General features: G+C 72.0%; 166 protein-coding genes and 1 tRNA gene. 69 read left to right on the forward strand and 98 right to left on the reverse strand.

Annotation, left to right across the window (positions count from 1 at the left end):
- The first annotated feature begins 285 nt into the window (after positions 1-285).
- Complete coding sequence (locus ACS5PV_RS21895; protein WP_455397460.1) at positions 286-1,803, forward strand: trypsin-like peptidase domain-containing protein; 1,518 nt, start codon at positions 286-288, stop codon at positions 1,801-1,803.
- Between the two features lie 156 nt (positions 1,804-1,959).
- Here the strand turns inward: ACS5PV_RS21895 and lpdA are convergent, their stop codons facing one another.
- The 9 genes from lpdA to ACS5PV_RS21940 all read right to left on the reverse strand — a co-directional run bounded on the left by lpdA (position 1,960) and on the right by ACS5PV_RS21940 (position 10,269).
- The gene (lpdA, locus tag ACS5PV_RS21900) at positions 1,960-3,399 is read right to left on the reverse strand and encodes a dihydrolipoyl dehydrogenase (RefSeq protein WP_455397461.1); all 1,440 of its coding nucleotides are present in this window, start codon (positions 3,397-3,399) and stop codon (positions 1,960-1,962) included.
- Positions 3,400-3,798, reverse strand: coding sequence for an endonuclease domain-containing protein (locus ACS5PV_RS21905; RefSeq protein ID WP_455397462.1), 399 nt, complete (start codon positions 3,796-3,798; stop codon positions 3,400-3,402).
- A gap of 154 nt (positions 3,799-3,952) precedes the next feature.
- Positions 3,953-5,404, reverse strand: a complete 1,452-nt coding sequence (locus ACS5PV_RS21910; RefSeq protein WP_455397463.1) for a pyruvate dehydrogenase complex dihydrolipoamide acetyltransferase — start codon at positions 5,402-5,404, stop codon at positions 3,953-3,955.
- A gap of 4 nt (positions 5,405-5,408) precedes the next feature.
- Positions 5,409-6,005 carry a Uma2 family endonuclease gene (locus ACS5PV_RS21915; RefSeq protein WP_455397464.1) on the reverse strand — a complete coding sequence of 199 codons (597 nt, stop codon included), beginning with the start codon at positions 6,003-6,005 and terminating at the stop codon, positions 5,409-5,411.
- 8 nt (positions 6,006-6,013) lie between these two features.
- Positions 6,014-6,298 carry a DUF5076 domain-containing protein gene (locus ACS5PV_RS21920; protein ID WP_099904470.1) on the reverse strand — a complete coding sequence of 95 codons (285 nt, stop codon included), beginning with the start codon at positions 6,296-6,298 and terminating at the stop codon, positions 6,014-6,016.
- Positions 6,299-6,303: 5 nt separating this feature from the next.
- On the reverse strand, positions 6,304-7,767 hold the full coding sequence (locus tag ACS5PV_RS21925; protein ID WP_455397465.1) for a pyruvate dehydrogenase complex E1 component subunit beta: 1,464 nt from the start codon (positions 7,765-7,767) through the stop codon (positions 6,304-6,306).
- Positions 7,768-7,872: 105 nt separating this feature from the next.
- Positions 7,873-8,919 (reverse strand): pyruvate dehydrogenase (acetyl-transferring) E1 component subunit alpha, encoded by a 1,047-nt coding sequence (gene pdhA / locus ACS5PV_RS21930; protein ID WP_455397466.1) that lies wholly within the window; start codon positions 8,917-8,919, stop codon positions 7,873-7,875.
- 98 nt (positions 8,920-9,017) lie between these two features.
- Complete coding sequence (locus tag ACS5PV_RS21935) at positions 9,018-9,329, reverse strand: FtsB family cell division protein (protein ID WP_455397467.1); 312 nt, start codon at positions 9,327-9,329, stop codon at positions 9,018-9,020.
- A 43-nt stretch (positions 9,330-9,372) separates the two neighbouring features.
- On the reverse strand, positions 9,373-10,269 hold the full coding sequence (locus ACS5PV_RS21940) for a helix-turn-helix domain-containing protein (RefSeq protein ID WP_455397468.1): 897 nt from the start codon (positions 10,267-10,269) through the stop codon (positions 9,373-9,375).
- Between the two features lie 187 nt (positions 10,270-10,456).
- On the opposite strand from ACS5PV_RS21940, the gene ACS5PV_RS21945 reads away from it, so the two are divergent.
- Positions 10,457-11,374, forward strand: coding sequence for a DMT family transporter (locus tag ACS5PV_RS21945; protein WP_455397469.1), 918 nt, complete (start codon positions 10,457-10,459; stop codon positions 11,372-11,374).
- A 51-nt stretch (positions 11,375-11,425) separates the two neighbouring features.
- Here the strand turns inward: ACS5PV_RS21945 and eno are convergent, their stop codons facing one another.
- On the reverse strand, positions 11,426-12,706 hold the full coding sequence (eno, locus tag ACS5PV_RS21950; RefSeq protein ID WP_455397470.1) for a phosphopyruvate hydratase: 1,281 nt from the start codon (positions 12,704-12,706) through the stop codon (positions 11,426-11,428).
- Between the two features lie 165 nt (positions 12,707-12,871).
- On the opposite strand from eno, the gene queF reads away from it, so the two are divergent.
- Entirely contained in the window at positions 12,872-13,336 is a 465-nt protein-coding gene (queF, locus tag ACS5PV_RS21955) for a preQ(1) synthase (protein ID WP_455397471.1), read from the forward strand.
- A gap of 79 nt (positions 13,337-13,415) precedes the next feature.
- Here queF and ACS5PV_RS21960 read toward each other — a convergent pair whose 3' ends face one another.
- From ACS5PV_RS21960 to ACS5PV_RS22000, 9 genes are all read right to left on the reverse strand, one after another.
- On the reverse strand, positions 13,416-13,748 hold the full coding sequence (locus ACS5PV_RS21960; protein ID WP_455397472.1) for a hypothetical protein: 333 nt from the start codon (positions 13,746-13,748) through the stop codon (positions 13,416-13,418).
- A 217-nt stretch (positions 13,749-13,965) separates the two neighbouring features.
- On the reverse strand, positions 13,966-15,177 hold the full coding sequence (locus ACS5PV_RS21965) for an MFS transporter (RefSeq protein WP_455397473.1): 1,212 nt from the start codon (positions 15,175-15,177) through the stop codon (positions 13,966-13,968).
- Complete coding sequence (kdsA, locus tag ACS5PV_RS21970; protein ID WP_455397474.1) at positions 15,161-16,042, reverse strand: 3-deoxy-8-phosphooctulonate synthase; 882 nt, start codon at positions 16,040-16,042, stop codon at positions 15,161-15,163. Before kdsA ends, ACS5PV_RS21965 begins: the two co-directional genes overlap by 17 nt.
- A gap of 90 nt (positions 16,043-16,132) precedes the next feature.
- Positions 16,133-17,257 (reverse strand): metallophosphoesterase, encoded by a 1,125-nt coding sequence (locus tag ACS5PV_RS21975; protein ID WP_455397605.1) that lies wholly within the window; start codon positions 17,255-17,257, stop codon positions 16,133-16,135.
- 590 nt (positions 17,258-17,847) lie between these two features.
- The gene (locus tag ACS5PV_RS21980) at positions 17,848-18,558 is read right to left on the reverse strand and encodes a di-trans,poly-cis-decaprenylcistransferase (RefSeq protein ID WP_455397475.1); all 711 of its coding nucleotides are present in this window, start codon (positions 18,556-18,558) and stop codon (positions 17,848-17,850) included.
- A 31-nt stretch (positions 18,559-18,589) separates the two neighbouring features.
- Positions 18,590-18,949, reverse strand: coding sequence for a winged helix-turn-helix domain-containing protein (locus ACS5PV_RS21985; protein WP_455397476.1), 360 nt, complete (start codon positions 18,947-18,949; stop codon positions 18,590-18,592).
- Positions 18,942-19,583: a hypothetical protein gene (locus ACS5PV_RS21990; protein WP_455397477.1), complete on the reverse strand. Its 642-nt coding sequence runs from the start codon at positions 19,581-19,583 to the stop codon at positions 18,942-18,944. Before ACS5PV_RS21990 ends, ACS5PV_RS21985 begins: the two co-directional genes overlap by 8 nt.
- Positions 19,584-19,677: 94 nt before the next feature.
- Entirely contained in the window at positions 19,678-20,916 is a 1,239-nt protein-coding gene (locus tag ACS5PV_RS21995; RefSeq protein ID WP_455397478.1) for a Zn-dependent hydrolase, read from the reverse strand.
- 95 nt (positions 20,917-21,011) lie between these two features.
- The gene (locus tag ACS5PV_RS22000) at positions 21,012-21,962 is read right to left on the reverse strand and encodes an NAD(P)H-dependent flavin oxidoreductase (RefSeq protein WP_455397606.1); all 951 of its coding nucleotides are present in this window, start codon (positions 21,960-21,962) and stop codon (positions 21,012-21,014) included.
- Between the two features lie 160 nt (positions 21,963-22,122).
- Between ACS5PV_RS22000 and ACS5PV_RS22005 the strand changes: the two genes are divergently transcribed.
- Positions 22,123-23,343 (forward strand): serine hydrolase domain-containing protein, encoded by a 1,221-nt coding sequence (locus ACS5PV_RS22005; RefSeq protein WP_455397479.1) that lies wholly within the window; start codon positions 22,123-22,125, stop codon positions 23,341-23,343.
- A 32-nt stretch (positions 23,344-23,375) separates the two neighbouring features.
- Here the strand turns inward: ACS5PV_RS22005 and ACS5PV_RS22010 are convergent, their stop codons facing one another.
- The 3 genes from ACS5PV_RS22010 to ACS5PV_RS22020 form a co-directional block, all read right to left on the reverse strand.
- Positions 23,376-24,164 carry a DUF2189 domain-containing protein gene (locus tag ACS5PV_RS22010; RefSeq protein ID WP_455397480.1) on the reverse strand — a complete coding sequence of 263 codons (789 nt, stop codon included), beginning with the start codon at positions 24,162-24,164 and terminating at the stop codon, positions 23,376-23,378.
- Between the two features lie 294 nt (positions 24,165-24,458).
- Positions 24,459-24,749 carry a hypothetical protein gene (locus ACS5PV_RS22015; RefSeq protein WP_455397481.1) on the reverse strand — a complete coding sequence of 97 codons (291 nt, stop codon included), beginning with the start codon at positions 24,747-24,749 and terminating at the stop codon, positions 24,459-24,461.
- Entirely contained in the window at positions 24,746-25,252 is a 507-nt protein-coding gene (locus ACS5PV_RS22020; protein WP_455397482.1) for a hypothetical protein, read from the reverse strand. The genes ACS5PV_RS22015 and ACS5PV_RS22020 overlap by 4 nt, the downstream gene beginning before the upstream one ends.
- A gap of 124 nt (positions 25,253-25,376) precedes the next feature.
- On the opposite strand from ACS5PV_RS22020, the gene ACS5PV_RS22025 reads away from it, so the two are divergent.
- From ACS5PV_RS22025 to ACS5PV_RS22045, 5 genes are all read left to right on the forward strand, one after another.
- Complete coding sequence (locus ACS5PV_RS22025; protein WP_455397483.1) at positions 25,377-26,018, forward strand: MBL fold metallo-hydrolase; 642 nt, start codon at positions 25,377-25,379, stop codon at positions 26,016-26,018.
- Positions 26,019-26,028: 10 nt separating this feature from the next.
- Positions 26,029-26,991, forward strand: a complete 963-nt coding sequence (locus ACS5PV_RS22030; RefSeq protein WP_455397484.1) for an aldo/keto reductase — start codon at positions 26,029-26,031, stop codon at positions 26,989-26,991.
- A gap of 302 nt (positions 26,992-27,293) precedes the next feature.
- Positions 27,294-29,729, forward strand: coding sequence for a DNA topoisomerase (ATP-hydrolyzing) subunit B (gyrB, locus tag ACS5PV_RS22035; RefSeq protein ID WP_455397485.1), 2,436 nt, complete (start codon positions 27,294-27,296; stop codon positions 29,727-29,729).
- A 295-nt stretch (positions 29,730-30,024) separates the two neighbouring features.
- The gene (locus ACS5PV_RS22040; protein WP_455397486.1) at positions 30,025-31,002 is read left to right on the forward strand and encodes a phosphoribosylaminoimidazolesuccinocarboxamide synthase; all 978 of its coding nucleotides are present in this window, start codon (positions 30,025-30,027) and stop codon (positions 31,000-31,002) included.
- A gap of 766 nt (positions 31,003-31,768) precedes the next feature.
- A complete protein-coding gene (locus ACS5PV_RS22045; protein ID WP_455397607.1) occupies positions 31,769-32,254 on the forward strand; it encodes a dienelactone hydrolase family protein in 486 nt (161 codons plus the stop codon).
- Here the strand turns inward: ACS5PV_RS22045 and ACS5PV_RS22050 are convergent.
- The 4 genes from ACS5PV_RS22050 to ACS5PV_RS22065 form a co-directional block, all read right to left on the reverse strand.
- A complete protein-coding gene (locus tag ACS5PV_RS22050; protein ID WP_455397487.1) occupies positions 32,175-32,483 on the reverse strand; it encodes a phage holin family protein in 309 nt (102 codons plus the stop codon). The two genes, ACS5PV_RS22045 and ACS5PV_RS22050, sit on opposite strands and share 80 nt — an antisense overlap.
- A 106-nt stretch (positions 32,484-32,589) precedes the next feature.
- Positions 32,590-33,063, reverse strand: coding sequence for a nuclear transport factor 2 family protein (locus ACS5PV_RS22055; RefSeq protein ID WP_455397488.1), 474 nt, complete (start codon positions 33,061-33,063; stop codon positions 32,590-32,592).
- A 146-nt stretch (positions 33,064-33,209) separates the two neighbouring features.
- Positions 33,210-33,506: a hypothetical protein gene (locus ACS5PV_RS22060; RefSeq protein ID WP_455397489.1), complete on the reverse strand. Its 297-nt coding sequence runs from the start codon at positions 33,504-33,506 to the stop codon at positions 33,210-33,212.
- 108 nt (positions 33,507-33,614) lie between these two features.
- Positions 33,615-34,352 carry an ArsR/SmtB family transcription factor gene (locus ACS5PV_RS22065; protein ID WP_455397490.1) on the reverse strand — a complete coding sequence of 246 codons (738 nt, stop codon included), beginning with the start codon at positions 34,350-34,352 and terminating at the stop codon, positions 33,615-33,617.
- 158 nt (positions 34,353-34,510) lie between these two features.
- On the opposite strand from ACS5PV_RS22065, the gene ACS5PV_RS22070 reads away from it, so the two are divergent.
- Both ACS5PV_RS22070 and ACS5PV_RS22075 read left to right on the forward strand, forming a co-directional pair.
- Entirely contained in the window at positions 34,511-34,834 is a 324-nt protein-coding gene (locus tag ACS5PV_RS22070; protein WP_455397491.1) for a DUF1127 domain-containing protein, read from the forward strand.
- A gap of 222 nt (positions 34,835-35,056) precedes the next feature.
- Entirely contained in the window at positions 35,057-35,773 is a 717-nt protein-coding gene (locus ACS5PV_RS22075) for a cell wall hydrolase (protein WP_455397492.1), read from the forward strand.
- 14 nt (positions 35,774-35,787) lie between these two features.
- Here the strand turns inward: ACS5PV_RS22075 and ACS5PV_RS22080 are convergent, their stop codons facing one another.
- Together ACS5PV_RS22080 and ACS5PV_RS22085 are read right to left on the reverse strand one after the other, a co-directional pair.
- Positions 35,788-36,573 (reverse strand): ABC transporter permease, encoded by a 786-nt coding sequence (locus tag ACS5PV_RS22080; RefSeq protein WP_455397493.1) that lies wholly within the window; start codon positions 36,571-36,573, stop codon positions 35,788-35,790.
- A complete protein-coding gene (locus tag ACS5PV_RS22085; protein WP_455397494.1) occupies positions 36,570-37,172 on the reverse strand; it encodes an ABC transporter ATP-binding protein in 603 nt (200 codons plus the stop codon). The genes ACS5PV_RS22080 and ACS5PV_RS22085 overlap by 4 nt, the downstream gene beginning before the upstream one ends.
- A 189-nt stretch (positions 37,173-37,361) precedes the next feature.
- On the opposite strand from ACS5PV_RS22085, the gene ACS5PV_RS22090 reads away from it, so the two are divergent.
- A complete protein-coding gene (locus ACS5PV_RS22090) occupies positions 37,362-38,750 on the forward strand; it encodes an MFS transporter (RefSeq protein ID WP_455397608.1) in 1,389 nt (462 codons plus the stop codon).
- Positions 38,751-38,781: 31 nt separating this feature from the next.
- On the opposite strand, the gene ACS5PV_RS22095 is transcribed toward ACS5PV_RS22090, so the two are convergent.
- Positions 38,782-39,246: a hypothetical protein gene (locus tag ACS5PV_RS22095; protein ID WP_455397495.1), complete on the reverse strand. Its 465-nt coding sequence runs from the start codon at positions 39,244-39,246 to the stop codon at positions 38,782-38,784.
- A gap of 247 nt (positions 39,247-39,493) precedes the next feature.
- Between ACS5PV_RS22095 and ACS5PV_RS22100 the strand changes: the two genes are divergently transcribed.
- On the forward strand, positions 39,494-40,408 hold the full coding sequence (locus ACS5PV_RS22100) for a manganese catalase family protein (RefSeq protein WP_093565260.1): 915 nt from the start codon (positions 39,494-39,496) through the stop codon (positions 40,406-40,408).
- A 16-nt stretch (positions 40,409-40,424) separates the two neighbouring features.
- Here ACS5PV_RS22100 and ACS5PV_RS22105 read toward each other — a convergent pair whose 3' ends face one another.
- The 3 genes from ACS5PV_RS22105 to ACS5PV_RS22115 all read right to left on the reverse strand — a co-directional run bounded on the left by ACS5PV_RS22105 (position 40,425) and on the right by ACS5PV_RS22115 (position 43,732).
- Positions 40,425-41,774 carry a leucine-rich repeat-containing protein kinase family protein gene (locus tag ACS5PV_RS22105; protein WP_455397496.1) on the reverse strand — a complete coding sequence of 450 codons (1,350 nt, stop codon included), beginning with the start codon at positions 41,772-41,774 and terminating at the stop codon, positions 40,425-40,427.
- Between the two features lie 133 nt (positions 41,775-41,907).
- The gene (locus tag ACS5PV_RS22110; protein WP_455397497.1) at positions 41,908-42,177 is read right to left on the reverse strand and encodes a hypothetical protein; all 270 of its coding nucleotides are present in this window, start codon (positions 42,175-42,177) and stop codon (positions 41,908-41,910) included.
- Positions 42,178-42,445: 268 nt separating this feature from the next.
- Positions 42,446-43,732, reverse strand: a complete 1,287-nt coding sequence (locus ACS5PV_RS22115; RefSeq protein WP_455397609.1) for a solute carrier family 23 protein — start codon at positions 43,730-43,732, stop codon at positions 42,446-42,448.
- 197 nt (positions 43,733-43,929) lie between these two features.
- Between ACS5PV_RS22115 and ACS5PV_RS22120 the strand changes: the two genes are divergently transcribed.
- Positions 43,930-44,664, forward strand: coding sequence for a substrate-binding domain-containing protein (locus ACS5PV_RS22120; RefSeq protein ID WP_455397498.1), 735 nt, complete (start codon positions 43,930-43,932; stop codon positions 44,662-44,664).
- A gap of 29 nt (positions 44,665-44,693) precedes the next feature.
- On the opposite strand, the gene ACS5PV_RS22125 is transcribed toward ACS5PV_RS22120, so the two are convergent.
- Complete coding sequence (locus ACS5PV_RS22125; RefSeq protein WP_455397499.1) at positions 44,694-45,164, reverse strand: hypothetical protein; 471 nt, start codon at positions 45,162-45,164, stop codon at positions 44,694-44,696.
- 359 nt (positions 45,165-45,523) lie between these two features.
- Between ACS5PV_RS22125 and ACS5PV_RS22130 the strand changes: the two genes are divergently transcribed.
- On the forward strand, positions 45,524-45,988 hold the full coding sequence (locus ACS5PV_RS22130; protein ID WP_455397500.1) for a DMT family transporter: 465 nt from the start codon (positions 45,524-45,526) through the stop codon (positions 45,986-45,988).
- Positions 45,989-45,998: 10 nt separating this feature from the next.
- On the opposite strand, the gene ACS5PV_RS22135 is transcribed toward ACS5PV_RS22130, so the two are convergent.
- A complete protein-coding gene (locus ACS5PV_RS22135; protein WP_455397501.1) occupies positions 45,999-46,211 on the reverse strand; it encodes a hypothetical protein in 213 nt (70 codons plus the stop codon).
- 434 nt (positions 46,212-46,645) lie between these two features.
- Between ACS5PV_RS22135 and ACS5PV_RS22140 the strand changes: the two genes are divergently transcribed.
- On the forward strand, positions 46,646-48,208 hold the full coding sequence (locus tag ACS5PV_RS22140) for an ATPase domain-containing protein (protein WP_455397502.1): 1,563 nt from the start codon (positions 46,646-46,648) through the stop codon (positions 48,206-48,208).
- A complete protein-coding gene (locus tag ACS5PV_RS22145; protein WP_455397503.1) occupies positions 48,195-49,235 on the forward strand; it encodes a sensor histidine kinase in 1,041 nt (346 codons plus the stop codon). The genes ACS5PV_RS22140 and ACS5PV_RS22145 overlap by 14 nt, the downstream gene beginning before the upstream one ends.
- A 105-nt stretch (positions 49,236-49,340) precedes the next feature.
- On the opposite strand, the gene ACS5PV_RS22150 is transcribed toward ACS5PV_RS22145, so the two are convergent.
- Complete coding sequence (locus ACS5PV_RS22150) at positions 49,341-49,979, reverse strand: HAD hydrolase-like protein (protein ID WP_455397610.1); 639 nt, start codon at positions 49,977-49,979, stop codon at positions 49,341-49,343.
- An 80-nt stretch (positions 49,980-50,059) separates the two neighbouring features.
- Positions 50,060-50,881 (reverse strand): hypothetical protein, encoded by an 822-nt coding sequence (locus ACS5PV_RS22155; RefSeq protein WP_455397504.1) that lies wholly within the window; start codon positions 50,879-50,881, stop codon positions 50,060-50,062.
- A 238-nt stretch (positions 50,882-51,119) separates the two neighbouring features.
- Between ACS5PV_RS22155 and ACS5PV_RS22160 the strand changes: the two genes are divergently transcribed.
- On the forward strand, positions 51,120-51,875 hold the full coding sequence (locus ACS5PV_RS22160; protein WP_455397505.1) for an NAD-dependent deacylase: 756 nt from the start codon (positions 51,120-51,122) through the stop codon (positions 51,873-51,875).
- On the opposite strand, the gene ACS5PV_RS22165 is transcribed toward ACS5PV_RS22160, so the two are convergent.
- The gene (locus tag ACS5PV_RS22165; protein ID WP_455397506.1) at positions 51,856-52,371 is read right to left on the reverse strand and encodes a hypothetical protein; all 516 of its coding nucleotides are present in this window, start codon (positions 52,369-52,371) and stop codon (positions 51,856-51,858) included. The genes ACS5PV_RS22160 and ACS5PV_RS22165 overlap by 20 nt on opposite strands.
- 83 nt (positions 52,372-52,454) lie before the next feature.
- The gene (locus tag ACS5PV_RS22170) at positions 52,455-54,350 is read right to left on the reverse strand and encodes an AsmA family protein (protein WP_455397507.1); all 1,896 of its coding nucleotides are present in this window, start codon (positions 54,348-54,350) and stop codon (positions 52,455-52,457) included.
- Between the two features lie 333 nt (positions 54,351-54,683).
- Between ACS5PV_RS22170 and ACS5PV_RS22175 the strand changes: the two genes are divergently transcribed.
- Both ACS5PV_RS22175 and ACS5PV_RS22180 read left to right on the forward strand, forming a co-directional pair.
- Positions 54,684-55,451, forward strand: coding sequence for a CoA transferase subunit A (locus tag ACS5PV_RS22175; RefSeq protein WP_455397508.1), 768 nt, complete (start codon positions 54,684-54,686; stop codon positions 55,449-55,451).
- Positions 55,452-55,474: 23 nt separating this feature from the next.
- Positions 55,475-56,140, forward strand: a complete 666-nt coding sequence (locus tag ACS5PV_RS22180; RefSeq protein WP_455397509.1) for a 3-oxoacid CoA-transferase subunit B — start codon at positions 55,475-55,477, stop codon at positions 56,138-56,140.
- Positions 56,141-56,260: 120 nt separating this feature from the next.
- On the opposite strand, the gene ACS5PV_RS22185 is transcribed toward ACS5PV_RS22180, so the two are convergent.
- The 4 genes from ACS5PV_RS22185 to ACS5PV_RS22200 form a co-directional block, all read right to left on the reverse strand.
- Positions 56,261-57,088, reverse strand: coding sequence for a phosphodiesterase (locus tag ACS5PV_RS22185; protein ID WP_455397510.1), 828 nt, complete (start codon positions 57,086-57,088; stop codon positions 56,261-56,263).
- Between the two features lie 228 nt (positions 57,089-57,316).
- Positions 57,317-58,660 carry an ABC transporter substrate-binding protein gene (locus ACS5PV_RS22190; RefSeq protein ID WP_455397511.1) on the reverse strand — a complete coding sequence of 448 codons (1,344 nt, stop codon included), beginning with the start codon at positions 58,658-58,660 and terminating at the stop codon, positions 57,317-57,319.
- A gap of 14 nt (positions 58,661-58,674) precedes the next feature.
- Positions 58,675-59,520 (reverse strand): carbohydrate ABC transporter permease, encoded by an 846-nt coding sequence (locus tag ACS5PV_RS22195; RefSeq protein ID WP_455397512.1) that lies wholly within the window; start codon positions 59,518-59,520, stop codon positions 58,675-58,677.
- Positions 59,517-60,464 carry a carbohydrate ABC transporter permease gene (locus ACS5PV_RS22200; RefSeq protein ID WP_455397513.1) on the reverse strand — a complete coding sequence of 316 codons (948 nt, stop codon included), beginning with the start codon at positions 60,462-60,464 and terminating at the stop codon, positions 59,517-59,519. Before ACS5PV_RS22200 ends, ACS5PV_RS22195 begins: the two co-directional genes overlap by 4 nt.
- A gap of 358 nt (positions 60,465-60,822) precedes the next feature.
- Here ACS5PV_RS22200 and ACS5PV_RS22205 point away from each other — a divergent pair, with 358 nt between their 5' ends.
- Positions 60,823-61,197: a TfoX/Sxy family protein gene (locus tag ACS5PV_RS22205; protein ID WP_455397514.1), complete on the forward strand. Its 375-nt coding sequence runs from the start codon at positions 60,823-60,825 to the stop codon at positions 61,195-61,197.
- A gap of 43 nt (positions 61,198-61,240) precedes the next feature.
- Here the strand turns inward: ACS5PV_RS22205 and ACS5PV_RS22210 are convergent, their stop codons facing one another.
- A complete protein-coding gene (locus ACS5PV_RS22210; RefSeq protein ID WP_455397515.1) occupies positions 61,241-62,638 on the reverse strand; it encodes a cytochrome P450 in 1,398 nt (465 codons plus the stop codon).
- A 182-nt stretch (positions 62,639-62,820) separates the two neighbouring features.
- Here ACS5PV_RS22210 and ACS5PV_RS22215 point away from each other — a divergent pair, with 182 nt between their 5' ends.
- The 6 genes from ACS5PV_RS22215 to ACS5PV_RS22240 all read left to right on the forward strand — a co-directional run bounded on the left by ACS5PV_RS22215 (position 62,821) and on the right by ACS5PV_RS22240 (position 66,155).
- Entirely contained in the window at positions 62,821-63,249 is a 429-nt protein-coding gene (locus ACS5PV_RS22215; RefSeq protein ID WP_455397516.1) for an RNA polymerase sigma factor region1.1 domain-containing protein, read from the forward strand.
- 60 nt (positions 63,250-63,309) lie between these two features.
- Positions 63,310-64,437: a carboxylate-amine ligase gene (locus ACS5PV_RS22220; RefSeq protein ID WP_455397517.1), complete on the forward strand. Its 1,128-nt coding sequence runs from the start codon at positions 63,310-63,312 to the stop codon at positions 64,435-64,437.
- A gap of 214 nt (positions 64,438-64,651) precedes the next feature.
- Positions 64,652-64,909, forward strand: coding sequence for a DUF433 domain-containing protein (locus tag ACS5PV_RS22225; protein ID WP_455397518.1), 258 nt, complete (start codon positions 64,652-64,654; stop codon positions 64,907-64,909).
- Positions 64,910-65,052: 143 nt separating this feature from the next.
- Positions 65,053-65,310, forward strand: coding sequence for a hypothetical protein (locus ACS5PV_RS22230; RefSeq protein ID WP_455397519.1), 258 nt, complete (start codon positions 65,053-65,055; stop codon positions 65,308-65,310).
- A gap of 273 nt (positions 65,311-65,583) precedes the next feature.
- Positions 65,584-65,778, forward strand: coding sequence for a type II toxin-antitoxin system RelE/ParE family toxin (locus ACS5PV_RS22235; protein WP_455397611.1), 195 nt, complete (start codon positions 65,584-65,586; stop codon positions 65,776-65,778).
- Positions 65,775-66,155 (forward strand): cupin domain-containing protein, encoded by a 381-nt coding sequence (locus ACS5PV_RS22240; protein WP_455397520.1) that lies wholly within the window; start codon positions 65,775-65,777, stop codon positions 66,153-66,155. The genes ACS5PV_RS22235 and ACS5PV_RS22240 overlap by 4 nt, the downstream gene beginning before the upstream one ends.
- Here the strand turns inward: ACS5PV_RS22240 and ACS5PV_RS22245 are convergent.
- The 5 genes from ACS5PV_RS22245 to ACS5PV_RS22265 form a co-directional block, all read right to left on the reverse strand.
- Complete coding sequence (locus ACS5PV_RS22245) at positions 66,122-66,931, reverse strand: MBL fold metallo-hydrolase (RefSeq protein ID WP_455397521.1); 810 nt, start codon at positions 66,929-66,931, stop codon at positions 66,122-66,124. The genes ACS5PV_RS22240 and ACS5PV_RS22245 overlap by 34 nt on opposite strands.
- 13 nt (positions 66,932-66,944) lie before the next feature.
- Entirely contained in the window at positions 66,945-67,730 is a 786-nt protein-coding gene (locus tag ACS5PV_RS22250) for a TatD family hydrolase (RefSeq protein ID WP_455397522.1), read from the reverse strand.
- Complete coding sequence (metG, locus tag ACS5PV_RS22255; protein ID WP_455397523.1) at positions 67,727-69,274, reverse strand: methionine--tRNA ligase; 1,548 nt, start codon at positions 69,272-69,274, stop codon at positions 67,727-67,729. Before metG ends, ACS5PV_RS22250 begins: the two co-directional genes overlap by 4 nt.
- A gap of 126 nt (positions 69,275-69,400) precedes the next feature.
- Positions 69,401-71,263 (reverse strand): glycoside hydrolase family 15 protein, encoded by a 1,863-nt coding sequence (locus ACS5PV_RS22260; RefSeq protein ID WP_455397524.1) that lies wholly within the window; start codon positions 71,261-71,263, stop codon positions 69,401-69,403.
- A gap of 149 nt (positions 71,264-71,412) precedes the next feature.
- Complete coding sequence (locus tag ACS5PV_RS22265; protein WP_455397525.1) at positions 71,413-71,649, reverse strand: DUF6894 family protein; 237 nt, start codon at positions 71,647-71,649, stop codon at positions 71,413-71,415.
- Between the two features lie 395 nt (positions 71,650-72,044).
- On the opposite strand from ACS5PV_RS22265, the gene ACS5PV_RS22270 reads away from it, so the two are divergent.
- Both ACS5PV_RS22270 and ACS5PV_RS22275 read left to right on the forward strand, forming a co-directional pair.
- The gene (locus tag ACS5PV_RS22270) at positions 72,045-72,524 is read left to right on the forward strand and encodes an RrF2 family transcriptional regulator (RefSeq protein WP_455397526.1); all 480 of its coding nucleotides are present in this window, start codon (positions 72,045-72,047) and stop codon (positions 72,522-72,524) included.
- 276 nt (positions 72,525-72,800) lie between these two features.
- Positions 72,801-73,931, forward strand: coding sequence for an FAD-dependent oxidoreductase (locus tag ACS5PV_RS22275; protein ID WP_455397527.1), 1,131 nt, complete (start codon positions 72,801-72,803; stop codon positions 73,929-73,931).
- Positions 73,932-73,981: 50 nt separating this feature from the next.
- Here the strand turns inward: ACS5PV_RS22275 and ACS5PV_RS22280 are convergent, their stop codons facing one another.
- Complete coding sequence (locus tag ACS5PV_RS22280) at positions 73,982-74,602, reverse strand: cation transporter (RefSeq protein WP_455397528.1); 621 nt, start codon at positions 74,600-74,602, stop codon at positions 73,982-73,984.
- Positions 74,603-74,889: 287 nt separating this feature from the next.
- Here ACS5PV_RS22280 and ACS5PV_RS22285 point away from each other — a divergent pair, with 287 nt between their 5' ends.
- A complete protein-coding gene (locus ACS5PV_RS22285; RefSeq protein ID WP_455397529.1) occupies positions 74,890-76,002 on the forward strand; it encodes an alpha/beta hydrolase in 1,113 nt (370 codons plus the stop codon).
- Between the two features lie 102 nt (positions 76,003-76,104).
- Here the strand turns inward: ACS5PV_RS22285 and ACS5PV_RS22290 are convergent, their stop codons facing one another.
- Positions 76,105-77,781, reverse strand: coding sequence for a methyl-accepting chemotaxis protein (locus ACS5PV_RS22290; RefSeq protein ID WP_455397530.1), 1,677 nt, complete (start codon positions 77,779-77,781; stop codon positions 76,105-76,107).
- 393 nt (positions 77,782-78,174) lie between these two features.
- Between ACS5PV_RS22290 and croR the strand changes: the two genes are divergently transcribed.
- From croR to ACS5PV_RS22320, 6 genes are all read left to right on the forward strand, one after another.
- Positions 78,175-78,636 carry a 3-hydroxybutyryl-CoA dehydratase gene (gene croR / locus ACS5PV_RS22295; RefSeq protein WP_455397531.1) on the forward strand — a complete coding sequence of 154 codons (462 nt, stop codon included), beginning with the start codon at positions 78,175-78,177 and terminating at the stop codon, positions 78,634-78,636.
- A gap of 277 nt (positions 78,637-78,913) precedes the next feature.
- The gene (locus ACS5PV_RS22300; RefSeq protein WP_455397532.1) at positions 78,914-79,717 is read left to right on the forward strand and encodes a TrmH family RNA methyltransferase; all 804 of its coding nucleotides are present in this window, start codon (positions 78,914-78,916) and stop codon (positions 79,715-79,717) included.
- A 179-nt stretch (positions 79,718-79,896) separates the two neighbouring features.
- On the forward strand, positions 79,897-81,468 hold the full coding sequence (locus ACS5PV_RS22305) for a phytoene desaturase family protein (RefSeq protein WP_455397533.1): 1,572 nt from the start codon (positions 79,897-79,899) through the stop codon (positions 81,466-81,468).
- Between the two features lie 65 nt (positions 81,469-81,533).
- A complete protein-coding gene (locus ACS5PV_RS22310) occupies positions 81,534-81,989 on the forward strand; it encodes a DUF2141 domain-containing protein (protein ID WP_455397534.1) in 456 nt (151 codons plus the stop codon).
- Positions 81,990-82,049: 60 nt separating this feature from the next.
- On the forward strand, positions 82,050-83,027 hold the full coding sequence (locus tag ACS5PV_RS22315) for an ABC transporter ATP-binding protein (RefSeq protein WP_455397535.1): 978 nt from the start codon (positions 82,050-82,052) through the stop codon (positions 83,025-83,027).
- Positions 83,024-84,223 (forward strand): ABC transporter permease, encoded by a 1,200-nt coding sequence (locus ACS5PV_RS22320; protein WP_455397536.1) that lies wholly within the window; start codon positions 83,024-83,026, stop codon positions 84,221-84,223. The genes ACS5PV_RS22315 and ACS5PV_RS22320 overlap by 4 nt, the downstream gene beginning before the upstream one ends.
- Positions 84,224-84,259: 36 nt before the next feature.
- On the opposite strand, the gene ACS5PV_RS22325 is transcribed toward ACS5PV_RS22320, so the two are convergent.
- A complete protein-coding gene (locus ACS5PV_RS22325) occupies positions 84,260-84,667 on the reverse strand; it encodes a hypothetical protein (protein WP_455397537.1) in 408 nt (135 codons plus the stop codon).
- A gap of 207 nt (positions 84,668-84,874) precedes the next feature.
- Between ACS5PV_RS22325 and ACS5PV_RS22330 the strand changes: the two genes are divergently transcribed.
- Positions 84,875-86,176, forward strand: coding sequence for an O-antigen ligase family protein (locus ACS5PV_RS22330; protein WP_455397538.1), 1,302 nt, complete (start codon positions 84,875-84,877; stop codon positions 86,174-86,176).
- A gap of 244 nt (positions 86,177-86,420) precedes the next feature.
- Here the strand turns inward: ACS5PV_RS22330 and ACS5PV_RS22335 are convergent, their stop codons facing one another.
- The gene (locus tag ACS5PV_RS22335) at positions 86,421-86,597 is read right to left on the reverse strand and encodes a hypothetical protein (RefSeq protein WP_455397539.1); all 177 of its coding nucleotides are present in this window, start codon (positions 86,595-86,597) and stop codon (positions 86,421-86,423) included.
- Between the two features lie 295 nt (positions 86,598-86,892).
- On the opposite strand from ACS5PV_RS22335, the gene ACS5PV_RS22340 reads away from it, so the two are divergent.
- The 8 genes from ACS5PV_RS22340 (at position 86,893) to ACS5PV_RS22375 (ending at position 96,081) form a co-directional block, all read left to right on the forward strand.
- Positions 86,893-87,204, forward strand: a complete 312-nt coding sequence (locus tag ACS5PV_RS22340; protein WP_455397540.1) for a polyhydroxyalkanoic acid system family protein — start codon at positions 86,893-86,895, stop codon at positions 87,202-87,204.
- Between the two features lie 503 nt (positions 87,205-87,707).
- Positions 87,708-87,797, forward strand: a complete 90-nt coding sequence (locus tag ACS5PV_RS22345; RefSeq protein ID WP_099905332.1) for a K(+)-transporting ATPase subunit F — start codon at positions 87,708-87,710, stop codon at positions 87,795-87,797.
- Positions 87,798-87,825: 28 nt separating this feature from the next.
- Positions 87,826-89,544 (forward strand): potassium-transporting ATPase subunit KdpA, encoded by a 1,719-nt coding sequence (gene kdpA / locus ACS5PV_RS22350; RefSeq protein ID WP_455397612.1) that lies wholly within the window; start codon positions 87,826-87,828, stop codon positions 89,542-89,544.
- A gap of 2 nt (positions 89,545-89,546) precedes the next feature.
- Positions 89,547-89,735, forward strand: a complete 189-nt coding sequence (locus ACS5PV_RS22355) for a hypothetical protein (protein WP_455397541.1) — start codon at positions 89,547-89,549, stop codon at positions 89,733-89,735.
- A 68-nt stretch (positions 89,736-89,803) separates the two neighbouring features.
- Positions 89,804-91,918 carry a potassium-transporting ATPase subunit KdpB gene (kdpB, locus tag ACS5PV_RS22360; RefSeq protein ID WP_455397542.1) on the forward strand — a complete coding sequence of 705 codons (2,115 nt, stop codon included), beginning with the start codon at positions 89,804-89,806 and terminating at the stop codon, positions 91,916-91,918.
- A 14-nt stretch (positions 91,919-91,932) separates the two neighbouring features.
- Positions 91,933-92,541: a K(+)-transporting ATPase subunit C gene (locus ACS5PV_RS22365; protein ID WP_455397543.1), complete on the forward strand. Its 609-nt coding sequence runs from the start codon at positions 91,933-91,935 to the stop codon at positions 92,539-92,541.
- The gene (locus tag ACS5PV_RS22370) at positions 92,538-95,249 is read left to right on the forward strand and encodes a DUF4118 domain-containing protein (protein WP_455397544.1); all 2,712 of its coding nucleotides are present in this window, start codon (positions 92,538-92,540) and stop codon (positions 95,247-95,249) included. Before ACS5PV_RS22365 ends, ACS5PV_RS22370 begins: the two co-directional genes overlap by 4 nt.
- Before the next feature lie 139 nt (positions 95,250-95,388).
- Entirely contained in the window at positions 95,389-96,081 is a 693-nt protein-coding gene (locus ACS5PV_RS22375; protein WP_455397545.1) for a response regulator transcription factor, read from the forward strand.
- A 380-nt stretch (positions 96,082-96,461) separates the two neighbouring features.
- Here the strand turns inward: ACS5PV_RS22375 and ACS5PV_RS22380 are convergent, their stop codons facing one another.
- Together ACS5PV_RS22380 and ACS5PV_RS22385 are read right to left on the reverse strand one after the other, a co-directional pair.
- The gene (locus tag ACS5PV_RS22380; protein ID WP_455397546.1) at positions 96,462-96,710 is read right to left on the reverse strand and encodes a hypothetical protein; all 249 of its coding nucleotides are present in this window, start codon (positions 96,708-96,710) and stop codon (positions 96,462-96,464) included.
- Positions 96,711-97,027: 317 nt separating this feature from the next.
- Positions 97,028-97,315 (reverse strand): hypothetical protein, encoded by a 288-nt coding sequence (locus ACS5PV_RS22385; protein WP_455397547.1) that lies wholly within the window; start codon positions 97,313-97,315, stop codon positions 97,028-97,030.
- 340 nt (positions 97,316-97,655) lie between these two features.
- Here ACS5PV_RS22385 and ACS5PV_RS22390 point away from each other — a divergent pair, with 340 nt between their 5' ends.
- The gene (locus tag ACS5PV_RS22390) at positions 97,656-97,952 is read left to right on the forward strand and encodes a hypothetical protein (protein WP_455397548.1); all 297 of its coding nucleotides are present in this window, start codon (positions 97,656-97,658) and stop codon (positions 97,950-97,952) included.
- Positions 97,953-97,992: 40 nt separating this feature from the next.
- On the opposite strand, the gene ACS5PV_RS22395 is transcribed toward ACS5PV_RS22390, so the two are convergent.
- The gene (locus tag ACS5PV_RS22395; RefSeq protein WP_455397549.1) at positions 97,993-98,589 is read right to left on the reverse strand and encodes a helix-turn-helix domain-containing protein; all 597 of its coding nucleotides are present in this window, start codon (positions 98,587-98,589) and stop codon (positions 97,993-97,995) included.
- A gap of 181 nt (positions 98,590-98,770) precedes the next feature.
- Here ACS5PV_RS22395 and ACS5PV_RS22400 point away from each other — a divergent pair, with 181 nt between their 5' ends.
- Positions 98,771-99,637 carry a hypothetical protein gene (locus ACS5PV_RS22400; protein ID WP_455397550.1) on the forward strand — a complete coding sequence of 289 codons (867 nt, stop codon included), beginning with the start codon at positions 98,771-98,773 and terminating at the stop codon, positions 99,635-99,637.
- Positions 99,638-99,697: 60 nt separating this feature from the next.
- Here the strand turns inward: ACS5PV_RS22400 and ACS5PV_RS22405 are convergent, their stop codons facing one another.
- Positions 99,698-101,239 (reverse strand): Do family serine endopeptidase, encoded by a 1,542-nt coding sequence (locus tag ACS5PV_RS22405; protein ID WP_455397551.1) that lies wholly within the window; start codon positions 101,237-101,239, stop codon positions 99,698-99,700.
- A 183-nt stretch (positions 101,240-101,422) separates the two neighbouring features.
- On the opposite strand from ACS5PV_RS22405, the gene ACS5PV_RS22410 reads away from it, so the two are divergent.
- The 3 genes from ACS5PV_RS22410 (at position 101,423) to ACS5PV_RS22420 (ending at position 102,720) form a co-directional block, all read left to right on the forward strand.
- Positions 101,423-101,593 carry a hypothetical protein gene (locus ACS5PV_RS22410; RefSeq protein ID WP_455397552.1) on the forward strand — a complete coding sequence of 57 codons (171 nt, stop codon included), beginning with the start codon at positions 101,423-101,425 and terminating at the stop codon, positions 101,591-101,593.
- 210 nt (positions 101,594-101,803) lie between these two features.
- Entirely contained in the window at positions 101,804-102,301 is a 498-nt protein-coding gene (locus ACS5PV_RS22415) for a peptide deformylase (protein ID WP_455397553.1), read from the forward strand.
- 134 nt (positions 102,302-102,435) lie between these two features.
- Positions 102,436-102,720 carry a hypothetical protein gene (locus ACS5PV_RS22420; protein ID WP_455397554.1) on the forward strand — a complete coding sequence of 95 codons (285 nt, stop codon included), beginning with the start codon at positions 102,436-102,438 and terminating at the stop codon, positions 102,718-102,720.
- A gap of 334 nt (positions 102,721-103,054) precedes the next feature.
- On the opposite strand, the gene ACS5PV_RS22425 is transcribed toward ACS5PV_RS22420, so the two are convergent.
- Positions 103,055-103,279 (reverse strand): hypothetical protein, encoded by a 225-nt coding sequence (locus ACS5PV_RS22425; RefSeq protein ID WP_455397555.1) that lies wholly within the window; start codon positions 103,277-103,279, stop codon positions 103,055-103,057.
- Between the two features lie 668 nt (positions 103,280-103,947).
- Between ACS5PV_RS22425 and ACS5PV_RS22430 the strand changes: the two genes are divergently transcribed.
- Positions 103,948-104,229: a hypothetical protein gene (locus ACS5PV_RS22430; RefSeq protein ID WP_455397556.1), complete on the forward strand. Its 282-nt coding sequence runs from the start codon at positions 103,948-103,950 to the stop codon at positions 104,227-104,229.
- Positions 104,230-104,254: 25 nt separating this feature from the next.
- On the opposite strand, the gene dapA is transcribed toward ACS5PV_RS22430, so the two are convergent.
- The 4 genes from dapA to ACS5PV_RS22450 form a co-directional block, all read right to left on the reverse strand.
- Entirely contained in the window at positions 104,255-105,151 is an 897-nt protein-coding gene (dapA, locus tag ACS5PV_RS22435) for a 4-hydroxy-tetrahydrodipicolinate synthase (protein WP_455397557.1), read from the reverse strand.
- Positions 105,148-105,378, reverse strand: a complete 231-nt coding sequence (locus tag ACS5PV_RS22440; RefSeq protein WP_455397558.1) for a hypothetical protein — start codon at positions 105,376-105,378, stop codon at positions 105,148-105,150. The genes dapA and ACS5PV_RS22440 overlap by 4 nt, the downstream gene beginning before the upstream one ends.
- 517 nt (positions 105,379-105,895) lie before the next feature.
- The gene (locus ACS5PV_RS22445) at positions 105,896-106,399 is read right to left on the reverse strand and encodes an HTH domain-containing protein (protein ID WP_455397613.1); all 504 of its coding nucleotides are present in this window, start codon (positions 106,397-106,399) and stop codon (positions 105,896-105,898) included.
- 439 nt (positions 106,400-106,838) lie between these two features.
- Entirely contained in the window at positions 106,839-107,933 is a 1,095-nt protein-coding gene (locus ACS5PV_RS22450; protein WP_455397559.1) for a replication protein RepA, read from the reverse strand.
- Positions 107,934-108,865: 932 nt separating this feature from the next.
- On the opposite strand from ACS5PV_RS22450, the gene mazG reads away from it, so the two are divergent.
- The 5 genes from mazG (at position 108,866) to ACS5PV_RS22475 (ending at position 113,674) form a co-directional block, all read left to right on the forward strand.
- The gene (gene mazG / locus ACS5PV_RS22455) at positions 108,866-109,657 is read left to right on the forward strand and encodes a nucleoside triphosphate pyrophosphohydrolase (RefSeq protein ID WP_455397560.1); all 792 of its coding nucleotides are present in this window, start codon (positions 108,866-108,868) and stop codon (positions 109,655-109,657) included.
- A gap of 69 nt (positions 109,658-109,726) precedes the next feature.
- Positions 109,727-110,347: a helix-turn-helix domain-containing protein gene (locus tag ACS5PV_RS22460; protein ID WP_455397561.1), complete on the forward strand. Its 621-nt coding sequence runs from the start codon at positions 109,727-109,729 to the stop codon at positions 110,345-110,347.
- An 8-nt stretch (positions 110,348-110,355) separates the two neighbouring features.
- Positions 110,356-110,898, forward strand: a complete 543-nt coding sequence (locus ACS5PV_RS22465) for an N-acetyltransferase family protein (protein ID WP_455397562.1) — start codon at positions 110,356-110,358, stop codon at positions 110,896-110,898.
- Between the two features lie 136 nt (positions 110,899-111,034).
- A complete protein-coding gene (locus tag ACS5PV_RS22470; protein ID WP_455397614.1) occupies positions 111,035-111,979 on the forward strand; it encodes a catalase family peroxidase in 945 nt (314 codons plus the stop codon).
- Between the two features lie 465 nt (positions 111,980-112,444).
- Positions 112,445-113,674, forward strand: a complete 1,230-nt coding sequence (locus tag ACS5PV_RS22475; protein ID WP_455397563.1) for an MFS transporter — start codon at positions 112,445-112,447, stop codon at positions 113,672-113,674.
- A gap of 159 nt (positions 113,675-113,833) precedes the next feature.
- Here the strand turns inward: ACS5PV_RS22475 and ACS5PV_RS22480 are convergent, their stop codons facing one another.
- The 9 genes from ACS5PV_RS22480 to dusB form a co-directional block, all read right to left on the reverse strand.
- Positions 113,834-114,994, reverse strand: coding sequence for an AAA family ATPase (locus tag ACS5PV_RS22480; protein WP_455397564.1), 1,161 nt, complete (start codon positions 114,992-114,994; stop codon positions 113,834-113,836).
- A 170-nt stretch (positions 114,995-115,164) separates the two neighbouring features.
- Complete coding sequence (gene hflX / locus ACS5PV_RS22485) at positions 115,165-116,544, reverse strand: GTPase HflX (protein ID WP_455397565.1); 1,380 nt, start codon at positions 116,542-116,544, stop codon at positions 115,165-115,167.
- Between the two features lie 281 nt (positions 116,545-116,825).
- Positions 116,826-117,080: an RNA chaperone Hfq gene (gene hfq, locus ACS5PV_RS22490; RefSeq protein WP_048429571.1), complete on the reverse strand. Its 255-nt coding sequence runs from the start codon at positions 117,078-117,080 to the stop codon at positions 116,826-116,828.
- 283 nt (positions 117,081-117,363) lie between these two features.
- Positions 117,364-118,734: a nitrogen assimilation response regulator NtrX gene (gene ntrX, locus ACS5PV_RS22495; RefSeq protein ID WP_455397566.1), complete on the reverse strand. Its 1,371-nt coding sequence runs from the start codon at positions 118,732-118,734 to the stop codon at positions 117,364-117,366.
- 145 nt (positions 118,735-118,879) lie between these two features.
- Positions 118,880-121,177 (reverse strand): ATP-binding protein, encoded by a 2,298-nt coding sequence (locus ACS5PV_RS22500; RefSeq protein WP_455397567.1) that lies wholly within the window; start codon positions 121,175-121,177, stop codon positions 118,880-118,882.
- Positions 121,178-121,288: 111 nt separating this feature from the next.
- Positions 121,289-121,678, reverse strand: coding sequence for a MucR family transcriptional regulator (locus tag ACS5PV_RS22505; RefSeq protein WP_455397568.1), 390 nt, complete (start codon positions 121,676-121,678; stop codon positions 121,289-121,291).
- 876 nt (positions 121,679-122,554) lie between these two features.
- Positions 122,555-124,012, reverse strand: coding sequence for a nitrogen regulation protein NR(I) (gene ntrC / locus ACS5PV_RS22510; protein ID WP_455397569.1), 1,458 nt, complete (start codon positions 124,010-124,012; stop codon positions 122,555-122,557).
- 5 nt (positions 124,013-124,017) lie between these two features.
- Entirely contained in the window at positions 124,018-125,172 is a 1,155-nt protein-coding gene (locus ACS5PV_RS22515; RefSeq protein WP_455397570.1) for a two-component system sensor histidine kinase NtrB, read from the reverse strand.
- Positions 125,169-126,266 (reverse strand): tRNA dihydrouridine synthase DusB, encoded by a 1,098-nt coding sequence (gene dusB / locus ACS5PV_RS22520; protein WP_455397571.1) that lies wholly within the window; start codon positions 126,264-126,266, stop codon positions 125,169-125,171. Before dusB ends, ACS5PV_RS22515 begins: the two co-directional genes overlap by 4 nt.
- Positions 126,267-126,974: 708 nt before the next feature.
- Here dusB and ACS5PV_RS22525 point away from each other — a divergent pair.
- A complete protein-coding gene (locus ACS5PV_RS22525; protein ID WP_455397572.1) occupies positions 126,975-128,198 on the forward strand; it encodes a bifunctional 2-C-methyl-D-erythritol 4-phosphate cytidylyltransferase/2-C-methyl-D-erythritol 2,4-cyclodiphosphate synthase in 1,224 nt (407 codons plus the stop codon).
- Positions 128,195-128,695 (forward strand): CinA family protein, encoded by a 501-nt coding sequence (locus tag ACS5PV_RS22530; protein WP_455397615.1) that lies wholly within the window; start codon positions 128,195-128,197, stop codon positions 128,693-128,695. The genes ACS5PV_RS22525 and ACS5PV_RS22530 overlap by 4 nt, the downstream gene beginning before the upstream one ends.
- A 10-nt stretch (positions 128,696-128,705) precedes the next feature.
- Here the strand turns inward: ACS5PV_RS22530 and ACS5PV_RS22535 are convergent, their stop codons facing one another.
- The 6 genes from ACS5PV_RS22535 to ACS5PV_RS22560 form a co-directional block, all read right to left on the reverse strand.
- Positions 128,706-129,608, reverse strand: a complete 903-nt coding sequence (locus tag ACS5PV_RS22535) for a bifunctional helix-turn-helix transcriptional regulator/GNAT family N-acetyltransferase (protein WP_455397616.1) — start codon at positions 129,606-129,608, stop codon at positions 128,706-128,708.
- Positions 129,609-129,691: 83 nt separating this feature from the next.
- Positions 129,692-130,066 carry a response regulator gene (locus tag ACS5PV_RS22540; RefSeq protein WP_455397573.1) on the reverse strand — a complete coding sequence of 125 codons (375 nt, stop codon included), beginning with the start codon at positions 130,064-130,066 and terminating at the stop codon, positions 129,692-129,694.
- A gap of 4 nt (positions 130,067-130,070) precedes the next feature.
- Positions 130,071-131,576, reverse strand: a complete 1,506-nt coding sequence (locus ACS5PV_RS22545) for an RAD55 family ATPase (protein WP_455397574.1) — start codon at positions 131,574-131,576, stop codon at positions 130,071-130,073.
- A gap of 62 nt (positions 131,577-131,638) precedes the next feature.
- The gene (locus tag ACS5PV_RS22550; protein WP_455397575.1) at positions 131,639-132,391 is read right to left on the reverse strand and encodes a sensor histidine kinase; all 753 of its coding nucleotides are present in this window, start codon (positions 132,389-132,391) and stop codon (positions 131,639-131,641) included.
- Between the two features lie 307 nt (positions 132,392-132,698).
- Entirely contained in the window at positions 132,699-133,184 is a 486-nt protein-coding gene (locus ACS5PV_RS22555; protein ID WP_455397576.1) for a hypothetical protein, read from the reverse strand.
- 332 nt (positions 133,185-133,516) lie between these two features.
- Positions 133,517-133,768, reverse strand: coding sequence for a hypothetical protein (locus ACS5PV_RS22560; RefSeq protein WP_455397577.1), 252 nt, complete (start codon positions 133,766-133,768; stop codon positions 133,517-133,519).
- Positions 133,769-134,329: 561 nt separating this feature from the next.
- Here ACS5PV_RS22560 and ACS5PV_RS22565 point away from each other — a divergent pair.
- Positions 134,330-135,982, forward strand: coding sequence for an MFS transporter (locus ACS5PV_RS22565; RefSeq protein WP_455397617.1), 1,653 nt, complete (start codon positions 134,330-134,332; stop codon positions 135,980-135,982).
- 284 nt (positions 135,983-136,266) lie between these two features.
- Here ACS5PV_RS22565 and ACS5PV_RS22570 read toward each other — a convergent pair whose 3' ends face one another.
- The 7 genes from ACS5PV_RS22570 to ACS5PV_RS22600 form a co-directional block, all read right to left on the reverse strand.
- Positions 136,267-136,545 (reverse strand): hypothetical protein, encoded by a 279-nt coding sequence (locus tag ACS5PV_RS22570; RefSeq protein WP_455397578.1) that lies wholly within the window; start codon positions 136,543-136,545, stop codon positions 136,267-136,269.
- Between the two features lie 344 nt (positions 136,546-136,889).
- On the reverse strand, positions 136,890-138,104 hold the full coding sequence (locus ACS5PV_RS22575) for an MFS transporter (RefSeq protein WP_455397618.1): 1,215 nt from the start codon (positions 138,102-138,104) through the stop codon (positions 136,890-136,892).
- Between the two features lie 142 nt (positions 138,105-138,246).
- Positions 138,247-138,588, reverse strand: coding sequence for a DUF6883 domain-containing protein (locus tag ACS5PV_RS22580; RefSeq protein WP_455397579.1), 342 nt, complete (start codon positions 138,586-138,588; stop codon positions 138,247-138,249).
- Positions 138,589-138,861 carry a hypothetical protein gene (locus ACS5PV_RS22585; protein WP_455397580.1) on the reverse strand — a complete coding sequence of 91 codons (273 nt, stop codon included), beginning with the start codon at positions 138,859-138,861 and terminating at the stop codon, positions 138,589-138,591. It abuts the gene before it with no gap.
- Between the two features lie 36 nt (positions 138,862-138,897).
- Positions 138,898-139,656, reverse strand: coding sequence for an ATP-binding cassette domain-containing protein (locus ACS5PV_RS22590; RefSeq protein ID WP_455397581.1), 759 nt, complete (start codon positions 139,654-139,656; stop codon positions 138,898-138,900).
- A 22-nt stretch (positions 139,657-139,678) separates the two neighbouring features.
- Entirely contained in the window at positions 139,679-140,413 is a 735-nt protein-coding gene (locus tag ACS5PV_RS22595) for an ABC transporter permease (RefSeq protein WP_455397582.1), read from the reverse strand.
- 18 nt (positions 140,414-140,431) lie between these two features.
- Positions 140,432-141,421: an ABC transporter substrate-binding protein gene (locus ACS5PV_RS22600; RefSeq protein ID WP_455397583.1), complete on the reverse strand. Its 990-nt coding sequence runs from the start codon at positions 141,419-141,421 to the stop codon at positions 140,432-140,434.
- Positions 141,422-141,925: 504 nt separating this feature from the next.
- On the opposite strand from ACS5PV_RS22600, the gene ACS5PV_RS22605 reads away from it, so the two are divergent.
- Complete coding sequence (locus ACS5PV_RS22605) at positions 141,926-145,192, forward strand: glycosyltransferase (RefSeq protein WP_455397584.1); 3,267 nt, start codon at positions 141,926-141,928, stop codon at positions 145,190-145,192.
- A gap of 161 nt (positions 145,193-145,353) precedes the next feature.
- Here the strand turns inward: ACS5PV_RS22605 and ACS5PV_RS22610 are convergent, their stop codons facing one another.
- Positions 145,354-146,160, reverse strand: a complete 807-nt coding sequence (locus ACS5PV_RS22610) for a class I SAM-dependent methyltransferase (protein WP_455397585.1) — start codon at positions 146,158-146,160, stop codon at positions 145,354-145,356.
- A gap of 348 nt (positions 146,161-146,508) precedes the next feature.
- Between ACS5PV_RS22610 and ACS5PV_RS22615 the strand changes: the two genes are divergently transcribed.
- Complete coding sequence (locus ACS5PV_RS22615) at positions 146,509-146,877, forward strand: 4a-hydroxytetrahydrobiopterin dehydratase (protein ID WP_455397619.1); 369 nt, start codon at positions 146,509-146,511, stop codon at positions 146,875-146,877.
- A gap of 3 nt (positions 146,878-146,880) precedes the next feature.
- On the opposite strand, the gene ACS5PV_RS22620 is transcribed toward ACS5PV_RS22615, so the two are convergent.
- The 6 genes from ACS5PV_RS22620 to ACS5PV_RS22645 all read right to left on the reverse strand — a co-directional run bounded on the left by ACS5PV_RS22620 (position 146,881) and on the right by ACS5PV_RS22645 (position 155,575).
- Positions 146,881-147,732, reverse strand: coding sequence for a metallophosphoesterase (locus tag ACS5PV_RS22620; RefSeq protein ID WP_455397586.1), 852 nt, complete (start codon positions 147,730-147,732; stop codon positions 146,881-146,883).
- 6 nt (positions 147,733-147,738) lie between these two features.
- Positions 147,739-148,776, reverse strand: coding sequence for a DNA polymerase III subunit delta' (locus ACS5PV_RS22625; protein ID WP_455397587.1), 1,038 nt, complete (start codon positions 148,774-148,776; stop codon positions 147,739-147,741).
- Positions 148,766-149,470: a dTMP kinase gene (gene tmk / locus ACS5PV_RS22630; RefSeq protein WP_455397588.1), complete on the reverse strand. Its 705-nt coding sequence runs from the start codon at positions 149,468-149,470 to the stop codon at positions 148,766-148,768. The genes ACS5PV_RS22625 and tmk overlap by 11 nt, the downstream gene beginning before the upstream one ends.
- On the reverse strand, positions 149,467-150,693 hold the full coding sequence (locus ACS5PV_RS22635) for a D-alanyl-D-alanine carboxypeptidase family protein (RefSeq protein WP_455397589.1): 1,227 nt from the start codon (positions 150,691-150,693) through the stop codon (positions 149,467-149,469). Before ACS5PV_RS22635 ends, tmk begins: the two co-directional genes overlap by 4 nt.
- Before the next feature lie 233 nt (positions 150,694-150,926).
- Positions 150,927-152,198, reverse strand: a complete 1,272-nt coding sequence (locus tag ACS5PV_RS22640; RefSeq protein WP_455397590.1) for a septal ring lytic transglycosylase RlpA family protein — start codon at positions 152,196-152,198, stop codon at positions 150,927-150,929.
- Between the two features lie 224 nt (positions 152,199-152,422).
- Entirely contained in the window at positions 152,423-155,575 is a 3,153-nt protein-coding gene (locus tag ACS5PV_RS22645) for an efflux RND transporter permease subunit (protein WP_455397591.1), read from the reverse strand.
- 239 nt (positions 155,576-155,814) lie between these two features.
- Between ACS5PV_RS22645 and ACS5PV_RS22650 the strand changes: the two genes are divergently transcribed.
- Positions 155,815-157,095 (forward strand): efflux RND transporter periplasmic adaptor subunit, encoded by a 1,281-nt coding sequence (locus ACS5PV_RS22650; RefSeq protein ID WP_455397592.1) that lies wholly within the window; start codon positions 155,815-155,817, stop codon positions 157,093-157,095.
- 82 nt (positions 157,096-157,177) lie between these two features.
- Positions 157,178-157,663 carry a hypothetical protein gene (locus tag ACS5PV_RS22655; protein ID WP_455397593.1) on the forward strand — a complete coding sequence of 162 codons (486 nt, stop codon included), beginning with the start codon at positions 157,178-157,180 and terminating at the stop codon, positions 157,661-157,663.
- A gap of 143 nt (positions 157,664-157,806) precedes the next feature.
- Here ACS5PV_RS22655 and ACS5PV_RS22660 read toward each other — a convergent pair whose 3' ends face one another.
- Positions 157,807-158,676: a hypothetical protein gene (locus ACS5PV_RS22660; RefSeq protein WP_455397620.1), complete on the reverse strand. Its 870-nt coding sequence runs from the start codon at positions 158,674-158,676 to the stop codon at positions 157,807-157,809.
- A 275-nt stretch (positions 158,677-158,951) separates the two neighbouring features.
- Here ACS5PV_RS22660 and ACS5PV_RS22665 point away from each other — a divergent pair, with 275 nt between their 5' ends.
- From ACS5PV_RS22665 to ACS5PV_RS22680, 4 genes are all read left to right on the forward strand, one after another.
- Complete coding sequence (locus tag ACS5PV_RS22665) at positions 158,952-159,557, forward strand: LemA family protein (RefSeq protein ID WP_455397594.1); 606 nt, start codon at positions 158,952-158,954, stop codon at positions 159,555-159,557.
- Between the two features lie 208 nt (positions 159,558-159,765).
- Positions 159,766-160,569, forward strand: coding sequence for a TPM domain-containing protein (locus ACS5PV_RS22670; protein ID WP_455397595.1), 804 nt, complete (start codon positions 159,766-159,768; stop codon positions 160,567-160,569).
- Positions 160,569-161,210 (forward strand): TPM domain-containing protein, encoded by a 642-nt coding sequence (locus ACS5PV_RS22675; protein ID WP_455397596.1) that lies wholly within the window; start codon positions 160,569-160,571, stop codon positions 161,208-161,210. Before ACS5PV_RS22670 ends, ACS5PV_RS22675 begins: the two co-directional genes overlap by 1 nt.
- Before the next feature lie 167 nt (positions 161,211-161,377).
- A tRNA-Pro gene (locus ACS5PV_RS22680) sits at positions 161,378-161,455 on the forward strand.
- 5 nt (positions 161,456-161,460) lie between these two features.
- On the opposite strand, the gene ACS5PV_RS22685 is transcribed toward ACS5PV_RS22680, so the two are convergent.
- Positions 161,461-162,033, reverse strand: a complete 573-nt coding sequence (locus ACS5PV_RS22685) for a hypothetical protein (protein ID WP_455397597.1) — start codon at positions 162,031-162,033, stop codon at positions 161,461-161,463.
- Between the two features lie 368 nt (positions 162,034-162,401).
- On the opposite strand from ACS5PV_RS22685, the gene ACS5PV_RS22690 reads away from it, so the two are divergent.
- Entirely contained in the window at positions 162,402-163,238 is an 837-nt protein-coding gene (locus tag ACS5PV_RS22690) for an outer membrane protein (protein ID WP_455397598.1), read from the forward strand.
- Between the two features lie 266 nt (positions 163,239-163,504).
- Here ACS5PV_RS22690 and ACS5PV_RS22695 read toward each other — a convergent pair whose 3' ends face one another.
- The gene (locus tag ACS5PV_RS22695) at positions 163,505-163,771 is read right to left on the reverse strand and encodes a DUF2283 domain-containing protein (protein ID WP_455397599.1); all 267 of its coding nucleotides are present in this window, start codon (positions 163,769-163,771) and stop codon (positions 163,505-163,507) included.
- A 155-nt stretch (positions 163,772-163,926) separates the two neighbouring features.
- Here ACS5PV_RS22695 and ACS5PV_RS22700 point away from each other — a divergent pair, with 155 nt between their 5' ends.
- Positions 163,927-164,475 (forward strand): GNAT family N-acetyltransferase, encoded by a 549-nt coding sequence (locus ACS5PV_RS22700; RefSeq protein WP_455397600.1) that lies wholly within the window; start codon positions 163,927-163,929, stop codon positions 164,473-164,475.
- 6 nt (positions 164,476-164,481) lie between these two features.
- Here ACS5PV_RS22700 and ACS5PV_RS22705 read toward each other — a convergent pair whose 3' ends face one another.
- From ACS5PV_RS22705 to ACS5PV_RS22725, 5 genes are all read right to left on the reverse strand, one after another.
- Positions 164,482-167,193: a valine--tRNA ligase gene (locus ACS5PV_RS22705; RefSeq protein WP_455397601.1), complete on the reverse strand. Its 2,712-nt coding sequence runs from the start codon at positions 167,191-167,193 to the stop codon at positions 164,482-164,484.
- A 184-nt stretch (positions 167,194-167,377) separates the two neighbouring features.
- Entirely contained in the window at positions 167,378-168,016 is a 639-nt protein-coding gene (locus ACS5PV_RS22710) for a PopZ family protein (RefSeq protein ID WP_455397602.1), read from the reverse strand.
- Between the two features lie 159 nt (positions 168,017-168,175).
- Positions 168,176-169,531: a TolC family outer membrane protein gene (locus ACS5PV_RS22715; RefSeq protein ID WP_455397621.1), complete on the reverse strand. Its 1,356-nt coding sequence runs from the start codon at positions 169,529-169,531 to the stop codon at positions 168,176-168,178.
- A 572-nt stretch (positions 169,532-170,103) separates the two neighbouring features.
- Positions 170,104-170,757, reverse strand: coding sequence for a protein-L-isoaspartate O-methyltransferase family protein (locus ACS5PV_RS22720; protein WP_455397603.1), 654 nt, complete (start codon positions 170,755-170,757; stop codon positions 170,104-170,106).
- Positions 170,758-171,060: 303 nt separating this feature from the next.
- The coding region (locus ACS5PV_RS22725) for an IS3 family transposase (protein ID WP_455397604.1) at positions 171,061-171,606 on the reverse strand (546 nt) is incomplete at its 5' end.

Genomic DNA, 171,606 nt, shown 5'->3' on the forward strand with positions numbered 1-171,606 from the left:
ACGCCAGGTACGGCGCCACCAGCGCCCATTCTTCATCGGACACGTCGGACGGGTAGGCGGGGCGATCGGCGCTCATACCCCTCAACGCCCACGCTACGTCATAAGTTCATAACACGCTCTAGGAGCACGTCACAGGACTTGGTTCATCATACCGGAGAAATCGGACGTCCAGTGCCCATGGATTGCGCTTGATCATGCGCGAGGCCGGGACGCGTACCTGCTTCTCGTTTGACAATGAGGCGGCTGGTCGTAAATACTATGCGAAGTGTATCGGGGCAGCCCTTCATGCGTGTCTTCGCGTTGGCTCTTGCTGCCGGATTGGCTATCAGCCCGGTCAAAGCTCAGGTGCGGACGCCGGAGTTCGCGAGGGCGGAATATGTCTTCAATGAGGATCATAGTTTTCGCTCCCGTATTCTCTCCCAAATTCTGCTGATCGCAACCGGTCATCAAACCTCCGTTCCTACGGAGAGTCTGGGCCTTCGCACCTTCGAGGCGACCAAGCGATTCCAGGAGCAAAACGGCATCCGGCCGGACGGGGTGCTGAGCAAGCCGACGGTCGATCGACTCGTCACGGCCGCGGTGCCGATGCTGAGCCTGTGGAGCTTCAAGCTGACCGAACATCCGTGGCGTGGTCGTCCGATATGGATGCCGCAGGGCTTGTTGCTGCGCCCATCCACGAACAAGAACGGCCTCGCATTCGATGATACCCTCGATCGACTAAGCGTGAAGTACAATTATTTTTCTTCGGTCGGCATCGATCTCGTCTACTCTGATACGCTCGAACGCAAGCGTCGCAATCGCTACACAATCAATTACAGCGTAATCAAAGACGGATGGTTCGTCATCTCGGCCACGTCGGCGGGCGGCAAGGACGAATATCTTCGCTATCATCAGGACGGCGATGGGGTCCTGGGCTTCTCGCTGTTTTGGGACAACGCAAAAGGGAACGTCAGCGGCGAACGTGTCGCCATCCTAATGTCGGCGTCGCTCGGCTCCGTGATGAATGGACGTCCGATGATCGAGCCGCCCGGAACGTCGCAGGCAGCCCCTCAGGTCGCCGCGACGCCGCCCTTGCGTGCTCCCGCCCAGCCCGTCGCGCGGGAGAATCCGCCTCCCGCCTCGGCACCGCTCCCTTCCGCCGCGCCTCCCGTTGGGCCGAAATCCGAAGACAGGGGCATCTCGACGGGCTCGGGCTTCTTCGTCGACGCCAACGGCAATTTCGTCACGAACGCCCATGTGATCAAGGATTGCAGGCTTGTTACCGTCAAGCTCAACGACAACAAGGCGGCCCACATGGCGCGTATCGTCGCGACGGACAGCAGCAACGATCTCGCCCTCCTGGCGCTCGACGACGCCAAGGGCGGAAAGTTCGCGGCTCTGCGGATGGGCGCGCGGCTGGGTGAGAACGTCGCCGCTTTCGGGTATCCTCACGCGGATATCCTGGCGAGTTCGGGCAATTTCACACTCGGAAATGTGACCGCCTTGTCGGGAATCGGTGACGACAGCCGGTATTACCAAATTTCCACACCCGTCCAGCAGGGCAACTCGGGCGGACCGCTCCTGGACGGCTACGGGAACGCCGTCGGCGTGGTTGCGGCGAAGCTGAACGTGCTCAAGGTGGCGCTCGCCTCCGGCGACTTCCCCCAGAACATCAATTTCGCCATCAAGAGCACGATGCTCGCGACGTTCCTGGAATCGAACCAGGTTGCCGTCCACCCGGGCTCGACGACGGGAACTAGGCTCGATCCCGCGGATCTCGCGGATACGGCGAAAGCCGTGAGCGGGTTCGTCGCTTGCCAGTGATACCGCCCCGGCGCTTCCAAGCCTGTCCCGAGACGTGCGAGGGGCTGGATTGAGGGACGCGAACCCCGGAGAGTTGTGGACGGAGGCGACCGCGCGCCCTTCTGCGCCCGGTCGCCGACTCTTCGCTCCGGGACGATCCCCGGTCGTCTTCTGGTACTACGTGTGGATCACCCGCCCATACGCGTCGAGCACGCTCTCGTGCATCATCTCCGAGAGGGTCGGGTGCGGGAAGACCGTGTGCATCAGCTCTTCCTCGGTGGTCTCGAGGTTCATCGCCACGACGTAGCCCTGGATCAACTCCGTCACCTCGGCCCCGACCATGTGGGCGCCGAGCAACTGCCCGGTCTTGCGGTCGAAGATCGTCTTCACCAGGCCGTCGGGCTCGCCGAGCGCGATCGCCTTGCCGTTGCCCGCGAAGGGGAAGCGGCCGACCCGCACGTCGAAGCCCTGCTCCTTGGCCTTGGCTTCGGTGAGGCCGACCGAGGCCACCTGCGGCTGGCAGTAGGTGCAGCCCGGGATCTTGCCCTTGTCCATCGGGTGGGTGTGCAGGCCCTTGATGGTCTCGATGCAGATCACGCCCTCGTGCTCGGCCTTGTGGGCGAGCATCGGCGGGCCGGCGACGTCGCCGATGGCGTAGATTCCCGGCACGTTCGTCCGCCCGAGCCCGTCGGTGGCGACGATGCCGCGCTCGATCGTGACGCCGAGCTTGTCGAGCCCGAGATTCTCGATGTTGCCGACGACGCCGACCGCCGAGATCAGGACCTCGGCGGTGATCTCCTGGGCCTTGCCGCCCTCGCTCTCGATCGTGGCGGTGACCGCGTCGCCGCCCTTCGCGACCTTGGTCACCTTGGCGCCGGTGAGGATCCTGATGCCCTGCTTCTCGAAGCGCTTGCGGGCGTGGGCGGCGATCTCGTGGTCCTCCACCGGCAGGATCTGCGGCAGCAGTTCCACCACCGTCACCTCGGCGCCCATGGTGCGGTAGAACGAGGCGAACTCGATGCCGATCGCGCCCGAGCCCATCACCAGCAGGCTCTTGGGCATTTTTTCCGGGACCATCGCCTCGTAGTAGGTCCAGATCTGGCGTCTGTCCGGCTCGATGCCCGGGATCGCCCGCGGCCGGGCGCCGGTCGCCACGATGATATGCTTGGCGCCGTAGGTGCCCGCCGCCTTGGCACCCTTCGGCGCCTCGGCGCGCTTCGTCTCCTTGACCACGACCCGGCCGGCCTCGCTCCCCTTCGGCGCCGCCTCGATCGCCGCCTCGCCCCAGATCACGTCGACCTTGTTCTTCTTGAGCAGCATGCCGACGCCGCCGTTGAGCCGGCCGGACACCCCGCGGGAGCGCTTGACGATGGCCGCGGTGTCGAAGCGGACGTTGTCCGCCGACAGGCCGTAATCCTTGGCGTGCTGCATGTAGTGGTAGATCTCGGCCGAGCGCAGCAGCGCCTTCGTCGGGATGCAGCCCCAGTTGAGGCAGATGCCCCCTAAGTGCTCGCGGTCCACCACCGCCGTCTTGAAGCCGAGCTGCGCGGCCCGGATCGCCGCCACGTAGCCGCCGGGGCCGGCGCCGATGATGAGGACGTCGTAGGTGTCGGACATTCAGGTCTCCGAGGAGGGCGGGGTGGCGGCCAGGGCCGCTATGATTGTGTCCAGCGTACCGTCAATCGCGCGCAACACGTCCGCGTTGGAAAAACGCAGAACCCGGAAGCCGTGCGCCTCGAGAGCCGCCGTGCGCGTGGCGTCGTAGGCCTGCTGATCGGGAAAGCCGTGCTGGCCACCATCGACCTCGACGATCAGCCGCGCGCCGAGGCAGCAAAAGTCGGCGACGTACGGCCCGAGCGCGACCTGCCGCCGGAAATGCGATCCCTCGACCGGCAGCCGATGGCGCAGATGCCACCACAGCCGCTTCTCCGCCGGAGTGAGAGCGTGGCGCATGACCTTGGCGTTCGCTCGGGCCCGCGGTGATGCCGACTGCTCGGGCGATCCGTTCCAGGGCACCAGCAGTTCCTCTTCTCTACTGGGAACGAAGGAGGCGCCTTCCCTCCCCCTTGTGGGGAGGGGCTGGGGGTGGGGGTGGTGCAGGATGGAGCGCGAGATTTCTTCGGCCCCACCCCCACCCCTAACCCCTCCCCACAAGGGGGAGGGGAAAGTGCTAGACCAGCATGCCCATCGGGCTCTCGATCAGGCCCTTGAAGGCCGCGAGCAGTTCGGCGCCGAGCGCCCCGTCGACCACCCGGTGGTCGCACGACAGCGTCACCGTCATCGCCTGGACCACCGCCGGGGCACCGTTCTTGGCCACCACCCGGGCCTCGCCGGCGCCGACCGCCAGGATGGTGCCGTGGGGCGGGTTGATGACCGCGCCGAAGGACTTGATGCCGAACATGCCGAGATTCGACACCGCGGTCGTGCCGCCCTGGTACTCGTCGGGCTTGAGCTTCTTCGTCCGGGCGCGGGCGGCCAGATCCTTCATCTCGGCCGAGATGGTCGAGAGGGTCTTCTGCTCGGCCTTCCGGATCACCGGCGTGAACAGCCCGCCGTCGATCGCCACCGCGACGCCGACGTCGGAGTGGCGGAAGCGCAGGACCCGGTCCTCGGCCCACACCGAATTCGCCGCCGGCACCCGCTGGAGGGCGAGCGCCAGCGCCTTGATGACGAAGTCGTTGACCGAGAGCTTGAAGGCCGGCTTGCCGTCCTTGTCCTTGGTCGCCCCGGCATTGACCTGCTCGCGCAGGGAGAGCAGCGCGTCGAGCTCGACGTCGAGGGAGAGGTAGAAGTGCGGGACGGTCTGCTTCGACTCGACCAGGCGCTTGGCGATGGTCTTGCGCATGCCGTCGAGGGGCACCTCCTCGTAGGAGCCCGGCTCGAACATCCCCATCACCTGCTTGGCCGAGAGGCCCGACGGCGGGGCGGCCGCAGCGGGCTTCTGGGCTTGCGCGGTGTCGGGCTTCGCCGCGGCGGCGGGGGCTTCCTTGGCGGCGGGCCGGGCCGCCGGCTTGGCCGTGCCGCCCTCCAGCGCCGCGCGCACGTCGCGCTCGATGATCCGCCCGTGCGGGCCCGAGCCCTTCACCGCGGCGAGGTCGACGCCCTCCTGCTTGGCGATGCGGCGGGCGAGCGGCGAGGCGAACAGGCGGCCCGAGGCAGGCGCCGCCGCGCCGTTCGGCTGGCCGCCGGGCTTGGCTCCCGACGGCCGTGCGCCCTCCGGCGCGGTGTCGACCCGCTCGTAGGACATCGTGCCGCCGCCGGGCGTCTCGTTGCCGGCCGGCACCTGGGGCTTCGCGCCGTCCGCCTTTCCGGCCTCGGCCTTGGCCGGTGCCCCCGCCGTCTGACCGGTGCCGCCGGCCTGCACGCTCTTGGGGTCCTCGCCCTCCTCGGCGATGAGGGCGATCAGGTCGTTGACCGGCACGTCGGCGGTGCCCTCCGGCACCACGATCTTGGCGAGCACGCCCTCGTCGACCGCCTCGACCTCCATCGTCGCCTTGTCGGTCTCGATCTCGGCGAGCACGTCGCCCGACTTGATCGCGTCGCCCTCCTTCTTGAGCCACTTGGCGAGGTTGCCCTTCTCCATCGTCGGCGAGAGGGCGGGCATCAGCACGTTGATCGGCATGGATTCAGGTCTCGGCGGGAGGAGGGGCGGCCGGATCGTCGAAGGGGAACAGGTCGTCGAGGGGGAACGGGACGGCGTCGAAGGGCGCTAGCGCCACGGTCTCGCCGCGCGCGACGGTGCCGAGCAGCAGCCAGCGACCGTCCGAGAGGGCGAAGGCTTCGAGCACGCCGACGGCGGGATCGAGCAGCCAGAGATGGCTCACCCCGGCCTCGGCGTAGATCCGCCGCTTCGGCCCGCGGTCGAGCCGGGCGGTGGAGGGAGACAGGATCTCACAGACCCAGTCCGGCGGGGTCTCGATGTAGCCAGCGTCGGGGTCGATGCACGACAGGCGCTCGCGGCGCCACCCGGCAAGGTCGGGCACCAGAACCTGCCGTCCGACATGAAATTCGGTCCGAGGCATGAAGAGCCAGCCGCCGGGGCCGCCCCGTCCGCGGGAGAACGGCGCCCCCAGCTCGCCGGCTAGAGCCGCAAGGGCGACACCGAGCCGCGGCAGCGTATGCACGTGGGTCTCCAGCCTGCCATCGACGATCTCGGCCACGAGGTGGTCCGGCACCGCCTCGAGGTCGGCATAGGTGGCCCAAAGCGGCGCGGCCTCGGCCATGGGACGCCTCAGTTGAAGCTCTCGGGATCGAGGCTCTCGGCCTCCATCCCGGCGCGGATGCGCGCGAAGGCCTCCTCCTCGGACAGCTCGGTCTCGCGGGCATAGACCTGCGCCGCCTGGCGGGCGAGGTCGATGAGGAACCGGCCCCAGGTCGCCGGGTCGTCGAAGGAGCGGCGGAGCGCGACGCTCACCGCGCCGTCGACAACGGCGGCGCGCAGCACCTCGATGCCGCCCTGCTCCAGAGCGTCGGGCGGGATGTCCAGGGCCTCGAAGCGGGGCTCGTCCTCTGCCATGGGGGTCACCGGTAGCAGACGGCCTTGGCCGCCTCGATCACTTCCGCGACGTTCGGCAGGGCGAGCTTTTCGAGGTTCGCCGCGTAGGGCATCGGCACGTCCTTGCCGGTGATGCGCAGGACCGGCGCGTCGAGGTAGTCGAAGGCATCGACCATCAGGCGGGCGGCGATCTCGGCGCCGACGCCCGATTGTGGGAAACCCTCCTCGACGGTGATGCAGCGGCCGGTCTTCTTCACCGAGGCGACCACCGTCTCCGAATCCATCGGCCGGAGGGTGCGCAGGTCGACCACCTCGGCCTCGATCCCGGCCTCGGCGAGCTCGTGGGCGGCCTTGAGGGCGTAGGTCATGCCGATGCCGAACGACACGATCGTCACGTCCTTGCCCTCGCGGTGGACCTTGGCCTTGCCGATCGGCACCGTGAAGTCGTCGAGCTGCGGCACCGGGAAGGACTGGCCGTAGAGGATCTCGTTCTCGAGGAACACCACCGGGTTCGGGTCGCGGATCGCGCTCTTCAGGAGGCCCTTCGCGTCGGAGGCGGTGTAGGGCATCACGACCTTCAGGCCCGGCACGTTGGAGTACCAGGCGGCGTAGTCGTGGCTGTGCTGGGCGCCGACCCGGGCCGCCGCGCCGTTGGGGCCGCGGAACACGATCGGGCAGCCGAGCTGGCCGCCGGACATGTAGAGGGTCTTGGCCGCCGAGTTGATGATCTGGTCGATCGCCTGCATGGCGAAGTTGAAGGTCATGAACTCGACGATGGGCTTGAGGCCCGTGAACGCCGCGCCGACGCCGACGCCGGCGAATCCGTGCTCGGTGATCGGGGTGTCGACGACGCGCTTCGCGCCGAATTCCTGGAGCAGGCCTTGGGTGATCTTGTAGGCGCCCTGGTACTCGGCGACCTCCTCGCCCATCACGAAGACCTTGTCGTCGCGGCGCATCTCCTCGGCCATCGCGTCGCGCAGGGCCTCGCGCACGGTCTGGGTCACCATCTGGGTGCCCTCCGGGATCTCGGCCATCGCCGGGTCCTGGCCGCGGTTGGTGATCACCGCGGGGGCGGCGGGCTTGCCTACCGGCCCGTCGTCCTCGGTCTTGGCGGCGGGGGCGGGCTGCCCGGCCTGGCCTTCCGCCTGCATGTCGGGGGCGGGCGCCTTCTGGCCCTCCTGCTTGCCCTGATCCTGGCCCTTGCCGTTGGGCTTTCCGCCGCCGGCCTCGACGCTCGCCGGGTCCTCGCCCTCCTCGGCGAGCACCGCGATCGGCGTGTTGACCGCGACGTTGTCGGTGCCGTCGGCGACCAGGATCTTGGCGAGCACGCCCTCGTCGACCGCCTCGACCTCCATGGTCGCCTTGTCGGTCTCGATCTCGGCCAGGATGTCGCCGGCCTTGACCGGGTCGCCCTCCTTCTTGAGCCACTTCGCGAGCTTGCCCTGCTCCATCGTCGGCGAGAGGGCGGGCATCAGGATGTCGGTCGGCATGGGGGACTCTGTCGATCCGGGAGAGGGGCGCGCCGGGTCGGGCGCCGGCCAGGGGCGAAGCCGTCCGCGAGCGGCGCGGACGGCCGGGGGCGCCGGAGCGGGGCGCTAGAGCAGGATGTCGGTCCAGAGCTCGGACGGATCGGGCTCGGGGTCGCTGGTGGCGAAGTCCGCCGACGCGTTCACGATCTCCCGCACCTTGGCGTCGATCGCCTTGATCTCGTCCTCCGCCACCTTGTGCGGCCCGAGCAGGCGCTTGCGGACCTGCTCGATCGGGTCGGATTCCTCGCGCATCCGGGCGACCTCGTCCTTCGTCCGGTACTTGGCCGGGTCGGACATCGAGTGGCCGCGGTAGCGGTAGGTCTGCATCTCGAGGATGTACGGCCCCTGGCCGTCGCGGGCATGGCTGATGGCCCGGGCCGCCGCCTCGCGCACGGCGCGCACGTCCATGCCGTCGACCTGCTCGCCCGGGATGCCGAAGGAGACGCCGCGCTTGGAAAAATCGGTCTGGGCCGAGGCGCGCGAGACCGAGGTGCCCATGGCGTAGCGGTTGTTCTCGATCACGTAGACCACGGGCAGCTTCCACAGCTGCGCCATGTTGAAGCTCTCGTAGACCTGGCCCTGGTTGGCCGCGCCGTCGCCCATGTAGGTGAGGCTTACCGCGCCGTCGCCGCGATACTTGTTGGCAAAGCCGATGCCGGTGCCGAGCGAGACCTGCGCGCCGACGATGCCGTGGCCGCCATAGAAGTTCTTCTCGCGGGAGAACATGTGCATCGAGCCGCCCTTGCCGCGGGAGTACCCCCCCTTGCGGCCGGTGAGCTCGGCCATGACCCCGTTCGGCTCCATGCCGCAGGCCAGCATGTGGCCGTGGTCGCGGTAGCCGGTGATGACCTGGTCGCCGTCCTTCGAGGCCATCTGGACCCCGATCACCACGGCCTCCTGGCCGATATAGAGGTGGCAGAACCCGCCGATCAGGCCCATGCCGTAGAGCTGGCCGGCCTTCTCCTCGAAGCGGCGGATCAGCAGCATCTCGCGATAGGCGTGCAGGTCCTCGTCGCGGCTGAAGGCCGGCACGTTCGACGAGGCCGCGGGCGGCGGGGCCGCCTTCTCGCGGGTCTTGTCGCTCCCGCGGCGCGCCTCTTTCGCGGCATCCATCGGCACCCTCCCGGCTGCTACCTTTGTGGGAGAGTTCTTAGGGCAGGTGGCGGCGCAAATCGAGCGGTTCGGGACGGAAAGCCGCTGCCGGGACGAAGTCAGGGGGTCATGATGACGACGTCGTTGGGGTGGACGCGGCCGAGCACGACCCGGGCGCGCTCCTCCAGGAGGTCGCGGTCGATCTGGTCGCTGCGCAGCAGCGCCACGCGGCGCTCCCACTCGGTCCGGTCGGCCTTGGTGGCGTCGAGCTCCTGCTGCAGGCCGTAGGCCTGGATCTTGAGCGCGCGCTTCGCCTCGAGGCCGCGGCTTCCGCTCTCGGCCTCGTGCAGGAAGTAGCCGACCACGAGGATCGACACGGCGTAGAGGCCGAGCGGCAACAGGACGGCACGGGCGCGACGACGGACTACCATGCGGGGAGAATGGGGCGGGAGGGTTAAGGAAGGCTCAAAGCCGTCACGCGGCCCCCCGCCACGCCGCCGGGGTCAGGCCGGTCGCCTGGGCGAAGCGGCGGGTGAAGTGGCTCTGCGAGGCGAAGCCGCAGGCGAGGGCGATCCCGGCGAGGCCCGTCCGCCCATCCACCAGAAGATCCTTGGCCAGAAGATCCTTGGCCAGAAGATCTTTGGCCCTGGCGATCCGCCGCTCGGTCACGTAGCGGTGCGGCGCCAGGCCGAAGCTCGCCTTGAACATCTTGGCGAAGTGGAAGGTGCTGAGGCCCGCCTCGTCGGCCAGCACCTCGAGGGTCAGGGCCTCGGCGAGACGCGCCTCGATCAGCTCCGCGATGCGGCGCCGGACCGCGGGCGACAGGCCGCCCTTCACCGCCCGTTGTCCGCCCGGGCCGGCGTGTCGCCGCAGGAGGGCGTGGAGCAGGAGGTGGCAGGCGCTCCCGAGCGCCATCCGGTCGGCGCCCGCCGCCCAGTCGAGGGGCAGCACGGCGCCGCGGATCAGCATCGCGGTCGCGGGATCCTCCGCGAAGGTCGCCTCGCGCAACGAGACGGTGCGGGGATCGACGTCGAGGGCGCTCACCGCCTGGTAGGCCAGGGTCTCGGGCGCGACGTAGAGATGGACCATCCGCAGGCGACCGCCGATCAGCCACCGGCTCTCGTGGCCGGCGGGCAGGAGGCAGACCTTGTCCGGCCCGCCGCCCGACAGGGCGCCGTCCTCGCGCACCACGCCCTCGCCGCCTTCGAGGTAGAGGCTCAAGGTGTGGTGGTCCGGGCGGTCGTAGCGGGCGCGGTTGTCGCGGTTGTGCCACTCGGCCAGCGACAGCCCGCGCCCGATCTCGGCGCTGCGCAGGAGCGCCGCACCGGTGCGGGAGAGGGCGTCGCGGACGTCGGGGTTCGGCTCGGTCATGTGCGGGGGTCGGGCTTCACACTCCGACCGTAGGGGCCGAGCGACGCCGGCGGCAACGGGGCGGGGCGCATCCCCGGCGAGAAAGCCCCAAGAACGGACAAGGCCACCGCCGGAAACCGGAAGCCAGCCCGCCCGCGACCGGCCTATCAGGGGCTTCCCGCACCAGCCCGACCGGAACCCGCCCCCCGTGACCGCCTTCCTCTACGCCCTGACCGTGCTCATCTGGGGCACGACCTGGATCGCCATCAAGCACCAGCTCGGCGCCGTCGCCTTCGAGGCCTCGATCGCCTACCGCTTCGCGCTCGCCGGCGCCGTCCTGTTCGGCGCGCTGGCCCTCACCGGGCGGCTCAAGGCCATCCCGTGGCGGCACCAGCCCTTCGTGCTGTTGCAGGCGCTCTGCCTGTTCTCGTGCAACTTCGCCTGCTTCTATCTCGCCACGCGCTCGGTCCCGAGCGGCATCGTCTCGGTGGTGTTCTCGGCGGCGACCGTCTTCAACGTCGCCAACGCGTACCTGTTTCACCGTCGCCGCCCGGCGCCGCGGGTGCTGGCCGGGGCGGTGATCGGGCTTCTCGGCATCGCCTGCCTGTTCCGGGACACCCTGGTGAGCACCGCCCTCGACCGGGACACCGCGATCGGCCTCGGCCTGGCGCTTCTCGGCACCTGGTTCTTCTCGGCCGGCAACCTCGTCTCGGCCCGCAACCAGCGCCACGGGCTCCCCGTGGCCACGGTGAACGCCTACGGCATGCTCTACGGCGCCGCGCTCGTGGCGACGGTCGCGCTTTTACGCGGCGTGCCGTTCGGCTTCGATCCGTCGCCGGCCTACGTCGGGGCGCTCATCTATCTGGCGATCCCCGGCTCGGTGATCGGCTTCACCGCCTACCTGACGGTGGTGCACCGGATCGGCCCCGAGAAGGCGGCCTACATGACGGTGCTGTTCCCGGTCGTGGCGCTGACGATCTCGGTCTTCGCGGAAGGCTACCGGGTGACGCCGCTCGCCGGCCTCGGCTTCGCCCTGGTGCTCGCCGGCAACGTCGTGGTGTTCGCGCCGCTGCGGGCCCTGCGCGCCCACCAAAAAGGCCGCCCGGAGGCGGCCTGCAAGGCGTGATCCTGTCTCGAAGGCGGGGAGGGGCATGCGATGCCCCTCCACCGAGACAGCTCAGCCGACCTTCAGCGCGCCGCGGCCGAGGTAGCGGGCCTGCGTGCCGAGGCCCTCCTCGATGCGGATGAGCTGGTTGTACTTGGCCAGTCTGTCCGAGCGGGCGAGCGAGCCGGTCTTGATCTGCCCGCAATTGGTCGCGACGGCGAGGTCGGCGATGGTCGCGTCCTCGGTCTCGCCGGAGCGGTGCGACATCACCGCGGTGTAGCCGGCGCGGTGGGCCATGTCGACGGCGGCCAGGGTCTCGGTGAGCGAGCCTATCTGGTTGACCTTCACCAGGATCGAGTTCGCGGTGCCCTTGGCGATGCCCTCCGACAGGCGCGCGACGTTGGTCACGAACAGGTCGTCGCCGACGAGCTGGCAGCGGTTGCCGACCTTGTCGGTCAGCGCCTTCCAGCCGGCCCAGTCGTCCTCGGACATGCCGTCCTCGATCGACAGGATCGGGTAGGAATCGACGAGCTTCGCCAGGTAGGTGGCCTGGGCCTCCGGGTCGCGGGTCTTGCCCTCGCCCTCGTAGACGTACGAGCCGTTCTTGAAGAACTCGGTGGCGGCGCAGTCGAGGGCGATGACGATGTCGCGGCCGGGCTCGAAGCCGGCGGCGCGGATCGAGTCCATCACGAAGTCGAGGGCGGCCTCGGCCGAGGGGAGGTTGGGGGCGAAGCCGCCTTCGTCGCCGACATTGGTGTTGTGGCCGGCCTTCTTCAGGGCGCCCTTGAGGGTGTGGAACACCTCGGCGCCCCAGCGCACCGCCTCGGCGAGCGAGTCGGCGCCCACCGGCATGATCATGAATTCCTGGAAGTCGATCGGGTTGTCGGCATGCGCGCCGCCGTTGATGATGTTCATCATCGGCACCGGCAGGATCCGGGCCTGGGTGCCGCCGACGTAGCGGTAGAGCGGCAGGCCGGAGGCCTCGGCGGCGGCCTTGGCGACGGCGAGCGAGACGCCCAGGATCGCGTTGGCGCCCAGCCGCGCCTTGTTCGGCGTGCCGTCGAGCTCGATCATCGCCTCGTCGATGGCGGCCTGCTCCTCGGCGTCCATGCCGCCGATGGCGTCCAGGATCTCGCCATTGACCGATTCGAGGGCCTTGAGCACGCCCTTGCCGCCGTAGCGGGACTTGTCGCCGTCGCGCAGCTCCACCGCCTCGTGGGCACCGGTCGAGGCGCCCGACGGAACGGCGGCGCGGCCGAAGGAGCCGTCCTCCAGGAGCACGTCGACCTCGACGGTGGGATTGCCCCGGCTGTCGAGGATCTGGCGGGCGGCGATGTTGGTGATCGCGGTCATTGAGAGGATCTCTCGGGCAGGCTTTGCGACGTTCGGGCGGCTTATCGGCCAAGATGCCGCCTGCGGCAAGCCGCCCGAGGGTCTGGCGCTGGGGAAGTTCGCCGGTGCCGGGCTCAGGCGGGGCGGGCGGTATCGCGCGGGCCCGCGCGGGTCTATAGGGCGGGCATGACCCAAGACATCTCGCAACACGCCCGGCAGCTCGGGCAGCCCGTCGCCTCGCCGCGCTCGCCCGAGGAGGCCCAGCTCGACCGCGTGCCGAACCCGCACCCGGACACCGATTACTGCGCCCGCTTCACCGCGCCGGAATTCACCTCGCTCTGCCCGGTCACCGGCCAGCCCGACTTCGCCATCCTGGTGATCGACTACGTGCCGGATCAATGGCTCGTCGAGTCGAAGTCGCTCAAGCTCTACCTGCACAGCTTCCGCGACCACGGCGCCTTCCACGAGGACTGCACCGTCGGCATCGGCCGCCGGCTGACCGCGCTGCTCGAGCCGCGGTACCTGCGCATCGGCGGCTACTGGTACCCCCGCGGCGGCATCCCGATCGACGTGTTCTGGCAGACCGGCACCCCGCCGGCCTCGGTCTGGCTGCCCGACCAGGGCGTGCCGCCCTACCGGGCAAGAGGCTGAGGACCTCGGCTGACGACAAAAGAGAAGGGCGGCCGGGTTTCCCCGACCGCCCGTCCCGCACTCAGGTGCGGCTCAGATCTCAGTAGCCGTAGCCATACCCGTAGGCCGGGGCCGGGGCACCGTAATAGCCGTAGCCGTTGCGGCGGGCCGCGTCGGCCGCGGCCGCGGCGCCGATCGCGCCGACCGCCGCACCCGCGATGCCGAGGCCGACCGCGGCACCCGGCGAGATGCCGCGGCGACGACCGCCATAGGCGTAGGGCCGGCCGGCGTAACCGCGGCCGTAGCCGTGGCCGTATCCACCATGGCCGTAGCCGTGACCGCGCCAGCCCTGGGCCTGCGCCGGGGAGGGGGCGACGGTGGACATGGCGCCGAGGGCGACGGCGAGGGCCGGGATGATCGCCAGCTTGCGCATCGTTGATCTCCTGCTTTCGTTCAAGCCATATGACCCGGATAACGAGCTTCGCCGGGAAGGGTTCCCGCAATCGTTCGCGTCCGGGACCGCCCGCTTGCGCCGCGCTGGACCGGGTCTCCGGTCGTAACGGCGGGGGCGTGACTGACGCTGATCCTCGCGCCGGTCGCCTGAACTCGGGCTGAACTGGCGGCGGCCGCGGATCGTCAGCCGGGAATCGTCAGCCGCTGCGCGCCAGGCGCCGGGCGGTGGCAAGCCCGAGGACCAGGATCGCGGCGGCGCAGAGCGCCAGCGCCGGCAGCTGGCCCAGCGCCGTGAGGCCGAAGCCCAGCACGGCGACGCCGAGGGCCTGGCCGCAGAAGAACGAGAAGGCGTGCAGCGCCACCGCCGAGGCGCGGGCCTCCGGCGCCACCTCGGTCACCTGCACCTGGAAGGTGTTGTGCAGCATGTAGAAGCCGAGGCCGAGCGCCACGAGCGCCGCCGCGTCGGCCTGCCAGGAGCCGGCGAGGCCGACGACCGTGAGGGCCGCCCCCGAGACCGCGCCGCCGGCCATCAGCATCCGGGTCTGGCCGAGGAAGCGCAGCAGGAGCCCGACGGTGAGGGAGTAGGCCAGCCCCCCGGCGGCGAAGCCCGCGAGCACCAGGCCGGCCTCCCGCGGCCCGCCCTCGCCGCGCGCCTCGATCAGGTGGGCGAGGTGCGGGAAGATGCCGAAGACCGCGATCGCCTCGACGAAGACGGCCGCGAACAGCACCCGGGCGCGGGGATTGCGCAGGATGGCGCGGTAGCGCGCGAGCGCAGGCGCGAGGGCGAAGCGCCCGCCGGGCGCGCGCAGGCGCCGGGCAAAGCCGAGGGCGACGCCGAGGAGGCCCATCGCCCCGACCCCGGCGGCGAGCCAGAACACGCCGCGCCAGCCGATCGCGCCCTCGATCAGCCCGGCGACGGTCGAGCCCGAGAGCTGGCCGAGGATCACCGCGACGAGGAAGCGGCCGATCGCCACCTGGCGCTGCGCCATCGGGATGCGGTCGCCCATCATGGCGAGCGAGAGCGGGATCACCCCGCCGGCCGCCGCCCCCGCCAGCATCCGCAGGCCGAACAGGGTGCCGATGTCGCCGGTGAAGGCGCAGGCCGCGAGCGCCAGGGTCAGCACGGCGAGGCAGGCCACCACCACCCGCTCCTTGCCGAGCGCGTCGCCGACCGGACCGAGGACCGGCTGGATCAGCGCGTAGGGCAGGGCGAAGGCGGTGGAGAGGAGCGCGACGGTGGCGGGCGGGCTCGCGAGGTCGCGGGCGAGCACGCCGACCAGCGGCTCGACCACCCGGCCGGCGAAGGTGCTGGCGAATCCCCCCGCGGCCAGGACCGCGATCAGGCGCGAGGGGGAGTCGGAGGTCGCCGCGGCCTGCATCGCCGCCGTCCCGTCAGCCGCCGGTCCCATCCGCGGGTCGGGACTTGGCGAGCCGGTCGAAGGCCTGAAGCTCGGCGAGCAGCGCCGGCATCCGGCGCAGGGGGACCATGTTGGGCCCGTCGGAGGGCGCCCGGTCGGGATCCGCGTGGGTCTCGATGAACACGCCCGCGACGCCGACCGCCACCGCGGCGCGGGCGAGCACCGGCACGAATTCGCGCTGGCCCCCCGAGGTGGCGCCCTGGCCGCCGGGCTGCTGCACCGAATGGGTGGCGTCGAACACCACCGGCAGGCCGCCGCTCACCTGCGCCATGATCGGCAGGGCCCGCATGTCCGAGACGAGCGTGTTGTAGCCGAAGGAGGCGCCGCGCTCGGTCAGCAGCACGTTGGGGTTGCCGGCGCCGGTGATCTTGGCCGCGACGTGGGCCATGTCCCAGGGGGCGAGGAACTGCCCCTTCTTGACGTTGACGACGCGCCCGGTGGCGGCGGCGGCGAGCAGCAGATCGGTCTGCCGGCACAGGAAGGCCGGGATCTGGAGCACGTCGACGGCCTCGGCCGCCGCGGCGCAGTGGCCGGCCTCGTGCACGTCGGTGACGACCGGCAGCCCCAGGGTCTCGCGGATCTCGGCGAAGATCGGCAGCGCCTGGGTCAGGCCGAGGCCGCGGCTCGATCCCGCCGAGGTGCGGTTGGCCTTGTCGAACGAGGACTTGAAGACGAGGCCGATCCCGAGATCCGCCGTCATCTGCTTGAGGGCGCCCGCGACCTCGAGGGCGTGGCTCCGGCTCTCCAGGGCGCAGGGGCCGGCGATCAGGCTCAGCGGCAGGTGGTTGCCGAAGCGGACGGAGCCGGCCGCGACGACGAGGGGCGAGGGGGCGGTCGAGGAGGATGGAGTCGGCATGGTGCGTCGAGGCGTAGCGGGTTTCGGCGGGCGCGGGAAGGTGCGGGTTCGTCCGCCGGGCCGGCGATGTCGAGCGGAAGGCCCCGGCGCTCAGCCGGGAGCGTCGGCGGGGGGCGCGGAGCGCAGGGTGAAGCGGGTCATCTCGGAGGGCCGGCCGAGGCGGAGCGCGAAGCCCGGCCAGATCCCGGTGCCGTTGCCGACGTAGAGGGTCATGCCGGCGACCTCGTAGCGGCCCGAGACGAAGCCGTTGTTGCCCCGCGCCACCAGCCGGTCGAGGCCGAGGATCATCCCGCCATGGGTGTGGCCGGAGAGCTGGAGCGCGACGCCGCGCCCCGCCGCCCGCTTCGCGTTCCTCGGCTGGTGGTCGAGGAGCACGACCGGCGCGCCGGTCGGGGCGCCGGCGAGCGCCGCCGCGAGATCGGGCCCGGCCTCGCCGGCGGACGGGGCCGAGGCGTCGGTGACGCCGGCCACGACGAGGCGGGCCCCGTCCCGGGCGATCACCGCGTGGGCGTTCGGCAGCATCGTCAGGCCGAGGCCCGCGAGGTGGCGCATCCAGGCCGGGTAGTCGAAGAAGTACTCGTGGTTGCCCGGGATGGCGAACACCCCGTCCGGCGCCCGCAGGTCGCGCAAGGGCGCGACGTCGTCCCGGCGCATCGCCACCGAGCCGTCGATGAAGTCGCCGGTCACCACGATCAGGTCGGCGTTCGCCCCGTTGGCGCGCTCGACCACGGCGCGGGCCCAGGGCGCCGGGAAGAGGCGGCTCAGGTGCAGGTCGGTGAGCTGGAGCAGCCGGTAGCCCTCGAAGGCCGGCGGCAGGCCGGGGATCGCCACCGCCACGTCCCGGACCGGCGGCACCCGCACGGCCTCGGCGACGCCGAGGGCCGCGAGCCCGGCCGCCCCGAGCCGCACCCCGTCCGGGACCGCGACCGGGCTCCAGCGCAGGAGGGCGGTCCCCAGGGCGCCGAGATCGACGAGGATCTGGAGCACGGCGAGCAGCAGGATCGCCCCGAAGGCCCAGTTGAGCGCGAGCACGACCCCGCGCGGGAATTCGGGTGCGAAGACCGAGCCGGAGGAGAGCCGGTTCCAGAGGTGGAACTGCGAGGCGGCGAGCAGCAGCAGGGCGATGGCGACCTTGGCGGCCAGCGGCAGCCCGAGGGGCGCGAGCCAGCGTGCGATCACGTAGGCGCAGGGCGTCGCGAAGATGAGGTGGAAGATGGTCTGCCTCCTGCACGGCTGACCGGCCGAGCCGGTTCCGCTGCTCCCCGTTAGCAGCGTCCGATCGCCGGAGAAACGCTCCGTGTCCTGGTCCTGAAGCGCGGCGACGAACGTCGCAGGGCCGATTTCCCGCAACCGCGCATGCCGATGCCTCCTGCGGCCGGCAGTGAGGCCGAGCCCGACCGGGCGCGACGCCCGAGGATATCGGCCGGACACCGCAGGACCCACGCGTCGGCGCCGGGTGCAGCGGCGTCCGGGGCGACCGTGCCGAGGATCGACGAGCGATCCCGCAGCGGCGCCTCCCGCCGCATCGACGGCGCCACGGTCGAGGCCGTCCTGCGCGGTACCGGGGCGCGCAGGCCCGAGGGCGCCACGCACGCAAAGCTTCCGCCCGACGGCGAAACGTCATGGCCTCCCGCATGCCGGCGTCCGGCGGGTCCGGCCAGGCTTCGGGCTCGCGTGGCAAGCCTTCGGGCTCGCGCCGCGACGCCCCGCAGGGCGGTCTCCTCGCCCTCGCCGCGCAGAAGCGCGGTGACGTGGGGCTCCCCGGCCGGGATCTCGCGCCGATGGCGGGTTGGGGGAAGAAGCCCTCACGCCGCCGCCGGCAGGCCGCCGAAGCGGCGCTGGCGGGCACGGAACGCCGTCATCGCCTCGGCCAGCTCCGCCTCGCCGAAATCCGGCCAGGGGCAGGGGGTGAAGTGCAGCTCGGCATAGGCGCTCTCCCAGAGCAGGAAGTCAGAGAGGCGCTGCTCGCCGCTGGTGCGGATCACCAGATCCACCTCGGGCGCGCTGTCGGGGGCGACGAGGCGGCCGAACTCCTCGCGGGTGGCGGCGGGGCCGACGAGGCGGGCGGCGGCCAGGATCGCGTCGCGGGCCGAGTAGTCGAGGGCGATGCGCAGGTGCAGGCGGGCGCCGTCCCGCGTAGCCGCCTCGGCGGCGGCGATCGCGTCGGCGAGGCCCGCGGGCAGGCGGTCGCGCCGGCCGATCACGGTGAGGCGCACGCCGTCGCGGCGCAAGACGTCGACCTCGCGGGCGAGGTAGAGGCGAAGCAGGCCCATCAGCCCGGCCACCTCGGCCGGCGGGCGGCGCCAGTTGTCGGCCGAGAAGGCGTAGAGCGTCAGCGTGCCGATGCCCTGGTCCGGCGCGGCCCGCGCCACCCGGCGGACCGTCCCGACCCCGGCCTCGTGCCCGACGCACCGCGGCAGGCCGCGGCTTTCCGCCCAGCGCCCGTTGCCGTCCATGATGAGGCCGACATGGAGCTTCTCGCCTACTTTTTCGCTGTGAGTTGAAGTTCTTTGCATTGCAAAGTCTCCGGGTAAAAAGGGGGGGGTGTCAGGCGGGGAGGGGATCGGGGTCGTCCTGGCCCTGCCGCGCCGCCTCGGCGGCGTCGCGGACCACGCGCTCCAGCACCGCGAGGTAGTCGACGAAGCGCTGGCGCCCGGCCGGGGTGAGGCGGCAGGTGGTGAGCGGGCGCCGGCCCTCGTAGCCCTTGCGGATCTCGACGAGCCCCGCCTCCTCCAGCACCGCGAGGTGGCGGCTGAGATTGCCGTCGGTCAGGCCGCAGAGCTGCTTGAGGTCGGCGAAGGCGAGGGGTTTCGGGTGCGCGGCCAGCGAGGTGAGCAGGCTGAGCCGCGCGCGCTCGTGCAGCACCCGGTCGAGCCCGTCATAGGCGTAGGGCGCGGGCTCAGGCATGGTCGTCTCCGGGGCTGAGGTGGAGGACGAGGGCGAGCAGGCCCTGCCCGACCGCGAAGGGCAGGCCCATGCTCCAGGGCGAGAGGGCATGCCCCTCGGCCGCGGCCGCGATGGTGCCGAGACCCGCGACCACGTACCAGCCCGCCGCGAAGGCCACCGCCCGCGGCAGGGCGCGCAAGGAGGCGAACAGCCCGAGGCCGACCAGGATCTGCCACAGGCCCGGCAAGAGCCAGAGGGAATCCGGGGCGAGGCGGGCCAGCACCAGGAGCAGCAGGGCGCCGGCGGCGCCGGCCGGCAGGAACGCCTCGACGGCGTTGAGGATCATCGCGTCGGCGAGGCCGGAATGGTGCCGGCGGCTGCGCGCCCGCATCTCGGCCCCGATCACCCCGACCGCGAGGAACGCGGCGGCGATCCAGCCGGCGAGGAAGGTCAGCGGGCTTGCCGTCGGGTCGTCGAGGAGGAGAGCCTGCAGGAACGCGGTGGCGAGCGCCAGGACGCCGGTGAGGGCGAGGGCGGAGGGGCCGTAGCCCTGGAAGGCGGCGCCGGCGGCGACCTGGCTGCGGATCGCCACGATGTCGGCCAAGGCCTTGTCGAGATGGATCCGGTCGGGGTCGGTCCTGTCGAGGTCGCGCATCGGAGAGCCCGCGTCAACTTTCCGATGCAAAGTACACCGATCCGCAAAGCCTCGCAAGCGGAAGCCGGGCGGTCTCGGCGACCGCCCGGGCGGCCTAGCGGTTGGCCCGCGCCAGGGCGGCGTGGAGCAGCACGTTCACGCCCGGCAGGGTCGGCTCCAGGGCGATGTCCTCGGCCTCGTTGTGGGTGATGCCGTCGCGGCAGGGGGTGAAGATCATGCAGGCGGGGGCGACCCGGGCGACGTGGTAGGCGTCGTGTCCGGCCTGGGAGCGCAGGTCCATGGTCGGGACGCCGAGGCGCCCGGCGGTCTCGCGCAAGAGGCCGATCAGCCCGTCGTCGAAGGAGAAGACCCCGAAGCCCCATTCCTCGGCGACCGAGATCCGGGTGAGCGAACGGGCGGCGCAGTCGGGCAGGGCGGCGCGCAACGACGCCTTCATGGCCTCGAGGGTCTCGAGCTTCGGCGCCCGCATGTCGATGAAGAGCTCGGCGTATTCCGACAGGGTGCCGGGGAGGTTCGGCACCAAGTCGAGGCGGGCGGCGGTGGCCTTGGCGTCGGTGTCGGCATGCGCCCAGCCGATGTCGTTGACCGCCACCGCCACCATGGCGGCACCGACGAGCGCGTTGTGGCGCTCGGACATCGGGGTCGGTCCGGTATGGGCGGTGGCGCCCTCGACGGCGATGCGCATGCCGCAGCTCGGATAGCCGCCCGTCACGATGCCGACCGGCACGCCGGCCCGGTCGAGGGCCGGGCCCTGCTCGATGTGCAGTTCGAAATACGCGTCGATGGTGCGCCCGCCGACGGGTTCGGGCCCGCGATAGCCGATGCCGTCGAGGGCGTCGCCGAAGCGGATCCCGTCGCGGTCGCGCCGGTTCTCGACCCAGTCCGGCGTCGCCTGGCCGGACCAGGCGAGCGAGCACAGCATCGGCGGCGAGAACCGCGCGCCCTCCTCGTTGGTCCAGTTCACCACCTCGATGGCGCGGCGCGTCGCGATCCCGAGATCGTCGAGGGTGCGCAGCACCTCGAGCCCCGCGAGCACGCCGAGGATGCCGTCGAAGCGCCCGCCGGCCCACTGGGTGTCGAGGTGGCTGCCGATCACCACCGGCGGCAGGCCGGGCTCGGTGCCTTCGCGCCTGAGCACCATGTTGCCGAGCCCATCGACGGTGAGGGGATAGCCGCCCTCCGCGGCCCAGGCCTTCAGCTGGTCGCGCACCACCCGGTCCGGCTCGGTCAGGGTCAGGCGCCGCAGGCCGCCTCGCGGCCCGGTGCCGATGCCGGCCGACACCATCAGGGTGTCCCACAGCCGGTTGCCGTTCACGGAGAGGTTGGTGGTCATCGCGGGTCCTCACGCTGCACTCGGGGGAGCGGGCGCCAGGATGCGAGGACCGTGCCCGGCGGACAAGCGCCGGGCGCGGGGGTGGGGTGTGCGGGCTACCCGATCCTGGCCCGCGCCGCCGCGTATTCCGCCTTCAGCCGGTCGATCACCGTGGCGGTCGCCGGCGCGTCGTCGATGGTGCCGACGCCCTGGCCGGCGCCCCAGATGTCGCGCCAGGCCTTGGTGGTGCCCGAGCCGAAGTTCATCTTGGTCTTGTCGACCTCCGGCAGCGCGTTGGGGTCGAGGCCGGCGGCGGTGACGCTGGGCTTGAGGTAGTTGCCCGGCACGCCGGTGAAGTAGGGGGTGTAGAGCACGTCCGCGGCCGTCGTGCCGACGATCATCTCCTTGTAGGCCGGGGCGGCGTTCGCCTCCTGCGTGGCGATGAAGCGGGTGCCCATGTAGGCGAGGTCCGCGCCCATCGCCTGGGCGGCGAGGATCGCGTCGCCGGTGGTGATCGCGCCCGACAGGATCAGCGGTCCGTCGTAGAAGCGCCGCACCTCGCCGACGAGGGCGAAGGGCGAGAGCGTGCCGGCATGCCCCCCGGCCCCGGCGCAGACCAGGATCAGCCCGTCGACCCCGGCCTCCAGCGCCTTCTCGGCGTGGCGCACGGTCGTGACGTCGTGGAACACCAGCCCGCCCCAGCCGTGCACCGCCGAGACCACCGCGTCGGGGGCGCGCAGCGAGGTGATGATGATCGGCACCTTGTGCTTGCCGCAGACCGTCAGGTCGTGCTCCAGCCGGTCGTTCGAGGCGTGGACGATCTGGTTGACGGCGTACGGCGCGACGATGCGCGCAGGGTCCGCCGCCCTGGCCTCGTCGAGCGCCGCGTCGATCCGGGTCAGCCACTCGTCGAGGGCTTCCTTCGGACGGGCGTTGAGCGCCGGGAACGAGCCGACGATGCCGTTCACGCACTGCGCGATGACGAGCTCGGGCCCCGAGACGATGAACATCGGCGAGGCGATCACCGGCAGGGCGAGGGCGTGGCGGAGGCTGTCGGGCAGGGACATCGGCGGCGTGGCTCCCAGGAACTCGTTGACGGTCTCGTTCACGAGGTCTCGTTGCACTCCCGCATCGCACCGCGGCCCGGGTGCGGTCAACGGGCGGGCTTGACGGAGATCGATACCAGCATTCCTGTGCGCGCCTCCCCTCACAATCCGGAGGCAGGGCGTGCAGGCTGAGATCGGAACCCCGGAGGCGGTCGGCCTCTCGTCGGAGCGGCTTGACCGGATCGTCCCGTGGATGCGGGGCTACGTCGAGGCCGGGAAGCTGCCGGGCCTGTCGGTGACCGTCGCCCGACGCGGCCAGGTGGTGTTTTCCCGCCAGGAGGGCCTGCGCGACCTCGCCCGGGGCCTGCCGATGGAGCACGACACCATCGTGCGCATCTACTCGATGACGAAGCCCCTGACCTCGACGGCGATCCTGATGCTGTACGAGGAGGGCCGCTTCCAGCTCGACGATCCCATCACCCGCTTCCTGCCGGAGTTCCGGAACATGCGGGTGCTCGCCGGCGGCAGCCGCGCCAAGCCGGAGACCGTGCCGGCGGAGCGCGACATCACGTTTCGCGACCTCCTCACCCACACCTCGGGCCTGACCTACGGCTTCATGGACGCGACGCTGGTCGACCGGATGTACCGGGACGAGGGCATCGACTTCCAGACCGCCGAGACCTCGCTCGCCGAGGTGGTGGGGAAGGCGGCCAGCCTGCCGCTGCTGGCCCAGCCGGGAGCGGAGTGGAACTACAGCATCGCCACCGACGTGCTCGGCCACCTCGTGGCGGTGATCTCGGGCGTGCCGTTCGACGACTTCCTGCGCGAGCGGATCATCCGGCCGCTCGGCATGGTCGACACCGACTTCCACGTTCCGGCCGACAAGCTCGCCCGCTTCGCCTCGAACTACGCGCTGGCCGAGGGCGGCCGGCTGACCCTGATCGACGACGCCCGCGAGGGCCGATACGCCAAGCCCCGCGCCGTGCCGTCGGGCGGCGGCGGCCTCGTCTCGACGGCCTCCGACTTCGCCCGGTTCTGCCGCTTCATCCTCGGGCGCGGGGCGCTCGACGGGGTACGGCTCCTAGGGTCCAAGACCGTGGACCTGATGACCGCCAACCACCTGCGCGGCGACCTCGCCGACATGGGCCAGCCGCGCTTCTCGGAATCGAGCTACAGCGGCATCGGCTTCGGCCTCGGCTTCTCGGTGATGCTCGATCCGGCCAAGGCCCAGATCCTCGGCACCCCGGGCGAGGTCGCCTGGGGCGGGGCGGCCTCGACGGCGTTCTGGATCGACCCCGCCGAGGACCTGTTCGTGATCCTGCTGACGCAGCTCATGCCGTCCTCGACCTGGCCGATCCGGCGCGAGCTGCGGGTGCTCACCTACGCGGCGATCACTTCGTGATCGCGGCGATCACGGGGTGACCGCCTGACCGCTCACCCCACCGCCCGGCGGTAGAGGTGCCAGGTGGCGTGGCCGAGCACCGGCAGCACCACCGCGAGGCCGACGAACAGCGACAGCATGCCGATGACGAGCATCCCGGCCACGATGGCGCCCCAGGCGAGCATCGTGCCGGGGTTCTCCCGCATCAGCGCCAGCGAGGTCTCGACCGCCGTGCCGGCATCGACGTCCTTGTCGATGATGAGCGGGATCGAGACCGCGCTGACGGCGAGCGCCAGGAGCGAGAAGGCCGCTCCCACGAGGTTGCCGGCGAGGATCAGGCCCCAGCCCCGCGGCGTGGTCAGCACGTCGTCGAGGAAGGCCAGCAGCGAGGGCTCGGAGACGCTGCCGTAGAGCGACCAGTACAGGCCCATGGCGGCACAGAGCCAGGCGAGGAAGATCAGCGCCAGCACCACGCCGACCGCCGCCACCGCCTTGGCCGAGCGGCCGCGCAAGGGCGCGTAGGCGTCGGTCCAGGCGGCGGGCAGGCCCCATTCCCGCCGCCGGCTCAGCTCGTAGAGGCCGAGCGCCGCGAACGGCCCGAGCAGCGCGAAGCCGGCGGCGAGCGGGAACAGGATCGGGATCAGGTCGCGCTCGAAGGTCGCCGCCGCGATCAGCACGCCGGCGATCGGATAGATCAGCACCACGAACAGCACGTGGGTCGGCATCGCCAGGAAATCGTCGACGCCGCGCGACAGGGCGGCCTTGAGGTCCTGGGCGCCGATCCGCCGCACGGCGGGGCGGGCGGCGGCAAAGCCGTGGGAGAGGGGGAACGAGCTCGTCATCGCGTGTCCTCCGGGAAGAGGCACCCGCGACGGGGAGGCCGGGCCGCGTGTCGGGCCGTCGTGTCGGCGGTCCTCAGGCGCCCGGTCCGGCCCGCACGGGCACCGGACAGATCGGTCGCATCGAAACCTTGGGTCTACTCGCAGCGGGCGGGAGGGAATCCCGCCGCACGCCTCCGAGGGTAGCGCCGGCCCGGCCCGCCCGCCAAGGGGGCGGCGCGCACGATCGCGCGACGGGAGCCGCGCCGAGGCCCGCCGGCGCGGACCGGGGCGGGCAACCGGGCGGGGGCCTCCGTATTACGGTGGCCGCCCGCCCCGCGCCTCCCAGTCTCCGATGATGTGGTGCCCGCCGCAATCGACGGCCGTGTACGAGCCGTCCGCTTCGCGGTGGAGGATGATGCGATCGTACCGCACGGAGTCGATCAGGAAGTATCCCGGTGCACAGCGCAACGGGCGCAGGCGCAAATCCGGATCGCCCGGCGCCCGGACGAACCAGGCGAGGCGCGCCATGACCGCCTCTCGCCGTCCCTCGCTGAGCGCCTTGAGCGCCTCGACCAGCGACGGGGCGTACTGGACCCGCGCGGTCACGCGAGGGCGGCGCGCAGATGGGCTATCAGGTCATCGCCATCGTCGAAGGTCGGGCTCAACGGTCCCGGAGCCCGGTTCGCGTCTCGTAATGCCTTGAGGAACAGAACGAAATCCGCCCTCGCCAGGCCGTAGCGCGCCATCGCGCGCAAGAGGCCGTCGCGGATCTCCGCCGCATAGGCCTGCGCCTCCGCCGGGCCGGTCAGCGAACGCTGCATCATGCCCTCGAGCCGTCCCTCCAGGCTCCGATAGCGTCGGGCGAAGGCATCCACCTGTGCGTCGGCCTGGTCGATCAGGCCCGTGAGGGACGCGACCTGATCGGGCTGCGGCCCCAGCCGCTCGTGCAGGCGCCACGCCTGCCGGCGCAGCCCGTCGCCCTCCTCAATCCAGCGCGCCGTCACCGCATCGGCCTGCGCGACGACGTCGTCCTCGTCCGACGCCGCGTCCAGCGCGGCCGGTTGCCAGCGCACGTGATGGGCCAGAGCGTCGATGAGGGCGATGGTCACGGCATGATCCCCGAACCACCCGGATATAGCGATTCGCGGCCCCAGCGGCGAGAGGGCCCCGGGGTGCCGCACCGCCCGCATCCACGCTACAAGGAGCCGACCGTCATCCCATCCAAGGCCCGCCATGCCGAGCACGCCCCGCGCCGCGATCATCCCGGTCACGCCGTTCCAGCAGAACTGCACCCTCCTGTGGTGCGAGGCGACGAAGCGGGCCGCCGTGATCGATCCGGGCGGCGACCTCGACCGGATCCGGGCGGCGATCGCCAAGGCCGGCGTGAGCGTCGAGAAGATCCTGCTCACCCACGGCCACATCGACCACGCCGGCGGGGCCGCCGACCTGCGCGACGCGCTGGGCGTGCCGGTCGAGGGCCCGCACGTCGCCGACAAGCCGCTCCTCGACAGCCTGCCCGAGACCGGGGCGGCCTACGGCATCGGCGGCGCCAAGGTGATCACCCCCGACCGCTGGCTCAACGAGGGCGATACGGTGACGGTCGGCGAGCTGACCTTCGACGTGCTGCACTGCCCCGGCCACTCCCCGGGCAGCGTCGTGCTGGTGAGCCGGGACGCGCGCTTCGCGCAGGTCGGCGACGTGCTGTTTCGCGGCTCGGTCGGCCGCACCGACCTGCCGGGAGGCAACCACGAGGCGCTGATCGCCTCGATCAAGACCAAGCTCCTGCCGCTCGGCGACGACGTCGCCTTCATCCCCGGCCACGGCCCGACCGGCACGATCGGCCAGGAGCGGCTGTCGAACATGTTCCTTCAGTAGGAGCTTCACCATGGACTTTCGTCCCCTCGGCCGCTCCGGCCTCTCGGTCCCGCCGTTCTGCTTCGGCGGCAACGTCTTCGGCTGGACCGCCGACGAGGCGACCTCGTTCGCGCTCCTCGACCGGCTGCTGGAGACCGGCTTCACCTTCATCGACACCGCCGACGTCTATTCGCGCTGGGCCCCGGGCCACCAGGGCGGCGAGTCGGAGGCCGTGATCGGCCGCTGGCTCAAGGCCCGCGGCACCCGGGACCGGATGACCATCGCCACCAAGGTCGGCATGGACATGGGCGAGGGCCGCAAAGGATTGAGGGCGGCGTACATCGAGCGGGCGGCGGAGGAGTCGCTGCGCCGCCTCCAGACCGACCGGATCGACCTCTACCAGTCCCACGCCGACGACGCCGAGACGCCGCTGGAAGAGACGCTGTCGGCCTACGACCGGCTGATCCGCGCCGGCAAGGTGCGGGCGATCGGCGCCTCGAACTATTCGGCCGCTCGCCTGCGCGAGGCTTTTGCCGTGGCGACGCGCGAGAATCTTCCCCGCTACGAGTGCCTGCAACCGGGCTACAGCCTGGCCGACCGCGAGGATTACGAAGCCGAGCTCGAGCCCCTGTGCCGGGAGGAGGGGATCGGCGTGATCTCCTACTTCTCCCTCGCGGCAGGCTTCCTGACCGGCAAGTACCGCCAGCCCGGCGCCGCCGCCGGCCGCGCCCGGGAGGCCCGGGTCTCGGCCTACCTCAACCCGCGGGGCTTCGCCTTCCTCGACCTCCTCGACGCGGTCGCCCGCGAGCACGGCGCCACGCCGGCCCAGGTCGCCATCGCCTGGCTCGTGGCGCGGCCCGGCCTCACCGCGCCGATCGCCAGCGCCACCTCGGTGGCGCAGCTCGACGAGGTGCTGGGCGGCGTGCGCCTCGCCCTCGACCCGGCGGCCGCGGCCCGGCTGGAAGAGGCGAGCCGGGGCTCGCTCAAGGGCTGACGGCGCGCGTTGGCGGATCCTTAACGGGGGTGCGGCGAAACGTAACCTCGGCTATCCTCCGCCGGGGGTGGACAGGGCTCCCGGCCCATCCCCGGCGGACCCCGAAAAGTGCTGCTTGCGGCGCCGAAAACCGATGCAATTTCAAGGCGGAATGCTTACATCAGGCAGGTACCGGACCGCGGCCGCCACGGCCCGGACCCCTTGAGACACGACGAGAACCAGACGGCGCCGGGTCGCGAGACCGGCGCCGGCGCCGGCCGCGCTTCCGCCGCGACGCGCGCCCGCCCGCACCAGGAACCGACATGGCCGAACCCGCCCGCGATCTGAACCCCGACACCTACGGCGCCGACTCGATCAAGGTCCTCAAGGGCCTCGACGCGGTGCGCAAGCGGCCGGGCATGTATATCGGCGACACCGACGACGGCTCGGGCCTGCACCACATGGTGTACGAGGTCGTCGACAACGCCATCGACGAGGCGCTGGCCGGCCACGCGACCCTCGTCACCGTCACCCTCAACGCGGACGGCTCCTGCACCGTCTCCGACAACGGCCGCGGCATCCCGACCGACATCCACTCCGAGGAGGGCGTCTCGGCGGCCGAGGTCATCATGACCCAGCTCCACGCCGGCGGTAAGTTCGACCAGAACTCCTACAAGGTCTCGGGCGGCCTGCACGGCGTCGGCGTCTCGGTGGTCAACGCCCTCTCGACCTGGCTGCGCCTGCGCATCTGGCGCGCCGGCCACGAGCACGCGATGGAGTTCCGCCACGGCGACGCGGTGGCGCCGCTCGCCGTCGTCGGCCCGGCGGGCGACCGGCGCGGCACCGAGGTGACGTTCCTGCCCTCGCCCGACACCTTCACGATGGTCGAGTTCGACTACGCGACGCTGGAGAAGCGCCTGCGCGAGCTCGCCTTCCTCAATTCCGGCGTGCGCATCGTCCTGACCGACGCCCGCCACGCCGAGCACAAGCGCGACGAGCTCGTCTACGAGGGCGGGGTCGAGGCCTTCGTGCGCTATCTCGACCGGGCGAAGGAGGCGCAGATCGAGGCGCCGATCGTGCTGCGCCAGGAGCGCGACGGCATCGGCGTCGAGGTCGCGCTGTGGTGGAACGACACGTTCCACGAGAACGTGCTGTGCTTCACCAACAACATCCCGCAGCGCGACGGCGGCACGCATCTGGCCGGGTTCCGCGCCGCGCTGACCCGCCAGATCACCGGCTACGCCGAGGCGAGCGGGGTGACCAAGAAGGAGAAGGTCGCGCTCACCGGCGAGGATTGCCGCGAGGGGCTGACCGCGGTGGTCTCGGTCAAGGTGCCGGACCCGAAATTCTCCTCGCAGACCAAGGACAAGCTCGTCTCCTCCGAGGTGCGGCCGGCAGTCGAGGGCGTGATGAACGCCACCCTCGGCACCTGGCTCGAGGAGCATCCGAACGAGGCCCGCGTCATCGCCGCGAAGGTGGCGCTCGCGGCGGCCGCCCGCGAGGCGGCGCGCAAGGCGCGCGACCTCACCACCCGTAAAGGGGCCCTCGACATCGCCTCGCTGCCCGGCAAGCTCGCCGACTGCCAGGAGCGCGACCCCTCGAAGTGCGAGATCCTGCTGGTCGAGGGCGACTCGGCCGGCGGCTCGGCCAAGCAGGGCCGCGACAGAACGTTTCAAGCTGTTCTGCCGCTGCGCGGCAAGATCCTCAACGTCGAGCGGGCGCGGCTCGACAAGATGCTGTCGAGCCAGGAGATCGGCACGCTGATCACCGCGCTGGGCACCGGGATCGGCCGGGACGGCACCCACGCCTTCAACCCCGACAAGCTGCGCTACCACCGCATCATCATCATGACGGATGCGGACGTCGACGGCTCGCACATCCGCACCTTGCTGCTGACGTTCTTCTTCCGCCAGATGCCGGAGCTGATCGAGCGCGGCCACCTCTACATCGCCCAGCCGCCGCTCTACAAAGCCCAGAAGGGCAAGACCGCGATCTACCTCAAGGACGACCGGGCGCTCGAGGATTACCTGATCGACGGCGGCGTCGACGGGGCGGTGCTCAAGCTCGCCACCGGCACGGAGTTCGGCGGCGCCCAGCTCAAGGCGCTCGTCGACGAGGCCAGAGGCGTGCGCCAGGTGCTGCACGGGATGCACTCGCGCTACGACCGCGTCGTGGTCGAGCAGGCGGCGATCGCGGGCGCGCTTCGCCCCTCGGTCGCCGGCAACCCGGCCGAGGCCGAGGTGGTGGCCGACGAGATCGCCCGGCGCCTCAACGCCATCGCCGACGAGATCGAGCAGGGCTGGGAGGGCGAGGCGCGGGACGGCGGCTACGTGCTGTCGCGAACCTTACGCGGCGTGCGCCAGGTCGCGGTGCTCGACGAGGCGCTGATCTCCTCGCAGGAGGCGCGCCGCCTCGACGAGCGGGCCGAGACCCTGAGCGAGATCTACGGCGCCCCCGTCACCCTGGTGCGCCGGGGCGACCAGACCTCGCTCTACGGCCCGGTGGCCCTGTTCGAGGGCATGATGGCGCTCGGCCGCAAGGGCCTGCAGCTCCAGCGCTACAAGGGCCTCGGCGAGATGACCGCCCAGCAGCTCTGGGAGACCACCCTCGACCGCGACGTGCGCTCGCTCCTCCAGGTTAAGATCAAGGACACGACCGACGCCGACGACCTGTTCGTCAAGCTGATGGGCGACGTGGTCGAGCCGCGCCGGGAGTTCATCCAGGAGAACGCGCTCAACGTGGCCAACCTGGACGTGTGAGGGCAGCTCCGGTTCAGTCCTCTACATATTGTCTGCTCGCGGCTTCTTCCTGGGAGACTGCAAGGGTTGCGGCTACCAAGCTGCAACCCTTGACGTCATCCCGGGGTCGCGCAGCGGGACCCAGGATGTCGTGGAGGGTCGCACATCGGTCGGCCAACTCAGCAAGCCCTCGAGATGAGGTCGTGGGTGGAAGAGTGGCGCCCCCCGCGCGCGCCGCTTGATCGCGGACCGGAACCGGCGATAGGCAAAGGCCGCAGAGCGCGCGGGTCCCGGGGCGCGAACGCGGAGTGTGATCATGCAGGCGGCCGAACTCGCGCGCTTTTCCGACTACGTCCTTCCGGAGGCGACCCTGCCGGACTTGCCGGGTCACTACCGCGGCAAGGTGCGGGACAATTACGATCTGCCGGACGGCCGGCGCATCCTGATCACCAGCGACCGCCTGAGCGCCTTCGACCGCGAGTTGGCGGCGATCCCGCTCAAGGGCCAGGTGCTGACCCAGACCGCGCGCTACTGGTTCGAGAAGACGCGCGATATCTGCGACAACCACGTCCTCGCCTATCCCGACCCGAACGTGGTGGTGGGCCGCCGGCTCGCGATCCTGCCGGTCGAGATCGTGGTGCGCGGCTACCTCGCCGGCAGCACCGGCACCTCGATCCTGACCCTCTACAAGGCCGGTCAGCGCGAGATGTACGGCCACCGGCTGCCGGACGGGATGCGCCCGCACGAGCCGCTGCCGCAGCCGATCATCACCCCCACCACCAAGGCCGGCCACGGCGACCACGACGCGCCGCTTTCGGCTGCCGAGATCCTGGAGCGGGGGCTCCTGAGCGAGGCGCAGTGGCGCACCCTGTCGGAGGCGGCGCTCGCGTTGTTCGCCCGCGGCCAGACGCTCGCGGCCGAACGCGGCCTGATCCTCGCCGACACCAAGTACGAGTTCGGCACCGACGCCGAGGGGCGGATCGTGCTCGCCGACGAGATCCATACCCCCGACAGCAGCCGCTACTGGTTCGCGAAGAGCTATCCCGAGCGCCTCTCCGCCGGCACCCTGCCCGACAGCTTCGACAAGGATGTGGTCCGCAACTGGGTCGCGGCCCGCTGCGACCCCTACCGCGATCCGGTGCCAGCGATCCCACCCGAGGTGGTGCTGCAGACCGCCGCCACCTATGTCAGCGCCTTCGAGACCATCACCGGCGAGCGCTTCGCCCTGCCGGACACGAGCGAGCCGCCGCTCGAACGCATCCGCCGCAACATCGCGGCGTTCCTGGCGCAGTAGCGCCACCCGCCGGCACCCGACCCGGGGAACATCGGTCCTGCCCGGCGCGACCACCGCATGCAGGATCGTGCCACCTCCCGCCCGCCATGCACGATCGTGCTTGTCGGGCGCGGTCCGGTCCGGTATGCCCCCGGCCGGACAGAAAAAAGGCCGCCCTTGCGAGGCGGCCCGAAGTCTAGGGAGGAAACGCCCAAAGAGGGCTGCACCGCCGCGACGCCATCGCTGCGGTGCGAAAACGTTTTCTCATGCTGCGTTGCACAAGGCAATCGACCGCGTTGCGCAACGGCCATGCTCGTTGCGCATGGCCGCGGTCGCGCGCCTCTGGAGGACGGATGGCCGATACTCGACGCCGCACCCGCGCAGCACGCACTATCACCGCCGCCGCGGCCTGCCTCGCCGCGCTGACGGCCGCGCAGGCGGAGCCCGCCGCCGTCACCTTCCCGGGCCTGGGCGGGCTCACGTTGCAGGGCCGGCGCTACCGCCCCGCCGGCCTGGGTCCGTTCCCGGCCGTCGTCGCGCTGCACGGCTGCGGCGGCCTGTACGATCGGGCCGGCGCGCTCACTCCGCGGCACGCTGACTGGGGCGAGCGCCTGGCCGCGCGAGGATTCCTGGTGGTGCTTCCCGACAGCTTCGGCTCGCGCGGCCTTAAGCCCGCAATGTCGGGTCTCCCAGCGCGAGATCCGCCCCGGCCGCGAGCGCGGCGTATGCCGAGGCCGCCGGCGACTGGCTGCGCGGCCGGCCCGACCTGCGGCCGGACGCGGTCTCGCTGCTCGGCTGGTCCAACGGCGGCTCGGCGGTCCTGGCGGCGGTCCGGGCCGGCCGGCACGTGCCCTTCGCCCGCGCGGTCGCGTTCTATCCGGGCTGCCGTGCCGCCCTGGAGCAGGGCTGGCGCACCCGCACGCCGCTGCCCGTCCTGGTCGGCGACGCCGACGACTGGACCGGCGCCGAGCCCTGCCGCGCCCTGGCGGAGGACGCCCGCGGCCGGGGCGAGCCGGTCGAGATCACGGTCTATCCGGGCGCCTACCACGATTTCGACGCGCCCGGCCCGGCCGTGCGCGAGCGGCGCGGGCTCGCCTACACGGTCAACCGGGACGGCGTGGCCCATGCGGGGACCGGGCGGCGCGGGCCGACGCGCTGGCGCGCGTCCCGGCCTTCCTCGCCGTGCGATAGCTTCAGCGCCGCAGGTCCATCTTCCGCAGGCCCCACCACGTCAGCAGGATCGCCGCCAGCGCGAAGGGCGCCGCACCGATGACCGCGGCGACCGCCTCCGAGCCGATCAGGGCGCCCAGGCCCTTCACCAGGGCCATCAGCAGCAAGAAGCCGCTGACGCAGGCGAAGAGCAGGATCGTGCCGCCCCACAGGGTCCAGCCCGAGACGACCCGGGCGATCCGGTCGACCTCGTCGGAGAAGAGCGTGATCTCCTTGACGGCCAGGGTGCTGGCGAGGCGGACGGCCTCGACCACCAGCCTGATCGTGCTCACCTGCCGGTCGGACCGCACCGCCCACGCTCCCGCTCCGCCGCGACCGGATATCGGTGCGGCGAGCGGAAACGCCCGAGCTTGGCCGTCGTTCCGGATCTCCCGGCGATCAGGCGGGCTTGAGCGGGCAGCTCTGGCGGGCGAGCAGCCGCCACTGGCCCCCCTCCTTGAGCCAGACCTGCATCACCGCGATGTAGGAGCGGCCGGTCTCGCCGTTGGGGAGGATGTCGGCGCCGTCCCAGACGTGGCGGACCGTGGCGGTGTCGCCGACGACCTGGATCCACTGCTCCGAGAAGGTCAGCGACTTGTAGTTGGTCTTGCCGGCGAGGCTGGCGATGAACTGGGGCTTGGTCTCGATCTTGCGGCCGCTGGAATGGCCGTAGCTCATCTGCGGATGGGTGAGGGCGTCGAGCGCCTTGGCGTCGCCGTCCACGATCGCGACCCGCAGGGCCTCGAGCTGGCGGCCCACCGCCTCGCCGTCATCCGCGGCCCGGGCCGGTCCGGCCGCCAGCGCCGGCATCGCCAGGCCCGCGGTCAGTCCGGCGAGCAGCACCCGCCGCGAGCAGTTCTCCGTCTCCACCATGAGCGTCCTCCCGTGGCACGGTCGGCCTTGCGGGTTGATCCCGCCGCCGCCGCGCAGCCCGAGCTTAGCCCGCTGATCGGGCCCTCGCCACCGGGACGGTCCATACTGAGGAGCGGGATTCGCCCGCAAGCACAGGCAGACGCCGGTCAGCGCTGGTACGGCACCGTCCCCCCGGTGGCGTTGGAACCGCCGCCAGCGGCACGCGCCGCGTCGAGCTCGCCCTGGCAGGGCGCACTGATGCTGGCATAGTTCCGGCGCAGGCAAGCCTCGATCCGCCGCGTGTTGGGCACGTCGTTCGCGCACAGCGTCATGGCGTCCGTCATGCAGGCCAGGCGCTGGCGCTCGGTTCCCTGGGCGCTCGCCGGCCCGACGGGCGTCAGCAGCACGACGCCCGCCGCCAAGGTGGCCGCCACGGCGACGGTGCGGGTCAACGGCATCGACATTCGTCCTCTCCGGCTCTTTCCGGAGGGTCAACACCAAGCCTGGCCTCCCGGTTCGCGAGGGCGGGGATTGCGTTGCCGGAAGGGCTGTGCCGTCGGCGGCGCGACGGGTCAGGCCGCGTCGCCGCAGCCGCAGGCCCGTTCGTAGCCGAAGGCCCGGCCGAGGGCGGTGACCCCGGCGGGCGTCACCGCGACGGCCCGGCTGCCCTCGCGCCGGCGCACCCAGCCCCGGTCGAGGCAGGTCGCGAGCAGGGCCGCGCCGAGGGCGCCGGCGATGTGGGGCCGGCGCTCGCTCCAGTCGAGGCAGGGGCGGCAGAACACCCGGCGGCGAGAGCGGTTCGTCTCGGAGGCCGCGGCGAGATCGACCCCGAGGCCGTGCAGGAAGACCTCGCCCGCCGTCGTGAGGGCGCCGCCATCCTCCCCGAGCTCGACCGCGCCGCGCGCCACGAGGGCATCCGCCATCGCGACGGCGAGGCGGCCGGCGAGGTGGTCGTAGCAGGTCCGGGCCTCGCGCAGGGCGGCGTCCCGGGGACCGGGAGAACGGGCAGCCGGCCGGGTGGGGACCGGCGCCGCGCCGGCCGCCACCGCCATCACGCCCTCCAGCATCCGCGCCACCGCCGGGGATGCGAGGCGGTGGTAGCGGTGGCGGCCCTGGCGGGCGACCGTCAGCAGGCCGGCCTCGGCGAGCTGCGCGAGGTGGCCGCTCGCGGTCTGCGGCGTCACGCCGGCGGCGCGGGCGAGTTCCGCCGCGGTCAGCGCCCGGCCGTCCATCAGCAGCGCCAGCATGCCGGCGCGGGCCGGATCCCCCACCAGGGCGGCGGTGCGGGCGAGGGCGGAGACGGTCACCATGGTGGGCTCCTCGGGCGGGCTCCCCCTTGTAGAGCAGAGCGGGACGCGACGCTTCGGCCACGACCGAATCATGTCGCCCGCCGCTTCGGCCGGCACCGAAGCACCGCCCCCGGCGGGCGGGCGAGGATCGTCCCGTCGCAACCGGGGAACCGCCCGCCATGCCGCCGCTGATTCGCCGCCTCCTCGCCCTCCGCCGCTCGAACACCCCCGGGAGCGGCCCGCCCGGGGAGGGCGGCCTGTCGCGACACCTGCGTCAGCGCCGCGACCGCACGCAGTTGTCCAGCCTCGACGACAGGTTGCTGCGCGACATGGGCCTGCGCCGCGAGGTCTCGCCCGCCGGCCTCGACTTCGTGCCCCTGTCCCCGGCCGATCCGGGCGCGGGGGCACATCTCGCGAGAGTGCCGCAGGACTGCCGGAACCGGCACGCAGGCGGGTCCGTGGCGTCGTCGCCACACGGCCGCGCTGCCCTCGACTGGCCATGATCGGGCCGTGATCGCGCCGCCGTTCCGGGGCCCGTGGGGCGTCGTCGCGATGGTGAGCCGGCGGTGTTTCCCGTTTGCATCACGTCGGTTGTATCTGACTGGCAGCGGCGAGGATTGGTTTACGAACCGTATCCGCGCCCCGCCTTCGCCACATTCCGCCCCAAGCTTGACCTGGAGCGCGGCCATAACGGCCGTGCCCGGCAATGCACGAGAGGGGCCTGCATGACGCGGAACCGGACTTTCCCCATCACCGCCGCCCTGGCGGTTCTCGCCACGGCGCCGCAGCTCGGCGCCTGCAGCCTGATGCCGGCCGGGGTCGACACGACGGGAAGCCTTCCGGACCGCAAGCACCTCGCCGCCGTCACCAGCGCCGACCGGGACTGCCTCGCCCGCGCGATGTACTTCGAGTCCAACCGCTCGAGCGAGGAGGGCCTGCTCGCGGTCGGCACCGTGGTGATGAACCGGCTCGAGGCGCCGGCCTACCCGAACTCGATCTGCGGCGTCGTCGGCCAGAAGCGCCAGTTCGCCGCCGGCGTGCTGCACAAGCCGATGCGCGACAAGGAACGCGACAAGGCCGAGCGGATCGCCGACGCGATCCTCGCCGGCGAGCGCCACGAGAAGGTCGGCGGCGCGATGTTCTTCCACACCGCCGGCTACACCTTCTCCTACCGCAACATGCACTACGTGGCGCTCGCCGGCGGCAACGCCTTCTACGAGAAGCGCCCGTGGTACGACCGCGAGGGCGCGACCCCGCGCCGGGTCCCGTCCGCCGCGACCCAGCTCGCTCAAGCCCAGTCCGGATCGGCCGGCAGCGCCCGCTGGACCTCGCACCCGGTCCGGGTCGCGCGCGCTACCCCCCAGACCCCGCTCGCCGAGCTCGGGCCGGCCCACAACATCTGCCGCGTCGCCGCCGCCGAGACCGGCCGCAGCCCGAGCTGATCCCGCCCGGGGGCTCACGCCAGCCGGTCGAGCCGCAGGCGGTGGCGCGCGTCGGTGAGCCGGCGCGCGGCGGCCAGCACCGCCCCCGTCACCCCGAGGCCGCTCGCGCCCGCCAGCAGGAACAGGATCAAGATCTGCGACGCGGCCGCCCCTTGCGGGTCCTGCCCGGCGAGGATCTGGCCGGTCATCATGCCCGGCAGCGTGATCAGCCCCGCCGCCGCCATCTGGTTGAGCACCGGGATCAGCCCGGCCCGGATCGCGCTGCGGGTGAGCGGCGCCAGCGCCTCGTCCCTCGTGGCGCCGAGCGCCAGCCGCGCCTCGATTCCCGCCCGCTCGCGCCGCACGGCGCCGGTGAAGCCGTTGAGCCCGATCGCGATCCCGCTCATCACCGAGCCGAGCACGATCCCGGACAGCGGGATCAGCGCGTGCGGATCCCACCAGGGCTGCGGGCGCAACGCCGCGAGGCCGACCGCGACGGCGACCACCATCGCCCCCGCCGTGACGGCCCCGCCGAGCGCGTAGCGCCACGCTCCCCGCAGCGGCCGCTCCTGCCTCGCGCCGATCTCGTAGGCGGCGGCGAGCGCCATCACGGCGACCACCCCGACCACCGGCCCCGGCGCTCCGAGCCCGAACACCGTGCGCAGGACCAGCCCGACCAGGGTGAGCTGCGCCACCAGCCGGCAGGCCGCGACCAGGATCGTGCGGGCGAGGCCCAAGCCCAAAGCCGCCGACAGCCCGGCATTGACGAGGACGAAGCCCGCCGCGAGGGCGAGGTCGAGGGGGCCGGGCGACGGAATCACGCCGGTTCGATCAGTGGGCGCCCGCCCGCCACCGCGAGCCGGCGGGTGGCGAGCCGCGCCACCTGGGCGGGATCGTGCGAGACGAGGACGACGATCAGGCCGGCGGCGCGGCGGCCTTCGATCACCGCCTCGGCGCCCCGCACGCTCTCGGGATCGAGGGAGGCGGTCGGCTCGTCGAGGAGCAGCACGCGGGGCTGGCCGGCGAGCGCCCGCAGCAGGGCGAGGCGCTGGCGCTCGCCGGTGGAGAGCCGCGCCACCGGCCAGCCGAACACCTCCGGCGGCAGGCGCAGGGCCGCCCGCTCCGGGTCGAGGCGGGAGGGGGCGTCGGCGCGGAAGTGCTCGGCCACAGTCTCGGCCCACCAGCCGGGCTCGGCGGCGAGGTAGGTGACCTGCCGGCGCCACAGCGGCGCCGCGATCACCTCCCGGTCGATCCCGTCGAGGCTGACCCGGCCCTCGGACGGGTCGAGATCGGCGATCATGCGCAGGAGCACGCTCTTGCCCGCCCCCGACGGGCCCGTGACCGCGCAGGCCTCGCCGGCATCCAGCACGAGGTCGAAGGGCCCGAAACGGTCGCGGCGGAGGGACTCGATGCGGAGCATGGGCGGCAGGTGAGCGGATCCCCTCCGGTGTGCGGGAGAGGGCTGCGGAACGCAACGGCCCCGCTGCGGTTTGAGTGTGCCACGGACGAATCGGGAGGGTAGGACGTGGCTGCAGGAGATTTGGCAGCAGCAGCGGGAACGGCGCGAAGCGCCGGCACGGGCGTGGTGCGCAGCGACGTGCCGGCCCGGATGGACCGGCTGCCCTGGAGCCGCTTCCACCTGCTCCTCGTCGTCGCGCTCGGCATCACCTGGGTGCTCGACGGGCTCGAGGTCACGATCGTCGGGGCGATCGGCCCGGTGCTCCAGGACAAGCGGGCGCTCGGCCTCACCATCCAGCAGATCGGCGCGGCGGCCTCGTTCTACGTCGTCGGCGCGGTCGTCGGCGCCCTGGTCTTCGGCTGGCTCACCGACCGGTTCGGGCGGCGCCTCGTCTTCTACGCCACGCTGTTCATCTATGTCGGCGGCGTCATCGCCAGCGCACTCGCCTGGGATTTCTGGAGCTTCGCGCTGTTTCGCCTCGTCACCGGGCTCGGCATCGGCGGCGAGTACGCGGCAATCAACTCGGCGATCGACGAGCTGATCCCGGCGAAGTACCGCGGCCGGGTCGACCTCATCGTCAACGGCAGCTTCTGGGTCGGCGCCGCGGCGGGTGCGGGCGCCTCGCTGCTGCTGCTCGATCCCAACCTCCTCGACCCGGATTTCGGCTGGCGCCTCGGCTTCGGCATCGGCGGCGTGCTCGGCCTCGGCATCCTGTTCCTGCGCCGCCACGTGCCCGAGAGCCCGCGCTGGCTCGTCACCCACGGCCGCGAGGAGGAGGCCGAGCGCACGGTGGCGGAGATCGAGCGCAAGGTCGAGGCCGAGACGGGCCAGAAGCTCCCGAAGGCCGAAGGCATCCTCGAGGTCCACCCGAAGAAGAGCTTCGGGTTCGGCGAGATCTTCTCGTCGATGGTGCACAAGCACCGCGGCCGCAGCATCCTGGCGCTGGTGCTGATGATCGCCCAGGCCTTCCTGTTCAACGCGGTGTTCTTCACCTACGGGCTGGTGCTGGCGAAGTTCTACGGCGTGCCGGAGAACCGCGCCGGCGTGTTCCTGGTGCCGCTCGCCATCGGCAACTTTTTGGGGCCGGTGCTGCTCGGCCACTTCTTCGACACGATCGGCCGGCGCCGGATGATCGCCGGCACCTTCGCGTTGAGTGGGCTTTTGCTGCTCGCGACCGCAATCGTGTTCGGCCTCGACCTGTTCACCGCCTGGACCCAGACCTTCGCGTGGATCGCGATCTTCTTCGTCGCCTCCGCGGCCGCGAGCTCGGCCTATCTCACGGCGAGCGAGATCTTCCCGCTCGAGACCCGGGCGCTCGCCATCGCGGTGTTCTACGCGCTCGGCACCGGCGCCGGCGGCGTGATGGCGCCGTGGCTGTTCACCCACCTGATCGAATCCGGCCAGCACTGGGCGCTCGCCGGGGGCTATGCCGGCGCGGCCCTGCTGCTCGTGATCGCCGCGGTGACGGAGTGGAAGCTCGGGATCGACGCGGAAGGAAAGTCGCTGGAGAGCATCGCCGATCCGCTGTCGAAGGCCTGACGGGATCGCCGCCGGCCCGGGCTCGGCGTCGTCAGTGCAGGGCCGCCGTCCGCTCGGCCTCGGGCGGCAGGACCGCTTCCTCGACGAGGGCCGCGCGGATGCGGGCGAGGCGCAGGTCCGCCGCCTCGCGGCCGGCCTCGGCGGCGGCCATGGCCTCGCGGGCGGCGGCAGCATCGGCCATCACCTCGGCCAGGCGTTCCTCCAGCCGGCGCGAGCGGGCCCGCTCGGCCGACAGCCGGGCCTCGGCAGCGCCGGCCTGGCCCTGCGCCTCGGCCGCCGCCTTCTCGGCCTCGGCGGCGGCCTGCCGGGCCTCGGCCGCCTCGTCCGCGGCGGCCTGCAACGCCTCCTCGACCCGTTCCAGCAGGGTGCCGACCTCGCGGCTGAGCCGGTCGGCCCGGGCCTCGGCCGCGGCGGCGCGGGCGGTGGAGGCGCGCACCGTCTCGGTCGCGCGGCGCAGCAGGCTCAGGATGGTGCCGGTGTCGAACGGGGTGGCCATGGGATCCGGGAGGCGGGCGGCGATTCTCTAGGGGCGCCCGCCGGCCGGCCGCGGTCAAGGGCCATGGCGCAGCTTCCCACACTCCCCGGGCGCCTGCGGCACGGATGCGCCACCGTCCTCGCCCGCCCCTGCGACCGATGCGCACGAACGGCCCGGGGAGCGGGAACCCAACATGGATCAAACCGATGCCCCCCGGGACTATCCCGGGTGGACCGGGGGAGTATCCCGCCAAGGAAGGTGCCGTGCCATGTTCATGAGGATCGACCGGCTGCAGGCCGAGCTGCCCCAGCCCAAGAGGCCCGACCCGAATGCCGCCGCGGCCCTGCAGGAGCTGCTCGGGGGCAAGTACGGCGAGATGTCGACGCTCGGCAACTACATGTTCCAGAGCTTCAATTTTCGCGACAAGTCGAAGCTGCGGCCGTTCTACAGCCTGGTCTCGAGTATCTTCATGGAGGAGCTCGGCCACGTCGAGCTGGTCTCGACAGGCGTGTCGATGCTCAACAACGGCCCCGGCGACCCGACGCCGGACGTCGACGTGTCGAAGGCCCCGTTCCACGACATGCAGGACGTGCGCCTCGCCGGCAGCTTCCTCAGCAACGGCGGCGGCGCGATGCCGATGAACTCGAACGCCGCGTCGTGGAACATGGACATGGTCACCACGACCGGGAACATCATCATCGACCTCCTGCACAACTTCCACCTCGAATGCGGCGCGCGCATCCACAAGCTGCGCGTCTACGAGACCCTGAAGGACCCGACCGGGCGCGAGGTCTGCGGCTACCTGCTGGTGCGCGGCTCGGTGCACGCCCACGCCTACGCCCTGGCGCTGAAGAAGCTCACGGGCGTGGCGATCGAGCAGATGCTTCCGACGCCCAACATCAACCTCGACCGCATCCCCGAGTGCCAGAAGTACCTCCAGGAGGGCAGCCACCGCCGGCTCTACCGCTTCAACTCGCCGGACTACGCGGAAGCGGCCGGCGTGTGGTCGAACGACGAGGTGGCGCTGCCGGGCGACCCGCCGGGCAATCTCGAAGTGGTCGACGGCGCGCCTGAGGGCGGCAAGATCCCGGAACTCGACGGCAATTACGGCGCCTTCGCGCCGAACTACAAGCCGGAAGAGATCTTCGAGATCGCGAGCAAGCTCTACAAGAAGAGCCGCTGAGCATGGACGGGGCCGGTCAGGCCGGCCCCGAATCCTTGATGACTGCGTCGAGGGCGTCCAGCACCTCGGCCATGTCCGGGCGCGCCGCCGGGTCGGGCCCGGTACAGGCCCGCACCAGGGCGTCGAAGGCCGGGGAGGCGAGGGGGGCGAGCGCCCGCAGCTCTTCGAGGAGCAGCCCGAAGGCCCGCACGTCGAGCCGTTGCAGGAACGCCCCGTCCGGGCCCGGCGGCAGCGCGGAGGCCGCGCCGAGATCGCTCAGCACCGCCTCGCCGTGCGCCCCGTCCCACAGGACGTTGTGGGCGTAGAGGTCGCCGTGGCCGAAGCCGCGGGCGTGGAGGTGGACGGCGCCCGAGGCGATCCCGCGGGCAAGGCGCAGGGCCGCCGGAGCCGTCAGGCGGAGGGCCGGATCGTAGACGTCGCGGCTGCAGCTCTCCAGGCTCGGCGGCCCGGCGAGCACCCGCCAGCCCTCCGGCAGGAGCGGCATCAGCAGGCCGTCCACCCCGTCCGGATGATCGACGAGGCGCCCGAGGCTGCCGGTGAGGTGCGGGTGCATGCCCGCCGCCAGGCAGGCCGCCATCTCGCGCTCGGGCAGGCCGTCGCTGGTCATCGCGCCCTTGAACAGCTTGAGGGCGACCGGCCGCGCCTCGCCCTCGCCGTCCGGCCGCCACGCCGCCCGCATCACCCGGCCCGACGCGCCCTCGCCGAGGAGCGGCCCGAGCGCGAGGTCGCGCCAGGCGACCGGCGCCGCAGCCGTGGGGGCAGGCGCCGCACGATCCTCGAACGGGTTGCCGGCCCAGGACAGCCAGGCGAGCCGCGGCAGGGTCTTCAGGCCGGCGGGCAGCGCCTCGAACCGGTTGGCGGCGATGCGCAGGAGCTCGAGGTTGTGCGCGCACCTCAAGCTCTCCGGCAGTGCGCGCAGGCGGTTGCCCGCCAGCATCAGCTTCTGCAGGCGCGGCCGGGCGCCGAGCGCCTCGGGCAGGGCGGCGATGCGGTTGTCGGTGAGGGTGAGCCAGCGCAGGGCCGGGGGCAGCGACTCGGCCGGCACCTCGGCGATGCCGGAGCCGCGAAACCCGATCTGGCTCAGGGCGGCGCAGTCGCCCAGCACCGGCGGCAGCCGGTCGAAGCGGTTGCCGGAGCAGAACAGCACGCGCAGCTTGTGCAGCCGACCGAGATCGGCGGGCAGGGTGGTGAGGTCGTTCTGGCCGAGATCGAGCAGTTCGAGCGTGTCGGCGAGACCGAGGATCTCGGGCGGCATCTCGGAGAGGCGCCCCTCCGGCCCGCCGGGGAGCCGCAGCTCCCGGGCCCCGGCAAGGTCGCCCCGGCGCAGGGCCGCAAGGCACGCCGCGGTCGCGGGCGGCAGGCTCATGGGTGCGGGCTCATGGGCGCGAGCCCGGATCGGTGCGGCAGAGTCTCGGCATCGTGGTCTCCCGGCGGCGCGTCGGGGCCGCCGGGCGGTGGTCGCCGGGAAACGCGGCCGGATCAAGGGGCCGCAGGCGGCGTCAGTACGGGGTGCCGTAATAGGCCGGCGGCGGCGCCTGGCGGTAGCCGTACTCGTAGCCGACCGGCGGACGGCCGTAGGTGCGCAGGTAGGGGTCGTAGCGCGGCTGCCGGTAATTGCCGTTGTTGACGCCGGCCGAGCGGTCGTTGCCGCGCAGGGCCGCGTAGGGCGAGAGCCCGCTGCCGGAATCGTTGTTCTGGGCGAGCACCGCGCCCGCCGTGCCGAGGACGAGGGCCGCCGCGACGGTCGCCCGGACCGTGAGAGCGCGCATGGAAGGCCTCCTGGGGGTTCAGGGATGAGATGAAGCGGAACCGGGAATGGCCGGCCGAGGTTCCGACGCCCGGGGCGCGGCCTTTCGGCGCCGGGCAGCGGGAGCGCCGGCGAGCAAGGCGTGTCGGCGCAGAGCGGGCAGCGTCGCGGTCCGGCGCTGCTGCGCGAGGACGCGGCCGAGACGGCCGGTCGCCCTCGGCCTTGTCCCTCCGCCCGGGATGCGGGCTCGATCGGCTCCAACCCGCGGTGTCGGGGCCTCGCGGCCCGGGTCACGCCGGATCGTCGCGCAGCAGGTGGTAGAGCAGGATCGCGGCCGCCGTGGCGGTGCCGATCCCACCGAGCTTGAAGCTGCCGAGGCCGACCGTGAAGTCGCCGGCGCCGAGCACCAGCGCGGTGCCGACGGTGAGCAGCACCCGGGTGCGGGAGAAGTCGACCCGGTTCTCGACGAAGATCCGCCCCGCCGCGGCGGCGATCAGCCCGAACACCACCACCGACAGCCCGCCGATCACCGGGCCGGGGATCACCAGGATCGCGGCGCCGAATTTCGGCGACAACCCGAACAGGATCGCCACGAGGCCGGCGACGGCGAAGACCAGGGTCGAGTAGATCCGGGTCACCGCCATCACCCCCATGTTCTCGGCGTAGGTCGTCACGCCGGTGCCGCCGAAGAACCCCGACAGCATCGTGGCGAGCCCGTCGCCGAGGAAGGCGCGACCGAGCCACGGATCGAGGTTGCGCGCGGTCATCGCGCCGATCGCCTTCACGTGGCCGAGATTCTCCGCGACCAGGACCAGGGCGACCGGGGCGATGAGCCAGATCGCGGAGGCCTCGAAGACCGGCGTCGCGACGTGCGGCCAGCCGAACCACGGCGCCTGCGCGATCCGCCCGAGGTCGAGGGGCTTGGCCAGACCGAGCCCGTTCGCCAGCACGCCGTAGAGCAGGGTGGCGGCCACCGCCCCGATGAGGAGCGGCAGGCGCCGTGCCGCGCCCGGCAGGTACGAGGCGGACAGGCCGACCGCCAGGATCGTGAACAGCCCGACCCCGACATCGACGCCCGAGCCCGAGATGCCCTTCACGCCGATCGGCGCGAGGTTGAGGGCGATCGCCCCGACGATCGCGCCGGTCACCGCTGGCGGCATCAGCCGGCCGATCCAGGCATCGCCCGCCCGCATCACCGCGATCCCGATCAGCGCGTAGACCGCCCCGGCCGCGATGATGCCGCCGAGCGCCACCGCGAGGTTCGGGTTGGGTCCGCTGCCGCTGTAGCCGGTCGCCGCGATCACCACCGCGATGAAGGCGAAGCTGGAGCCGAGATAGCTCGGCACCCGACCCCCGACCACGACGAAGAACAGCAGCGTGGCGATGCCGGAGAACAGGATCGCGAGGTTGGGATCGAAGCCCATCAGCAGCGGGGCCAACGCCGTCGAGCCGAACATCGCCACGACGTGCTGGAGCGCCAGCACCACCACCTGGCCGAGCGGCGGGCGCTCGTCCGGCAGCACCACCGGCCCCCGGGCGAGCCGCCAGCGCGGAAAGCCGCGCTCCTGTTCCCGCATCTCCGGTTCCATGTCGTCCCCCCTGGTTGCTTGTCCGTGAGGCCTTAGAGGATTTCGCGGGTCCGGGAAGAGGCGGGTGGCTTGCGCGTGCGCAGCGTCCTGCGCGAGGATCCGGCGCGATCCCGCGCACCGGCCGCCGCCATGACCCCGCCCGCATGACCCTGCCCGCATGACCCTGCCCGCATGACCCTGCCCGCATGACCCCGCCCGCCAGCGATCTCACCGTGATGATCTCGGGCGGCTTCGCGCTCGCCTACGAGGCGGTGCGGCCGGACTTCGAGCGCGCGACGGGCCTGAAGGTCCGGACCCTGTCCGGCGCGTCGCAGGGGCAGGGGCCGCGCACCATCCGGCACCAGCTCGCGCACGGCGCCCAAGGATCCCGGCCTCAAGTCGACGTGGTGATCCTCTCGAACGAGGGGCTGCACGAGCTGGCGACGGAGGGCCGGATCGTCGAGGGCTCGGCCGTCGCACTCGCCACCGCGCCGCTCGCCGCCGCGGTGCGGGCAGGCACACCGCACCCGGACATCGCCACCCCCGCGGCGCTCGCCCGCGCCCTGGCGGCCGCCCGCCTCGTCGTGATGCCGGGCAGCACCAGCGGGCTGTTCATCCAGGACGTTGTGCTGCCGCGGCTCGGCGTCGCCGGGATCGTGCGCAAGCGGGTGTTCTCGCGCGGCACCGAATCCGCCGCCGCCCTCGCGGCGGGCGAGGCCGACCTCGCCCTCGGGCCGGTGAGCGAACTCGTCGACGTGCCGGGGATCGAGGTGGTGGGCGCGCTGCCCGACGAGGTCCAGCTCGTCCAGACCTTCACGGCGGCGATCGTCGCAGGGGCGAAGGCCCTCGAGCCGGCGAAGCGGCTGATCGCCCACCTCGCCTCAGATCGCGCCGCGGAGGCGATCAGGCGGACCGGCATGGAGCCGGTCGGGACGAAGTAGGGGGCCGCGCGACGCGCAGCCCCCATTTGTCAGGCGAGGGCGCCGCCCCACTTGTCGGCGTCGGGCGCCTTCTCCTTGTAGATCTTGCCGGTAGCGTCGACGTGGAGCTCGGTCCAGGCGCCGTCGCCCCGGCGCGCCAGCACCTCGACGTGCTTCGGCTTGCGCCGCGGCTCGCCCGTCGGCGTCCAGCCCGCCGCCGTCACGGCGGCGAGGGCGGCGGCGGGATCGACGGCTGCGTCGGATTTGCCCGGGTGATGCGGCTTCTTGTGGTGGATCTCCACCGGCGCACGGCCCGGGGCGGAGATCCGCGCGACCTTGATCTCCGACGGGCGGCGCTCGCCCTCGAGGGTCACGCGCAGGCCGGCGGCGAGGGGAAACGCCTCCGCCCCCTTGGGCCCGAGATCGGCGAGGTGGACCGCGCCGTCCGCCTCCAGGGTGAAGCGGTGCGCGAAGACGTGCTGGATCGTGCCCGAGAGGGCCGTGGTGTCGTGGTGCGGCATGATCTTCTCCGAAGAGCGCCCAACCGCAGGCGCAACCGGGAGATGGCGGGCGGTCACGGGCGGTTCAAGACCTGCCTTGCAGATCCTCCCCGCGCCCCGTCCGCCCGGGGGCCTGCCGAGGGGTCCGGTGGGCGCGGGGAGGATCGACCCGGTATCCGCAGGTCCGCGGCATCTTGCCCCTTCGGTCACGCCCGACGGGCGCGGGATTCCGGCCGCGACGGTGCGGACCGCTCGTCCGACGCCGAGCGAGGTCTTTTCTCATATTTGACAATCGTCTATCATAGGAGATGATCGCGGCCCGACCGGAGCCGCGCCATGCCACCACGCCTCACCCTCTCCCGCCTCGTGGGTCCCGCCCGATGATCGGCGCGGCCCTGCTCTGCCTCGTCGCGGGGGCGGCCCTGGTGGTCCAGAACGCCGTGATGGGGGCGATCGTGGCGCGCGGCACCGGCCTGACCGGGGCGCTGCTGTGCAACTCGCTGGTCGGGCTGTCGCTGCTCGGCCTGATCGAGGCCTGGCGCAGCGGCCCGGCCTTCCCGCTGCGCCTGGCGGAGCGGGCGGAGCCGTGGTTCCTGGTGCCGGGCTTGCTCGGCACGCTGGTCGTGGCCGCGAGCCTCTACGGCTACCGCCAGCAGGGCGCGACCGTCACGGTGGCGATGGTGGTGGCGGGCCAGCTCGCGGCGGGGATCGCCGGCGACGCGATGGGCCTGACCGGCCGCAAGGGCGGCCTCGGCCCGCAAACCCCTCTCGGTCCCGAGACCTGGATCGGGGCCGCGCTGCTGCTGGCGGGCGCGGTCCTGATCCTGCGGGGGCGGGGGGCTTGAACGCTCGGCGTCAGCCCCGCCCGCCCCGGGGCGCCTCGGCGGAGACGGCCGAGACGAGGCCGTCCGGCGCCGGCCCGGCGCCGAGCAGGTTGACGGCCACGTGGAGGCCGATGGCGGGTCCGAAGACCAGGGCCAGCATCAGAAGAAGCACGGTCACGACGCTGCGGTCGCGGCGGGGGGTGGCGGCGGCGCCGGAGCGGGCGCCCGTCGTCATCAGGGTCATGGCTCACCTCGTTCGACCGGCCGCATCGGCGCCGGTCGCGGGCGAGCCCGATCAGCGATCAGGCGCGGGTCACGCGAGGCGGCACCGAGGCGGCGCGGTCCGTCGACTACTGTCGCTGGGCATGGGGGATGAAGGATTCCGGTGATGCCGGACGCGGCCGACGAATCGATCGCGCACGAACCAGGGCCACATGCGTGCGAACCCCCGCCGCGTCAAGGGCCGGCACGCGCTTTTCGGGGCGCTTCTTCCCGCGGCGGGGCCCGGGACCACGGCCGCCCCCGGAACGCACAGCCCCTGCGCGCGAGAACCCTTTGTTCTCGCCGCATTTCTTTGCCACAAGCCGGGTATCCCCGCCGAGTGTCCCTGCCGGGCACCACGAGCCGGCGCGCCGCCGCCTCGAAGATCAGCCCGCCGAGACAGCCTGCCTGCCCTCCATGCCCGATCCCATTCTCTCCCCTTCCGACGACGCGGCCCCGATCCCGACCGGCGTGCCGGGCCTCGACTCGATCCTGGAGGGCGGCTTCGCGGCCAACCGCGCCCACCTGATCGAGGGCCGGCCGGGCTCGGGCAAGACGACGCTGGCGCTGCAATTCCTCCTCGACGGGGCGCGGCTCGGCGAGCGCTGCCTCTACATCACCCTGTCGGAGAGCCGGCGCGAGCTCGCCTCCGTCGCCGCCCGCCACGGCTGGTCGCTCGACGGCATCGAGATCTTCGAACTGGTGCCCCCCGAGCTCAGCCTCGACCCGCGCCAGCAGCAGAGCCTCGTCCACTCCTCCGACCTCGAGCTCGGCGAGACCGTGCGGCTCGCCATCGCGGAGATCGACCGGGTCAAGCCGCAGCGGGTGGTGTTCGACAGCCTGTCGGAGATCCGGCTGCTGTCGCAGGGCTCGCTGCGCTACCGCCGCCAGGTGCTGGCTCTGCGCAGCTACCTCCTCATCCACGACACCACCGCGCTCCTCCTCGACGACCTCACCGCCGAGCAGGACGACCTCAACCTGCACAGCCTCTGCCACGCGGTGATCCAGCTCGAGCAGCTCGCCCCCCTCTACGGCGGCGAGCGCCGGCGCCTGCGGGTGATCAAGATGCGCGGCACGCGCTTCCGCGGCGGCTACCACGACTTCGTCATCCGCCGCGGCGGCCTCGCGGTGTTCCCGCGCCTGGTCGCCGCCGAGCACGGCCACCCCTACGAGATCGACCGCCTCGGCAGCGGCAACCGGGGCCTCGACGCGCTGCTCGGCGGCGGGCTCGACCGGGGCACCAGCACGATGCTGCTCGGGCCCTCCGGCGTCGGAAAGTCCTCGACCGCGCTCGCCTACGTCACGGCGGCGCTGGCGCGCGGCGAGCGCGGGCTGATCCTGAGCTTCGACGAGACGACCGGGATCCTGATCCGCCGGGCCGCCGGCCTCGGCATGGACATGGCGGATGCGGTGGCGGACGGGCGCCTGCGGGTCGAGCAGATCGACCCGGCGGAGGTCTCGCCGGGCGAGCTCGCCGCGATGGTGCGCGACGCCGTCGAGCGCGAGGACGTGCGCCTCGTGCTGATCGACTCCCTCACCGGCTACCAGAGCGCGATGCCGGGCGAGCAGTACCTGCTGCTGCAGATGCACGAGATCCTGACCTACCTGAACCAGCAGGGCGTGACGACGCTGCTGGTGCTGGCCCAGCACGGGCTCGTCGGGCAGATGTCCGCCACGGTCGATCTCACCTACCTCAGCGACACCGTGGTGCTGTTCCGGTTCTTCGAGGCGGATGGCCACTTGCGCCGGGCGGTGTCGGTGGTCAAGAAGAGGGTGGGGCCGCACGAGGACACCATCCGGGAACTTCGGATCGACGCTGACGGTTTGCGTGTCGGCGAGCCGCTGGCGGGCTTCCGGGGCGTCCTGACGGGCGTGCCGAGCTACCACGGCGCGCCCGGCCGCCTGCTGGCCGAGCGTGCGCAATCGGAGCAGGACCGGCCGGCGACTCTCCCGGATCTGGATGGTGATGAGAGAGAGTGATCCCCCGGTCCTGATCCTCGCCCCCGCGGGCCGCGACGCCGCGGTGGCGGGCAGCATCCTCGACGAGGCGGGCCTGCGCTCGGAGATCTGCGCCGACCTGCCGGGCCTCGTCGCCCGGCTCGATGCGGGCAGCTGCGCCGTCCTGACCGAGGAGGCCCTGCGCGCCTCCGACCGGCACGGGCTCGCCGCCTACCTCGCCGGGCAGGAGCCGTGGTCGGACTATCCCTTCGTGCTGCTGACCCTGCGGGGCACCCCGCCGGACGCGCGCCTGATGGATTCCCTCGGCAACGTCACCCTGCTCGAGCGGCCGTTCCACCCCGCCACCCTGGTCACCGCGACCCGCTTCGCCGTGCGGGCGCGGCGGCGCCAGCGCGAGGCGGCGGCCTTCCTGCACGAGCGCCAGCAGACCGCCGAGCGCCAGGCCCTGCTGATCCGCGAGCTGCACCACCGGGTGAAGAACACGCTCGCCACCGTGCAGGCGCTGCTCGGCGCCTCGGCGCGGGGCGCCACCAGCGTCGACGAGTTCTACCAGGGCTTCTCGGCCCGGGTGATCTCGCTCGCCAAGACCCACAACCTCCTGACGGAGGATTACTGGCAGATGGCCTCGCTCCAGGAGATGCTGGAGAACGAGCTCGGCCCCTACAACGACGACGGGGGCAGGCGCATCGCCCTCGAAGGCCCGCATGTCGAGCTCACCGCCGACCTCGCGGTGCCGACCGGCATGGCGATCCACGAGCTGACCACCAACGCCGCCAAGCACGGCGCCCTCTCCGTGCCCGAGGGCCGCATCACCGTGGCCTGGGCCGTCGACCACGGCGAGACCGGCCGGCGCCTGCGCCTCGACTGGACCGAGCGCGGCGGCCCGCGCACCAAGGAGCCGACCCGCAAGGGGTTCGGGTCGACCCTGCTGCAGCGGGTGCTCACCATGCAGTGCGGCGCCGACATCCGCTTCGACTTCAAGCCGGCCGGCCTGCATTTCCGCATGGAGGCGCCGCTGGTCGAGCACCGGACGGTGCCGCATTACTGAGGGCTGGCTGGACCCGCCTGACAGGATCGACACCGGCCCTGTCCCTCCAGGATCCGCTGCGCGGCCCCGGAATGATCCCGAGGCCGTGCGATCGGCAGGGGCCGATCAGCCGGGCTCCGCACTCCGCGCCGCCCCCGGCAGCAACGCCGCCGCCACCGCCTCCGGGGTGGAGAACAGGTGGGCCGGCCCCGCCGCCGCCAGGGCCGCCGCCCGGGTGTAGCCCCAGGTCACCGCCCCGAAGGCGAGACCGGCCTGCGTCGCGGCGGCGTGGTCGCGCAACTCGTCGCCGAGGCACAGGATCCGCTCCGGGGGAACGCCGCTCGCCCGCGCCACCGCCCGGAACCGCCGCGCCTTGCCGAGCAGGGCCGCGCCGCAGGCGTAGCGGTCGATCAGGCCGGCATTCCCCGGCCCGAGCACCCGGCGCACCACGTCCTCGCGGTTCGAGCTGACGAGCGCCAGACCGAGGCCGCCGGCGCGCAGGCGGGAGAGCAGGACGGGGATGCCGGGGAAGGGCGCGAGGTCTCCGGCGTCGCGGGCAGCGAGGCCGCGCATGTGGCGGGCGATCAGCGGCAGCTTCCAGGCGGGCACGCCGAGATGCCGCAGCACCGCCTGCGCCTCCAGCGAGCGCAACAACTCGGCCTCGTGCGCGGCCGGCCGGCGGAAGCCGTAGCGGTCGGCGACGCCGGGGAGCACCCGGGTGAACCACGGGAAGGTGTCGGCGAGGGTGCCGTCGAAGTCGAGGATGACGAGCCGGTAGGGCGGACCGTTCCGGTCCGCGAGAAGACCGTTCCGGTCTGGACCGTCCGGGCTCGGCGTCCGGTCGGCTACCAGCACACGCGGGGCAGCCGGCGCTTCCAGCGCTGGCCGATGCGCAGGTCCTCGTCGCCGGTGCGGCGCTTCACCCGCGGGCGGATCTCGCCGGCCCGGGCCTCGCCGTCGTCGGCGGCCTGCGGCTCGGTCCCGGTCTTCGGAAGCTCGATCCGGTCCTGGGATCGGGGCGCGGCCGGCACGGTGATCGGGGTCTGGACCGGGGCCTCGTCGGGCCAGTCCTCGGGCCACACGAAGGCCGGGCGCGGGCCGGCGCTGCGGCGGGTCGCGGCCGGCGCGGCGGTGCGGTAGCGGCGGACCCGGGGCAGCTTGGGCTCGGGCTCGAACGTGTCTTCCGGCTCCGGCTCGGGCTCGGGCGGGGCGATCAGGCTCGGCAGGACGCGCTTGGCGGGCGCGGCGTCCTTGGCCGGCACCGCGTCCCGGGCAGGTCCGGCGTCCTTCGCGGCGGGAGCCTTGCCGAAGATCGGCGGGTCCGGCGGGTCGAAGCGGCCGGACTTGGTGGCGGCGGCGGCCTCCTCCAGGAGGCCGGTGCCGGCCCAGAGGTTGCGGCCGGGAGAGGAGGGCCGGGTCTCGGCTTCGGCCGCGACGGGCGCGCTCGCCGGGGGCTTCGAGAGACCTTCCGAGGGCTTGGAAAGCCCTGCCGGGGCCTTGGAAAGGCCTGCCGGAGGCTTGAAGAAGGCCTCTGCCGGATTCGCCGGTCCCGCCGTCGGCTTGAGGGCGGGGCGCTCGCTCTGGGGCCGCTCGCCGTCGGGCAGGGGGGAGGTGCGGCTGCGCTTGATCTCGACCGTGAATGACGGTCTCGCGCGGTGGCGCGTCATTGAATGTCCTGAAGCGATCTGTTCGGAATCAGTCGCCCGCGGCCATGCGCGCGGGCATGATCCTCACTTAGGATGGGTGACAGGGATTGTCCATGCCAAGAATTGATAAAGTCTCAACGGAGGTCACAGTGACGGCATCGGGATGGTCTCGTGCCCGCCAGAACAATGGCGGCGCGAGGTTTGACACAATCGTGTCCCAGTCGTCGCCCGAATCGCCGCACCGGCGGGAGGGCCGCGCGTGAACGTCTTCGTGCTCACCGGGGCAGGGATCTCGGCCGAGAGCGGGCTCGGCACCTTCCGCGATCCGGACGGGCTGTGGCGGCGGTTCGACCCGATGCGGCTCGCGACGCCCGAGGCCTTCGCGGCCGATCCCGAGGAGGTCCACGCCTTCTACAACCTGCGCCGGCAGGGGGTGCGGGAGGCCGTGCCCAACGCCGCCCACGCGGCGCTCGCGCGCCTGGAGGCGGGCCTCTCCGCCCGCGGCGGCCGGCTCCTCCTGTGCACCCAGAACGTCGACGACCTGCACGAGCGCGCCGGCACCCGGGAGGTCACCCACATGCATGGCGAGCTGATGCGGGCGCGCTGCACCGCCTGCGGGGCGGGCCGGCCCTGGGCGGAGGATCTGTCCGTCGACACCGCCTGCCCTTCCTGCGGGCGGCGGGGCGGGATGCGCCCGGACGTGGTCTGGTTCGGCGAGATGCCGCTCCACCTCGACCTCATCGCGCAGGCGCTCGACGATTCCGACCTGTTCGTCGCCATCGGCACCTCCGGGGCGGTCTACCCGGCGGCGGGCTTCGTGGCGCGGGCGCGGGGCGCCGGGATCCCGACCCACGAGATCAACCTCGCCCCCTCCGACACCGCCGGCCTGTTCGCGCACGCCACCTACGGCCCGGCGACGCGGGCGGTGCCGGACTTCGTCGACGATCTCCTGCGGCAGGTCGGAGGGGAAGTCGGCGGCGAAACCGGCGGCGAGGTCAACGGATCGACACCTTGATGTCGAGGTTGGTGGCCGAGCCGTCGGGGTTGATGAGCAGCACCCGGAAGGCGTCGAGTCCCTCGTAGCCCTCGGCGGCCTCGAAGGTCATCTTCAGGCCCTCGACCTTGCGGGCGTTGCAGGCGGCGAGCGACGACGAGGGAGCGTAGCGCGGGAACGAGGCCTCGGCCGAGAAGCGCACGCTGCCGTGCTTCGGCGGCTCGGCGAGGCGGGCCACCACCGGCCCCTGGACCGAGCAGTCCGGGAACAGGCTGGTGAAGAACCCGATCGCCCGGGCCTCGTTCATCGGCACGACCCGGAAGTAGGGCGTCGCCGGCAGCGCCGGGAAGCCGCCCGGGGCCTCGGGTTGCGCGGGGGCTGGGGCCGGCAGAGGGGCCGCCGGGACCGGGGCGGGCGCCGGCTGGGCCGGCGCGCCGGCGCAGGGCAGGGCGCCGAGGCCGGCGAGCGCCCCGGCCCAGGCGGCGCGCCGGTCCCGGCGCTTCGGTGATGGCGTCACGGGCGCTCCTTCCAGGTCTTCCTCGGGTCTATGTCCCCGGGTCTTCTTGCCCGGTCGTCCGCCCGGCGATCTCGCGGGTCGGCTCAGGGCGCGTAGGCGCTGGCGGCGGCCGGCAGCGTAGCGGGTGGGGCCGTGCGGGCGGCCAGCGGCCGCAGGCTCGGGCGCAGCCACGGCCCCTCGATGGCGAACCGCCCGCCCGCCCGCCCGTCGGGCCCGGGCTCGATCCGGGCCTCGGCGCCCAGGCGCCGCTCGGCGAGGAAGATCCGGCCGCCGAGGCTCGCGGCGAGCGCCGCGCCGCGCAGCTGGCCCTGGCCGATCTCGGCGACGCCGTCCCTCACCGTCAGGCTGACCCGGGCACGCTCAAAATGGGTGCGCCCGCCGCGGCGCAGGGCGGTGGCGGCGGTGTCGGGGCGCTGGGCGAGGTCGGCGAGGTTCACGCCCAAGATCTCGCCGCCCTCGACCGTGGCGGCGGCCCGGCCGGCGAGGCGCCCGACGAGGTCGGCGAGGCTCGATCCGGCGGCGTCGAGGGCGAGCGTTCCTTGCGCCCGGCCGAGGATCCAGCGCGGCCAGCCGAGATCGGCGAAGAGGCCACCGAGGTCGATCCGGTCGGCGCTGCCCTGGAGGCGGGCGTCGAGGCCGGCCGGCAGGGCTGCCAGCGCCGCCCGCCCCTTGACGGTGCCGCCCTGCACGGTGGCGCGCCCCAGCGTCGCCTCCACGGTGCCGTCGCGCACGAGGAGGCCGGCGGCGACGTCCTGCGCCTCCACCGGGCCGAGGCGGGCGGAAGCCGCCGACAGGCGCAGGTCGATGTCGCCGTAGGAGAGGTTGTCGAGGGCGAGCGGCGCCCGGCTCCAGGCGCCGCCGGGGCCCGGCTCGATCAGGAACGCCGCCTCGGGCACGAGGCCCGAGAGGTCGAGCCGCTCGGCCGCGAGCGTGCCGGTGAGGCTGAGCCGCCCGCGCACCAGGGCGGCGGCGCCCGCGCCCTCGAGCCGGCTGTCGCCGACCCGCACCCGGATCTCGGGCCATTCCACCCCGCCGGGGCGGGCGAGGAAGCGCCCGTCGAGGCTCACCGGGCCGGCGAGCGACGCGGGGCCGGGCGCGATCCCGAGCCAGGCCAGGGTGCCGGGCAGGGCAGGGGTGGAGAAGCGGCCCTGGCCGGACAGGCGCAAGCCCGGGGTCGCGGCGTCCTTGACCGACGCGTCCTTGAGGGCCTCCCTCGCCCAGGCCAGGCTGCCCTCGATCTCGGCGCTGCCCTCGATGCGGGCGTCGCTGCCGGCGACGCGCGCCTCCGCCCCGTTCCAGGTCAGGGCGGCGACGACCGGGGTCTCGGCCCCGGCCGCGAGCTCGCGCGGCCGCAGGCCCGACAGGGAAAGGGACGCCGGCACGCCGCGCCAGGTGAAGGCGGCGGAGAGGTCGAGCCCGGCGCTCTGGCGCGGCCAGCTCGCCACCAGGTCGAGGCCGGTGACGGTCTCGAGAGTCCCGGTGCGGGGATCGCGCAGGGAGAGCGTCGCGTCGACGAGGACGAGGCGGCGCAGGTGCCGGCCGCGGCCCGCGGCGACCCGCGCGGCGAGCCGAGACACCGGCTCGGCCCAGTCGCCGCCTTCGCTCGAAGGCGAGGCTCCCCCCGGCAAGGCTCCCCCCGGCAAGGCGATGCGGGCCCGCTCGAGGACGAGGCCGGTGGCGTCGGCCCGGCCGGCGAGGAGCCCGGCGAGGCCGAGCTGCACCTGCAGGCTCTCGCTCGCGACGAGGTCGTGGCCGCCGCGGCTGAGCCGCACCCCGGCGAAGGTCAGGCGCGGGACCGGCAGCAGCGTCAGGGTGGCGGGGCCGGCGACCGAGAGGCCGAGGCCGTAGCGCCGCGCCAGGTCCCGCTCGGCGAAGGCCGCCGCCCGCGGCGCCGCGATCGTCCAGGGCAGGGAGGCGCCCGCGAGCGCGAGCGCCGCGACGGCGGCACCGCTGAGGGCCAGGGTGGTTCGGCGCGACATCGCTCTCCGGCTGCCGGCGTGGACGAGAACGTAGACGAGAACTCCCGCGCCCCCCCGGGCCGCCGCCCCGGCCTCGTTGGACCTGCCGGCGCGGCATACGCCTTCCCCGGTCCCCTATAATCCCTCGCGCGCGGCTTGTCTCCCCGGCAGGATTTTCCCGCCGGCCGGGATTTTCCGCCCGCGGGGGTGCCCTTCCCGCAGCAGGGCATTTTCCTCGCGCCGCCCGGTGGTGCGGCGCCGCAACGATGCTAAACAGGGCGGCGAGGCGCCGCATCCGTGCGGGAACGAGGGCGAGCGAGCCCCGGCAGCGCCAATCATTTGGGGAAACGAGGGATGAAGAAGGTATACCCCGACGCCACCGCCGCCCTGGCGGGCGTCCTGCGGGACGGCATGACGATCATGGCCGGCGGCTTCGGCCTGTGCGGCATTCCCGACGTCCTCATCGACGCGGTGCGCGAGAGCGGCGCCAAGGACCTCACGGTCATCTCGAACAATGCCGGCATCGACGGCGTCGGCCTCGGCGTGCTGCTCGAGACGCGCCAGATCCGCAAGATGATCTCGTCCTACGTCGGCGAGAACAAGACCTTCGCCAAGCAGTACCTCGCCGGCGAGCTCGAGATCGAGTTCAACCCGCAGGGCACGCTGGCCGAGCGCATCCGCGCCGGCGGCGCCGGCGTCCCGGCCTTCTTCACCAAGACCGGCGTCGGCACCCTGATCGCCGAGGGCAAGGAGACCCGGGAGTTCGACGGCGAGACCTACGTGATGGAGCGCGGCCTGTTCGCCGACGTCTCGCTGGTCCACGCCTGGAAGGGCGACCACGAGGGCAACCTCGTCTACCGGAAGACCGCCCGCAACTTCAACCCGATGATGGCCTCGGCCTCGCGCATGACCATCGCGCAGGTCGAGCACCTGGTGCGCCCCGGCGAGATCGACCCCGACCACATCATCACCCCCGGCGTGTTCGTGAAGCGGATGATCCACGTCCCGAACGCGGAGAAGCGCATCGAGCAGCGCACCACCCGCAAGCGGCAAGAATCCAGCACCGGAGCCGCCCCCAACGCCGAGCCCGCGCCCGCCCCGACGGGCGGCGGCGCCATCTGAAACGAGCGAGAGAGGAGACGACCATGGCCTGGACCCGCGACCAGATGGCCGCCCGCGCCGCCCGCGAGCTCGAGGACGGCTTCTACGTCAATCTCGGCATCGGCATCCCGACGCTGGTGTCGAACTACATCCCCGACGGCATGTCGGTGCAGCTCCAGTCCGAGAACGGGATGCTCGGCATGGGGCCGTTCCCGTACGAGGGCGAGGAGGATCCCGACCTCATCAACGCCGGCAAGCAGACCATCACCGAGCTGCCGACCACGAGCTACTTCTCGTCGGCCGACTCCTTCGGGATGATCCGCGGCGGCCACATCGACCTGTCGATCCTCGGCGCGATGCAGGTGGCCCAGAACGGCGATCTCGCCAACTGGATGATCCCCGGCAAGATGGTGAAGGGGATGGGCGGCGCGATGGACCTCGTCGCCGGCGTCAAGAAGGTCGTCGTGGTGATGGAGCACGTCGCCAAGGGGAAGGACGGCTCGGAATCCCCGAAGCTGCTCGAGGCCTGCGACCTGCCGCTCACCGGCACCCACGTGGTCGACATGGTGATCACCGATCTCGGGGTGTTCACCATCGACAAGAAGGGCGACGGCGGCATGAGCCTGATCGAGCTCGCCGACGGCGTCACCGAGGAAGAGGTGCGGGCAAAGACGCAAGGGAACTATCGCGTCGCGCTGAAGAACGGCTGAGTCGGTCTTGATGTGAAGCACATTCCCCTCCCAGGCGATCCCGGGCTTGCCCGAGATCGCTCAAGCTTGTGGGGAGGGGAGGCGCTCTACTTTATTTGTTCGCGCTTTTCTGAAGCTGCATCAGTGCTGCCCCGGATACGCCGCGTCCAGCACGAACGGGTACGGCCCGTCGAAATCCTCGACATAGACCATGTGGCTCACGATGCCCGTCTCCGGCGTGTAGCGGTGGAGCAGGTAGGCCGGCGGCTCGAAGACGAGCGCGCCCTCGTGCTCCGGCGTCAGATCGAACGCGACCTGGTGGGTCACGCTCGGCGCGATCTGCGCGATCGTGCCGGCGTAGCGGGTCGTGATCGGCCGGTGGTGGTGACCGCACAGGATCCGCTCGATCGAGGTCTGAGCCCCGATCAGCCGCCGGAACTGCGCCTCGCCGTCGAGGAGCCGGATCTCGTCCATGTGGACGAGGCCGCACGCGAAGGGCGGGTGGTGCATGAACACCAGGGTCGGGCGGCCATCACCCTCGGCGAGCGCCCGCTCCAGGAAGCCGAGCCGCTCCGTGCAGAGCGCGCCGTGGCTCGCGCCCGCCACCAGCGTGTCGAGGGCGATCAGGCGGACCGGGTGATCCTCGACCGTGTACTGGACGAAGCCTTCCGTGGCGCCCGGCATCCAGGCGGCGGGCAGGGTTTCGCGCATGGTCTCGCGCCGGTCGTGGTTGCCGGGCACGGCGTAGACCGGCATCGGCAGCCGGGCGATGAGCCCGCGCAATTCCTCGTACTCTTCCACGAGGCCGCAATCGGTGAGGTCGCCGGAGATCAGCACTAGGTCGGGGCGGGGATCGAGGGCGAGGAGGTGGGCGACTGCCCGGGCGACCATCCGGTTGGTCTCGGAGACCCGGTAGGCCGGCAGCCCGCGGGGGCGCACGTGCAGGTCGGTGATCTGGGCGATGAGCATGGGGGCTGTCCGGTCGATCGTTTTTCAGGCGCGACGCCCTTTCCCGGACGACTGAAGCGTCAGCGGAAGGAGATCCGGGATCCAGCAGAAGAAGTGCCGCGAAGCGGCTCTGAATACTGCGTCGTTGCAGACAGGCAGACGCTTCGCGAAGTCTTGCGCTGGATCCCGGTTCCCATTCCGCTGTCGCTGCATGGGCCCGGGAAAGGGGAGGGTGTCAGGACGAGGCGGTCACTCCGCGCCCGGCAGGCGGAGCGCAGTGTCCTCGACGTAGGGGCGCATCAGGGCGTCGGCGGCCTTCTGGGCGGCGACCAGCGCCTCCTTCGGCTGGCGCTTGCCCGCGAGCACCGCCTGGAGCTCGTCCTCGATCGCCTTGCGCACCGGCACGGTGCGGTAGGTGGCAAACCACGGCTTGGCGTTGGCGAGCTGGTCCACCGCGATCTTCGCGTCCGGGTTCTTCTCCAGGAACGCCTTCATCTCGGGGAGGTCGTAGGCGGCCTTGTTGGGGGCGAAGTAGCCGGTGGCGCGGCTCCACCAGCCCGACTTCTCGGGCGAGGTCAGCCACTGGATCAGGGTCCAGCCGGCGGCGCGCTTCTCGGGCGAGAGGCCCGTCGGCTGCACCAGCGAGGCGCCGCCGATCGGCACCGCCTGGCGCACGTTCATCGGCACGAAGGCGACCCGGAACGGGAACTTGGCGGTGTCGCGGATGAAGGTGAGCGAGCCCGTCGAGATGATCATCATCGAGGCCTGGCCGGCCAGGAAGGCGCCGGTCACCGCCGGGCCCTTCTGCTCGCCGGCCGGATGCACCTTGGCCTTGTGGACGAGGTCCGACCAGAAGGTCAGCGCACCGAGCATCGTCGGGGTGTCGTAGTAGACCTCGCCGCCATACTCCTCGTTGTAGTAGCGCCCGCCGTTCGACATCGTCAGGGCTTCGAGGATCCAGCCGCCGTAATCGTAGTTCGAGGGCATCATCAGGCCCCAGCGGGTGGTGCGCTCGCCCTCGCGCTTCGTCAGCTTGCGGGCGGCGTCGTACAGTTCCGCCCAGGTCCGCGGGGGCTTGTCCGGGTCGAGGCCCGCTTCCTTGAAGTGGTCGGCGTTGATGTAGAGCAGCGGCGTCGAGTTGTGGAACGGCACGCCGTAGACCTTGCGGTCGATCACGGCGTTGGGGAGCAGCGCCGGGAAGAACTGGCCGGTGAAGGCGTCCTGGCTCTTGCCGGGCTGATCCTTGCCGCCCTTCTCGATCAGGTCGTCCATCGGCACGATCTCGCGCTCGATGGCGAGGTCGGTGAGGAAGTTCGCCGACATGATGACGGCCGCCGGCGGCTTGCCGGCCTTGATCGCCGCGCGGGTCTTGAGCAGCGTGTCGTCGTAGGAGCCGGTGAAGACCGGGGTCGCCTTGATGCCGGGATGGGAGTCGTTGAACTCCTTGATGAGCCCCGTCATGTTGCGGGCGAGCGCCCCGTCGACCGGGACGGGGAAGAACAATTCGATGTCGGTCGCGAGCGCGGGCCGCGGCGCGGCGAGGCCGGCCGCCGCCACGAGGGCGAGCGCGGCGCCCTTCCACCAGGAAATCATGTTTGTGTCGTCCTCTACTTGATGCCGGAGGCGAGGAAGCTGTTCACGAACCGGCGCTGGAAGATCAGGAAGGCGGCGAGCAGCGGCAGGCTGACCAGGAAGGTGCCGGCCGCGATCAGCCCCCAGGCCTGCATGCCCTCGGCGCTGAGCGTGAAGCTCGCGAGGCCCAGGGTGAGGGGCCGTTTGTCGGGGGAGTTGATGACCATCAGCGGCCACAGGAACTCGTTCCAGTGGCTCGTCACCGAGACGATCGAGAAGGCGACGAGGGCGGGCTTGGTCAGCGGCAGGTAGATCAGGCGGATGCGCGCCCACCAGCCGGCGCCGTCGATCATCGCGGCGTCCTCGAGCTCGCGCGGCACCTCGCGGAAGCTCTGGCGCATCAGGAAGGTACCGAAGGCGGTGGCGCAATAAGGCGCCATCACCCCCGGCAGGGTGTCGTAGAGGCCGAGAGCCGCGACCGTCTTCAGGTTCGGCACCAAGAGCACCACCGGCACCAGCATCAGCTGGACCAGGAACAGGGCGAACAGAACGCCGCGGCCCGGAAATTCGAGTCGGGCGAAGACGTAGCCGGCGAGCGAGGCGGTCACGAGCTGCACCGCGAGGATGCCGGCGCAGACGATCAGCGAATTGAGGAAGTAGAGCGGGAAGTCGGCCGAGGCCCAGGCCTCGGCGAAGTTCGCGAGCGTCGGGGTCAAGGACGGCAGGAGCGAGGCGTCGGCGCCGGAGCCCGCCGGCCGGAACGCCGCCACCAGCATCCACCAGAACGGCACCGCCCAGACGAGAGCGAGGCCGGCGACGACGAGGCGGGCGATGGAGGGCGTGACCTCGCGGGTCACGGGACCCGAGGAGAGAGCGCTCATCGGGCCGCCTCCGGGCCCTGGCCGCGGGCGAGCGACAGGGCGGTGAGCGCGGCGAGGAGCGCGAGCGTCACCACGGTCGCGGCGGCGGCGCGGCCGGCATCGTAGCGCTCGGCGGCCTGCTCGTAGATGTAGAACAGGAGGAGCTTCGTCGCGTCGGACGGCCCGCCCTTCGTCAGCACGAAGACGTGGTCGACCTGCGTCACCGCGTTGAGGAGCGCGATCACCCCGACGAAGGCGAAGGTGGGGCGGAGCGCCGGCAGGGTGACGTGGCGCAGGCGCTGCCAGGGACCGGCGCCGTCGAGGAGCGCGGCCTCGCGGGCCTCGTCGGGGATCGCCTGGAGCCCGGCGAGGATGAACAGCATGTAGTAGCCGGCATTCTTCCACACGGTGAGCACCGTGATGGCCGCCAGCGCGAGATCGGGATCGCCGAGCCAGTTGGCGCCGGGGAGACCCAACCGAGCGAGGTGGTGGTCGATGAGGCCGATGCCGGGCAGGAACAGGAACAGGAAGAGCGCGGCCGCCGCCACCAGCGGGATCATCACCGGCAGGAAGAACAAGGCCCGCATCAGGGCCCGGACCCGGCCGGCGCCGTTCAAGGCCAGCGCGAAGGCGAGCGCCAGGATCAGGCTCGGCACCACCGTGCCCAAAGCGTAGAGCGCGTTGTTGAGGAGCGCGCGCTGGAAGGTCGGGTCGGAGAACAGCGCCGCGAAGTTGTCGAGCCCGACGAAGCGGGTGCCCCGGCGCGTCACCTGGTGGGTGGCGTCCCACAGAACCTCGACCACCGGCCAGTAGGTGAACAGGGCGAGGAAGACGAGGGAGGGGCTGAGGAGCGCCAGCGGCAGCAGCAGGCCGGTCCAGGGCCGGCGCGGCGCGGGCGACGCGGCCGCCGGAGCCTTGCCGGCCGGAATCGCGTCGAGGACGTGGGTCGAAGGGGCCTGGGTCAAGGGGTCCGCCGGAGGTGTCGAGACCGGCGCGTCATCGTGCGGTTTCGTGACAGGCGGATGAAATCACCGCCGGATTAGGCCGTGTTCCGCTCCATCTCGCCGTGCGGGAACGGCCCCTCCGAGCGTTTCGGCGCCGGGCGTCCCAAGTCGTGCGCGGTGGAATTTTACCGGTTCACCGACAACCCTCGCTGGCAGAGGCCCGGTCCGGGATGCAAGATCTTGCCGGATCGCCCCTGCCCCGCCACGATGACGTTGCGGAACTTGCCCGCGACCGAGGATGATGATCGGGCTTGCCGGCGCGGTACCGGGCGGCGAAGCTCGGCCGGTCGGAGCAGGGGACGAATCAGGAGGGCGGATCATGCCGGAGCACGCGGATCGCGCCTATCTGGAGGAGATGCTGGCGCCGCTCGGCGGCGTCGCGATCCGCCGGATGTTCGGCGGGCTCGGGCTGTTTCGCGAGGGCCTGATGTTCGGGCTCGCCTTGCGCGGCGAACTCTACCTGAAGGTGGCTCCCGACGACGCCGCGGCCTTCGCGGCCGAGGGCGGCGCGCCGTTCTCCTACGGCGTGACGGGCGGCCGGACGACCACGATCGCGAGCTACTGGCGGGCGCCGGACCGGCTCAACGACGAGCCGGAGGAATGTCTGGCCTGGGCGCGGAGGGCCTGCGCGGCGGCGCTGGCCGCCGACCGGGCGAAGCCGGCCGGGCGGAGGAGGGCGGGGCAGGGGGTATGATCTCGGTCCCGAGCCGTCGTTTGCACGCGCAGCAGAGCGGACCTCAGCGCAGGCTCACCCGCATCGGCATCCCCTCCGCCGGCCGCAGGGTGATGCGCTGCTTGAGCACCGGCAGGTAGCCGGGCCGCAGCGAGAAGCGGAGCGAGCGCACCAGCACCGCCAGGATCGCCACCGCCTCGGAGAGGGCAAAGCCCATGCCGATGCAGATGCGGGGGCCGGCCGCGAAGGGCAGGTAGGCGTAGCGGTCGCGGGCCTTCATGGCCTCGGGGGAAAAGCGCGCGGGGTCGAAGCGCTCCGGCTCGTCCCACAGGGCGGCGTGGCGGTGCACGGCGTAGATCGGGATGGTGATCGGCGTGCCGGACTTCACCGCGATCCCGTCGAGGTCGACGTCGCGGATCGCGGCCCGCACCACCACCGGCACCGGGGGGTAGAGCCGCATCGCCTCGAGGATCACCTGGCGGGTATGGGGCAGGGCGTCGACGTGCTCGGGGCGCAGCGGCCCGCCCGCGGTCGCGGCCTCGACCTCGGCGGCGATCAGCGCCTCGCTCTCCGGGTGGTGGGCGAGCAGGTAGAACGCCCAGGTGAGGGCGAGCGCCGTGGTCTCGTGCCCGGCGGTCACGAAGGTGAGCAGGTTGTCGGCGACGTCGCGGTCGTCCATCGCCTGGCCGGTCTCCGGGTCGCGGGCGGCGAGCAGCAGGCTCATCAGGTCGTTGCGGCCCTCGGTGCCGCTGCGGCGGCCCTCCGCGGAAAGGCGCAGGAGCTCGTCGCGCAGGTAGCTCTTCGCCCGCTCGGCGCGTGACCGGCCCGGGAACGGCAGCCAGGCGGGAGCCCGCAGCAGGGTCAGGGCGAAGACCCAGCTCGTCGATTCGAGGTAGTCGGTGATGCCGCGCTCGACCCGGGCGGCGTCGATCCGGCCGGACCCCGAGAGCATCGTCTCGACGATGATCTCGAAGGTGGTGCGCATCATCGTCTGGGCGATGTCGATCTCGGCGCCGGGATCGACTGCCAGCGCGTCGCGGGTGCGCTCGGCGGCCGCGATCATCGCCGGCACGAAGCTGCGGATGCGCTCGGCCCGGAAGATCGGCGCCGCCGCCCGGCGCTGCCAGCGCCAGCGCGCCCCGTCGGCGGTCAGGATCGCGTCGCCCAGCGCCGGCGAGAGCGCGCGGCGCAGCACCTCCGACTTCTCGAACGCGTCGGCCTCGTCGACCATCACCCGCCGGATCAGGTTCGGGGCCATCACGAACAGGCTGGAATTGCCGAGGAACTCGGAGGTGTAGTGCGGCTCGCGGTAGATCGTCTCGGGCCAGGCCTCGAGCGGGTTGCGCACCACCGTGCGCAGGAAGCGCCACGGCCCGAGCGGCCGCGCCGGCGGCGTGATCCGGGCGAGGACCGGGCCCGGCTCCTCGGGCGCCGGACGGACATGGGTCGAATGGGCGTTCATGGCTCGCCTGGGTTCGGGTGGTCCCGACGGACACCGGGAGCCCGTGTGTTGTCCACCCCCATCTGGGCGCGAGCGTGACCGGCAACGCCGCCGGCCCGTGCGCGTTGGCACATCTCGGACCGAAAGCCTCGCCAGATCGTAGCCTCGCCAGATCGTAGCCTTGCCGGACAGGAGCCTCCCAGATGCAGGCCGCCTTCGACCGCGCCACCCTCGACCGCCTGGTCGCCCTCGGCCGGAGCCAGGGCGGGCTGACGCCCGACGACCTGCGCCGGGCCCTGCCGGTCGACCGGATGAGCGCCGAGGACATCGCGATGGTGCTGATCGAGCTGGAGGAGGCCGGGATCTCGGTCGATCCGGACGAGGCGCTGCTGCTGTCCGGCCGGCCGCTGCCGCCCGCCGGCACGGTCCGGCTGCCGGAGCCGCGGGTCGAGGCCGCGCCGCCGCCCGCCCCGGAGACGCCGCCCGCCGCGACGGCCGCTCCCGCCCCGGCCTCCCGGACGGGGGCGCCGGACCCCGCCCGGGGCGGCGCGCACCGGGCGGTGGTATGGGCCGGTATCGCCGCGCTCGTCCTCGCCCTCCTCGTGCTGGCGCTCTGGGCCGGGCGGGGCTGACGCCGTGGCCGGCGGGCGGCCGGGCGCTATATCCCGACGCCTCTCGGAGAACCCCCATCCATGACCGGCCCCGCCTACCGCTTCGGCATCGAGGAGGAGTTCTTCCTGGCGGATGCCGCGACCCGCGGCACGCCCCGCGACGGCGTGCGGGGCTTCCACGCCGCCGCCAAGGCGCTGCTGCCGGCGGCCGAGCGCGAGTTGCTGCAAAGCCAGATCGAGATCGCGACGCCGCCGGCGACGGCCCTCGAGGAGGCCCAGGCCGGCCTCGCGGGCTTGCGCCGGGGGCTCGCCGAGATCGGGCGGGCGCACGGGATCCTGGTCTTTGCCGCCGGCACCCATCCGGGCGCGGCCTGGGACGCGCAGGCGCCGACCGACGGCGCGCGCTACCACGGCATCCTCGACGAGGTGCGGATGGTCGGCCAGCGCACCCTGGTCAGCGGCATGCACGTCCACGTCGAGGTGGCGCGCCCCGACGACCGGGTCGACCTGATGAACCGGCTGCTGCCGTTCCTGCCGGTGCTGCTCGCGCTCTCGGTCTCCTCGCCGTTCTGGGAGGGGCGCGACACCGGCCTGTGCGGCTACCGGCTGAGCGTGTTCGGCGAGATGCCGCGCACCGGCCTGCCCGACCTGTTCTCCAGCAGCGCCGAGTTCGAGCGCTACGTCGCGGTGATGCAGGCAGCCGGCGCGATCCGGGACGCGAGCTTCCTGTGGTGGCACCTGCGGCCCTCGATCCGCTACCCGACGCTCGAACTGCGCATCGCCGACAGCTGCACCCGGGTCGAGGACGCGGTGGCGCTCGCCGGCCTCTACCGCTGCCTCGTGCGTGCCGCCGAGCGCCGGCCCGACCTCAATGCCGGCCTCGACGGGGTCGCCCGGGCGGTGATCCGCGAGAACCTGTGGCGGGCCCAGCGCGACGGCGTGCGCGCCGCCCTGGTCGATGCGGGAGAGGGCCGCGCGGTGCCGTTCGGCGAGGCCCTGGAGGCGGTGCTGGACCTCGTCGCCGAGGACGCGGCGGCGCTCGGCTGCGCGCAGGCCCTCGACGAGGCCCGCCGCATCGCCCGCGACGGCACCAGCGCCGACCGCCAGCGGGCGGCCTACGCCGCGGCGCGGGGCGAGGACGGCGAGGACGCGGCCGGCATCGCCGCGGTGGTCGACGCGCTGGCGCGGGAGACGGAGGGGCGGGCGTAGGGAGGAACGGGGACTGCCCCCTGCCGCTCGTTCCGCTCGGCGGCCGATCTGGACTTATCGGGGGCGGCGATGCGGGCGCTCGACGGGCTCGCGGGTGGAGAGACGTCGGTGGCGCAGGCCGGATCGGCACGGGTGGAAGGGCACTGACGCGACCGCAGGAAGCGGCCTATCATGCGGCCCGACCGTTCGCCTCCGGCAGCAGGAGCCGTCATCCATGTCAGTCACCCGACCGCCCGAGGGGCCGGCGACCGGCCGATCCCTCGACGACATCGTGGTCTCGAATCCAGGCATCCTGGCGGGCCGCCGGGTGTTTCGCGGCACGCGGGTGCCGGTCGAGGTGCTGTTCGAGAACGTGGCGGACGGCCTGTCGCTGGACGAGATCCTGGACACCTACGAGGCTTTGAACCGGGACGACGTCCTGGCTGTGCTCGACTTCGCCGCCCGGGCGGTCGCAGGGCCGAGGGCGGCGTGAGGACCATCGTCGACGAGGGTGTTCCGCGCTAGCTCGTCCAGGCTCTTCGCGATCATGGGATCGATGCCGTCCGCTTTCCTCGCCACTGGGCGGCTCTCGGCAACGGCGCACTGCTCACGACAATCGAAGAGGCCGGCTTCTCGGTGCTCGTGACCAACGACAAGAATATGGGCCACCAGCAGAGCTTGCGGGGTCGAACGATCGCGATCGTTGCGCTGCCGTACAACAAGCGACGGCTGATCCTGGAGCGTGTCGAGACCATCGCGGACACGATCGTGCAAGCGAAGCCGGGCGAGCACGCCGTCATCGGCCTGGACGGACCGCGGTTCGCCCACGCGATCGTCGATGGCAGACCCTTTTCGCGCGAGCTGCCAGCCGTCGCGCCATTCAAGATGCGCTGAGCCGTGCAGGAACGAGGTGGCGGGCCGAACGGGGAGGCCGCGCGTCCGGCCTGGGGCACGCACGCCGCTTGTCCCACCTCACATTCCATTCGCATAAGGTATCTTATGGAACGAGAGGCCGGATCGGGGCCGTGCGGGATGGATTTTCCGGCAGGCCGCAGCGCCTCTTTGCCGTGTCGCGGCGCCTGGGGGCTCCCTTCTTGCCGGTGCGAATCGGATGCATAAGGACGGCATGACCGAATTTCTCGAGAAAGCCGCGGCGGATGCCGAGTCCTGGCCCGCATCCAGGCCGCGACCGACCGTCCGCTCGATCAGCCCCGCAGCGGAACGCCGACCGGCCTCCGGCCCATGCGCCGGACCTTGGCCCGTCCTTATCCGATCTTCTACACCTTGACCGGGCACGAGGTCGTCGTGGTCGGCATCCGGCACGGCGCCCGCGACCCCGCGACGATGCCGGACGTGCCGTGACGAGCCCTCTCCCACCCACCGCCAACCTCTTCGCCGGCCTGCCCGCGACGCCCCGGCCCGACGAGACGGTCGACGTCCTGGCCGATGCCCCGCAGGCCCGCATCGAGCGGATCGTCTCCACCGGCCAGGCGAGCCCGCCGGGCTTCTGGTACGACCAGCCCTGGGACGAGTGGGTCGTGGTGCTCTCTGGGACGGCCGGCCTGCACCTGCACGGCGAGCCGGCGCCGCGGCGGCTCGCCGTCGGCGACCATCTGATGATCCCGGCGCATCGGCGCCACCGGGTCGAGTGGACGGATCCCGACGCGCCGACGGTCTGGCTCGCGGTCCACCTCCGGCCGGCCGATCAGCCGTCGACCTCGACCGTGAGCCCGTCATAGGCCGGCACCACGCCGGGCGGCAGGCGCCGGCTGAGCTCGCCGTAGTCGAGGTCGGTGTGGAGGTTGGTCAGGATGGCGCGGCGCGGGCGCACCTCCTCGATCAGCCCCAGGGCGTCCGAGACCGAGAAGTGGGTCGGATGGGGCGAGTCGCGCAACGCATCGATGATCAGGAGGTCGAGGTTGCGCAACTGCGCCTTGGCGGCGTCCGGCATGGTGCTTACGTCCGGCGCGTAGGCGGCGTCGGCGAAGCGGAACCCCAGGGCCTTCTCCTCGGGCCCGTGCTCCATCAGGAAGGCCGTCGCCGTCACCGGCCCGCCGGGGCCCTCGACGGTCACCGGCGCGCCAGTCTCGAGCGCGTGCAGGTCGAGGATCGGCGGGTAGAGGCTGCCCGGCCGCGAGGTGAAGCAGTAGCCGAAGCGGGCCCGCAGCAGCTCCGAGGTCGTGGCGTCGGCATGGACCGCGATGCGCCGGCGCATGTGGATCACCATGGCGCGCACGTCGTCGATGCCGTGGGTGTGGTCGGCGTGGGAATGGGTGAACAGGATCCCGTCGAGGCGCTGCACCTCGGCATCGAGGAGCTGCTCGCGCAGGTCCGGCGAGGTGTCGACGAGCACGGTGGTCGCCTGCTCTTCGGCCTCCCGGCGCCGCACCAGGAGCGAGCAGCGCCGGCGCCGGTTGCGGGACTCGGCCGGGTCGCAGGCGCCCCAGCCGTAGCCGACCCGCGGCACGCCGCCCGAGGAGCCGCAGCCCAGGATGCGAAGGGTCAGGGTCGGCATGTGTCGGGAGCCCTCAGCGTTGCGCGGCGGCCTTGTCGAACAGGCGGTAGAAGTTGTCGGTGGTGAGCGCGGCCAGCGCCTCGGGGGTCAGGCCGACGGTCTCGGCCAGCACCCGGGCGGTGTCGGCGACGAAGGCCGGCTCGTTCGGCCGGCCCCGGTGCGGCACCGGCGCGAGGTAGGGCGCGTCGGTCTCGACCAGCAGGCGCTCGTGCGGGACGCCTGCCGCGATCGACCGGATCTCGTCCGAGTTGCGGAACGTGACGATGCCGGAGAACGACACGAAGAGGCCGAGCTCGACCCCGACCTCGGCGAGGCGCCGCCCCGACGAGAAGCAGTGCAGCACCGCCTTGAACGGGCCCTGCGCCATCTCCTCGGTGAGGATCGCCGCGACGTCCTCGTCCGCCTCGCGGGCGTGGATGACGAGCGGCAGCCCGCTCTCCCGCGCCGCCGCGATGTGGGTGCGGAAGACCCGCTGCTGCACATCCCGGGGGGCGTAGTCGTAGTGGTAGTCGAGCCCGGCCTCGCCGATGCCGATGCAGCGCGGGTGGCGCGAGAGCGCGACGATCTCGGCCGCCGGCACGTCCGGCTCCTCGCCGGCCTGGTGCGGGTGGGTGCCGACCGTGAACAGGATCTCGGGATGCGCCTCGCTTAAACGCCGGTAGGTCTCGAACCGGGCGACCCGGGTCGAGATCGTCACCATCCGGCCGATCCCCGCCGCCCTGGCGCGGGCCAGCACCTCGGGCAGCCGCTCGGCGAGGCCGGGCGAGTCGAGGTGGCAGTGACTGTCGACCAGGCTCACGCCTCGGGCTCCACGTAGCGCGGGAAGATCGGGCTCGGCGCCGGCAGGACCGTGCCGGGCACGAGCCGGTGGTCCGGCCCGACATCGGCGAGCCTGCGAGCGTCCGGCGCCACCGCGAGCAGGTCGAGGAGCCGGGCGGCGGCGCCCGGGATGAACGGCTGGACCAGGATGCCGACCGCCCGCAACACCTCGGCGGTGGTGTACAGAACCGCCTCCATCCGGGCGGGGTCGGTCTTGCGCAGAGCCCACGGCTCCTGGCCGGCGAAGTAGCGGTTGGCCTCCGCCACCACGGTCCAGATCTCGGAGAGCACCGCGTGCAGGGCGAGGTCCTGCATCAGCCCCCTCGCCTTCTCCGGCAGCGCGTCGGCCATCGCCAGCAGCGCCCGGTCGGCGGCGGAGGGCTCGCCGGCTTTCGGTATCTCTCCGCCGCAATTGCGGGCAATCATGGTCAGCGAGCGCTGGGCGAGGTTGCCGAGGTCGTTGGCGAGGTCGGCGTTGAGCCGGTTGACGATCGCCTCGTGCGAGTAGCTGCCGTCCTGGCCGAACGGCACCTCGCGCAGGACGAAGTAGCGCAAGGGATCGACGCCGTAGGTGTCGGCCAGCCCCACCGGATCGACGACGTTGCCGACCGACTTCGACATCTTCTCCCCCTTGTTGAGGAGGAAGCCGTGGCCGAAGACGCGCTTCGGGACCGGGATCCCGGCCGACAGCAGGAAGGCCGGCCAGTACACCGCGTGGAAGCGGATGATGTCCTTACCGATGACGTGGAGGTCGGCCGGCCAGTGGCGCCAGCGCGGATCGGCCTCGTCGGGGAATCCGCAGGACGTGATGTAGTTCGTCAGCGCGTCGACCCAGACATACATCACGTGGGCGGGCGCGCCCGGCACCGGCACGCCCCAGTCGAAGGTGGTGCGGCTGACCGACAGGTCCTGGAGGCCCGAGCGGACGAAGCTCACCACCTCGTTGCGGCGCGAGTCGGGGCCGATGAAGTCCGGATGGGCCTCGTAATGGGCGAGCAGGCGCTCGCCGTAGGCCGAGAGCCGGAAGAAGTAGCTCTCCTCCTCGACCCACTCGACCGGCGTGCCGGTCTTCTCCGCCCGGCGGCTGCCGTCGGGCGCGGTGACGAGCTCGGATTCGTCGTAGTAAGCCTCGTCGCGGACCGAGTACCAGCCGGCATACTTGGCGAGGTAGATGTCGCCGTTCTCCTCCATCCGGCGCCACAGCGCCTGGGCGGAGGCGACGTGGTCGGCGTCGGTGGTGCGGATGAAGCGGTCGAACGAGCAGTCCAGGCGCTCGGCCATGGCGCGGAAGCGCGGCGCCATGTCGTCGACGAAGGCGCGCGGGCTGATCCCGGCCTTGGCGGCGGTCTGCTGGATCTTGAGGCCGTGCTCGTCGGTGCCGGTGGTGAAGAACACGTCGTAGCCGTCGAGGCGCTTGAAGCGCGCGATGGCGTCGGCGGCGATCACCTCGTAGGCGTGGCCGATATGCGGCACCCCGTTGGGGTACGAGATGGCGGTGGTGATGAAGTACGGCTCGCCCGCCACGACTTGGGTTCCCGGATAGAAGGCTTCGGATCGCGAGGGCGCGCCCCGAGGCGGCGCCCATCCGAGCCTTAGAGCAAATTCGGGCGGCGGTGCACACCCCTTCCGGCGGCGTTTCGGTGCCCCGCTTCAGGCGCCCACGGCCCACTGGCACGGCTCGTCGGTGCGCGCCTCCCGGTGGCGGGCCGCCCGGTCGAGCCGGACCGCGTGGTTGATGATCGCCATGTGGGTGAAGCCCTGCGGGACGTTGCCGCGCTGCTCGCCCGTGGCAGCGTCGATCTCCTCGGCGAACAGCCCGAGGTCGTTGCCGCGGGTCAAGAGCCGCGCGAACAGGGGCTCGGCCTCGTCCGTGCGCCCGGCGAGCGCCAGGCAGCCGACGCGCCAGAAGGCGCAGGCCGCGAAGGTCGCCTCCGGGTGCTCGAACCCGTCGGCGTTGCGGTAGCGGTAGATCAGGTCGCCGTCGCCGAGCCCGGCGCTCACCGCCTCGAGGGTCGCGGCGACCCGGGGCGAGCGGGCGTCGAAGGCGCCGAACAGCACCGTGCGCAGGACCGCGGCGTCGAGGTCGTCGGAGCCATAGGATTGGGTGTAGGCCCCCACCCGCTCGTTCCAGCCCTTCTCGTGGTACTCGGCCCGGATCTCGGCGGCGACGCGGCGCCACTGCGCGACCTTGTCCGGGCTCGCCACGTCCACCTCTTGCGCGATCTGCACCGCCCGGTCGAGGGCGACCCAGAGCATGCCCTTGGTGTGCAGGATCTGGCGCGTCTCGTCGCGCAGTTCCCAGATGCCGTGGTCGGGCTCGTGGCGGCAGCGGATGACGTGGTCGGTGAGGTGGCCGAGCGCCTCGGGGAGGTGGTCGTTGACCTTCACCGGCGGGTCGTAGTCGACGGCGTCGAGAAAGGCGTGGAGCGCCACCAGGAACTCGCCGTAGATGTCGTACTGGTGCTGGCCAGAGGCCGCGTTGCCGATCCGCACCGGCCCGACCCCGCGCCAGCCGCGCAGGTGCTCCAGGACCTCCTCCTCCGGCACGCGACCGTTGATGCCGTACATGAGCTTCAGGTCGCGGCCCCGCGTCCTGTCGGCGTCGCGCAGGAAGCGCAGGAACTCCGCCGCCTCGCGCACGTAGCCGAGATTGACGAAGGCCGTGACGGTGAAGCTCGCGTCGCGCATCCAGACGTAGCGGTAGTCGAAGTTGCGGGTGCCCGGCACCGCCTCCGGCAGGCTGGTGGTGGCGGCCGCGATGATCCCGCCCGACGGCGCGTGGGTCAGGAGCTTCAGCACGAGCGCGCTGCGCAGCACGTGGTCGCGGTGCGCGCCCTCGTAGGTGCAGCGGCCGGACCATTCCTCCCAGTAGGCTTGCGTCGCCGCCAGGCTCGCCGCGGCGCTCGCGACGTCGCCGTCGTCGTCCTCGCGGTGGGCGAGGACCAGGGACGCGCCCTCCCCGGCCGCCAGGCCGAAGGCCGCCTCGACCCGGTCGCCGGAGATGGCGAGCGGCAGCGTGGCTGCGACCCGCACGCCCTCCGGCTTGCCGAGCCGCCGGCACAGGACCGTGCCCTGCGCCTCGGGCTCGAGGGCGGCCTCGTCGCGGGCGTAGTCGAAGGTCGGGCGCACGCGGAAACGCCCCGTCACCGTGCCGGCCTCGCAGGCGAGGAGCCGCACGATCCGGCCGCGGGGGTCGCCGTCCGGGCCCTCGTCGGGCACCGAGGCCAGGGGGTGGACCGGCATGAAGTCGGTGAGCGTCACCCGGCCGGTCGCGGTGACGAAGGTCGTCTCCAGGATGCAGGTGCCGGGCCGGTAGCGGCGGTGCGTCTCCCGCACGCCGTCGAGGACGAGGTCGCAGAACCCGCCCTTGTCCACGTCGAGGAGGCGCAGGAACGCCGCCGGGCTGTCGTGGCAGGGCCAGCACAGCCAGTCGATCGATCCGTCGCGGGCGACGAGCGCCGTCGTGCAGGTATCGCCGATGATGGCGTAGTCCTCGATCGGCCGGTCCGTCACGTCGCCTCGCTGCCAACACAGGTTAAAGCGCGGGGGTAACGTGTCGCCGGAAGGACCGGTTTCGGGGCGCGACGGTTTGTGCCGCAATGCGGGAGGATCGGGGCCGCCCGGCCGGTTCGGGTCGGCCCGGCCGATTCAGTCCGGCCGATTCAGTCGAGCCACGTGCAGGCGACGGCCAGGGACGCGATGGCGAGGACGTGGCGATCCCGGTCGCGGATGGTGACGAACAGGTGCAGACGGTCCTGGCGGCGGGCCTCGTCGCGGGCGATGTCGGAGAGGATCCGCATGGCGTGCGCCCGCGCGGCGTCGCGGTTCGGCCACTCGCTGCCCTCGTCGTCGCGGTGCGACAGGTCGTGGTCGTTGATGTCGAAGAAATAGTGCGGCACGGGTTGCCCCAACGGTGTGAGAGGGCTCCGGAGCGAGCCTCCAAGAACCCACCGGCCGGCCCTGCCGATCGGGGCCGCGGTGACGACGTCGTAGGACGCAGCGGCAATCGCCGCCCTTGCAAATGTTTATCGAAGGCGAATTTCCCTCTCGTCTCAAACAAGTACGAGAATTACCAGATTATGCCGCCATCGACTTGGGGGCCGCACCTTGGATGCCGCACTCGGAATCCGCATCTCGAGGACGGACCGCCCCGGCCGGTTTCCCTCGGCGGCGATCCAACCGCGCGCGCGACTTTCTCACGCGACCCGACGGGTGTAGGCTGGCGCCTCGAGACCGGCGCGGCCCGCGGGCCGCCGGGCGACCATGACGGCCGGGACCGGGCGCGGCCTCGGGGTTGCGAAGGAAGGACGGCGCCCTGCGGCTCTCGCTCTACACCGACCTGTCGCTGCGCCTGCTGCTCTATCTCGGGGCGGCGGAGGCCGGCACCTGGACGACGACGCCGGCCGTCGCCCGCGCCTTCGGGGTGTCGCTGCACCACCTCCAGAAGGTGGCGCGCGGGCTCACCGAGGCCGGCTACGTCGAGGCGCGGCAGGGCCGCGCCGGCGGCGTGCGGCTCGCCCGCCCGCCGGCGGAGGTGCGGCTCGGCGCCGTGGTGGCGGAGCTCGAAGGGCTCGGCTGCCTCGTCGAGTGCGGGCGCGGCCCCTGCCCGCTCGCCGGGCGCTGCCTCCTGAAGCACGCGCTCGATGCGGCCGAGCGCAGCTTCGTGCAGGAGCTCGACCGCTTCTCCCTCGCCGACGTGCTCGCCGGGCCGACCGGCGCGGCCCTGCGGGAGCTGATCGGGCGCGAGGCCGACGGGGCGGATCGGGGTCCGTAGGGCCGGACCGCGCTCGGCCGTGCGCAGGGCCGATGGGCGGCGCGCGGTCATCCGGGCGCGCCGGGGAAGCCGGACGGGTTGCCCACGCGCAAGCCCGAGGCTATCCTCGGCGGCGTCGCGAAAAACGACCGCCCGGCCTCGGGCCGTCGCGCACACGTCGTCCGCGCATGTCGCGCGGGTCGGCCAGCGTCTCCAACGCAGCAGCCCGACGATCTCGGGAACCGCAGCGCGAAGCACCCACGGGTGCCGCTCGCACGCGGCCGCAGGAGCGCACCCATGCGACACGCGATCACGATCCTCGGCGCGGGACTCGGCGGTCTCCTGCTGGCCCGCACCCTGCACGTCCACGGGATCGCGGCGGCGATCTACGAGGCCGAGCCGTCGGCCGACGCGAGAGCCCAGGGCGGCCTGCTCGACATCCACGAACGGACCGGTCAGATCGCCCTGAGAGCCGCCCGGCTCCATGACGCCTTCCTCCGCCTCGTGCGCCCCGGCGAGGACGCCAAGCGCATCGTCGATCGACACGGCCACGTCCTTCTCGACCGGCCCGGCAGCCCCATGGGCCATCGGCCCGAGGTCGATCGCGGCGATCTCCGGCGCCTGTTGATCGCGTCCCTCCCCGCCGGGACGATCCGATGGGGCCACCGGGCGGTCGCGATCGGCCCAGGCGGGGACGGGCGGCACACGGTCGCCTTCGCGAACGGCGCGACGGTGACGACCGACCTGCTCGTGGGGGCGGACGGCGCGTGGTCGAAGGTCCGCGCCCTGCTCTCTCGGGCGGTGCCCGCCTATGCCGGCCTCTCGTTCGTCGAGACGACCGCCCGCGATAGTCACGCGCATCTCGGGGCGAGCGTGGACGCAATCGGCGGGGGGACGCTGATGGCGGTGGCGCCGGGCATGGGCATCCTGGCCCACCGCCACGCCGATGGACGGCTTCACACCTACACTGCTCTGCGCAGGCCGGAGGCCTGGTTCGGGGCCATCGACCTCGGCGACGCGGGGGCCGCCCTGGCCCGCATCGCGGCGGAATTCGAGGGATGGGCACCGCATCTGACCGCTCTCGTCACGAGCAGCGACACCGCCCCCGTCCTTCGTCCGATCCATGCGCTGCCGGTCGGCCACAGCTGGGAACGCGCGCCCGGCCTGACCCTCGTCGGGGACGCCGCGCACCTGATGTCGCCGTTCGCGGGCGAGGGGGCGAACCTCGCCCTCTACGACGGCGCGCAACTCGCCGGCGCGATCATCGCCGCGCCCGACGACATCGGCACGGCGCTCGCCGCGTACGAGCGCGACCTGTTCCCCCGGAGCACCCCGATCGCCGCGATGTCCGCGCAGAACCTCGCGCAGTTCTTCGGCGCCGACGCGCCGCTCAGCGTGGTGGCGATGTTCGCGCGCCCGCCTTCATGAGCGTCCACAACGGCTTGCGGGCAATCCTTCCGGCATTGCGCCGGGCGAGCTCAGGCCGCCTCGCGCGCCGCCCGGCGCTCGGCGGCGGCGGCCTGCCAGATCTCCCGGGCGGCGTCGGCGTTCATCGCCGCGATGCCGAGGCCGACCACCAGGTCGGGCCAGGGCGCGAGATTGGGCCGGGAGGACAGCGTGGCGGCGGTGACGAGCCCGGCCGCCACGATGGCGACGTTGGCGATCGCGTCGTTGCGCGCCGACAGGAACGCCGCCCGGGTTAGGCTGCCGCGCCCCTCGCGGTGGCGGGCCAGCATCAGCGCGCAGGCGAGGTTGACGGCGAGCGCGCCGAGGCCCGTCAGGGTCAGCGGCACCGGGGCCGGGGCCGCGAAGGCGCCGATCTTCTGCCAGGCGGTCCACGCGGCGGCGAGCCCCGGCAGCAGCAGGATGCCGGCCATCGCGGCGCCGAGCCGCGCCCGCGCCGCCGGCCGCCAGCCGAGGCCGGCGACGATCAGGAGGTTGAGCGCCGCATCCTCCAGGAAGTCGACGCTGTCGGCGAGGAGCGCAACGGAGCCGATCACCACCGCCACCGTCGCCTCGATCCCGAAATAGCCGAGATTGAGCAGGGCGACGCGCCGCACGGTGGTGCGCAGGGCGGAATCGGCGTCGGTGGCGGTCACGGCGGGTCTCGTGGCGGGAGGCCGGGGCTCTATGCCCCGATCACGCGGCGCGGGCCAGGGGTCTCTCCGGGAGAACCCGGCCGCGCCGCATCCGTGCCAGGCCCTGCCGGCGGCTTGCCATGCCGTGCCGGCGGCTTGCCATGCCGTGCCGGCGGCTTGCCATGCCCTGCCGGCGGCTTGCCATGCCCTGCCGGCGGCTTGCCATGCCATCGAAGAGGTTGCGCCGCGGGCCGGCGCCGGCTCGACTGGCGCCACCCGCCGGCGACAGGCGGGAGGAGGAGACACCCATGCCCGCCTCGTCACGGCCGCCCGCCTCCGGGCCGGCCCGCCGCCTCGTCCTCGCCGGCCTCGGCGCCCTCGCGGCGGCGCCCGCCGCGGCGCAGGCCCCGCCCGACGGCGCCGCCTCGCCGGCGCGACCCGGAGCGGCCCGGCTCCAGATGGAGGAGTTCCGCCTGCCCGGCCCGGAGGACGGCGTCACGGTCTACGTGCGCAACAAGCGCCCGGCCGGCACCGAGCGTTTCGCGGCCGACCGCATCCTGCTCTACGTCCACGGCGCGACCTACCCGGCCTCGACCGCCTTCGACCTGCCGCTCGCCGGGCTGTCGATGATGGACTACCTCGCGGACCTCGGCTTCGACGTCTACCTCGTCGACCTGCCGGGCTACGGCCTCTCGGGCCGCCCGGCGGCGATGAGCCGTCCGGCCGCCGAGGGCAAGCCCTTCATGCGCACGCCCGACGCGGCGGCGGTGGTCGGGCAGGTGGTCGACTTCATCCGCGAGCGCCGCGGCGTCGAGAAGATCGACCTGATGGGCTGGTCCTGGGGCACCTCGACCATGGGGCTCTACACCAGCACCCACAACGAGAAGGTCAACCGCCTCGTCCTCTACGCGCCGCAATGGCTCGCGCGCACGCCCCCGCCGATCGGCACGAGCGGCCCGCTCGGCGCCTACCGCACCGTCAGCCGCGACAGCGCGCGGGCGCGCTGGCTCAAGGACGTTCCGGCGGAGGCCCAGGCGAGCCTGATCCCGCCCGGCTGGTTCGAGCAATGGGCCGACGCCACCTTCGCCACCGACGCCGCCGGCGCGGCGCAGTCGCCGCCGGTCCTGCGGGCGCCGAACGGCGTCGTCGCCGATTCGCGGGATTACTGGGAGGCAGGACGGCCGCAGGTCGATCCCGGCGAGATCCGGGTGCCGACGCTCGTCATCCATGCCGAGTGGGACGCCGACCTGCCGAGCTACCAGGCGCAGGAGTACTTCGCCCGCCTCACCCGCGCCCCCTACAAGCGCTTCGTCGAGCTCGGCGAGGGCACCCACACGGTGATGATGGAGAAGAACCGGATGCAGTTCTTCCGCGAGGTCGCGGCCTTCCTGACCGAGGCCGACCCGCAGGCGCTGAACTGACGAACGCCGCCCCGGTCTCCCGGGGCGGCGCTTCGAGGAACGTCCTTGCCCGAGAACGTCTCCCCGGGAAAGTCCTGGCGGCGCGTCGGGCCAGTGCGGCGGTTACGCCGCCCGCACCGTATCGAGGAAGCGCGCGACCTCGGCCGAGAGGTGCTCGGACTGGCGCGACAGCTCGGAGGCCGCGCCCAGCACCTGGCTCGCCGCGGCGCCCGTCTCGTCGGCGGCCCGCGCGACGCCGGCGATGTTCGTCGTCACCTCGCTGGTGCCGGCCGCCGCCTGGGAGACGTTGCGCACGATCTCCTGGGTCGCCGCGCCCTGCTCCTCGACGGCCGCGGCGATCGAGGTCGCGACGCCAGAGATCTCCTCGATCCGGGCGGTGATCCCGCTGATCGCGCCGACCGCCTGGCCGGTCGAGGCCTGGATCGCCGCGATCTGGCCGGTGATCTCCTCGGTCGCCCGCGCGGTCTGGCCGGCCAGTTCCTTGACCTCGGCGGCCACCACCGCGAAGCCCCGTCCCGCCGCACCCGCGCGGGCCGCCTCGATGGTGGCGTTGAGGGCGAGCAGGTTGGTCTGGGCGGCGATCGACGAGATCAGCCCGACCACGTCGCCGATGCGGGCGGTGGCCTCGGTCAGCGCGCGGACCTGCGTGGCACTCTCGCCCGCCTCGCGCACGGCGGCGCCGGCGAGCCGGGCCGAGCCGTCGACCTGGCGGCCGATCTCCTGGACCGAGGCGCCGAGCTCTTCGGCCGCCGCCGCCACGGTGCCGACATTCTCGGCGGCCTGCGCCGCGGCGGCGGCGACGCCGCCCGACTGGCCGGCGGTCTCCTGCGCGGTCAGCGTCATGGCCTGGGCGGTGGCCTGCAACTCGGTGGCCGCGGAGGTGACCGCGCCGACGATGCCGCCGACCGCCCGCTCGAAGGCGTCAGCCATCTCGTGCATCGCCTGGCGGCGCTGCGCCTCGGCCCCGGCGCGGGCGAGCGCGGTCTCCTCCTCGAGCTGGCGGGTGCGGATCAGGTTGTCGCGGAACACCGCGAGCGCTCCGGCCATGTCGCCGAGCTCGTCCCGGCGCCCGGCGCCGGGGATCGCGGTCTCGGCGTCGCCCTCGGCGAGGCGGCGCATCGCGCCGGTCATGCGGCCGAGGGGCCGGACGATGCGCATGAGGCAGAACAGCACCGCCGCGAGGGTGATCAGGACGGAGACCGCGAAGGCCGCCACGGTGGCGCGGCTGGCCTCGGCCCGCTCGGCCCGGGCGGCCTCGCCCGCTTGCGCGCCGGCGGCGGTGTTGAGCGACACGAGCTTGCCGGCGACGTCGATCGTCGCCAGGTAGGTCGCGTTCATCGGGCCGCGGAAGAAGGCGCCGATCTCGGCCTGGCTCGGCAGCCCCTTGAGGCGGTCCCAGTCGGCCCGGAACGCGGCGATCTTCGCGGTCAGATCGCCGAAGGTGTCCTGCTCGGCGGGCGAGCTGATCAGCGTGCGGTAGCGCGTCATCCGCTCGCCGAGCGCCGCGTCCATCTCCGAGAAGCGCTTGGTCGCGAGCGCCTTCTCGGCCTCAGCCTCGGCCCCGGCCGTGATGAAGCGGAACTGCCAGAGCCGGGCGCGCATCACCAGGGCGTTGATCGCGTGGGCCTCGTTGATCGAGGGCATCGCGTCGTCGGCGAGCTTGGCGATGCGGGTCTCGATCGAGTCGAGCTTCCACAGGGAGACCCCGCCCTGCACCAGGCTCAGCAGCAGGAGGATCCCGAACAGGCCGGTCAGGCTGCTCTTCAGGGACATGCGCATGGAAAGAATCGCCAATGGTCGGACAGGGGAGGAAGCCCGCGGTGTCGCACCAGTATCGCTAAAATTACGTTAATGATCGCAAATCCCGCGGTTTCTGCGCGCGCCGGATCGCGTTGGGTGACCGTATTGCTCGGCCGCCTGAATTGCCGTACTGTGTTTGAATTACCAAGAGGAAATAATTTACAATGCCGGTCCGTCTTCCCTTGATGGCCCTGCCTTCCGCAAGGGACGGGCGGGACCGGCTGCCGCGCGTCCGGTCCTCTCCGACCATTTCGCCACTGGATCTCCGCCCCCTCCCGTGCGACGCCGGGCATCCCCGGCCGTGACGGCGCCGCCGCGAGCCGCCGGCCGTCCCTCGCGGCCGCGGCAGAAGAACGACCGGGAGAGACGCCGATGATGCCCGAACTGCGCGTGCTGTACTTCGAAGACCTGAGCGTCGGCCTGTCCGAGACGCTGTCGAAGACCATCGCGGCCTCCGACGTGGTGGGCTTCGCCGAGATCACCGGCGACCGCAACCCGATCCACCTCTCGGAGCACTTCGCCGCCCGCACGCCGTTCGGCACCCGCATCGCCCACGGCCTGTACACCGCAGGCCTGATCTCGGCGGTGCTCGGCACCCGCCTGCCCGGCCCCGGCGCGGTCTATATCAGCCAGAGCCTCAACTTCCGCGCGCCCGTGCGCATCGGCGATACCGTCGACGTCACCGTCGAGGTGGCCGAGCTGGTGCCGGAGCGCCGCCGCGCCCGCCTCACCTGCACCTGCGCCGTCAACGGCGAGACGGTGCTCGACGGCGAGGCCCTGGTGAAGGTGCCGACGAAAGCCGAGGCCGATCCGCTCGCCGCCCGCAAGGGCTGAGTGATACGAATTCCGGTCGATCAGTTCGGAAATCGTATCACGAGCCCGCGCGGCGCGTGAGCGAGGCCGATTTCCGCATCGCGAAGCGATCAATCGGAAATCGTATGATACCAACGGTCGTTGAAAACGACCTTTGGTTCCGTTCTCGAATTTTCGCCAAGCCTTTGGCTTGGTGTCGAAAATTCGGGATGGATCAATGGTCCGATGCGTCAGCATCCTGGGCCATTGGTATGAGTTGCGGGTTGAAGTGGGGCCGCCCCGAGGATAGCCCGGCCCGGTGATGACCCCGATCCCGATCGACGACCCCGACGACCCTCGGCTCTCCGCCTACACGCGGATGCGCGAGCGCGACCTCGTCGGCCGCGAGGGGCGCTTCATCGCCGAGGGCGAGGTGGTGCTGCGGGTGCTGCTCTCGGGGAATGCCCGGTTCCGGGTCGAGTCGGTGCTCGTCTCGCCCGAGCGCCTGCCCGGGCTGGCGCCGATCCTCGACGCCCTCGACGCGCCGGTCTACCTCGCCGCGAAGGCGGTGATGGGGGCGGTGGCGGGCTTCCCGATCCATCGCGGCGTGCTGGCGGTGGGCCTGCGCGGGCCCGAGCCCTCGCCCGACGCTCTGGTGCCGGCGGGCCCGGCCCTGCTCGTCAGCCTCGTGGGCCTGGCCAACCACGACAATGTCGGCGGGATCTTCCGCAATGCCGCCGCCTTCGGGGCCGACGCGGTGCTGCTCGATACGGAGACCTGCGACCCGCTCTACCGCAAGGCGATCCGGGTCTCGGCCGGCACGAGCCTGACCATGCCCTTCGCCCGCCTGCCGACCGGCGACGACCTCCTCGCCCTGTGCGAGCGACACGCGCTCGTGCCGCTCGCCCTCTCGCCCCGGGGCGAGGATATCGCGGGACTGCCGCCCCTGCCCCGCGCGCTGCTGCTGCTGGGCACCGAGGGCCCCGGCCTGCCCGAGCCGCTGATGGCCCGCGCCCGCCGGGTGGCGATCCCGATGGCGCCGGGGGTCGATTCGCTCAACGTCGCGGTGGCGGGGGCGGTGGCCCTGCACCGGCTCGGCGGGGGGCGACTGGCGGCGGGCTGACCGAACTCGGCGCGTCGATCGGCTCTTGCGCGTCCGGCAACGGCGAGCCGCCACACCCGAGGAAAATCTCCACCCCACCCCCACCGCGACAATGCGCAGCCATTGCCGGCTCAAGTCCGCGCACCAAAACTAGGCCGTACGCACGGGCAACCGTCGTCGGTCAGGCAGGAGGTGGAGCGTTGTTGCAGCCGCGGGATGGGTACCGCACCCTGTCGGGGCGACGGGCTGTGGTGGTCGGGGCGGGGCCGGGCGGCCTCGCGGTGGCGCTGATGCTCGCGCGCGACGGCGTGCAGGTGACGCTGATCGAGAAGGAGGAGAGCGTCGGCGGGCGCACCCGCACGGTCACGGCGCCGGGCGGCTACAAGTTCGACATCGGGCCGACCTTCTTCCTCTATCCGCGCATCCTGGCCGACATCTTCGAATCCTGCGGCGAGCGGCTGGAGGACCACCTCACCCTCGAGCGGCTCGATCCGCAATACCACCTCGTCTTCGAGGGCGGCGGCGAGATCCGGGCGACGCCGGACGTGGAACGCCTCGAGGCCGAGATCGCCCGCATCGCGCCCCTCGACGCCAGGAACGTCCGCCGCTTCCTCGACGACAACCGCCACAAGCTCGCGGCCTTCATCCCGGTGCTGCAGCAGGCCTGCGATTCGCTGCGCAGCTTCGTCTCCCCGGCGATGCTGGCGGCCCTGCCGCTGCTGCGCCCGCACTCCACCGTCGACCGCGACCTCAAGCGCTACTTCAAGGACCCGCGGGTCCGCCTCGCCTTCTCGTTCCAGACCAAGTACCTCGGGATGTCGCCGTTCCGGTGCCCGAGCCTGTTCACGATCCTGAGCTTCCTCGAATACGAGCACGGGGTCTACCACCCGGTGGGCGGCTGCGGCGCGGTCTCGGAGGCCATGGCCGGGCTCGCCCGCCGCATGGGCGTCGAGATCAGGCTCGGCACGAGCGTCGACCGGGTGCTGTTCGAGGGCAAGCGGGCGGTGGGCGTCGAGGTCGGGGGGGAGCGCATCGGTGCCGACGCGGTCGTCATCAACGGCGACTTCGCCAAGGTCGTGCCCGAGCTGGTGCCCGAGGAGCGCCGGCCGCGCTGGCGGAACGCCAAGGTGGAGAAGGCGCGGCTCTCCTGCTCGACCTACATGCTCTATCTCGGCATCGAGGGATCGATGCCCGACAGCCTCGGCCACCACACCATCCTCCTGTCGGAGGATTACGCCCGCAACATCCGCGAGGTCTCCGACGGGGTGCTGCCGATGCAGCCCTCGATCTACGTCCAGCATGCCGGCTACACCGACGGCGGCATGGCGCCGCCCGGCCACACCAGCCTCTACGTGCTGGTGCCGGTGCCGAACCTGCGCGCCGGGATCGACTGGGCGAGCGTCGGCCCATCCTACCGCGCGCTGGTGCTCAAGCGGCTGGAGAAGCTCGGGCTTCACGACATCGAGTCGCGCATCCGCTACGAGCGCGTGGTCGACCCGACCCAGTGGCGCGACGAGTTCGCGGTGCACGAGGGCGCGACCTTCAACCTGTCGCACGACCTCGGGCAGATGCTGTACTTCCGGCCCCACAACCGCTTCGGGCCCGGGCTCTACCTCGTCGGCGGCGGCACCCATCCGGGCTCCGGCCTGCCGGTGATCTACGAGGGCGCCCGCATCACCGCGCGGCTGATGGCCGAGGACCTGGCGCTCCAGACCGTGCCCGCCCGCGGAATGCCGCTCAGCCCCGCCCCGAGCCTCGGGGAGGCCTCGTGAGGCGCTTGGAGCATTTTCCGACGAAGTGGATACCGGTTTGTCGCAGAAGATGCGGCGAAAACAACGTGCGAGAGCAGCGTTCGATCGCAACGCGATCGGACGCTGCTCTCGCCGTCGCCGCCGTGCTGGCCGTGCTGGCGGCGCCCGCGGCCGCTGCAGGCCTCTCGGTCGAGGTCGACGGGGTCGAGGCCGGCGCCGGGCGGGTCTTCGTCGCGCTCTGCACGGGATCGCTCGCCGAGGATTCCTGCCGCATCGGCCAGAGCGGCCCGGCCGTGGCCCAGAGCCTGCGCTTCGGCTTCTCCGACGTGCCGCCGGGCACCTACGCGGTGGCGGCGTTCCAGGACCTCGACGGCGACGGCCGCCTCGGCCGCACCGGTCTCGGGCTGCCGACCGAGCCGTACGGCTTCTCGAACGGCGCCGGCCGCCGCGGCCGCCCGGATTTTTCCGACGCCGCGTTCCGGCTGGCCGAGCCGGGCACGAGCTTGCGGGTGCGGCTCTCCCGCGCCCTGCCGGCGCGGTAGCCCGGCCCGGTGGTGGCACTCCCTCGGAATGCCGCAAAGCCCTGCTGTCCTGACGGCATGATGCCCGATCCAGCGGCGCGCGTGCGCGACCTCGCCTTCTCGTACCGCAACCGCCGGGTCCTCGATCGCGTCGACCTCGCCCTGGCGCGGGGCGAGACCGTGGCCCTGCTCGGCCCCAACGGCGCCGGCAAGACCTCGCTGATGCGGCTTCTCGCCGGCCGCCTCGTGCCCGACCGCGGCAGCGTGCGGGTGGCGGGCGGCGATCCGGCGCGCGAGGCCGGGGTGCGGCGCGCCATCGCCTGGGTGCCGCAGGAGATCGCCCTCTACCCGCGCCTGACCGTGCGCGAGAACCTCGAGGTGTTCGCCCGCCTCGCCGGCCTGCCCCGGGCGGCGCGGGAGCCGGCGGTGGTCCGGGCGCTGGCGCGGGCGGGACTCGACGCGGTGGCGGGCCGCCTCGTCGGGGTGCTGTCGGGCGGCTACCAGCGCCGGGCCAACATCGCGGTGGCGCTGCTCGCCGAGCCCGCCCTCGTCCTCCTCGACGAGCCGACGCAAGGGGTCGACCAGGCCGCCCGGGCGGCGATCCACGCCGTGCTCGAGCGCCTGCCCGGGACGGGCGCCGCCGTCCTGATCGCCACCCACGACTTCTCCGAGGCCGAGCGCCTGGCCGACCGGGTCCTGGTGCTCCAGGACGGCGCCTTGCGCCTCGACGGACGCCTCGCCGACCTGCTCGCCGGCCTGCGGGCCGGTCCGCCCGAGCACGAGGTGGCGCTCGCCGAGGCCGCCGGGCCGGCCGCCGCCGCGGCGCTCCGCCAGGCGGGCTTCCAACCGGCCTCGCCGCTCACCTGGCGGGCGACCTGGCGCGCCGGCGACGCGGTGGCGGGCGGGCGCGACGGCGCGGCCCTGCTGGCGCATCTGCGCCGCCACGGCGTGCCGGTGCGGGAGATCCGGGTGCGCGAGCCGGGCCTCGACGTGCTCTACCGCGACGTGACCGCGGGGGCACCGCCCGACGCGCCCGTCCTCGCCGGGGTCCCCGCATGATCGTCGCCGCGTTCCGGGTGATGCTGCTCACCCTGTGGCGCGACCGCGCCGCCCTGGTGATGGCCTTCGTGCTGCCCACCGTGATCTTCTGCGTCTTCGCGGCGATCTTCTCCGGCGCCGTCGGCGAGCGGATCCGCATCCAGGTCGGGCTCCTCGACCAGGCCCGCACCGCCACGACCGGCCGCCTCGTGACCGCGCTCCAGGCCGATCCGGCCCTGCGCACCACGCTCCTCGACGGCGATCCCGTCGCGGCGGTGCGCCGGGGCGAGGTCGACGTGGCGCTCGTGCTGCGCGGCGACCTCGCGGCGGGGAGCGGCTCGGCGGATGCGCCGATCCTCGTCGTCGAGAGCCCGGCGCGGGCGCTCGCCACCCCGATCGCGCTCGGCCAGGTGCAACGGGTGCTCAACGAGGCCCTGCCCGACGTGGTCCTGTCGCGGGTCGTCGCCGACGTCGAGCGCACCGGCAAGATCGGCCCGGACGAGCGCGCCTTCCTGGACAAAGCCTTCGCCGAGAGCCGCGAGAAGCGCGAGGCCTTCTCCTTCGCCGCCCTGGTGGCGCGCACCTCGACGGCGGAGGGTCACGGCGGGAATGCTCGGGTCGCCTATTACGCCGGGGCGATCGCGGCGGTGTTCCTGCTGTTTGCCGCCATGCAGGGCGCCCTGTCGCTCGTCGAGGAGCGCCAGTCCGGCATCGCCGACCGCCTCGCCGCCGCCCCCGGCGGCCTGCCGGTGGTGGTGCTCGGCAAGTTCCTGTTCCTGGTGCTCCAGGGCGTCGTGCAGGGGGCGCTGATCTTCGGGGCGGCGGCGCTGATCTACGGCGTCTCGATCGGGCCGCACGCCGCGTCCTGGCTCGTCACCGGGGTCCTGGTCGCCGCCATGGCGGCGGGCCTGGGGCTTGCCGCCTGCGCGGCGGCGCGCACGCGCCAGCAGGCCCACCTCGTCTCGACCTTCGGGGTGCTGCTGCTCTCGGCGGTCGGCGGCAGCATGGTGCCGCGCTTCCTGATGCCGCCCTGGCTCCAGAGCCTCGGCTGGCTCACCCCCAACGCCTGGGCGATCGAGGCCTACCAGGCGGCTTTGGCCGAGGGCGCCGGGGCCGCCTGGCCGGCCTGGACGGTGCTGGCGTTGCTCGCCGCGGCGGGTCTCGGCACGGCGCTGGCGCTGACGGCGCGGCCGGCCCCCGGCCCGCCGCGGGCGTGAGGGGGGCGATCGCGGACGCGATCGCCCGGTACGTCCTCAGCCCTTCAGCCGCTTGTTGCACTCAGAGTAGTAGCCGCCGCCCTTCTCGATCCAGTTCAGGCCGCCGTTGCCGGCGCCGCCGGCCGCCTTGTTGGCGTTGTACTGGTCGAGGCAGGTGTGCTGGCGGGCGCTGCCGACCGGCTCCTTGGCGTATTTCGGCGCGACGGCGGTGGGGAAGATCGCGCCGGCGGCCGGGGCGTGCTGGCCGGCGGGAGCCGTGTGAGCCGGGGCTTGCGCCGCCGGGGCCGCGGGCTTGGCCGGGATGGCGGGCGGGTTCGGCGGCGGCGCCTGGTTCGGGCGCGCCGCGCCGGGGCCGAACGGGTTCGGGGCCGGCGCCGTCGTCTGGGCGTGGGCCGGGGCGGCGAGCGCGCCGAGGAGGAGCAGGGAGGCGAGGGGGAGGCGCATCGTCGATCAGGTGTCCGGATTCGGATGGCCCCAGCTTAGCAGCACCGCAGTCCCGGCGCGACACCTGCCGCAGCGGGAACCCTGCCGCAGCGGGAACCGGCGCCGCCCTACGCCTTGCGGGGGAAGGCCTCTCCCTTTTGCGGCGCTCCGCCGAAGCCTCGGCGCGGTTATGCAGGGCGCCGGCCCGATCCGGGAGTGGGACGACCGATGCTGATCGCCGCCAGCGCCCTCCTGATCCTCTTCGCCTGGTTCGTCGGGCCGCGGCGCTTCGTCGAGGCGGTGCTGCTGACGCGCTCGGCCCTCGATCCGGTCTTCAGCCTGACCAAGTCCGGCGGCGTCGAGGACATGGGCGTCGGCGCGGCGGTGAACCTCGCGGTGCTGGTGGTGGCCGTCGCCTGCGTGGTCACCCGGCCGCGGGTGAGCCCGGGCCCCACCCTGGCCCTGTGGCTGCCGCTGCTCCTGGTCTGCCTCGTCTCGTCGCAGGTCGCGCCCGATCCGGGCGCGGCGATCCGGCTGACGCTGCTGCTCGCCACCCACGCCGCCTTCTGCCTCCTGGCCTTCACCTTCGTGCGCGACCGCGCCGACCTGCGCCGCTTCCTGCTGATCATCGTCGCCGGCTCGGTCGCGCCGACGCTCTACGCCGGGTTGCAGCTCGCCATGGGCTGGGCGGAGTACGGCGAGGACGGGCTCCGGGTCTCCAGCAGCTTCCCGCATCCCAACATCTACGCCTTCTACCTGATGACGATCCTGGCGGTCGTCCTGACGCTGCTGACGGGCAAGAGATCGGGGAAGGGATCGGCCAAGGGATCCGGCCACGGCTTCGCGCTCGCGCCGCGGCTGCGCCGGGCGCTGGTGCTCTACGTCCCGGTCCTGCTCGGGCTGATCCTGCTCACCAAGACCCGCAGCGCCTGGGCCGGGGCCGGCCTGATCCTCGTCACCCACGGGCTCCTCTTCGACCGGCGCACCCTGCTCTACTTCCTGAGCCTGCCGGTGGCGCTGCTGGCGGTGCCGGAATTCGCCGAGCGCCTCGCCGACCTGCAGCAGGGCCAGACCGCCGACGCCTACGAGAAGCTGAACTCCTACGCCTTCCGGCTGCTGCTGTGGCAGGGCGCCATGACCTGGTTCTGGGAGCGGCCGCTGTTCGGCTGGGGCCTGTCGAGCTTCGGGCACTACGTGGCGCAGTTCTTCCCGCTGCCGCTCGAGAACGACTCCATCGATTCGCACAGCGTCTACGTGCAGTTCCTGTTCGAGACCGGGGTGATCGGCCTTGCCGCCTATCTCTGGCTCTACGCCCGGGTGTTCGTCGCGACGGCCGGGCTGATCCTGCGCGGCGAGCGCTGGGCCTGGATGATCCTGGCGATGACGGCCGCCTACCTGTCGATGGCCTACTCGGACAACATGCTCTACTACCTGGTGCCGACCTGGTACATGTGGTTCGTCATCGGCGGCGCCTGCGCGGTGACGGGGCGGCGGCGCCTGCGCCTGCGGCCGGTGGCGCTGCCGGCCTGACGCCCTTCAGCGCAGGTGGAATGCGATCCAGAGCACGGCGTAGGCGACGAGCCCGGCGGCGAGCCAGCGCGCCAGGCGCGCGGCGAGGCGCCGTCCGGCAGGCGTCACCGGCCCCTCATGCGATGTCCGACTGATTGCTTCCGGCGACCCTGCCGGATCGCTTTCGCAACGCGGAAATCGGCTTCGCTCAGGCGCCGCGCGGGCTTGCGATGCGATTTTCGGCAGGAATCGTCCGGAAATCGCATCATTCGGGCGAGCGCCGGACGGCCGCGCCCGCGATGATGGTGGCGAGCGCCGCAGCACCGAGGCCGTCCTGCAGGGCCCGAACCGGCTCGTCCGGCATCGCCAGCCACCACAAGGCGGCCGTGGCCGCGATGCACACGGCGATGGCGCCGAGGATTCCCCGCTCGATCGCGCTCAAAGACCCGTCTCCGCTCGTCGGGCGCGGTGCGCCCCTCTCGCCCGGGATTCCCCCTACGCCAAGCCGGGCGGCTTGGACAGCATTCCTCGTCGGCCCGCGCCGGATGGGGCGGGGCGTGACGCCCGGCCGCAACGGTCGCCCGTCCCCGGCACCGGTCCGCAACCCCCGCCCCGGTTCCTCAGCGGCGTGCGCGGATTGAATTCCCCTCCGGCATGGTGAATTTCACCGGCGGATGATTCGGCGCCGCCGGAGCATCGTGCCCTGCAGCCGGCCCGGAGGGGCCGCGGAGACGGTGATGGCGAAGCCCCTGGTCGTTGTGATTCCCCACCAGCTCGGCCGGGCCGAGGCGCGCCGGCGCATCGACGACCGCCTGGGCCAGGGCCGGGAGCTGGTGCAGAAGGCCGGCCTCACGATGCAGGATCCGGTCTGGGACGGCGACACCCTTGCGTTCGTGGTCGGCGCCATGGGCCAGACGGTCAGCGGCACCATCGCGGTCGAGGACGAGGCCGCCCGGGTCGAGGTCCGCCTGCCGCTGCTGCTCGGGATGTTCTCGGGCAAGGTGCGCGAGGTCATCGCCGAGAAGGGCGGGCAGCTCCTGGCGGCCTGAAGCGGGCCGTCCGGCCTCGATAAAAGCCTGATGGTCCAGCCCGGCCGGCCGCATCGTTCCACTCCTCGCCCCCGTTCGCGGAGATCCCCGCGAGGCGCGTCGCCGGGGGTTTTGGTGTCTCTCATGAAACTCCCGGTCACCGGCGTCGCTCGATGGGGCGGCGCCAGCGCAGCGGGAGTTTCGTGAGGTGCACTCGCGCGCGATGGATGGGATCGGCCGCCATGGGCTCCGGGCCGCGCGGCGCCCCCTAATCCCGCCCGTCTTTATGCCGCCTTGATATCGCGCCCCCCGCCTCCCTCTCGAATCCCTATGCGTTCGGGTGGATCTCCGGGACCGGGACCGTGGCTCACGGTCCGGTTCGATTGCGGCGGCGCCCGGTCATCCCCGCGCCGCCCGACGGGGACACCGATGTTCGATTTCCTGATGCTGGCGGGGGCCCTGGGCTTCTTCGCCCTGTCCCTCGGCTACGCCGCCTTGTGCGAACGCCTGTGAGGAGGCCCGCGATGACCCTCGATTACGGGCTCGGCGGCCTCATGACCCTCGGGCTGCTCGCCTACCTCGCCTACGCCCTCGTGCGGCCCGAGCGGTTCTAGAGGAGCGCCCCCCATGACTCTCTCGAGCATGACTCTCTCGGGCTGGCTCCAGATCGCGATGTTCTGCGCGGTCGTCCTCGCCCTGGTGAAGCCGCTGGGTCTCTACATGACCCGTGTCTTCACCGGCGCGCGCACCCCCCTCTCGCCCGTCCTGCGCCCGGTCGAGCGCGGCCTCTATCGGCTGGCCGGCATCGACGAGGCCCACGAGCAGCACTGGCTGGCCTATGCCGGCGCGATGCTGGTCTTCCACGCCGCGGGCTTCGTGCTGCTCTACGGGATCCTGCGGCTGCAAGGCCTGCTGCCGTTCAACCCCGCCGACCAGGGCGCGGTGGCGCCCGACCTCGCCTTCAACACCGCGGTGAGCTTCGTCACCAACACCAACTGGCAGAACTACGGCGGCGAGAGCACCCTCTCCTACCTCTCCCAGATGCTGGGGCTGACGCACCAGAACTTCCTCTCGGCGGCGACCGGCATCGCGCTCGCCGTGGCGCTGATCCGGGGCTTTGCCCGGGCCTCCACCCGCACGGTGGGCTCGTTCTGGGTCGATCTCACCCGCTGCACCCTCTACGTGCTGCTGCCGCTCTGCATCGTCTACACCCTGTTCCTGGTCTGGCAGGGCGTGCCGCAGACGCTGAGCCCCTACGCCGAGGCCACGACGCTGGAAGGGGCCAAGCAGACGATCGCGCTGGGCCCCGTGGCGAGCCAGGTGGCGATCAAGATGCTCGGCACCAACGGCGGCGGCTTCTTCAACGCCAACGCCGCCCACCCGTTCGAGAACCCGACCGCGCTGTCGAACTTCGTCCAGATGGTGTCGATCTTCGGCTTAGGCGCCGCGCTCACCAACGTGTTCGGCCGCATGGTCGGGGACGAGCGCCAGGGCTGGGCGATCCTCGCCGCGATGGGCGTGCTGTTCCTCGCCGGCACCGCGATCACCTACGGGGCGGAGGGCGCCGGCAACCCGCTCCTGAATGGCTTAGGGCTCCAGGGCGGCAACCTCGAGGGCAAGGAGCTGCGCTTCGGCATCCCCGGCTCGGCCCTGTTCGCGGTGGTGACGACGGCCGCCTCCTGCGGCGCGGTCAACGCCATGCACGACGCCTTCACGGCGCTCGGCGGCCTGATCCCGCTCGTCAACATGCAGCTCGGCGAGATCATCGTCGGCGGCGTCGGCGCCGGGCTCTACGGCATGCTGGTCTTCGTCGTGGTGGCGATCTTCGTCGCCGGGCTGATGGTCGGGCGCACGCCGGAATACCTCGGCAAGAAGATCGAGGCGCGCGAGGTCAAGATGGCGATGCTCGCCATCCTCTGCCTGCCGCTGATGATGCTCGGCTTCACGGCGCTCGCCACCGTGCTGCCGGCAGGGCTGGCGGGGCCGGCCAATGCGGGTCCGCACGGCTTCTCGGAGATCCTCTACGCCTTCACCTCGGCGGCGGCGAACAACGGCTCGGCCTTCGCGGGGCTGTCGGGCAACACCCCGTTCTACAACCTGACGCTGGGCGCCGGGATGCTGGTCGGGCGGTTCTTCGTCATCATCCCGGCGCTGGCCATCGCCGGCTCGCTCGCGGCGAAGAAGACGGTGCCGGCCTCGGCCGGGACCTTCCCGACGCATAGTGGCCTGTTCGTCGGCCTCCTCGTCGGGGTGATCCTGATCGTCGGCGGCCTGACCTTCTTCCCGTCGCTGGCGCTCGGGCCGATCGTCGAGCACCTGGCGGGGGCGGCCGGCCAGACCTTCGCGGCGGCGGGGGGCTGACCATGACCACCGCTCACGCCACCCGCATCCGCCGCGGGCTCTCCCGGCACCGGCCGCGCTCCGGCCCGCGCCCCGACCGGTCGCTCTTGCGGCCCTGCGACATCGTCCTGGCGCTCACCGGCCTCGCGCTGCTCGGCACCGGCGCGATCTGGTCGGCGATCATGCTCGGCAGCGCGGCGCTCGCGCCCTGACCTCACCCGACGTTCCCGGCGGCGCCTGAGCGCCGCCGTCCTCCCGGCTCATCCGGATCGCAAGGATCATGGCCCAGTCCCACAAACCCTCCCTCCTCAGCGCCGCCCTGATCGGGCCGGCCTGCCTCGGCGCGGTCACCAAGCTCGACCCGCGCCAGATGGTGAAGAACCCCGTGATGTTCGTGGTCGAGGTCGTGGCGGCCTTCACCACCCTGCTGTTCGTCCGCGACCTCGTCACCGGCGGCCAGGACCTGGCGTTCACCGGCCAGATCATCCTCTGGCTGTGGTTCACCGTGCTGTTCGCCAACTTCGCCGAGGCGGTGGCGGAAGGGCGCGGCAAGGCGCAGGCCGAGTCCCTGCGCCGCACCCGCACCGAGACGACCGCAAAGCTCCTGACCGGCCCCGCCGCCGCGATCGGCGGCCCGCGGACGGACTACGACACCGTGCCCGGTGCCGGCCTCAAGGTCGGCGACGTGGTGCTGGTCGAGGCCGGCGACGTGATCCCGTCGGACGGCGAGGTGATCGAGGGCATCGCCTCGGTCAACGAGGCGGCGATCACCGGCGAATCCGCTCCCGTGATCCGCGAATCCGGCGGCGACCGCTCGGCGGTGACCGGCGGCACGCAGGTGCTCTCCGACTGGATCCGGGTGCGGATCACGGCGGCGGCCGGCTCGACCTTCATCGACCGGATGATCGCCCTCGTCGAGGGCGCGGCCCGGCAGAAGACCCCCAACGAGATCGCGCTGAACATCCTGCTTGCCGGCCTCACCATCGTGTTCGTGTTCGCGGTCGGCTCGATCCCGAGCTTCTCGGCCTATGCCGGCGGCGCGATCCCGCTCGCGGTGCTGGTGGCCTTGTTCGTCACCCTGATCCCGACCACGATCGGGGCGCTGCTCTCGGCGATCGGCATCGCCGGCATGGACCGGCTGGTGCGCTTCAACGTGCTCGCCATGTCGGGCCGCGCCGTCGAGGCGGCGGGCGACGTCGATACCCTCCTCCTCGACAAGACCGGCACGATCACGCTCGGCAACCGCCAGGCGACCGAGTTCCGCCCGGTGCGGGGCGTCACCCCCGGCACGCTGGCGGATGCGGCCCAGCTCGCCTCGCTCGCCGACGAGACCCCGGAGGGCCGCTCGATCGTGGTGCTGGCCAAGGAGGCGCACGGCCTGCGCGCCCGCGACATGGCGAGCCTGTCGGCCACCTTCGTGCCCTTCACCGCGCAGTCGCGGATGTCGGGCATCGACATCGACGGGTCGTCGATCCGCAAGGGCGCGGTCGAGGCGGTGATCGCGAGCCTGGACGCCGCCCCGGCGCTCGTCGGCGCGGGCGCCGCGGCCCGGGTGCTGCAACCCCGCCTCGATCCGGCGGCGGCGGCGGAAGTCCGCTCCATCGCCGAGGAGATCGCCAAGGCCGGCGGCACGCCGCTGGCAGTGGCCCGCGACGGCAGGCTCCTCGGGGTCGTCCACCTCAAGGACATCGTCAAGGGCGGCATCCGGGAGCGCTTCGCGGAGCTGCGCCGGATGGGCATCCGCACGGTGATGATCACCGGCGACAACCCGATGACCGCCGCGGCCATCGCGGCGGAGGCCGGCGTCGACGACTTCCTCGCCCAGGCGACGCCCGAGGACAAGCTGGCGCTGATCCGCAAGGAACAGGCGCAAGGCAAGCTCGTGGCGATGTGCGGCGACGGCACCAACGATGCGCCGGCGCTCGCCCAGGCCGATGTCGGCGTGGCGATGAACACCGGCACGGTGGCGGCGCGCGAGGCCGGCAACATGGTCGACCTCGATTCCGACCCGACCAAGCTCATCGAGATCGTCGAGATCGGCAAGCAGCTGCTGATGACCCGCGGCGCGCTCACCACCTTCTCGATCGCCAACGACGTGGCGAAGTACTTCGCCATCATCCCGGCGATGTTCGTCGGGCTCTACCCGCAGCTCCAGGCCCTCAACGTGATGGGGCTCGCTTCGCCCCAGAGCGCGATCCTGTCGGCGATCATCTTCAACGCGCTGATCATCGTGGCGCTGATCCCGCTCGCCTTGCGCGGGGTGAGCTACCGCGCCGTCGGCGCCGCCGCGTTGCTGCGGCGCAACCTCCTGATCTATGGTCTCGGCGGGATCGTGGTGCCGTTCGCCGGCATCAAGGTGATCGACCTCGCCGTGAGCGCCCTCCACCTGGCTTGAATGGAACGCCCGCCATGCTCCGGCACCTCCGCCCCGCCCTCGTGCTCCTCACCGGCCTGACCCTCGTCACCGGCCTCGCCTACCCGCTCGCCATGACGGGCATCGCCGGGCGCCTCTTCCCGGCGCAGGCCGAGGGCAGCCTCGTCCGCGCTCCCGACGGCACGCTGATCGGCTCCGCTCTCATCGGCCAGAGCTTCACCAGCGCGCGCTACTTCCACGGCCGCCCCTCGGCGACCGTGGCGCCCGATCCCGCGGATGCCGCAAAGACCGTGGCCGCGCCCTACAACGCCGCCAATTCCGGCGGCGCCAATCTGGGGCCGACCAACCCGGCGCTGATCGACCGGGTGAAGGCCGACATCGCGACCCTCAAGGCGGAGAACCCCGCCGACCCGGTGCCGCAGGACCTCGTCACCACCTCGGGGTCGGGCCTCGACCCGGACGTCTCGCCAGAGGCCGCCCTGTTCCAGGTGCCCCGGGTGGCGGCCGCCCGCGGCGTCTCCGAGGATGCCTTGCGCGCCCTCGTCGCCGGGCAGATCCAGGAGCCGAGCCTCGGTGTGCTCGGCGAGCGGCGGGTCAACGTGCTGGCCCTCAACCGCGCCCTCGACGCACGACAGGCCCGATGAGGGACGGCTTGCGTCCTTCGCCCGACGCCCTCCTGGCGCAGGCGCGCCGGGAGGCGCCCGGGCGCGGGCGCCTGAAAATCTTCCTCGGCGCCGCGCCGGGGGTCGGCAAGACCTACGAGATGCTGACCACGGCCCATGCGCGCCTGCGCGAGGGCGTCGACGTGGTGGTGGGCGTGGTCGAGACCCACGGGCGGCCCGAGACCGAGGCCCTGGTCGCGGGGCTCGCGGTGCTGCCTCGCCGCATCGTCCCGTATGGCGGCGGCACGTTCGACGAGATGGACCTCGACGGGCTGCTGGCGCGAAAACCCCGTCTGGCGCTGGTGGATGAACTCGCCCACACCAACGCCCCGGGCTCGCGCCACCCCAAACGCTACCTCGACGTCGAGGAGCTGCTTCAGGCCGGCATCGACGTCCACACCACCCTCAACATCCAGCACGTCGAGAGCCTGAACGACGTGGTGGCGCAGATCACCCGGATCCGGGTGCGCGAGACGGTGCCGGATTCGATCCTCGACCGGGCCGACGACATCGAGGTGATCGACCTCTCCCCCGGCGACCTGATCCAGCGCCTGCGCGAGGGCAAGGTCTACCTGCCGCGCCAGGCCGAGCGGGCGCTCAAGCACTACTTCTCGCCCGGCAACCTCACGGCGCTCCGCGAACTCGCGCTCCGCCGCACCGCCCAGCAGGTCGACGACCAGCTCGTCACCCACATGCGGGCCCACGCCATCCCCGGCCCCTGGGCGGCGGGCGAGCGGGTGCTGGTCTGCGTCAGCGAGGACCCGCGCTCGGGGAGCCTCGTGCGCTACGCCAAGCGGCTGGCCGACCGGCTGCGGGCGCCGTTCACGGCGCTCACCATCGAGAGCCGGCGCAGCGCGTCCCTGAGCGAGGCCGAGCGCGACCGCATCGCCGATACGCTTCGGCTCGCCGAGCGCCTCGGCGGGGAGACCGCGACCCTGCCGAGCCAGGGCCGGATCGCCGACGACGTGATCGGGTTCGCCCGCGAGCACAACGCCACCCACGTGGTGATCGGCAAGTCGACCCGCTCGCGCTGGTTCGAGCTCGTCAACGGCTCGGTGGTGCACGACCTCCTGCGCCGCTCCGGCTCGATCAGCGTCCACGTCGTGGCGGGCGAGGAGGTCGCCGGCGAGCCCGCCGCCCACAAGGGCGTGCGCACTGCCGCCGCACCCCGGCCGAGCCTCCTGCCCTACGCCGCGGCGCTGGCCGCGGTCGGCGCCGCGCTGGGTCTCGGTCTCGCGCTGCAAACCTCGCTCGGCCACGAGAGCACCGACCTCGTCTTCCTCACCGCGGTCGTGGCGGTGGCGGTGCGCTTCGGGCTCTACCCGTCGCTCGCCGCGGTCGTGGCCTCGTCGCTCGCCTACAACTTCTTCTTCCTGCCGCCGCTCTACACCTTCACCATCGCCGACCCGACCAACGTCGTCGCCCTGTTCTTCTTCACCCTGGTGGCGGTGGTGGTCTCGAACCTCGCCGCGCGGGTGCGCGCCGAGGCGACGATCTCGCGCACGCGCAGCAAGGCGACGGAGGCGCTCTACGGCTTCTCGCGCAAGCTCGCGGGCTGCGGCACACTCGACGACGTGCTCTGGGCCACCGCCTACCAGATCGCCCTGATGCTGCGCCTGCGGGTGGTGCTGCTCCTGCCCCAGATGGACGGAGCGAACGAGGGCACCGTGACGGTGATGGCGGGCTATCCGCCCGAGGACTTCCTCGACGAGGCCGACCTCGCGGCGGCGAAATGGACCTTCGACCACGGCCGCCCGGCGGGACGGGGCGCCGACACCCTGCCGGGCGCCAAGCGCCTGTTCCTGCCCCTGCGCACCGGCCGCGGCATGGTCGGGGTGGTCGGGCTCGACGGCGACAAGCCGGGGCCGCTCCTCACCCCCGACCAGCGCCGCCTCCTCGACGCGCTCGCCGACCAGGGCGCGCTCGCCATCGAGCGGGTCCACCTCGTCGAGGACCTCGACCGCGCCCGGCGCTCGGCCGAGACCGACCGCCTGCGCCAGGCCCTGCTGTCGTCGCTCTCGCACGACCTCAAGACCCCGCTCGCCGCCGTGCTCGGCTCGGCGACGACCCTGCGCGACCTTGGGGACGCCCTCGACCCGGCGGCGAAAGGAGAATTGCTCGCGACGATGATCGACGAGGCCGAGCGCCTGAACCGCTTCATCGCCAACCTCCTCGACATGACGAAGCTCGAATCCGGGGCGCTCGCCCCGAACCTCGCCCCCCACGACCTCGGGGAGATCGTCGGCACGGCGCTGGAGCGGGCGGCCAAGATCCTGGGCGCCCACCGGGTGGCGCTGGCGCTGCGGCCCGGCCTGCCGAGCTTGAGCCTCGACGCGGTGCTGATGGAGCAGGTGCTGTTCAACCTCCTCGACAACGCCGCCAAGTACGCCCCCGAGGGCAGCCTGGTGCGGGTCGAGGGCTGGCGCGACGGCGACGCGGTGGCCCTGCGGATCCTCGACGAGGGCGAGGGCATCCCGGCGGGCGACGAGGAGCGGATCTTCGACACCTTCTACCGGGTGAGGAAGAGCGACCGGGTCCGGGCCGGCACGGGCCTCGGGCTTGCCATCTCCCGCGGCTTCGTCGAGGCGATGGGCGGGCGCATCACCGCCCGCAACCGGGGCGACGGTCCCGGGGCCGCCTTCACCCTGACCTTCCCGGTGCCCCGCGCCGCCCTGGACGATGCCGCATGAAGCACGTCACACCGCAGCCCTGTCGGACGGATACGTCCGGGAGGGCGAGGCAAGCCCGAACGGGTTTGCGCCGACAGGCGCCAGGCGCTCTTGCGCCGGACCCTCTGCCGTCGACATGTCGACGGCAGAGCACAGGGATATGAGCGTGACCGACATCCGCATCCTGGTGATCGACGACGAGCCGCCGATCCGCCGGCTCCTGCGCGTGGGCCTGACCAGCCAGGGCTACGACGTGGCGGAGGCGCCAAACGGCCGCACCGCCCTGGAACTCCTGGAGCGGGAGGCCTTCGCGCTCGCGATCCTCGATCTCGGCCTGCCGGACATCAAGGGCCACGAGCTCCTGGCCCGGATCCGCGCCCTGAAGCCCGACCTGCCGGTGATCGTGCTGTCGAGCCGCGACGACGAGGCCGGCAAGGTCGAGGCGCTCGATCTCGGGGCCGACGACTACGTCACCAAGCCCTTCGGCATGAACGAGCTGCTCGCGCGGATGCGCAACGCGCTGCGCCATCAGCTCGCGGTCGCCGGCGAGCGCCCGGTCTTTCGCGCCGGCGAGCTCTCGGTCGACCTGGTGCGCCGGATCGTCCGGGTGGGCGAGCGCGAGGTGAAGCTGTCGCCCAAGGAATACGACGTGCTGCGCCTGCTCGTGCACCATGCCGGCAAGGTGCTCACCCACGCCCACCTGCTGCGGGAGGTCTGGGGCACGGCCGCCGACCCGCAATACCTGCGGGTCTACGTGCGCCAGCTGCGCCAGAAGCTCGAGCCCGAGCCCGAGCGCCCGCGCTACATCCTGACCGAGACCGGGGTCGGCTACCGGATGCGGGCGCCGGATTGATCGGACGTCGCAGGTCCGGCCGGTTTCACCGGCTCGGCGGGCGCCGCGGCCTCCGGTGCGCGCCGCACCCAGGCGTCGAGGGCCCAGCCGATGCCGCGACCGGCGACGGCGACGAAGGCCAGCGACCCGGCGAGGTGGAGAAAGAGCGGTGCGTCCGACGGGATGGGCAACGGCGTGGGCAATGCGGGGGCTCCGTGGTCTCGCCATACGAGAGGACCGCCCCGGGCCGGCCGCCAGTGCACCGGCGCCACAGCGCCCCGGGACGGGACGGCCGCCCGAGGGGAGCGGGGTCTCGCGGGAGGGCGGGTTGGTGGCGGCTGTGGCGGCGGCGCCTCGCCCCCGGGCACCCGCGGGCGCCGGATTCCGGGCCCGCGCCCGAATCAGCGCGCCGCGGCGGCCTGCGACCAGGCGCCCCGCGACGGGAGCCTGACGGCCGCCGCCAGCGTCGCGCAGCAGCGCACCGGCAGCGGGCAATCCTCGCCGGTGCCGCGATGGCAGGCGCGGCGGGCCGGCGGCGCGGGGTGGCCCTCGTCCGCCATCGCGGCCAGCAGCAGGTCCTCGTGGTGGTACTCCAGGCCGAGCGACACGCGCATGCCGCGCAGGACATTCCGCTCGTGGTCGGCCGGCAATCCGTTCCGCTCCCGGGTCTCGATCAATGAGGCCTGTCGAACCGCGCGGTCGCACGTCGCTCCGATGTTGGCGTGGACTTGGGTGAGCAACGCCCGCGCGTCCATCATGCCCCCTGCATTGTTGAACCTGCGGATCTGTGACCGTCCGCCCTGTGGATAGACTGATCGAAGCCGGTGCGGCTGGAAAAGGAGATGACGGTTAGATGAAGGCGCGGCCGACACGGCTGTGGCAGCCGGGCCACTCCCGGCCGCCGGCCCGATCGGGGCCGGCGGGGCGTCGCGCTCCGCAAGGCGGATGCGAGGGCTGATGTGCGCGATCAGTGCCGGCCGCGGAGCCGGGCATGGGCGGTCGCCCGGCCCTCGACCGCCGGCACCGAGGCGGTCCGGCCGGCTGCGGCTTCTGCGGCGGCCTTGGCCTCCTGCTGCTCGTGGTCGATCGCCATGAAGCGGTACATGTCCCACTTCGTGGTGCCCTCGCTGAACATGCCGGAGGGGGCCTTGTAGCTGTAGATCTCCTTCGCCGACTGGGCTTGCGCCGGCTGGACCTGGGCGGTGGCGGCGGCGAGCAGGGTCGCCCCGGCGAGGAGCAGGGTCGTCTTCGTCATCGTCGATCTCGTCGGTTGCGTGGCCGGCCGCAATGGTGCGGCGCCGATCGACGCGGGATCTAAGTCGTGGTCGGCCGGATCAATGTGCGTTCGCACACATGATGGCGGAGAATATCTTCCGGTTCGGGATTGAATTCTGTTTGCCGACTTCGTTTATGTCTCGGGATCGGCAATTTTCATCTTCGGATCGCGGTGTCGATGCAAGAACGTTCCACGCCGGCCGGTTCCGCGCGGCACGGGGGCGCAAAATCGGCTCCCACCGCCCCGGCGCCCCACAAAAAGCCATGCTCGCCTGTCTGTGTGGCCCTGCACGGTTCGCAGAGCGCGAGAGCAGGGTCCGATGACGCAGATAGCCGCCTTCCTGGTTTTCCTGGCCATGGGTGTGACCAACCTCCTGGCGGTGCAGGCCGGGTTGACGGCGGTGCTCGGCGTGCCGGTCCTCGTCGCCCTCGTGGTTGCGGTGCCGGTATTCTACTTCCGCTTCGTCGGCTCGGCGGCGGGCATCGTCGGGGCGATCGTCGGCTGGCAGATGCCGGTGGCGCTGGCGGTGCTGCTGTTCTGCTGGCCGGTGCTGGTCTACGGCTTCCTGCGCGGCGGCACCGAGGCCCGCAGCTTCCTCGCCCGGCGCGCGGCCTGAGCCTTCGGCAACACTTCGAGCTTCAGCGCTGCTGGAGCTTTCAGCGCTGCCGCACCACGGCGACGAGGTAGCGGCAAGGCTGACCGCTCCGGTTGACGAAGGCGCAGTCGACGGCGGCCCCGAGCGCCAGGCAGTCGCCGGCCTCGAGCACGTGGGTGGCGTCGCCCTCCCGGAAGGTCAGGGTGCCGTCGAGCATCCAGATCATCTGGCGCAGGAAGGCGTAGGACGCCGCCGGATACGCGACCTCGGCGCCGGCGGGCAGCTCCACCTCGGTCAGGTCGAGGGGATGCTCCGCCACCAGGGGCGAGATTTGCGGTGAGACCTGCGGTGAGACTTGCCGCCGGCGGTAGCCGGTCGCCGGGTCGATCCAGACCGGCTGCGCCGCGGCGCGCGCGAGCTGGCCGGTCTCCCCCTCCGCCCGGGCGAGCAGGGTCGAGAGGGTGAGCCCGAACGCGCCCGAGAGCCGGCCGAGCAGCGCGGCGGTCGGACTCGCCTCGGCCCGCTCGACCTTGCTGATCATTGCCTTCGAGACGCCGGAGCGGGCCGCGAGCTCGCCGAGCGACCAGCCCCGCGCCTCGCGCTCCAGTCGCAGCCGGCGCGCGAGGCCGTCGGTGGGATCGGGCGCGGGCATCGTCATCGCGACATCCTATACGGCATCCGTGCGCGTCTCACCCGTGCCGTTGCGGCAGACGGCAAGGGGCGCGCGGCGCCATCCCCAGGTTTTTCGTCTAAGTCTTTGTCACGGACGCACTTTCCGCCAGAACGGGTGCATAGTGGTGGAATCGCGCGACGGGTGCGCGCAAGCGGGGTGGTGGCGCGTGCGGGACGGAAGCGGGCATCTGCGGCTCGGACTGGCGGCGCTCGGGGCCGTCGCCATCCCGTTCGCGGTGATCGCAATCCTCGATCCGCGCATCGGCCTGCTGCGCCCGCGCCCGGCCGCGGACGCGACCACGGGGGCGCTCCGGGAGCCGGTCCAGGGCGCGGCCCAGATGCCGGCCCGGCCCTCGCCGGGCGAGGAGCGGGCCTCCGGCCTGCCCTGCCCGGTCTGCGCCGTCGCGCCGGCAAACACCCCGATTCGCGGCACGGTCCAGGATCCCGACATCCAGATCCCCGACGTGGCGGCCGAGCGCCGGGCCCAGCGCGAGCGGCTGATCGGCTGGACCGCCCATCCCGACCGGGTCTCGGGCTCGGCCGCCGCCCTCGACCTCGTCGGCCTCGTCTTCACCGCGCCGCGCGCGCCGGGCGCCGGCTACCGCCCCCTGGCGGTCGACCTCGCCGGCGCGCCCGACCGCGCCGTGGTGCTGGTGGCCGAGCAGCCGCTCACCGTCACGCTCGCCACCGCCCCGCCGGACCGCGCCGGGGCGCTCGGCCTCGAATCGAGCGCCGCCTTCGCCCTCGCGGAGGGCCGCCCGGACCGGCTCGCGGGTTTCCGCGCCTTGCCCTACGGCGCTGCCGAGGTCGCCCCGGTGCTCGATCCCCTGCGCTTCGGGCCCGCGACGCTGCGCGCCTTCTGCGCCTCCTTGCGGCTCTGGGCGGTGCAGTTCGGCCTGCCGGCCGCGCGCACCCGCTACACCCTGATCGAGAACCCGACCCGGATCGCGCTCGTCGGCGAGGCCGTGCACACCGACGGCACGCCCCGCGGCCAGGTCGCCGGCCGGCGCCTCGCGCGGCTGTGCCGGACGTGACGCGAACGCGAGAACGCCGGCCCCTCGCGGGGCCGGCGCCTCACTTCCGTTCTCGAACGATCAGCCGTTCTTGCTCTGGAGGCCGATCGCCACGAAGCGGGTGCCCTTGTCGTTCTTGACCCGCATCAGCACCGCCTTGCGGCCGTCGCTCTCCGCAGCGCGGATGCGGCTGGCGACGTCGGAGAGGGTCGAGACCGGCTGGCCGCCGACATCGAGGATGACGTCGCCCTCCTGGATGCCCTTGGCCGCCGCCGGGCCGTCGGGATCGACGCTCACCACCGCGACGCCCTCCTGGCCGGCGCCGACCTGGCCCGCCGGGGCGAGGCTGAGACCCAGCCGCGGCTGGCTGTCGCCGCGGCCCCCGCCATTGTCGTTGGCGCTCGCCACCTTGGTGTCGTTCGGCAGCGTGCCGAGGGTCACCTGGGCGGTCTCGGCCTTGCCCCCGCGCAGGTAGGCCAGATCCACCTTGGTGCCGGGCTTCAGCGAGGCGATCTTGCGCGACAACTCGCGGGCGTCGGTGACGGGATCGCCGTTCACCGCCTGGACCACGTCGCCGGACTTCAGCCCCGCCTTGGCGGCGGGGGTGCCGTCCTGGGCGCTGGTCACGAGAGCGCCCTTGGCCTTGTCGAGGCCGAGGCTGTCGGCGATGTCCTTCGTCACCGGCTGGATCTGGAGGCCGAGATAGCCGCGGGCGACCTTGCCGTCGGTGCGCAGCTGGTCGACCACCGCCTGCACGGTCTCGGACGGAATCGCGAAGGCGAGGCCGACATTGCCGCCCGACGGCGAGGCGATCGCGGTGTTGACGCCCACCACCTCGCCCGAGACGTTGAAGGTCGGCCCGCCCGAGTTGCCCTTGTTGATCGGCGCGTCGATCTGCAGGAAGTCGTCGTAGGGGCCGGCGCCGATGTCGCGGCCGCGGGCCGAGACGATGCCGGCGGTGACGGTGCCGCCCAACCCGAACGGGTTGCCGATCGCCACCACCCAGTCGCCGACCTGCGGCGCGCCGTGGGCGAGCTTCACGTAGGGGAACGGCGCGCCGTCGGTGACCTTGAGCAGCGCCAGGTCGGTCTTCGGGTCGGTGCCGATGATCTTGGCCGGCAGGGTGCGGCCGTCGTCGAGCGTGACCTCGACCGTCTTGGCGTTGTTCACCACGTGGTTGTTGGTCACCACGTAGCCGTCGGCCGTGATGAAGAAGCCCGACCCCTGCGCCGCGCCGCCGCCGTGGCGCTGCGGGCGCCCCATGCCGCCCCCCATGCCGCCGTTGGGACCGCCCTCGCCGAAGCGGCGGAAGAACTCGCGCAGCTGCGGCGGCACGTTCTGGAGGTTCGGCTGGCCGCCGCCGTCCTCGTCGTCCGAGGCGTCGTCCTTCAGCTTCACCTTCACCGAGACGACGCCCGGCTTCACCCGGTTGACGATCGGCGCGAAGCTGCCCGGCGGGTGCTCGGCGGTGGTGATCGGGGTCTGCGGCAGGGCCTGGGCGTAGGCCGGGCTGCTCGGCGGCAGGAAGGCGGTGCCGAGTGCCCCGGTGGCCACCAGGGTGACGGCCGCCACGGAGGCGAGGGCCTTGCGGTGGAAGCGGGAGGTCGCGGTGTTCTGGGTCATCGGGGTCTCTCAGGCTCCGTCTGGCGAGGGCCGCGCTCGCGGCCGGTCGATGGAGCCATTATGGTCGGCGGGCCTGACCGGCCCGTGGCCCGAAGATTACGGTTTGGTCAGGCACCTCCGGCCCTCCGGAGCCGTCGGCCGGACCGCCCGCGCCCCGATCTCCCGTAACCCCGAGGACCCATCATGGACGTCGTCGTCTCGGTCATCTCCCTGCTGCTGGTCCTCGTGCTGATCGCCCGGGGCGTGCCGGGCCGCAACCTGCTGGTCGTGCTCGCGGTGGCGCTCGCCGTGGTGGTGCTGGTGGTCGGGATCGAGCGGGCCGGCCTCTGGCCCGAACCGTTCCACACCCGCTAAGCAGATTTCGCCGAAGTGGTTGCCGGTTCGGCGCAAAAATCTGCGGTAAAACAATAACCTAAGCGGATGAAGTGTTGGCCTGCCAACACAACTCTGCTTAGGGCGCTTTCCGACGAAGCGGATACCGGTTCGTCGCAGAAAACGCGACAAGACAGAGACTTAGGTAGCTTCGCGATTGCCGCGATCGTGACGTGCTCTTAGCAGGATCCGATGCCCGCCCTCCCCCTGGTGCTCTACCCCGACCCGCGCCTGCGCCTCGCCGCCGCCCCGGTCGCCGCCGTCGACGACGCCGTGCGGGCCCTTGCCGGCGACCTCCTCGACACGCTGCTCGCGGTCTCGGCCCTCGGCCTCACCGGCCCGCATGTCGGCGCGCCGGTCCGGCTGACGGTCATCCGCGCCGGGCTCGACCTCGCGCCGCGCACCTACGTCAACCCGGAGCTGGTCTGGGCCTCGCCCGAGACCGCCCGCCACCGCGAGGGCAGCGTCTCGATGCCGGGCGTCGACGAGGAGGTCGAGCGCCCGGCCCGGGTGCGGCTGCGCTGGCGCGACCTCGACGGCACGGCGCACGAGGCCGAGGAGGAGGGTTTCTCCGCCGCCTGCCTCCAGCACGAGATCGACCAGCTCGACGGCCTGTTCTGGATCGAGCGCTTGTCGCGCCTCAAGCGCGAGCGGGTGCTCAAGCGCTACGCCAAGCTGCGGCGGGGCTGACGCCTTAACCGGACGGGAAGCTGCCGCCGGGCAGGCTTGCGGGCGCGACGATGCCGGAACGGCAGGCCCGGCGTGGCCGTTACCTCGGCAATCCGGCCGCCTCCGGCGGTCCCAACCCTTCGACGAGGACGCCGATGCGCCACCTCCGCCCCCTCCTGATCCCGGCCGCCCTGCTGGCGACGACGGTCGCGGCTGCCGCCCAGCCCGGTCCCGCCTACCGCTACGGCCCGCGCGACATCGACGCCACCGGCACCGTCGGCGGCCGCGCGCCCTGGTCCGCGCCCTGGGTCTACGACACCGGCGGCGACAACGACCGCCACCCCGAGCGGCCCGCCTACCAGCAGGGCGGCGGCCAGCAGACCGGCGGCCCGGCCCGCAACCTGCTGCCGGACGACGGGCTGCACATCTTTCCGCGGTGACGCCGGTTCCGCGCAGGCATACCGGTTCCGGTTGATCGCGCCGCGATGCGGAACCCGGCCGGGGAACCGGCGCGGCCGAGCCTCCAGAATGCGGGGGTGCCCGCCTCGACGAGGCCGCCGCCGGGGCCGCCGGCAGGCCATGCCCTCCCCGTTCTCTCGCCCGTGAACGACGAAGGCCCCGCTCGCGGCGGGGCCTTCGTCTCGCGCGGGCATCCGAAGCAGACTTGCGTTGGCAGGCCAACGCTTCGTCCGCTTAGGTTCTTGTTTTGTCGCAGATCTTTGGCGCCGAACCGGCCACCACTTCGGCGAAATCTGCTTAGACGCGGGCCGGGATCTATTCCGGCGGGCGGCCCGGCCGCAGCCGCACCGCCTGGGCCAGGCGGATCAGCTCGCGGGCGGTCAGGCCGCGGCTGTCCTGCTGCGACCAGATCTCCCCGACCGGCCGCGCCCTGCCGGGATCGGTGCCGGGCCGGACCTCGCCGCCGCGCGTCTCGCAGGATCGATCGGACCGGCGGGGCGGTGCGCCCGCGAACCGGTAGGCTCTCGCTGCCGTTCTCATGCGTGCTCCCATGCGAGCTCCCGGGTAAACCCGGGGATGCGAACCGGCGGCATGGTTAGCGAAGCGTGGCGGTTTGCGAAATTCTTGAACTTGCGCGGCGGCGCGCTACCCCCGGCCGGCGCCCCCGCGTGCAACAGGGCGCGAGGGGGCAAGAGCGCGCAAGGGGGAATGTGTGGGCCATCAGCCGGCGACGCGGTTCCTGTTCCCCGCTGCGCCGACCCTCCCGCAACCACCCGGCCCACTGAGCCTCACAGGCTGGCGGGGAGAACTGGTCCACCGCCAACTCGTCGTCACGAGCTCCCTCACGGTCCAGCCTGTCGGCGGAGCCGGAGCGCCACAGGGTACGTCCACGAGGGAGACGTGTCGTCTAACAGGTCGGGACCGGGGGGCAAGGGGCGGTTTGACGCCCTCGGCGGCGGCGGCCCCGGCCGGCATGCGCCGCAAGCATGGCCGTTGTGCGCCGCAATCGATTGCCTTGTGCGCTGCAACATGAGACAACGACGTCGTACCGCCGCGATGGCGTCGCGGCGGTGCAGCCCTCTTTGGGCGTTTCCTCCCTAGACTTCGGGCCGCCTCGCAAGGGCGGCCTTTTTTCTGTTGCGCGCGCGAGCGCGGCGGCGGCACTGTCCGGTGCGGGCGATCGTCCGGACCGCGCGGGAGGTTGATCGATGGAGCGCCCACGGAGCGTCGGCATCGCCTGGTACGAGCCGAGCGACTATTCCCGGATCCGGGAGGCGATGGCGGAATCCGGCCTGCCCGAGAGCTACGCCACCTGGCAGATGTCCGCGACCCAGGTCGAGCGCGAGGTGGCGCGCAGCGGGGTGGCGGTGGCCCGCATCCGGGTCGAGCCGGAGGCCTTCCTCGCCTGGTGCCGCGCGCGGGACCTCGCCCCCGACGCGAAGGCGCGGGCGGCGTTCGTGCGCGAGGCGCACGAGGCGGGCGGGGGCTGAGACCGGTTCGTCACAGAAGAATTCCCTACGATCGAAGACCTGGATCGCCGGCCCGATCGAGCGCCGCCGCGAGCGCGGCTTCCGTCTCCGGCCGCGGCCGCACCAGGGGCAGGCGCAGGTCGGGCGCGATGCCCGGGTGCAGGAGCGCCAGGGCGAGCTTGACCGGGCCGGGATCGGTCTCGAGGGACAGGGCCGCGGTGAGCGGCGCGAGCCCGGCCTGGATCGCCCGGGCGCGGGCGTGGTCGCCGGCCCGGATCGCCCGTTGCAGGGCGGCGCACGGCGCCGGCACCAGGTTGGCGACGACCGAGACGCAGCCCAGCCCGCCCATCGCGCCGTGGGCGGCGGCGGTGGCGTCGTCGCCGCAGAGCACCGGGAAGCCGGGGCCGGCCGCGCTGACGGACGCGAGGTCGCCGGCTCCATCGACGAGGCCGGCGATCCCCGGCAGGGCGGCGAGGCGCGCCAGGGTCTCGGGCCGGAGGGCGATCCCGGTGCGGGCCGGATCGGCGTGGAGGAGGAGCGGCCGCCCGCTCGCCGCGGCGATGGCGGCGAAGTGCCGGTAGAGTCCCTCCTGCGTCGGGCGGTTGTAGTAGGGCGTGACCGCCAGGGTGGCGGCAGCCCCGGCGGCCTCCGCTTCGCGAGTGCGGGCGATGGCTCTCCGGGTGCAGTTGCTCGCCGTCGCGGCGATCACCGGAATCCGGCCCGCGGCCGCCGCGACGGCGACGCGCAGGGCGCGGTCGCGCTCCGCCTCGGTCAGGGTCGGTCCTTCGCCGGTGGGACCGCCGACCACCAGGCCCTCGGTGCCCGCCGCGACCTGCCGGGCGACGAGGTCGCCGAGCGCTCGCTCGTCGATCCCGGTCCCGCCGGCGGTGAAGGGCGTGACCAGGGCGGTGAGCGCGAAGCCGAGGGCGCGGGCGGGCGTCACGGGGCGAGGGCCAGGGTGGTGTCGGCGAGGCGGACCGCGTCGGGCCGGCGGCCGGTCTCGGCGGCGGCGTAGGTCAGCGCGTCGCGGCAGGTGCGGAAGATGCCGCCGCCGAGGCCGTGCGTCTCGACGGCGAGCCAGTGGCCCTCGGCGCTGCGGCCGACGAGGAAGGCGAGGGGAAGACGGGCCGGGCTCGGGGCCGGCGCGGTGACGTCGACGGGGTGGGGCATCGGGGGCTTGGGGTTCCGCGCGGCCGTCGTCGCGGCCGCACCCTCAAGGTGTCCCGGACCCCGTCAAGGATCGAGGCGGACGGACCGGCCCGGATATCAGGATCCCGTATGGTTTCGGCGCGAGGCCGCTCCCATGCCCCCATACGGTGACGCCCCCGCGGAAGGCCGAGAGGGTGAGGACGAGCCCGACGAGGAGGCGGATCAGGCCCCTGCCCCGCATCGCCGTCACGACGCCGCCACCGCCTTCCCGACCCGGCGGATCTCGCCGCGTCGATGACGGCGGCGGTTTCCGCTGCGCGGCCGCGAGGCCGGGGAGTGCGTTCATGGATCTTCTCCCGGGCGGTCCGGGGAACCGCGACGGCATCTCGCTCGCGCCCCGCTCGCGTCGGGGGCGCTTCCCGGGACGGCAGCCTAGGGGCGGCCGAGGGGCGAGGTCCAAGTCAAAGACTGAATGGGCCGATGCGCGAACGGCATCGACCGGCGCCCGACGGCGCGACGGACGGCATCGATGCCGGGATCAGGCGGCGAGCCCGTAGACCGCGTCGCCGAGGCGGCGGAAGACGGTGCCGGCTTGGGCGCGCTTCCACAGCCGGGTGTTGAGCGCCGCCACCGGATCGTGGCCCGGCAGGGTCAGGCCGCGGGCGGCGAGCTGCTCCCAGATCTCGGCGGCGTGCATCGGCCGCCCGGCCGCGGCCAGGATCTCCTCCGCCGCGGCCATCAGCCGGCGGCCCTCCTGGCGCGCCGTCGCGCCGGTGGAGGCCTCGGACGGATCGGCCTGCGGCCGGGTGGGAACGGGCGCTGCGGCGGGCTCGGCTCGGGGCGCTTCGGGGGGGACGCGCGGCGCCGGATCCGGGAGCGGCGGCTCCGCGGGCACGGCCCGGGCCGGCTCGGCGGCAGGCCGGGCGAGCCGGCGGCCGAGATCGAGGTAGAGCTCGTGCTCGGCGATGGCCCGGTCGAGAGCGGCGCGCTGGCGCCGCAGGTCGTCCAGCCGGGCCTCCGTCTCCGCTTCCGACAGGAACATGCTCATCTCTTGGAATATTCCATATTCCAGACGAGCACATCATCGCTCGTTGGAACTCATAGAATAGGAATATTCCAAGAGAGTGCAAGCCCGTCTCCGGGTCGTCCGGGTGCGATCCACCGCAAAGGGCACACTGGACCCGGATCTTCCCGCGGCCTCCCCGCGCGACGCCTTTGGGAAAAGGAATGGCGCCGGCCGGATCGAGTGCCCGAGCGACGTTCGATGCGCATCGAATGAATGCGAAACATTCCTCCACGAAGGGAGGAAGTACATTCCCGCACAGCTCCTCCGGGATCGCTCGAGGCGCCCGGAACTCACGGTAACGGACGTTTCAGGATGAGAAAGCCGATACCGCCACGCCACGGGACCCCGGCGGTCCTTCATCCCGCATTCCCGACAGCACGCTCCGGAACACCCGCCCCCGGGCGTCCCCTCCCCGTCAGGCCGCCCCCGCCCTCGCGGCCGCCTTGCGGCGGGCCGGCTTGGGCGGCACCAGCAGGGTGCCGGGATCGGTCGGCAGGAGATTCAGGCCGGCCTCGTCGAGGCTGATCGGCAGCTTCGGAAACACCTCCTTGACGTGGGCCACGTCGGCCTTGAACGCCTGGCGGAAGCTCCGCAGGGAGGCGTTGTCGGCGCCGAACTGCTTGTGGACGAGGTCCCAGGACAGGCGCAGCGGCCGCTGCAGGCTGCGCAGGCGGTAGCCGACCCAGAACAGCAGGTCGAGCTTGCGCGCCGAGCCCGAGAAGGCGCGGGCGGCCCGGATGTCGACCGGCAGGGCGTGCTGGACCAGGTTGTCGTAGAAATCCTGGTGGAACTGCACCGTCTTCGACCAGGCGACGCCGTCCTGGCCGCCGGAGCGCCAGAGGTCGAGCTGGCGGAAGGGCGGCATGGTGATGGTCGAGGAGCGCGACTGCCCGTCCCAGAGGCCGATCTGCATCGTGCAGGCGGCGAGCCGGTGCAGCTGCTCCTTGAACTGGCGGATGGTGCCGCGCTCGCCGCCGGTGACGGCAAAGCCCATCTCGCGCATGAAGCCCGACAGGCTGTCGGCGACCTCGACCGTGGGGCTGCGCTGGCGCACCGCCTCGGTGCAGAGATGCAGCAGCACCAGCCGGGCCTTGGGGCCGTAGGGAAGCCCCTGCAGCTCCATCTGGCCGGTCGCCGGATTCTTCAGCCGGCCGGCCAGGATGCTCAGCGTGTTGCGGCCGTACTCGCGAAAGAATTCCCGCTCCTCGCCGGGGTCGCGGTAGGGCAGGCCGCAGAGCGCCAGCACGGAATGGATGTGTTGGATCGTCTCCGGGGTGACGGGCTCGGCCTCGATCACCATCCGCACCGCGTCGCGCCGGCGCTGGTCGCGCCCCATGGCGGCGCGGACCTCCTGCGTCCGGCCGGCCTCCGCCCGCTCGGCGTCGCGCAGGGCCTGGCGATGGGCGATGTGCTCGACGATGACCGCGAACAGGAACCCGCCCCGGGCCGCCTCCAGCTCGGCCAGGAGGTCCTCGTCGTGGATCGCCGCGATCCTGGCCTCGATGCTCATGCGTGACGATTCTTGCCTGCCGAAACGGGCCCGGCGCCGAGCGGCGCTCCCCGCCGGTGACGGGCCGCCCCGCGGACCCCGAGCCCCAAACCTTCATGCACGATTCCGATCCCGGGATTCCGGGGGCGGGGGCGGGTTATCCCAAGATTCCCGCGAGTCATCCCCGTTATCCCGCCCGCGATCCCCCTGGATTCCGGCGCCCGCCCGTCGCGAGGCCCGTGCTGCCCGCCTGGAGCCCCGTGAGGCGGTTTTCGCGAGTGCGGAGCCCTGCGCCCGCCCCCGCTCTCCCCGGGCCTGTGGGCGGCCTGTGCACGGCCCTGTGGGCCCGGCCGGGACAGGCGGTCGCCGCCCCCTCCCCGATCCTGTGGGCGAACCGGTGGACGGGCGGTGGGTGAGCGGGCGCAGACTTCGATACGGGACCCGATCGCCGGATCGCGACCCGCGCAGAGTTCGATACGCGGAAGGCCGCGCGGGACCGCCCGGTTTCCGAGGGCCCGGGCGGGGGCGAACGCCGAATCCGATGCGCGGTCGCGCAGAATCCGATGCGCAAACCCCCGGAATCCCCGCAGAATCCGATGCGCCTCCACGCAGAGTCCGATGCCGATCCACGCAGAGCCGTATGCGCGGCCACCCGTCAAGCCTTTGTCGGATCGGCGAAATTCGCCCCTCCATATAATCCACATAACTGACTCTCTGATAATCCATGACTGATAAGTCACCTATAGGCCCGAGACAGGGTTCGTTTTGAAGAACGCCATGACGCGCCTCCGGCGCCGATTGGATACAATCTCCAAATATGAGGAATTTATGGAATAATCGAGGAATATCAAAGCTCTGCCCGATCGGCCGGAGTGCTTCCCCGGATGCCCGGCGGCGCCTATGAGCGGGTTCGAGGCGCCGCCGGACGCGGCGCGGGCGGATGGCGAGCGAGCATGAGCACCACCCCGATCGCGCGGCTTCTCGGGATCATGGCGCGCCTGCGCGATCCGGAAGGGGGCTGTCCCTGGGACCTGGCGCAGAGCCACGCCAGCATCGTCCCCTACACGATCGAGGAGGCCTACGAGGTCGCCGAGGCGGTGGAGAGCGGGGATCCGGAGGAGCTGCGCGACGAGCTCGGCGACCTGCTGTTCCAGGTCGTGTTCCAGGCCCGGATCGCCGAGGAGGCCGGCACCTTCGCCTTCGACGACGTGGCGACCGCCATCGCCGACAAGATGGTGCGCCGCCACCCCCACATCTTCGGCGAGGCGAAGGACCTCGACGAGGCCGCGGTGAACGCCCAGTGGGCGGCGATCAAGGCGCAGGAGCGGGCGGCGAAGGGCCCGGCGCCGGACGGCACTCTCGCCGGCGTGCCGCTCGCGCTGCCCGCCCTCGCCCGGGCGGAAAAGATCTCGCGCAAGGCCGCCGCCGTCGGCTTCGACTGGCCGGACGCCGCCGAGGTGATCGCCAAGGTGCGCGAGGAGACCGACGAGGTCGCCCAGGCGCTTGCCGGCGAGGGCCCGGAGGCGGTGGCCGAGGAGATCGGCGACCTCCTGTTCTCGGTCGCCAACCTCGCCCGCCACGCGGGCGTCGATCCGGAGGAGGCCCTGCGGCGGGCCAACCTGAAATTCCAGCGCCGCTTCGCCGCCATGGAGGCCGAGGTGACGAAGGACGGCCGCCCCCTGCCCGAGGCCGGTCTCGCCGCGATGGAGGCGGCCTGGGTCGCGGTGAAGCGGCGCGAGCGCTGAGGGCGGCACAGGAATGGGGGACGCCGCTCGGGCTTGACGGTCGATCGAATGCGAGAGAATTTCTCGAATATGAGAAGAGCTCTCGCATCCGATCGCGATCGCGATCCCCCGCCGGATCCCCGAGCCTCGGATCTCGGCTCCGACATCGACCTGCGCCTCGCCGCCCGCCTCGCCGCCCTGCGCCAGGAGCGGGGTTTCTCCCTCGACGACCTGGCGACCGCCAGCGGCATCAGCCGGGCGACCCTGTCGCGGCTGGAGCGCGGCGACACCAGCCCGACCGCCTCGCTGCTCGGCCGGCTCTGTACCGTCTACGGACGGCCGATGTCGCGGCTGCTCGCCGAGATCGAGGCCGATCCGGCCCGGCTGGTGCGCGAGGCCGAGCAGGCGGTCTGGGTCGATCCCGAGACCGGCTTTCGCCGCCGCGGCGTCTCGCCCCCGGCCAACGGCTTCTCCGCCGAGCTCGTCCACGGCACCCTGCCGGCGGGGTCGGCCATCGCCTACGATGCACCCCCGGTCGGCGGCCTCGAGCACCACCTCTGGATGCTGGAGGGCCGGCTCGACCTCACCCTCGATGGCGTCACCCACGCCCTCTTCCCGGGGGATTGCCTGCGCTACCTCCTCGCCGGCGCCTCGCGCTTCGCCTGCCCGGGCCCGGAGGCCCGCTACCTCCTCGCGATCTGCCGCCCGTGAGCGCCACCATGACCCAGATCGATCACCTCTCCCCCGCCGCGGCCGAGGCCGCCCTGCCGGAGCTTGCCGCCCTGCTCCACGCCTGCGTCCTCGACGGGGCCAGCATCGGCTTCGTGCTGCCCTTCACGCTGCCCGAGGCCGAGGCGTTCTGGCGCGACGGGCTGCCGGTGCTGGAGAGCGGCGCGCGCCGGCTGCTGGTGGCGCGCCAGGGCGGGCGCATCCTTGGCAGCGCCCAGGTCGGCCTCGCGACCCCGCCGAACGGCCGCCACCGGGCCGAGATCACCAAGGTGCTGGTCCATCCCGACGCGCGCCGCCGCGGCCTCGGCCGGGCCCTGATGCTGGCGGCCGAGGCCGTGGCCCGGGCCGAGGGCCGCACGCTCCTGATCCTCGACACCCGCTCCGACGATGCCGGCGAGGCGCTCTACCGGGCGCTCGGCTACGAAGTGACCGGCGTGGTGCCGGGCTATGCCTGCTCGCCGCACGGCGTGCCGGAGGCCTGCACCTTCATGCACAAGCGGCTCCCGGCATCCGCGAGCCCGATTGGACCATGACGAAGTTTTGATGGAAGATCGCTTGCGCGCAATCGAATCCTCGGTTCATGTCGCGCCGGGCCGACTCGGCCCTGCGAGGGGATGACCGACGATGACCCACACCACGCTCCGGCGCGCCCTTCTCGGCGCCGTCCTGATGCTCGCCGCACCCGCCGCGCTCGCGCAGGACGCCGCGTCGACGGCCGAGCAGACCATCGCGACGATGACCAAGATCTTCGGCGACCATCCGGGCAAGCGCTCGAACCACGCCAAGGGCGTGGTGGTCGAGGGCAGCTTCACCCCCTCGGCGGATGCCAGGACCTTGAGCAAGGCGAGCGTGTTCTCCGGCGCCGCCGTGCCGGTGACGGTGCGCTTCTCCGACGCCACCGGCCTGCCGCAGATCCCGGACGGCGCGCCCGAGGCCAACCCGCACGGCCTGTCGGTCAAGTTCAAGCCCGCCGACGGCACCGAGATGGACATCGTCACCAACTCGCTGAAGTTCTTCCCCGTGGCGACCGGCGAGGAGTTTCGCGATCTCCTAGTGGCGATCACCAGGAGCGGCCCCGACGCCGCGAAGCCGACCCCGGTCGAGCAGTTCATGGCGGCGCACCCGGCCGCCCCGAAGGCGCTCGCCACCGCCCGGACCCCGTCGAGCTTCGGCCGCCAGATCTACAACGGCGTCAACGCCTTCGTGCTGGTCGACGCCGCCGGCAAGCGCACCCCCTTCCGCTACCGCATCGTGCCGGTGGCCGGCGAGGAGATCCTGAGCGCCGACGACGCCAAGGCCAAGGGCCCGAACTACCTCGTCGAGGAGATGCCGGCCCGCCTCGCCAAGGAACCGGTGTCGTTCCGGGTGCTGGCCCAGATCGCCCAACCCGGCGACTCGACCAAGGACTCGACGATCCCCTGGCCGGAGGACCGCCGCCTCGTCGATCTCGGCACCCTGACCCTGACCAAGGCGGTGCCGGACAGCCAGACCGTCGAGAAGACGCTGCTGTTCATGCCCAACAACCTGCCGGACGGCGTCGAGGTCTCGGACGATCCGCTGATCGATGCCCGGGTCCAGGCCTACGCGATCTCGTTCGGCCGCCGCTCGCAGTGAGGTTTCTGGCGCGCGGTTCGGGGACTGCCTGAGCCGCGCGCCTCCCTCACGCCGCCTCCCGCGCCAGGGGCTGGATACGGTCGATCTCCGCCCCGATCTGCATTCGGGCGCGCCTCAGCTCGTAGTCGCCCTGGAGGTTGATCCACACCTGCGGGCTCACGCCGAAATAGCGCCCGAGCCCGGCGGAAGCAGGTCGCCGGTTTCCGGTTCGATCGCCATGGGGCGGTCCCGTTCCGGTTCTTCCAAGCAGTGGAACAAGAGCAGCAGAATATCTGATTCTGCTCGACGGTGTCGAAACCCTGCGCGTCATCCCGGGGCCGCGCAGCGGAGCCCGGGATGACACAGGAGGGTGTCAACTCCGCGGAAGCCAACCAGACAGGCTCTCGGAAGTAGCGTCGCACGATCGTTCCGATTTGCGGAAGATCGCCGTTGCCGGCGGCACATCCCCCCGATACGCCCGCTCCCATGATCCCCTTCCTCACGGCCAACCTGCGCTGGCTCGCGGCCGGGTTCCTGCTCCTGTTCTGCGGCTGCTTCGGCCAGACCTTCGTGGTCGCCCTGTCGGGCGGGGCGATCCGGCGGGAATTCGGGCTGTCGGACGGGGCGTTCGGGGCGCTGTATGCCGGCGTCACCCTGGCCTCGGCGGTGGCGCTGGCGGGGCTCGGCGGGCTCATCGACCGCTGGCCGGCCGGCCGGGTGGTGAGCCTCGCGGCCGGCCTGCTGGCGGCCGGCGCCGCCGGCCTCAGCCTGTCGCCGATCCTCGCGCCGCACATCCTCGTCCTCGCCCCGAGCCTCTTTCTGCTCCGCCTCGCCGGCCAGGGGCTGATGCTCCAGACCGCCTACACGCTGATGGGGCGCTGGTTCTCGGCGGAGCGCGGCCGGGCGGTGTCGCTCGCGGCGCTCGGGCTCAATGCCGGCCAGGCCTGCCTGCCCCTCGCCTTCGTCGCGGCCGCGGGGGCGGTCGGCTGGCGCGGCGCCTGGCTCGGCATCGCCCTGCTCCTCGTCCTCGTGGCGCTGCCCCTCGCCCGGCATCTCGTGCGGCGCGAGCGGGTGCCGGAGGCGACGACCCGCGCCGAGCCGGGCGAGGGCGCGACCCGGGCGCAGGCGCTGGCCGATCCCTACCTCTACGGGCTGCTCGCACTGATGCTGCCGCCCTCCTTCATCAGCAACACGATCTTCTTCCACCAGGTGCACCTGGCCGAGAGCCGGGGCTGGTCGCCGCAGGTGCTGGCCGCCGCCTTCCCGCCCTACGCGGTCGCGGCCGTCCTCTGCCTGCTCCTCGCCGGGCGCCTCGTCGACCGGTACTCGGCCCTCGCGCTGCTGCCGGTCTACCTGGTGCCGTTCGGCCTCGCCTGCCTGATCCTCGGCGGGGTCACGGCGCCATGGGCCGCCTTCGCCTTCATGCTGCTCTACGGCATCACCGACGGGGTCTCGCTCACCCTGTTCGGCGCGCTGTGGCCGGAGGTCTACGGCACCCGCCATCTCGGGGCGATCCGCGGCGCCATCGTGGCGATCATGGTGCTCGGCACGGCGCTCGGCCCCTTCCTGTCGGGCCTGCTCATCGATGCCGGCGTGCCCTTCGCCGGGATCGTGACCGGGATGGGGATCTACTGCCTGGGGGTCTCCGGCGCGCTCGGACCGGTCCGGCGCCGCCTCGCCGCGCGTCTGCACGGGCGCCGCTTCGCCGCCGCGTAATACCAACGGTCGTTGTAAACGACCTTTGGTTCCGTTCTCGAATTTTCGCCAAACCTTTGGTTTGGTGTCGAAAATTCGAGATGGATCAACGGCCTCGTCGATCTCGGGCCTGCCCGAGATCGACGTTGATGCGTCAGCATCTTGGGCCGTTGGTATAATTTACCGCTTGGGCCAAACCCAGGACGGCGGGTCGTGGTCGGGCGCCAGGGTCTCGCCGAGGCGCTTCTCCAGGGTGATGCGGGCCGCGCCCTGCCGCTCCAGGGCCGTCACCAGGCCGGCGGCGTGCGACACCACCAGGACCTGGGTATTCTCCGCCGCCCGCGCGATCAGCGAGGCCAGCGGCGCCAGGAGGTCGGCGTGCAGGCTGGTCTCGGGCTCGTTGAGCACCATCAGGTCGGGCGGGCGCGGCGACAGGAGGGCCGCGGCGAGCAGGATGGTGCGCAGGGTCCCGTCCGAGAGTTCCGCGCCGCGCAACGGGCGCAGCAGCCCGTGCTGGCGCAGCTCAAGCGAGAACTGGCCCTCGCTGCTCGCGACCGACAGGGACGATCCCGGAAAAGCCTCGGCGATGGTCGCGTCGAGGGCGTCGGAATCGCCGATCTCCCGAATGGTCTGGATCGCTGCCGCCACGTCGGCGCCGTCGCCGGCGAGCACCGGGGTGCGGGTGCCGATCTGCGGCCGGCGGGCCGGCGCGTCGCCGTCGGTGCGGAAATGGTCGTAGAAGCGCCAGGCCCGCATCCGCTCGCGCAAGCGCAGCACGTCGAGGGCCTCGCGCGGGTCGGCGCCGTGGGTCATCAGGCTGTCGTAGGCCGGCAGATCGCGAAAAGCCTCCGCCCAGGCGCCGGTGCCGTCGCGCAGGCGCACGAGAGGCCCACGGCGCTCGGCGAAGACGTTGGCGCGCCCGATCGTCGGCCCGTTCCAGACGCTCTCGGCCTTGATCTCGGGGTCGAGCGAGAAGAACGTGTCCTCGTAGGACGGCGCCGGCATGCCGAGCGCGATGGCGTAGCCGTACTCGTCGTCGGAGAAGCCGAGCTTCAGCTCGACGGGATTGCGCCGCACCGTACCCTCGACCCGGTGCGTGCCGTCGCGGACCCGGCGCCCGAAGCTCTCGGGCCCCGCCCACAGGGCCGAGGCGAAGCCGCCCTCGCGGGCGAGCGACGGGATCGCTCTGCCTTGAGCGACCTCGGCGAGGAGCCGGAGCGCGCGGTAGAGGCTCGACTTGCCGCTGCCGTTGGCTCCCGTCACCACGGTCAGCCGGTCGAGACCGAGGACGATGTCGCGCAGGCTGCGGTAGCCGGAGACGGCGAGGCGGTGGATCGGCATGACGATCGGGTTCCTCGCCGCGTCGACGCGTAGAGCGCATCCCCTCTCCAGGCAAATGCCGGGGCATGACCGGCATTGCTGCAACATGCGGGAGAGGGGATCCCGCGACTTCTATTTGCTGGCGCAGAACAGATGGAATGTGTTCGTGCGACAGCGAGGCGCGATGGACCTCACCCGCCTCCCCGCAACCGCCGCGCCGCCCCGAACCGGTTGAGGAACCTGGGCTCCTTCTCCGGTGCGACCCGGACCACGAGGTGGAGGTCGCCCGACGCGTCCTCGCGCCGGTCCAGCACCTCGGCATTCTCGTAGAGCCAGTGCAGCTCGGCGCCCTGCGCCGGCTCCAGGATCACCGCGAAGCTCGCGCGGCTGGCTGCGATCCGGGCCTCGATCCGGCTCATCAGGCGGTCGATGCCCTCGCCGGTGAGCGCCGAGAGCAGGACGGGCTTCGGCCCATCCTTGCCGTTCGGCCGGCTCAGGTTGAGCAGGCGCTCGCGCTCGGCCTCGTCGAGGAGGTCGGCCTTGTTCCAGACCTCGATGATGCGGTCGGCGTCGGGCTCGATGCCGAGCTCGGCGAGCACCTGCGCCACGTCGGCTCCCTGGGCTTCGGCGTCCTCGTGGGCGATGTCGCGGACGTGGAGCAGGATGTCGGCCTCGATCACGTCCTCCAGCGTCGCCCGGAAGGCGGCGATCAGCATCGTCGGCAGATCGGAGATGAAGCCGACGGTGTCGGACAGGATCGCGGTCTCGCCGTGCGGCAGCTTGATGGCGCGCGCCGTCGGGTCGAGGGTGGCGAACAGCATGTTCTCCGCCAGCACCTCGGCCTGGGTCAGGCGGTTGAACAGGGTCGACTTGCCGGCATTGGTGTAGCCGACGAGCGCGACGATCGGGTACGGCACCCGGCGGCGCGAGCGGCGGTGCAGGCCGCGGGTGCGGGTGACGGTCTCGAGCTCGCGCTCGATCCGGGTCATCCGCTCCTGGATCATCCGCCGGTCGGCCTCGATCTGGGTCTCGCCCGGGCCGCCGAGGAAGCCGAAGCCGCCGCGCTGGCGCTCGAGGTGGGTCCAGGAGCGCACCAGCCGGCTGCGCTGGTAGGCGAGGTGCGCGTGCTCGACCTGGAGCGTGCCCTCGCGGGTCGAGGCGCGGCGCCCGAAGATCTCCAGGATCAGGCCGGTGCGGTCGATGACCTTGACGCCCCACGCCTTCTCCAGGTTGCGCTGCTGCACCGGCGAGAGCGCGCAATCCATCACCACGAGGCGGATGCCGTCGGCCTCGATCCGCCCGGCGATCTCCTCCACCCTTCCCTTGCCGAGGAAGGTCGAGGGCCGGATCTGCTGGATCGCGACGAGGAGCTTGTCGGCGACGTCGAGCTCGATCGCGGCGGCCAAGCCCACCGCCTCGTCGAGGCGGGCGAGAGCCGGGCGGGCCTCGCCGTTGGCGTCGCGCTTGGTCTGGTAGGGGCCGATCACCAGCGTGCGGGTCTCGGCCGCGATCGCGGCCTCCGGCTCGGCCTGGCGCTGCAGGCGGATCTCGCCCGGTGTCCGCGGTTCCATCGTGTCTCCGGTCGCTCCCGTATGGTCGGGAGTCCATCGGATAGAGGTTGGATGGGGTCGTGCGAGAATCAAGCGGCCGGGCGCGTCGATAGCCGGGATTCGGATCTGGATCTGGTCGCGTCGGCGGTCGAAGAGGCGAGACGGCCAAAAAAACAGGCCGCACGATGCGGCCTGGATATCGGCATGGAAGCGAAGGTGCGGGGGCTCACGGCACGGGCGCGCCTCGCGGGGGCCCGGTCGGCCCGCGGCTCATGCGCGCAGGCCGGCTCCCCGGAGCGGGATCAGGCCTTCTCGGCCCCCTCCTCGCCCTGCTCGAACAGCTGCACGGGATGGCCCGGCATGATGGTCGAGATTGCGTGCTTGTAGACCAGCTGCGAGTGGCCGTCGCGCCGCAGCAGCACGCAGAAGTTGTCGAACCAGGTCACGACACCCTGCAACTTCACGCCGTTGACCAGAAAGATCGTCAGCGGAATCTTGTTCTTGCGAACGTGGTTGAGGAAGGTGTCCTGCAGATTCTGAGCGCGTTCGCCCGCCATTCTTCTTGTCCTTTGAACCCGCTGCCAGTCCCGGTTGACGGGTCGGTCCGTGTTGTTGTGCTGCGGGAGGCGCGACGCGCCGCCCGGGGAACCGGCCGCCCCATTACACGGTGAAGCTCGCCCGGGCGCAAGTGCAGACTGGCCGCAGGGGAAGTCTCCCGTGCCGCCGCAGCCCCCGCGACCGGCCGTGCCCGCGATCCTGTCGCGCTCCGGCCACAGGCGACCGTAGCAGAACGGCCCGGGCTTGGCACTAACACATGCGCGGTCCTGAGCCGCCCCCCGGTTACGCGCCGATGCCCAGCGACTTGAGCTTCCGGTGCAGGGCCGAGCGCTCCATGCCGATGAACTCGGCGGTGCGGGAGATGTTGCCGGAGAAGCGGGCGATCTGCGCCACCAGGTACTCGCGCTCGAAGATCTCGCGCGCCTCGCGCAGCGCCAGGCTCATCAGCTTCTCGCCGCCGGCGCCGCTCGGGGTGGTGGGCACGAGCGCGCCGACCTCGCTCGGCAGCATCTCGGTCGTGACTTCCGTCTCGGGATCCCCCTGCGTCAGGATCATCAGCCGCTCGACGTTGTTGCGCAGCTGGCGGACGTTGCCGGGCCAGTCGTGCGATTGCAGCACCGCCATCGCGTCGGCGGCGATGCGCCTTTGCGGCAGGCCGGTGGCGGCCGAGATCTGCTCCATGAAGAACGCGATCAGCTCCGGCACGTCCTCGCGCCGCTCGGCGAGCGAGGGGATGCGGATCGGCACCACGCTGAGGCGATGGAACAGGTCCTCGCGGAAGCGCCCGCCGGCGATTTCCTCCGCCAGGTCGCGCGACGACGACGAGATGATCCGCACGTCGACATGGACCCGGGTGGTGCCGCCGACGCGCTGGAAGTTCTGGTCGACGAGGACCCGCAGGATGCGGTTCTGGGTCTCGCGCGGCATGTCCGCGACCTCGTCGATGTAGAGGCTGCCGCCATGGGCCTCCTCGAGCGCCCCGACGCGCCGCGGCTTGCCGTCGGCCGCCTCGACGCCGAACAGCTCGGCCTCCATCGTGTCGGGGGTGATGGTCGCGGCGTTGATCACCACGAAGGGCCCGTTCGCCCGCGACGAGGCGGCGTGGATGGTGCGGGCCGACAATTCCTTGCCCGAGCCCGGCGCGCCCGAGATCATCACCCGGGCGTTGGTGGGGGCGACGCGCTCGACGGTCTGGCGCAGCTGGTTGGCCGCCACCGAGGCGCCGACGATGCGGCTCGCCTGGCCCGAGCGGGCTTTCAGGTCGCGCACCTCGCGCTTGAGGCGCGAGGCCTCGAGCGCCCGCTCGGCGACCAGGATCAGCCGGTCGGCCTTGAACGGCTTCTCGATGAAGTCGTAGGCGCCCGCCTTGATCGCCGAGACCGCGGTCTCGATGTTGCCGTGGCCCGAGATCATCACCACCGGCAGGTCCGGGGCCTGGGCCTTGATCACGTCGAGCACCTGGAGCCCGTCGAGGCGCGAGCCCTGGAGCCAGATGTCGAGGAAGACGAGGTGCGGCCGGCGCGCCTCGATCGCCGCCAGGGCCTCGTCCGAGGAGCCGGCGGTGCGGGTGCGGTGGCCCTCGTCGTCGAGGATGCCGGCGACGAGCTCGCGGATGTCGGCCTCGTCATCGACGATCAGAATGTCGGCGCTCATGGCTTCTCGGGCCTCCCCGCGACGCGGGCGGCGGTCCTGACGGCTCCGCGGCACCCGGTGCTATGACGAATTCGGCTGTGACGATGATGGCTGTGACGGACAGGGCCGGACGGAAGGCGCCGGTCCCGGCAGGGAGCGGGCCGCCTCACGCGGCCGGCTCCGGGGCGGTCTCCCGCGCGGGCCGTCCGGCGCCGGCGGCCGGCGGCGCGTCGCGCTGCACCTCGCGCAGGACCCGCATCCGCACCTGCCCGCCGCGCCCGCGCGGGTTGTCGTTCAGCTCGATGCCGCCGCCGTGCTCTTCCAAGACCTTGCTCACGATCGCCAATCCGAGGCCCGTGCCCCCCTCGCGGGTGGTCATATAGGGTTCGAGCAGCCGCTGGCGCCCTTCCTGGGGGAATCCCTTGCCGGTATCGGTGATCTCGATCACCGCGGCCTCGCCCTCCTCGTAGAGGCGCACCGCGATCAGGCTCTCCCCCCGCACGTCCTCGGGCACCGCCTGCACCGCCTCGACGGCGTTCTTGAGGATGTTGGTGATCGCCTGCGACAGGAGCCGCGTGTCGAAGGCAGCGCTGACGCGGGTCGCGCCCTCCTCCAGCGTGAAGGTCACGTCGGGATGGGCCACCCGCATCATGAACATGTTCTGCTTGACGATCTCGGTCAGGTCGTTGCGGGCGATCGCGGGCTTCGGCATCCGGGCGAAGGACGAGAACTCGTCCACCATCCGCTTGATGTCGTCGACCTGGCGCACGATCGTGGCGACGCACTGCTCGAACACCTCCTTGTCGGCGGTGATGACCTTTCCGTACTTGCGCCGGATGCGCTCGGCCGAGAGCTGGATCGGGGTCAGCGGGTTCTTGATCTCGTGGGCGATGCGGCGGGCGACGTCGGCCCAGGCCGAGGTACGCTGCGCGGTCACGAGGTCGGTGATGTCGTCGAGGGTGACGACGTAGCCGCGGTCGCCGTCCGGCGACTGCTCGCTCGTGGTGCGCACGTCGATGGTGCGCTCGCGGCCGTTGCGGGCGATCTGGATCTGCTGCTGGGTCGGGCGGGCGCGGGAATCCCCCGGCAGGCCGCCGAATTCCGGCATCACCGCCTCCAGCGGCTCGCCGACGAGGTCGGCGACGGAGCGCCCGAGCATCCGCTCGGCGGACGGGTTGGCGATGGTGATGACCCCGCGCCCGTCGACGCCGATCACGCCCGCCGGCACCCCGGCCAGCACCGCCTCGGTGAAGCGGCGTCGGCTGTCGATCTGCTCGCTCTGCTCGATCAGGGTGGCGCGCTGGCGGCTGAGCTCCTGGGTCATCTTGTTGAAGCTCTCGCCCAGGTGCTGGAGGTCGCCTTCCGTCTTCCGGAACGGGACCTGGGCGTAGTAGTTGCCGGACGCGACCTGGTCGGCGGCGTTGATCAGCCGGCGGATCGGCACCACGAAGCGGTTGGCGAAGTTGAGCCCGAACCACACCGCCGACAGCAGCGCGATGAGCGCGATCAGCGCGAACATCGTCGCGAAGGCGATCTGCACGCTGCGCCGCCCGGCATCGATGGTCAGGAACTCGGTCGCGGCGGCCCGCGACACGCCCGGGAACTCGACCGCGAGCCGCGTCACCTCGCGCTCGACGAGCAGGAAGGCGTCGTCGTAGGCCGGCAGCTTCATCAGCGTGCCGAACACCCGCCCCTCCCGCGGCAGGAGGCAGGTGGCGTCGGCGGATTTCGCCGCCTCCTCGAAGTCGCTGGCGGACGGCAGCGGCGGGTCCTTGAGGATGTCGATGTTGGCCCGCGCCACGGTCTCGGTCGGCGAGCGCATGATCCGGGCGATCGGCAGGCCGAGCGAGGCGGCGCGCGCGGTGAGGAAGTTCTCGAACCAGGCCCGCTCGACGTCGAAGGCGGGGCGCGCCCGGGTGAGGTCGTCGGAGAGGATGCGGGCCTCGCGGGCGAGGCTCTGGCACTGGTTGGTCAGGTAGGCGTCCGCCACGTCGACCGACATCAGCACGACGTTGCGCATCCGGTCGGAGAACCAGGGCGACAGGCCGCGCTCGAGCGTGATCGACGCCACCACGGCGAGCAGCACCGTCGGCAGGGTCGCGATCAGGCTGAACAGGCCGACGATGCGGGTGTGGAGTCGGGCGGCCGCGGCGTTGGTGCGCCGGGCGCGCAGGAAGACCCGCGCCTCCCAGGCGATGACCACGACGAGCAGCAGCACCAGGGCGACGTTGCTGAGCAGCAGCGCCACCACCACCGTGTGGGTCGGGGTGATCGCGGTGGCGCCGACCAGGATCAGGAAGGTGGCGAGCGCCAGGGCCAGGGCGACGATGACCGCGAGCGCCCCGAACCAGCCCGGACCCCGCGGCGCGGCGTCCTGGGCCGGTCCGGGCGGGACCGGCCGGGAGGGGTGGCCGGCCGCGCCGGAGGGGGGCGCTGGAGCCCGGGGGCGACGTGTGAACAGCATCCGTGGTGCAAGGCCACTACAGTGTGGCGAAATTAATACGGATGCCGGCGCGGCGGCAATCGGGGCCGGCGGTCGCGCCGTCCGGCCCGGGAGCGGCCCCGCGTCGGGTCGTCAGGCGGCGTTCGAGCGCGGGCGGCGGACGACCGGCTTCTGGCCGAGCCCGATGCTCTTGGCGAGCTCGGAGCGCTGGGCGGCATAGTTGGCGGCGACCATCGGGTAGTCCGGCGGCAGGCCCCACTTCTGGCGGTACTGCTCGGGGGTGAGCCCGCGCCCGGCGAGGTGGCGCTTCAGCGTCCGGTACCGGCGCCCGTCCTCGAGGCTGATCAGGTAGTCGGGCGAGACGGTCTTCTTGATCGGCACCGGCGGGGTCAGCCGCTCGGGCTCCGCCGGGACGGCCGAGCCGAGCCGGGCGATCGCCTCGTGGACGCTGCGGATCAGGCTCGACAGCTCGCCCACCGGCACGCTGTTGTTCGACACGTAGGCCGACACAATATCGGACACCAGGCCGATCATCTGAGGCGTTTCGACGTGGTCTGCTGAGCTCATTGCGGTCCTCGAGTAGTGCGGCCCCCGTCACAGGTGATGGATGTTACGCCAGTCTCCGTCAACTGCAAGGTGTCTCTATCAACACAAGAGGCGCCACTGCATTAGGTCTGCCCGATTTCCCAAGGTCAGTCCTCGGCGCCGGTGCGGTGGGAAAGGCCTCGGGACAGGGCACCCGGCGGGTGATGGACGGATCGGAAAAAACCTTGCCGATCATGGCGTTGACGGCGCATGCGAGGGTGCGACGCGCGGCGTCCGGCGGACCGTCGAGGCGTTCCGGTCTTCACTTAATAATTGATAAAAACAACGCTCCGATACGTTGCGGGCCGATTGTCCCTCCCGCAGAGATCCAATCCAGGCGCCCGGTCCTCGACTGTCGCGGCGGGCCGTGACCGGTCGAAACCGGGATGTGCCGCTGGGAAGTCAGTCACAGGCATTCCGATCCACGATCGCGCGATGTCTTCGCAAGTCAAGGTCGGATGTTCGGCCGGCAGGAGGTGCGTTTTCGACTTTTGGTTGTGTCTGATGACGAGGCAGACAACCGCACTTCACTGTGCGGTGCGGCGCCGGAACCATGGCTCCAGTGTCGTCGATGCCGGGTCGGCACGGTTTTCCGGCGTTTCGGGAGTCGGGAGGGCGCGATGCGCGCGAGACCAAAAACGGGCCAGGAAAGCCCGTCCGTCCTCCGGTCTTGCCGGATTATCCCGTCGCACAGCCTCGCATGCGGGGCACGGTGACCGAATGCGTCGGAATGCCGCGTCGGGGCGAGCCCGTCATTCGGCGGCGTACCCGTTCCGGCGCCGGGGCGGACCCCGCGGCGCGGGGTCCGCAACGTCAGCGCGGGGTCCGGAAAACCTGGAGGTCGAGGTCGCGGACCTTCTTGCGCAGGGTGTTCCGGTTCACCCCCAGCAACTCGGCGGCGCGGATCTGGTTGCCGCGGGTCGCCGCGAGCGCGGCGCCGATCAGCGGGCCCTCGATCTCGCGCAGCACCCGGTGGTAGAGCCCGGGCGGCGGCAGGGTGTCCCGATAGCCGGAGAAATACTCCGACAGGTGCCGCTCCACCGCCGCCGACAGGCCTTCCGCCTCCCCGTTCCCCTTGCGCCCCGTCCCGCCCTGCGCAGGCGCGGAGAGCGGCAGGGTGTCGAGCTCGGCCTCGATCACCGGGCCGGTGATCGTCTCCTGCGGGTAGAGCGCCGCGAGGCGCCGCACCAGGTTCTCGAGCTCGCGCACGTTGCCGGGCCAGCGGTAGCGCTTGAGCTTCTCCATCGCGTCGCCGTCGAGCTGCTTGCGCGTCAGGCCCTCGCGCTCGACCAGGACGAAGAAGTGGCGCACGAGGTCCGGCACGTCCTCGGAACGCTCGCGCAGCGCCGGCAGGCGCAGCGGCACGACGTTGAGGCGGAAGAACAGGTCCTCGCGAAAGATCCCCTGCTGGATCGAGACGCGCAGGTCCTTGTTCGTCGCCGCGATGATGCGGACGTTGGTCTTGATCGGCACCCGGCCGCCGACGGTGGTGTACTCGCCCTGCTGGAGGACGCGCAGGAGCCGGGTCTGGGCCTCCATCGGCATGTCGCCGATCTCGTCGAGGAAGAGCGTCCCGCCCTCGGCCTGCTCGAAGCGGCCGGCCGAGCGCGCGGTGGCGCCGGTGAAGGCGCCCTTCTCGTGGCCGAACAATTCGGATTCGATGAGGTCGCGGGGAATCGCCGCCATGTTGACCGGCACGAACGGTCCCGCGCGGCGTCGCCCGTAATCGTGCAGCGCGCGGGCCACCAGCTCCTTGCCGGTGCCGGACTCGCCCGTGATCATCACGGTGAGGTCGGTCGGCATCAGGCGGGCGAGCGAGCGGTAGATCTCCTGCATCGCCGGCGAGCGGCCGACGAGCGGGATGTCCTCGTTCTCAGGGGGCGCGCCCGCCGCCGCGGCGCCGCGCGGGCGCGACAGGGCGCGGCCGACGATCGCGGTCAGCTCCTTCAGGTCGAAGGGCTTCGGCAGGTACTCGTAGGCGCCGCGCTCCGACGCCCGGATCGCCGTCATGAAGGTGTTCTGCGCGCTCATCACGATGATCGGCAGGTCCGGCCGCACCCGCTTGATCCGCGGCAGGAGGTCGAAGGCGTTCTCGTCGGGCATCACCACGTCGGTGATGACGAGGTCGCCCTCCCCTTGCGCCACCCAGCGCCACAGGGTGGCGGCGTTGCCGGTCGAGCGGACCTCGTAGCCGGCGCGCGACAGGGCCTGGTTGAGCACGGTGCGGATGGCGGCGTCGTCGTCCGCCACGATGATGTGTCCGTTCGGCATGGCGCTCACTCGGTCTCGGCGGAGGATTCGCGCCCGTCGCGGGAATGCGACATCGGCAGGAGGACGCGGAAGGTGGTGCGGCGGGGGGCCGGATCGCACTCGACGATGCCGCCGTGGTCGCCGACGATCTTGGCGACCAGCGCGAGGCCGAGGCCCGACCCTTGCGCCTTGGTGGTGACGAAGGGGTCGAACAGGTCCGGCAGGAGCTCGGCCGAGACGCCGGGGCCGTTGTCGCGCACCGCGACCTCGATCGGCAGGCTGACGCGCTCGCGCGAGCCCGGCACCTGGAGGCGAAGCCCGGTGCGGAAGGCGGTCGAGAGGATGATCTCGCCGTCGACCGCGTCGGCGCCGATCGCTTCCGCCGCGTTCTTGACGAGGTTGAGGATGACCTGGATCAGCTGGTCGCGGTTGCCGAGGACCGGCGGCAGCGAGGGGTCGTAGTTCTCGACGAAGCGGATGTGGCGGGCGAATCCCGACTGGGCCGAGCGCTTCACCTGGTCGAGGACGCCGTGGACGTTGACCGGGCCGCGCTCGACCGGGCGCTCGTCGCCGAAGAGCTCCATCCGCTCGACGATGCGCACGATGCGGTCGGATTCGTCGCAGATCAGCCGGGTGAGCAGCCGGTCGTCCTCGGCGGCCGACTGCTCCAGGAGCTGGGCCGCACCGCGGATGCCGGCGAGCGGGTTCTTGATCTCGTGGGCCAGCATCGCGCCGAGCGCCACCATCGAGCGGGCGGCGCCGCGATGGGTGAGCTGGCGGTTCATCTTGTCGGCGATGGTGCGCTCCTGGAGCATCAGCACCACGAGGTCGTCGTCGAGATGGGTCGCGAACACGTCGACGCTGCGCTCGACCCCGGTGCGCGGCGAGGCCAGCTCCACCCGGTACTCGCTGACGCTGGCCCGGCGCCTTCGCACCTCGTTGACCAGCGCGATGATCGGCGAGGAGAACGGGATGATGTCGCGCAGGCGCTGGCGCTGCATCATCCGGCGCGAGTAGTCGAAGAAGTGCTCCGCCGCCATGTTGACCTGGAGGATGCGCTCGTCCGGACCGATGGTCAGGACGGGCAGCGGCAGGGCGTTGATGATCATCTCGCTCGTCGGGGCGCTCATCGGCGACGCCTTCCGGGTGCGGGCGGCAGGGGGGGCATCGCTCATCCTCATGCGGCCTGATGTTCGGGTCGTGCGGCCTGTCTCGCGGCCGGTGCCTCGAAGGCGCGGCGCAGCAGCCGCGCGGCCTCGGCCGGGTCGGTGGTGGTGAGAAGCCGGGCCCGCTCGGGGGCGGACAATCCGCCGGCATGGTCGGCGTAGGCCGCCAGGTGCTTGCGGGCGTGGCGCACGCCCATCCGGACGCCGTAGAGGGCGATCAGCCCGTCGTAATGCTCGGCCGCGAGCTCCGCCCGCGCGGCGGCGTCGGGCTCCGCGAAGGCCACTCCGGCGAGCCCCGCCGCGACCGCGGCGACGAGCCAGGGCCGCCCGACCGCCGCGCGCCCGATCATCACCGCGTCGGCGCCGGATGCCTCCAGGCAGGTCCGGGCGTCGTCGAGGCTCGCCACGTCGCCGTTGGCGACGACCGGGATCGCGACCGCCTCGCGGACAGTGCGGATCGCCGCCCAGTCGGCGCGGCCGGTGTAGAATTGCTGCCGGGTGCGGCCGTGCACCGTGACGGCGGCGTAGCCGAGCCGTTCGGCCCGGCGCGCCAGGTCGGGGGCGTTGCGGGTGGCGTCGTCCCAGCCGAGCCGCATCTTGACGGTGACCGGCACCGACACGGCGTCCCGCACCGCGGCGAGCAGGCGCTCGGCATGGTCGAGGTCGCGCATCAAGGCCGAGCCGGCCTGGCCGCCGGTCACGGCCTTGGCCGGGCAGCCCATGTTGACGTCGATCACGTCGGCGCCGTTGGCCTCGGCCAGCCGCGCGCCTTCCGCCATCCAGCGCGGGTCGCAGCCGGCGAGCTGGACCACGTGGGGTAGCACGCCCTCGCCCTCGGCGCGCAGGCGCGCCTCCTCGGTGCCGCGGGCGAAATCCTCCGCCGCCACCATCTCGGACACGGTCGCGGTGGCCCCCAACCGGCGGGCGATGCGGCGCATGTGCAGGTCGGTGACGCCGGACAGAGGCGCGAGCAGCGCCCCGTGCACGCCCGACAGCGGTGCCGGCGGCGCCCCGCGCGGCCGCGGATGCCCGGCCGACATCGATCCCCTTGGCAGCGCTGCCGGCCCGGCCCCCGGTGCCTCGACGCTCAAATAATGGTCAGTCGTCATTGTGCACAGCAAATAGCCAAAACCCGCTCATACGCAAGCGCGTTCGGGCCCCGATCCCCGAATTGCCCGCGAATTGGCTGGTGGGTGGCCCCGTTCGGGCCGGTCGGCCCGGCGCAGTGGCGTTCTCGCGTCGATTCGGGCCTGTGCGAGTCAGGATAGCGGGGCATCGCGGCGGAATGGAAGCGGCGGCGGGCGGGCTTTGCTGCGCTGCGGGATGGGGTGCCGGGTGGATCGGCAACCGTCCTTCTTGGCTGATATGGATTGGCGCTATTCGAACCGAGACCTGCATGAAGATCCTCACGTGCATCTCTGGATCATGCAAGTCGAGCGCGTTCCCCTCTCCCGTGTGGGAGAGGGGTTAGGGGTGACGTTGACGCGCTTCAGGATCAAGCACTGAACGTCGAGCTACCAGCACGGCGCTCAGAGCTTTACACGGGAGCGTGTCACCCTGCGCGATCTCCGATCGCCCCTACCCCTCTCCCACACGGGAGAGGGGATCCCGCGACTTCCTTGTACTGGACAAATGCGAGGAGGATGTCGGGTCATGCACCATGCGCAACCCCGGATCCCGATCTCGCCGCAGCAGGTCCCGACACGTCCCGCAGGCCCCACCCTCCTCTCCTTCCCACGCGGCACCGCTCTTCCCCTGGTGCATTTGCCTCGCGGGACCGCCGCCGCTAAGGAGCGGGCATTCCGGGAGCGACCTCTTTGACACTTCCCCAGATCGCCGCGGTGGTCGTCGCCGCGGGGCGCGGCATCCGCGTCGGCGGCGACACGCCCAAGCAGTATCGCCGCGTCGGCGGCCAGGCCGTCCTGACCCGGACCCTGGCGGCGCTGGCCGCCCATCCGGGCGTCACGCGGATCCAGGTGGTGATCGCCACTGATGCCGCCGCCTTCTACGGCGAGTGCCTGGACGACCTCGAGCCGGCGGCGCGCGACAAGCTCGCCCGCCCGGTCGAGGGCGGCGCGACGCGGCAGGCCTCGGTCCGGGCCGGGCTCGAGGCGCTGGCCCGCGCGGGCGCGCCCGACCTGGTGCTGGTGCACGACGCCGCCCGCCCCTTCGTCGATGCGGGCCTGATCGACCGGGCGATCGCGGCCGCCGGGCACCACGGCGCCGCGGTGCCGGGCGTGCCGGTGAGCGACACGATCAAGGTGGTCGAGCCGGACGGCCGGGTGCGCGAGACCCCCAAGCGCGAGGACTTGCGCGCGGTGCAGACCCCGCAGGCGTTCCGCTTCGCGCTCCTCGCCGAGGCGCATGGGCGGGCCGCGGCGGAAGGCCTCGACGGCTTCACCGACGACGGGGCGCTCGCCGAATGGGCCGGCCTGCCGGTGGCGGTCTTCCCCGGAGACCTGCGCAATCGCAAGATCACCCAGGCCGCCGACCTCGTCGAGGCGGACCGCGCCTTCACGCCCCCCTCCGAGAGCGATTCCGCCATGACCCTCCTGACCCGCCTCGGCACCGGCTTCGACGTGCACGCCTTCACCGAGGGCGACCACGTGTGGCTCGGCGGCGTGCGCATCCCGGCCGACCGCGGCGTGCTCGCCCATTCGGACGGCGACGTGGTGCTGCACGCGCTGACCGACGCGATCCTCGGCGCGCTCGCCGACGGCGACATCGGCGTGCACTTCCCGCCGAGCGATCCCCGCTGGCGCGGCGCCTCCTCCGACCAGTTCCTCGCCGACGCGGTGCGCCGGGTGGCCGAGCGCGGCGGGGTGATCGACCACCTCGACATCACGGTGCTGGCCGAGGCGCCCCGCATCGGCGCCCACCGCGAGGCGATCCGCGCCCGGATCGCCGAGATCGCCGGCGTGCCGCTCTCGGCGGTCTCGATTAAGGCGACCACGACGGAGAAGCTCGGCTTCGTCGGCCGGGCTGAGGGCCTCGCCGCCCAGGCCGCCGCCACGATCCGCCTGCCGGAGGCGCGCGCCTGATGTTCGATGCCGCCCTCATCACCCGCGCGAGCGTGCTGATCGCCGCCTATCGCGAGCGCCAGGCCCGCCTCGTCACCGCCGAATCCTGCACCGGCGGCCTCGTCGCCGCCCTGCTCACCGAGGTGGCGGGCTCCTCGCTGGTGGTGGAGCGCGGCTTCGTCACCTACTCGAACGAGGCCAAGGCCGAGATCCTCGGCGTCGACTTCAACCTGATCTCGGCCCACGGCGCGGTGAGCGAGCCGGTGGCCCGCGCGATGGCCGAGGGCGCGCTCGCCCATTCCCGCGCCGACGTGGCGCTCGCCATCACGGGCATCGCGGGGCCGGGCGGCGCGACCCCGGCGAAGCCGGTGGGCCTCGTCCATTTCGGCCTCGTCGCCGCCGGCCGGGCGACCCGGCACATCGAGCGCCGCTACGGCGACCTCGGCCGCTCCGAGGTCCGGCGCTGCGCCGTCGAGGACGCGCTCGGCTTCCTGGAGATGGGGCTGGAGAAGGTGTGAGGCGTTCGCCTCACAGGTCCAGCATCCAGGTCTCCCCGACCAGGTCCTGCCCGAAGGACCGGTGCGGGGCACTCTCGACCAGGCGGAAACCCGCCTCGGCGTAGATCCGCCGGGCGGCGCCCAGCACGTCGTTGGTCCAGAGCGTCAGCTGCCGGTAGCCGCGTTCCCGGGCGCCGGCGATACAGGAGGCGGTGAGGCGCCGGCCGAGACCCTGGCCGCGGATGGCGGGCTCGACGTAGAGCAGGCGCAGCTTGCCCACCGTCTCGGAGGCGGGTGCCAGGAAGACGCTGCCGACCACCTCGCCCGCTTGCTCGGCGATCCAGGCCCCGGCCCGCGCCGGATCGCGGTCGCGGACGAACCCGGCCAGGATCTCGGCGACCAGGGCCTCGAAGGTGAGGTCGAAGCCGTATTCCTCAGCGTAGAGCACGCCCTGGCGGTGGGTGATCCAGCCGATATCGCCGGGCTTCAGGTCGCGCAGGGTCGCGGCGCCGTCCTCCGGCGGATCCCCGAGCAGGCGGCGCATCCGCGCCATCGCGCCGACGAGGGCCGTCCGGTCGGTGGGATCGAGCCGCCCCAGCAGCGCCTCGACCTCGGCCCGCGAGGCCTCGTCCAGCGGCGCGAAGGCGGCCTGCCCCTCCGGCGTCAGGGCGAGGACCTGGCGCCGCCCGTCGCCCGCGGCGGTCCGGCGGGTCAGGAGGCCCTGCTCCTCGAAGCGCTTGAGCAGGCGGCTGAGATAGCCGGCATCGAGGCCGAGATCCTGGCCGAGGACCGAGGCGGTCAGGCGGTCGCGATGGGCGAGCTCGTAGAGCACCCGCGCCTCGGTGAGCGAGAAGGCGCTGCGGTGCAGCCCCTCCTCCAGGAGGCCGATCTGCCGGGTGTAGAACCGGCCGAAGGCCCGCACCGCCGCGACCATCGCGGCATCGACTGCATCTGCGCGCGTCACGAGCCCGCCTCCCGCTCTCCAGGGTGGCAGGATCGTCGAATTAATTGACTCAGTCAACTATTATCGGGTCGTTGCGCCAGCAGGGCCGCCACGAGATCGTGCACCTGCCGGAGCCGGAACGGCTTGCGCAGGAAGGCGGCATGGCCGGAGGCGCGCTCCCGCACGGTGTGCTCCGGCATCGAGCTCATCAGCACGACCGGGATCCCGCGGGTCTCCGGGTCGGCCTTGAGGGCGGCCAGCATGGCGGGCCCGTCCATCACCGGCATCATGAAGTCGAGGAAGATCAGGTCGGGCCGGCCGGCCGCGACGCGGGCGAGGCCCTGCCGCCCGTTGGCGGCGGTGACCACCGTGTGGCCGTCGTCGGAGAGGACGGCGTCCAGCAACTCGGCGATGCCGAACTCGTCGTCCACGATGAGCACCGTCGCCACCGGCCTATTCCCCGCCGCGTCCCGCGGCGTCGCGGTCGGCCAGGATCGCCTCGGCGCGCTCGGGGCCGTCGTCGATCGCCAGGCCGCCGGAACGGCCATCCGGGCCGCCCGACCGGATGTCGAAGACGCGGAGCCGAGGATCGATCCGGGCATCCCGGGCCTTGGCGACGGCGATCAGCCGGTGGACGCCCGAGCGCAGGACGCAGGAGCGCATCAGCACGATGTTCTCGGCGACGCTCGAGGTCTGCCGCAGGGAGGGGGCGCCGGAGGGGGCATCGAGGAAGGTGCCGCGCAGGTCGGTCTCCCGGGTGTACATCGCGGTCACGCCCAACGCCCTGAACTCCGCCGTGAGGGCGGCGAAGATGCGGACGATCCGGTCCTGATCCCCTGCGATCCGGCACATCGCGTCCAGACCGTCGATGAACACGCGCCGGACCCCTCGGTTCCGGATATTCGCGAGGAGATCGGTGCAGATCTCGTCGATCAGCCCCTCGGTGGCGGGCTGCCACAGCACCTCGACCCGGCCGGCCTCGATCATCTCGGCGACCGGCAGGCCGAGCGCCCGGGCCTTGGCGCGGAGCGCCGCCTCGCTCTCGTAGAAGCCGCAGAGCAGGCCCGGCGCCCCCGGATCGGCGCCGAGGAACTGGAGGCCGAGCGTCGTCTTGCCGATGCCGGCCGGGCCGCCGACGAGAGTGGTGGAATCGTGCGGCAGGCCGCCGCCGAGCATCGCGTCGAGAGCAAGCGAGCCGGTGGTGAGGGCCGCGCCCTCGACGTGGTCGCGCCGGCTCGGCAGCCGCAACCGTGCCTCGATGCGCGGAAACACCCGGATCCCATCGTCGGTGATGCGGAAGGCGTGGCGCCCGCGCAGGAAGCCGCTGCCGCGGAACTTGCGCACCTCCAGCTCGCGCTCGGCCCGCCACCCGGTCAGCCGGCTCGACAGGACGATGAGTCCGTCGACCATCGTGTGCTCGGCCGCCACCAGGTCGATTCCGGCCGAGGCGCTGGTGAGGAGGAGCGCGGTGGCGCCGGTCGCGGCGGCCTGGGTCTGCAATTCGTGGATGAAGGTCTTGAACTCGAGGGCCGAGGCCGCGGTCTCCTCCGCCGCCACCAGCCCGTCGAGGACCAAGAGGCTCGCCTCGCGGGCGGCCATCTCCCGGCGCAGCAGGGTCAGGAGGCCGGACAGCCCCTCGTCCTGCAGGGTGCGGAAGGCGCTCAAGTAGGTGATCCGGTCGGGGATCAGCCCGGCCCGGAAGAAGCCGAGCGGCGCGATGTGGCCGAGCATCCGCGCATGGCTCTCGGCCAGCAGCGTGACGTAGAGCGCGCGGTGTTCGGGCGAGGTTCCCGCATGGGTGTAGCAGGCGTGGTTGCCGAAGATGGTCTTGCCCGCGCCCGGCGTACCCTGGACGATGTAGACGCCGCCGCGAAACAGCCCGCCGCCGAGGATGTCGTCGAGGCCGGCGATCCCAGTCGGAACCCGCTCCAGTTCTCCGTAGGCACCGGCCTGTTCCATGCTGGGTCCTGCCCCGGTCATTCCTGTGCTCTCTCGCCGTGCTCTTTAGCTGCTGCGGTCGCTCAGCCGTGAAGGGGAAGCGTTACCGTGAAGGTCGCACCGTCGCCAGGGCGGCTGTCGAGGGTGACGGCGCCGCCCATCGCCTCGGCGAGGTGGCGCACCAGCCACAGGCCGACCCCGAAGCCGGTCGGCGCCAGGCTCGGGTCGCCCACCGCCCGCTCGAAGCGCTCGAAGATGCGGGCCTGGTCGGCGTGCGGGATGCCGATGCCCCGGTCGCTCACCCGGATCCGCGCCACCGTCCCGTCCCGGACCCCTGAGACCGTGATCGCGCCGCCGTCGCCGTACTTGATCGCGTTGGTGACGAGGTTGTCGAGGATCTGGTCGAGGGCGAGGCGCTCGCAGGAGAGCACCAGGTCGCCCGGCACCGCGACCGCGATCGTGCTGCCGGCATGGGCCGCCATCGGTGCGAGCGCCGCCACCACCTCCTCCACCACCTCGGCCAGCGGCACGGGGGCGGCGAGGAGCGCAAGCTGCCCGGTCTGGACCCGGGAGACGTCGAGGAGCGTGGTTGCCCGGCGGACGTAGCGCTCGACGAGCCAGCGCAGCTGCGCCAGCCCTTGCGCCACCCGTCCCTCCGGCGCCTCGCGCGCGGCGGCGGCGAGCAGGCGCTCGACCTGGCCGAGGATCGGGGTCATCGGGTTGCGCAACTCGTGCGCGACGCCGGCCAGGAACGCGTCGCGCTCGGCGAGCGCCCGGCGCAAGGCGGCGACCTCGCGGCGCAGGCATGCGGCCTCCAGGGACGCAGCTGCCTCCATAGACGCAGCTTCTTGGGCCGGATCTTCTTGGGCCGGATCGGGGGCGTCGCCGGCGCGCGGACTCGGCGACGCGCTCATGCGGCCGATCGCCCGAGGCAGGCGGCGCTCCGGCGATCGGGAATCCGGTTCCGCGGCGGCGGCGCGGGGGGCGGGGTCGGCATCACGCCGATGACATAACAAATCGCGGCCGGACAGGCGAGCGGCCACGGCCGCGCTTGGCAGGTCAGGCTGTGCCTGTTCCTGCGTTCTACCGCCGCGGCAATCCCCTTACCGCCGCGGCAATCCCCTTACCGCCGCGGCAATCCCCTTACCGCCGCGGCGCCTGGACCGAGATCACCCGGGCCCCGCCGACCTGCCGCTCGCCGCCGTTGATGACGTAGAGCACCGGATCGGCCTTCGGCTGGGGCGGGATGCCGGCGACGGTCGGGACGCCATAGGTGCCCTCGCCCCAGGCCGAGGGCACGAGCTCGCTCGGGCGCGGCAGCTTGAAGTACGGCTCGGCGACGAGGCCGGGCTCCAGTACGCCGTTCGCCCCGTAGATGCCGAGGGGACCCGCGAAGGTGGTGCCGCCATAGGCGGCGAACCGGCGGCCCCGGACATCCCGACCCGAGAACGTCCCGCCCCGGCCGAGGCGCCCGCGCACGTCGTAGACGGCGGCGCGGCCCTGACGGCTCGGTGCGAGGTGGGCGTGCCCGCCCTGCCCCGCGGCTCCGGGGCCGCGCAACGGCTGCGCCTCGGCGCCGGCGCCCACCAGGGTGGCGGCGAGGGTGAGGACGATCAGGTCGCGACGCATGGTGTCTTCCCGGCTCCCGGCACTGGCTCAGGTTCAATGCCGGGGTGCCATCCTCGTTCCCGCGCGAGACCTGCACCAGCCGTGGCAGAGTGCGGAGACTTGGAAGACGTCCACCGGAGTGATCGGGCGACCTCGCTTGCGATTCCCAGGCAGTCATTCCGCTATCTGGACCGAAACATGGGACGACAGCAGATTTTTCCTGGCACTCGAACACGCATGATCTGAGTTATCGTAAATCATCGCCACGATCATACAGTCAAAATGACCGTAATCATTTTGATATAGACTGAAGACCTGACAGACGGAAACTTTGAGCGAGAAATGATCGCCGCTTAACCGCACGTGCGGCGATAGCGACGACAGTTACCCTGCCCTTCCTCCCCGTACATATCACGGTTCTCGCAACGGTCACGAAGTTCCCGACACATGCGGCGGTAGCGGCGCTCATCGCGTTCTTCGCGATAACCTCGTCCATCATCGACCTCCACGCCGCCAGGCCCGATCCGGATACCTTGGGCAAAGCCGGGAGCACCTGAAACCAGCAGCACGGTAGTCGTTGCGGCGGCAAACACCAATTTGCGCATGTTAGCGTCTCCCTCATTCGGTATTGCCAGAATCGGAAGAGAGGAACGGCCGAGACTGAGAATGGTTCGAGCGAAAGCGGGTGTGCCGCCTTGATTTGATGCAATCAAAAAAGCTAGCTACTATGAGCAGCGTCGTGAGCGTAGCCTTCGGGCCACGGCTTCGAGGTCTTGCGCGCCGATGCAGGCTCGGGGCTGCAACCCGTCGCGGCGGTGGTTGTGATGGCCCTCCGCGGTCATTCGCGTGGTCAAGCCGATTCTCGCCGGCCCCCCGACGGAAGTCTCACGACCTAAGTCTCACGACGAATTGTCGGATGGGCCACGAAGGCCGGCTGGCTTAACGATTCGTGTCAGCGGCGGATCACGTGCGAGCGGGCGGTTTCAATCCCCCTGCCCGGCGACAGGCGCCGCCGCACACCCGGTTCACCTGAAGCGCGACGATCCCGACGCGGCGAAGATTCGCGCGGGCGACGCGTGCCGTTCTCGATGGAAACGCCCTCACAGGAGGAACACCCCATGGCAAGCTCAGCCGCCCTCGGGACCGCCGGCGATGCCGCGCGCCCGATGACGCGGGAGGAGAAGAAGGTCATCCTGGCCTCCTCCCTCGGCACCGTGTTCGAGTGGTACGACTTCTACCTCTACGGCTCGCTCGCCGGCATCATCGGCGCGCAGTTCTTCTCGTCCTATCCCCCGGCGACCCGGGACATCTTCGCGCTGCTCGCCTTCGCGGCGGGCTTCCTGGTGCGGCCGTTCGGCGCCCTGGTGTTCGGGCGCGTCGGCGACATCGTCGGGCGCAAGTACACCTTCCTCGTCACCATCCTGATCATGGGCCTGTCGACCTTCATCGTCGGCATCCTGCCCAACGCCTCGCAGATCGGCATCGCGGCGCCGATCATCCTGATCATCCTGCGCCTCGCGCAAGGGCTCGCGCTCGGCGGCGAGTATGGCGGTGCGGCGACCTACGTCGCCGAGCACGCGCCGCACGGCCGGCGCGGCTTCTACACCAGCTGGATCCAGACCACGGCGACGCTCGGCCTGTTCCTGTCGCTCGTGGTGATCCTGGCGGTGCGGACCTTCACGGGTGAAGCGGCCTTCGCCGAGTGGGGCTGGCGCATCCCGTTCCTGGTCTCGGTGCTGCTGCTGGGCATCTCGCTCTGGATCCGGCTGCAACTCAGCGAGTCGCCCGCCTTCCAGCGCATGAAGGACGAGGGCAAGACCTCGAAGGCGCCGCTCACCGAGGCCTTCGGCCAGTGGCGCAACGCCAAGATCGCGCTCATCGCGCTGCTCGGCCTCGTCGCCGGCCAGGGCGTGGTCTGGTATACCGGTCAGTTCTACGCCCTGTTCTTCCTGCAATCGATCCTGAAGGTCGACGGCTATACCGCCAACCTCCTGATCGCCTGGGCGCTGCTTCTCGGCACCGGCTTCTTCGTGGTGTTCGGCTGGCTCTCGGACAAGATCGGCCGCAAGCCGATCATCCTGGCCGGCTGCCTGATCGCGGCGTTGAGCTTCTTCCCGGTGTTCAAGCAGATCACCACGCTGGCGAACCCCGCCCTCGAGAAGGCGATCGAGACCGTCAAGGTGACGGTGGTGGCCGATCCGGCCCAGTGCGGCAGCCTATTCAACCCCGTCGGCACAAGGGTGTTCTCGGCGCCCTGCGACCTCGCCCGCGACTACCTCGCCAAGTCCTCGGTGCGCTACGCGACCGAGGCCGGTCCGGCCGGCCAGCCGACGGTGGTGCGGATCAACGGCACCGAGGTCCCGTTCGCGGCAGGCGCGCCTGCGGCGGAGTTCAACAAGGCGGCGGCCTCGGCGCTCCAGGCGGCGGGCTACCCGAAGGCCGGCGATTCCCAGGTGGTGAAGATGTCGAACCCGTTCGACATCTTCCGGCCGCAGGTCGCCGGGGTGATCGGGCTGCTGTTCGTCCTCGTGCTCTTCGTCACGATGGTCTACGGCCCGATCGCCGCGGCCCTGGTCGAGCTCTTCCCGACCCGGATTCGCTACACCTCGATGTCCCTGCCCTACCACATCGGCAACGGCTGGTTCGGCGGCCTTCTGCCCGCCACCGCCTTCGCGATGGTGGCCCAGACCGGCGACATCTATTACGGCCTCTGGTACCCGATCGTCATCGCGCTGATGACCTTCGTGCTCGGCCTGCTGCTGGTGCCCGAGACCAAGGACCGGGACATCTTCGACGAGCGGGATACCGCCGCGCACTGACAAGCGGGAATGGCTTGACGCGCGAAGGGGGCGCCCGCGGCGAGGCTGCGGGCGCCCCCTTCCTCGTTTTCGGGGCGATGGACGAATCGGGCCGGCGCCGTCCCCGTCCTCGATGTCATCCCGGGTTCCGCTTTCACGGCCGCGGGATGACGCGGGGAGCTGCCGCAATCGTCGCGTGAAACACACCGGGGGCGAGCCGGACTTCGTTCCCGGACAGGTCGCTTCCCGAACGAAAACGGCCCGCCTCATCGAGACGGGCCCCACCGTTCACCGCTGCCGGCCGATCACCGGCAGGTCGTCACCCGCCGCACGATCCAGCCCTCGCCGTCGACGAAGAGCTTCCTGCGCGAGGTCGAGCACTGGGCGTCGTCGGCCTCCGCCGCCGGGGCCGTGACGCTCGCGGTGGCGGACACGTCGCGGGTGGCGCCCGCTCCGGCCTTCGGCGCCTTGTCGACCGCGGGGGCGGCGCTCGCGCTAAGCGGGGCGCCGGCCGTGGCCAGGACGGCCAGGCAGACCGCCAGGCGGGCGAACAGGGGCAGTCGGGCGCAGGGACGCGCACGCATGGTCGGTGATCCCATCGGTTTGAATGCCGAGCGGCAACGTCCGGCGAAGTGGCTCTGGACCGCTCTCTCTTGCCATGGATAAGTCGCGAGCGCCCGAAGAGTTGCGTCGCACAAGCGTGCCCGTTGCGAAAACGGTAAACACGCGGGTGCGACGCCGCGGTGACATTTCGCACCACGGCGGGGGAACTGCCGGAGCGGCCGCGTCGAATCGGCCCTCGATTGGTACTCCGTCCCTCAAGGACTGCCAGGGACTTGAAACGAGCGAAGTGCGGGCGGGTTCCTGCCGCAGTATCGTGCAGACGAGCCCGGCCGCGCCGGCCTTCGACTTCGAGCTCGGCCTGTCGTCAGGCCGGCAGCGCCCGCCCCTGCCCGGCCCGGCGCTGCACCAGCCACAGGCTGATGGCGACGTTGAGCAGGTTCCAGCCGACGCCGTTGGCGAAGGCCGCCGCATAGGAGCCGGTGAGGTCGAAGATCACGCCCGAGAGCCAGCCGCCGAGCGCCATCCCGAACAGGGTCGCCATGATGACGATGCCGACCCGGCCGCCGGCCTCGCTCGCCGGAAAAAGCTCGCGCACGATGATCGCGTAGGCCGGCACGATGCCGCCCTGGAACAGGCCGAACAGGGCCGAGATCACGTAGAGCGAGGTCAGCCCGTCGAAGGCGAGGTAGAGCATCAGCGCCACGCCCTGGAGCACCGAGCCGACCAGCAGCGTCGGCAGCCCGCCGATCCGGTCGGCGAGGAAGCCCGACGCCACCCGGCTGACGATGCCGAAGCCGAGCATCAGGGACAGCATCTCGGCGCCGCGGGCGACGCCGTAGCCGAGGTCGCCGCAATAGGCGACGATGTGGACCTGCGGCATCGACATGGCGACGCAGCAGGCCAGCCCCGCGACCACGAGCACGCCCTGGAGCACGTTCGGCGGCAGGCCGAGCGTGCCGCCCGCCCCCCGGGCGCCGCCCCGCTCCACCGTCGCGACCGGCGGGCGCCGGCGCATCAGGAGCGCCAGCGGCAGCATGGTGGCGAGGCAGAACAGGCCGATGCCGGCTTGCGTGGCGCGCCAGCCCCAGGCCGACACCGCGTGCTGGACGAGCGGCGGCCAGATCGTGCCGGCGAGGTAGTTGCCCGCGGCGCAGACCGAGACCGCGATGCCGCGCCGGCGCGCGAACCACAGCGAGATGTCGGCCATCAGGGGCCCGAAGGCGGCCGAGGAGCCGAGGAGACCGATCAGGATCCCGTGCGCGAGCGCGAACTGCCACAGGCTCGTCGAGAGCGCGGTGGCGCCGTAGCCGAGGCAGAGGCACACCCCGCCGAGCACCAGCGGCGCCAGGATGCCGAACCGGTCGGCGAGCCGCCCCATCAGCACGCCGCCGAAGGCGAAGCCGACCATGGTGAGGGTGTAGGGCAAGGCGGCGGCCCCCCGGGCGGCGCCGAACTCCGCCTGCACGGCGGGCAGCACCACCACCACCGACCACATGCCGACGCCCCCGATGGTGGTCAGCAGCACGGAGACGACGAGGCGGCGCCAGGCGGCGGCGGAATCGAGCCCGTCGGCGGGCATCGCGGGGGTCGGCACGGGCGTTTCCTCGGGTCTGTTATCGTTGACGGGAGGCTGTAGCAGGCGGGGAGACGTGCGAGGAGCGATTCACGCGCAACCCCCTGCCCCGTTGTGCGGGGCGACGCTTCCGCTTCCGTGCGCCGGCTCAGGAAGGATATGCCGTCACGAATCTGGCAACGCCTTGCGGATCATCGCCGGGGATATGCCATACGGATAGAATGGACGGTTTGGTGTCGTTCGGCGTACGTATCGGGCCCTCGAACACGAGGTTTCGTCCGAATGGGACGAGGCGCGTCGCCGTGTAATTCGCCGGCGTGGCGTGTCGCCAGAGGGCTTGCGCCAACTCGGTCGGCGCCTTCCGATGGAAGCCGTGCCCAATGAAGAACTTCGCCTTCGCGGGCGCCGCCCCATCCGCGTACAGGAGGTAGTGAGTGAGCTTCCGGAAGGGGATGACGAAGTCCGGAGGCTCGCGAAAGCCCGGAGGCACCTACCCGGCTCGCCGGTACGATCCGATCTGCTGCGGGTAGACCGTCGCGATTGCGTGAATGGGGATTTCGAACTCGACCCCGAACGCAGCGGCGTTACCGTAGACCGCAACGATCGTTCCCGTCGCGCCAGCCGGCACCAGTGCCCCGTCATCGCTCATGGCGGGGGTCTTCAACGTCACGACATCGAGTTCCGTCGGGCTGAAGAGCGCCCGGTCCTCGGCGAAGGCTTTGTGTGCGGGTGCGGGCATGATGGTATCGGCGAGTTTCGACAAGGAACGTAGTCGTTCCGCTCTCGCGCGCAAGGCGGCTCACCCCTCCGCCACCGTCTCCGGATGCTTCGCCGCGAGGTCGCGCCGCGTCGCCTCGACCCAGTCCCGGCCGCGCTCGGCCTTGGGCGTGCGGACCGGCACCTCCGCCACCAGGCTCGCCGGGCGGCCGGAGAGCAGCAGCAGCCGGTCGGCCACCGCGAGCGCCTCGGGCACGTTGTGGGTCACCATCAGCACCGCCGCGCCGCGGGCGGCCGCGCTGCCGAACACCGCTGCGCGCAAGGACGCCGCCGCCGCGTCGTCGAGGGAGACGAAGGGCTCGTCGAGGACGAGGAGGCCGGGCGCCAGGGCGAGCGCGCGGGCGAGCGCCACCCGCCGGGCCATGCCGAGCGACAAGGCCCGGGGATAGCGCCCGCGCCAGGGGCCGAGCCCGAGTTCCTCGAACAGCGCGTCGAGGGACCGCCCGCGCTCGGCCCGCGGCAGGGACAGGCGCACGTTCTCCTCGACCGTTCGCCAGGGCAGGAGCCGCGGCTCCTGAAAAACCATGGCGATGCGCAGATCGGGGCGGGTGGCGAGGTCGCCCTCGAAGTCGCGGTCGAGGCCGAGCAGGATGCGCAGGGTGGTGGTCTTGCCCGCCCCCGACGGGCCGATCAGGCACAGGGCCTCGCCGGCCCGGACCGAGAGGGTCAGGTCGCGCACCGCCTCGACCGGCTCCGACCCGGCCGGGCGGTAGACCTTGCGGCGCACCGTCAGGGTGAGGATCGGGGTGGCCGCCTCCCGGCGCAGGTCGGCGGCGGGCATCCTGCCGCCGGCGGGAGTCTTTTTATCGCCAGCGGCGGGCATGGGCGTCGAGGGGCTGGAGCAGCAGGGCGTCGACCGCCAGCATCACGGCGCTGAACACGAGGCTGTAGCCGATCAGCGCCGCGACGTCGAAGAGCTGGAAGTAGTACGAGATGGCGTAGCCGACGCCGTCGGGCCGGCCGAGCAGCTCGACCACCAGCACGATCTTCCAGGCGAGCGAGATGCCGGAGCGCGCGGCGGCCACCGCGAAGGGCACGAGCTGGGGCAGGAGCACGTGGCGGATCCAGGTGCGGCGGTCGTAGCGGAAGGCCGCGGCCATCTCCTCGAGGCCGGGATCGAGCCCGCGGGCGCCCTCGCGCAGGATCACCGCGACGTTCGGCATCTTGTTGAGCGCGACCGCCAGGATCGCCGCGGTCTCGGTCAGCCCGAGCCAGATATAGGCCAGCACGGTGATGACCAGCGCCGGGGTGTTGAGGAGCACGATGAGCGGCGTGTCGAGGAGCCGGTCGGCGGCCCGCGAGCGGCCGAGCGCGATGCCGAGCACCGCCCCGGTCGCCATCGCGAGGCAGAACGAGGCCGCGACCCGCCAGAGCGTGACGCCGACGTTGCGCAGGAGGTCGCCCGAGGCCGCCTCCCGCGCCACGAACGCCGCCACCGCCTCCGGCGACGGCAGGGTGCGGGGATCGGTGCTGCGGCTCGCCAGCCACCAGGCGACGAGGAGGAGCGCGGCCGATCCGAGGCGGGCGAGGAGGGCCATCAGGCGGGCGGGGACGGCTCAGCCATTCGGCCCGCCGTCCCAGTACAGCCCCTCCGGCAGGGTCGCGGCCGCGCCCACCAGGCGCTCGCCGCCGAGCCGCGCCAGCACCGCGTAGAGGCGTTCGGCGTCGCTCTGCTCGGCGGCGGCCGTCCGGTGCGGGATGCCCTCCAGGAAGGCGCGCTTGAGCGTGGCGTAGGTCGCCTCGTCCTCCGCCGCCATCAGCGGGCGCACCGGCGCCCAGGCCGCCTCCCCCGAGGCGAGCGCGCGCTTCGCCCGGGCCGAGGCGCGGGCAAAGCCCGCGACGGTACGCGGCGCGCGCCGCAGCAGCGCCTCGTCGAAGACGTAGCCGAGGAGCGCGATCGATCCTTCGATCCCGAACGCCGCCGCGATGCCGTCGGCACTGATCAGGCGGCGGAAGCCCCGCGCCTCGAGCCGCGCGCAGAAGGTCCAGTACAGGAGCGCGGCGTCGAGCTCGCCCGATTCGAGCTTGCGCATCAGCAGCGGTGGTGCGCCGAAGACGGGTCTGGCCTCGCGCTCGAGGTCGAGCCCGTCCTTCTCGCGGGCCCGCGCCCGCAGCAGCAGCCAGTTCTTGTCGAGCGGGCCCCCCGCCACCCCGAGGCGCTTGCCGGCGAGGTCGGCGACCGAGCGCAGGGGGCTGTCGCCCGCCACCATCAGGGCGCCCTCGGTGGAGGAATAGGGCAGGAACTTCACCGCCCGCCCCTCAGCCCGCAGGCGCGCGGCCCAGAGCAGGTCCGACACGATGGTGTCGACCTGGCCGCCCTGGAAGGCGATGCGGGCGGCGTCGCTGCCGGCGAGGCGCACGCCTTCGACGGCCAGCCCCTCCGCCGCGTCGATCCCCTCCGCCTTGATGACCGCCGCCTCCCAGGCGACGGTGCCGAACGGCAGGAGCCCGACCTTGAGCGGGGAGGCCGGCGCCTCGGCGGCGCGGAGCTGCTGCGCGATCGGCCACAGCCCGGCCGCCGCCATCAATCCGCGCCGTGAGAGCATGGGCGCCTCTCCCTGTTCGTTGCCCGGGTTCTGCCCGGCCCGTTCCACGCGGCCCTGTCGCCGGCCGTCATCCCCGAGAGGTAGGCGGCGCGGCCGGCGGCGTCCACCGCCCGCGCCGGGGTTGCGAGGCCGCACCCTGGGCGGACCCGCCGCCGCGGTCACTTGTACTATCGTCGGGCGGGAAGCCGATCGTCCCGGGCGCCGGGCCGCGGCATCCGCGACGCCCGATGCAGGTCGCGCCGGGGCGGAGCGGCGCGGTGATCGTGGCGCGCCGAGGGAGGGAGACGGCGCCGTCCGTCGCGCGGCGGCGTGCTCTTCGCGCAGTGTCGCCCGCGTCCCGCGTCCATCCGAACGAGATCTGCGCCAAAGACCGACGCTGCGACAGCGGCAGCTGCCGCTGTCGTGCCCCGCCGCAACGTTTGACAATTTCAGGCCCGATACTTATCAGGTCGATATGTTTTGGAGGCATTGATGGCGGCGCAGACACGCAAAATTTGCCTGAACATGATTGTCAAGAACGAAGCTGATAAAATAGAGAAGTGCCTGCGTTCTGTTGCGGATCATATCTCCTGCTGGGTCATCGGCGATACCGGGTCGACCGACGGGACACAGGACATCATCGACAATTTCTTCCGGTCGCGCGGCATCCCCGGCGAGCTGCACAGCTTTCCGTTCGAGACCTTCGACCAGGCGAGGAACGCGGCGCTCGATCTGGCCCGGGAATCGCGCCTCGATTACGACTACCTCCTGTTCACCGATGCGGACATGGAGCTCGTCGTCGACGACGAGGATTTCGCCGACAGGCTGAGCGCCGACGTCTACCAGGTCCTGCAGAAATCCGGCGTGGCCTACTGGAACAGCCGCCTGCTGCGGCGCGGCGCCGAGGCGCGCTACCTCGGTGTCACCCACGAATACCTGAGCCTCACGGGCGGCACGACCGAGCAGCTGGACGGGATCTGGTTCGTCGACCATGCGTCGGGGACGAACCGGGCCGGCAAGTTCGCCCGCGACGCCGCCCTGCTCCGCGACGGGCTCGCGACCGCGACCGATCCGTTCCTGCGCACGCGCTACACCTTCTACCTGGCCAACAGCCTGCGCGACGACGGCGACCATGCCGGGGCCCTGGCCCAGTACGAGGCGCGCGCCGGCATGGGCTACTGGCAGGAAGAGGTGTTCTTCAGCCTGCTGAACGCGGCGAAGATGAAGGCGCTGCTCAAGCATCCCGCCGACGCGGTCATCGAGGCCTTCGAGACGGCCGCCGCCGCCTGCCCGGAGCGCGCGGCCGAGGCGATGCACGACGCGGCCCGGTTCTGCCGCGACCACGGCCTGTACGAGCGCGGCTACCAGCTCGCCCGAAGGGGCGAGACCGCCGCGATCCCGAAATCCGGGCTGTTCGTCTCGGAATGGATCTACCGCTACGGCCTGCTCGACGAGATGGCGGTCGCCGCCTACTGGACCGACCGGCACGCCGAGGCGGTCATGCTCATCGACAAGCTCCTGGCGATGGACGGCATCCCGGGCGATTACGTCGGGCGCCTGAGGAACAACCGGCAACTCTCCATCGACCGGATCGCCGAGATCCGGCGCTCCCCCGATGCGGAGGGGCAGGCCGCCGCGCGGCTGCTGGAGCAGGCGCGGCGCGGCGAGAGCCTCGGCCTGCCGGACCAGCAGGTCATCGCGACCTACCTGCTCGTGGCCGAGGTCGATCCGACCTGCGCCGAGGCCTTCCACGACGCGTCCCGCTTCTGCCGTCAGAGACAGCTGCACGAGCAGGGCTACGGGCTGGCGGTCCGCGGCCTGGAGGTGGCGGAATCCGGCAACGCGCGCCCGGGCGAGGCCTGGATCCGCGATTACGGCCTGCTCGACGAGCTGTCGGTCCATGCCTACTGGACCGGGCGCTACGACGAGGCGATCCGCGTCTGCCACCGTCTCCTGGACGAGGGCAAGATCCCCGAGGACATGATCGAGCGGGTCGCCGGCAACCTGCGCTTCAGCGCCGAGGGGCTGGCCCGGGCCAAGCGAGCCTCGTTGCGGATCCCGAAGATCCTGCACTTCATCATCGCGTCGAACGATCCGGACGCGCCGCCGCGCTTCTCGCTGGTCAACTACCTCGCCGTGCGCTCCGCCCTCGACCTGAACGAGGGCTTCAGGGCGATCGTCCACTGCGATCCGGAGCCGCACGGCCCGTACTGGGACCTCCTGAAGGGCAGCGTCGAGGTCGTCCGGACGGCGCTGCCGCGGCAGGTCTTCGACCGGCCGGTGGAGCTGATCGCGCATCGCGTCGACGTGCTGAGGATGCAGCTCCTCCTGGAGCACGGCGGGATCTACCTCGACTTCGACACGATCTGCCAGAAGCCGTTCGCGCCGCTGCTCGACGGCAGGGTCGTCCTCGGCCGCGAGGAGATCCCGGACGGGGCCGGCGGGCGCAGCCCGGTCGGCCTGTGCAACGCCACGATCATCGCCCCGCCCGGCGCCGAGTTCCTGCGGCTGTGGTACGACGAGTACCGGTCGTTCGTCGGCGGCCCGAGCGGCGATGCCTGGAACAGGTTCTCGGTCCAGGTCCCGATGGCGCTCGCCACCGCGAATCCCGACCTCGTCCGGATCGAGCCCGCCGCGTCGTTCTTCTGGCCGAGCTGGGACGATCGCGGCATCGCGGCGCTGTTCGAGCAGGATCTCGCCTTTCCCGACGCCTACTGCTTCCACCTGTGGCAGGCCAAGTCCCGGGCATGGCTCGACCGGCTCGATCCCGAGACGATCGCCCGGGAGAACACGACCTACAACCGGATCGCCCGCCGTTTCCTGCCGCAACCGCCCGCGCCGGCCCTGCGCGACGACGCGTTCACGCGGCGCTTCGAGGACCGGCCCCGGCTCGAGCCCGTCATCGGCCCGGACAAGCCACGCTTCAACATCTGCTTCATGAGCTACAACGAGCACGACACGATCTATGACGACAGCGTGCGGGTCCTGCGCGCCTCCCTGCACGACCTGGGTCACGCCTGCTCCGTGACGGAGAACAGGCCGGTTCCAGGTTCGGTCAATATCGTCGTGGGCAACCTGCTCCACCCGGTCCAGGACGGCCGGCGCGTCGATCCGTTCCGCTCGGGGCCGTTCGTGGTCTATCAGCTGGAACAGCTCGACATCATCCAGGGCCGGCAGGAGAGCGAGAAGTACTTTCGATTTCTCGACGCGGCGTCCCACATCTTCGAATATTCCCGCTCCGGCCTCGCCCTGCTGCGCACGCGCCCGGGCGGGGCGAACGTCTCGTTCCTGCCGCCGGGGTTCCACCGCTGCCTGGAAGTCACCTGTCCGGCGCCGGAGCAGGATATCGACGTCCTGTTCTACGGCTCGCACTCCGAGCGGCGCGGGCAGGTCCTGGAGGCCGTCCGGTCGAAGGGCATGAAGGCCGTCCATCTGTTCAACGTCTATGGCGCGCCGCTGTGGGACGCCATACGGCGCTCGAAGATCGTCCTGAACATCCACTCCACGACGGGTTTCAGAAACCTGGAGACCGTTCGCATCGTTCCTCTCCTGGCCAATCGCTGCTTCGTGATCTCGGAGACGAGCGACGACAACCCGTTCGGGCCGAGCGTCGTCTCCTGCGAGCTCGACGAGATCGCCGGACTCTGCCGCTCGTATCTCTCGGCGGAGGGCTCGCTCAGGCAGGCCACCGCGACGGAGGGGTACCTCGCCGTCCGCCGGACCGATTTCGCCACGCAGCTGCGCGACGTCCTGACGTCGATCGATCTGGCGCGGCTCGTGCTGCGGGAGTGAGCGAGAGCGTCGGCGGCGCTGGACCGGACAAGGCGTCGGATCGCGGGATGTCCTCGCCGCGGCCGCCCAGGCCTGCCATCGGGAACACGACACCGACGGCCTCGCCGATCCCGGGCCTGCCCGGGATCGAATCGACGCGCCAGCATCGGGGGCCGTTGGTCTTACGTGCTGAAAAACAAGCTGTGATCGAAATCGTTGATGATATCGGTGGAGCGAACGATTTCGATATCCTGGAACAGTTTTTCCAGGGCGGCCATATCGTTGGGGACGGCAAAATATTCTTTGACGATGGCGTGATAATTATCCTTCAGCACCGTGGAGGTCGGATCGAGGTTTGTCACGAAAACGATACCGGTCGGAGGGCAATCGACGCAGACGATCCGCAGATCGGGACGATACTGCCGGAGGATGGGTATGATCTTCCAGACGTCACCGGTCCACCAACCCGGAAATCGCCCGTCCCTTCCGGCCGAATAGGCGGATTGTTCGTTGCGGAGAGTCATTTCCGCATTGAGCGGCAAGCAATCGTGCATGCCGATGAGAGTGGTGTCGGCGGACAGTTTCTCGGTATTGTAGAAATCCCTCAGCAAAAATTCGAATGTATGCATTCCATCCAGGAACGCGAGATCGGGTTTTCCGCCGATCGCGCCGACGCAATCATGCTCGCTGAAAAATTCATCGCTTCCGACCTGAAATAGCGTGCATATGCTCTTATGATTGGAGACATTCGATTGTATGATGAAATTCGGATCCACGCCGACAGCCCGGACGGCGTGGATATTGCTCAGCAGATTGCCTTTGTTGACGCCGATTTCGAGGTATCGCTTTACCGCTCGTTTCCTTGAAAGCACGGATAAGAATTCCACGTAATGCAGACCATCATGATTTTCTGGAACAGTTTTTGACACGAGATACCCCCTCGTTTCCGCAGGCAGGCCGACATGGCATCGTACAGCCGGTATGCTCACGGTATTTCCATTATGCGGGTTCGGACCCTGGACGCCACCGGCCATTTCGCCCGCCGTGCGACACCAGGGTCATCTCCCTCCGTGGAGCGCCGAACGGTCGTCGGGACAAGAGGCGTCTCCTGGTGGCGGGCTACCGCCTGTCCCGTCCGATGCGAAGTCATGGACGATACGAGTACCGGAAGATCCCGTCCCGAACTCGCACGACCCGCCACGCCGCTCTCGCGCCCGGTACCGTCGCGCAGCGGCGTGACGTCCTCGAGCCCATCGATCCGGCGCGACGCGCGTTGCGGCATCGACACGACTTCGGCGACGCTGGCGCTCGCCGGGCGGGACGAGGAGAAGGATGCCATGCCGAAGGACGACGTTCTCAAGCCCGACGCGATCGCCGCGCGCCTCGCCGACCTGCCGGCCTGGCAGCACGCCGACGGCTGGATCACCCGCACCTACCGGACGGGCGGCTGGAAGGGCACCCTGATGGTGATCAATACGGTCGGGCACCTCGCCGAGGCGGCCTGGCACCACCCGGACCTCACCGCCTCCTACGCCTGGGTCGAGGTGCGGCTGACCACCCATTCGGCCAAGGGCCTGACCGAGAAGGACTTCGCCCTGGCCCGCAAGATCGAGGAGGTGGTCGGCTGGCAGCCGGGGCTGGAGGGCGGAGCCCTGGAGGGCACGCCGACCGATCCCCGCTTCGCCTACATCAAGTACGACCGGTAGAGCTCAGGCGAACACCTCCGCCACCAGACCGGAATCGAAGCTGCCGCCCTCGACCGGGTTGGCGAGGCAGCGCGTGCCGTGGAGCAAGAGGTCGTGGCCGGCATGGAAGTGGCCGGAGATCCACAGCGCCGGCCGGTGGGCATCGGCCAGGTCGGCGAGCAGCGTGGTGGCGTAGAAGGCCGGCACCCACCAGGGCACGCCGGGCGCGTCGCGGAACCGGTCGGCGGCCTCCGGGATCGGCGGGTGGTGCGTGACCACGACGGTCGGGCCCGGATGCGTCCGGGCGAGCGCCGCCGCCATCGCCGCCCGGTCGGCGGCGTGGGCCGCCATCGCGGCCTGCGGCGTCCAGGGGGTGCCGTCGCCCTGGCGGATCGCCCGGTACTCGCGCGAGCCCGTCGCCGGATCGGTCATGCGGGCGGCGGCATACGCGACCGGGTCGGCGGGCCGGTCGGCTGCGTCCGCCGCGAGCCAGCGCCCGGCGAGGCGCCAGTCGCTCCACAGGGTCGCCCCGACGAAGCGCACGCCGTCGATCACGCGCGTCTCGGCGCCCTGGAGCAGCGCCACCCGCTCGCGGCCGGCCGCGCGGTTGATCGCCGCGACCTCGGTCGCGAGCGCCGCCAGCAGCTCCGGGGCGGTGCGGGGATCGCCCGGCGGGGCGTAGCGCTCGTGGTTGCCCGGCACCAGCACCACCGGCCGCTCGCCGGACAACTGCAGGAGCGCGGCGAGCCCCCGCTCGGGCTCGCCCTCCCAGACGTCGCCGGCGCAGACCAGGAGGTCGAAGGACCGCGTCGGGACCGGCACGGCGGCGAGCGGCCGGCGCTCCAGGTGCAGGTCGGAGAGCGCGAACAGGCGCACGGCGTCTCAGGCGCCGAACAGCGACAGCACCACCGGCCGCCGGTCGAGGTTGTACACCTGCGCCTCCCGGGCGGCCTTGGCCGCGCGCTCGGCGGCGTCGGCGAGCGCCGCGAGGCGGGACGGCGGCTCGCCCTGGCGGCGCTCGATCTCGGCGGCGAGCCGGCGCTGCACCGTGTCGAGGGCGGTGGCGTAGAGCGCGTCGGCCTCGCGGCCGGCGAGCCGCTCGGCGAGCCGCAGGGCCCGGCGCCAGTCCGGCCGGTCGCCCTGGTCGAGCAGGGCCTCGACCTCGTCGACGACCCCGATCGTGTCGGGATCGAGGAGGTCGAGGGCGCGGGCGACCGAGCCCTCGCTCAAGGAGGCGGCCCGCTCGATCAGCTCCGCCGGCGCCCCGGCCTGGGCCGGCCCGAGGCCGCGCAGCACCCGCGCCACCTCAGCCGCAGGAAGCGGCTTCAGGGCGAGCCGTCGGCAGCGCGAGCGGATGGTCGGCAGCAGGCGCCCGGGGGCGTGGCTGACGATCAGGAACAGCGAGCGCGGCGGCGGCTCCTCGATCACCTTCAGGAGCGCGTTGGCGCTGGCGAGGTTCAGTTCGTCGGCGCAGTCGACGATGCAGATCCGGTAGCCGGAATCGGCCGAGGTCTCGGCGAAGAGGTGGAGCGCGCGCCGCGCCGCGTCGACGCCGATCTGGGTCGGCACGGTCTTGGCGCCCGGCGCCCTCTGGCGCCGCAAGAGCACGAGATTCGGGTGCGACAGGCCGGCGACCTGGCGCGCCACCGGGTGGCCGGGGGGCAGGTCCAGGCTCTCTGGCAGGCCCGCCCGGTCGCCGCGGGCGAGCAGGTGGCGGGCGACCCGGAAGGCGAGCGTCGCCTTGCCGATCCCCTTCGGCCCGCCCAGCAGCCAGGCATGGTGCAGCCGCCCCGCTCCGATCGCCTCGCGGAAGGCGCGCTCGGCCGCCTCCTGGCCGAGGAGGCCTTGCGTCTCGCGCGGGCGCGGCACGCCCGGGATCTCGCCCGGCTCGAGGCCGTCGTCCTTCGTCTCAGGCGGCATCGTGGTGGTCCCGGACGAGGCGCGGCAGCCGGGCCGCGACCGCGGAGCGGATCGCCTGCGCGACGCGGTCGGGGGAGCCTTGGGCGTCGATGACCGCGCAGCGCGCCGGCTCGGCCTCGGCGATGGCGAGGAAGGCCGCCCGCAGGCGCTGGTGGAACTCCAGGGCCTCGGCCTCGAACCGGTCGGGGCCGCGGGCGCTCGCGCGCTCGCGCTGGCGCGCCCGGGCAAGCCCGATCTCGGGGGGAAGATCGAGGATCAGGGTGAGGTCCGGCCGGGTCGCCCCCACCACCACCCGCTCCAGGGCGATGAGCGTTCCGGCATCGAGCCCGCCGGCGGCGCCCTGGTAGGCCCGGGTCGAATCGCTGAAGCGGTCGCACAGCACGATGGCGCCGCGGTCGAGGCTCGGGCGGATCAGGGTCGCGAGGTGGTCGAGGCGGGCGGCGGCGAACAGCAGCGCCTCGGCGAAGGGGCCGTGCGGCTTGGCGACGCCGGAGAGCACCGCGGCGCGGATCCGCTCGGCCCGGGGCGAGCCGCCGGGCTCGCGGGTGGTCACCACCTCGCGGGCCTCGGCCGTGCCGTCGGCGCGCAGCCAGGCCGCCAGGCGGGCGATCTGGGTCGACTTGCCGGCGCCCTCGCCGCCCTCGAAGGTGATGAAGCAGCCTGGACGCCCAGCCGTGACGGGAGCCTCGCTCACGACCGGTTGGTGATCCGGCTGAGGGCCTGGCGGAACCAGCCGCTGCCGACCTCCAGCGCCGCGTCGAGGGCGCGCTGGGTCATGGTGCCGGCGGGCACGGCCTCGGCGGTGTAGAGCGGCATGTCGAGCACTACCTGCTCGCCGCGGGTGACCTTGAGCCGGCCGACCTCGCGCCCCTCCTCGACCGGTGCGGTCAGCGGGCCCTGGTAGGTGGCGCGCGCCACCAGCCGGTCGCTGTTGCCCCGCGGCAGCATCAGCCGCACCGGCTTCTTCGTGACGAGCGGCACCCGGCCCTTCTCGGCGCCGTAGGTCTCGGCCTCCGCCACGGTCTCGCCGGCATTGAAGACCTGGCGCGCCTCGAACGCGCGAAAACCCCATTCGAGGAGCTTGCGCGACTCGGCGGCGCGGTCGCGGGCGGTCTTGAGGCCGCTCACCACCAGGACCAAGCGCTGGCCGTTCTGCACCGCCGAGCCGGTCAGGCCGTAGCCGGATTCCTCGAGGTAGCCGGTCTTCAGCCCGTCGGCGCCGATGTCGAGGGTGAGCAGCGGGTTGCGGTTCTGCTGGCGGATCTTGTTCCAGGTGAACTCGCGCTCGGAGAAGAGCTTGTAGTTCTCCGGATAGGTCTCGATCAGGTGGATGGCGAGCTTGGCGAGGTCCCGGGCCGTCACCTTCTGGTCGGGGGCGGAGTAGCCGGTGGCGTTGCGGAAGGTCGAGCGGTCGAGCCCGATCTCCTTGGCGTGCCGGTTCATGATCTGGGAAAAGTTGTCCTCGGTGCCGGCGACGCCCTCGGCCGCCGCGATCGCCGCGTCGTTGCCGGACTGCACGATGATGCCGCGCAGGAGATCGGGCAGCTTCACCTTGCTGTTGAGCTGGGCGAACATCGACGAGCCGCCGCCGCCGGCGCCGCCGCGGCGCCAGGCGTTCTCGCTGATCGTGAACTCGGTGTCGGGGCCGAGCTTGCCCTTGCGCATCTCGTCGAAGAGCACCTCGACGGTCATCAGCTTGGCCATGCTGGCGGGCGAGAACGGCTCGTCGGCGCCCTTCTCGAACAGCACCGCGCCGGTATCGGCGTCGATCAGGATCGCGTGCGGGGCCAGGGTCTGGAACGCTTGCGCCCGCGCCTCGGAGGCCGCGACGGCGGCACCCAGGATCGCTGCCAGGGCGAGGCCCGCGGCGCGGCGCGCGAGCGCCCTGCCCGCTCCGGTGGTCGCTGTCACACGCATGTCGCTACCCGCTCGCCCCTGCCGCTCGAAACCCCGGACGACCGGGAGACCTGCCGCACTGTGCCGCCCCGCTCGCGCCCACGCAACCGCGCCTGTGCCGCAGTGCGGGATGGGAACCGTTTCGGATGTGGACCCGGGCGTGGCCGTCCCTCGCTCATCCCGTCCACGACGTCAGGATGAGGTCGCGGGTGGGATGCGATGGGCCTCCGGCAGGCCGGGGGCTGCCCGCCCCCTCAATACATCCCCGCCACCTTCGAGCGCGGCGGCATGCCGGGCTTGTGGCCGGTGTTCTTCGAGTCCTCGCGGTCGCCCTTCTGGGCCCCGGCGAGGCGCAGCGGCGGCGCGATCGGCAGCGGGCCGGTCTTGGCGATCACGGTCGTCCTCGGCGCGGGCTTGCCGGCCGGATGCGCGGCGGCCTGCATCGCCTGGGCGAGGGAGGCGCGGTCGGCCGCCGGGTGGCCCGCGAAGGCCAGGGCCTGGCTCGGCGGCGCCGGCCGGCGGGCCATCGCGACGGGGGCCGGCGCGGTCGCCGGCTTGATCGCGCGGGGCGCGGCGAGGCCCGGGTTCAGGCCCTCGACGGCGGCCACGCGGACGGGGGCCGGGATCCGGGCGGGCGCCTCGGCGACCTGCACCGGAGCGCGGACGGGGGCGCGTACGGCCGGGCGGCGGATCTCCGGCTCGGCCTCCGCGACCTGGACCGGCGCCACGACCCGCGGCCGCTCGACGATCGGGCGCACCGGCTCCGGCTCGGGCTGGCGGAACGCGAAGGGCCGGGAATCGACCTTTGCGTCGTCACCGGCATCCGCCACCATGATGTTGGCGCCGAAGGGCGAGCCGGCGGGCTGCCCGTCGGTGCGCAAGGTGGCCATCAGCTTGCGGTCGTCGCTGCCGCCGACCGAGGCCTTGCCGACATACTCGACCCGGACCTTCGTGGTGCCGCGGCGGCGGAAATCGAGGGCTTCCGCCACCGCCTGCGACACGTCCATCAGCCGGTCGGCGTGGTAGGGCCCGCGGTCGTTGACCCGCACCACCATCGAGTGGCCGTTCTGGAGGTTGGTGACCCGGGCGTAGCTCGGCAGCGGCAGGGTCGGGTGGGCGGCGGCGACCGAGAAGCGGTCGAAGATCTCGCCGTTGGCGGTCTGGCGGCCGTGGAAGGCGGTGCCGTACCAGGAGGCCAGGCCCTCGCGCACGTAGCCGCGGGCGTCCTGGCGCGGCACGTAGGTGCGGCCGGCGACCACGTAGGGCTTGCCGGTCATCTGCCGGCCGCCGCCCTTCGGGATCTTGTCGTTCTCGCCGTAGAGACGCGGACTCGCGGCGACGCCGTATTTCGGGTCGATCTCGCGGCCGCCGCTCCTCACCGCCAGGGTCTTGGGCGTCGGCCCGGCGCAATTGGCCGCCGCGAGCGCGATGCCCGCCACCGCGGCCCACCGCACGACCGGCATCGGCCGGAGGGCCCCCCGCTCCGTCTCCGGACGCGTGGAACCGCTCTTCGAAGATCCCGCCATCGACCCCTCGGATCCCCCGCGCCGCGCTCAAGGACCGCCCGCCCGGGAGGGCTGGGGGCCGTCGGGGCCGCACAGGGTTACGCTGCACTCGTGGGAAGACCCTGCCGGCCCTGCGTAAATGAAATCTCAACGGGGGGGTTCGCGCGAGTCCCGTCCACCGCCGTCCACAGGCGACCGGGCTTAAAGGGGCTCGGGGCCGCCCTGCGGTCCCGGGCTCACGCACCCTACTCCGCCGGCTGCGGCGCCCCGCCCGCGTCCCGGGCCCCCTTGCCCTTGCGCGCCCGACCCGCCGCCAGCCGCTCGGCGGCGACGTAGAAGACCGGGGTGACGAAGAGCGTCAGCACGGTCGCCACCAGCAGGCCGCCGATCACCACCGTGCCCATCGAGATCCGGGCGTTGGCGCTCGCCCCCGTGGCGATGGCGAGCGGCACCGAGCCGAGGATGAAGGCAAACGAGGTCATCAGGATCGGCCGCATCCTGAGGCGCACCGCGCCTTCCGCCGCCGTCACCGCGTCCTCGCCCTTGTCGCGCAGGTCGCGGGCAAAGGAGACGAGCAGGATCGCGTTCTTGGCCGCCAGGCCCACCAGCAGCAGGAGCCCGATCTGCCCGAAGATGTCGAGGGGCAGGTCGCGCAAGGCCAGCGCGCCGACCGCGCCGAACAGGGCGAGCGGCGTCACCAGGATCACCACGAAGGGCAGCCGCAGGCTCTCGTACTGGCCGGCGAGCAGGAGCACGATCATCACCACCCCGAGCCCGAAGATCAGCGGCGCCCAGCCGCCGGCGATCTTCTCCTGGTAGGCCACCTCGGTCCACTCGACCGCGTAGTCGGTCGGCAGCGCCGTGCCGGCCAGGCGCTCGACCGCGGCGATCGCCGCGCCGGAACTCGCGGACTCGGCGGTGTCGACCGCGATCTCGATCGCCGGGTAGGTGTTGTAGGACAGCACCGCCGTCGGCCCGCTGACGAAGTGCGGCGTGACCAGCGCGCCGATCTGCACCGGCTCGCCGTTCCTGTTCGGCACCGTCAGCCGCGACAGGTTCTGGATCGTGCGCCGGCCCTGCGACTCGCTCTGGACGTAGACCTGGTAGACGAAGCCGAACTTGTTGAAGAGATTGACGAAGGACGAGCCGACATAGGTGCCGAGCGCGTCGAACAGCGAGGGCAGGCTGACCCCGAGCTGCTCGGCCTTGGCGCGGTCGATGTCGAGGCGCAGCTGCGGCACGCCGTAGCTCGTGGTGGCGGTGGCGCCGCCGATCTCGGGCAGTGTCTTGAGCTGCGCGATGAAGCCCTCGGCGGTCCGGGCGAGCTTGAGCCCGCCCTCGCCGCTGCGGTCCTGCAATTCGAGCGTCAGGCCGCCCCGCGAGCCGAGGCCCGGCAGCGGCGAGGGGTCGACGATGCGAAGCACCCCGTCCGGGTGGTTCTTGAACTGCCGGCGCAAGCGTCCGATCACGTCGCTGACCGTCTCGGTGCGCTCGTCCCAGGGTTTCAGGGTCGGGATCTGGAAGCCGTAGAACGGCGCCGTGACGTCGGCCAGGATGCCGCGCCCGGCGACCCCGATCGTGCCGGCGGCCGACGGCTGGTCGAGGACGGCCTTCCCCACCTCCTCCACCATCGCGGCGGTGCGGCCGACCGAGGCGCCTTTCGGCATCGCGATGTCGGCGAAGAAGTAGCCCTGGTCCTCCTGCGGCACGAAGGCGCTCGGGCGGCTCGCCACCATCCAGGCGGTGAGCGCGCCGAACCCCAGGAACACCAGCCCGGTGACGATCAGGCGGCGCGACAGGCGCCCGACCGAGCCGACCGCGAACCCGGTCGCCCGGTCGAGGGCGGCGTTGAACCAGCGCAACGGCGCCCGCCAGCGGCTCCGATGCGCGGTCTCGTCGTGGGGTTTCAGCAGCAGGGCGCAGAGCGCCGGGGTCAGCGTCAGCGACACCACCGCCGAGATCAGCACCGAGATCGCGATGGTCAGCGCGAACTGGTTGTAGAGCTGGCCGGTCAGCCCCGGGATGAAGGCCACCGGCACGAACAGGGCGGCGAGCACCAGGGTGGTGGCGATGACCGGGCCCGCGACCTCGTTCACCGCCTCCCGGGCGGCCTCGCGGGGCGCCTCTCCCTCCTCCATCAGCCGCTCGGTGTTCTCGACCACGATGATCGCGTCGTCGACCACGAGCCCCACCGCCAGCACCAGCCCGAGCAGGCTCAGGGTGTTGAACGAGAAGCCCAGCAGCGCCATCGGCCCGAAGGTGCCGACCAGCGCCACCGGCACCGCGATCGCCGGGATCAGCGTCGCGCGCCAGCTCTGGAGGAACAGGTAGGTGATGACGACGACCAGCACGATCGCCTCGATCAGGGTCTTGACGACCTCGTGGATCGAGGCCTCGACGAACTCGGTGCGGTCGAGGGCGATCCGGTATTGCAGGCCCGGGGGAAAGCGCTTCGCCAGATCCTTCATCGTGGCGTGGACGCCCTTCATCACCTCGACGGCGTTGGCCTCCGGGTTCTGGAACAGGCCGAGGGAGGCGGCGGGCAGGTTGTCGTAGGTCGAGCGGCTGCCGTACTGCTCGGCGCCGAGCTCGACCCGGCCGACGTCGCGGATGCGCACCACCGAGCCGTCGGGATTGGCGCGGATCACCACGTCGGCGAATTCCCGCGCCTCCGTCAGACGGCCCTTGGTGACGATCTGCAACTCGAAGGCGGGGGCGTCGCGCACCGGCTCCTTGCCGAGCGAGCCGACGGTGATCTGGGCGTTCTGCTGCTCGACCGCCTGGACGATCTGGCCCGGGCTCAAGCCCAGCGATTCCATCCGCGCCGGATCGAGCCAGACCCGCATCGCGTAGCGCTTGTTGGAGAAGTTGACGATGCGGCCCATGCCGGTGACCCGGCGCAGGGGCTTGATCACCTGGGTCTCGGCCCAGTTCGACAGGAACAGCTCGTCGTAGCGGTTGTCGTCGCTGTAGAGCACGACGTTGCCGAGGCGCTGGCGCGACGACTTGACGATCTCCAGCCCCTGGTCGCGCACCGCCTGCGGCAGGCGCGATTCGGCGCGTTGCGCCCGGGTCAGCACGTCGGCGGCGGCGGCGTTGAGGTCGGAGCCGACCTCGAAGGTCGCGTCGAGGGTGACGCTGCCGTCGGCGTTGCTGGTCGAGTTGATGTAGATGAGGTTCTGCGCCCCGTTGATCTCCTGCTCGAGCGGGATCGCGATCGCCTCGTAGGCCTGCTGGGCGGTGGCGCCCGGATAGGTCGCCTGGATGTTGATGATCGGCGGCGCGATCTCGGGGAACTGGGCGATCGGCAGGGAGAACCCCGCCACCGCGCCGATCAGGGTGATGAGCACCGAGATCACGCCCGCCAGGACGGGCCGGTCGACGAAGGTGGCGAACATCCGGCGTCCCGGTGAGCCGCCGGAAGCTCGCCGAGGGCCGTCCGCGAGCCCGGCTCGGGGTCGGGCCCCGGGGCCTGCGACGGTATGGTGATTGTCTCACGTGCAACGCCATCGCGCTCGACGGAGTTCCCCTCGCGGTTACCGTGCAGAGACCATCCAGCAACTGCGCCGCATCATTCGTCGTTGTCGTCCGTCGTTCTCCCGGGTGGGACCTGCCCGTCGACAGGAGATCCAGCATCGTGCGAGCAGGTTTTCGCTACGGCCTCATCGGCCTGGTCGCGGCCGGGGCCGGGGCCGGCCTGTGGTGGGGGCTCGGCCATCCGCTGCCCGAGGGCGCCGCCGGCGCCCTGCCCGCCCCGGTGGCGCGGCTCCTGGCGCCGCCGGCCGCCCAGAAGCCCCGCGAGCCCGAGGCGCCCGAATTCGACGTCGCGGTGGCCAGCGCCGCGCTCGAGACCGTGCCGGTCGCCTTCTCGTATACCGGCACGGTGATCTCGCCGAAGGACGCGGCGCTCCAGCCCCGGGTCACCGGCGTGGTGGTGGAGCGGCCCTTCGAGCCGGGCGGCCACGTCAAGCAGGGCCAGGTGCTGTTTCGCATCGACCCCCGGCCGTTCGAGGTGGCGTTGCGCATGGCGGAGGCCCAGCGCGAGCAGGCGGCGGCGCAAGCGGCCTTCGCCGACGTCGAGGTCGAGCGTACCCAGAGCCTCGCCGACAAGGGCTACGCCTCCGAGCAGCGCTACCAGCAGCTCGAGAGCAACCGCCAGGTCGCCCGCAGCAAGGTGCAGGAGGCCGAGGCCGCGATCGCGCGCCAGAAGCTCAACCTCGACTACGCGGTGATCCGCGCGCCCTTCGACGGCCGCTCCAGCCTCTCCGACGTCAATGTCGGCGACCACGTCAACGAGAACGCGACCCAGCTCGTCAGCGTGGTCCAGGTCGACCCGATCGAGGTGCAGGTGGCGCTCTCGGGCGAGGATTCGGAGGCCGTGCGCGCCGTGCTCAAGGAGAACCGCGCCTTCATCCAGACCCTCGACGCGCAAGGACACCCTGAGCGCAAGGCGACGATCTACAAGCTCGACAACCGCTTCGACCCCCGCACCGCCCGCCGCCTGGTCCGGGCCTGGCTCCCCAATGCCGACGAGCGCTACCTGCCGGGCGAGTTCGTGCGCACGCAGGTCCAGGTGGGCCAGGAGGAGCGGCTGCTGGTGCCGACGGTCGCACTCTCGTCGCAGCTCGACCAGCGCATCGTCTGGCGCGTGGGCGACGACGGCAAGGTGACGATGGCCCCGGTCGAGACCGGCGAGGAATTCGGCGACCGCACCTCCGTCCTGAAGGGCCTCAAGGCGGGCGAGCGCATCGCCACCGACCACCTCCAGCTCCTGCGCCAGGACCAGCGGGTCGGGATCAGGCGGGAGGGTCAGGAAGGCGGGCAGATGGGCCGGCAAGCGGGTCGGCAAGTGGGTCGGCAAGTGGGCCGCCGAGACGGCCGTCAGGCGGCGAACGGGCCCGGCGACGCGGTCCGCTGAACCCTGTCAGAACTTGCACCGGCGAAGGTCAGGACGCTACGGTCGGCCGGTGATCCCCGGCACCCCGAGCGACGGCCCCCGCATGAGCCTGTCCGAGACTGCTCCTGCCGAAACCGCGCCCGCCGGGACGACGTCGGCGAGAGACGTGCGCTTCTCGGTGGTGACCGCCGGGCCGGACGAGGTCGAGCTCGTGGTGGCGTTCGGGCCGCGGGACTACGCGGTGCGGCTCACCCCCGCGGAGGCCGGCGAGCTCGGCCTGGCGCTTCTGGCCACCGCCTCGGTCGCGGCGGACGCGGCGCAGGCGGTGCCGGCGGGCACCCGCGTCGAGAACTGCTTCTTCCCGGTCCTCGGCTGGACGGCCGGCGAGGTCGCGCCCGGCGTGCCGGCCCTCGCCCTGCGCCTCGCCGAGGGCGCCGAGATCGCCTTCCAGTTCGACCGCGCCGCCGCCCGCGCCTGCGGCCGCGACCTCGCCCGCAGCGGCCGGGTGCCGTGGCGCGAGCGGCTGCGGCGCGCCTTCCGGCGGCGGCGGGCGTCGCCGGCGGCGAGCGCGCCCGGGGTCGAGGGCTGATACCAACGGTCGTTGAAAACGACCTTTGGTTCCGTTCTCAAATTTTCACCAAGCCTCTGGTTTGACGTTGAAAATTTGAGATGGGTCAACGGCCCGATGCGTCAGCATCTTGGGCCGTTGGTATGAGACGGAATCCGGACCGATCACGAGCCCGTCCGGGAAACCGGACCCCGCCCCTGACCGATCTCCGGCGAGGACGGGCGGAGGTCGTCCTCCGCGCCAGCCGCGCTCCGCCGCACGCTCGCCCGCTCGCCGGCCTCGGCGGCGCACTTGTCGGCGTGGACCGCCCGGTTGACCACCTGGAGGTTCGGCAGGCCCCAGTAGCCCAGCAGCTCGGGCCAGGGCCGCGCCCGCTCCTCGCGCCAGATCCGGTAGAGCGGCACCCGGTGGTCGACCTCGGCCGTGCGCAGCAGGCGCTTGCCGGATTGGGCGCAGCGATGGCCCTGGCGGCGCTTCAGTTCCTTCACGTGGTCGCTGGGGGCGGTCCAGAGCTTCCAGGCGGTGACGCAGGCGGCGTGCCACGCGGCGTTGCGGTTGGGCGCGCCCGCCCCCCACAGGTCGCGGTGCCAGCCGAAGCGGTAGACCGGCTGGCCGCAGATGCAGCAATGCCCCTTGCCCCGGGCGTACGGCGCCTCGCGGAACGGCGCCGGCGGCATCCGGAAGCTGAATGCGAGGCCCTTCTCGGAGGAAACCTCCTCCACCGGGTCGAGGCGCCGGTCGTCGGGGCGCCAGCTGCCGAGGCGCCAGGTCCAGCCCTCGGGCTGGCCGGAAGCGGCGGCGAGCGCCCGCGCCAGCCGGTCGGCCCGCAGGATGTGGTGGCGCCAGTAGCTCTCGACGGCGAGCCGCGGCGTCGGCGGCACCAGCGGCCGCGACAGGGCGTGGCGCAGCACCGGGAGCGGGAACACGACCGGCAGCGACTTCTCCAGCCGCGCCCGGGCGGCACCGTTGCGCGCCTCGCGCCACAGGGCGGTCGCGGAGGGCGGCGTGTCCGCCGGCCCGGGCTCCGCGGCCATCGTCGGGAGCCGCTCCGCCAGGGTCGGCTTCGCGGCCTTCGCCGTCTTCGCTGTGGCCGCTCGCTTCGCCATGCCGGTCCCGAATCGGCCCGCACCGGCCGCGGCCAGGGCATAACGCCGGAGCGCCGCCGCACCAAGCGGCGGGCGCCCGGCCTCCCGGAGGCTCGCCCCGGGTCTGCCCCGCCCGCTGGTCCGCGGCGGAATGCCGCCTATCTGACACGGCAACGCTCGCGGCGCCGGGAGGCGCCGCCCCCGGACCCGGAGCACCAGCCACCATGACCGCCTCCTTCCTCGGCCGCCTGCGTCTCGTCGTCCTGGCGCTCGGCCTGGCTACCACCCTCACGGCCTGCGACGCGGTCAACCGGGTGCCGACGCTCGAGGAGGCCGCCAAGTCGCGCTGGGGCGAGGTGCAGAACCAGTACCAGCGCCGCGCCGACCTGATCCCCAACCTCGTCGAGACCGTGAAGGGCTACGCCCAGCAGGAGAAGGACGTGCTGGTGCAGGTGACGGAAGCCCGCGCCAAGGCGAGTTCGGTCAAGGTCGATGCCGGGACGGTGAGCGACCCGCAGAAGTTCCGCGAGTTCCAGGACGCCCAGAACCAGCTCTCCGGGGCGCTCGGCCGTCTCCTCGTCACCGTCGAGCGCTATCCCGACCTGAAGTCGAACGCCAACTTCCTCGCCCTGCAATCGCAGCTCGAGGGCACCGAGAACCGCATCGCGGTGGCGCGGCGCGACTACATCCAGGCGGTGCAGGCCTACAACACCGAGATCCGCACGATTCCCGGCCGCTGGATCGCCTCGACCCTCTACCCGGAGGCGAAGCCGATGGAGGCCTTCACCGCCACGCCCGACGCCAGCCGCCCGCCGAACGTGAAGTTCTAGGGCGCCTCACGATCGCGTCCCAATCGCGAATCTCTCCAGGTCTTTGATTTTGCGGCATTTTCTGCGACGAACCGGTATCCGCTCCGTCGGACAATGCTCGAAGCAGGTTTCGCAAGAGTGGGAGCCGGTTTTGCGGCAAAAACCTGCGACAGAACAAGAACCTGAGCGGACGAAGCGTTGGCCTGCCGACGCACGTCCGCTCGGGCCGATGCGCCGGGTCCCGGGGGCCGTCCTCGCCCTCCTGCTGATCCCACTCCTCCTGGTCCCGCTCCTTCCGGTCCTCTTGGCCGGGGCGGCGGCGGCCCTCGACCTGCCGCCTCTCACCGGCCGGGTGGTCGACGGCGCCGGCCTCCTGCCGCCCGAGGAGCGCGCGGCGCTCTCCGCCAAGCTCAAGGCGCACGAGGACAGGACCACCGATCAGGTCGTGGTCGCGACCGTCCCCTCGCTCCAGGGCACCTCGGTCGAGGATTTTTCCAACCGCCTCTTCCGCGCCTGGGCCCTCGGCACCAAGGCGCGCAACAACGGCGTGCTGTTCCTGATCGCCCCCGCCGAGCGCAAGGTGCGGATCGAGGTCGGCTACGGCCTCGAAGGCGCGCTGACCGATGCCCTGTCCAAGGTGATCATCGCGAGCGCGGTGGCGCCGAAGTTCAAGGCCGGGGACTTTCCCGGCGGCATCCGGGCCGGCGTCGACGGGATCCTCGGCATCCTCGGGGGCGACGCCGCCGAGTGGCAGCGCCGGGCGGAGGTGCGCGAGGATGCGGGCGGCACCCTCGACCCGGTCCTGGTGCTGATCCTGCTCGTGGTGATCGGCGTCGTGCTGGTCCGGCTCCTCACCCGGGGCGGCGGCGGGCCGGGACGGCCGCACCGGCGCAGCGGCGGCAACTGGATCGTCGTGCCCGGCCCGCCCGGCGGCTATGGCGGGGGATTCGGCGGAGGGGGCGGCGGGTTCGGCGGCGGCTTCTCGGGCGGGGGCGGCTCGTCCGGCGGCGGCGGCGCCTCGGGGGATTGGTGATGCCCGACCTAGTGAATCAGACGCCGCCGCTCAGCGAGGCGGACTGCGCCCGCATCGCGGCCGCGATCGCGGCGGCCGAGCGCGGCACGGCGGGCGAGATCGTCGTGATGGTGGCGGCCCGCTCGGGCGCCTATCGCAGCCTGCCGCCCGCGCTCGCGCTGGCGGGCGCACTCCTGGTGCCCTGGCCGCTGATCCTGCTGACCGGGCTCTCCGCCACCCGGATCTTCCTGGTCCAGCTCGCCGTGGCCCTGGCGCTGCTCCTCGGCCTGTCCGCGGCCCCGATCCTCGCCCGCCTGCCCCGCGCCCTGCCCCGCGCCTTCCGCCGGGCCCGGGCCCGGGCCTCCGCCCGGCACGAGTTCCGGGCCCGCGGCCTCGGCCTCACCCGCGGCCGCACCGGCGTGCTGATCTACGTCGCCCTGGCCGAGCGCTACGCCGACGTGGTGACGGACACCGGAATCGGTGCGGCCCCCGATGCCTGGCGGCCGGTGCTGGACGACCTCGTGGCGGCGCTCCGCCGCGACGCCCTGGCGGAGGGGCTGGAGCGCGCGGTGGCGGGCGCCGGCGCGATCCTGGCCGAGGCCGCCCCGCCGCGGCCCGGCGACGCCGACGAGTTGCCGAACCGGGTGATCGTGACCGGTTAGGGGAGCGGCGATGGCGCGGCCGGGTCGTCGAGGGGGGCGGCTCTCCCGTTCGTTCTCCCCCGCCCTCGACCCGCAGGAAGGACGCCCCGCCGGCCGGGGCGCCCGCACGAAGGGGCTTGCGCGGGAACGAGCGCGGCGCTAAACCCCCGCTCGCCCTCTTGGGGCGTCGGAGCGTAGCGCAGCCCGGTTAGCGCACTAGTCTGGGGGACTAGGGGTCGGAGGTTCGAATCCTCTCGCTCCGACCATTATTTCACAATGACTGAGGCGCGATCTCAGTCGGTGCCTTCGAGCCGTTTTGCAGAGCGTGTGGCAGCTCGCGGTTCGGGCGACGACCTTCCAGTGTTACGATAGTGGCCTCGGCGAGGCTTCGCGTCCGCGCCCGATAGCGCTCCAGGATTTTCTGCGCGTGGCCTGTGAGTGCCCCGTGATGGTCGCGGATCTCCGGCACGGTGCAATCCGCCTCCGCCACCATCGTCGCTGCCGTCCCGCGCCGGTCGTGGAAGTGCAGGCCGACAGTGATACCGGCCTCTCGCGTCGCCGCTGACCAGTGGTCGTGGAAATCCCGCTTCGTCCAGGGCGCGCCTTGATCCGTCGGCAGGATGGCGGTGGAACGCCGCGGCGCGGCGTCAAGCGCCGCCCGCAGCGCGATCGTCGCCGGCACGGAGACGGCTCTCCGGCTCCTGTCCTGGCGCAGGGTGATGGCCTCGCCGTGATAGGCGCTCCCCGGCAGGGCCGGCAGATCGGCTTGGTGCCGGCCGGTGTGCAGGGCGAGCGTCAGCGCAAGCCTGAGTTCCGGAACGGCTGCCTCCTCGAAGGCGGCCACGTGCTCCGGGATACCTCGGGCGGTCCTCGGCTGCTTCCGCAGGGCGAACGCAGGAAAGTGGTATTCCGCGAGCGGGTTTCTGGAGATTGGCCGTGCATCGGGCGTCGATGACCGAGAGGCACCGACCCGCCTCGACCTTGCACGTTGGATCCAGGCGATTATTCCGCTGCCAGTTGGATTTATCTCACGCGTATCATTTCGGCGTCTATTTCGTGTTATTTGCGCTACATCGCGCGCAAATAGGTCGAGATCGACTGGCTCGCGACTACATCGAGAAGCATTGAGCACGATTTTCCAGTATGCAACTCAGGCGCCGGGTTGGCCGTCAGCACGCGGTCGCGCTTAACTCCCGAGGGGATCGATCTGTCATGCTTCGTAGCCTGCTTCTGACCAGCACAGCGACTGCTCTCCTCGCGAGTGGTGCAGTCGCCGCCGACTTGCCGCGCCGCGCTGCCCCGCCGCCGGTCTTCACGCCGGTGCCGGTCTTCACCTGGACCGGCTTCTACGCCGGTTTCAACGCCGGCTACGCCTTTACGGAAAGTGATACGATCCGTACCACCGGCATCGGTACGCTCCAGACCAACGTGAACAACAATCTTCGCCGGCCCAACGTTCGCGTCTCGCAGGACGGGTTCACCGGCGGCGGCCAAATCGGCTACAACTATCAGTTCACGCCGGGCTCGGGCTTCGTCGTTGGCGTCGAGGCTGACGCGCAGTACACCGATCTGCAGCGCTCGGTCACGCAATCCATCTTCCTTCCTGCGATCAATCCGAACCAGCTGACCAACACCTATCGCACCGATCTCAGCTTCCTCGGAACCGTGCGTGGGCGCATCGGCTATGCCTTCGACCGCGTATTCGTGTATGGTACCGGCGGCTTTGCCTATGGTGACGTGACCAACACCGTTGCGTTCCAGACAAATGCTCCGGTTACCTACTTCGGCAGCCGGTCGCGCATCGAGACCGGTTACGCCTACGGCGGCGGTATCGAGTACGCCATGCCGACCGATAGCTTCCTGAACTTCTTCCGTTCCAGCGCTGTGACGGTCAAGGCAGAGTACCTGCGCTACGATCTCGGCAGCCGCAACTTGCTCGTCGCTTCAACGGGCGCCCCGCTCAGCCCAGGCGTCGGCTACATCGCTCGCAGCCATACCGAAGGCAGCCTGGTGCGCGCCGGTATCAACTACAAGTTCGGCAGCTACTGAGACCGCAGCTTTCGTATGGAAATCTTCCGCAGGGCTGACTGACCGAGCAGTCCCTGCGCCCGTTCTTCGACGTGGTCGACCGGACCGCGTCGTGCCTTCATCGGCAATCGCCGCGCTCGCGGATGCGTCGAGCGCGGAGATGTTCGGCGATGCCGTCGAGGCCGCGCCTTCCTCGGACCAGGTCGTCGTGCTCGGCATCTGGGCGCGGGCGAAGCGCGCCCCTGCTGGGCTGCCCGGGAGCGGGAAGCGGGCCGCGGCGCGAGGGATCAGGCCGCCTCGGCGAGCCGACGCAGGTCCTGGTCGGCTGCCAACCGCCCGGACGAGGCCTCCAGGATCTCGATCCCCGCGACCGCGCCGGCGGCGTCGTAGGCGACGACGACGCCCGGCCGGACCTCCCGGCTCGCCACCACCTCGGCATCGGTGAAGCGGACGGACAGCACGTCGGTCGCGGTGTCGTAGCGGCCCTTCGCGGCTCGGGCCTGTTGACGGGCCGGGCTCGTGCGGGGGTCGTCGGGGGCGGGCTTCGAGCTCATGCCTGTGCGGATATCCGGACGAAGGTTGACGGATCGCCTCCGAGTCGCACCAGTCCGATCACCCTGGATCGGTCGGTGCCGCAAGCGCCCCTCCCCGGAATTGTCCTGTTATCCCGCATTCCGGGCGGCGCAGGGCCGCCCGCGGGAGGTCACCGATGGCGAGCGCACCCGACGCATCCACTCCGGCGGGCCGGACCGTCCACGACGTCGCGCTGGTGCGGGCGGATCCGGCGCAGCGCCCGCTGATCGCGCAGCTGCTCCAGCTCTACCTGCACGATGTTTCGCAGCACCTGCCGCGGGAGAGCCCGTGGGGCGAGGTGGACGAAAGCGGCCTGTTCGCCTATCCGCCCGGCCTCGACGGCTACTGGGGCGAGCCCGACCGGATCCCTTACCTGATCCGGGCCGACGGGCGCGTGGCCGGCTTCGTGCTGCTGAACGCCCGGTCTGCCCTGGATCTGCCCGTCGACCATGCGGTCGCCGAGTTCTTCGTCCTGCGCAAGAACCGCCGCGCCGGCATCGGCACCCGGGCGGCCCACCTCGCGATCCGGCGCCATCCCGGGCGCTGGGAGGCGGCGGTGAGCCGGTTCAACCCGGAGGCCCTGCCGTTCTGGCGCCGGACCGTCGCCACCCTGTCGCCGTCCTGCCTGGAGGAGCGGGCCGGCGACGAAGGGGACACGGTGCTGCGCTTCACGGTCCCGGGGTGACCCGCGTCAGCCCTGCAGCCGCGTCAGCGCCTCGCGCACCTTCTCGCGGCGGGCGAGGGCCGCCTCGCGGCGCTCGCGCTGCTCCTCGACCACCTCCTCGGGGGCGCGGGCGAGGAAGTCGGCGTTGCCGAGCTTGGCGTCGATCTTGGCGATCTCGCCGCCGAGCTTGGCATCCTCCTTGGTCAGCCGCGCCACCTCGGCGGTCAGATCGACCACGCCCTCGAGCGGCAGCGCCGCGACCTCGCCGCGCACGATCAGCTGCACGGCGCTGCGCGGGCTGCCTTCCGCGGTCTCGATCGAGGCGATGCGGCCGAGCCGGCGCACGGTATCGCCCCAGCGGGAGAGCCGCTCGCGCACCGCCTCGCTCGGCGAGACCAGCACCAGGGGGATCTGGGCGCCGGCCGGCACGCTCGTCTCCGAGCGGGCCGAGCGGATCTCCGAGACGAGGTCGACGACCCAGCCGATCTCGGCCTCGGCCTCGGGCTTGGCCAGCGCGCCGAGATCCGGCCAGGCGGCGAGCGCGAGCAGCGGACGCTCGATCCCGGCCTCGCGGGCCTTCGTCGCCCACAATTCCTCGGTGAGGAACGGCATGAACGGGTGCAGGAGCACGCAGATCTGGTCGATGAGATACGCGATCGTCCGGCGCGTCTCCTCCTTTGCCGGCCCGTCCTCGCCCTGGAGCACGGGCTTGGCCAGCTCCAGGTACCAGTCGCAGAACACGTTCCAGACGAAGCGATAGGCGGCGTTGGCGGCGTCGTTGAAGCGGTAGGCCTCGATCGCCCCGGTCACCTCGGCCACCGCCCGAGCGGCCTCGCCGAGCGCCCAGGCGTTGAGCGTCTGGGTCACGTCCTGCGGCGCGAAGGCGGGATCGAGCCGGCAGCCGTTCATCTCGGCGAAGCGGGCGGCGTTCCAGAGCTTGGTGGCGAAGTTCCGGTAGCCCTCGACGCGTTGCACCGAGAGCTTGATGTCGCGTCCCTGCGCCGCCATCGCCGCGAGGGTGAAGCGCAGGGCGTCCGCCCCGTAGCGGTCGACGAGGTCGAGGGGGTCGACGACGTTGCCCTTCGACTTCGACATCTTCGCCCCCTTCTCGTCGCGGACGAGGGCGTGGATGTAGACGGTGCGGAACGGCACCTCGTCCAGCGCGTGAAGGCCGAGCATCATCATCCTGGCGACCCAGAAGAAAATGATGTCGAAGCCCGTCACCAGGGCGGAGGTCGGGTAGTAGCGCGACAGCTCCGGCGTCGCGTCGGGCCAGCCGAGCGTCGAGAACGGCCACAGGCCCGACGAGAACCAGGTATCGAGGACGTCCTCGTCGCGCCGCAGGGCGACCGGCCGGCCGTGCGCCTCGGCGGCTTTCGCCAGGGCTTCCTCTTCCGTGTGCGCGACGAAGCAGGTGCCGTCGGCGTCGTACCAAGCCGGGATCTGGTGACCCCACCACAGCTGGCGCGAGATGCACCACGGCTCGATGTTCTCGAGCCACTGGAAGTAGGTCTTCTCGTAGGTCTCGGGCACGAAGCGGGTGCGGCCGTCGCGCACCGCCTGCATCGCCCGCTCGGCCAGCGGCTTGACGTTTACGTACCACTGGTCGGTGAGATACGGCTCGATCACCACGCCCGAGCGGTCGCCATGCGGCACCGCGTGGGTGTTGGGCTCGATCGTCACGAGCCGGCCGCGCTCCTCCATGAGCGCCACGACCCGCTTGCGCGCCTCGAACCGGTCGAGGCCGTGCAGCGCCAGGGCCTCGGGCTCCGGGCTGCTGTCTGCCAGGAAATCCGCGTTGCCCTCGAGGCTTATGCGGGCTTCCTCATCCAGGATATTGATCTGCGCCAGCCCGTGCCGGCGGCCGACCTCGAAGTCGTTGAAGTCGTGCGCCGGGGTGATCTTGACCGCGCCGGTGCCCTTCTCGGGGTCGGAGTACTCGTCGGCGACGATTCCGATGAGCCGGCCGACCAGCGGCAGGCGCAGGCGCTTGCCGACGAGCGCGCGGTAGCGCTCGTCCTCCGGGTGCACGGCGACTGCGGTGTCGCCGAGCATGGTCTCAGGTCTCGTGGTGGCGACCGTGATGGTCTCGCCCGTCTCGCGGCCCTCCTCGTCGACGACCGGATAGGCGAAGTGCCAGAGATGGCCCTTCACCTCGACCTGCTGCACCTCGAGGTCGGAGATCGCGGTCTGGAACTTCGGGTCCCAGTTCACCAGGCGCTTGTCGCGGTAGATCAACCCTTGCGCGTGCAGGTCGACGAAGACCTTGAGGACGGCCTTCGACAGGCCCTCGTCCATGGTGAAGCGCTCGCGCGACCAGTCGCAGGAGGCGCCCAGCCGCTTGAGCTGGTTGACGATGGTGCCGCCGGACTCCGCCTTCCACTCCCAGACCCGGCGGACGAACTCCGCCCGGCCCAAGGAGCGCCGGTCGGGCTGCTGCTGCTCGGCAAGGCGGCGCTCGACCACCATCTGGGTCGCGATGCCGGCGTGGTCGGTGCCGGGCTGCCACAGCACGTCCTTGCCGCGCAGGCGCTCGAAGCGGGCGAGCACGTCCTGCAGCGTGTTGTTGAGGGCGTGGCCCATGTGGAGCGAGCCCGTCACGTTCGGCGGCGGGATCATGATGCTGTAGGGCTCGGCGCCGGCCCGGTCCGGGCGCCCGGCCCGGAAAGCCTGCGCCTCCTCCCACTCGGCGGCGATGCGCGCCTCGACGGCGGCGGGATCGAAGGTCTTGTCCATCATCGCGAAAGCGCCACTCGCCGGCGTCCCGGGGCGCATCCACGGCGGGACGCGGGCCGCGCGGGCGCCGAAAACCAGAAACGAAAAAGGCCGGCCGCGCGAGCGGCCGGCCCCCGAGACCGCTTTCAAGCGGACCCGGGCCGTTCCGTCAATGGGAGCGCGGCCCGCGAAACTCAGCGCGAGGGATTCAGCGACCGCGCGCGACGCGCTCGATCTCGGCCCGGACCAGGCGCTCGACCATCACCGGCAGGTTGTCGTCGAGCCAGGCTTTCAGCATCGGCCGCAGCATGTCCTGCACCAAGTCCTCGATGGTGCGGGCGTTGCGGGTCAGCACCGTGGTGGCGAGCATGTCGAAGGCGTGGCCGACCGTGGCGTCGGTTGCCTGGGACAGGAGCCGGTCTTCCATCGCCGGGCGGGGCTCCGGCGCCGGGGCGGGCGGCGGGGCGACGGCCTTCGGAGGCTCCGGCGGCGGGGGAGCGGGCTCCGGCTCGATCTCGATCGCGTCGAAATCCATCGGCTCGTCGTCGCGGAAGGCGATCTCCGACATCGGGTCGAGCGCGTCGTCGAAGCTCGGCTCGGGCTTCGGCGGCGCCTTGGCGACCACCGGCTCCGGCTTCGGGGCGGGTTTCGGCGCGGGCTTGGCCACCATCGCGAGGTCGAGCACGTCGTCCTCGTCGGGCGCCGGCACCGCCACCGGGCGCGAGCCGGGAGCGGGCGGCTCGGCCGGCTTCTGGTCGTCGGCGATGATGCGGCGGATGGAGGCGAGGATCTCCTCCATCGAGGGTTCCTGCGTCTTGTCCTGCGTCTTGGGGCTCGCGGCGCTCATCCGGCTCAACGCTCGAGTGCAGAGGATCGGGGGTCGTCAGGGTACGCAGTATTCCACAGGTCCGGCCCCGCACAAGCGAGACGGCCCGCGCAACTCACAGCGAAGGCGCCGTCGGGCCGGACATGTGCCCGGGCGGCACCACCGCCCGGCGCCGGTCGGTCAGCGCCCGTCCGGCGTGCGCACGCCGTACCAGAGGTCCTTGACCTGGTCGTAATGCTGCTTGGCGCTGTACTGCGCCACCGGGACGGCGATGAAGCGGGTGGTGAGGCGGCCGACGGTCTGCACCACCTGGTAGGAGCCCACGACCCGGTCGCGCTGGGCGGCGATCAGGCTGACGCGGGCGGTCAGCAGTTCCTGCTGGGCGTTCAGCACGTCGAGGGTCGTGCGCTGGCCGACCCGGGCCTCCTCGCGCACGCCGTTCAGCGCCACCTCGTTGGCCTGGACCTGGGCCTGGGAGGCGATGACGCGGGCCTTGGCCGCCTCCAGCGCGCCCCAGGCGGTGACGATGCCGGCGCGGACCTGGTCGCGGGTCAGCTCGGCCTGGAGCCGGGTCTGGCCGACGGTCTCCTTGGCCTGGCGGATCTGCGCGTATTCGGTGCCGCCCTGGTAGAGCGGGACCGTGAGCTGGCCGATGATCGAGCCGGAGAAGTAGCGCGTGCCGGCGATCTGCTGGTCGAGGGTCTGGGCCGCGTTGCCGCTGATCGTCGCCGTCGGGTAGAGGGCCGATTCGGCGATCTTGACCTGCGCCTCGGCCGCGTCGACGGCGTGGAGGGCGGAGAGGATCGCCGGATGCTCGGCAAGGCCGATCTCGACCGCCGCCGTCAGCGTGCTCGGAACGTAGCGGTCGATCGGCCGGCCGGGGGCGAGCTGGCGCGGCTCGACGCCGATCACCTGCCGGTAGGTCGCGATGCTGGTGCGCAGGTTGGCCTCGGCCAGGCTGACCTGGGCCCTGGCGCCGGCGAGCCGCGCCTCGGCCTGGGCGACGTCGGTGCGGGTGACCTCGCCGACGTTGAAGCGGTCGCGGGTCTGGCGCAGCTGCTCTTCCAGCACCTCGACGTTGTTGCGGTTGAGCTCCAGCGTGGCGGTGTCCGCCAGCACGTTCATGTAGGCCTGCGCCGCCTGGAACAGCGTCGTCATCTCGGTGTTGCGCAGGGTCTCGCGGCCCCCCAGCACCTGCGACTCGGCCTGCCGGGTCTGGTTGTCGGTCCGGAAGCCGTTGAACAGGGTCTGCTGCACCCCGACGCCGACGGAGCGCGGGTACAGCGTCTCCTCACCGCCCCCGCTGCCGGAGGCCGCCGCCAGGGCGCTGAGCTTTCCCGAGAGGTACGAGACCCCCGCGCTCGCCGAGCCGGTGACGGTCGGGCGGTAGCCCGCCAGCGCCCGCGGCACGTTCTCGTCGGTGGCGCGCTGGCCGGCGCGCTGCGCGTTGAGCGTCGGGTTGCCCGCATAGGCCCGCGCGAGGGCGGTATCCAGGGTTTCCGCGGCCGCGCCCTGGCCCGCCACGGCGAGCGCCATGGCGGCGAACCCGCCAAGCCGAAGCCTGCGGAACGCCTGAGTTCCTGTGTCAGTCACGCCTGTCTACCCTGTGCGGCTAGCTCACAATGACCGGTCCTGCACCGCGGGCGGCGGAGCCGGTTCGTCATATCGCTGTGCCCACCTCGACCATGACCTTAGCCGAGGGCGGTGCCGGGAGCATCGTCCCCGCACTGTGCATGACCGAGTTTGGCCGGCGGTGCCGCATAAAAGCGACAGGTTGCCCAGGGGAAACCAGGGTCGCGGCCGGGCGATTCGCATGAGGATCCGCGCCGGGCGGCGGTGGCGCCGACGCACCCTGCAAGCCTTTGGTAAACGATTGCTTTCGCGCGTCGCCATCCTCACGGCCGAGGCCTCGGCCGCCTGGCCTAGGCCTCGGATCGGCGCCGCGGATCCAGCCGGGCGGAGGGGCTGGACGGCGGGCCCGCGCGGGGCCCCAAGGAAAAACCGCACCGCGGGTACGTGAGCCGGCGCCCCAGATCGGCGCAGCGGCATCCCCTTTCGGCGGTGGCCGGCGACGCCGGCGCGGGACGAGGCCGTCCCGCGCCGAGGCGTCAGAACGCGAAGCCGGCCTCGACCGCGAAGGCGCGCAGCGGCGGCAGGGTGGCGTCGAAGAGCGGGCGCGAGCCGAAGGCGTCGCCGGAGCGCACCCACAGGGTCGCCTTGGCCGGGCGGCCCTGGCCCTGGACGCAGGCGAGGCGGCCGCCGTCGGCGAGCTGCTCCAGCAGCGCTTGCGGGCGCTGCTCGACCTGGCCGTTGACCAGGATCGCGTCGTAGGGGGCGTGGCTGGCTGCGCCCTTCTCGAGCGGGCCGACCTCGACGGTGACGCCGTCGGTCAGCCGCTCGCGCGCCGCCGCGGCGAGGCCGGGGAGCGACTCGAGGGCGACCACCTCGGCGCCGAGGCGGCGCAGGAGGGCGGCGCCGTAGCCCAGTCCGGTGCCGACCTCGAGGACGCGATGGCCGGGCTTGAGGGACAGCGCCTGGACCAGGCGCGCGAGCACCATCGGGGCGGGCATGAAGCGGGTCTCGCCCTCCTCCGTGCCGACCGCCTGGGGCTGGTCGATATAGGCGAAGGCCTCCCGGCCCGCCGGCATGAACCGCTCGCGCGGGACGGCGTCGAACGCGTCGAGCAGCGCGATGTCGGTCACGTCGAACGTCCGGAGCTGGCAATCGACCATGAGGCGGCGCGCTTGCGCGTAGTCGAGCATGAACGTCTCTGGAGAGCTTGAGCGACGGCCAAGCCGCGACGGTCAAGCCGCCGGGCGACGCGGTTGTGGTGGATCGCCGGCCAAAAGGCAAGGATCCGGGCAAGGGGCCAGAACAGCCCGGTCCTGCGCGCGAGCGCCGGGCTGATCTGCATGGCGGACCGAGCGGGGGGACGGGTGGAGGCCTCGTCCGGTTGCGAGTCTTCTCGCAAAATCGATGACTTGGACGGCCTGACTATCTCCAAAAAGCCTTTTGGGATGCGGGATGAACCGCTCCGGGTTTTTCGGAGGCTGTTTGTCTTGGGTTCAGGCGGCCAGGGCTTGGTCGCCGACGTGGGTATGATAGCGCGCTTCGGCCTCGGCGGGAGGGACGTTGCCGATCGGCGCGAGCAGGCGACGGTGGTTGTACCAGTCGACCCACTCCAGGGTAGCGTACTCGACGGCCTCGAAGGAGCGCCATGGGCCACGCCTGTGGATCACCTCGGCCTTGAACAGGCCGTTGATCGTCTCTGCCAGGGCGTTGTCGTACGAGTCGCCGACGCTGCCGACGGACGGCTCGATGCCCGCACCGACCAGGCGCTCTGTGTACCGTAGAGCCAAGTATTGCGAGCCGCGGTCCGAGTGGTGCACCAGCCCGCTGCCCTGGACAGGACGGCGCTCGTGCAGGGCCTGCTCCAGAGCATCCAGAACGAAGCTTGCATGAGCGCTGCGTGAGGCCCGCCAGCCGACGATGCGCCGGGCGAACACATCGATGACGAAGGCCACATAGACGAAGCCCGACCATGTCGCCACGTAGGTGAAGTCGCTGACCCACAGGGCGTTCGGCCGTGGAGCCTTGAACTGACGGTTGAC

The sequence above is a fragment of the Methylobacterium sp. Gmos1 genome, from assembly GCF_053764715.1.

Excerpts from the sequence above, each read along its gene's own strand:
- ACS5PV_RS21895 (WP_455397460.1), top strand. The coding sequence starts at position 286 with ATGCGTGTCTTCGCGTTGGCTCTTGCTGCCGGATTGGCTATCAGCCCG.
- lpdA (WP_455397461.1), bottom strand. The coding sequence starts at position 3,399 with ATGTCCGACACCTACGACGTCCTCATCATCGGCGCCGGCCCCGGCGGC.
- ACS5PV_RS21910 (WP_455397463.1), bottom strand. The coding sequence starts at position 5,404 with ATGCCGATCAACGTGCTGATGCCCGCCCTCTCGCCGACGATGGAGAAG.
- ACS5PV_RS21915 (WP_455397464.1), bottom strand. The coding sequence starts at position 6,005 with ATGGCCGAGGCCGCGCCGCTTTGGGCCACCTATGCCGACCTCGAGGCG.
- ACS5PV_RS21920 (WP_099904470.1), bottom strand. The coding sequence starts at position 6,298 with ATGGCAGAGGACGAGCCCCGCTTCGAGGCCCTGGACATCCCGCCCGAC.
- ACS5PV_RS21925 (WP_455397465.1), bottom strand. The coding sequence starts at position 7,767 with ATGCCGACCGACATCCTGATGCCCGCCCTCTCGCCGACGATGGAGCAG.
- pdhA (WP_455397466.1), bottom strand. The coding sequence starts at position 8,919 with ATGGATGCCGCGAAAGAGGCGCGCCGCGGGAGCGACAAGACCCGCGAG.
- ACS5PV_RS21935 (WP_455397467.1), bottom strand. The coding sequence starts at position 9,329 with ATGGTAGTCCGTCGTCGCGCCCGTGCCGTCCTGTTGCCGCTCGGCCTC.
- ACS5PV_RS21940 (WP_455397468.1), bottom strand. The coding sequence starts at position 10,269 with ATGACCGAGCCGAACCCCGACGTCCGCGACGCCCTCTCCCGCACCGGT.
- eno (WP_455397470.1), bottom strand. The coding sequence starts at position 12,706 with ATGACCGCGATCACCAACATCGCCGCCCGCCAGATCCTCGACAGCCGG.
- queF (WP_455397471.1), top strand. The coding sequence starts at position 12,872 with ATGACCCAAGACATCTCGCAACACGCCCGGCAGCTCGGGCAGCCCGTC.
- ACS5PV_RS21960 (WP_455397472.1), bottom strand. The coding sequence starts at position 13,748 with ATGCGCAAGCTGGCGATCATCCCGGCCCTCGCCGTCGCCCTCGGCGCC.
- ACS5PV_RS21965 (WP_455397473.1), bottom strand. The coding sequence starts at position 15,177 with ATGGGACCGGCGGCTGACGGGACGGCGGCGATGCAGGCCGCGGCGACC.
- kdsA (WP_455397474.1), bottom strand. The coding sequence starts at position 16,042 with ATGCCGACTCCATCCTCCTCGACCGCCCCCTCGCCCCTCGTCGTCGCG.
- ACS5PV_RS21980 (WP_455397475.1), bottom strand. The coding sequence starts at position 18,558 with ATGCAAAGAACTTCAACTCACAGCGAAAAAGTAGGCGAGAAGCTCCAT.
- ACS5PV_RS21985 (WP_455397476.1), bottom strand. The coding sequence starts at position 18,949 with ATGCCTGAGCCCGCGCCCTACGCCTATGACGGGCTCGACCGGGTGCTG.
- ACS5PV_RS21990 (WP_455397477.1), bottom strand. The coding sequence starts at position 19,583 with ATGCGCGACCTCGACAGGACCGACCCCGACCGGATCCATCTCGACAAG.
- ACS5PV_RS21995 (WP_455397478.1), bottom strand. The coding sequence starts at position 20,916 with ATGACCACCAACCTCTCCGTGAACGGCAACCGGCTGTGGGACACCCTG.
- ACS5PV_RS22000 (WP_455397606.1), bottom strand. The coding sequence starts at position 21,962 with ATGTCCCTGCCCGACAGCCTCCGCCACGCCCTCGCCCTGCCGGTGATC.
- ACS5PV_RS22010 (WP_455397480.1), bottom strand. The coding sequence starts at position 24,164 with ATGACGAGCTCGTTCCCCCTCTCCCACGGCTTTGCCGCCGCCCGCCCC.
- ACS5PV_RS22025 (WP_455397483.1), top strand. The coding sequence starts at position 25,377 with ATGCCGAGCACGCCCCGCGCCGCGATCATCCCGGTCACGCCGTTCCAG.
- ACS5PV_RS22030 (WP_455397484.1), top strand. The coding sequence starts at position 26,029 with ATGGACTTTCGTCCCCTCGGCCGCTCCGGCCTCTCGGTCCCGCCGTTC.
- gyrB (WP_455397485.1), top strand. The coding sequence starts at position 27,294 with ATGGCCGAACCCGCCCGCGATCTGAACCCCGACACCTACGGCGCCGAC.
- ACS5PV_RS22040 (WP_455397486.1), top strand. The coding sequence starts at position 30,025 with ATGCAGGCGGCCGAACTCGCGCGCTTTTCCGACTACGTCCTTCCGGAG.
- ACS5PV_RS22055 (WP_455397488.1), bottom strand. The coding sequence starts at position 33,063 with ATGGTGGAGACGGAGAACTGCTCGCGGCGGGTGCTGCTCGCCGGACTG.
- ACS5PV_RS22060 (WP_455397489.1), bottom strand. The coding sequence starts at position 33,506 with ATGTCGATGCCGTTGACCCGCACCGTCGCCGTGGCGGCCACCTTGGCG.
- ACS5PV_RS22065 (WP_455397490.1), bottom strand. The coding sequence starts at position 34,352 with ATGGTGACCGTCTCCGCCCTCGCCCGCACCGCCGCCCTGGTGGGGGAT.
- ACS5PV_RS22070 (WP_455397491.1), top strand. The coding sequence starts at position 34,511 with ATGCCGCCGCTGATTCGCCGCCTCCTCGCCCTCCGCCGCTCGAACACC.
- ACS5PV_RS22075 (WP_455397492.1), top strand. The coding sequence starts at position 35,057 with ATGACGCGGAACCGGACTTTCCCCATCACCGCCGCCCTGGCGGTTCTC.
- ACS5PV_RS22085 (WP_455397494.1), bottom strand. The coding sequence starts at position 37,172 with ATGCTCCGCATCGAGTCCCTCCGCCGCGACCGTTTCGGGCCCTTCGAC.
- ACS5PV_RS22090 (WP_455397608.1), top strand. The coding sequence starts at position 37,362 with ATGGACCGGCTGCCCTGGAGCCGCTTCCACCTGCTCCTCGTCGTCGCG.
- ACS5PV_RS22095 (WP_455397495.1), bottom strand. The coding sequence starts at position 39,246 with ATGGCCACCCCGTTCGACACCGGCACCATCCTGAGCCTGCTGCGCCGC.
- ACS5PV_RS22100 (WP_093565260.1), top strand. The coding sequence starts at position 39,494 with ATGTTCATGAGGATCGACCGGCTGCAGGCCGAGCTGCCCCAGCCCAAG.
- ACS5PV_RS22105 (WP_455397496.1), bottom strand. The coding sequence starts at position 41,774 with ATGAGCCTGCCGCCCGCGACCGCGGCGTGCCTTGCGGCCCTGCGCCGG.
- ACS5PV_RS22110 (WP_455397497.1), bottom strand. The coding sequence starts at position 42,177 with ATGCGCGCTCTCACGGTCCGGGCGACCGTCGCGGCGGCCCTCGTCCTC.
- ACS5PV_RS22115 (WP_455397609.1), bottom strand. The coding sequence starts at position 43,732 with ATGCGGGAACAGGAGCGCGGCTTTCCGCGCTGGCGGCTCGCCCGGGGG.
- ACS5PV_RS22120 (WP_455397498.1), top strand. The coding sequence starts at position 43,930 with ATGACCCCGCCCGCCAGCGATCTCACCGTGATGATCTCGGGCGGCTTC.
- ACS5PV_RS22125 (WP_455397499.1), bottom strand. The coding sequence starts at position 45,164 with ATGCCGCACCACGACACCACGGCCCTCTCGGGCACGATCCAGCACGTC.
- ACS5PV_RS22130 (WP_455397500.1), top strand. The coding sequence starts at position 45,524 with ATGATCGGCGCGGCCCTGCTCTGCCTCGTCGCGGGGGCGGCCCTGGTG.
- ACS5PV_RS22135 (WP_455397501.1), bottom strand. The coding sequence starts at position 46,211 with ATGACCCTGATGACGACGGGCGCCCGCTCCGGCGCCGCCGCCACCCCC.
- ACS5PV_RS22140 (WP_455397502.1), top strand. The coding sequence starts at position 46,646 with ATGCCCGATCCCATTCTCTCCCCTTCCGACGACGCGGCCCCGATCCCG.
- ACS5PV_RS22145 (WP_455397503.1), top strand. The coding sequence starts at position 48,195 with ATGAGAGAGAGTGATCCCCCGGTCCTGATCCTCGCCCCCGCGGGCCGC.
- ACS5PV_RS22155 (WP_455397504.1), bottom strand. The coding sequence starts at position 50,881 with ATGACGCGCCACCGCGCGAGACCGTCATTCACGGTCGAGATCAAGCGC.
- ACS5PV_RS22170 (WP_455397507.1), bottom strand. The coding sequence starts at position 54,350 with ATGTCGCGCCGAACCACCCTGGCCCTCAGCGGTGCCGCCGTCGCGGCG.
- ACS5PV_RS22175 (WP_455397508.1), top strand. The coding sequence starts at position 54,684 with ATGAAGAAGGTATACCCCGACGCCACCGCCGCCCTGGCGGGCGTCCTG.
- ACS5PV_RS22180 (WP_455397509.1), top strand. The coding sequence starts at position 55,475 with ATGGCCTGGACCCGCGACCAGATGGCCGCCCGCGCCGCCCGCGAGCTC.
- ACS5PV_RS22185 (WP_455397510.1), bottom strand. The coding sequence starts at position 57,088 with ATGCTCATCGCCCAGATCACCGACCTGCACGTGCGCCCCCGCGGGCTG.
- ACS5PV_RS22190 (WP_455397511.1), bottom strand. The coding sequence starts at position 58,660 with ATGATTTCCTGGTGGAAGGGCGCCGCGCTCGCCCTCGTGGCGGCGGCC.
- ACS5PV_RS22195 (WP_455397512.1), bottom strand. The coding sequence starts at position 59,520 with ATGAGCGCTCTCTCCTCGGGTCCCGTGACCCGCGAGGTCACGCCCTCC.
- ACS5PV_RS22205 (WP_455397514.1), top strand. The coding sequence starts at position 60,823 with ATGCCGGAGCACGCGGATCGCGCCTATCTGGAGGAGATGCTGGCGCCG.
- ACS5PV_RS22210 (WP_455397515.1), bottom strand. The coding sequence starts at position 62,638 with ATGAACGCCCATTCGACCCATGTCCGTCCGGCGCCCGAGGAGCCGGGC.
- ACS5PV_RS22215 (WP_455397516.1), top strand. The coding sequence starts at position 62,821 with ATGCAGGCCGCCTTCGACCGCGCCACCCTCGACCGCCTGGTCGCCCTC.
- ACS5PV_RS22220 (WP_455397517.1), top strand. The coding sequence starts at position 63,310 with ATGACCGGCCCCGCCTACCGCTTCGGCATCGAGGAGGAGTTCTTCCTG.
- ACS5PV_RS22225 (WP_455397518.1), top strand. The coding sequence starts at position 64,652 with ATGTCAGTCACCCGACCGCCCGAGGGGCCGGCGACCGGCCGATCCCTC.
- ACS5PV_RS22245 (WP_455397521.1), bottom strand. The coding sequence starts at position 66,931 with ATGCCGACCCTGACCCTTCGCATCCTGGGCTGCGGCTCCTCGGGCGGC.
- ACS5PV_RS22275 (WP_455397527.1), top strand. The coding sequence starts at position 72,801 with ATGCGACACGCGATCACGATCCTCGGCGCGGGACTCGGCGGTCTCCTG.
- ACS5PV_RS22285 (WP_455397529.1), top strand. The coding sequence starts at position 74,890 with ATGCCCGCCTCGTCACGGCCGCCCGCCTCCGGGCCGGCCCGCCGCCTC.
- ACS5PV_RS22290 (WP_455397530.1), bottom strand. The coding sequence starts at position 77,781 with ATGCGCATGTCCCTGAAGAGCAGCCTGACCGGCCTGTTCGGGATCCTC.
- croR (WP_455397531.1), top strand. The coding sequence starts at position 78,175 with ATGATGCCCGAACTGCGCGTGCTGTACTTCGAAGACCTGAGCGTCGGC.
- ACS5PV_RS22315 (WP_455397535.1), top strand. The coding sequence starts at position 82,050 with ATGCCCGATCCAGCGGCGCGCGTGCGCGACCTCGCCTTCTCGTACCGC.
- ACS5PV_RS22320 (WP_455397536.1), top strand. The coding sequence starts at position 83,024 with ATGATCGTCGCCGCGTTCCGGGTGATGCTGCTCACCCTGTGGCGCGAC.
- ACS5PV_RS22325 (WP_455397537.1), bottom strand. The coding sequence starts at position 84,667 with ATGCGCCTCCCCCTCGCCTCCCTGCTCCTCCTCGGCGCGCTCGCCGCC.
- ACS5PV_RS22330 (WP_455397538.1), top strand. The coding sequence starts at position 84,875 with ATGCTGATCGCCGCCAGCGCCCTCCTGATCCTCTTCGCCTGGTTCGTC.
- ACS5PV_RS22340 (WP_455397540.1), top strand. The coding sequence starts at position 86,893 with ATGGCGAAGCCCCTGGTCGTTGTGATTCCCCACCAGCTCGGCCGGGCC.
- ACS5PV_RS22345 (WP_099905332.1), top strand. The coding sequence starts at position 87,708 with ATGACCCTCGATTACGGGCTCGGCGGCCTCATGACCCTCGGGCTGCTC.
- kdpA (WP_455397612.1), top strand. The coding sequence starts at position 87,826 with ATGACTCTCTCGGGCTGGCTCCAGATCGCGATGTTCTGCGCGGTCGTC.
- ACS5PV_RS22355 (WP_455397541.1), top strand. The coding sequence starts at position 89,547 with ATGACCACCGCTCACGCCACCCGCATCCGCCGCGGGCTCTCCCGGCAC.
- kdpB (WP_455397542.1), top strand. The coding sequence starts at position 89,804 with ATGGCCCAGTCCCACAAACCCTCCCTCCTCAGCGCCGCCCTGATCGGG.
- ACS5PV_RS22365 (WP_455397543.1), top strand. The coding sequence starts at position 91,933 with ATGCTCCGGCACCTCCGCCCCGCCCTCGTGCTCCTCACCGGCCTGACC.
- ACS5PV_RS22370 (WP_455397544.1), top strand. The coding sequence starts at position 92,538 with ATGAGGGACGGCTTGCGTCCTTCGCCCGACGCCCTCCTGGCGCAGGCG.
- ACS5PV_RS22375 (WP_455397545.1), top strand. The coding sequence starts at position 95,389 with ATGAGCGTGACCGACATCCGCATCCTGGTGATCGACGACGAGCCGCCG.
- ACS5PV_RS22385 (WP_455397547.1), bottom strand. The coding sequence starts at position 97,315 with ATGACGAAGACGACCCTGCTCCTCGCCGGGGCGACCCTGCTCGCCGCC.
- ACS5PV_RS22390 (WP_455397548.1), top strand. The coding sequence starts at position 97,656 with ATGACGCAGATAGCCGCCTTCCTGGTTTTCCTGGCCATGGGTGTGACC.
- ACS5PV_RS22395 (WP_455397549.1), bottom strand. The coding sequence starts at position 98,589 with ATGACGATGCCCGCGCCCGATCCCACCGACGGCCTCGCGCGCCGGCTG.
- ACS5PV_RS22405 (WP_455397551.1), bottom strand. The coding sequence starts at position 101,239 with ATGACCCAGAACACCGCGACCTCCCGCTTCCACCGCAAGGCCCTCGCC.
- ACS5PV_RS22410 (WP_455397552.1), top strand. The coding sequence starts at position 101,423 with ATGGACGTCGTCGTCTCGGTCATCTCCCTGCTGCTGGTCCTCGTGCTG.
- ACS5PV_RS22415 (WP_455397553.1), top strand. The coding sequence starts at position 101,804 with ATGCCCGCCCTCCCCCTGGTGCTCTACCCCGACCCGCGCCTGCGCCTC.
- ACS5PV_RS22420 (WP_455397554.1), top strand. The coding sequence starts at position 102,436 with ATGCGCCACCTCCGCCCCCTCCTGATCCCGGCCGCCCTGCTGGCGACG.
- ACS5PV_RS22425 (WP_455397555.1), bottom strand. The coding sequence starts at position 103,279 with ATGAGAACGGCAGCGAGAGCCTACCGGTTCGCGGGCGCACCGCCCCGC.
- ACS5PV_RS22430 (WP_455397556.1), top strand. The coding sequence starts at position 103,948 with ATGGAGCGCCCACGGAGCGTCGGCATCGCCTGGTACGAGCCGAGCGAC.
- ACS5PV_RS22440 (WP_455397558.1), bottom strand. The coding sequence starts at position 105,378 with ATGCCCCACCCCGTCGACGTCACCGCGCCGGCCCCGAGCCCGGCCCGT.
- ACS5PV_RS22445 (WP_455397613.1), bottom strand. The coding sequence starts at position 106,399 with ATGTTCCTGTCGGAAGCGGAGACGGAGGCCCGGCTGGACGACCTGCGG.
- ACS5PV_RS22450 (WP_455397559.1), bottom strand. The coding sequence starts at position 107,933 with ATGAGCATCGAGGCCAGGATCGCGGCGATCCACGACGAGGACCTCCTG.
- mazG (WP_455397560.1), top strand. The coding sequence starts at position 108,866 with ATGAGCACCACCCCGATCGCGCGGCTTCTCGGGATCATGGCGCGCCTG.
- ACS5PV_RS22460 (WP_455397561.1), top strand. The coding sequence starts at position 109,727 with ATGAGAAGAGCTCTCGCATCCGATCGCGATCGCGATCCCCCGCCGGAT.
- ACS5PV_RS22465 (WP_455397562.1), top strand. The coding sequence starts at position 110,356 with ATGACCCAGATCGATCACCTCTCCCCCGCCGCGGCCGAGGCCGCCCTG.
- ACS5PV_RS22470 (WP_455397614.1), top strand. The coding sequence starts at position 111,035 with ATGCTCGCCGCACCCGCCGCGCTCGCGCAGGACGCCGCGTCGACGGCC.
- ACS5PV_RS22475 (WP_455397563.1), top strand. The coding sequence starts at position 112,445 with ATGATCCCCTTCCTCACGGCCAACCTGCGCTGGCTCGCGGCCGGGTTC.
- ACS5PV_RS22480 (WP_455397564.1), bottom strand. The coding sequence starts at position 114,994 with ATGCCGATCCACCGCCTCGCCGTCTCCGGCTACCGCAGCCTGCGCGAC.
- hflX (WP_455397565.1), bottom strand. The coding sequence starts at position 116,544 with ATGGAACCGCGGACACCGGGCGAGATCCGCCTGCAGCGCCAGGCCGAG.
- hfq (WP_048429571.1), bottom strand. The coding sequence starts at position 117,080 with ATGGCGGGCGAACGCGCTCAGAATCTGCAGGACACCTTCCTCAACCAC.
- ntrX (WP_455397566.1), bottom strand. The coding sequence starts at position 118,734 with ATGAGCGCCGACATTCTGATCGTCGATGACGAGGCCGACATCCGCGAG.
- ACS5PV_RS22500 (WP_455397567.1), bottom strand. The coding sequence starts at position 121,177 with ATGCTGTTCACACGTCGCCCCCGGGCTCCAGCGCCCCCCTCCGGCGCG.
- ntrC (WP_455397569.1), bottom strand. The coding sequence starts at position 124,012 with ATGCCGAACGGACACATCATCGTGGCGGACGACGACGCCGCCATCCGC.
- ACS5PV_RS22515 (WP_455397570.1), bottom strand. The coding sequence starts at position 125,172 with ATGAGGATGAGCGATGCCCCCCCTGCCGCCCGCACCCGGAAGGCGTCG.
- dusB (WP_455397571.1), bottom strand. The coding sequence starts at position 126,266 with ATGACGACTGACCATTATTTGAGCGTCGAGGCACCGGGGGCCGGGCCG.
- ACS5PV_RS22535 (WP_455397616.1), bottom strand. The coding sequence starts at position 129,608 with ATGGTCGCGGCGGTGCGGGCCTTCGGCCGGTTCTACACCCGGCAGATC.
- ACS5PV_RS22545 (WP_455397574.1), bottom strand. The coding sequence starts at position 131,576 with ATGGAACAGGCCGGTGCCTACGGAGAACTGGAGCGGGTTCCGACTGGG.
- ACS5PV_RS22550 (WP_455397575.1), bottom strand. The coding sequence starts at position 132,391 with ATGGAGGCAGCTGCGTCCCTGGAGGCCGCATGCCTGCGCCGCGAGGTC.
- ACS5PV_RS22555 (WP_455397576.1), bottom strand. The coding sequence starts at position 133,184 with ATGCGTCGCGACCTGATCGTCCTCACCCTCGCCGCCACCCTGGTGGGC.
- ACS5PV_RS22560 (WP_455397577.1), bottom strand. The coding sequence starts at position 133,768 with ATGCGCAAATTGGTGTTTGCCGCCGCAACGACTACCGTGCTGCTGGTT.
- ACS5PV_RS22565 (WP_455397617.1), top strand. The coding sequence starts at position 134,330 with ATGACGCGGGAGGAGAAGAAGGTCATCCTGGCCTCCTCCCTCGGCACC.
- ACS5PV_RS22570 (WP_455397578.1), bottom strand. The coding sequence starts at position 136,545 with ATGCGTGCGCGTCCCTGCGCCCGACTGCCCCTGTTCGCCCGCCTGGCG.
- ACS5PV_RS22575 (WP_455397618.1), bottom strand. The coding sequence starts at position 138,104 with ATGCCCGCCGACGGGCTCGATTCCGCCGCCGCCTGGCGCCGCCTCGTC.
- ACS5PV_RS22590 (WP_455397581.1), bottom strand. The coding sequence starts at position 139,656 with ATGCCCGCCGCCGACCTGCGCCGGGAGGCGGCCACCCCGATCCTCACC.
- ACS5PV_RS22595 (WP_455397582.1), bottom strand. The coding sequence starts at position 140,413 with ATGGCCCTCCTCGCCCGCCTCGGATCGGCCGCGCTCCTCCTCGTCGCC.
- ACS5PV_RS22600 (WP_455397583.1), bottom strand. The coding sequence starts at position 141,421 with ATGCTCTCACGGCGCGGATTGATGGCGGCGGCCGGGCTGTGGCCGATC.
- ACS5PV_RS22605 (WP_455397584.1), top strand. The coding sequence starts at position 141,926 with ATGATTGTCAAGAACGAAGCTGATAAAATAGAGAAGTGCCTGCGTTCT.
- ACS5PV_RS22615 (WP_455397619.1), top strand. The coding sequence starts at position 146,509 with ATGCCGAAGGACGACGTTCTCAAGCCCGACGCGATCGCCGCGCGCCTC.
- ACS5PV_RS22625 (WP_455397587.1), bottom strand. The coding sequence starts at position 148,776 with ATGCCGCCTGAGACGAAGGACGACGGCCTCGAGCCGGGCGAGATCCCG.
- ACS5PV_RS22635 (WP_455397589.1), bottom strand. The coding sequence starts at position 150,693 with ATGCGTGTGACAGCGACCACCGGAGCGGGCAGGGCGCTCGCGCGCCGC.
- ACS5PV_RS22640 (WP_455397590.1), bottom strand. The coding sequence starts at position 152,198 with ATGGCGGGATCTTCGAAGAGCGGTTCCACGCGTCCGGAGACGGAGCGG.
- ACS5PV_RS22645 (WP_455397591.1), bottom strand. The coding sequence starts at position 155,575 with ATGTTCGCCACCTTCGTCGACCGGCCCGTCCTGGCGGGCGTGATCTCG.
- ACS5PV_RS22655 (WP_455397593.1), top strand. The coding sequence starts at position 157,178 with ATGAGCCTGTCCGAGACTGCTCCTGCCGAAACCGCGCCCGCCGGGACG.
- ACS5PV_RS22660 (WP_455397620.1), bottom strand. The coding sequence starts at position 158,676 with ATGGCCGCGGAGCCCGGGCCGGCGGACACGCCGCCCTCCGCGACCGCC.
- ACS5PV_RS22665 (WP_455397594.1), top strand. The coding sequence starts at position 158,952 with ATGACCGCCTCCTTCCTCGGCCGCCTGCGTCTCGTCGTCCTGGCGCTC.
- ACS5PV_RS22670 (WP_455397595.1), top strand. The coding sequence starts at position 159,766 with ATGCGCCGGGTCCCGGGGGCCGTCCTCGCCCTCCTGCTGATCCCACTC.
- ACS5PV_RS22675 (WP_455397596.1), top strand. The coding sequence starts at position 160,569 with ATGCCCGACCTAGTGAATCAGACGCCGCCGCTCAGCGAGGCGGACTGC.
- ACS5PV_RS22690 (WP_455397598.1), top strand. The coding sequence starts at position 162,402 with ATGCTTCGTAGCCTGCTTCTGACCAGCACAGCGACTGCTCTCCTCGCG.
- ACS5PV_RS22695 (WP_455397599.1), bottom strand. The coding sequence starts at position 163,771 with ATGAGCTCGAAGCCCGCCCCCGACGACCCCCGCACGAGCCCGGCCCGT.
- ACS5PV_RS22700 (WP_455397600.1), top strand. The coding sequence starts at position 163,927 with ATGGCGAGCGCACCCGACGCATCCACTCCGGCGGGCCGGACCGTCCAC.
- ACS5PV_RS22705 (WP_455397601.1), bottom strand. The coding sequence starts at position 167,193 with ATGATGGACAAGACCTTCGATCCCGCCGCCGTCGAGGCGCGCATCGCC.
- ACS5PV_RS22710 (WP_455397602.1), bottom strand. The coding sequence starts at position 168,016 with ATGAGCGCCGCGAGCCCCAAGACGCAGGACAAGACGCAGGAACCCTCG.
- ACS5PV_RS22715 (WP_455397621.1), bottom strand. The coding sequence starts at position 169,531 with ATGGCGCTCGCCGTGGCGGGCCAGGGCGCGGCCGCGGAAACCCTGGAT.
- ACS5PV_RS22720 (WP_455397603.1), bottom strand. The coding sequence starts at position 170,757 with ATGCTCGACTACGCGCAAGCGCGCCGCCTCATGGTCGATTGCCAGCTC.